The sequence below is a fragment of the Campylobacter concisus genome, from assembly GCF_003048905.1.
In the GTDB taxonomy this organism is placed as follows: domain Bacteria; phylum Campylobacterota; class Campylobacteria; order Campylobacterales; family Campylobacteraceae; genus Campylobacter_A; species Campylobacter_A concisus_V.
Map to the genome: position 1 here is coordinate 1 of NZ_PIRO01000002.1, position 203,662 is coordinate 203,662.

Annotated in this window: 206 protein-coding genes, 1 tRNA gene and 3 pseudogenes; 100 read left to right on the forward strand and 110 right to left on the reverse strand. The window is 37.7% G+C overall.

Annotated features, from left to right (window positions below):
* Nucleotides 1-194 precede the first annotated feature (194 nt).
* The 6 genes and pseudogenes from CVS95_RS09885 to gap form a co-directional block, all read right to left on the reverse strand.
* The gene (locus CVS95_RS09885; protein WP_258033372.1) at nucleotides 195-404 is read right to left on the reverse strand and encodes a DUF2625 family protein; all 210 of its coding nucleotides are present in this window, start codon (nucleotides 402-404) and stop codon (nucleotides 195-197) included.
* Between the two features lie 26 nt (nucleotides 405-430).
* Nucleotides 431-777, reverse strand: a pseudogene (locus tag CVS95_RS09895) (DUF2625 family protein).
* 158 nt (nucleotides 778-935) lie between these two features.
* Nucleotides 936-1,754: an enoyl-ACP reductase FabI gene (fabI, locus tag CVS95_RS06180; protein ID WP_107695958.1), complete on the reverse strand. Its 819-nt coding sequence runs from the start codon at nucleotides 1,752-1,754 to the stop codon at nucleotides 936-938.
* Between the two features lie 421 nt (nucleotides 1,755-2,175).
* Nucleotides 2,176-2,856 (reverse strand): triose-phosphate isomerase, encoded by a 681-nt coding sequence (locus CVS95_RS06185; protein ID WP_107695959.1) that lies wholly within the window; start codon nucleotides 2,854-2,856, stop codon nucleotides 2,176-2,178.
* Complete coding sequence (locus CVS95_RS06190; RefSeq protein ID WP_107695960.1) at nucleotides 2,853-4,055, reverse strand: phosphoglycerate kinase; 1,203 nt, start codon at nucleotides 4,053-4,055, stop codon at nucleotides 2,853-2,855. The genes CVS95_RS06185 and CVS95_RS06190 overlap by 4 nt, the downstream gene beginning before the upstream one ends.
* Nucleotides 4,056-4,070: 15 nt before the next feature.
* Entirely contained in the window at nucleotides 4,071-5,069 is a 999-nt protein-coding gene (gap, locus tag CVS95_RS06195) for a type I glyceraldehyde-3-phosphate dehydrogenase (protein WP_107695961.1), read from the reverse strand.
* Nucleotides 5,070-5,148: 79 nt separating this feature from the next.
* On the opposite strand from gap, the gene nadD reads away from it, so the two are divergent.
* Nucleotides 5,149-6,030 carry a nicotinate (nicotinamide) nucleotide adenylyltransferase gene (gene nadD, locus CVS95_RS06200; protein WP_107695962.1) on the forward strand — a complete coding sequence of 294 codons (882 nt, stop codon included), beginning with the start codon at nucleotides 5,149-5,151 and terminating at the stop codon, nucleotides 6,028-6,030.
* Here nadD and CVS95_RS06205 read toward each other — a convergent pair.
* Nucleotides 6,014-6,997 (reverse strand): YeiH family protein, encoded by a 984-nt coding sequence (locus CVS95_RS06205; protein ID WP_107695963.1) that lies wholly within the window; start codon nucleotides 6,995-6,997, stop codon nucleotides 6,014-6,016. The genes nadD and CVS95_RS06205 overlap by 17 nt on opposite strands.
* A gap of 103 nt (nucleotides 6,998-7,100) precedes the next feature.
* Between CVS95_RS06205 and CVS95_RS06210 the strand changes: the two genes are divergently transcribed.
* Complete coding sequence (locus tag CVS95_RS06210; RefSeq protein ID WP_107695964.1) at nucleotides 7,101-8,036, forward strand: sugar transferase; 936 nt, start codon at nucleotides 7,101-7,103, stop codon at nucleotides 8,034-8,036.
* Between the two features lie 90 nt (nucleotides 8,037-8,126).
* Here the strand turns inward: CVS95_RS06210 and argS are convergent, their stop codons facing one another.
* Genes argS through gpmI form a run of 6 tightly spaced genes read right to left on the reverse strand, consistent with a single transcriptional unit; the run spans nucleotide 8,127 to nucleotide 14,333 of the window.
* Nucleotides 8,127-9,710, reverse strand: coding sequence for an arginine--tRNA ligase (argS, locus tag CVS95_RS06215; protein ID WP_107695965.1), 1,584 nt, complete (start codon nucleotides 9,708-9,710; stop codon nucleotides 8,127-8,129).
* Between the two features lie 9 nt (nucleotides 9,711-9,719).
* A complete protein-coding gene (gene tatA / locus CVS95_RS06220) occupies nucleotides 9,720-9,941 on the reverse strand; it encodes a twin-arginine translocase TatA/TatE family subunit (protein ID WP_021091616.1) in 222 nt (73 codons plus the stop codon).
* 50 nt (nucleotides 9,942-9,991) lie between these two features.
* On the reverse strand, nucleotides 9,992-10,603 hold the full coding sequence (gene gmk / locus CVS95_RS06225; RefSeq protein ID WP_107695966.1) for a guanylate kinase: 612 nt from the start codon (nucleotides 10,601-10,603) through the stop codon (nucleotides 9,992-9,994).
* Nucleotides 10,604-12,046 carry a Highly acidic protein gene (locus CVS95_RS06230; RefSeq protein ID WP_107695967.1) on the reverse strand — a complete coding sequence of 481 codons (1,443 nt, stop codon included), beginning with the start codon at nucleotides 12,044-12,046 and terminating at the stop codon, nucleotides 10,604-10,606.
* A gap of 57 nt (nucleotides 12,047-12,103) precedes the next feature.
* The gene (fliR, locus tag CVS95_RS06235) at nucleotides 12,104-12,865 is read right to left on the reverse strand and encodes a flagellar biosynthetic protein FliR (protein ID WP_107695968.1); all 762 of its coding nucleotides are present in this window, start codon (nucleotides 12,863-12,865) and stop codon (nucleotides 12,104-12,106) included.
* Nucleotides 12,866-12,869: 4 nt separating this feature from the next.
* Nucleotides 12,870-14,333, reverse strand: coding sequence for a 2,3-bisphosphoglycerate-independent phosphoglycerate mutase (gpmI, locus tag CVS95_RS06240; RefSeq protein WP_107695969.1), 1,464 nt, complete (start codon nucleotides 14,331-14,333; stop codon nucleotides 12,870-12,872).
* A gap of 79 nt (nucleotides 14,334-14,412) precedes the next feature.
* Between gpmI and mraY the strand changes: the two genes are divergently transcribed.
* The 13 genes from mraY to CVS95_RS09645 all read left to right on the forward strand — a co-directional run bounded on the left by mraY (nucleotide 14,413) and on the right by CVS95_RS09645 (nucleotide 26,950).
* The gene (mraY, locus tag CVS95_RS06245) at nucleotides 14,413-15,477 is read left to right on the forward strand and encodes a phospho-N-acetylmuramoyl-pentapeptide-transferase (RefSeq protein ID WP_107695970.1); all 1,065 of its coding nucleotides are present in this window, start codon (nucleotides 14,413-14,415) and stop codon (nucleotides 15,475-15,477) included.
* Nucleotides 15,478-15,485: 8 nt separating this feature from the next.
* Nucleotides 15,486-16,703 carry a UDP-N-acetylmuramoyl-L-alanine--D-glutamate ligase gene (gene murD / locus CVS95_RS06250; protein ID WP_107695971.1) on the forward strand — a complete coding sequence of 406 codons (1,218 nt, stop codon included), beginning with the start codon at nucleotides 15,486-15,488 and terminating at the stop codon, nucleotides 16,701-16,703.
* Between the two features lie 145 nt (nucleotides 16,704-16,848).
* Complete coding sequence (locus tag CVS95_RS06255; protein WP_107695972.1) at nucleotides 16,849-20,400, forward strand: glycoside hydrolase family 19 protein; 3,552 nt, start codon at nucleotides 16,849-16,851, stop codon at nucleotides 20,398-20,400.
* Nucleotides 20,401-20,409: 9 nt separating this feature from the next.
* Nucleotides 20,410-21,207, forward strand: a complete 798-nt coding sequence (locus tag CVS95_RS06260) for a hypothetical protein (RefSeq protein ID WP_107695973.1) — start codon at nucleotides 20,410-20,412, stop codon at nucleotides 21,205-21,207.
* A gap of 118 nt (nucleotides 21,208-21,325) precedes the next feature.
* Complete coding sequence (locus CVS95_RS09780; RefSeq protein ID WP_234400036.1) at nucleotides 21,326-23,179, forward strand: M23 family metallopeptidase; 1,854 nt, start codon at nucleotides 21,326-21,328, stop codon at nucleotides 23,177-23,179.
* Nucleotides 23,176-23,649 (forward strand): hypothetical protein, encoded by a 474-nt coding sequence (locus CVS95_RS06270; protein ID WP_072594473.1) that lies wholly within the window; start codon nucleotides 23,176-23,178, stop codon nucleotides 23,647-23,649. Before CVS95_RS09780 ends, CVS95_RS06270 begins: the two co-directional genes overlap by 4 nt.
* A gap of 17 nt (nucleotides 23,650-23,666) precedes the next feature.
* Nucleotides 23,667-24,134, forward strand: a complete 468-nt coding sequence (locus CVS95_RS06275; RefSeq protein WP_107695974.1) for a hypothetical protein — start codon at nucleotides 23,667-23,669, stop codon at nucleotides 24,132-24,134.
* 53 nt (nucleotides 24,135-24,187) lie between these two features.
* On the forward strand, nucleotides 24,188-24,391 hold the full coding sequence (locus tag CVS95_RS09785) for a hypothetical protein (RefSeq protein ID WP_234400037.1): 204 nt from the start codon (nucleotides 24,188-24,190) through the stop codon (nucleotides 24,389-24,391).
* A 263-nt stretch (nucleotides 24,392-24,654) separates the two neighbouring features.
* Nucleotides 24,655-24,789, forward strand: a complete 135-nt coding sequence (locus CVS95_RS09900) for a hypothetical protein (RefSeq protein WP_265094522.1) — start codon at nucleotides 24,655-24,657, stop codon at nucleotides 24,787-24,789.
* Nucleotides 24,749-24,958 (forward strand): hypothetical protein, encoded by a 210-nt coding sequence (locus tag CVS95_RS09790; RefSeq protein ID WP_234400038.1) that lies wholly within the window; start codon nucleotides 24,749-24,751, stop codon nucleotides 24,956-24,958. Before CVS95_RS09900 ends, CVS95_RS09790 begins: the two co-directional genes overlap by 41 nt.
* A gap of 129 nt (nucleotides 24,959-25,087) precedes the next feature.
* A complete protein-coding gene (locus tag CVS95_RS06285) occupies nucleotides 25,088-25,582 on the forward strand; it encodes a DUF5675 family protein (RefSeq protein ID WP_107695975.1) in 495 nt (164 codons plus the stop codon).
* Between the two features lie 155 nt (nucleotides 25,583-25,737).
* A complete protein-coding gene (locus CVS95_RS06290; RefSeq protein WP_107695976.1) occupies nucleotides 25,738-26,403 on the forward strand; it encodes a hypothetical protein in 666 nt (221 codons plus the stop codon).
* Nucleotides 26,396-26,950 (forward strand): hypothetical protein, encoded by a 555-nt coding sequence (locus tag CVS95_RS09645; RefSeq protein WP_199906343.1) that lies wholly within the window; start codon nucleotides 26,396-26,398, stop codon nucleotides 26,948-26,950. The genes CVS95_RS06290 and CVS95_RS09645 overlap by 8 nt, the downstream gene beginning before the upstream one ends.
* 72 nt (nucleotides 26,951-27,022) lie before the next feature.
* Here CVS95_RS09645 and CVS95_RS06300 read toward each other — a convergent pair whose 3' ends face one another.
* Complete coding sequence (locus tag CVS95_RS06300) at nucleotides 27,023-28,054, reverse strand: 3'-5' exonuclease (RefSeq protein WP_107695977.1); 1,032 nt, start codon at nucleotides 28,052-28,054, stop codon at nucleotides 27,023-27,025.
* A gap of 63 nt (nucleotides 28,055-28,117) precedes the next feature.
* Here CVS95_RS06300 and waaC point away from each other — a divergent pair, with 63 nt between their 5' ends.
* From waaC to CVS95_RS06340, 8 genes are read left to right on the forward strand one after another with little or no spacing between them, the layout of a single operon-like run.
* The gene (gene waaC / locus CVS95_RS06305) at nucleotides 28,118-29,092 is read left to right on the forward strand and encodes a lipopolysaccharide heptosyltransferase I (protein WP_107695978.1); all 975 of its coding nucleotides are present in this window, start codon (nucleotides 28,118-28,120) and stop codon (nucleotides 29,090-29,092) included.
* On the forward strand, nucleotides 29,085-29,978 hold the full coding sequence (locus CVS95_RS06310) for a lipid A biosynthesis lauroyl acyltransferase (protein WP_107695979.1): 894 nt from the start codon (nucleotides 29,085-29,087) through the stop codon (nucleotides 29,976-29,978). The genes waaC and CVS95_RS06310 overlap by 8 nt, the downstream gene beginning before the upstream one ends.
* Nucleotides 29,972-30,676, forward strand: coding sequence for a glycosyltransferase family 2 protein (locus tag CVS95_RS06315; protein ID WP_107695980.1), 705 nt, complete (start codon nucleotides 29,972-29,974; stop codon nucleotides 30,674-30,676). The genes CVS95_RS06310 and CVS95_RS06315 overlap by 7 nt, the downstream gene beginning before the upstream one ends.
* The gene (gene rfaQ / locus CVS95_RS06320) at nucleotides 30,673-31,734 is read left to right on the forward strand and encodes a putative lipopolysaccharide heptosyltransferase III (protein ID WP_107695981.1); all 1,062 of its coding nucleotides are present in this window, start codon (nucleotides 30,673-30,675) and stop codon (nucleotides 31,732-31,734) included. The genes CVS95_RS06315 and rfaQ overlap by 4 nt, the downstream gene beginning before the upstream one ends.
* 4 nt (nucleotides 31,735-31,738) lie before the next feature.
* The gene (locus tag CVS95_RS06325; protein ID WP_107695982.1) at nucleotides 31,739-32,812 is read left to right on the forward strand and encodes a glycosyltransferase family 4 protein; all 1,074 of its coding nucleotides are present in this window, start codon (nucleotides 31,739-31,741) and stop codon (nucleotides 32,810-32,812) included.
* Complete coding sequence (locus CVS95_RS06330; protein WP_107695983.1) at nucleotides 32,809-33,606, forward strand: polysaccharide deacetylase family protein; 798 nt, start codon at nucleotides 32,809-32,811, stop codon at nucleotides 33,604-33,606. The genes CVS95_RS06325 and CVS95_RS06330 overlap by 4 nt, the downstream gene beginning before the upstream one ends.
* Nucleotides 33,606-34,112, forward strand: coding sequence for a hypothetical protein (locus CVS95_RS06335; protein ID WP_107695984.1), 507 nt, complete (start codon nucleotides 33,606-33,608; stop codon nucleotides 34,110-34,112). Before CVS95_RS06330 ends, CVS95_RS06335 begins: the two co-directional genes overlap by 1 nt.
* Nucleotides 34,105-34,890 carry a glycosyltransferase family 25 protein gene (locus CVS95_RS06340; RefSeq protein ID WP_107695985.1) on the forward strand — a complete coding sequence of 262 codons (786 nt, stop codon included), beginning with the start codon at nucleotides 34,105-34,107 and terminating at the stop codon, nucleotides 34,888-34,890. The genes CVS95_RS06335 and CVS95_RS06340 overlap by 8 nt, the downstream gene beginning before the upstream one ends.
* 8 nt (nucleotides 34,891-34,898) lie before the next feature.
* On the opposite strand, the gene CVS95_RS06345 is transcribed toward CVS95_RS06340, so the two are convergent.
* From CVS95_RS06345 to CVS95_RS06355, 3 genes are read right to left on the reverse strand one after another with little or no spacing between them, the layout of a single operon-like run.
* The gene (locus CVS95_RS06345; RefSeq protein WP_107695986.1) at nucleotides 34,899-35,657 is read right to left on the reverse strand and encodes a polysaccharide deacetylase family protein; all 759 of its coding nucleotides are present in this window, start codon (nucleotides 35,655-35,657) and stop codon (nucleotides 34,899-34,901) included.
* Complete coding sequence (locus CVS95_RS06350) at nucleotides 35,654-36,703, reverse strand: glycosyltransferase family 4 protein (RefSeq protein WP_107695987.1); 1,050 nt, start codon at nucleotides 36,701-36,703, stop codon at nucleotides 35,654-35,656. Before CVS95_RS06350 ends, CVS95_RS06345 begins: the two co-directional genes overlap by 4 nt.
* Before the next feature lie 3 nt (nucleotides 36,704-36,706).
* Nucleotides 36,707-37,735 carry a glycosyltransferase family 2 protein gene (locus tag CVS95_RS06355; RefSeq protein WP_159071265.1) on the reverse strand — a complete coding sequence of 343 codons (1,029 nt, stop codon included), beginning with the start codon at nucleotides 37,733-37,735 and terminating at the stop codon, nucleotides 36,707-36,709.
* Nucleotides 37,736-37,821: 86 nt separating this feature from the next.
* On the opposite strand from CVS95_RS06355, the gene CVS95_RS06360 reads away from it, so the two are divergent.
* A complete protein-coding gene (locus CVS95_RS06360) occupies nucleotides 37,822-38,994 on the forward strand; it encodes an O-antigen ligase family protein (protein ID WP_107695989.1) in 1,173 nt (390 codons plus the stop codon).
* A 58-nt stretch (nucleotides 38,995-39,052) separates the two neighbouring features.
* Here the strand turns inward: CVS95_RS06360 and uvrA are convergent, their stop codons facing one another.
* Nucleotides 39,053-41,881, reverse strand: coding sequence for an excinuclease ABC subunit UvrA (gene uvrA / locus CVS95_RS06365; RefSeq protein ID WP_107695990.1), 2,829 nt, complete (start codon nucleotides 41,879-41,881; stop codon nucleotides 39,053-39,055).
* 174 nt (nucleotides 41,882-42,055) lie between these two features.
* Between uvrA and CVS95_RS06370 the strand changes: the two genes are divergently transcribed.
* The 14 genes from CVS95_RS06370 (at nucleotide 42,056) to CVS95_RS06435 (ending at nucleotide 54,187) form a co-directional block, all read left to right on the forward strand.
* Entirely contained in the window at nucleotides 42,056-42,340 is a 285-nt protein-coding gene (locus tag CVS95_RS06370; protein WP_087580319.1) for an NADH-quinone oxidoreductase subunit I, read from the forward strand.
* Between the two features lie 108 nt (nucleotides 42,341-42,448).
* Nucleotides 42,449-42,862: a nucleoside-diphosphate kinase gene (gene ndk / locus CVS95_RS06375; protein ID WP_002942517.1), complete on the forward strand. Its 414-nt coding sequence runs from the start codon at nucleotides 42,449-42,451 to the stop codon at nucleotides 42,860-42,862.
* A gap of 16 nt (nucleotides 42,863-42,878) precedes the next feature.
* Nucleotides 42,879-43,238: a hypothetical protein gene (locus tag CVS95_RS06380; RefSeq protein ID WP_103593734.1), complete on the forward strand. Its 360-nt coding sequence runs from the start codon at nucleotides 42,879-42,881 to the stop codon at nucleotides 43,236-43,238.
* 12 nt (nucleotides 43,239-43,250) lie between these two features.
* Nucleotides 43,251-43,397: a 50S ribosomal protein L32 gene (rpmF, locus tag CVS95_RS06385; RefSeq protein WP_002942540.1), complete on the forward strand. Its 147-nt coding sequence runs from the start codon at nucleotides 43,251-43,253 to the stop codon at nucleotides 43,395-43,397.
* A 3-nt stretch (nucleotides 43,398-43,400) separates the two neighbouring features.
* Nucleotides 43,401-44,390: a phosphate acyltransferase PlsX gene (gene plsX, locus CVS95_RS06390; protein ID WP_107695991.1), complete on the forward strand. Its 990-nt coding sequence runs from the start codon at nucleotides 43,401-43,403 to the stop codon at nucleotides 44,388-44,390.
* A gap of 3 nt (nucleotides 44,391-44,393) precedes the next feature.
* Nucleotides 44,394-45,401 (forward strand): beta-ketoacyl-ACP synthase III, encoded by a 1,008-nt coding sequence (locus tag CVS95_RS06395; RefSeq protein WP_107695992.1) that lies wholly within the window; start codon nucleotides 44,394-44,396, stop codon nucleotides 45,399-45,401.
* Nucleotides 45,402-45,637: 236 nt separating this feature from the next.
* The gene (locus CVS95_RS06400; RefSeq protein WP_107695993.1) at nucleotides 45,638-46,237 is read left to right on the forward strand and encodes a peroxiredoxin; all 600 of its coding nucleotides are present in this window, start codon (nucleotides 45,638-45,640) and stop codon (nucleotides 46,235-46,237) included.
* Nucleotides 46,238-46,359: 122 nt separating this feature from the next.
* On the forward strand, nucleotides 46,360-47,442 hold the full coding sequence (locus CVS95_RS06405) for a PilZ domain-containing protein (protein ID WP_107695994.1): 1,083 nt from the start codon (nucleotides 46,360-46,362) through the stop codon (nucleotides 47,440-47,442).
* Nucleotides 47,443-47,450: 8 nt separating this feature from the next.
* Nucleotides 47,451-49,739, forward strand: a complete 2,289-nt coding sequence (locus tag CVS95_RS06410; RefSeq protein ID WP_107695995.1) for a helicase HerA domain-containing protein — start codon at nucleotides 47,451-47,453, stop codon at nucleotides 49,737-49,739.
* Nucleotides 49,740-49,797: 58 nt separating this feature from the next.
* Entirely contained in the window at nucleotides 49,798-50,409 is a 612-nt protein-coding gene (gene plsY / locus CVS95_RS06415) for a glycerol-3-phosphate 1-O-acyltransferase PlsY (RefSeq protein WP_107695996.1), read from the forward strand.
* On the forward strand, nucleotides 50,406-50,732 hold the full coding sequence (locus CVS95_RS06420; RefSeq protein ID WP_107695997.1) for a dihydroneopterin aldolase: 327 nt from the start codon (nucleotides 50,406-50,408) through the stop codon (nucleotides 50,730-50,732). Before plsY ends, CVS95_RS06420 begins: the two co-directional genes overlap by 4 nt.
* A 76-nt stretch (nucleotides 50,733-50,808) precedes the next feature.
* Nucleotides 50,809-51,480: a homeostatic response regulator transcription factor HsrA gene (gene hsrA / locus CVS95_RS06425; RefSeq protein WP_021091657.1), complete on the forward strand. Its 672-nt coding sequence runs from the start codon at nucleotides 50,809-50,811 to the stop codon at nucleotides 51,478-51,480.
* 38 nt (nucleotides 51,481-51,518) lie between these two features.
* A complete protein-coding gene (locus tag CVS95_RS06430) occupies nucleotides 51,519-52,736 on the forward strand; it encodes a sensor histidine kinase (RefSeq protein WP_199906344.1) in 1,218 nt (405 codons plus the stop codon).
* A 2-nt stretch (nucleotides 52,737-52,738) separates the two neighbouring features.
* Nucleotides 52,739-54,187 carry a Ppx/GppA phosphatase family protein gene (locus tag CVS95_RS06435; RefSeq protein WP_107695998.1) on the forward strand — a complete coding sequence of 483 codons (1,449 nt, stop codon included), beginning with the start codon at nucleotides 52,739-52,741 and terminating at the stop codon, nucleotides 54,185-54,187.
* A 61-nt stretch (nucleotides 54,188-54,248) separates the two neighbouring features.
* Here the strand turns inward: CVS95_RS06435 and CVS95_RS06440 are convergent, their stop codons facing one another.
* The 11 genes from CVS95_RS06440 to CVS95_RS06490 all read right to left on the reverse strand — a co-directional run bounded on the left by CVS95_RS06440 (nucleotide 54,249) and on the right by CVS95_RS06490 (nucleotide 65,016).
* The gene (locus CVS95_RS06440; RefSeq protein WP_107695999.1) at nucleotides 54,249-55,127 is read right to left on the reverse strand and encodes an excinuclease ABC subunit A; all 879 of its coding nucleotides are present in this window, start codon (nucleotides 55,125-55,127) and stop codon (nucleotides 54,249-54,251) included.
* On the reverse strand, nucleotides 55,124-55,441 hold the full coding sequence (gene fliN, locus CVS95_RS06445; protein ID WP_021091807.1) for a flagellar motor switch protein FliN: 318 nt from the start codon (nucleotides 55,439-55,441) through the stop codon (nucleotides 55,124-55,126). Before fliN ends, CVS95_RS06440 begins: the two co-directional genes overlap by 4 nt.
* On the reverse strand, nucleotides 55,438-55,857 hold the full coding sequence (locus CVS95_RS06450) for a chemotaxis protein CheX (protein WP_084041241.1): 420 nt from the start codon (nucleotides 55,855-55,857) through the stop codon (nucleotides 55,438-55,440). Before CVS95_RS06450 ends, fliN begins: the two co-directional genes overlap by 4 nt.
* Nucleotides 55,858-55,935: 78 nt before the next feature.
* Complete coding sequence (trpA, locus tag CVS95_RS06455; RefSeq protein WP_107696000.1) at nucleotides 55,936-56,685, reverse strand: tryptophan synthase subunit alpha; 750 nt, start codon at nucleotides 56,683-56,685, stop codon at nucleotides 55,936-55,938.
* The gene (gene trpB, locus CVS95_RS06460) at nucleotides 56,678-57,859 is read right to left on the reverse strand and encodes a tryptophan synthase subunit beta (protein ID WP_107696001.1); all 1,182 of its coding nucleotides are present in this window, start codon (nucleotides 57,857-57,859) and stop codon (nucleotides 56,678-56,680) included. Before trpB ends, trpA begins: the two co-directional genes overlap by 8 nt.
* Before the next feature lie 15 nt (nucleotides 57,860-57,874).
* Entirely contained in the window at nucleotides 57,875-60,214 is a 2,340-nt protein-coding gene (locus tag CVS95_RS06465; protein WP_107696002.1) for an AAA family ATPase, read from the reverse strand.
* Between the two features lie 5 nt (nucleotides 60,215-60,219).
* Nucleotides 60,220-60,834: a phosphoribosylanthranilate isomerase gene (locus CVS95_RS06470; RefSeq protein ID WP_107696003.1), complete on the reverse strand. Its 615-nt coding sequence runs from the start codon at nucleotides 60,832-60,834 to the stop codon at nucleotides 60,220-60,222.
* A complete protein-coding gene (gene trpD, locus CVS95_RS06475; protein ID WP_107696004.1) occupies nucleotides 60,821-62,437 on the reverse strand; it encodes an anthranilate phosphoribosyltransferase in 1,617 nt (538 codons plus the stop codon). Before trpD ends, CVS95_RS06470 begins: the two co-directional genes overlap by 14 nt.
* A gap of 85 nt (nucleotides 62,438-62,522) precedes the next feature.
* Nucleotides 62,523-63,095, reverse strand: a complete 573-nt coding sequence (gene recR / locus CVS95_RS06480; RefSeq protein ID WP_009294391.1) for a recombination mediator RecR — start codon at nucleotides 63,093-63,095, stop codon at nucleotides 62,523-62,525.
* Nucleotides 63,092-64,348 carry an ArsS family sensor histidine kinase gene (locus CVS95_RS06485; RefSeq protein WP_087580335.1) on the reverse strand — a complete coding sequence of 419 codons (1,257 nt, stop codon included), beginning with the start codon at nucleotides 64,346-64,348 and terminating at the stop codon, nucleotides 63,092-63,094. Before CVS95_RS06485 ends, recR begins: the two co-directional genes overlap by 4 nt.
* Nucleotides 64,345-65,016 (reverse strand): response regulator transcription factor, encoded by a 672-nt coding sequence (locus CVS95_RS06490; RefSeq protein WP_021091583.1) that lies wholly within the window; start codon nucleotides 65,014-65,016, stop codon nucleotides 64,345-64,347. Before CVS95_RS06490 ends, CVS95_RS06485 begins: the two co-directional genes overlap by 4 nt.
* Before the next feature lie 122 nt (nucleotides 65,017-65,138).
* Between CVS95_RS06490 and dnaJ the strand changes: the two genes are divergently transcribed.
* Complete coding sequence (gene dnaJ / locus CVS95_RS06495; RefSeq protein WP_107696005.1) at nucleotides 65,139-66,281, forward strand: molecular chaperone DnaJ; 1,143 nt, start codon at nucleotides 65,139-65,141, stop codon at nucleotides 66,279-66,281.
* 557 nt (nucleotides 66,282-66,838) lie between these two features.
* On the opposite strand, the gene pyk is transcribed toward dnaJ, so the two are convergent.
* The gene (pyk, locus tag CVS95_RS06500) at nucleotides 66,839-68,290 is read right to left on the reverse strand and encodes a pyruvate kinase (RefSeq protein ID WP_107696006.1); all 1,452 of its coding nucleotides are present in this window, start codon (nucleotides 68,288-68,290) and stop codon (nucleotides 66,839-66,841) included.
* Between the two features lie 90 nt (nucleotides 68,291-68,380).
* On the opposite strand from pyk, the gene CVS95_RS06505 reads away from it, so the two are divergent.
* Complete coding sequence (locus tag CVS95_RS06505) at nucleotides 68,381-69,436, forward strand: TRAP transporter substrate-binding protein (RefSeq protein ID WP_107696007.1); 1,056 nt, start codon at nucleotides 68,381-68,383, stop codon at nucleotides 69,434-69,436.
* Between the two features lie 151 nt (nucleotides 69,437-69,587).
* Here CVS95_RS06505 and CVS95_RS06510 read toward each other — a convergent pair whose 3' ends face one another.
* Genes CVS95_RS06510 through gatC form a run of 9 tightly spaced genes read right to left on the reverse strand, consistent with a single transcriptional unit; the run spans nucleotide 69,588 to nucleotide 77,045 of the window.
* The gene (locus tag CVS95_RS06510) at nucleotides 69,588-70,376 is read right to left on the reverse strand and encodes a shikimate dehydrogenase (protein ID WP_107696008.1); all 789 of its coding nucleotides are present in this window, start codon (nucleotides 70,374-70,376) and stop codon (nucleotides 69,588-69,590) included.
* Complete coding sequence (locus CVS95_RS06515) at nucleotides 70,373-71,218, reverse strand: SPOR domain-containing protein (RefSeq protein WP_107696009.1); 846 nt, start codon at nucleotides 71,216-71,218, stop codon at nucleotides 70,373-70,375. Before CVS95_RS06515 ends, CVS95_RS06510 begins: the two co-directional genes overlap by 4 nt.
* 13 nt (nucleotides 71,219-71,231) lie before the next feature.
* Nucleotides 71,232-71,774 carry a DUF1882 domain-containing protein gene (locus CVS95_RS06520; protein WP_107696102.1) on the reverse strand — a complete coding sequence of 181 codons (543 nt, stop codon included), beginning with the start codon at nucleotides 71,772-71,774 and terminating at the stop codon, nucleotides 71,232-71,234.
* Nucleotides 71,774-73,018 carry a serine hydroxymethyltransferase gene (locus CVS95_RS06525; protein WP_107696010.1) on the reverse strand — a complete coding sequence of 415 codons (1,245 nt, stop codon included), beginning with the start codon at nucleotides 73,016-73,018 and terminating at the stop codon, nucleotides 71,774-71,776. The genes CVS95_RS06520 and CVS95_RS06525 overlap by 1 nt, the downstream gene beginning before the upstream one ends.
* Nucleotides 73,015-74,523 carry a lysine--tRNA ligase gene (lysS, locus tag CVS95_RS06530; RefSeq protein ID WP_223154669.1) on the reverse strand — a complete coding sequence of 503 codons (1,509 nt, stop codon included), beginning with the start codon at nucleotides 74,521-74,523 and terminating at the stop codon, nucleotides 73,015-73,017. Before lysS ends, CVS95_RS06525 begins: the two co-directional genes overlap by 4 nt.
* A 4-nt stretch (nucleotides 74,524-74,527) precedes the next feature.
* The gene (locus CVS95_RS06535; RefSeq protein ID WP_021091630.1) at nucleotides 74,528-74,995 is read right to left on the reverse strand and encodes a Fur family transcriptional regulator; all 468 of its coding nucleotides are present in this window, start codon (nucleotides 74,993-74,995) and stop codon (nucleotides 74,528-74,530) included.
* A gap of 1 nt (nucleotide 74,996) precedes the next feature.
* On the reverse strand, nucleotides 74,997-75,608 hold the full coding sequence (locus CVS95_RS06540; RefSeq protein WP_103577000.1) for a CvpA family protein: 612 nt from the start codon (nucleotides 75,606-75,608) through the stop codon (nucleotides 74,997-74,999).
* A complete protein-coding gene (locus tag CVS95_RS06545) occupies nucleotides 75,608-76,747 on the reverse strand; it encodes a type IV pilus twitching motility protein PilT (protein ID WP_107696011.1) in 1,140 nt (379 codons plus the stop codon). The genes CVS95_RS06540 and CVS95_RS06545 overlap by 1 nt, the downstream gene beginning before the upstream one ends.
* Before the next feature lie 10 nt (nucleotides 76,748-76,757).
* Nucleotides 76,758-77,045 (reverse strand): Asp-tRNA(Asn)/Glu-tRNA(Gln) amidotransferase subunit GatC, encoded by a 288-nt coding sequence (gene gatC, locus CVS95_RS06550; RefSeq protein WP_107696012.1) that lies wholly within the window; start codon nucleotides 77,043-77,045, stop codon nucleotides 76,758-76,760.
* A gap of 127 nt (nucleotides 77,046-77,172) precedes the next feature.
* On the opposite strand from gatC, the gene CVS95_RS06555 reads away from it, so the two are divergent.
* The 6 genes from CVS95_RS06555 (at nucleotide 77,173) to CVS95_RS09905 (ending at nucleotide 80,798) form a co-directional block, all read left to right on the forward strand.
* On the forward strand, nucleotides 77,173-77,736 hold the full coding sequence (locus CVS95_RS06555; protein ID WP_107696013.1) for a hypothetical protein: 564 nt from the start codon (nucleotides 77,173-77,175) through the stop codon (nucleotides 77,734-77,736).
* A complete protein-coding gene (locus CVS95_RS06560; RefSeq protein ID WP_107696014.1) occupies nucleotides 77,736-78,743 on the forward strand; it encodes an L-seryl-tRNA selenium transferase in 1,008 nt (335 codons plus the stop codon). The genes CVS95_RS06555 and CVS95_RS06560 overlap by 1 nt, the downstream gene beginning before the upstream one ends.
* Nucleotides 78,740-79,072 carry a hypothetical protein gene (locus CVS95_RS06565; RefSeq protein WP_107696015.1) on the forward strand — a complete coding sequence of 111 codons (333 nt, stop codon included), beginning with the start codon at nucleotides 78,740-78,742 and terminating at the stop codon, nucleotides 79,070-79,072. Before CVS95_RS06560 ends, CVS95_RS06565 begins: the two co-directional genes overlap by 4 nt.
* Nucleotides 79,059-79,688: a type III pantothenate kinase gene (locus CVS95_RS06570; RefSeq protein WP_084041953.1), complete on the forward strand. Its 630-nt coding sequence runs from the start codon at nucleotides 79,059-79,061 to the stop codon at nucleotides 79,686-79,688. The genes CVS95_RS06565 and CVS95_RS06570 overlap by 14 nt, the downstream gene beginning before the upstream one ends.
* Nucleotides 79,685-80,293, forward strand: a complete 609-nt coding sequence (gene hisG, locus CVS95_RS06575) for an ATP phosphoribosyltransferase (RefSeq protein WP_084109560.1) — start codon at nucleotides 79,685-79,687, stop codon at nucleotides 80,291-80,293. The genes CVS95_RS06570 and hisG overlap by 4 nt, the downstream gene beginning before the upstream one ends.
* A gap of 370 nt (nucleotides 80,294-80,663) precedes the next feature.
* Nucleotides 80,664-80,798, forward strand: coding sequence for a hypothetical protein (locus CVS95_RS09905; protein ID WP_265094523.1), 135 nt, complete (start codon nucleotides 80,664-80,666; stop codon nucleotides 80,796-80,798).
* A 279-nt stretch (nucleotides 80,799-81,077) separates the two neighbouring features.
* On the opposite strand, the gene CVS95_RS06585 is transcribed toward CVS95_RS09905, so the two are convergent.
* The 16 genes and pseudogenes from CVS95_RS06585 to CVS95_RS06655 form a co-directional block, all read right to left on the reverse strand.
* A complete protein-coding gene (locus CVS95_RS06585; RefSeq protein WP_107696016.1) occupies nucleotides 81,078-81,722 on the reverse strand; it encodes an ABC transporter ATP-binding protein in 645 nt (214 codons plus the stop codon).
* Complete coding sequence (gene tsf / locus CVS95_RS06590; protein ID WP_107696017.1) at nucleotides 81,722-82,786, reverse strand: translation elongation factor Ts; 1,065 nt, start codon at nucleotides 82,784-82,786, stop codon at nucleotides 81,722-81,724. The genes CVS95_RS06585 and tsf overlap by 1 nt, the downstream gene beginning before the upstream one ends.
* The gene (gene rpsB / locus CVS95_RS06595; RefSeq protein ID WP_084109563.1) at nucleotides 82,786-83,574 is read right to left on the reverse strand and encodes a 30S ribosomal protein S2; all 789 of its coding nucleotides are present in this window, start codon (nucleotides 83,572-83,574) and stop codon (nucleotides 82,786-82,788) included. The genes tsf and rpsB overlap by 1 nt, the downstream gene beginning before the upstream one ends.
* 145 nt (nucleotides 83,575-83,719) lie before the next feature.
* Nucleotides 83,720-83,935, reverse strand: coding sequence for an acetyltransferase (locus tag CVS95_RS06600; RefSeq protein ID WP_107696018.1), 216 nt, complete (start codon nucleotides 83,933-83,935; stop codon nucleotides 83,720-83,722).
* Nucleotides 83,936-84,012: 77 nt separating this feature from the next.
* The gene (locus CVS95_RS06605) at nucleotides 84,013-84,792 is read right to left on the reverse strand and encodes a DUF4198 domain-containing protein (RefSeq protein ID WP_107696019.1); all 780 of its coding nucleotides are present in this window, start codon (nucleotides 84,790-84,792) and stop codon (nucleotides 84,013-84,015) included.
* A 156-nt stretch (nucleotides 84,793-84,948) separates the two neighbouring features.
* Nucleotides 84,949-85,680, reverse strand: coding sequence for a peptidoglycan editing factor PgeF (pgeF, locus tag CVS95_RS06610; RefSeq protein WP_107696020.1), 732 nt, complete (start codon nucleotides 85,678-85,680; stop codon nucleotides 84,949-84,951).
* A gap of 9 nt (nucleotides 85,681-85,689) precedes the next feature.
* Nucleotides 85,690-86,304 carry a riboflavin synthase gene (locus CVS95_RS06615; RefSeq protein ID WP_107696021.1) on the reverse strand — a complete coding sequence of 205 codons (615 nt, stop codon included), beginning with the start codon at nucleotides 86,302-86,304 and terminating at the stop codon, nucleotides 85,690-85,692.
* Nucleotides 86,305-86,519: 215 nt separating this feature from the next.
* Nucleotides 86,520-87,176 (reverse strand): annotated as a pseudogene (locus CVS95_RS06620) (YwqG family protein); the annotation flags it as partial.
* 12 nt (nucleotides 87,177-87,188) lie between these two features.
* Entirely contained in the window at nucleotides 87,189-87,371 is a 183-nt protein-coding gene (locus CVS95_RS09650; protein WP_199906346.1) for a hypothetical protein, read from the reverse strand.
* Between the two features lie 10 nt (nucleotides 87,372-87,381).
* Nucleotides 87,382-88,236, reverse strand: coding sequence for a CbrC family protein (locus tag CVS95_RS06625; RefSeq protein ID WP_107696022.1), 855 nt, complete (start codon nucleotides 88,234-88,236; stop codon nucleotides 87,382-87,384).
* A gap of 193 nt (nucleotides 88,237-88,429) precedes the next feature.
* Complete coding sequence (gene accA / locus CVS95_RS06630) at nucleotides 88,430-89,365, reverse strand: acetyl-CoA carboxylase carboxyl transferase subunit alpha (RefSeq protein ID WP_107696023.1); 936 nt, start codon at nucleotides 89,363-89,365, stop codon at nucleotides 88,430-88,432.
* 1 nt (nucleotide 89,366) lies between these two features.
* On the reverse strand, nucleotides 89,367-90,578 hold the full coding sequence (locus tag CVS95_RS06635) for a beta-ketoacyl-ACP synthase II (protein WP_103605042.1): 1,212 nt from the start codon (nucleotides 90,576-90,578) through the stop codon (nucleotides 89,367-89,369).
* A gap of 34 nt (nucleotides 90,579-90,612) precedes the next feature.
* Nucleotides 90,613-90,846: an acyl carrier protein gene (acpP, locus tag CVS95_RS06640; RefSeq protein WP_021091725.1), complete on the reverse strand. Its 234-nt coding sequence runs from the start codon at nucleotides 90,844-90,846 to the stop codon at nucleotides 90,613-90,615.
* 88 nt (nucleotides 90,847-90,934) lie between these two features.
* Complete coding sequence (gene fabG / locus CVS95_RS06645; protein ID WP_107696024.1) at nucleotides 90,935-91,678, reverse strand: 3-oxoacyl-ACP reductase FabG; 744 nt, start codon at nucleotides 91,676-91,678, stop codon at nucleotides 90,935-90,937.
* A 57-nt stretch (nucleotides 91,679-91,735) separates the two neighbouring features.
* Complete coding sequence (locus CVS95_RS06650; RefSeq protein ID WP_107696025.1) at nucleotides 91,736-92,155, reverse strand: pyridoxamine 5'-phosphate oxidase family protein; 420 nt, start codon at nucleotides 92,153-92,155, stop codon at nucleotides 91,736-91,738.
* Complete coding sequence (locus tag CVS95_RS06655; RefSeq protein WP_180378707.1) at nucleotides 92,156-92,524, reverse strand: L-arabinose ABC transporter; 369 nt, start codon at nucleotides 92,522-92,524, stop codon at nucleotides 92,156-92,158.
* 84 nt (nucleotides 92,525-92,608) lie between these two features.
* Here CVS95_RS06655 and CVS95_RS06660 point away from each other — a divergent pair, with 84 nt between their 5' ends.
* Nucleotides 92,609-93,130 (forward strand): ATP/GTP-binding protein, encoded by a 522-nt coding sequence (locus CVS95_RS06660; RefSeq protein ID WP_107696026.1) that lies wholly within the window; start codon nucleotides 92,609-92,611, stop codon nucleotides 93,128-93,130.
* A gap of 18 nt (nucleotides 93,131-93,148) precedes the next feature.
* On the opposite strand, the gene CVS95_RS06665 is transcribed toward CVS95_RS06660, so the two are convergent.
* Together CVS95_RS06665 and CVS95_RS06670 are read right to left on the reverse strand one after the other, a co-directional pair.
* On the reverse strand, nucleotides 93,149-93,889 hold the full coding sequence (locus CVS95_RS06665; RefSeq protein WP_107696027.1) for an EI24 domain-containing protein: 741 nt from the start codon (nucleotides 93,887-93,889) through the stop codon (nucleotides 93,149-93,151).
* Nucleotides 93,886-94,581, reverse strand: a complete 696-nt coding sequence (locus CVS95_RS06670; RefSeq protein WP_103593656.1) for a dUTP diphosphatase — start codon at nucleotides 94,579-94,581, stop codon at nucleotides 93,886-93,888. The genes CVS95_RS06665 and CVS95_RS06670 overlap by 4 nt, the downstream gene beginning before the upstream one ends.
* A gap of 129 nt (nucleotides 94,582-94,710) precedes the next feature.
* On the opposite strand from CVS95_RS06670, the gene CVS95_RS06675 reads away from it, so the two are divergent.
* Nucleotides 94,711-94,899, forward strand: coding sequence for a hypothetical protein (locus tag CVS95_RS06675; protein WP_021091806.1), 189 nt, complete (start codon nucleotides 94,711-94,713; stop codon nucleotides 94,897-94,899).
* Here the strand turns inward: CVS95_RS06675 and CVS95_RS06680 are convergent.
* On the reverse strand, nucleotides 94,896-97,073 hold the full coding sequence (locus tag CVS95_RS06680; RefSeq protein ID WP_234400039.1) for a bifunctional diguanylate cyclase/phosphodiesterase: 2,178 nt from the start codon (nucleotides 97,071-97,073) through the stop codon (nucleotides 94,896-94,898). The genes CVS95_RS06675 and CVS95_RS06680 overlap by 4 nt on opposite strands.
* Nucleotides 97,074-97,342: 269 nt before the next feature.
* On the opposite strand from CVS95_RS06680, the gene CVS95_RS06685 reads away from it, so the two are divergent.
* Complete coding sequence (locus tag CVS95_RS06685; protein WP_107696029.1) at nucleotides 97,343-97,882, forward strand: hypothetical protein; 540 nt, start codon at nucleotides 97,343-97,345, stop codon at nucleotides 97,880-97,882.
* Here the strand turns inward: CVS95_RS06685 and CVS95_RS06690 are convergent.
* Nucleotides 97,875-99,605: a putative bifunctional diguanylate cyclase/phosphodiesterase gene (locus CVS95_RS06690; RefSeq protein WP_234400040.1), complete on the reverse strand. Its 1,731-nt coding sequence runs from the start codon at nucleotides 99,603-99,605 to the stop codon at nucleotides 97,875-97,877. The two genes, CVS95_RS06685 and CVS95_RS06690, sit on opposite strands and share 8 nt — an antisense overlap.
* A 606-nt stretch (nucleotides 99,606-100,211) precedes the next feature.
* Nucleotides 100,212-102,053: an invasion protein CiaB gene (gene ciaB, locus CVS95_RS06695; RefSeq protein ID WP_107696031.1), complete on the reverse strand. Its 1,842-nt coding sequence runs from the start codon at nucleotides 102,051-102,053 to the stop codon at nucleotides 100,212-100,214.
* A 90-nt stretch (nucleotides 102,054-102,143) separates the two neighbouring features.
* Here ciaB and CVS95_RS06700 point away from each other — a divergent pair, with 90 nt between their 5' ends.
* Together CVS95_RS06700 and CVS95_RS06705 are read left to right on the forward strand one after the other, a co-directional pair.
* On the forward strand, nucleotides 102,144-102,557 hold the full coding sequence (locus CVS95_RS06700) for an acyl-CoA thioesterase (protein WP_021091795.1): 414 nt from the start codon (nucleotides 102,144-102,146) through the stop codon (nucleotides 102,555-102,557).
* Between the two features lie 148 nt (nucleotides 102,558-102,705).
* Complete coding sequence (locus CVS95_RS06705) at nucleotides 102,706-103,344, forward strand: Crp/Fnr family transcriptional regulator (RefSeq protein WP_107696032.1); 639 nt, start codon at nucleotides 102,706-102,708, stop codon at nucleotides 103,342-103,344.
* A 94-nt stretch (nucleotides 103,345-103,438) separates the two neighbouring features.
* Here the strand turns inward: CVS95_RS06705 and CVS95_RS06710 are convergent, their stop codons facing one another.
* Entirely contained in the window at nucleotides 103,439-104,305 is an 867-nt protein-coding gene (locus CVS95_RS06710) for a formate/nitrite transporter family protein (protein ID WP_107696033.1), read from the reverse strand.
* A 31-nt stretch (nucleotides 104,306-104,336) separates the two neighbouring features.
* Between CVS95_RS06710 and CVS95_RS09590 the strand changes: the two genes are divergently transcribed.
* Entirely contained in the window at nucleotides 104,337-104,480 is a 144-nt protein-coding gene (locus tag CVS95_RS09590) for a hypothetical protein (RefSeq protein WP_159071266.1), read from the forward strand.
* Here the strand turns inward: CVS95_RS09590 and CVS95_RS06715 are convergent.
* Genes CVS95_RS06715 through CVS95_RS06760 form a run of 10 tightly spaced genes read right to left on the reverse strand, consistent with a single transcriptional unit; the run spans nucleotide 104,469 to nucleotide 113,944 of the window.
* Nucleotides 104,469-104,915 carry a hydrogenase 3 maturation endopeptidase HyCI gene (locus CVS95_RS06715; protein WP_021091859.1) on the reverse strand — a complete coding sequence of 149 codons (447 nt, stop codon included), beginning with the start codon at nucleotides 104,913-104,915 and terminating at the stop codon, nucleotides 104,469-104,471. The genes CVS95_RS09590 and CVS95_RS06715 overlap by 12 nt on opposite strands.
* Nucleotides 104,915-105,259, reverse strand: coding sequence for a formate hydrogenlyase maturation HycH family protein (locus CVS95_RS06720; RefSeq protein WP_021091884.1), 345 nt, complete (start codon nucleotides 105,257-105,259; stop codon nucleotides 104,915-104,917). The genes CVS95_RS06715 and CVS95_RS06720 overlap by 1 nt, the downstream gene beginning before the upstream one ends.
* Nucleotides 105,256-106,080 (reverse strand): NADH-quinone oxidoreductase subunit B family protein, encoded by an 825-nt coding sequence (locus tag CVS95_RS06725; protein WP_021091627.1) that lies wholly within the window; start codon nucleotides 106,078-106,080, stop codon nucleotides 105,256-105,258. Before CVS95_RS06725 ends, CVS95_RS06720 begins: the two co-directional genes overlap by 4 nt.
* Complete coding sequence (locus CVS95_RS06730; RefSeq protein WP_107696034.1) at nucleotides 106,077-106,616, reverse strand: formate hydrogenlyase complex iron-sulfur subunit; 540 nt, start codon at nucleotides 106,614-106,616, stop codon at nucleotides 106,077-106,079. The genes CVS95_RS06725 and CVS95_RS06730 overlap by 4 nt, the downstream gene beginning before the upstream one ends.
* Entirely contained in the window at nucleotides 106,613-108,349 is a 1,737-nt protein-coding gene (locus tag CVS95_RS06735) for an NADH-quinone oxidoreductase subunit C (protein WP_107696035.1), read from the reverse strand. Before CVS95_RS06735 ends, CVS95_RS06730 begins: the two co-directional genes overlap by 4 nt.
* Nucleotides 108,346-109,827, reverse strand: coding sequence for a hydrogenase 4 subunit F (locus CVS95_RS06740; RefSeq protein ID WP_021091695.1), 1,482 nt, complete (start codon nucleotides 109,825-109,827; stop codon nucleotides 108,346-108,348). The genes CVS95_RS06735 and CVS95_RS06740 overlap by 4 nt, the downstream gene beginning before the upstream one ends.
* A 2-nt stretch (nucleotides 109,828-109,829) precedes the next feature.
* Entirely contained in the window at nucleotides 109,830-110,474 is a 645-nt protein-coding gene (gene hyfE / locus CVS95_RS06745; protein WP_021091711.1) for a hydrogenase 4 membrane subunit, read from the reverse strand.
* A gap of 1 nt (nucleotide 110,475) precedes the next feature.
* Nucleotides 110,476-111,396, reverse strand: a complete 921-nt coding sequence (locus CVS95_RS06750) for a respiratory chain complex I subunit 1 family protein (RefSeq protein WP_072594545.1) — start codon at nucleotides 111,394-111,396, stop codon at nucleotides 110,476-110,478.
* A 9-nt stretch (nucleotides 111,397-111,405) separates the two neighbouring features.
* Nucleotides 111,406-113,373 carry a proton-conducting transporter membrane subunit gene (locus tag CVS95_RS06755; protein ID WP_107696036.1) on the reverse strand — a complete coding sequence of 656 codons (1,968 nt, stop codon included), beginning with the start codon at nucleotides 113,371-113,373 and terminating at the stop codon, nucleotides 111,406-111,408.
* A gap of 1 nt (nucleotide 113,374) precedes the next feature.
* Nucleotides 113,375-113,944: a 4Fe-4S dicluster domain-containing protein gene (locus tag CVS95_RS06760; protein ID WP_021091760.1), complete on the reverse strand. Its 570-nt coding sequence runs from the start codon at nucleotides 113,942-113,944 to the stop codon at nucleotides 113,375-113,377.
* A gap of 606 nt (nucleotides 113,945-114,550) precedes the next feature.
* Here CVS95_RS06760 and CVS95_RS06765 point away from each other — a divergent pair.
* Nucleotides 114,551-115,444: pseudogene (locus CVS95_RS06765) on the forward strand (MBL fold metallo-hydrolase).
* Between the two features lie 44 nt (nucleotides 115,445-115,488).
* Nucleotides 115,489-115,776, forward strand: a complete 288-nt coding sequence (locus CVS95_RS06770) for a hypothetical protein (protein ID WP_021091759.1) — start codon at nucleotides 115,489-115,491, stop codon at nucleotides 115,774-115,776.
* Between the two features lie 678 nt (nucleotides 115,777-116,454).
* Here CVS95_RS06770 and CVS95_RS06775 read toward each other — a convergent pair.
* The 4 genes from CVS95_RS06775 to mnmG form a co-directional block, all read right to left on the reverse strand.
* Entirely contained in the window at nucleotides 116,455-117,498 is a 1,044-nt protein-coding gene (locus CVS95_RS06775; protein WP_107696037.1) for a c-type cytochrome, read from the reverse strand.
* A gap of 2 nt (nucleotides 117,499-117,500) precedes the next feature.
* Complete coding sequence (locus tag CVS95_RS06780) at nucleotides 117,501-118,745, reverse strand: cytochrome b (RefSeq protein WP_084041924.1); 1,245 nt, start codon at nucleotides 118,743-118,745, stop codon at nucleotides 117,501-117,503.
* Between the two features lie 10 nt (nucleotides 118,746-118,755).
* The gene (petA, locus tag CVS95_RS06785) at nucleotides 118,756-119,259 is read right to left on the reverse strand and encodes a ubiquinol-cytochrome c reductase iron-sulfur subunit (protein ID WP_021091707.1); all 504 of its coding nucleotides are present in this window, start codon (nucleotides 119,257-119,259) and stop codon (nucleotides 118,756-118,758) included.
* A 174-nt stretch (nucleotides 119,260-119,433) separates the two neighbouring features.
* Nucleotides 119,434-121,299: a tRNA uridine-5-carboxymethylaminomethyl(34) synthesis enzyme MnmG gene (gene mnmG, locus CVS95_RS06790; RefSeq protein ID WP_107696038.1), complete on the reverse strand. Its 1,866-nt coding sequence runs from the start codon at nucleotides 121,297-121,299 to the stop codon at nucleotides 119,434-119,436.
* A gap of 168 nt (nucleotides 121,300-121,467) precedes the next feature.
* Between mnmG and CVS95_RS06795 the strand changes: the two genes are divergently transcribed.
* The 6 genes from CVS95_RS06795 (at nucleotide 121,468) to CVS95_RS06820 (ending at nucleotide 128,219) form a co-directional block, all read left to right on the forward strand.
* Complete coding sequence (locus CVS95_RS06795; RefSeq protein WP_107696039.1) at nucleotides 121,468-124,920, forward strand: acyl-[ACP]--phospholipid O-acyltransferase; 3,453 nt, start codon at nucleotides 121,468-121,470, stop codon at nucleotides 124,918-124,920.
* A 215-nt stretch (nucleotides 124,921-125,135) separates the two neighbouring features.
* Nucleotides 125,136-125,276, forward strand: coding sequence for a hypothetical protein (locus CVS95_RS06800; RefSeq protein WP_234400041.1), 141 nt, complete (start codon nucleotides 125,136-125,138; stop codon nucleotides 125,274-125,276).
* Nucleotides 125,276-126,028, forward strand: coding sequence for an amino acid ABC transporter substrate-binding protein (locus CVS95_RS06805; protein ID WP_087580383.1), 753 nt, complete (start codon nucleotides 125,276-125,278; stop codon nucleotides 126,026-126,028). The genes CVS95_RS06800 and CVS95_RS06805 overlap by 1 nt, the downstream gene beginning before the upstream one ends.
* Before the next feature lie 9 nt (nucleotides 126,029-126,037).
* On the forward strand, nucleotides 126,038-126,790 hold the full coding sequence (locus CVS95_RS06810) for an amino acid ABC transporter substrate-binding protein (RefSeq protein ID WP_107696040.1): 753 nt from the start codon (nucleotides 126,038-126,040) through the stop codon (nucleotides 126,788-126,790).
* 23 nt (nucleotides 126,791-126,813) lie between these two features.
* The gene (locus tag CVS95_RS06815; RefSeq protein ID WP_107696041.1) at nucleotides 126,814-127,482 is read left to right on the forward strand and encodes an amino acid ABC transporter permease; all 669 of its coding nucleotides are present in this window, start codon (nucleotides 126,814-126,816) and stop codon (nucleotides 127,480-127,482) included.
* Nucleotides 127,482-128,219 carry an amino acid ABC transporter ATP-binding protein gene (locus tag CVS95_RS06820; RefSeq protein WP_107696042.1) on the forward strand — a complete coding sequence of 246 codons (738 nt, stop codon included), beginning with the start codon at nucleotides 127,482-127,484 and terminating at the stop codon, nucleotides 128,217-128,219. The genes CVS95_RS06815 and CVS95_RS06820 overlap by 1 nt, the downstream gene beginning before the upstream one ends.
* A 33-nt stretch (nucleotides 128,220-128,252) precedes the next feature.
* Here the strand turns inward: CVS95_RS06820 and fldA are convergent, their stop codons facing one another.
* The 4 genes from fldA to CVS95_RS06840 all read right to left on the reverse strand — a co-directional run bounded on the left by fldA (nucleotide 128,253) and on the right by CVS95_RS06840 (nucleotide 131,080).
* Complete coding sequence (gene fldA, locus CVS95_RS06825; RefSeq protein WP_103640733.1) at nucleotides 128,253-128,744, reverse strand: flavodoxin FldA; 492 nt, start codon at nucleotides 128,742-128,744, stop codon at nucleotides 128,253-128,255.
* 11 nt (nucleotides 128,745-128,755) lie between these two features.
* Nucleotides 128,756-129,469, reverse strand: coding sequence for a UDP-N-acetylmuramate--alanine ligase (locus CVS95_RS06830; protein WP_107696043.1), 714 nt, complete (start codon nucleotides 129,467-129,469; stop codon nucleotides 128,756-128,758).
* Between the two features lie 3 nt (nucleotides 129,470-129,472).
* Nucleotides 129,473-129,784 (reverse strand): DUF2325 domain-containing protein, encoded by a 312-nt coding sequence (locus CVS95_RS06835; RefSeq protein ID WP_002939277.1) that lies wholly within the window; start codon nucleotides 129,782-129,784, stop codon nucleotides 129,473-129,475.
* A gap of 132 nt (nucleotides 129,785-129,916) precedes the next feature.
* Nucleotides 129,917-131,080, reverse strand: coding sequence for a sugar transporter (locus CVS95_RS06840; RefSeq protein WP_107696044.1), 1,164 nt, complete (start codon nucleotides 131,078-131,080; stop codon nucleotides 129,917-129,919).
* Nucleotides 131,081-131,249: 169 nt separating this feature from the next.
* Here CVS95_RS06840 and nifJ point away from each other — a divergent pair, with 169 nt between their 5' ends.
* The 6 genes from nifJ (at nucleotide 131,250) to CVS95_RS06870 (ending at nucleotide 141,677) form a co-directional block, all read left to right on the forward strand.
* On the forward strand, nucleotides 131,250-134,852 hold the full coding sequence (gene nifJ / locus CVS95_RS06845) for a pyruvate:ferredoxin (flavodoxin) oxidoreductase (protein ID WP_107696045.1): 3,603 nt from the start codon (nucleotides 131,250-131,252) through the stop codon (nucleotides 134,850-134,852).
* A 134-nt stretch (nucleotides 134,853-134,986) separates the two neighbouring features.
* On the forward strand, nucleotides 134,987-135,493 hold the full coding sequence (locus CVS95_RS06850) for a DNA-deoxyinosine glycosylase (protein ID WP_107696046.1): 507 nt from the start codon (nucleotides 134,987-134,989) through the stop codon (nucleotides 135,491-135,493).
* 101 nt (nucleotides 135,494-135,594) lie between these two features.
* A complete protein-coding gene (locus CVS95_RS06855; protein WP_107696047.1) occupies nucleotides 135,595-137,010 on the forward strand; it encodes a hypothetical protein in 1,416 nt (471 codons plus the stop codon).
* Between the two features lie 52 nt (nucleotides 137,011-137,062).
* Entirely contained in the window at nucleotides 137,063-138,223 is a 1,161-nt protein-coding gene (locus tag CVS95_RS06860) for a toxin-antitoxin system YwqK family antitoxin (RefSeq protein WP_234400042.1), read from the forward strand.
* Between the two features lie 322 nt (nucleotides 138,224-138,545).
* On the forward strand, nucleotides 138,546-139,940 hold the full coding sequence (gene dcuC / locus CVS95_RS06865; protein WP_107696048.1) for a C4-dicarboxylate transporter DcuC: 1,395 nt from the start codon (nucleotides 138,546-138,548) through the stop codon (nucleotides 139,938-139,940).
* A 9-nt stretch (nucleotides 139,941-139,949) separates the two neighbouring features.
* Nucleotides 139,950-141,677 (forward strand): peptidase M3, encoded by a 1,728-nt coding sequence (locus CVS95_RS06870; protein ID WP_107696049.1) that lies wholly within the window; start codon nucleotides 139,950-139,952, stop codon nucleotides 141,675-141,677.
* A 9-nt stretch (nucleotides 141,678-141,686) separates the two neighbouring features.
* Here the strand turns inward: CVS95_RS06870 and CVS95_RS06875 are convergent, their stop codons facing one another.
* From CVS95_RS06875 to CVS95_RS06915, 9 genes are all read right to left on the reverse strand, one after another.
* A complete protein-coding gene (locus CVS95_RS06875) occupies nucleotides 141,687-142,109 on the reverse strand; it encodes a Sua5 YciO YrdC YwlC family protein (RefSeq protein ID WP_107696050.1) in 423 nt (140 codons plus the stop codon).
* Nucleotides 142,106-142,993, reverse strand: coding sequence for a DMT family transporter (locus CVS95_RS06880; RefSeq protein ID WP_107696051.1), 888 nt, complete (start codon nucleotides 142,991-142,993; stop codon nucleotides 142,106-142,108). The genes CVS95_RS06875 and CVS95_RS06880 overlap by 4 nt, the downstream gene beginning before the upstream one ends.
* A 5-nt stretch (nucleotides 142,994-142,998) precedes the next feature.
* Complete coding sequence (locus tag CVS95_RS06885; protein WP_107696052.1) at nucleotides 142,999-143,676, reverse strand: DUF799 domain-containing protein; 678 nt, start codon at nucleotides 143,674-143,676, stop codon at nucleotides 142,999-143,001.
* Nucleotides 143,666-144,070 (reverse strand): DUF4810 domain-containing protein, encoded by a 405-nt coding sequence (locus CVS95_RS06890; RefSeq protein ID WP_107696053.1) that lies wholly within the window; start codon nucleotides 144,068-144,070, stop codon nucleotides 143,666-143,668. The genes CVS95_RS06885 and CVS95_RS06890 overlap by 11 nt, the downstream gene beginning before the upstream one ends.
* Nucleotides 144,055-144,723, reverse strand: coding sequence for a CsgG/HfaB family protein (locus tag CVS95_RS06895; protein ID WP_107696054.1), 669 nt, complete (start codon nucleotides 144,721-144,723; stop codon nucleotides 144,055-144,057). The genes CVS95_RS06890 and CVS95_RS06895 overlap by 16 nt, the downstream gene beginning before the upstream one ends.
* A 47-nt stretch (nucleotides 144,724-144,770) precedes the next feature.
* On the reverse strand, nucleotides 144,771-146,129 hold the full coding sequence (locus CVS95_RS06900; protein ID WP_107696055.1) for an MATE family efflux transporter: 1,359 nt from the start codon (nucleotides 146,127-146,129) through the stop codon (nucleotides 144,771-144,773).
* A gap of 77 nt (nucleotides 146,130-146,206) precedes the next feature.
* On the reverse strand, nucleotides 146,207-147,538 hold the full coding sequence (locus CVS95_RS06905) for an acetyl-CoA carboxylase biotin carboxylase subunit (RefSeq protein WP_107696056.1): 1,332 nt from the start codon (nucleotides 147,536-147,538) through the stop codon (nucleotides 146,207-146,209).
* Nucleotides 147,538-147,984 carry an acetyl-CoA carboxylase biotin carboxyl carrier protein gene (gene accB, locus CVS95_RS06910; protein ID WP_084041901.1) on the reverse strand — a complete coding sequence of 149 codons (447 nt, stop codon included), beginning with the start codon at nucleotides 147,982-147,984 and terminating at the stop codon, nucleotides 147,538-147,540. Before accB ends, CVS95_RS06905 begins: the two co-directional genes overlap by 1 nt.
* A 109-nt stretch (nucleotides 147,985-148,093) precedes the next feature.
* Entirely contained in the window at nucleotides 148,094-148,936 is an 843-nt protein-coding gene (locus CVS95_RS06915) for a DUF3737 family protein (protein ID WP_107696057.1), read from the reverse strand.
* Between the two features lie 124 nt (nucleotides 148,937-149,060).
* Between CVS95_RS06915 and dcd the strand changes: the two genes are divergently transcribed.
* The 8 genes from dcd (at nucleotide 149,061) to CVS95_RS06955 (ending at nucleotide 156,995) form a co-directional block, all read left to right on the forward strand.
* Complete coding sequence (gene dcd, locus CVS95_RS06920) at nucleotides 149,061-149,621, forward strand: dCTP deaminase (RefSeq protein WP_021091674.1); 561 nt, start codon at nucleotides 149,061-149,063, stop codon at nucleotides 149,619-149,621.
* A 217-nt stretch (nucleotides 149,622-149,838) separates the two neighbouring features.
* Nucleotides 149,839-150,834 carry a UDP-N-acetylglucosamine 4,6-dehydratase (inverting) gene (gene pseB, locus CVS95_RS06925; RefSeq protein WP_107696058.1) on the forward strand — a complete coding sequence of 332 codons (996 nt, stop codon included), beginning with the start codon at nucleotides 149,839-149,841 and terminating at the stop codon, nucleotides 150,832-150,834.
* Complete coding sequence (pseC, locus tag CVS95_RS06930; RefSeq protein ID WP_107696059.1) at nucleotides 150,831-151,949, forward strand: UDP-4-amino-4,6-dideoxy-N-acetyl-beta-L-altrosamine transaminase; 1,119 nt, start codon at nucleotides 150,831-150,833, stop codon at nucleotides 151,947-151,949. Before pseB ends, pseC begins: the two co-directional genes overlap by 4 nt.
* Nucleotides 151,946-152,626, forward strand: a complete 681-nt coding sequence (pseF, locus tag CVS95_RS06935; protein ID WP_107696060.1) for a pseudaminic acid cytidylyltransferase — start codon at nucleotides 151,946-151,948, stop codon at nucleotides 152,624-152,626. Before pseC ends, pseF begins: the two co-directional genes overlap by 4 nt.
* On the forward strand, nucleotides 152,627-153,499 hold the full coding sequence (gene pseG / locus CVS95_RS06940) for a UDP-2,4-diacetamido-2,4,6-trideoxy-beta-L-altropyranose hydrolase (protein WP_107696061.1): 873 nt from the start codon (nucleotides 152,627-152,629) through the stop codon (nucleotides 153,497-153,499). It begins immediately after the preceding gene.
* On the forward strand, nucleotides 153,484-153,942 hold the full coding sequence (gene pseH, locus CVS95_RS06945) for a UDP-4-amino-4,6-dideoxy-N-acetyl-beta-L-altrosamine N-acetyltransferase (protein ID WP_107696062.1): 459 nt from the start codon (nucleotides 153,484-153,486) through the stop codon (nucleotides 153,940-153,942). The genes pseG and pseH overlap by 16 nt, the downstream gene beginning before the upstream one ends.
* A 3-nt stretch (nucleotides 153,943-153,945) precedes the next feature.
* A complete protein-coding gene (gene pseI / locus CVS95_RS06950) occupies nucleotides 153,946-154,977 on the forward strand; it encodes a pseudaminic acid synthase (RefSeq protein ID WP_107696063.1) in 1,032 nt (343 codons plus the stop codon).
* Complete coding sequence (locus CVS95_RS06955; protein WP_107696064.1) at nucleotides 154,974-156,995, forward strand: motility associated factor glycosyltransferase family protein; 2,022 nt, start codon at nucleotides 154,974-154,976, stop codon at nucleotides 156,993-156,995. Before pseI ends, CVS95_RS06955 begins: the two co-directional genes overlap by 4 nt.
* 264 nt (nucleotides 156,996-157,259) lie before the next feature.
* Here CVS95_RS06955 and CVS95_RS06960 read toward each other — a convergent pair whose 3' ends face one another.
* Nucleotides 157,260-158,765: a flagellin B gene (locus CVS95_RS06960; protein ID WP_072595387.1), complete on the reverse strand. Its 1,506-nt coding sequence runs from the start codon at nucleotides 158,763-158,765 to the stop codon at nucleotides 157,260-157,262.
* Nucleotides 158,766-158,951: 186 nt separating this feature from the next.
* Here CVS95_RS06960 and topA point away from each other — a divergent pair, with 186 nt between their 5' ends.
* The 5 genes from topA (at nucleotide 158,952) to crcB (ending at nucleotide 163,176) form a co-directional block, all read left to right on the forward strand.
* Nucleotides 158,952-161,069 (forward strand): type I DNA topoisomerase, encoded by a 2,118-nt coding sequence (gene topA / locus CVS95_RS06965; RefSeq protein ID WP_199906347.1) that lies wholly within the window; start codon nucleotides 158,952-158,954, stop codon nucleotides 161,067-161,069.
* 62 nt (nucleotides 161,070-161,131) lie between these two features.
* A complete protein-coding gene (locus CVS95_RS09795) occupies nucleotides 161,132-161,332 on the forward strand; it encodes a hypothetical protein (protein ID WP_234400043.1) in 201 nt (66 codons plus the stop codon).
* Nucleotides 161,333-161,646: 314 nt separating this feature from the next.
* Complete coding sequence (locus CVS95_RS09800) at nucleotides 161,647-161,787, forward strand: hypothetical protein (protein ID WP_234400044.1); 141 nt, start codon at nucleotides 161,647-161,649, stop codon at nucleotides 161,785-161,787.
* Nucleotides 161,788-161,983: 196 nt separating this feature from the next.
* Nucleotides 161,984-162,823 carry a biotin synthase gene (locus CVS95_RS06975; protein ID WP_107696066.1) on the forward strand — a complete coding sequence of 280 codons (840 nt, stop codon included), beginning with the start codon at nucleotides 161,984-161,986 and terminating at the stop codon, nucleotides 162,821-162,823.
* A complete protein-coding gene (gene crcB / locus CVS95_RS06980; protein ID WP_107696067.1) occupies nucleotides 162,823-163,176 on the forward strand; it encodes a fluoride efflux transporter CrcB in 354 nt (117 codons plus the stop codon). Before CVS95_RS06975 ends, crcB begins: the two co-directional genes overlap by 1 nt.
* A gap of 680 nt (nucleotides 163,177-163,856) precedes the next feature.
* Here crcB and CVS95_RS06985 read toward each other — a convergent pair.
* A complete protein-coding gene (locus CVS95_RS06985) occupies nucleotides 163,857-164,339 on the reverse strand; it encodes a hypothetical protein (protein ID WP_107696104.1) in 483 nt (160 codons plus the stop codon).
* Between the two features lie 117 nt (nucleotides 164,340-164,456).
* Here CVS95_RS06985 and CVS95_RS06990 point away from each other — a divergent pair, with 117 nt between their 5' ends.
* Genes CVS95_RS06990 through CVS95_RS07000 form a run of 3 tightly spaced genes read left to right on the forward strand, consistent with a single transcriptional unit; the run spans nucleotide 164,457 to nucleotide 167,703 of the window.
* Nucleotides 164,457-165,620, forward strand: a complete 1,164-nt coding sequence (locus tag CVS95_RS06990) for a cation:proton antiporter (protein ID WP_107696068.1) — start codon at nucleotides 164,457-164,459, stop codon at nucleotides 165,618-165,620.
* 2 nt (nucleotides 165,621-165,622) lie between these two features.
* Nucleotides 165,623-166,900 (forward strand): citrate synthase, encoded by a 1,278-nt coding sequence (locus tag CVS95_RS06995; RefSeq protein WP_084109619.1) that lies wholly within the window; start codon nucleotides 165,623-165,625, stop codon nucleotides 166,898-166,900.
* A complete protein-coding gene (locus CVS95_RS07000) occupies nucleotides 166,897-167,703 on the forward strand; it encodes a 3'(2'),5'-bisphosphate nucleotidase CysQ (RefSeq protein ID WP_107696069.1) in 807 nt (268 codons plus the stop codon). The genes CVS95_RS06995 and CVS95_RS07000 overlap by 4 nt, the downstream gene beginning before the upstream one ends.
* Before the next feature lie 3 nt (nucleotides 167,704-167,706).
* Here the strand turns inward: CVS95_RS07000 and CVS95_RS07005 are convergent, their stop codons facing one another.
* From CVS95_RS07005 to CVS95_RS07035, 7 genes are read right to left on the reverse strand one after another with little or no spacing between them, the layout of a single operon-like run.
* Nucleotides 167,707-169,263, reverse strand: coding sequence for a class I SAM-dependent methyltransferase (locus CVS95_RS07005; RefSeq protein ID WP_107696070.1), 1,557 nt, complete (start codon nucleotides 169,261-169,263; stop codon nucleotides 167,707-167,709).
* Between the two features lie 8 nt (nucleotides 169,264-169,271).
* Nucleotides 169,272-169,769 (reverse strand): redoxin family protein, encoded by a 498-nt coding sequence (locus CVS95_RS07010; RefSeq protein WP_107696071.1) that lies wholly within the window; start codon nucleotides 169,767-169,769, stop codon nucleotides 169,272-169,274.
* Between the two features lie 47 nt (nucleotides 169,770-169,816).
* Nucleotides 169,817-170,494, reverse strand: coding sequence for a molybdate ABC transporter permease subunit (gene modB, locus CVS95_RS07015; RefSeq protein ID WP_084109623.1), 678 nt, complete (start codon nucleotides 170,492-170,494; stop codon nucleotides 169,817-169,819).
* A complete protein-coding gene (locus CVS95_RS07020; RefSeq protein WP_107696072.1) occupies nucleotides 170,491-171,348 on the reverse strand; it encodes a sulfate/molybdate ABC transporter ATP-binding protein in 858 nt (285 codons plus the stop codon). Before CVS95_RS07020 ends, modB begins: the two co-directional genes overlap by 4 nt.
* Nucleotides 171,345-171,740, reverse strand: a complete 396-nt coding sequence (locus CVS95_RS07025) for a TOBE domain-containing protein (protein WP_107696073.1) — start codon at nucleotides 171,738-171,740, stop codon at nucleotides 171,345-171,347. Before CVS95_RS07025 ends, CVS95_RS07020 begins: the two co-directional genes overlap by 4 nt.
* Nucleotides 171,737-172,492, reverse strand: a complete 756-nt coding sequence (gene modA / locus CVS95_RS07030; protein ID WP_107696074.1) for a molybdate ABC transporter substrate-binding protein — start codon at nucleotides 172,490-172,492, stop codon at nucleotides 171,737-171,739. The genes CVS95_RS07025 and modA (CVS95_RS07030) overlap by 4 nt, the downstream gene beginning before the upstream one ends.
* A complete protein-coding gene (locus tag CVS95_RS07035; protein ID WP_107696075.1) occupies nucleotides 172,493-173,275 on the reverse strand; it encodes a TOBE domain-containing protein in 783 nt (260 codons plus the stop codon).
* A 165-nt stretch (nucleotides 173,276-173,440) separates the two neighbouring features.
* Between CVS95_RS07035 and CVS95_RS07040 the strand changes: the two genes are divergently transcribed.
* From CVS95_RS07040 to CVS95_RS07050, 3 genes are read left to right on the forward strand one after another with little or no spacing between them, the layout of a single operon-like run.
* A complete protein-coding gene (locus tag CVS95_RS07040) occupies nucleotides 173,441-174,151 on the forward strand; it encodes a VacJ family lipoprotein (RefSeq protein ID WP_107696076.1) in 711 nt (236 codons plus the stop codon).
* A gap of 2 nt (nucleotides 174,152-174,153) precedes the next feature.
* Nucleotides 174,154-174,756 (forward strand): ABC transporter substrate-binding protein, encoded by a 603-nt coding sequence (locus tag CVS95_RS07045; protein ID WP_107696077.1) that lies wholly within the window; start codon nucleotides 174,154-174,156, stop codon nucleotides 174,754-174,756.
* A complete protein-coding gene (locus tag CVS95_RS07050; RefSeq protein WP_107696078.1) occupies nucleotides 174,756-177,194 on the forward strand; it encodes an efflux RND transporter permease subunit in 2,439 nt (812 codons plus the stop codon). Before CVS95_RS07045 ends, CVS95_RS07050 begins: the two co-directional genes overlap by 1 nt.
* A 14-nt stretch (nucleotides 177,195-177,208) precedes the next feature.
* Here the strand turns inward: CVS95_RS07050 and CVS95_RS07055 are convergent, their stop codons facing one another.
* Nucleotides 177,209-177,784: a BON domain-containing protein gene (locus CVS95_RS07055; protein WP_087580773.1), complete on the reverse strand. Its 576-nt coding sequence runs from the start codon at nucleotides 177,782-177,784 to the stop codon at nucleotides 177,209-177,211.
* A gap of 75 nt (nucleotides 177,785-177,859) precedes the next feature.
* On the opposite strand from CVS95_RS07055, the gene CVS95_RS09595 reads away from it, so the two are divergent.
* Nucleotides 177,860-177,957, forward strand: a tRNA-Sec gene (locus CVS95_RS09595).
* Nucleotides 177,958-177,963: 6 nt separating this feature from the next.
* Here the strand turns inward: CVS95_RS09595 and CVS95_RS07060 are convergent.
* The gene (locus CVS95_RS07060; protein ID WP_107696079.1) at nucleotides 177,964-178,623 is read right to left on the reverse strand and encodes a molybdate ABC transporter permease subunit; all 660 of its coding nucleotides are present in this window, start codon (nucleotides 178,621-178,623) and stop codon (nucleotides 177,964-177,966) included.
* Nucleotides 178,624-178,631: 8 nt separating this feature from the next.
* Entirely contained in the window at nucleotides 178,632-179,330 is a 699-nt protein-coding gene (gene modA, locus CVS95_RS07065; RefSeq protein WP_107696080.1) for a molybdate ABC transporter substrate-binding protein, read from the reverse strand.
* Nucleotides 179,331-179,454: 124 nt separating this feature from the next.
* On the opposite strand from modA (CVS95_RS07065), the gene CVS95_RS07070 reads away from it, so the two are divergent.
* From CVS95_RS07070 to CVS95_RS07120, 11 genes are all read left to right on the forward strand, one after another.
* Nucleotides 179,455-180,543 (forward strand): nicotinate phosphoribosyltransferase, encoded by a 1,089-nt coding sequence (locus CVS95_RS07070; RefSeq protein ID WP_107696081.1) that lies wholly within the window; start codon nucleotides 179,455-179,457, stop codon nucleotides 180,541-180,543.
* Nucleotides 180,544-180,551: 8 nt separating this feature from the next.
* On the forward strand, nucleotides 180,552-181,049 hold the full coding sequence (locus tag CVS95_RS07075) for a chemotaxis protein (RefSeq protein WP_107696082.1): 498 nt from the start codon (nucleotides 180,552-180,554) through the stop codon (nucleotides 181,047-181,049).
* 112 nt (nucleotides 181,050-181,161) lie between these two features.
* Nucleotides 181,162-181,977 (forward strand): MqnA/MqnD/SBP family protein, encoded by an 816-nt coding sequence (locus tag CVS95_RS07080; RefSeq protein ID WP_234400045.1) that lies wholly within the window; start codon nucleotides 181,162-181,164, stop codon nucleotides 181,975-181,977.
* Nucleotides 181,974-182,243, forward strand: coding sequence for a flagellar biosynthesis protein FliQ (gene fliQ, locus CVS95_RS07085; RefSeq protein WP_223154231.1), 270 nt, complete (start codon nucleotides 181,974-181,976; stop codon nucleotides 182,241-182,243). The genes CVS95_RS07080 and fliQ overlap by 4 nt, the downstream gene beginning before the upstream one ends.
* Nucleotides 182,240-183,037, forward strand: coding sequence for a UDP-N-acetylmuramate dehydrogenase (locus tag CVS95_RS07090; protein WP_107696084.1), 798 nt, complete (start codon nucleotides 182,240-182,242; stop codon nucleotides 183,035-183,037). Before fliQ ends, CVS95_RS07090 begins: the two co-directional genes overlap by 4 nt.
* A gap of 8 nt (nucleotides 183,038-183,045) precedes the next feature.
* Nucleotides 183,046-183,534, forward strand: a complete 489-nt coding sequence (locus CVS95_RS07095; protein WP_107696085.1) for an addiction module antitoxin — start codon at nucleotides 183,046-183,048, stop codon at nucleotides 183,532-183,534.
* Between the two features lie 62 nt (nucleotides 183,535-183,596).
* Nucleotides 183,597-184,694 (forward strand): recombinase RecA, encoded by a 1,098-nt coding sequence (gene recA, locus CVS95_RS07100; RefSeq protein WP_107696086.1) that lies wholly within the window; start codon nucleotides 183,597-183,599, stop codon nucleotides 184,692-184,694.
* Nucleotides 184,694-185,944, forward strand: coding sequence for a phosphopyruvate hydratase (gene eno, locus CVS95_RS07105; RefSeq protein WP_107696087.1), 1,251 nt, complete (start codon nucleotides 184,694-184,696; stop codon nucleotides 185,942-185,944). The genes recA and eno overlap by 1 nt, the downstream gene beginning before the upstream one ends.
* Nucleotides 185,945-186,048: 104 nt before the next feature.
* Complete coding sequence (locus CVS95_RS09915) at nucleotides 186,049-186,231, forward strand: hypothetical protein (protein ID WP_180378667.1); 183 nt, start codon at nucleotides 186,049-186,051, stop codon at nucleotides 186,229-186,231.
* A 5-nt stretch (nucleotides 186,232-186,236) separates the two neighbouring features.
* Nucleotides 186,237-187,097: an AMIN domain-containing protein gene (locus CVS95_RS07115; protein WP_107696088.1), complete on the forward strand. Its 861-nt coding sequence runs from the start codon at nucleotides 186,237-186,239 to the stop codon at nucleotides 187,095-187,097.
* 76 nt (nucleotides 187,098-187,173) lie between these two features.
* Entirely contained in the window at nucleotides 187,174-188,235 is a 1,062-nt protein-coding gene (locus CVS95_RS07120; RefSeq protein WP_087577899.1) for a tyrosine-type recombinase/integrase, read from the forward strand.
* 222 nt (nucleotides 188,236-188,457) lie between these two features.
* Here CVS95_RS07120 and CVS95_RS07125 read toward each other — a convergent pair whose 3' ends face one another.
* From CVS95_RS07125 to CVS95_RS07155, 7 genes are all read right to left on the reverse strand, one after another.
* Nucleotides 188,458-191,448: a molybdopterin dinucleotide binding domain-containing protein gene (locus CVS95_RS07125; RefSeq protein ID WP_107696089.1), complete on the reverse strand. Its 2,991-nt coding sequence runs from the start codon at nucleotides 191,446-191,448 to the stop codon at nucleotides 188,458-188,460.
* A 13-nt stretch (nucleotides 191,449-191,461) separates the two neighbouring features.
* Complete coding sequence (locus CVS95_RS07130) at nucleotides 191,462-192,199, reverse strand: 4Fe-4S dicluster domain-containing protein (RefSeq protein WP_107696090.1); 738 nt, start codon at nucleotides 192,197-192,199, stop codon at nucleotides 191,462-191,464.
* A gap of 193 nt (nucleotides 192,200-192,392) precedes the next feature.
* Nucleotides 192,393-193,526 carry a glycerate kinase gene (locus CVS95_RS07135; protein ID WP_107696091.1) on the reverse strand — a complete coding sequence of 378 codons (1,134 nt, stop codon included), beginning with the start codon at nucleotides 193,524-193,526 and terminating at the stop codon, nucleotides 192,393-192,395.
* Nucleotides 193,523-194,917: a GntP family permease gene (locus tag CVS95_RS07140; protein WP_107696092.1), complete on the reverse strand. Its 1,395-nt coding sequence runs from the start codon at nucleotides 194,915-194,917 to the stop codon at nucleotides 193,523-193,525. The genes CVS95_RS07135 and CVS95_RS07140 overlap by 4 nt, the downstream gene beginning before the upstream one ends.
* 166 nt (nucleotides 194,918-195,083) lie before the next feature.
* The gene (locus tag CVS95_RS07145) at nucleotides 195,084-196,049 is read right to left on the reverse strand and encodes a phospholipase A (RefSeq protein ID WP_107696105.1); all 966 of its coding nucleotides are present in this window, start codon (nucleotides 196,047-196,049) and stop codon (nucleotides 195,084-195,086) included.
* Nucleotides 196,042-196,617, reverse strand: coding sequence for a molybdenum cofactor guanylyltransferase (locus CVS95_RS07150; protein ID WP_107696093.1), 576 nt, complete (start codon nucleotides 196,615-196,617; stop codon nucleotides 196,042-196,044). Before CVS95_RS07150 ends, CVS95_RS07145 begins: the two co-directional genes overlap by 8 nt.
* A 104-nt stretch (nucleotides 196,618-196,721) precedes the next feature.
* Nucleotides 196,722-197,210 (reverse strand): hypothetical protein, encoded by a 489-nt coding sequence (locus CVS95_RS07155; protein ID WP_107696094.1) that lies wholly within the window; start codon nucleotides 197,208-197,210, stop codon nucleotides 196,722-196,724.
* Between the two features lie 117 nt (nucleotides 197,211-197,327).
* Between CVS95_RS07155 and CVS95_RS07160 the strand changes: the two genes are divergently transcribed.
* Complete coding sequence (locus tag CVS95_RS07160) at nucleotides 197,328-197,564, forward strand: SWEET family sugar transporter (RefSeq protein WP_265094524.1); 237 nt, start codon at nucleotides 197,328-197,330, stop codon at nucleotides 197,562-197,564.
* 65 nt (nucleotides 197,565-197,629) lie between these two features.
* Here the strand turns inward: CVS95_RS07160 and CVS95_RS07165 are convergent, their stop codons facing one another.
* The 3 genes from CVS95_RS07165 to CVS95_RS07175 all read right to left on the reverse strand — a co-directional run bounded on the left by CVS95_RS07165 (nucleotide 197,630) and on the right by CVS95_RS07175 (nucleotide 201,567).
* Entirely contained in the window at nucleotides 197,630-198,097 is a 468-nt protein-coding gene (locus tag CVS95_RS07165; RefSeq protein WP_107696095.1) for a hypothetical protein, read from the reverse strand.
* 8 nt (nucleotides 198,098-198,105) lie between these two features.
* Entirely contained in the window at nucleotides 198,106-199,371 is a 1,266-nt protein-coding gene (gene leuC / locus CVS95_RS07170; protein ID WP_107696096.1) for a 3-isopropylmalate dehydratase large subunit, read from the reverse strand.
* An 84-nt stretch (nucleotides 199,372-199,455) separates the two neighbouring features.
* Nucleotides 199,456-201,567 carry a TonB-dependent siderophore receptor gene (locus tag CVS95_RS07175; RefSeq protein WP_107696097.1) on the reverse strand — a complete coding sequence of 704 codons (2,112 nt, stop codon included), beginning with the start codon at nucleotides 201,565-201,567 and terminating at the stop codon, nucleotides 199,456-199,458.
* Nucleotides 201,568-201,802: 235 nt separating this feature from the next.
* Here CVS95_RS07175 and CVS95_RS07180 point away from each other — a divergent pair, with 235 nt between their 5' ends.
* Both CVS95_RS07180 and CVS95_RS07185 read left to right on the forward strand, forming a co-directional pair.
* Nucleotides 201,803-203,125 carry an NFACT RNA binding domain-containing protein gene (locus CVS95_RS07180; RefSeq protein WP_107696098.1) on the forward strand — a complete coding sequence of 441 codons (1,323 nt, stop codon included), beginning with the start codon at nucleotides 201,803-201,805 and terminating at the stop codon, nucleotides 203,123-203,125.
* 3 nt (nucleotides 203,126-203,128) lie between these two features.
* Nucleotides 203,129-203,473 (forward strand): hypothetical protein, encoded by a 345-nt coding sequence (locus CVS95_RS07185; protein ID WP_107696099.1) that lies wholly within the window; start codon nucleotides 203,129-203,131, stop codon nucleotides 203,471-203,473.
* The last annotated feature ends 189 nt before the right edge of the window (nucleotides 203,474-203,662 follow it).

The window sequence follows — 203,662 nt, forward strand, 5'->3', positions numbered from 1 at the left end:
TATACTCTCTCACGTATTATATCGGGTGTGTGTGCTTGTATACATAGGGTACCACATAACAATACACGAGAGGGGTCGGCGGGAGGGTAAGATGTGAATAAGAGAAAGGTCTTAGATAGACTATGAAGAAATTTTAAAATTTAAATAAGATAGAGCAAAACTCTTGGATCTAATAGAAGTATCATACAAATTTATTAGACGCTCTTGAAGGCAAAATTGAAATATTCATTCATGCAAATACTATCTTTTTTCATATCTTTTAGTCTTAGACTTATGTTGGTGTCTTGCCAAAGTATCGGCGGTAGCACAAATATCATCCTATCAAGGCTAAAATTTCTTACATCCTCAGTCCAGCCATCCCAGCGATAAAGCTCGTAAAATTTAGATATATTGCCACAAGGCACCCAGTAAAAAACTACGAGTAGTCAAGCTACGTATTCTCCCATTTGCCGCTATCTGGCACGCAGTAAAAGACATTGCCGGCTTTGCCACCAAAGGCACCGCCGTTTATCGCGAAAATTTTACATAAAACATCGTTTGCCATGAGCAAATAGCTGGACGTTTGTCTACCTCGCTAAAGCTTTTGTCAAGGTTAAAGCTATAAATTCCACACTTCATCTGCTCACATACTGAGCCAAGTAGGTGCAACCAACCACTATCTATCACTATGCCACCGCACCCATAAACAAGCGCTTTCATCGGTGAATAAGTAGTTACCTGAAGTCCTAAAAGCTCGCTTTGCACTATGCTTTCATCACGCAGTAAAATTGCACCCATTTTTAGCTTATTTAGCTGTTCTTCGACCAAGCTCCCAAGCCCGGCTTATTTGTAACTATAAGCCCGTCTAAAGCTCTCATTTTCTATCCTTACAATAAATTTGGTGAAATTTTAAAGAAGATTTTGGCGAGTCGCCCCGCCAAATTTGTATTAGTAGATTATTTTACGTCCCAAGCTAGGATCGTGTTACCCTCGGTGTCGGTAGCCACGTCGCCCATACCCATGATGTTATAGCCGCAGTCTACGTAATGAACCTCGCCTGTTACGCCGCTAGCTAGGTCGCTAAGCAGATACATAGCGCTGTTGCCGACGTCTTCTGTGGTGACGTTGCGTTTTAGCGGGCTATTTACTTCGTTGTAGCGTAAAATCATCCTAAAATCGCCTATTCCACTTGCGGCAAGCGTTTTAATTGGGCCTGCGCTGATCGCATTTACGCGAATATTTTTAGCGCCAAGGTCGTGTGCTAGGTAGCGAACTGAGCTTTCAAGTGCCGCTTTGGCAACGCCCATTACGTTGTAGTGTGGCACAAATTTTGGTCCGCCAAGGTATGTAAGAGTTAGCACCGAACCGCCCTCTTTTAGCACCGGTAGGACCGCACGAGTAAGGCTTAGTAACGAATACACGCTCGTGCCCATCGCAATGTCAAAGGCTTCTTTAGTCGTGTTTACGAACTCGCCTTCAAGTGCTTCTTTGGGCGCATAGGCCACTGCGTGCACAACAAAATCGATCTCACCAAGGTCTGCTTTGATGCGATCCGCAAGACCGTCAAGATGAGCAGGATTGTTTACGTCAAGCTCATAGACGAATTTACTCCCAAACTCCTCTGCGATCGGCTCTACACGTTTTTTAAGAGCGTCATTTAGATATGTAAACGCCATTTGCGCACCTTGATCGTGACAAGCTTTTGCGATGCCGTAAGCTATTGACTTGGCGTTAGCGACGCCGACGATGAGGCCCTTTTTGCCTTTTAGTATCATTTGTTCTCCTTTTTATTAAAGCTACTTAACTTTTTCTGCTTCACAAGCTTACAGCTGCAAGCAGAGTTATCTTTCGTTAAAATTTTAAAAGCAATACTCAAAAAATATATGCCTACTCTGCTTATTTTTTAAATCCTACCTTAACTAAGCGAAAAATCCTTCGCAATTTGACTTAAAATTCTATAAATTAAAATTCGCGAAATCTCGCGAAAACGCCAAATTTGAAACTAAATTTGACAGCGGCAGTATCGCGAAGCTAGACTAGGCGACTTACAATTTTACAATCCAAATTTAATTTTTGAATATAAATCGACAAGCGGAAATATCGCTAGGCGGATTTAAATGTTTCGCAGTAAATTTCGTCCCAAGACTAGGCATTTAGCCTGTCGCAGGGCGAAATTTACAAAATCATTTAAAGACGTCAGCGAGATGACGCGCTAATAAGTTCCAAGAAACCAGAGGCGTCCCAGCTGGCCGTTCCTACTAATACTCCATCACAGCTTGCAATTCCCGCTATCCCGCCGATATTTGCGACGTTTACGCTGCCGCCGTAAAGTAGCGGCGCGCTCGTCTTCTCGCGGATGAAATTTAAAATCTCCTCTATCTGCTCTGCGCTCGCGCTCTTGCCCGTGCCTATCGCCCAAATTGGCTCGTAGGCGATCAGCAGCCGCTCGTAGCCAAGGTCGATATTTTTTAGCTGTTCGGCCAAAAACTCCTTCGTGCCGCCAGCTTCGTTCACGCTCAAATTTTCGCCGATGCAGTAGATGATCTGCCAGCCCACCTCTGCGGCGAAGTCAAATTTAGCGCGCAAGAACTCCTCGCTCTCGCCCAGCTCGCGTCGTTCGGAGTGTCCGATCAACACGCTTTTTACGCCAAACTCGTCCAGCATCGCCTTGCCGATCTCCCCGGTGTGAGCGCCGCTTTCGCACGGGTAGAAATTTTGCGCGCCGAGTTTAAATTTATGAGCCGCAAGATCAAGCGCGCTAAACGGAGGAAAAACCGTCACGTTGTCGTTTGTGCTTAAATTTGCGTCTAAAATTTGAGCATATTTAGCAAAGCTAGCTCTCGTGTGATTGCACTTTAAATTTGCTAAAAACCTCACTCCGCAGCCTTTCTAAGCGGTTTTATGCCCGGTAGCTCTTTGCCTTCTATTAGCTCCAGACTAGCGCCGCCTCCAGTCGAGATAAAGGTCATCTCGTCGGCATCTCCCGCACGCTCTACTACGTCGGCCGTATCGCCGCCGCCCACGACCGTAGTCGCGTGAGTGTCGATGATGGCGTGGCTCATTTTGATGCTGCCTTTGCTAAATTTATCCATCTCAAAAACGCCCATCGGCCCATTCCACCAGATGGTTTGTGCATCGGCGATGACCTCTTTAAAGAGCCTAATGGACGCCGGTCCGATATCTAGCCCCATCCAGCCGCTTGGGATCTCTTGCGCGGGGACGAATTTCACGGCGCTTTCTGCTGAAAAAGTCTGAGCTGCGACGACGTCTACTGGCAGGTAAATTTTAACGCCAAGCTCCCTGCCCTTGCGTAAAATTTCTCGCGCATCCTCGATGAGGTCTTCTTCGAGTAGCGAATTTCCGATATTTTCGCCGAGCGATTTTAAAAACGTAAACGCCATACCGCCGCCGATTATCAGCTTATCCACGCGCGGAAGCAGGTTGTGTAGGGCTTGTAGCTTGCCGCTTACCTTACTGCCGCCAACGACCGCCACAAACGGGCGCGCAGGGTGTTTGATGAGATTTTGAGCAAAATTTATCTCTTTTTGTAGCAAAAATCCCGCCGCTTTGTGCTTCTTGTCGTAAAATTTAGTGATCGCCTCGACCGAGCTATGCGCCCTGTGGCAGACGCCAAACGCGTCGTTTATGTAAAATTCGCCGTATTTAGCTAGCTCAGCGGCTAACGCCTCGTCGTTTTTGGTCTCGCCCTTTTCGAAGCGTAAATTTTCAAGAAGCAAAATTTCGCCAGGTTTTAGCGCGGCGGCTTTAGCTTTGGCGTCCGCGCCGATGACGTCCTCGGCAAAAATCACGTCTCTATCAAGTAGCCTCGAAAGCCTCTTTGCCACGCCTCGCAGCGAAAATTTCTCCTCAAAGCCGTTTTTAGGGCGTCCTAGGTGGCTAGCCAAAACCACGCTGCAACCGTTATCTAGGCAGTAGCGGATAGTAGGGATCGCCGAGCGGATACGGCGGTCGTCGGTGATGTTTAAAAACTCATCCATCGGCACGTTAAAATCGCACCTAACAAATACTTTTGCGCCGCCAAGTTCAAGATCGTTGATCGATAAAATTTCACTCATTTTTCACCCTTTAATTTACTTAGTAGCCACGATCTTAGCTAGGTCCACAAGCCTTGTCGAGTAGCCCCACTCGTTGTCGTACCACGCAAAGACCTTCACCATATCGCCCGCTATGACCTGCGTAGTATCGCTCGCTACGATGCTGCTGTATGTGCTCGTGCAAAAGTCGCTGCTAACCCTATAATCGTCATCGACGAATAAAATTCCACTTAAATTCGACTCAGCAGCCGCTCTAAACGCCTCGTTTATCTCCTCTTTGCTAGCAGGTCTTTTTAAAACCGCCGTTAGATCGACCATAGAAACGTTAGCGACCGGCACGCGCACGCTTTGTCCGTGCATCTTGCCGTTTAGCTCTGGAAGTACTTTTGCGATCGCTTTTGCGGCTCCGGTAGTCGTCGGCCCGATATTTAGGGCCGCAGCGCGCGAGCGGCGGAAGTCTTTGGCCTTTACGTCTACTAGGCTCTGTCCGTTTGTATAGGCGTGGATCGTGGTCATCAGCCCTTTTACGATGCCAAATTTATCGTTTAGCACCTTTGCGACGGGAGCTAGGCCGTTTGTGGTGCAGCTTGCGTTTGAAACGATCGCTTCGCCTGCATATTTATCGTCATTTACGCCGACTACGAACGTCGCCGTATCGTCTTTTGCCGGAGCGCTCATGACGACTTTTTTGATGCCGCGAGCTAGATAGGGCTCGCATTTTTCGGTAGTCAAAAACTTGCCCGTACACTCCAAAACCACGTCTGCGCCGTAGTCTGCGTAGCCCAGCTCGTTTAGATCTCTTGTTGAAAAAACTCTTATCTTTTTACCATTTACTTCTATAAATTCGTCGTTTATCACCTTAACGTCTTGTTTAAATTCGCCGTGTACGCTGTCGTATTTGAGCAAATACCTCGTCATATCCCTTGTTGCGGTGTCGTTGATAGCGACAAGCTCAACGTCATCTCGCTCTAAAATAATACGAGCAGCGCACCTGCCGATACGCCCGAAGCCGTTTATTGCTACTTTAACTGACATCTTAGCTCCTTTTGATATAATTACGCCTAATTCTACAAAAAAGAATTTTAAAACAAATATAAACAAGGCACTTTAATAGATGAAGTTAGCACTTTTTGGCGGGAGCTTTGATCCGGTTCATTTAGGACACGATAGCATTGTGAAAATGGCACTAAGTGGCCTTGATATCGACAAGCTCATCATCATGCCAACTTTTATAAGCCCCTTTAAGAGTGAATTTTCAGCTCCGCCAGAGCTTCGCCTAAAGTGGATAAGAGAAATTTGGGGCGGCCTAGAGAAGGTCGAGATCTCAGACTATGAGATAAATTTAGCTCGCCCAGTGCCTACCATAGAGACGGTTAAGTATTTGTATGAGAAATTCAAGATAGAAAAATTTTATCTCATAATAGGCGCAGACCACCTAGCCACACTTGATAAATGGCATGGCTACGAGGAGCTAAAAAGCTTAGTGCAGTTTGTGATCGCCAAGCGCAATCACATAGAAATTCCACGTAATTTACAAAAAATGGACGTGCACGTGGATGTTAGCTCGTCACAGATCAGGCACCAAAAGGGGCTTGATGAGCTGCCTAGTAAGATAAAAGATGAAATTATAAATTTTTACCAAGGATTAAAGATGCAAGAGAGATCGATGCAAGAGCGCACCGAAAGTATAGTTAAGGTTTTAGATGCAAAAAAGGCTGAAGAGATACAAGTGTTTGATATGAGCGGGGATGATTATTTCGTAAAAGCCGTAATTATCGCTACAACGCTTGGCGAGAGGCACGCTTACTCACTGAGCGAGGATCTAAAAGAGGAGCTTAAACCTCTTGGAGAGAAATTTATAGGCACGGAGAGCTCGCCTGATTGGATCGTGATGGACCTTGGCGACATTTTGATACACCTTTTAAGCCCAGCCTACAGAGCAAAATACAACATCGAAGAGTTTTTGCAAAAACTAAAAACTAACAAAGAGTCTTAACAAAGACAAGCGATGAGCAAATAAGCCATAAAAATATAAAAAATGCTAGCAAAAATGGCTTTTTGCCCGTCGCTTTAAAAATGCTTCTATCTATCCCAAATCCTAAAGCACACATCGCGACGCAAAGGCAGATACTAGCGGCTAGCTTTAAAATTTGCACCAAATTTTCAGGAAAAAATGGCAAAGATCTAACGCAGATCGCCACTAAGAAAAATAGCGCAAACCAAGGTATGCTCTTTAGCTTTGAGCCACCGCTATTTTGGCTTAAATTTAAGAAATTTAGCAAAAACAAAAAAGGTACTAGCATGATTACGCGAAGCATTTTTATGATGACGGCGGTGCTGCTTGCTGTGCCGTCAAATGCTGCTGAGGCTGCCACTACATGAGCTACTTCGTGAAGTGAGCCGCCGATAAAAAAGCCAGTTTGTTGCGGCGTGAGAGCTAGAAAATTGGCGATAAATGGATAGATAAGCATACCAATCGTCCCAAAAAGTACCACCGTACAAATGGCGATAGCAAGCTTGTTTGCGTCTGCTTTTATCTCATTTTGAGTAGCCATAACAGCAGCTGCACCGCATATACTTGCCCCTGAGCCAATGAGCACAGCGCTATCCTTGCTAAGCCCCAAGGCTTTGGCGGTAAAAAGCGCAAAGCAAAAGGTCGCAAAAACCATAAAAGCTGCGTATATAACGCCAAGAGTGCCGACACTTGTGATCTCGCCAAGACTTATGTTAAAGCCAAAAAGTATGATACCAAGCCTTAAAATTTGCTTCCCAGCGATCGCTACGACGCCACTACTTTTTAAAATTTGAGTCTGTTTGGTAAAAAGATTTGCAAAAATGGCGCCTAAAATGATAGAGATGATGAGCGGGCTGGTGTGAAATTTAGCTAAAAGTGTGTTTGAGAGTGCAAAAGAAATGATGCATATGAGCGCTAGAATAAGCACAGCAAGAAATTTATGAGACATATTTTAACCTTAATCTATTTTTTAAAAATGCAATTAGCACGTTTGGGTATAATTAGACGAATTTTATAATGCAAATTTAAAATAAAGATAAAGGGATAGGACTATGATCATCCTTGGCGAAAAATATGCTTTTACCGGCCTAGAACTAGAAAAGCTTAGAAAGAAATTTGGTCAAGTAAATTTTTTATCCCATGAAAATAGTGACGCAAAAGCCTTGCGAAGCGCACTAGAAAATCTCATAAAATCAGGCGATCAAAGGCTAATCGTGCTAAATACCGCAAAGCCAGTTGATGGCAAACTGGTGAGATTTCTCACGCTTTTGCAGTTTAAAACGAAGTATAAAAAGATAAAATTTCTAAACGTAGAGAATTTTTTAGAAATTTATCTGCACAAATGTTATATCCCAGAAAATGGCGAAAACCTTAATTTTTTAGATGAGATAAGGCCTTATGGTGCCTTTGATTACGCACTCAAGCGAATGATCGATTATGCTGGCTGCTTGATACTTTTTATCTTGCTTTTTGGTCTAAAATTTTATGTAAAGAGAAAGATAGATGAGCAATCACCTGGAAGCCTTTACTTTTTACAAAGTAGAGTTGGGCTAGATAACAAGGAATTTGAGTGTATTAAATTTCGCTCGATGATGGAAGATGCCGAGAAAGATGGGGCAAAATTTGCTAGCGAAAATGACGAGAGAGTATTTGAGTTTGGAGAATTTATGAGAAAAACTCGTGTAGACGAGGTGCCGCAATGTATAAATGTCTTTCGAGGACAAATGCATCTAATAGGGCCAAGGCCTGAGCGAAGACACTGGATAAATTTCTTTGAAAAAGAGATACCATACTACAACGAACGTCATATCGTTCGCCCTGGGATTACCGGCTGGGCACAGGTAAACTACCCTTATGGCTCAAATACACACGACGCCAAACAAAAACTAATGTATGATCTTTACTACATCAAACACTGGTCACTTTGGCTGGAGATAAAGATCATAGTAAAAACTATTGCGATTGTATTTGAGAAAAAAGGCGTTTAAATTCTCAAGAGCATCATGAGTTTGAGATATTTTAAATAAACCTTTTTTCAAATTTAATTTTGTTGCTTTTAGCCAAAATAAATGTAAATTCTACATCCTATCTTTAGCTGTAATTCCCATTATATTAAATGCTGTTTTTATCGAGATAGCAACAACTGCAAAGACTTTTAGTAAGCTATCTTCGTTTTCATTTCCAACCACACGGTTTTCGTTATAAAATTTATGAAAACTAGCAGCTAGTGACTTCAAATAGTCTGGGATCTTTTGAAGCTGTCTTGAGATAAAAGCATCCTCTAAAATTTCGGGTAAGATTAGCGCCTCAAAAAGTAAATTTTTAGCATTTTCATCTAGGCATTCAAAATTTGCATTTATCACGTCACAAACGTTTTTCCCAGCCTTTGCGAAGACTTGATTTATCCTAGCATGAGCGTAGTTTATATAAAAGATAGGGTTTGAGCTATCCTCTTTTTTAAGCTCATCCACGTCAAATTCCAAACTACTCGTATTTGCTTTGCTTATAAAGATAAATCTAAGCGCCTCAGCACCGATCTCGCTTGCGATATCACTCATTAGCACGGCATTACCAGCGCGCTTGCTCATCTTGTATGGCTTGCCCTCTTTTAGCAGGCTAACCATCTGCATAAGTATCACTTCAAGCTTGTTTTCATCGTATCCAAGAAAATTTATCGCAGCCTTAAGCCTTGCGATATATCCGTGGTGATCCGCGCCCCAAATGTTTATGTAGTGGTCAAAATTTCTCTCAAATTTAGCATTATGATAGATAATGTCACCAGCTAGATATGTTGGTCTGCCGTCATTTCTAACCACAACCCTATCGTTATCATCGCCAAGCGTAGTCGAAGCGATATAAGTAGCGCCCTCTTTTTCATACATTTGATTTGAACGTTTTAGCTTGTTTATAGTTGGCTCTAGGCCGTCATAAAGAGCCTTTTCACTAGCCCAGCTCTCTATAAATATCCCAACGTCAGCTAAATCTTTTTTAATGATCTCAAGCACGATATCCTTGCCAAACTCGGCAAGTTCGAGGTTTCTACTCTCATCATAAAAAATTTCCTTGCCAAATTTCTCATTTGCAAGCTTGGCAATATCTAAAATATAATCCCCGCGGTAGTATTTCTCTGGATAGACGACGCTTTCGTTAAAAAGCTGCTCTTTTGCCGCAAGCGATATCGAAGTGCCAAGTAGGTCGATTTGATTACCAGCATCGTTTATATAGTATTCTGTTGAGATAGCGTAGCCAAGTCTTTTACCAAGTCTTGCCAAAGTATCACCGTAAACTGTGCCTCTAACATGCCCGATGTGAAGCGGTCCAGTTGGGTTTGCGCTGATGTATTCTATTAAATAGCTATCTTTTTTCACATCTTCTTTTGCAAAATTTTCGCTGTCTAGCAAAATTTGCTTTGAAATTTCATCTAAAAACTTGCTTTTTAGCTTGAAATTTAAGTAGCCATTTACTGCACTAGCTTCAACTATTTTGCTATCACTAAATTTATCGGCAAACTCGCTAGCTATCATGGCTGGCGACTTTCTTAGCTCCTTTGCGAGGCTAAAAAGTGGCGTTGCATAGTGGGCTAAATTTTTATCCTTTGGCTTTTCAAGCACAAATTCACGTTCTAAAACCTTTGAAATTTCAGCTTTTATTTTATTTTTCAACTCTAAAACCTATGCGTTTTTAGTTGTTTCTTCTATTTTTTGACTATCGGCATTCTCTTCTTTATGCTCGACTTTCTCACTTTTTTCAGGTGTTGTATCCTCCATCTCAGCTTTAAAAGTCTTTATGCCTTTGCCTAGTCCTTTTGCAAGTTCTGGGATCTTCTTTGCTCCAAAAAGTAAAACAATAATCGCTAAAACAACTAGCCAGTGACCAATACTAAAAGAACCCATTTTTTCTCCTCAATAAATTTTTCAAAATGTTATCATAAATTCCTGAATTTCTAGCAATCTATCCACTCATCAATAACGCGTCTTAAGTCTATTTTCGCGCTTTTTAACCTCATCGCTCTAAGAATTGATTTTAATCCTTTATAACTCTTTTCAATGTCATCATTTACCAAAAAATAATCATATTCTAAGATGTGCTCCATCTCACCAACTGCGTTCATCAGGCGATTTTCTATCGTTTCGTCGCTATCAGTTCCGCGGTTTTTCAAGCGTTTTTTAAGCTCTTTTTTATTTGCGGTCGTGATGAAAACTGAGGTTATGTAACTTTTAAATTTTTCAAGTGCGATGTGAAAGCCTTGCACATCAATGTCAAATATAACTATCTTTCCAGCCTCAAGCGCTGCTAAAACAGGCTTTAGACTCGTTCCATAATAGTTTTTATGTACCTGCGCCCATTCTAAAAATTCGCCCTTTTCTATACCTCTTTTAAACTCATCTTCTTTTATAAAATAGTAATCCACCCCATCGACTTCGCCTTCTCTTTTTGCCCTAGTTGTGCTTGAAATAGAAAAATAAAGATCCTTCTCTTCCTTTAAAAGACGGCCCAAAAGCGTACTTTTTCCACTTCCACTAGGCCCAGAAACTACTAAAATTTGTCCTTGCAACTACTTTTCCTCAAAACTTATATTTATCTTTATGTTCATATCTTTTAGCACATCTCTTAGCGAGCTTTCGTTTAACGACTCATGGACGTGTTTTGTGATCTTTTTGGTTAGCTCTTCTTTATAGTCAGCATCAATTTTTGTTTCATCGCATGAGCTAGTTTGTGGCGCATTATTTAATCCAAATGCTGCTTGCATCGTATTTTCATCTATTTCCTCAATAGACGCTACATCAAAATTTAGGCTACCCAACGTCTCTTCTTTAAAATTTTCTTCCTCAAACACCTCATCTACCATGCCTAGGTCTTCTTGAGCAAGGACTTCTTCAGAAATTTCTTCATGATCTTCTTTAGCTAGCTCTTTTTCAAGATCTATATCTTCGTCTAAAGAAATCTCCTCTGCTTCTTTAGTAGATTCTCTATCTATATCTTCCTCTAAATTTTGACTAGCTTCATCTATTAAATTTGCCTCGCTGCTTTCAGACTCAAAATTTTCATCACTATCAAAATCAGCCTCTAGCTCATCAAAATTTTCACCATCTTCGCTGGCTTCTTCGTTTAGCTCTTTATCCAAAGACTCGATCTCGCTGAGCTCTTTTTTACTTTGGCTTATATCATCTACAAAGTCTTCATTAAGCTCGGTAGTTTCTAAATTTTGAGAATTTTGCTCGACCATTTTATCAAGCTCGTTTTTCGCCTCTTCATCTGCCAAGTCGCTCTCGCCCATATCATCTATCTCATCCACAAGCGAACTAAGCTCATCAAAGTCATCGCTATGCTCTTCTTTTGTCATAGATGGCTCATTATTTTGCTCTAAGGATTTATCTACATCTTCTGAATCAGCCATATACTTGCTAGCTATGTCATTTATAATATCATCATCTATGAGTTCAGTGTCTGTTTCATCAAAACTGATATCTTTATCCTTTAAATCCTCAGCCTCTAGTTCACTTAGCTCCTCTTTTAAAAACTCGTCATCTAAAGCCTCATTATCAAATTTATCTGCCTTATCATCTTCTTTTACTAAATTTTCAAGCCCCATGTCAATTTCTGGAAGTTCAAAATTTTCTAAATCATCAAAGTTTTTATTGCTTTCGTCAAAGTCATTAAAATTTGCAGGCTCATCTAATCCAAGCTCAAGTTCTTTATCGTTGTCAGTATCTCTGTTTTGTTCAAATAAACTAATAAATTCTGTTGGTAAAAAGGGCTTTTCAAGCATAACATCAGCAAAATCAGGCTTTTCACCGCCCCTAGGAGCTAGATACATTATCTTTTGATTTAAATTAACATCGCTACTATCCATATCACTATCGATGATAATATAATCAAATTGATCTCCAACACTATTAATATCGTCAAATTCGCTATATTCTATGCCTAGCTTATTTAAACTTAACGTTATAAGGCGAGAAACTGCTGGGTTTTTGTTTACAAGTGCAACTTTCATGATCCCTCCTTGAAGAGCTTGAGGCTGTATTCTATGATAAAATTCATTGCTATTTACTTAAAAAAATAGTGTTGGCATATCGTTTAAAATCTGCACCATCATATCAGTTATGATTTTTATAATGCCGGTTAAAATAGCTATCAAAACCGAAAAGCCAATGCTCACTTTAATAGGATAGCCAACAACTAATAGGTTAAATTGTGGCATAGTTTTCATAAGCATGCCAAAAATAGCATCTGAGAGTATAGAAAGTGCGATGATAGGAAAAGCCAGAACAAATCCAAACATAAAAAGATTGCCGAAGAGCTTTAGGGCGTAGCTCATCACACCACTTCTTGGATAAAAATCTCCAAGCGGTATAGCAGAAAGTGAAGTGGAATAAAACTGTAATATCAAATGGTGCCCGTCAAGCATCAAAAATGCAAGAAGCGCGATGAAATTTAGAATATTTGCAATTACTGGCGAATTTGTACCAGTTTGTGGATCAAGCACTGAAGCCATCGAAAACCCCATGATCATAGAGATCTGCTCACCAGCCATTTGAAGTATGGCAAAAACAATATTTAGCAAAAGCCCAGCACAAAGTCCAAGCATGGCCTCACTTAAAATTTCCATAATCAAAAAATTTATAGCATGCTCATGAGCGTGTGAGAGCGGAAAAAGTACAACACAAAGGGCAAAAACTAGTAAAGTTTTTACGCTAAGCGGGATTTGATTGTGAGAAAAGAATGGAAAAAATACGATAAGCCCACTAAGACGTGCAAAAAGGAGCATAAAGGTTATGACTTTATCCGCTCCAAAAAACTCGACTAGCTCCATTATTTTATATTAACGCCTCGTCCATCTCAGCTGGAATTTCAAGTCCCATAATCTTTAAAACACTAGGAGCGATATTATTTAGACCGCCGTTTTTTACTTTTTTTACGCCATCAGCCATCACAAAACAAAAGACATCATAAGTCGTGTGGTTTGTCAGTAGCTCGCCACTACTATCGCGCATCTCTTCGCAGTTTCCATGATCGCTCGTGATGATCATCGCGTAGTTTTTCTCTTTTGCTTTAGTGTAAATTTCTCCAAGAGCCCTATCTACTGCCTCTACTGCTTTGATTGCGGCCTCATAATTTCCAGTGTGCCCTACCATATCGCCATTTGCGAAATTTACCACGATGAAGTCTTGCTCATCATCCATACCCTTTATCACGGCTTTACAAACTTCTGCTGCACTCATCTCTGGCTTTTCGTCGTAGGTCTTTACCTTTGGGCTAGGGATGAGCACTCTCGTTTCGTTGCTGGCTAGCTCCTCAACGCCACCATTAAAGAAAAATGTTACGTGGGCGTATTTTTCAGTTTCAGCCGTGTGAAGCTGCCTTAGCCCAGCCGCTGCTATGACCTCGCTTAGGGTATTTTTTATCTTTTCATTTTTAAATAGCACTTCAAATTTAAAATTTGCGTCGTATTCGGTCATGGTGATAAGATTTTTGATAGCAAAAGGTCGCTCAAACTCGCTAAATTTCTCCTCGCCTAGAGCCTGGCAAATTTCTCTAGCTCTATCATTTCTAAAATTTATTACGATCACGCCGTCATCTTCGCCTATGCCTTTAAAGCCATTAAAGCTTGCTGGCTTTACAAACTCATCAGTCACGCCCTCATCGTAGCTTTTTTGTAGATACTCGCTTGGCGACAAACTGCTTAAATTTGCTCCCTCCACTAAGCTATCATAGGCCTCTTTTACGCGCTCCCAGCGTTTATCTCTATCCATCGCGTAAAATCTTCCACAAACCGTCGCTACCTTAAATTTAGTCTCCAAGTTTTTTATGAAATTTAGACCGCTGTTTGGGCTAACGTCGCGTCCATCGGTGATAGCATGGGCAAAAACTTCGCAGCCATTTTTGCTAGCAAGCTCGCACATGCCATCAAAATGTTCCATGTGAGAGTGCACTCCGCCGTCGCTATAAAGCCCTATGACGTGAATTTTTTTGCACTTTTTAAAAAGAGCTTTTAGGGCTTCATTTTCTGCTATCGAGCCATCAGCGAAGCTGCGTGAAATTTTGACCAAATTTTGATACAAAACTCGCCCACTTCCTATACACATATGCCCTACTTCGCTGTTTCCCATCTGCCCTTCAGGTAGTCCCACAGCGTTTCCAGAGGTTTTTATGAGCGAGTTTGGAATTTCTTTAAAAAATTTCTCGTAATTTGGCTTTTTAGCCGCCTCAAATGCGTTAAATTTACCGCTTTTATTAAATCCAATACCATCAGTTATTATTAAAATAGTTTTTTGACTCATTTTGAAAATTTATCCTTAATTTTAGATAATTTTTAAGGCCATTATACTAAAATTGCTTTTTTTAAAAATAAAGGCTCTCATGTTTTACTATATCTATGAAATTTTAAATTTTAATATCTTTCAATACATCACCGTCCGTGCTGGTATCGCTTTTTTCATCGCTTTTGCACTCACAGCTTATTTGATGCCTAAATTTATCACTTGGGCAAAGGCAAAAAACGCTGCCCAGCCTATCTACGAGCTTGCCCCGCAAACTCACCAAAAAAAGGCCAAAACACCGACCATGGGCGGACTTGTCTTTGTCTTCACAGCCGTACTTTCCACGGTAATTTGTGCAAGGCTTGATAACGCATTTGTCTTAACATCTCTCTTTTGCCTAGTTTGCTTTACACTGCTTGGCCACAAGGACGATTACAGTAAAATTTTAGGAGCAAAAAATCACGCCGGCCTAAGCCCAAAAGCAAAGCTTTTTTTTCAGTTTTTAATAGCCTTTGTAATTTCTGTTTTTTTATATGCAAGTCACGAGCTTAGCACCGAGTTTTATCTACCTTTTTTTAAGCAACCTATTTTAGATTTAAAAATTTTTGCCATTTTCTTTTGGACACTGGTCATAGTCGCTGCTTCAAATTCGGTAAATTTAACAGACGGGCTTGACGGGCTAGCTACCGTGCCATCTATATTTTCGCTTCTGACACTTGGCGTTTTTGCTTATATCTGCGGACACGCGGTCTTTAGCTCATATTTACTCTTGCCAAAGATCATAGGTGTTGGTGAAAGCGTTGTTGTCTCTTCAGCCCTAATTGGTTCATTGATGGGCTTTTTATGGTTTAACTGCCATCCAGCTGAAGTCTTTATGGGCGATAGCGGTAGCTTAAGTGTTGGAGCATATATCGGTTTTATGGGTGTTGCTACCAAAAACGAAATCTTACTCATCATCATCGGACTCATATTTGTCGTTGAGACCCTAAGCGTCATCTTGCAAGTGGGAAGCTTTAAAATTTTCAAACGTAGAATTTTTCTCATGGCGCCTATACATCACCATTTTGAGATAAAAGGCTGGGCGGAAAATAAGATCATCGTTCGCTTTTGGATCATCGCACTTTTAGCAAACCTAATCGCACTAACTGCGCTAAAGATCAGATAAGGAAAGTCATGAAAAAATCGCTATTTGGCTACGGTGGCACGATAAAGGCGATCGCAAAGAATTTCACAAAAGACGACCTTTGGGATATCTATGATGATAAATTTAGTGAAATTTCAAAAGATGAGTTTGGCAATGCTCTTTTGCCAGTTAGCGAATTTGACCCAGCAAAAAGCAGCCTAGAGATACCAAGTCCAGGCATCCCGCCTCATCACGAGCTTATTAAAAAAGCTAAGAATTTAGTTAGCGAGTATGACTATTTTTATGAAATTTATAAAGAAAATCTGCCATTTAATATCTGGATAAGTGGCACAAACGGCAAGACTACGACCACAAAGATGACGCAGCATCTACTAGAGAGCAAGGGCTCAGTCATGGGCGGTAACGTCGGCATTGCGCTAGCAAATTTAGACTCAAACGCTAAAATTTGGATACTTGAGACTAGCTCATTTACCCTGCACTACACAAACCGCGCTACACCTGGCATCTACGTGCTTTTGCCGATCACTCCAGATCATTTAAGCTGGCATGGAGACATGAGCGAATACGAAAAGGCTAAGCTAAAGCCACTTGCTAGCATGAGCGAAAGTAGCGTAGCGATCGTGCCTGAAATTTACGCCAACACGCCAACAAGGGCAAAAGTGATCGCATATAAAGACGAAAATGACTTAGCTAAATTTTGTGGCGTAAGCGTAGATGATATAAAATTCAAAACGCCATTTTTGCTTGATGCACTGCTAGCACTAGCGGTGGAGAAAATTTTATTTGACCGCTGCGATGTCGCGCTTTTAAATACCTTCGTCATCGAGGCAAACAAGCTTGAAGAATTTAGCGACAAAAATGGCAGAACCTGGGTCAATGACACAAAAGCGACTAACATAGATGCGAGCATACAAGCCGTAAAACGCTACAAAGATCATTTCATACATCTAATACTTGGTGGCGATGATAAGGGTGTTGATATGACGCCACTTTTTGAAGACTTAAAGAGCTTAAGAGTAAAAATTTACGCCATTGGCTCAAATAGTGACAAACTCATGAAATTAGCGACTAAATTTGGCATACCGGCTTTGAAATGCGATTTTTTACAAAATGCTGTCAATGAGATAAATAAAGAGCTAAAGACCAGCGAGATAGCGCTTCTAAGCCCGGCAGCTGCGAGTCTTGATCAGTTTAGGAGTTATGCCGAGCGAGGCGATAAATTTAAAGAGTTTATAAAGGCACTTTAAAATTTACAAGCCATTTTAAGTAGTCTAACCAAAAACAAAAATATGCAAATTTATTTTTTTGACATAAATTTTTACTATAAAGTTTTATTGTTGAATACTTTTTAAGTTTGTGCTAATATTTAGCAAAAATTTCCAAGGAAGTTTAATGCCTCTAACGCCCAGAAATGATGTAAATTTTAAAAGAAATTTAATAGATATCATAAAATTTTCATATGACAATGACATAAGCAGACCATTTATATCTAACAACAAGTTACTTATTGGATATGGCTTTAGCCTAAAAGATGATATAGAACTTATTTGTGCTCAAATTTATAAAAACAACAAAGATAAAGTCATAAAAGATGTCAAGCAAACTATTGCTAACACCACGAGTGCGACCACCATAGAAAAGATAAATACAGATGAACTTTTTAAAAAGATAAATGATGCCGCAAAAGAGGCTTATGCAAAGTCTGGAGGTGCCGATACTTTACCTGAGTTTGAATTTAGTTCAGAAGATCAGCTAAATGCCATCTTGGAGCAAAAGCTTACGCCGCTAGTCCAAGAGATAAATCAAAAATTAAACAACTCTCCACTTAAAAATTTACAAGCCGTTTCGCTCACTTCAGATACACAAAACAGCCAAATTTCAAGAGAGCATATCGCACTTTTAGCACTTCTTTATATCAGTAAAAAAAGTAATATTGATCCATCCCTAGCAAGCTACATCAAAAGCAAAAATCGTTTTAAGGCCTGGTTTTGGCTAGCATATGAAAGCTTTAGTGATGAAGCAAGCAATAAAATATCTCTTTTACGAGAAAAAATTTCAACTCAGTTTGGGCTTTATGAAAGTGACAAACAAAATATTAATTTTGCCGAGTGCATAGATGTTTTTAGCCATTTAAATATATCCAAAGCGAAATATAAATCAAAAAACCAAAACAATAAAGAGATCGTCCAAAACGTCACTCATTTAGAATTTATGAAGCTTCAAGAAAATGAGTCAAATTTAAATGCATCAGATGCATCAAAATGTGATGCTTTATTTCAGCCATTTGTTACAAAGATAAATTCTTTATTAAGCACTCAAAGTACAAAGACCTTTAGCCTTGAAAACATATACTGCGTAAATTTAATCAGCTCAAATGCTTCAAACACTTCAAGAATAAATAAGCTCTTAAGGCAAAGAGAGGAGGAATTTTACAAACAAGAAAATATACTCTTGCTATGTCCAAGAAAGATGACAACTCCTATTAGAGTCTTTCAACCTAAAAAGAGCGAATTTACCGTTGTTCTAGCTAGTCAGACTCCATTTGATTGCAGTGAGCTAAATCCAAAGGAGCTAAATTCTAGTAGGCCAAACTATGGCAAGGTAAATTTATGCGAGCTAATACTTACTGACTTTAAATTTGACTCTTACGAAGATAGTAAAAATGAAGAGATAAAATTTAAAAATGCAAAGAGCAAAGACACAGTAATACTCTATCAAGAAAACAAAAATGAAGAAGATAAGATAAATGGTGCCACCTTTACTAGTATAAAGCAAAATAGTGATGATATAGAGTATAAACTAGAAGATGGCGCTATAAGTATGAAGTACTTTGAAGACCAAACATCCAAAAACAAACACCTAAATTTCTCTTTATTAAATTTCGCCAAAGAGAATAACTTTACCCTAAGAGACGATAAAGACTCAGCTATGTTTGATATAAAGCTTCGTCTAGCTCATGGCAACAATGTAGTGCCTACATCAGCATCAAGTTCAGGTCTTACTCTTACAATAAATAATCTCATAATTGAAAACGAAGATGGTAAGGCAAGTGAAGATATAGATAAGATATATCTTCATCACTGCTTTGATAAAAGTATATATGAGAGTATATCTTTAGTAAAAAATGAAGACTCAGATATTAAAAACTCATATACAGCTACATTTAATATCCCAATAGATAAAGAGAATAAAGGAGATACTAAATTTATACTTTATTCAAGTGATCTAAGTAAAGTTTATAGCACTAAAGATATTCATGCTCACACTGATACAGCTGTAATATCTTTAGGATATCAAGATAAGAGTAGCTCTAACTTTTGCTATAGCAATAAGGTCTCGTTAAGAGATATAACAGATCATATAACAAATGTAATCTCTGATAGTGAGTATCCATTTAAGACAAATGAGCCAATAAGCTTAAAGGCTATATATAAACAAGAAAAAGGTAGTAAGAGATATAAAGAGATACTTTGGGGATATAAGGTAATAAATAGTAAAGAGTATGATGAACTATCCAAATCAAATCCAAAAGATGTAGTAGTCTTAAAAGATCAAAAGGGCAAAGAGATAACATTTAAAATTTTAGATGTTATACAAAAAGATGATCTAGATAAGCTAAAGCAAGGTGGTCATACTATAGTATTTTTTGCATATCTTGAAGGTGATAAGGATAAATTTAAGTTTTATACAAGATATGGCAAAAATCATATAAGGATAGATATAAAGATACCTCTATATATTAAATTTAAAGATGATAAGCTAGTTATATATGAGTTTGAGCATGCTATAAAAGAGAAGGCATTTGATGCTAAATTAAAGCTTAGTGATAATAAAGACAATGCTTTAATAAAAAATGGTAATTACTTATATATAAGCAAAGATATCTCATCAAATGAGATAAATATATATGAAGATGATAAGCTAAGCAAAGAGCTAAAAAGTGATGAGAAGACAAATAAGAGCTATCAAATTTATGCAAAAGAAGAGAGCTCTAGTAATCAGTCTAATGCAGATAAAGATGATAAGCTTGGTATAAATTTATTAAGTAAAGAGAATATGGATAAATTTATTAACTCTTTTAATGAATCAAAGAGTTTAACTAGAGTAGATAGTGGTATGTGGGAAGATGGAGATGAGGGGATAAATGTTTTAATAGAGATTAAAGACTATCCTTTTACGCTAAGTATGCTAAAACAAATATTTACTAATATAAAAATAAATCAAGAATATATCCTGCAAGAAATGGTAGATGAACTAAATAGAAGAGATGATGATGGAATTCAAATGTATGTAAAATATAAGCTTGATACTAGAAATAGATTGGAGCATTTTTTTGGGCAATGCTTTGTAGAGGCAAAGACAACAAAAGGTGATTTTACTTTAGAAGAAGAGTTAGAAAAATTTACAGAGAATAATATAATTAGCTATAGAGGCAAAGCCAGATTAGAAGAAGCCAAAAAACTATATCCACAATATTACGACAAGACAGACCCTTCAAAATGGGCAAAATTTGTTGGTAACGCTATGTACTCTGATCGTGGAAAAAATCATTTAGGCAATGAAGGTGGAGATGATGGATTTAATTTTAGAGGTAGGGGAATTAAGCAATTAACAGGGAAGGACAACTATGCAAGATTTAATAATTATTCACACAAAAAATTTTTAGTCGACAAAGATACAGATCTATTAAAAAACCCTGATCTCATATCACAAGATGGTAAATACGCCTTAATAAGTGCTGCATATTTCTGGATTATAGAAAGGTCTAACCCTAAAAAATATCGTCTTTATGAAATAGCCGATGAAAGCAAAGCGGATTTGGATAATAGTGATATAGTAGAACGTATAACTGCAGTTATAAATCCGCAAAAACTTAGCCTTGAGCATAGGAAAGAAGCCTATAAACGCATTAAAACAGCAAATGTGTTTAAGATTTTTCAGTAAGGAAATATGATGAAATTTAAAATTATATTATTAACTAGCTTGAAAGTAGGCTTAAGTTTATATGCTTACGAGCCTTTAAGCCCAGACGAAGCTATGATAAAATTTGCCTATGACTTTTCGCAGATAAACGACTATCCACTTGATCCCATAATGGACTATGGCAGCCATACTATTTCACCAAGCTTTGCTTGCTATGATGCCAAGGGCAAATATAAATTTAAAAAATACTCTCTAGAAGACTTTATATGCCAGTCAGACTATAACTCTTTTAGAGATAACTACTTTGCAGATCTTTATAATCTAATAGTAAAAGAAGCTCCAAATTTAAAAGATAAAGCTCAAAAGATAGCTAGAGAAAGGATAAAAGATAGTAAAAAAGAGTGCATTAGATACTCAAAAAAAGAGTATGACTATAGCTTTGTAGAGAGCAAGGCTTTATTTGTATCTGAAAGTATAGGTTGTATAAGTGAAAAATATAGAGACTTTGCAGCAAAGCTAACTTTAATGCTTTATAAGGACGATAAAGAGCTATTTAGTAGAATTTACGGCGAAGACTATGAGAAATTTAAAGAGGTTTTTGAAGATACCATCTCTATATCAGACCTAAAATTTGAAGGCATAAGCGCAAAACAAAAAGAAGAAAATTTAAAGCTTTATAAAAATTTTGAAGAAAAATATAAGGACTACGATATTGAGGGCTTTGGGTATAATCATTGCTGGGATGCAAGCTATGTTTTATTAGTCCAATACTCCCTAATAGACAAAAATGGTCATTTAGTTTTACCAGAGAATAGAAAAGAGGAGTAGCGTACCTACTTCTCATCACTTCAAACTCCCCTCGTCTAACAACAAACACCTAAATTTCTCTTTATTAAATTTCGCCAAAGAGAATAACTTTACCCTAAGAGACGATAAAGACTCAGCTATGTTTGATATAAAGCTTCGTCTAGCTCATGGCAACAATGTAGTGCCTACATCAGCATCAAGTTCAGGTCTTACTCTTACAATAAATAATCTCATAATTGAAAACGAAGATGGTAAGGCAAGTGAAGATATAGATAAGATATATCTTCATCACTGCTTTGATAAAAGTATATATGAGAGTATATCTTTAGTAAAAAATGAAGACTCAGATATTAAAAACTCATATACAGCTACATTTAATATCCCAATAGATAAAGAGAATAAAGGAGATACTAAATTTATACTTTATTCAAGTGATCTAAGTAAAGTTTATAGCACTAAAGATATTCATGCTCACACTGATACAGCTGTAATATCTTTAGGATATCAAGATAAGAGTAGCTCTAACTTTTGCTATAGCAATAAGGTCTCGTTAAGAGATATAACAGATCATATAACAAATGTAATCTCTGATAGTGAGTATCCATTTAAGACAAATGAGCCAATAAGCTTAAAGGCTATATATAAACAAGAAAAAGGTAGTAAGAGATATAAAGAGATACTTTGGGGATATAAGGTAATAAATAGTAAAGAGTATGATGAACTATCCAAATCAAATCCAAAAGATGTAGTAGTCTTAAAAGATCAAAAGGGCAAAGAGATAACATTTAAAATTTTAGATGTTATACAAAAAGATGATCTAGATAAGCTAAAGCAAGGTGGTCATACTATAGTATTTTTTGCATATCTTGAAGGTGATAAGGATAAATTTAAGTTTTATACAAGATATGGCAAAAATCATATAAGGATAGATATAAAGATACCTCTATATATTAAATTTAAAGATGATAAGCTAGTTATATATGAGTTTGAGCATGCTATAAAAGAGAAGGCATTTGATGCTAAATTAAAGCTTAGTGATAATAAAGACAATGCTTTAATAAAAAATGGTAATTACTTATATATAAGCAAAGATATCTCATCAAATGAGATAAATATATATGAAGATGATAAGCTAAGCAAAGAGCTAAAAAGTGATGAGAAGACAAATAAGAGCTATCAAATTTATGCAAAAGAAGAGAGCTCTAGTAATCAGTCTAATGCAGATAAAGATGATAAGCTTGGTATAAATTTATTAAGTAAAGAGAATATGGATAAATTTATTAACTCTTTTAATGAATCAAAGAGTTTAACTAGAGTAGATAGTGGTATGTGGGAAGATGGAGATGAGGGGGTCTTAGCGAAAGTAGAGATGAGCAATGAGATAGTTTTTCCACTAAAAATCAAGCCTTTAAATAATAGAGATATGGAATATGACTGGACGCTTATGTTGGGAGACAAGGGTGAGAGCCAAGCAATATTTGGCAGAAATAGAAACAATGGCAAAAGACAACACGCCGCAAGAGATCTATATACAGATATGCCTTTTAAAAAGAATGTAGACATAAAAACATTTAAGTCAGATGTAGAGATAGTATCTATAGCTGATGGCGAAGTAATAAAGACTGGTAATTTTTACTGTAAAACCGATCACATAACGATACAATACGACACAGTAGAATTTGGTAGCTTTATAATAAGATATGGCGAGGTTGATCCTTCAAGAGTAAAAGTAAAAGCGGGTGATATGGTGCGAAAAGGTCAGGTTATAGGATATTCTGGACTAATGATTGATAACGGTGATCACCCAAATATAGTTGATAAAAAAATAGTAACCATGCTTCACTTTGAGTACTTTACAAATGGAGCCAACAAAGATGATCCTTTAACCGTCACCAATGATCCAAACAATAAATTTAAAAGGCGTAAAGACTTAGCAGATCCTATTGAGATATTAAAAGAGGGATATAAAAATACTTTTGGGGAAATATTATGAGGATAATCTTTAAAATAATCTTAGCTTTACTTATAGCTGTAAATTTATCATTTGCAACAGATGATTATATAGATGATTATTATGATAGCTGGAAGCAAAAGACAATATCAAAAAAGTTTTTGAGTCAAGGTTGCAAAACAATATCAAAAGACATTTGGAATGAAAGCAAGGTTTCCTATCGTCAAACAACTATATTAAATATATACAAAGAGCCTATTTTAAATTTATATGGAGACTACGACTTAAAAATTAAAGAAATACAACATCTAAAAAATCAAAAATACAAAGAGTGTAATAAAAATTTTTGTTACGACTTTGATTTTAAGTGGTTAAACAACAAAAGTCTTTTGGTACAACTACATTTTCATGCTGATAAATATTCTAAATCAAGCTGTGAATTATGGCTATATGAAGAAGAAGATGGTAGCGTAGATGTATATAGTTTTACGTCTAAAAATTTACCCGATTAATAATGAACAATATATTTATGAAATCAATCTTTAAAATAATCTTAGCTTTACTTTTAGCTGTAAATTTATCATTTGCAACAGATGATTATTATGATAGTTGGAAACAAAAGACGATACCTAAAAAGTTTTTGAATAAAGAATGCAAAAAACTTGTAAAGAAAATTTGGAACGACGGTATGTATACTTATATTGGTGCTACCATATTAGATGTATGGAAAGACTATGTTTTAACGTTATTTTTTTCACCAAAACCAGAGCTAAAAGATGTAGAGCGTATGAAAGACACGAGATATATAGCTTATGGCACAGACAATCTAACTTATGATTTTGATTTTAAATGGATAAACAAAAACACTCTTTTGGTTCAATTATTTACCCCTAAAAGTGAGCACAATCCTAATAGCAGTTGTGAATTATGGTTATTTGAAGAGAAAAATGACAAAGTAGATGCATATCATTTTATATCTTGGAATTTACCTGGCTAATAAATTTGATAAAAGAATAGAAGATGAAACCTAAATCTATACTATTAATAAGCTTGATGATAGTCTTAAATTTATATGCTTTTGAGCCTATGATACCAGGTAAGGCTAGTGAAAAGGCTATTGAACAATTAGAGCAGGTTGATAATATTTTTTTACCGGAGATGACTATTCTTTTAACAACTATGGCACTAAGATATCCCCTAGCTTTAAATGTTCTAATGCTAAAGGCAAATATAAATTTAAAGAGTATTCTTTAGAAGACTTTGTTTGTCAGTCAAAATTTATTGCCTTTAGAGATAACTATTTTGCTGATCTTTACAATCTAATCATAAAAGAAAATCCTAAACTAAAAGATAAAGCTCAAAAGATAGCTAGAGAGAGGATAGCTAAAACTCAAAAAGAGTGTATAGATGGGTATTTTAAATATTTTCAAGTACTAGATAGATATAATTATAGCGTTGGCAATTCTATTCATTGTACTAGATCTTATTATAGAAACTACACAGTAAAACTGGCGCTGATGTTTTATAAGAGCGATAAAGAGCTCTTTGGTAGAATTTATGGTGAAGACTATGAGAAATTTAAAGAGGTCTTTGAAGATACTTTAAAATTATGTGCCGATACTTTATTCAGAAGTAGAGCTAAATGGTATTAAAAAGACAGACGATAAGCCTTATGCTGAGTTTTTAAGAAAATATGATAACTATACTGGTGATTATGATAGATACAAAATACATGATCTAATTTACATAGTATTGGTTCAATACTCCCTAATAGATAAAAATGGTCATTTGATTTTGCCTGAGAATAGAAAAGAGGAGTAGTGTGTCTACTTCTTGTAAAGAAAAGATATTTAAAACCAATCTAAGACATGATGATGTCTTGATAAATAAAAATATAGATCAAGCGTAGGATGTAAATATATATGAAGATGAGAAGCTAAGCAAAAAAATATGTATAAATTTATTAGCTCTTTTAATGAATCAAAGAGTTTAACTAGAGTAGATAAAGGTATGTGGGAAGATGGAGATGAGGGGGGGGTTGGGGGTTGCGCCATAAATGATAATATAATTTATATTACTATAAAGTGGGAATATAAAGCATCCAGCCACTCATCTAGCTCTACAATAAGTGAATTTAAAATTAGCGATAGTGATTTAACAGGCTATATATTAGAACCATATGGCGAAAGCACAAAACAGTCTGATCAAGACAAAAGAATACCTACAGAAAAATATAATCTAGTATGGCATGTTTCTACAAAATATTCAAAAGACAAGTACTCCAAAAATAAGCGTGGAAATTTTTTAGAAAATGGATTTCCAAAATTATATAATAATGATGTTCCTAAAAGTAGAGCCATATTAATACATGTTGGTAGTAAAGGAGATCACTCTGAAGGATGTTTGCTGCTAGGGAGTGATGTCGTTGTTAACGAAATAATATAGAAAAAGATACGTTACAGGTGTTTCTGGCAGTATAAACAAATTCTATCAGCTTATAGAATATATCGAGAGTAATGGAATAGATAACGTAAAAGTTGTGATTGAGGAAAAATATGAAGATTATAAATAAAATAATTCTTTTATGAATAATGGTATTTATGTCGCCTTCTCTTTTCGCAGAGCAAACCACCGAGAAGTGTTTTAATGGCTTTTTAGATAATAAAGCACATTTTGCCAAACAAGACAAATTTGACGATTTTGATTTTTCTAACATTTTAGCTGACAAGCGTATAAAATTTTTGGGTTATATCGGAGCTGATTATCACAGACTACATATAAATTTTGATAGCATTAAAAAGATATCAAGGTCAAAATATATAGTATCTGGCAACTATAAAATAACCGGAGAAGCTCGCCCATTTAACGGCGAAATTCAAATATCTGAAATAAAAAAATATATAAATTTTAACTACGGTGTTGATGATTTTATGAAAGGCAAAATAAATGCCCAAGGCATAGCCTTAGCGACCTATTCTCTAAAAGGTGAAACAGAGAAATTTCAAGCTAAAGGCTGCATGCTAACAAGATGGTACATTGGCAACGATAAAAAATTGCTATACGACGATATATCAGAAGATGAGGATTTGTACGCAAATAATTTATTTTGTGGAGAGTGCGAGGTGGGCAAGGTACAAACAAAACCATGCGCATGGAGTCATTACAGGATACCAAATAGCGGCGATCTTGACATAGGGGCTGGAGAATTTAGTCCGAACCCAAAATATCTTGGCAACGGCTGGAGCGACTTTAATAAAGATGAATAAAATTGCAATGAAACACTTTTTAATACTATCTCTAATTTTAGGTTTTCTAGATTTAACAGCCAGTGAAAATTTGCCGTGCACAACAAGCATAGACAAAATCAAAGTAGGTAAAATTTTACCTACAAGTAATTTACCATCTAAAAAAATCAAATATTTCTTAGACGGCGAAAAGGCAAGCTTCATAAATTTATCAAGAACACAGATAATGACACTCGATTTTTGTTGTGGTGGTAGCGGTGAGGTCCAAAGGATAAATGTCAAATTTTTTGATAAAAATTTGACTAAAGATTATATAAATTCCAGCAAAATAAAAGATTTCACTACAAATTCTGGTATCAAACTTGGCGACAAACAAGACCAAATTTTAAAGAAGCTAGGTAAGCCAAACGATCTGCAAGAAGAAAATGCCACCTCTATCGTCACCTACATCACTGAGCAAAATGAGAGCAAACTCTTACAAGAATTTGATATGCCATTCTACTACGAGAAATTCATCTTTTCTAATGGAGTTTTAAAAGAGTATGAATTTGGGTTTGAGTACCCGTGATATTCCGCAAGTTCAGGATATCAATTCCATAGAGAAGCAAAAGATATTTTACGGCCTAAAAGCGTGGAATTTCTACTCTTCGTCCAAATTTATTTCAGGTAGTTTCTCTTCAGAAAAACTCTTGTCTTTTTTGGCAGCTGACGCAACCTCACTAGCTTTTTTTAAAAGCCCATCAAGCCCTTGTCTTGCCAAACGCTCATTTAGCTGCTCTGGCGTATCTTTCATACCATCAAGATCGCTAAAATCATCAAATTCTTCATCATCTTCTTTTTGGATCTTTATCTCGTAATCAAGCTTGCCATTAAGTCTAGCTAGCTCGTCGCTTATCGCAGTGCAAAAGACCTCAGTATATCCTCTGTGAGCGCAGTTTTTGGCTAGAAATTCACTCATCATATTTAGGTGATTTATATAGTCATCTTGCAAGATATTTGCTTGTAAAAGCTCAAATTTTAAAAAGAGCCAGTAGGTATTAAGTACGTCGCTTTCGCAGTATTCGTTGATCTTATCAAGCTCGCCTGCGTAGTAAAGCTCAAGCACCTGATCGCCGTGCACGTCGTACTTGCCAGGTAAATTTAAGCTAGCGCAAAGAGTGTCGAGCTTTAGTCCTCTCACGCTTCCAAAATCGCTTATAAAATCAAGCAGGTCAAGGTGAAATTTAGGCGAATACCTTGCCCTATAATTTTCCCACTTGTTTTTGTTTAGCTCTTTGTTTTCGCTCTCGTAATACGCTGCTGCATTTAGGTTGTAGCGCATCGCACGCACCATTAACATCGGCAGGTCAAAGCCACGGCCGTTAAAGCTAACAAGCCTTGGGTTATAATCATTGATAAATTTTAAAAATTTAGCAATGATCTCGCGCTCATCCTTGCCCTCCATTGTGCTAACTTTTAAAAATTTGCCGTATTCATCGGCCATTACTGCAGAGATCGCCACGACCCTATGAAACATCACAGGCAAAAACTCACTCCCACTGGCCTCTTCTTGCAATGCCATCGCCTGCACGCTCACATCTTCGTCGCTTCCGTCAATGCCGTAAATTTTTCTTATCAAATTTGCATCAGGTATCGTCTCGCAGTCAAAGACGCAGATGTAACTTTTCGCCATTTTAGCCCTTTTTTAAGCATTTTTTTTTAAAATCATACCAAAAATTTATATCTAAAGTGATCAATGCAAAACAAAAATCAACTAAAAATAGCCATCGTCAAACTCTCCGCTCTTGGGGATATCGTGCACGCAGCTATTGTGCTTCAGTTTATCAAAAAGCACTATTCAAATGCCCATATCACGTGGCTAGTTGATGCTCGTTTTGCAAGCCTTTTAAAAGATCATCCGCTTATCGACGAGCTAGTCGTTTTGCCGCTTAAACAAAGCTTTAAACAAAGCTACAAGATACTAAAAACGCTTGGTAAATTTGACAAAGTGATCGATCTGCAAGGACTTTTTAAATCAGCCGTCGTCGCAAAAATAATAGGCAAGCAAACTTATGGCTTTAGCAGAGAGAGTGTCAAAGAAAAGATCGCAGCTAGGCTTTATAGACATAAATTTAAGATCGACTACAATGAAAATATCATAGTTAGAAATTTAAGCCTTGTTAGATACGCTCTAAATTTTAGCTTTGACAGAGATGAAATTTTAAAAAAATTGCCCTGCTTTGAAACAAGTGAAATTTATAAAAATGAAAGTGGTAAAAAACGCGTTTTAATCGCCGCATTTGCAAGCGAAGAGAGCAAAATTTATGACAAATTTAAAGATGTGATTAGGCTGCTTGGGGGTTGTGAAATTTACCTTTGTTACGGAAGTGAGAGCGAGAAAGTAAGGGCTGAGGCGATCATCTCAGGCACTTCGGCAAAGCTGCTCGAAAAACTAAGCATAAAAGAGATGATAAGCTTCATTGCAAGCTGTGATTTAGTAATTGGCAACGATAGTGGCCTAACGCACCTTGCTTGGGCTGTAAATAGGCCTTCTATAACGCTTTTTGGCAACCGTCCAAGCCACAGAAATGCTTACATCACGGATAAAAATTTAGTTATAGATATGGGTAAGCAAATAGACGCGAGAAGTATCGATAAAAACGACTTTTGCATTAGAGAAATTTTCCCAGAAACGGTTGCAAATTTTGCAAAAAGGCTACTAAATGGATAAGCTCTATCTGGCTGGCTTTTATACTTTAAAAATTTTTATATTTTTACTGCCTAGCTCACTTAGAGATTTGCTTGCTAAATTTTTAGCTTTTTCGTATATGAAGCTTAATAAAAAGCGACTTCACGTCGTTATGACAAATTTAAACCTTGCTTTTGGTGAGTCAAAAACCAAGGAAAAGAAGCTTGAGATCGCTAAAAAATGCTACTACAACTTCGCAAAATACCTTGGCATAAATTTTATCCTAAATCAAAACACGACGAAGCAAAAAGTGCTTGAAAAAGTTAGCTTTAAAAACGAGCATAATCTGCTTGAAGCGCTTAAGCTTGATCGTCCGATTATCGTGACGACCGCGCATTTTGGGCAGTGGGAGCTTTTTAGCTTAGCAATGGCTGCTCGTTTTGGTGCAGTCTCAGTACTTGGCAGAAAGCTTGATAGTAAAAGTATGGATAAAATTTTAAAGGCAAATAGAGCGCAGTTTGACGTGGAGCTCATCAACAAAGATGGCGGCGCAAAAGATATCTTAAAAGCGCTAAAAGCTAGGCGAATAGTGGGAATTTTAGTCGATCAAAATACCGCTCCAAAAGATGGCATAAAGGTGAAATTTTTTGACAAAGATGTGCTTCACACGCCAGCTGCGAGCGTGCTAGCTCAAAAAACAAACGCACTAATAATTAATGCATTTATCTATCAAAAAGATGAAAACATAAGCGAAATTTGTTTTTCACCAGCCATTGATATAAATAAATTTGACAAAGAAGAAGCGGTGCAAAAAGTAACGCAAATGCAGTGCAGCGCGTGCGAAGAGATGGTTAGAGCAAGGCCTGAAGAATACTTTTGGTTTCACCAAAGGTTTAAGAGATTTTACGAAAATGAGTATAAATGCTAAGCGTTGTCATTTTGACTTTTAATAGCGAAAAGTACCTAAAAGAGGTGCTAGAGAGCGCTAAATTTGCTGATGAGATCATCGTGGTTGATAGCGGCTCACGAGACAGCACAAGGCAAATTTGTGATGGCTTTATCAATGTGAAATTTCACGAGCAAGCTTGGCTTGGATTTGGCGCGCAAAAGCAAAAGGGCGTGGATCTAGCCAAAAATGAGTGGGTCTTTGTGCTTGATAGCGACGAGGTGATTACAGACGAGCTTAAAAATGAGATCATTAGCACGCTAAAAGAGCCTAAATTTATGGCTTACAACGTTGCTAGGCTAAATTTTTTCTTTGGCAAAGCGATAAAAAACATGGGGCTATATCCAGACTACACGGTGAGGCTTTTTAATAAAAATTTTGCCAAATTTGATGGTAGAGCCGTGCATGAAAAGGTCGTTTTAAATGACGGCTCACAAAGGCTTGGCGCGCTTAAAAATCACTTCTTGCACTACGCGTATGAGAGCATAGAGCAGTTTATCGCCAAGCAAAATCGCTACTCAAGCATGGGCGCAAAAAGAAATTTGCTAAAGGCGCTTACAAGCCCGGCTTGGACATTTTTTAAGCTTTACGTGCTAAAAGGCGGCTTTAAAGAGGGCTTTGCTGGCTACATTATCGCTAGACTTTACGCCCAGTACACATTTTGGAAATATATAAAATGAAAATACTTGTGATTAAATTTAGAAACATCGGCGACGTGCTTTTGACTACACCGCTCATTGAAAATTTGCACCACTACTACCCAGATGCAACCATCGACTTTGCTCTAAACAAAGGTACAGAAGCGATGATCGAAGGAAATCCTTACATAAAAAAAATCCACATTTACGATAGACAAAGTGCAAATTCTGGCTTTTTTAAAAAACTAATTACCGAGATAAAATTTATAAAAGCCATTAAAAAAGAAAAATACGATATGGCCGTACAAACAACCACGGGGGATCGCGGCATCATCATCTCAAAATACGCAAAGATCAAAAAAATAGTAGGCTTTCTTGGCAAAAATCAATCAATAAATAAACTTCTAAACGTCAAAGCGAAATACTATGAAAATTTTTCACATACGATCGATCATAATCTAAACGCTTTAAGAGCTTTGGGGTTTGAACCGGTTAGCAAAAAAGTGAGCGTATTTTCAGACGAGAGCGTGGAGCATCTAAATTTACCAAAATGCTTTATTCATATGCATCTAACAAGCCGCTGGATGTTTAAATGTGCAAATGACGAGAGCATGGCAGAGCTCATTGACTACTGCGAAAATGAGCTTGATGTAAAGGTCGTGCTAACAAGCGATAACAAAGAAAATGAGCTAGAAAAGCTAGCAAGCGTGCTAAAAATTTGTAAGAGTGAGCCTATAAATTTAGGCGGTAAGCTAAATTTGAAACAAACGATCGCCCTATCAAAGCGCTCAAGCCTTTTTATTGGTGTTGATACCGCCATCATGCACATAGCCGCAGCAAACGACGTGCCAGTGATCGCTTTTTTTGGTCCAAGCAATGCTTTTGAGTGGGGGCCTTGGGATAACTCACTCATGGAAAATGGTTACACAGCGCAAAATGGCATCCAAAGCATGGGCAAGCACATCGTCTATCAAAAAGACTGGGACTTCGTACCTTGCGACAAGGAAGGTATAGCAAAGCATGGCATAGAAAAGACCTTGATGGATTTTAGCGACGAAATGCCAAAGATAAAAGCCAAAATAAAAGAAATTTTAGGATAGGCAGATGAATATTCTTCACACGCAGACACTTTTTAACTGGGGTGGCGAGCAAAATAAGACGCTAAACGAGATGCGTTTTATGCGCGAGATGGGTCATAATGTCATACTTTTTTGCAACCCAAATTCTCAGATAGAAAGCATTGCAAAAAAAGAAGGCTTTAGTGTTATAGCACAAGAGATGAATAAGAAAAATTTTCATAAAAGCGTACCAGCACTTTGCGAAACGATAAGCTCAAACAAGATAGATATCGTAATCACACATGGCTCGACTGATAGCTGGATTGGGGCAATTGCTGGACTATTTTACAGAAGCAAAGGCGTTAAATTTTACAAGGAAAGGCATAATCTTTTTCCTATAAAAGGCTTTCTTTCAAAACTCATGCACAAAAAGCTATTTGATAAAATTTTATACATCTCAGATAGTGTCAAAGAGTACCTGTTAAGCATCGGAGTTAGCAAAGATAAGCTCTTTTTTATGCCAAGCACGGTTGATGTTGAAAAGATCGATAGCACAAAAAGCACTTTTAGAGATGAGTTTCATATCGCCAAAGACGAGCTAGTTATCGGCTCTTTTACCTCGCTTTACCGCAAGAAAGGCGTCTTTGACTTTGCAAGTGCTGCAAAAGAGATTTTAAAGTCAAAGGATGCGACTATTGTTTTTTCTGGCAACATTAGCGACGGCACAAAAGAGCAGATCGCCTCTATGTTTGATGAAAAAGACAGGATCATCTTCACTGGCTTTAGAAATGACGCGGCAAATATCATAAAAGGCTTTGATATTTACGTCTTTGCTTCGCACTCTGAGGGGCTTGGTACAGTCCTACTTGAGGCAATGAGCTCAAAAGTGCCAGTCGTAGTCTACGATAACGCACCGATGAATGTACTAGTTAAAAACAAAGAGCGTGGGCTTTGTGCTAGAAATTTAGATGAAATTTCGCTAAAAGAGTGCATTTTGGAGCTGATAAATGAGCCTGAAAAAGCCAAAATTTACTCACAAAATGCCTTTAAATTTGTGGATGAGAACTTTAGCCATAAGGCGCTAAAAGAAGCTATTAAAAATTTACTGGAGCAAAAATGAACTACCCAGTTTGCGTGCTAACGATGCATCACTGCAATAACAATGAAAACGACTTTGCCATTAAGCCAGAGCTATTTAAAAAAGCGCTTCTTATGGCGTTAGATGAGGGCTATAAATTTATAAACTATGCTCAGTTTAAAGATATAGCTAGTGGCCGAGTAAAAGCCTCAAGAAAGAGCATTTTACTAACTTTTGATGATGGGTATTTTGATAATTATAAATTTGCATTTCCTACCCTAAAAGAGCTAAAAATTCCAGCTGTGTGCTTTTTGATAACAGATAAGATCAAGGATTTTAAAAGGCAAGATTACGACTTTGCATTTAAAAAACATAAAGAGATCGATTATGATAAAGACGCGGAGTATTTTTTAAATTTAGACGAGATCAGGCAGATGCAAGAGAGTGGCCTTTTTGAGTTTGATAGCCATACAGCGAGCCACTTTTCTTGTAAAAGCAATGATGAAGAAAAATTAAGAGAGGAATTTTCTAGCTCGCTGGCTAAGATAAAAGAGCTATTTCCCGAAAAACAAGAATTTGGCTTTTGCTTTCCAAAAGGGCACTTTAACGAGCTTTCACTAAAAGTTGTAAGAGAGTATTATGACTTTGCTTTTAGTGTGATAGATGGCGGATTTTGCGTAGGAGATGATAAATTTAAGATAAGACGTATTGATATCTCAAACAATGCAAAAAGTGAAAATGACTACATTTTTAGGGTTAAAAAGAAGCTTTTTATCTATTCTACGCCGGTGCTAGGAAATTTATATTCAAATTTTAGAAATAGAGGCTATAAATAATGCTTGGAGCATTAAACGAGGCTTGTAAAGAAATTTTAAAAGATAAAAAACGAGTCTTAATCGCTCTTACTGGGCTTCACGGTAGTGGCAAAAGTACACTTGCAAAACAAATTAGAAAAAATGGATTTAAAAACTTTAAGCCTTATCAAATCGCTGTAATCGATGATGATGTAATGAGTCTAAATTTATTTATAGCTCGTCCAAAGATAAAAATCAAAAGCGATCATCAAGATGAGTTAAGACCATTTTTTAAATTTATCATGCCATTCGTAAAAGTCGTAATATACGTAAGCGCAAACCCACTTTTACGTATAAGTAAATGTGACATTCTTTGTATTTTAAACGCTGATGAAGAAGCTCGAATCGCTGGAATTTATAAAAGAAATTCTAGTGACGATTTAATCAACACCCAAAAGCATATAAACAAAAAAGAGCTTGATCTAGCAGGCCTTGCATATAAAGTCAAGTTAGAATTTGACTCAAAAGTTGGAGCAAAAAATGAATAATCCCATCTATGTAATATCATTAAAAAGAGATGAAGAGCGAAGGCAAAATTTACAAAGACAATTTAACAGATATGATGAATTTAAAATAATAGATGCGGTTGATGCTAAAAATTTTAGTGTCAATGAGTTTTACAGCGCCATGATAGATTGCTTATTAAAATCTTGCAATGAAGATTATAAATTTAAGATACCGACATTAATTGCGACACCAGGTGAGCTAGCATGCACAATGTCACACATAAAAGCTTATGAGGATTTTTTACAAGGCGACGCGGAATTTACTTTAATATTAGAGGATGATGTTATTGGAAATGACGAATTAATAAATGAAGCCTTTTTGCTATGCAAAGATATAAGTAGTGATAGCATTTTGATATGCGGTGTGCAAGATGGATTAAATAGTAGATTTCGTGCTTTTGGCAAAAAAATAAAAGAAAATTTATATCTTATCTCACCATACTCATACGCTAGTATATATAGAACGGCTGCTTACATTCTAACAAGAAAGAGTGCAAAAGCTCTGCTTGATTTTTACAAAGATGGTCTTTACGGAGCCGATAAATGGGAAGCGATCCTAAAAAACACTGATCTAAAAATGTATTTTAGCAACATCTTTTCTCATCCAGAGGAGCTAAATGGCTCTAGCCTAGAAATCCAAAGAAAGCAAAAAGAGAAGATAAATTCTCTTTTTAAAAAATCTAATAAAAATTTCTCATACAAAATTTCAAGATTTTATGAAAAACATATAGCTAAAAATGAGAGAATTTTTACAAAGTAAAATTTCTCTTAAGATTTTAGTGTTGAATATAGTGAGCCTAAAAAGTCATTTTGATAGATAAATAGTGTCTTTTTTAGCCAGCTTGCATCTTTTTTTACCGCTATGCGCCTTATGTCATCAAGCACACCATCAGGTTTATTTATCCCACGCTTTGTTGTAAAAAAAACCTCATAGCCAACGCTTTTTGCCACATTTTTTAGCTCATCATTAAATTTACCTCTTGGCCAGCAAAGTAGCTTGTCATCAAAGCCAAAATTTTTATACATAAATTCTTTGCACTTTGTAAAATTTTCTTTCATTTCACAAATACCAAAATAATCATCAAAATGCGTATAAGTATGCGAGTGAAAGTCAAAGTACTCTTTCATCTTTGCTATTTCCTCGTAGTTTAAAAAGACATCTTCAGGTCTAGTTGGTGCAGCATTTTTGTATTCGTTATGATTCAGCTCTATAAACTTGCCGCTTTTTCTACTCGCCTGCTCTATCCAGCCAGCAACTAGAAAAATAGTCGCTTTAAGATTAAATTCCTTGATAATAGGATATGCGTAAACAAAATTGTCCTTCCAGCCATCATCAAATGTGATAAAGACACTCTTTTTTGGCACACTAAGCTCACCTTTTTTATATGCCACAAACTCAGCCGAACTTAGCGATTTGTAGCCATTTTGAGCTAAAAATTTCATCTGATCTCTAAACTCATCTACGCTACTTGCAATAAACCCACTCTTTTCAAGCACATGATGATACATTAAAACTGTTACGCTCATTTTACAAGCTCCATATATAAATTTTGTGTGTTCTCTATCATTTTTTCGATACTAAATACCTCTTTTACGTACTCTCTGCCAAACTCACCCATCTGTTTTCTTAAATTTTCATCCAAAATGAGCCTTTCAAGCACCTTTTTTAGCCCCTCTTTATCGCCATTTTGAAATAAAAATCCACTCTTTCCGTCGCTTACTGCCTCGCCAAGACCTCCCACGTCGCTTCCGATGGTAGCTAGCTTGCACGAAGATGCTTCAAGCAACGCTCCACCGATAGCCTCCATGTCTGAAGGTAGCACGCAGATATCAAGAGAGCCTAAAAAATTGCTCACATCGGTTCTGTTGCCAAGCATAAAGATATTTTTTTTATCTTTTATATATTCGTGTAAATTTTTATTTTGCGGGCCATCACCTACGATAAAAAGGGCTGACTTTTCTAAATTTAACTCGCTAAATGCATCGATTAATAGCTTATGATTTTTAGCAGCTCTTAACACTGCAACGATGCAAATTCCAACTACGTCGTCATTTAAGCCAAATTCTTTTTTCATATTTATCTTAAATTCTGGCGTATATTTTTGCGTATCGATGCCAGTGTAGATTTTTAACACCTTCTCTTTTTTGACGCCTCTTTTGATAAGATCAGCGCAAACTGAGTCACAAACGCCGACCACTTTTGTGCTTAGGTTATAAGGTAAGGACGATGTTATAGGCAGCTGTAAATGCCTAGTACGAACCACGCTAACGCCACAAATTTTGCCCACAATCGCTCCAATGGTGCCATCTTTACCTGAGTGAGTTGAGATGATTTTTATATTATTTTGCTTTACAAATTTGCAAATTTTTAAAATTTCAAAGATATTAAAAGACTTTTTGAGATTAAACTCAACGAATTCGCACTCGATATGTTTCTCAAAGCTTTTTGAGCCAGGATTTAGCCCATAAAAAACCTTAAATTTGCTATTATCTAGTCCATTTATTACACGCTGAGTGCGGTGTTCCTGTCCACCAAATCCAAGAGAGCTTTCAAGCTCAAGTATATTTATCATTTTCTACTCTTTAAATTCTTTCATTTTTTTATTTGACAAAAAGCCATTTATTGTATTAAAGATTTTTAAAATTTTTGATACATTTTCGTACGATTTTACATTTTTTAGCACTTTAAGCAAAATTCTTTGTTTTAGTCTAAGCTTTAAAAAACCAGATGAGTTTATGATGCTATCAATATCTGCATAAAAAAGATCAAGCGCCTTTACATAGCTACTATTTTTTAGATTTGGTCTCGCCGAAATAGCTGGCATATAGACGCTTTTTATCTTTCTAAATTCTAGATCAGGCACCATTTCAAGAGCTAAATTTTTGTTTTTTAAAATTGAGATTATATCGTCATAAACAAATTTATGATCCATCACAGCTTTTAGCTTTTCAAAACCAGCAGTGTTGTTGTCTCCGATCTTATAATAATAAAATGCCTTATTTAACTTTACAAGAGTTTTTGAAGCGATAACATTTCTCACTATAGCGTGAAAATCTTCAGCTTGCGTGATCCCAACTGGAAATAAATTTTCTTTTAAAATTTTAGTCCTAATCGCCTTGTTTGCCGCATTATGCAAGACTTTGTTGTGCCTTGAGGCTAAAAGCCTTTTTAGATACTCGTTTTTATCGATTGCGCCATCCTCTTTTGTCTCAAAATCCTTAAAAAGGAGCTTTTTATGACCATAGACCTTACACATATCTGTTATCACTATGTCGGCATCAAATTTTTCTGCGATATCATAAACGCATGAAGCATAATCTTTTTCCACATAGTCATCAGCATCTACGCAGATAGTATATTTCCCACTAGCTAGTAATATACCGTCATTTCTAGCAGCACTAACACCGGCATTGCTCTTTGTTTTTAATATTATTTTATCTTTATATTCTTCTAATATTTCTAGCGTATTGTCAGTACTTCCATCATTAATAACTATAATCTCAATATCATCCATGTCTTGAGATATAAGCGAATTTAAACAATCCCTAATGTGCTCTTTTTTGTTAAAAACAGGCACTACAAAGCTTATTTTCACACCAGGCACGATACTTCCTTTTAATTTTTGTTTAATTGTATATTATTTTTAGTTCAGCAATGATAAAATGCCCACTTAAAATTTAAAGGATCTGCATGAAAAACGACATCGTCTCTAAGCTCTACAATCTTTTTTTAGTTATTGTCTTATTTACGCTACCAGTAACTGAGGGCTTAAAGCAAATTTCACTTACACTTTTTGTCTTGGCTGGAATTTATATTTGCGTCAAAGAAAAAATGAAATTTAAATTTGATCTCATAAATATCTCGCTTTTTATCTTTGTTTTGGCTACTTTTATAAGTTGCCTTGTAAATGGAATTTCTGCATCAAGAGCGCTTGATCCGCTAAGGTGTATGCTATTTTTCTTTGTAGCCAGAAGTGTTGGCATAGAAAAAATAAATTTTAAATTTTTATTTTTTGCCTTATTTGCTGGTTTTATTGCCGCATTTATCCCTGCTTGTGTAGAAAAATTCACTTCAAATGATCCTTTAGCGCTTTTTGAGCTTAAATCAATAGGACACGTAAATCATAGCGCTATTTTTATGCTACTAGTTTTTTGTGTAGCATTAGTTTCGATAAATAGCAAAGAAATTTTTGAAAAGTATATAGGCATAAGTGTTGCCGGAATTTGCGTCCTTGGTATAATGATAGCTGGCTCTAGAGCTGCAATGTATCTTTTGCCAATCATTATTTTTACTTACTTGCTTTTTGAAATTTTAAATAAACAGATAAAAATAAAATTTTTACTAGGCTTGATAATTTTATTTGGTGTAATAGCTATTTCTTATATGTATATATCAACAAATATCACTCAAGATGATAGATTGTATAGTCAACTAACAAAGGGGGTTACTGGATCAGAGACTAGATATCCGATCTTTGCTAGCGCATTTTATACGTGGTTAGAACACCCTTTATTTGGGATAGGTTCTGGAGAGTTTAAGATAATTGATATAACAAAATATTTTCCAGGCAATGTTGAAGTTCATGTTAGTCACGCACACAATACCTTTTTAACATTTTTAACAGAAAAGGGCATCGTTGCCTTGCTTGCATATTTGGTATTTCAACTATTACTCTTTATAAAATTCATTAAAAATTTTAGACAAAATAGCATAGTTTTTCTTGCACTTTTAATGCTCATGGCTAATAATATAATTTCACTCGCAAATACAACATTTCACCATGAAAATGCACTTTTAATGCTACTATTTTGGGCTCTAGCTTTAAGTGCGATAGATGAAAAATCGACCTTAAAAATTAGCTAACGCTCCGATACACCTCAACCGTTTTAAATTTTATAAAGAAACGGTTGAGTCAAATTTTTTATTTTTTCTTCGTTTCCTCAAGCTCTTGTGCTAGAAATTCTCCAGTGTAGCTACCAGTTTTTTTATAGTTTTTAGCTACTTCTTTTACGTTGCCGCACGCTATCACTTTACCGCCCTTTGCACCACCTTCTGGCCCCATGTCTACGATATAGTCGCAGTTTTTAATAACATCTATATTATGCTCGATAACAAAGACTGAATTTCCAAGATCAACTAGGTGATTTAGCACCTTTACCAACCTATCAACATCAGCAAAATGAAGCCCAGTCGTTGGCTCATCAAGAATATAAAGTGTATTTCCAGTGTCGCTTCTGCTAAGCTCTTTTGCCAGTTTCACACGTTGCGCCTCGCCACCACTAAGCGTAACTGCATTTTGTCCAAGCGTGATGTAGCCAAGCCCCACGTCTTGCAGTGTCGTAAGCTTTGAAGCGATCTTTGGCACAGCCTTGAAAAACTCAACCGCCTCATCGATGCTCATATTTAGCACCTCGGAGATATTTTTGCCTTTGTATAAAATTTCCAAGGTTTGAGCGTTGTATCTAGCGCCATTGCAAACATCACAAACCACGTTTATATCAGGCAAAAAGTGCATCTCGATCGTGATCTCACCCTCGCCTTGGCATTTCTCGCAGCGTCCGCCCTTGACATTAAAGCTAAAGCGCCCTATTTTATAGCCTCTAAGCTTTGCCTCTTTGGTCTGTGCGAACAAATTTCTTATCTCATCCATCACGCCAGTATAAGTCGCTGGATTTGAGCGCGGAGTACGACCTATCGGGCTTTGATCAAGATAAATGACCTTGTCTAAATTCTCAAGTCCGCTTAAATTTACCCCAGCTATCTTTTTTACTTTTTTGGCTCTGTTTAGCTGCTCCTGCGCCTCTGGAAGCAAGGTCTGAAGCACTAGTGAGCTCTTGCCAGATCCTGAGACGCCAGTGATGCCAACTAAATTTCTAAGCGGAAATTTTGCGGTTAAATTTGAGATATTGTTGATATTTACCTTTGAAATTTCAAGCCACTTCTCAGCTTTTCTATTTTTTTGATAGTCTATCTTTTTCTTACCATTTATGTATTGTGCGGTCTGAGTGTTTGAGTCTAAAAGCTCTTTTGCTGTGCCTGCAAAGACCACATTACCACCAAATTTACCAGCTCCAGGGCCGATATCTACGATAAAATCAGCCTCTTCTATCGTCTTTTTATCATGCTCGACGACGATTACGGAGTTGCCTTTGGCTTGCAAATTTCTAAGTGTTTTTATAAGTTTTAGCGTATCACGCTCGTGTAGGCCGATGCTTGGCTCATCAAGCACGTACATGACGCCACTTAGCCCGCTTCCTATCTGGCTCGCGATCCTGATGCGCTGTGCCTCGCCACCGCTGATCGTCCTAGCATCACGCCCAAGCGACAAATAGCCAAGTCCCACGTCATACAAAAAGAAAAGTCTCTCGTTGATCTCTTTTAAGATAGGCTTTGCGATCGCCTTGTCATAGTCGCTAAGATAGGCAAAATTTTTCTCATTTGAGAAAAAGGCAGTGCAGTTTTCTATACTCATATCTAAAATTTCACCAAGTCCAAGACCAGCGACCTTAACCGCTAGACTTTGAGGCTTTAGTCTGTGGCCATTACAAGCGTCGCAAATTTTCTCGCTCATATACTCGTCAAAGTCCTTGTAGTCTTTCAAAAGCCCGTGTGAAATTTTAACCACTCCGTCAAATTTTCTAAGCAGTTTATTTCGTTTCCAAAAGAACTCAACTTCTTTGACATTTCCATATAAAACGAGCCTCTTTTCATCTTCGCTAAGCTCATAATAGGGCTTTTTGATATCGATGCCATTTTGCTCGCAAAAAGCAAGTAAAAATTTATAGTAATAGCTCATGTTGTAGCCATAAAGTAGCTTGATCGCGCCGTTTTCTATCGACTTTTCCTCGTCGATGATCTTGCTCATATCTAGGCTGTATCTTATGCCAAGTCCGTCGCAGTGCTCGCAGGCACCCTTTGGCGAGTTAAAGCTAAAGCTTAGCGGCTCAAGCGGCGTAAATGAAATTTTGCAGTCAAAGCAAGCCATGTGCTCGCTGTAATGTATAAAACTCTCTTTTAAGCCCAGCTCATCAGCATTTGTGATCTCTACCTCGACCTCTCCAAAGCTCTCATTTAGTGCCTTTTCCACATCACTTGCAAGGCGCTCGTGATTTTGCTCATCGATGGCGATCCTATCAACGATGACCTTTATCGTGTGTTTTTTCGTTTTAGCTAGCTCGATCTCCTCATCAAGCCTCACTACCACGCCATCTATCTGTGCCCTTACAAAGCCTTTTTGGCGTAAATTTTCGATCAAATCCGCCCATGTGCCCTTTTTCTCACGAACTAGCGGCGCATAGATGATCACTTTTGCGCCAAGTGGGAGTTTTGAAATTTCATTTATGATATCGCTCGCATTCATTTTTGAGATAGGTTTGCCACATTTGTGGCAGTGCTGAACGCCGACTCTTGCGTACAAAAGCCTTAGATAATCATAAATTTCAGTAATCGTACCAACCGTTGAGCGAGGGTTTTTAGAAGTCGTCTTTTGATCGATCGCGATAGCAGGCGTTAAACCCTCGATCTTATCGACATCCGGCTTACCCACACGGTCTAGAAACTGCCTAGCGTAGCTACTAAGGCTCTCCATGTATCTTCTTTGTCCCTCAGCATAAAGCGTATCAAAGGCTAGCGTGCTCTTGCCGCTTCCGCTAAGACCGGTAAAAACTACTAATTTATTTTTTGGAATTTTGAGATTTATATTTTTTAAATTATGTTCTCTTGCGCCAGTTATTTCAATAATATCGTTCATTAAATTTATACAACCTTTTTAAAATTTTAATCTGTAAATTTAGTCTAAAAGTGATAAAAGATTTATAAAGTAGTTTTTCTAAAATTTAAGATCGTAGTTAAATTTAAGGGCTTATTTATATCATTTTCAGCTTTTTTTGATATTCTACGCCAAATTTTAACCAAAGGAGAAAAAATGTCTGTAAAAATAACTGATATATGCATAAGCTGTGGTTCATGTATTGATGAATGCCCAGTTTCAGCTATCGTTGATGATAGCGACAACCCAACTGGAGCAGATACATACTATGTTTATTCAAATAAATGCGTTGAGTGCGTAGGCTACAACGATGAGCCAGCCTGTGCATCCGCCTGTCCAACTGACGGTTGTATCGTATGGGATACTGTTGTAGCAGGACAACCTTCTCGCGATCAAATCGGTGCTGATGCACGCAATGGCTCTATTCCAGTTATTCAATAAATTTATATTTATAAATTTTAGGCTCAATTTGGGCCTATTTTATTTTTAAGCTTTATTTGATATAATTGCCAACTTCAATTTAAATAACCTAGTTTTAAGGAAAAATTTATGCAAAGAACACTTTCTATCATTAAGCCTGATGCTGTTAAGAAAAATGTTGTTGGAAAAATTATAGATAGATTTGAAAGTAACGGCCTAAGGATCGCAGCTGCAAAGAAAATCAAGCTTAGCAAATGCGATGCAAAAGCGTTTTACGCAGTTCACAAAGATAGACCTTTTTTCAATGATTTAGTTGATTTTATGGTAAGCGGACCAGTTGTAGTTATGGTTTTAGAGGGTGAAAATGCAGTTGCTAAAAACCGCGAGCTAATGGGTGCAACTAACCCAAAAGAAGCAGCTCCTGGCACTATAAGAGCTGATTTTGCCGATAGTATTGATGCAAATGCAGTTCACGGAAGTGACAGCCTAGAAAATGCTGTGAATGAGATAAATTTCTTCTTTGCTTCAAGAGAAATTTGCTAACTTTAGGTCAAGAAAATTGATTATATCTTTTTCTAAAATAGCAAACAAAGATATAAGCTTTGAGCTAGTAGGAAATGATAATTTAGTTTTTATTGGAATTTTAAAAAGAAAAGACCCTTTTTTGGTAAAATGCCAAGGCAAAATAAAAGGGAATATAAATTATGTTTGCGATCGATGTGGTGAAGCATTTATGTTGCCTATCGATCAAGAAGTAGAGCTAAATTTAAGTGACGGTATTTATAAAGATAGCGAAAATGAGCTTAGCGATACGATGGAATTTTTTGATGGCAATATTGATTTAAAAGAAGTCCTTGAGAGTGAGTTAGAAGCTTTTAAAAGCGATTATTTCTATTGTGAAAAATGTAAAAATTTATAAAGGAGAGTAAAAATGGCAGTACCAAAGCGAAGAGTGAGTCATTCTCGTGCAGCAAAACGTAGAACACATTATAAAGTTACACTTCCAGTGCCTGTAAAAGACAAAGATGGTTCTTGGAAAATGCCTCACCGCATAAACAAAACTACAGGTGAATATTAAAATATGATTCGCATTGCTATCGATGCTATGGGTGGTGATTTTGGTGCAGATCCTATAATATCTGGTGTTATTGATGCACTAAAAGAGACAGAATTTAAAGCTGTATTAGTCGGCGATAGCAATGTCATCAAACCACTCATCCCACAATCTTATTTAAAAAATATCGAATTTTTAGAAGCTAGCGAAGTTATCTCGATGGCAGATGGTGCAACTGATGCACTTAAGAGAAAAGATAGTACGATCTACAAAGCAATTGAACTCTTAAAAAATAAGGAAGTTGATGCTGTAGTTTCTGCCGGCCATAGTGGTGCAACTATGAGTTTAGCTACCCTAAGAATTGGTAGACTAAAAAATATTTCTCGTCCAGCAATTGCAACACTTATGCCAAATTCAAAAGAATCTGCTACTTTAGTTTTAGATGTTGGTGCAAATGTTGATTGTAAAAGTGAACATTTGTTTCAATTTGCCATAATGGGTGAAGCCTATGCAAAAGAAATTTTAGGTAGAAAAGAGCCAAAAGTTGGTCTTTTATCAAATGGTGAAGAAGAAAGCAAGGGCAATGAAGTTAGCAAAGAAGCATTTAAATTAGTTTCTAGGCTTGATAGCTTTGTTGGCAATGCAGAAGGTAATCAAATTTTTGATGGCAGTATTGATGTAATGGTTTGTGATGGTTTTATGGGAAATATTCTTTTAAAAACTAGCGAAGGCGTTGCAGATGCAATAGGCAAAATCATCAAAAAACAAATTAAAAAATCACCTCTTGCTATAGCTGGCTCTGTACTCATGAGAAAAGTTTTTAAGACACTTAAAAAACAGGTTAGCTATGACGAATATGGTGGTGCACCACTTCTTGGTGTAAATGGTTGTGTTATCATAAGTCACGGCAAAAGTAATTCAAAAGCTATAAAAAATGCAATTTTTCAAGCAATAAAATTTGCTAATTCAAATATAAATAAAGTTATCGAAGAAGAACTTTCGCACTTTGCAAGGTAAAATATGCCAAAAGCTTCACTGATTTCTATCGCTTCTTACATTCCAGAAAAAATTCTGACAAATTTTGACTTTGAAAAAATGGTTGAAACGAGTGATGAATGGATAGTAAAGCGAACAGGTATCGAACAAAGGCATATTGCAACTAACGAAACAACAAGTGACCTTGGCACAAAGGCTGGTGAATTAGCTATAAAACGCTCAGGACTTGATAAATCTCAAATCGATGCAATCATCTGTGCTACGATATCTCCAGATCATCTTTGTATGCCTTCTACTGCTTGCAAAATAGCTGCAAATTTGGGTTTAAACTATGGAGTTACAGCATTTGATATAAGTGCGGCTTGTACCGGTTTTATTTATCTTTTAGAGCTTGCAAATTCTCTCATTATTAGCGGTGCTAAAAAGAATGTCTTAATTATCGGAGCCGAAAAATTAAGCTCTATTGTTGACTATACAGATAGAGGCACTTGTATACTATTTGGTGATGGAGCAGGTGCAGCTGTAATTAGTAGTGGCAATGAAAATGAGATCATTGATATTCATACGGCAAGCGATGGTAAGCAAGCTGAACTTTTAATAACTCCAGGATGTGGGAGTGTATTTCCAGCCAGCGAGGAAACACTAAAAAATAGGCTAAATTTTATCCATATGAGTGGAAATGAAGTTTTTAAAATAGCAGTTCAAACACTTAGCAAAAGTGTAATAGAAATTTTGCACGCAAATAAAATGCAAAGCGAAGATATCGATTTTTTTATACCTCATCAAGCAAATATAAGAATAATAGATGCGGTAAAAAATAGATTAAATTTTAAAGATGAGCAGTGTGTCTTGACCGTTGCTAAATATGGCAATACAAGCTCAGCTTCAATTCCGATGGCTATGAATGATGCCTATGAAGACGGCCGTATCAAAAATGGTTCAGTTTTGCTTCTTGATGCATTTGGTGGCGGCTTTACATGGGGATCAGCGATACTAAAATTTGGCGGAAAGAATTTTAGCGGTTTGCAATAATTATAGCAAGTAATCTTCTAAATTTTTAGCAACGCTTTTACTAATTTCTTTCAAATACTCTCATCAATAGATTTTTAAAAATTCAAATTTTTACAACTTTTAACAAAATCCATTTTCTGCTTTTACTAATAATACTAAATTTACTACACAAAAATTTCTAAAATATATTTAAACTAAATTTAATTTTGAATAGATATAATTTCGCAATCAATAAAATTTATTATTAAGGAGAACAAATGTTAGTAACAAAAAAAGCACCTAATTTTACAGCTGCAGCAGTTTTAGGAAACAATCAAATTGTAAATGATTTTAATCTTTATAAAAATATTGGCGAGAAAGGCGCGGTCGTATTTTTCTATCCAATGGATTTTACTTTTGTTTGCCCAAGCGAAATTATCGCATTTGACAAAAGATATGACGAGTTCAAGTCACGTGGTATCGAAGTTATCGCAGTTTCATGCGACAACCAATTTTCACATTTTGCATGGAAAGAGACTCCAGTAAACAAAGGTGGTATTGGCAAAGTTCGCTTCCCTATCGTAGCTGACATGACAAAATCAATCGCTCGCGGATTTGACGTACTTCTAGAAGATGCTGGCGTAGCACTTCGTGGTTCATTCTTACTAGACAAAGATGGTACTGTTCGCCACGCAGTTATAAACGATCTTCCACTTGGTAGAAATATCGATGAGATGATAAGAATGGTTGATACTATGCTATTTACAAATGAGCACGGCGAAGTTTGCCCAGCTGGTTGGAATAAAGGTGATGCTGGTATGAAACCAAGCACTGAAGGTGTTGCCGACTACCTTTCACACAACGAAGGCAAACTATAATTAATAGAAATTTCTAGGTATCTTTACCTAGAAATTTCTCCCTCAAATAAATTTAAATACTTTTTTAATATAACTTTTTATATCATAGCCTTGGCTTTAATCAACAACATTCCGGAGACTATATGGATTTTAAAGGCAGGCAAGAGCTTGTAATAAATTGCGAAGTTAGCATACTTAAATTAAGAGATAAATTTATCGACGATGGTATCAAATTTTGTAGACAGCTAACATTTATCGTACCGCACGATCAGGTAAAAATTTGTCTTGAAAACATCTTTGATACACTGCTTATTCAAAAGCCAAATGCTACGCAGCTACAAGATGATTTAAATAATCTAATACCAAAATCAAACGCAAGAGACGAATTAATAAATTTCCTACTTTTAAATTTGACTTTAAATTTTAGTCACTCTTGCGACAATAGCACCTTCGTAGGTTATTTCGTAAATGCCGTTTCAAGAATCAAAGAAATTTTATGTGGTGCCAAAGACCAGCAAGAAACAAATGTAAAAGACATGATTGAAACCGGAACATTTTTTTATGAAGATCCGATCAATACTTTCACTCGCATGAAAAAAGCCAAGGTAAGGCCAGAGCTTTTAAATTTATATGATGGACTAAATATAAAATATGAGGCTGAAATTTTAGAAGTTAAGGAAGATAGTGTCGTTTTTCGCGTGGATATGATGCAAATTTTAGCCATGAAGCAAGACGGCAAAGGTTTTATTTTGCCAAATAGCTTTTTCTCAAAGCCATTATGTGCTGATATTGTTAATTACAATATAGTCAATAAAGGTGTCACTCTTTCAAATTTCTTACGAAATACAACGATGTACGCATATAAAAGAAAATTCCAACGTATCTTGCCAAATCGTTTCACCAAAACTATTATCAAAGGCAAGCAAGATAAGATCGAAGGTAGCCTTTATGATGTTTCTGAAGGCGGCATAAGCGTATTAAGCCCACAAACTACAAATTTTCAGGATGGAGAAGAACTAGAAGCGACCTTTGAAATCTTAATCGCACCAGATAAAGTAAAAAATGTGACTTTAAAGCTAAGACTTGTTACAGAGCTGGCATATAAAGGCTACATAAGATACTGCATGAAGCTTATCGATGATGATGAAACGATAAAAGATTTTACACAAAAGCGCATAAAAGAGACACTTGATGAGCTTCGCTCACGTATAAATTTATACGAATAAGGCAGCTAGTGAAAACAATACAAGAAAATTTAAAACTTTTTTATATCGGACTAAAAGACAAAGAGCCATTTTTTTATAAAAACAAGGATCTAACCACCCACGCAGCCATCATCGGTATGACAGGTAGTGGCAAAACAGGCCTTGGTATCACACTTTTAGAAGAGGCCTGCATAGATAATATCCCTTCTATCATCATCGATCCAAAAGGCGATATCACAAATTTAGCTCTCACTTTTCCGCAGATGAGGCCGGAGGATTTTTTACCATACATAGATGAAGCAGAAGCAGCTAATAAAGGTCAAAGCGTAGAGGAATTTGCCGCTGCTCAAGCCGAGTTTTGGAAAAACGGCATAGAGTCGAGCTTTCAAGATCTTGAGCGAGTAAAAATTTTAAAAGAGAGCGCTAGCTTTAACATCTACACACCAAAAAGCTCAGCTGGCATAGGCGTAGCGCTACTTAGTGACTTTGCCTGCCCAAATATCACTGATGAAGAAATTTTTAGCAACTATATAAATTCGCTTGCAGCCTCGGTATTATCTCTTGTAGGTATAAATTCCGAGGACATGAACTCAAAAGAACAGCTTCTCATCTCAACCATATTTGATACTAAATTTAAGGAGCAAAAAGATGTCAGCATCGAAGAGCTCATAAATTTCATCGCAAATCCGCCTTTTAAAAAGATAGGCGTTTTTGATGTCGATACCTTCTATCCAAGCAGTGAGCGCCTAAAGCTTGCCATGAAGATAAACGCTCTCATCGCAAGCCCAAGCTTTAAAGGCTGGACTCAAGGCGTTAGACTTGAAATTTCAAAGATGCTATTTGACGAAAACGGCAAAGCAAAGTGCAATATCTTTACAATCTCGCATCTAAATGACGCCGAGAGGATGTTTTTTGTCACCCTTTTACTAAACGAGATCATCGCGTGGATGCGCGGCACTGAGGGCACAAGCTCACTTAGAGCGATCCTTTATATGGATGAAATTTTTGGCTTTTTTCCGCCAAATGCAAATCCGCCATCAAAAATGCCTATGCTCACACTTTTAAAGCAAGCTCGTGCATTTGGTCTTGGCTGCGTATTAAGCACGCAAAACCCAGTAGATCTTGACTATAAAGGTCTAAGCAACATCGGCACTTGGTTCATAGGCCGCCTCCAAACAGCGCAGGATAAAGCCCGCGTGATCGACGGCCTAAGCGGTATCTCTGGCTCAAGCTTAGACAAAGCCTCGCTTGAAAATCTCATATCAAATTTAGCTAAGAGAAATTTCTTAGTTAAAAATATAAACGAAGATGGCTTAAACGTCATCTCCACGCGCTGGGCACTTAGCTATCTAAAAGGCCCACTTAGCCGCGAACAAATTTCAAATTTGATGAAAAAGCAAAAAGAAAATTTAAGCACTCAAAGCATAGATAAAAGTGAGATGAAATTTAGCATAAAGCCCATAATCTCAAATGAAATTACGCAACTTTGTACTAATTCAAAAACCCTTACACCAAACCTACTTGCAAGTGCGAAGGTGAGAATTTATGACACCAAAAAAGGCATCGATAGCGTTTATGAAGTAAGCTATCTTTATGAACTAAATGAAAATGATAATGAGCCAAACTGGGATGAGGCTAGCGAAGGCATGCACGTTGATGCAAGCGAAAATGAGCCAAGCGGTGCAAGCTTTGCAGCCGTGCCAAATTTTATTTTAAAAGCTAAAAATTTTGACAATATCCAAAAAGATTTTAAAGAGTATCTGTATAGAAATTTTAAATTTAACACCTTTGAGGCATTGGGAATTTATTCAAAAAACAATGAAACAAAGGAGCAGTTTTATATCAGGCTTCAAGATAGGTGTAATGAAATTTTAGAAGAACAAACCGCAAAACTCACAGCAAAATTTGAAAAAGAGCGAAAAAGCTTACAAGACAAGCTAAACAAGGCTCTAGCAAAGCTTGATAAAGAGCAAAAAGAGATGACCACAAGTGGGCTTGATGCTGCCATAAATATAGGCGCTAGCATACTGGGAGCGATATTTGGTAACAAACTTTTATCTCGTCAAAATGCGGATAAAATCGCATCGAGTGCAAGAAGCGCAAATAGAGTCTTAAAAGAAAGAAGTGATGTAAAACTTAGCGAGCAAAGCGTAAATGATATAAATTTAGCCATAAGCGAACTTGAAGAGAAATTTGCACAAGAGTGCGATGCGTTAAAAGAAGCAAATGATGTTAAAAACATCACGATAAACGAAACGCAAATTTCACCAAAGAAAAGCGATATCTATGACGAGAAAGTCGTACTTTTGTGGAGATGATTTATAAAATAATTAGTATTTTTTTACTATCATTTCTGTTAAATTTAAAAGGTAAAATATGCAAAATTTAATACTTTATGCCGTTAGTTATTTACTTGGAAGCATTCCATCTGGTCTCATTCTTGCAAAAATTTTTGGGCATGTTGATATAAAAAATGAAGGTAGCAAGAGTATCGGTGCAACAAATGTTTTAAGAGTTTTAAAACAAAAAGATCCAAAATTAGCCAAGAAACTAGCCATTTTAACGATAGTTTGTGATGTTTTAAAGGGCGTTTTACCACTCATGGTCGCCTCTTCTCTTGGTGCAAGCCAAAGCGTGCTTTGGACTATGGCGGTTTTAAGCGTGGCTGGACATTGTTTTTCAATATTCTTAGGCTTTCAAGGTGGCAAAGGAGTCGCAACTGGAGCTGGAGTGATCGCATTTTTCTTACCAGTTGAGATCATAATCGCTCTTGTCGTTTGGTTTTTGATCGGTAAATTTTTAAAAATTAGCTCTCTTGCTTCACTTTGTGCGTTGATAGCTCTCATAGCATCAAGCTTTATAATCCATCCGGAGTTAGATGAAATCTATACACACGCTCCGATACTAATCATCGCATTTTTGGTGGTTTATAAACATATACCAAATATCGTTCGTTTAATATCCGGTAAAGAGAAAAAAGTCGTATGAAAAGCGAGATGACGACGATCATTAAAGATTACAAATTTGAAACGATCATCGGAATGCTTGATTTTGAGCGAGTCGCTAAGCAAGAGGTGAAAATAAATCTAGAAATTTGCTCAACTAGTTTTATTGATTATGTTTTAATTATTGACTTTGTTAAAAATTTTTATAATGAAAGACAGTTTCAAAGCGTTGAAGAGTCGCTTGAAGAAACTAGCAAAGCATTAAAAGAGAAATTTAGCTCACTAACTAGCCTTAAAATGGAAATTTTAAAAACTGAAATTTTACCAAATGCGGTTGTTGGAGCAAAAATAAACACTATTTTTTAAAAATTTATTAAACTATCTTGAAATATTGCTTAATTTATGATACAATCGCCCATAAATTTTAGTTTAAGGAAGCAAAATGCGTATTTTAATAGTTGAAGATGAAGTGACGCTAAATAAGACGATTGCTGAGGGCTTGCAAGAGTTTGGCTATCAAACTGATAGCTCTGAAAATTTTAAAGATGCCGAGTACTATATAGGCATCAGAAACTACGATCTAGTTTTGACTGATTGGATGCTCCAAGATGGCGATGGCATAGATCTTATAAACATCATCAAACATAAATCTCCACGCACTTCAGTTGTAGTTCTTTCTGCAAAAGATGACAAAGAAAGCGAAATAAAAGCACTTAGAGCTGGTGCTGATGACTATATCAAAAAACCATTTGATTTTGACATCTTAGTAGCTAGACTTGAAGCTAGACTACGCTTTGGCGGCACAAATATTATAAAAATTGATGAGCTCATCATCAATCCAGATGAGGAAAAAATCACATATTTGGGTCGTGATATTGAGCTTAAGGGCAAGCCTTTTGAAGTCTTAACTCACCTTGCAAGACACTCAGATCAGATCGTATCTAAAGAGCAACTACTTGATGCTATCTGGGAAGAGCCAGAGCTTGTAACTCCAAACGTCATTGAAGTCGCTATCAACCAAATCCGCCAAAAAATGGACAAACCACTAAATATTTCAACAATTGAAACTGTTAGAAGACGCGGATATAGATTTTGTTTTCCAAAAAAAGCCTAAGGAATAGATTTATACTACAATTAGCATCTGGTGCTATGATGCTAATTGTAGTTATTTCGGTAATGCTTTATCACTATATAAGGGTTACCGTTTTTCAAAGTGTAGTTAATGAGCTAAACTATCAAGCCGAAGCTTATAAAAAAAATCCTCAGAATTTCAATCCTTTAAATTCAAAAACATTTACGATAGAAAATCCAAATAAAACTCTAGCAACGATAAAAACAGACGAGCCACAAGATAAAGAAACATATATCGTAACGCAAAAATCAAAGGATCAAAGTAAAACCTTTTTAATAACGAAACTTGATGAAAGCAGTTATTTAAGCCTAGAAAAAGATACTACACTTCAAGCTCATATAGTAGAAGAAATTTTTATAGATATTATAATCGTAAATGTGTCAGCGATACTTTTGGTGCTTTTTTATGCACTATTTTTATCAAGGATGCTTTTAATACCTATAAAAATTTTGAGTCACAAGCTTACAAATTTAGACGAAAAATTTCTTCATGAGATCGATATAAAAAGTCTACCAGATGAGTTTTTACCACTTGGGCAGAGCATAAATAGGCTAATCTCTCGAATCCAAACATTTGTCTTATATCAAAAAGAACTTTTTGTAGGCGTAGCACATGAGCTAAAAACACCGCTGGCTGTAATGAAAACAAAAAATGAAGTTACGCTTTTAAAGCCACGCGAGAGTGAAAAATATATCGAGGCTCTAAAATCAAATAATGAAGCTATAAACGGCATGAACGCGATGATAAGTTCTGTGCTTGAGATCGGTCGCCAAGAGGGAGCTCAGTTTGAAGAGCCAGTAAATACCGATGTCATAGGATTTTTAAAAAAACTTGCAAAAAACTATGAGATACTTGCGAAAAATGATGAAAAGAATATAAAACTAGACCTAAAACCAGAAATTTTAAATCTAAAAATACAAACTAGCTTACTAACACACATTGTGCAAAATTTTGTTCAAAATGCCATTAAATTTTCACCAAAAAATAGCACCATTAAGATTAGCTCTAAGCTTATAAAAAATAAATTTATCATCGAAGTAATAGATGAAGGAATAGGCATAGATGAGAGCAAAGATTTGTTTGCTCCATTTAAAAGATACGGCAACAAAGGTGGTGCTGGGCTTGGGTTGTTTCTAGCTAAAGGTGCGGCGCAGGCTCTTGGTGGCGAAGTAGATATTAAAAATAGAAACGATAGAAGCGGTGCAGTCGCAAGCCTAGTTTTAAATATAAAAGGATAAAAATGGCAAAGAGAACCGCAGTAATCGACCTTGGCTCAAATTCTATGCGAATGGCGATATTTGAAAGAACGTCGCGCTTAGCGTTTTTTATACTAGCTGAATATAAAACAAAAGTGCGTCTAGGCGAAGGTGGATATGGCTCAAACAATGAAATATCCGAAAGCTCAATGGAAAAAGCGCTAAAGGCTTTTAGCGAATTTTCCAATATCATAAAAAGCTACAAATGCAATAAAGTCTTATGCGTTGGTACTTCAGCGCTTAGGGACGCTCCAAACGCAAATGTTTTGATCTCTCTTTTAAGAAAAAAGCTTGGTATAAATTTAAAAGTCATAGATGGCAAAGAAGAGGCTACTTTTGGTGCAATCGCAGCCAAAAATTTACTCCATAACATCGATGAATGCGTCACTATCGATATCGGTGGCGGATCAACTGAACTTGCCAGAATAAGCAAAGGCAAAATAATAGATACGCTCTCGCTTGATATTGGTACGGTTAGGTTAAAAGAGCTTTTTTTTGATAAAAAAAACTTAAATAAATTGCCAAAATTTTTAGAACAAGTTACAAAACAGATAGATGAGCGATTTAAATGCCAAAATATAATCGCTATTGGAGGCTCTCTTAGAGCGATATCATCTGCCATAATGAGCAAGAATTTATATCCGCTCTCATCACTGCATGGCTTTTGCTATAAGCTTAGCGACGAGCAAGCCTATATCGAGAGTATCGCAAATATTAGCGTGCTTGAACTAAATAAATTTCCTATTAAAAAAGACAGATACGACACCATTAGAGAGGGTGCACATATCTTTTTGGCCCTCGCCAAAGCTCTAAATGCCAAAAATATTATAACAAGTGGGGTTGGCGTAAGAGAGGGAGTATTCTTAAAAGATTTTTTACGCCCTAGCCTTAAATTTCCGCAAAATTTTAATCCAAGTATCAAAAGTTTGCAAGATCGTTTTATATTATCATGCAATAAATCGGTCACAAGATATGCAAAAGATATATTTATGGTATTAAAAAAGCTTCACGGTCTAAGTGATAACTATCTTGAAGCGCTTTTAGTTGCTGCAAAACTTCACAATGTCGGTCAAGAGATTGGCTTTTATGGCGATCATAAAAACTCAGCCTATATAGTCTTAAATGCCTTAAATTATGGCTTTTCGCATGAACAAAAAGCATTGATTGCAGTAGTAATTGGCACAAACGGAAAGAAAAATATATATGAATTTGAGCGATATAAAAATTTACTTCCAAAAGCCGAGTGTATAAGGTGGCTAAGTTTTATACTCTCACTAGCAAAGGCACTTGATCTAACCTGTGAAAGGCCAAATCTAAACTTCGAATTTAGTGGGCATACGCTGAAAATAGAAGGTGCAAAAGAATTTGCTATGGCAAAAGAAGAGATAAAAAAGATCACAAAACCTGAAATTTTTGCTATTTCGTTTGTATAAATTTTGAAACTAGCTTTAACGCATAAAAATTTAAATTGGATGAGAATTTTAGCTAAAACTACTAAAATTCTCCGCTCATTTTATCTTTATAGTTACTTAAACTATTTTTTCGCTCTTCTAAAAATGAGCTTAGTTTTTTCTTGTTCTCTTCGAAAAATATAGCAAAATCTTGCTCATTTTGTATCTTGTCTTCACCAAAGCTATCAAGCATTACATTTGAGCTACCAACTATCACTAAATAACGTCTATTTTCATAGCTTAATAGCATTAGTTTATTAGTGCGATCAAGATACTTTTCATATATTATATTGACGTTACTATTTTGATTTTTAAGTAGCCAGTTCATTGATTTTGTATCATTTTGAGACTGATTTCTAGGTGTTTTAAATCCACTAAAGTCGCTACTCTTTGAAGTAATATATCTTTTAAATACATATAAAAATACAAGAAGCGCAATAAGCACACTTAAGACTATAAAATACCTTGAGTCTATATTCAACATAGGCTCTTCATCTATCTTTGGAGTGCTAGGGCTCTCTATTTTTGCACTAGCTTGAGGCATATTTTGTATTTGAGGTTTTGTATTTTTTAAAGTTACACGAATGCGGAGCCCAAAACTATCAGTCGTCTTTGAAGCATTTACGATAATAGCATCATTTGAGCGCAAATTTAAGACAAGCGAGTTTTGCTTTGGCTCTATCTCAAGCTCTTGAATAATCTTTGAGTTTATATCTTTGCTGGCACTTTGATCGTAATTTAGCGAATTTAATATCAAAGATGTTGTGTCTTTTTCGCGCTTTTGAAAGATATTTCCTTCATAAGGTGCATCAAAGCTAAGCATAATATCGACTCTATCAGTACGTTCATAGATATTGTAAGTTAATAGGTTTGAAGCTAAAATTTGAGTTGCAAAAAGTAAGAAAAATAGTATAAATTTCATAAAAGTTCTTTTTTGAAGTACTGAATAACTGACTTTGAATCCAAAATTTCATTTATCCTGATGGCTAAATTTTTCTCATAAACCATTACTTCGCCTTTTCCAAAAATTCTATTATTTATATATAGCTCCACACTCTCACCAGCTGGCTTTTCAAGGTCTATGACTGAGCCAGCTTCAAATTTCAAAAGCTCATTTATACTAACCGTGGTAGTTCCTAGCTCAGCTATAAAATCAACACTTATATCCATAAGCTCATCATAGCTCTTAAAAAGCCCTAACTGCTCTAGTGTCTCTATCGCACTCTCGTCGTTCATTGTATGTCGTAGCCTATTTGAAATGTTCTATTTTTTATTTTATATACAAATTTCTCTTTTAGCTTTATGCCAAAATTTTCAACTTCGCCTAAAAATTCAGGCGTTCCTAGTTTGTACGCATTTGGCTCTTTTTCGTTTAGTAAATTTTTAGCTTTGCCAATGATCTGATTTGCTATCTCTTTACAAAGATCGTCTAGATCACCACCATCAACATCTTCGTGACCAAAAAAGGCATTCATGAAAATTTTTAAAGTATCTTTTTTAAAAAATAGGTAAAAATGATACTCGCTTTTGCCCTTATAGACTGGTATGCTAGCTCCGTAAAATCCTTTGCCTAGACTCTTACCAAACTCTAAATCTAGCCCTAAAGTATCCTTGCAAAGATAGCTTGTAGCTTCATCTATAACTTTTCTCATATCTCTTCCTTAAGACTTGAAATGCATTTTCAATTATACTTTGGCTTTACTAAATTAGCTATAAATTTATTAAGCATTTTAAAAGAGTTTATCTATCTCTTTTACTAGCTTTTCACCGCTAAATTCGGCACAAAGCTTAACTATTTGCGTACCTATTATTGCTCCGTCAGCATATTTTTTTACTTCATTAACATCATCTTTGTTTTTTATACCAAAGCCCACAGCTACTGGTAGATCGCTCTTTTTCTTAAGCTCTAGGACCAAATTTTTTATCCTATCTTCATCAGCCCTTCTTGAACCACTAACGCCAATCGCACCAAGAGCATAAATAAATCCTGAGCCAAATTTTAAAATTCCATCCGCCCTGCCCCCAGAGGTGACACTAATAAGTGGTATCAGGCTTAAATTTAGCTCTTTGCATTTTAGAGCAAATTCCTCGCACTCCTCGCAAGGCAGATCAGGTACGATAAAGCCGCTTACTCCAGCTTCAACTGATCTTTTTAGAAATTTATCAACACCGTAAGCAAAGATGATATTAAAATAAACCAGAAAAACAAGTGGCTTTGTCACTTTTGCCTTGCAGCTTTCCAGTGTATCAAAGACGACGTCCGTATTTACGCCGTTTTGCACCGTCTCAAAGCTCGCTTGTGCGATGAGTTTGCCGTCAGCCAGCGGATCAGAGTAAGGGATGCCGATCTCGACTAGATCGAGCGTGCTCTCATCTAAATTTTCTAAAAATTCCTTCGTTTTTTCTAGGCTTGGATATCCAGCCACGATGTAGCCGATGTTTGCCTTTTTGCCGCTAAATGCGCTTTTGATCTTATCCATAAATTTTTCCTTTTTCATAGCCGATAACTGTGTTTATGTCCTTATCGCCCCTGCCTGAGACGTTTACGACGATGACGCTTTTTTTATCTAGTTTTGGGCAAAGCTTTTCTAGATATGCCAGTGCGTGCGCGCTCTCAATGGCTGGGATGATGCCTTCCATCTTGCTTAAAAAATACAAGGCATTTATGCACTCATCGTCGGTCACGGCTTCGTATTTTACCCTTTTGATGTCGTTTAAGTGGGCGTGCTCTGGGCCTATGCCTGGGTAGTCTAGGCCTGCTGAGATGCTGTGAACTGGCGAGATCATGCCATACTCATCTTGCAGCACGGTCGTTTTCATGCCGTGGATGATGCCGGTTTTGCCTTTGCTAAGCGTAGCTGCGTGATAAGGTGTCTCTATGCCAATACCGCCAGCCTCAATACCTACCAAATTTACGCTCTCATCGTCCAAAAATGCGCTAAAAATTCCAATGGCATTACTGCCGCCGCCGACGCAGGCGATGACGTAGTCAGCCTTTTTGCCATACTCTGCAAGCTGAGCTTTGGCCTCTGTGCCGATGATGCTTTGGAAGTCACGCACGATCTTTGGGTATGGGTGCGGACCAACGGCTGAGCCAATGACGTAAAATGCGCTCTCTATCTCATTTACCCACGCTTGAATAGCCGCCGTAGTCGCCTCTTTTAACGTTTTTAAGCCGTCTTCTACGCTCACCACTTTTGCGCCAAGAAGCTGCATGCGAAAGGCATTTAGCTGCTGTCTAGCCACGTCTGTTGCGCCCATATATACATCACACTCTAAGCCCAAAAGTGCCGCTGCAGTCGCTGTCGCCACGCCGTGCTGACCAGCTCCAGTCTCAGCTAAAATTTTCCTTTTACCCATTTTTTTAGCAAGCAGTGCTTGAGCTAGGGCGTTATTTATCTTATGCGCGCCCGTGTGGTTTAGATCCTCTCTTTTTAGGTAAATTTCATGTCCGTAGTACTCGCTCAGGCGCTTTGCAAAAAAGAGCGGACTAGGCCTGCCAACGTAGTTTTTCAAAAGATCATCAAGCTCGTCTTTAAACTCTTTTGTCTTTGCGATACTCTCATAAGCATTTTCTAGCTCATCAAGGGCAAACATCACCGTCTCAGGCACGAACTGCCCGCCAAATTTTCCAAAATACGCCTTACTATTCATTTTTATCCTTTACTTTTAATTTATTCTGTTGTTTGATATCCTACAATTTCCAACCCACTGCTCTATTTTTTCTACCTGTTCTTTTTGTAAATACTTTTGTAGGTGTGCTTTGTTTAGTAAGTACAGAAGAGAAAGGATGTCTTTTGCAGTCTTTTGTTTTTCAATTTCGCTAATGCAAGAGAAAAAATCAAGAGTTTTTGTTTTATCCTCTGCATGACTTTCACCGTGCAAAACCAAACGATACATTAAATTTTCAAAATAAGCTTGTTGTTCTAGGCTTAAATTGACTACTATTGCCTTATCTCTCGCAATGTCTTCTATGCCACACTGATAATTAAATGTACCAAAGGTTTCTAGTACTTTTCTCATATTATTGCCAATATTTACATTTTCTGATATAGAGTTATTTGCATAATCATAAATTTCATTCAAAAGAGTTTTATATTCTGAATATTTTTTACCAAAATAAACTAATTTCCGATTTTTTAGTTCTCTTTGTATAAAAATTACTTCATTTTTATCGTTGATTTTTATTTGTGGTAGTGAGCCAATAATCTTTTGTATATCAAACGCACTCATCAAATCATGAGTTAAAATTATCATCTTGCTTTTATTGCAACCAGTCATAATTTTATGAATTTGGTAATTTAAAAACGACATTATCCCAACTTTATTTTCGAAATCAAAGCTAGAAATCGGATCATCTATAACTATGAATTTTGGTTTTTTATAAAAATCTTCTTCATTCTCATCTGAGAAAATCTCGATAAAGAAATAGCTTAATGCAATGGCATTTCGTTCTCCAGTCGAAATGTCTTTGGCTTTTACTCTATTACCGTTTGATTTTAAGACATATTGTCCTTGCTCGTTTGGTTCACCAAGTTCAAGTCTGCCTTCTTTAAAAAATATATATTTTAGATATTCATTAATCTTATCTTGAGCTATATTTATCTGCTTATTTTGAGCATTTAGTTTTGAAATTTTACTAGTTATACACTCTAGTCGTTTATCATTATGCTCTCTGTTATTATCTAAAGTCTGCTTTGCTTTTAGCTTTTCTTCATAATGATTAAAATCATCTTTTATCTCGCAATAAGCTATTTGGTTGTTTAGTTTTTCAAGCTCTTGTTTTAGCTCATTTGCTTTAGTTTTTTGTGCCATAAAAGTTTGTCTTTTTTTCTCAAGCTGCTCTAAATTTTGATTTAATTCATCAACTAAGTTATCAAAATTTACATCTAAATTTAAGGCGATGAATGGATTTTGTTTTTTTTGGTCTAGTTTTTCAGCGACTTCAGTTTGGCAAGTACTAATTTGTATTTTTATGGCATCAAATAAATCTTTATCTAGTTTATCCATATCTGGCAAATTTTTTAAACTATTTAGTGAATTCTGAATTTCTTGCTTCTTGTTTTCCAAATTCCTCTGATGATTTCGTATGTTCGGATTAAAGATTATTTCTAAGCTTGATAAAATTTCATTTTTATATTCGTCTGTTAGCTTTTGAAAGCAATATGGGCAAATATCTTTATCACTTTCCATTATATTTTTAGTTATTACATGGTCTGCTTCTGCTATGGCTTGCTTTATTTCTTCTTCTTTTGGAGTTAATTGTTTTTGTTCTAATTGGTATAATAAAATCTGTTTAATATCTTCAAAATTTAGCTGTTTTATCTCTTCTGTAAAATTTAAATTGCTTCGGATATCTTTGTAAGATTTGAATTTATCATAAAAGTTATTTTTCAGCTCATCTGTACTTACATCTGTTTCAAAATGATCTATGATATTTTTTGCGAATTCTATTGTTTTATTTTTTAAATTTCTATTTGTATCTCCTAGAATATTTTTCTCTCGTTCGGCAAAGTTATCTTTTAAGCTTTTTATTATGTCATACTTATATTTTTCAGGATTATCTGTATTTTGTATATCACTATATTTTTGAAAATCTTCTTGATATTTACTTTGTCTTCCTTTTAATTTTTTGTTAATCCTTTTTGCTTTTTCAAGCTTCTCATCTATATTTTTCGCTTTTCCAAGTAAAACTATCGCGTCCAAACCATTATTTTTAATTTTAACTTTACTATTTACATACTCTTCATTAAATACAAAAATATTCTTTTTCTGATCTTCGTCTATTGGATTTACTGCTGCATCACTATTGTTTATAATTTGACTAACAATAAAAGATTGACTGTTTTGTTTGATCGCATCAAAAGCTTGCGAAATAGTGCTTTTACCGCTTCCATTTTTGCCATAGATTAAACAAAATCTATGGTACTCTTTCTCAAAAAAATTTAATTTTACTTCACTTTGAAAGCACTTTCCCTGAATTTTTACGCCACAAAAATTACTAAACATTGTATTTACTCTAATGTGTTGTTAAATTTTACTAACTTTAAAATTCTCTCTATCTTTTGCGCATTTTTCATGCCGTTTTCGTCCTCGACTTTTGAGTTGATATCAACAAGATATGGCCTAAATTTCAGCGCCTCTTTTATGTTGTGCTCGCCTATGCCCCCAGCCATGCCAAATTTAAATTTGACCTCTTTTAAAATTTCCCACTCAAAGCTAGTGCCGTTTCCGCCAGCATTTTCGCCCTTGCAGTCAAAAAGCGCCATGTCAAAATGCTTAAAATCAACCTCTGGCAAGCTATCTTTCACGCTAAAAACCTGCCAGATCTCAAGCCCCATATCTTTTAAATTTACCTCTAAATTTTCACTCACCACTCCATGCACTTGAGCCACGTCAAGACCAGCAAACTGGCAAATTTCCATTATCTCGCAATCACTTTGCAAAGCAAAAACGCCAACTACTTTTTTGCCCTTGCTGTGAGCAAATTTGGCTATCTGCCTAGCTAAATTTAGCTCGACCTTTCTTTTACTTTTGGCAAATATCAGCCCGATAAAATCAACATCCAAAGCACAAACCGCACTTGCCTCATCTAGTGTTTTGATGCCACAAATTTTAACTAGCGCCATTAGCCCCAGCCTTTATAAACTCTTCATAAAATTTATACGCCCTGCCAGAATTTATAGCCTCTAAAACCATTTTTTTGGCCTCGTCTGGGCTCTTTGCTCCATCAGCCGCGTAGAGTGCAAACATCGCGTTAAAGACCACGATGTCAAATTTTGCCCCCTGTTCCTCGCCTTTTAGCGTGCGGATCAATGTTTTGGCGTTTTCTTCAGGTGTGCCACCCTCGATGTCGCTGTGAAGCGCTCTTTTAAAGCCAAACTGCTCTGGCGTGATGCTATATTCAAAAATTTCGCCATTTTTTAGCTCCACAACGCTTGTTTCATTGCAAAGCGTGATCTCATCTAGTCCGTCATCGCCGCGAACGACTAGAGCGTGCTTTCTGCCAAGGATCTTAAGCGTCTGGGCGTAGAGTTTTAGCACTGGTTTGTGATAGACGCCAACTAGCTGATTTGTAAGGTTTAAATTTGGATTTAAAAGCGGCCCAAGTACGTTAAATACGGTTCTTATGCCAAGTCTTTGACGCACTTCTCTCACCTCGCCAACTAACGGGTGGAAAAATGGCGCGTGGAAAAAGGCTAAATTTTTACTAGCTAAATTTTCGCGCTGTTTTGCCAGTGATTTTTCACTTTTTACACCTAAAATTTCAAGCACATCAGAGCTGCCTGACTTGCTTGAAACTGCCTTATTGCCGTGTTTTGCGACCTTTACGCCAAGACTTGCGAGGATAAATGCCACAGTAGTTGAGATATTTATCGTCTTAAAGCCATCGCCGCCAGTGCCACAAAGATCGATCATAGGCGTATCATCGCGGTAAGTTTGCGAGTATTTTAGGATATTTTTTGCAAGTGCAGCGAGGCTTTTTGGATAGAGGCTCTTTTCGCTAATAAGCACCAAAAGGGCTGAGAGCTGCACGATCTCGTACTCTTTGCTGGCTATTATCTCACAAATTTGCTCAAAGTCGCTATCATCAAGCGGTATGCTCTCTTGAAGCTTGATAAGATATGGCTTAAGAGAGCGAATTTTTGGCTCTTTTACCTCATCTTTTGCTTTATAATTTACAAAATTTTCAACTATCTTTTTGCCGTATTGCGTAAAGTAGCTCTCAGGGTGAAACTGGATACCAAAGATCGGCTTATCTTTTACGCTAAGTGCCATTACTACGCCATCATCGCTCACCGCATCAGCGCTTAGGCTAGCTGGGAGCTCATCAACATAGAGCGAGTGGTAGCGCATAACCTCAAAGCGCTCAGGTAGCCCAGCAAAAAGAGGCTCTTTATTTTTCACGTCAATAAATGAGGTTTTGCCGTGAAGTGGGTCATCTAGCCTTTTTATCTTTGCGCCAAAACTAAGCCCTATAGCTTGGTGTCCAAGGCAAATTCCAAGTACTGGCACGCCAAGGTCGGCTTTTAGAATTTCTAAACAAACTCCGCTATCTTTTGGATGCTTTGGCCCTGGGCTTAAAATGATCTTGCTTGGGTTTAGTTTTTTGATCTCGTCAAGCGTGATCTTGTCATTTCTAACGCATCTAACCTCTTCATCTGTAAGCTCTTTTACATATTGCTCAACATTAAAAACAAAACTATCATAATTATCTATTAGTAAAATCAACCTATATCCTTTAAATTTAGCAGCGGTTGAGCCTTGGCTAAATTTCTATAAATTTAGGCAAAATTATAACTAAAAGAAAGTTTAATTAGGCTTTTGTACGACTTTCGTAGGCTTTTAAAAGTGAAAGCATGTCAACGTTTTCTAAATTTACACCAGTTGGCACGCCCTGGGCGATCTTGCTAAATGAAATTTCACTCATGCCAAGCTTATCCTCAACGTAAAGCATAAGTGCGTCAGAATTTAACCCCGGCGTAAAGGCGAAAACGACCTCTTTTGAGCCATTTTGTTTGATCGCACTTCGCAACCTCTCTATGGCATCCTCGTCGATCTCGTCAAGTACAAAATAAAGGCCATTGTAGATACCATTTTGCTCAAAAACTAAGATATCTTTTGGGCTCTCAACCAGCAATATAACCTCGCTATCCCTGCTCTCATCACTACAAATGTCACAAATTTCATTTTCGCTTAGCCCACCGCAACGCTCACAACGTTTGATAAACCTCACTGCATCTTCGATATTTTGAGCAAGCCTTAGCCCTGCAAAACTATCTTGCATGCAGACAAAGTAGGCAAATCTGGCGGCTGATTTTTTACCGACACCAGGGAGCTTTGCAAAAGACTCAGTTAGCTCGTTAAATTTCTCTAAGCCCCTTTTCATGCGCGTTTTGCCTTTGCTCGAAGTAAAATTTTAAAGACGTGATAGCCGTCTTCATAGTCATAAACAAGCTCAAATTTTTGCATCTGGCAAATTTGCTCGATGATGTAAAGTCCAAGCCCCATACCACTTCCCGCACTCACCTTGTCGCCACGCACAAAGGCTTGTTTGTAGTAGTCAATTGGGTGATTTAGCTTTTTACCTAAATTTTTAACTGCTATAAATTCGCTATCGCAGATCAAAATAGCCTTTTTATCCTCTGCGTATTTTAGGGCGTTATCTATCAAATTTTTAATCGCTAAACTAAAAAGCTGAAAATCCACTCTTAAAATGACATCATCTCTGATATCGCAGCTCACTCGCTCTTCAAATTTATCAAGCATGAGCATATCTTGCACTTGCTCTAAAATGAGCGAGAAATGGCACTCTTGATAGTTTAGTGCGTAGCTTTTAGAAAGGAGCTGCTCAACCTTGCTAAATTCATTTATCAGCATCTCAAGGCGCTCAAACACATTAATGAGCCTCATCTTTTGGGTCTCATTTGCGACCATTTCAGAGACGATCCTGCCCTTGCCAATAGGAGTCTTTAGCTCATGCATGATCGCGCGCAAAAATAGCTGCCTTGAGCGGATGAGCTCTCTGATCTTGCAAACGGCGTTATCAAACTCAACAGCGACTTGTCCGATCTCGTCTTGCTCGTTTTCATTTAGCCTAGCTGTCATCGCCATTTCCATATTTCCACTGGCAAATTTTCTAATGTCCTTACTAAGCCTTCTAAGCGGCGAAAGACTTCTAAGAACAGAAACATAAAGTGAGATGAGAAGGGCTGAAACTATCAAAAATGCGACCCAAAGCGGATCATTTACATGTCTTGCATCATTACTTTCAAGAAGTAGCTGAAAAGATGGGTTTTTAATAAGCAAATACAAATCGCCTTTGTAATTAACCGATTGCACCACTCCAAGAGGTGTGTGCTGCGTAAAAACAACAGTCCCATTTGTAGCTATTGAAGTGGCTAAATTTTTATTTCCAACATACTCTAAGTAAAAATTTTTAAAATAATGCTCTAAATCTCTTGGGGGATTTCCACGTTCATAGAGTGCGACAAGATAGTTCATCGCACTTATTTGTCTATCCTTTAGCTTTTCTAAAGCGCTTTCTTGCTGAATGTTTGCAAAAGTTACAAAGAGCAAGCACATCAGCGAGAAAGCTATGGCAAAGATAATAGTTATCTTCGTAGTTATGGAATATTTCATCCGATAAGCTTATATCCTATGCCTCTTACTGAAAATATATGTTTTGGGGCTTTTGAGCTATCACCGATTTTTGATCTAAGGCGTCCGATAATAACATCTAAGCTCTTTGAATCTTTATCTTTTAGGCTTTTGCAGTTATAAACTAGCTGTTCGCGTGATACTGAAAAGCTGTGTTGCTTAATGAGATAAGTTAAAATTTCATACTCAGCTGGAGTAAGCGCTAACGGCTCATTGTTAAAGTAAATTTCGTGACGCTTATCATCGATCCTAAATGCGCTATCAACGACCTCTTCTTGTACTTCATTTGTCTTTTTATATCTTCTTATAAGACTTGTGATACGAGCATACATCTCTTTTGGATCGTATGGTTTTGGCAAATAATCATCAGCACCAAGCTGAAGTCCAACGACCTTATCGCTAATATCGCTTCTAGCTGAGCTTATGATGATAGGAATATCGTATTTTTGGCGAATTTCTTTACAAACCTCAAGCCCATCAATGCCCGGCAAAGTAAGATCAAGTATTAACAAATCATAGTTTTTTATCCCAGCACTAAGTCCTAAATATGGGTCTTCAAAATTCGTAACTTTTATATTAAAACTATCAAGATATTCAGATAAAATTTGTGCAAATTCTGGATCGTCTTCTATCATTAAAACATTAACCATGAATTATCCTTTTTATTAAAAATGGTAGAGATTATACGGCAAAAATGTAAATTCTTTTTTAAATTTAAACTTTTTTGGGTAAAATCCCATATTTAAAATAAGCTTAATTAACAAGGAAAAATGTGGAATTTGACTATTACGAAATCCTTGAAATTTCAAGAAATGCAAGCGGAGATGAGATCAAAAAAGCCTTTAGAAGACTTGCTTTGAAATATCACCCAGATAGAAATTCTGGCGACAAAGAGGCTGAACTAAAATTTAAACAGATAAATGAAGCTTATCAAGTTTTAAGCGACGAGCAAAAACGCTCTATCTACGACAGATATGGCAAAGAAGGCCTTGAGGGTCGATTTGGTAGCGGTGGCGGGTTTAGTGCCGATTTTGATCTTTCAGATATTTTTGACTCATTTTTTGGTGGCGGTTTTGCAAGTAGTTCTAGGCAGAGAAAAAGATACTCAGAAAAATACTCAGCCGATCTTGAAATTCCTATAAATTTGGAGTTTAACGAAGCTATTTTTGGTTGTGAAAAAGAGATAAAATTTGATCAAAAAGTGCCTTGCCCAACATGCAATGCAACCGGCAGCAAAGATGGCAAGAGCAAGACTTGCCAGCACTGTGGCGGAAGTGGCAGGATAACACGCGGAAATGGCTTTATGAATATCGTCCAAGAGTGTCCATATTGTCACGGAAGCGGTGAAGTAATAAGCGAACCATGCCTCGATTGTAACGCGAAAGCTTATAAAATCCAGCAACAAACTGTAAAGATTACCATCCCTGAAGGCGTTGATAGCGGCATGAGAATGAGAGTAGCTGGTAAAGGCAATATCGGCACAAACGGCGTTCAAGGCGATCTTTATGTAAGTATAAACGTAAAAGAAGATAAGCATTTCATTCGCCACAATGACGATGTTTATCTAGAAATTCCTGTCTTTTTCACACAAGCTATACTTGGCGAAAGTATAAAAATTCCAACGCTTCGAGGAGAAACTGAGCTAAAACTACCTGTTGGGGCAAAGGATAAGCAGCAATTTATCTTTGAAAATGAAGGTATCAAAAGTGTAAATTCGCGTAAAAAAGGTAGGCTTGTAGCGCAAATTTCTATTCAAACACCTGAAAAACTAAGCGATGAGCAAAAAGAGCTTTTAAATAAGCTTCAGGCTAGCTTTGGCATAGAATCAGGCAAATCAAATACCGATGAAAGTGTCTTTGATAAGATAAAAAGCTGGTTTAAAGGCGATGAGCCAAAAGGCAAAAAGAAAAAATAAATTTAAATTTGTGACGTTAAATTTGACGTCACAAATTCTTTCAAAATAAATTTTATATATCCTAATTTTTACAAGTAAATTTCACACAAATTTTAAAATTTTATGAGTGGAGAATTTTGGCTCCAAATTTAGTAGTCTGCTAAGGCGAGTGAGTAAGATTTTAAAATTTACAGAAATAAAACAACATATATTTTTTATTCTTTCATTAAGGGAGAAGGGGCTTTAATTACGGTCTGCTTGCAGTTGCGAGCTAGCAAAGCAAAAACTCTCTTCTCCCTTAATAATCCCTCTTCCCTGACACGTTTAAGGTACATGCTCTAACGCTAAATTACCGCATGTAGTCTAAAACTCTATCAAATTTTAATGATATAAATTTGTCAAAAGGGAGACAAGGAGACTCAATTTACGAAGCCGTCCCCTTATCCTCCTTTTTAATCCCCCAAACCCCTCGCACATTAGAGGTGCATGCGTTTTACTATCGAGCAAGTGTCAGGCAAATCTTAGCAGTCAATTCTTACGAGCAAGCAAAATTTTAAAATTTGCAAGAGAGTATAAATTTACTCAGTTGCAAGCTCCAAATAATAATCAAGCTGATCGCGTCTGATGATACGTATAAGGTTCGTGCTACCCTCAACGCCCGTAGGGTGACCGGCTGTGACAAGATAGGTCTTGTCGTATCCAACATATCCCTCTTCATACGCCTTTTTCATGACATTTGCTAAAAGTGAGCTAAGCTTTGTTTTTTCTAGTACAAGTGCTGGCGTAACACCCCAAGCAAGAGTAAGCATGTGCGCTGTTTGTTCATCGTGAGCGACTGCGATGATGTCAATGTTTGTGCGGTTTCTAGCTAATTTTATGGCCGATTTTCCTGAGCCAGTGATTGAGATTAAAGCATCTGCCTTTATGCGAACAGCAAGAGATGCGGCACTACTTGCCACCATATCAGTCTCGTCAAAAAAGTCAAACTCATCAAATTTATTATATGGATAGATGCTTTGAGTTTGGATGATCGTTTTACTCATCGCCTCTACGACCGCGACTGGGTTTTTACCGATCGCACTCTCCTCACTTAGCATAACAGCATCAGTGCCGTCTAGCACGGCATTTGCCACATCGCTGATCTCCGCCCTTGTGGCAGTCTCATGCTCTGCCATGCTTAGCATCATCTGGGTTGCTGTGATGACTGGCTTGCTTGCTGCATTTGCTTTTTTGATGATGAGCTTTTGGATAGTTGGAACCTTATAAAATGGCACTTCTATGCCAAGATCGCCACGAGCTACCATGATGCCATCACTCTTTGAGATGATGTCGTCTATATTTTCAACCGCATCAAATTTCTCGATCTTAGATAAGACAGCAGCTCTTGAGCCAAATTCTTTTAAGATATTTTTTGCCTTTATTACGTCATTTGCATCTTGCACGAAGCTAATGGCGACAAAATTTACACCATGCCTTGCGCCAAATTTCATATCTTCTTTATCTTTTGGTGTGATGATCTCGATACCAAGGGCTGTATTTGGGAAATTTACGCCTTTGTTTGAGTTTAAAATTCCATCATTCTCAATGATAGTTTTTACTATTTCTTTACCTTCGCTGACAACCTTTGCTCTTATAGAGCCATCATAGAGATAGACATACTCGCCAACCTTTAGCATAGGCAAAATTTGAGGCTGATTTAGGCTTACTTTATAAACCCCCTTCTCAACTTTTTCACCAACGATATCCTCTGCGTAAATGCTTAGTTCGTCGCCAGCCTTTAGATAAAATGGCTCACTAAGCTTGCCAACTCTGATCTTTGGACCACAGATATCTTGTAAAATTCCTATTCTTTTATTTAGCTTTTTTTCGATATTTCTTATCTTGTCAATGTTTGATTTATGGTATTCGTGTGTCCCATGGCTAAAATTTAAACGAAAGACATTAACACCTGCTTTTACCATCGCTTCCATTGTCTCTTCATTATCACTTGCTGGCCCCAAAGTAGCTACGATTTTTGTCTTTTTTATCATTTTATGCCCCATAAATTTGATTTTTGCGATTATAACACATTTTAATAATGTAATTTTTTGTATAATAGGCAAAATTTCAAAGGAGAAGATATGAATAAATTTTTATTAGCGTCTCTTGGTCTAGCAGCTGTTGCTTGCGTTGCTATGGGAGATGATAAAGTTTATAAGCTAAAGCTTGCTAGCTCATGGGAGAGTACTATGCCAGTGCTTGGTGATGTGCCAAAAGAGCTAAAGGATAAAGTTGAAAAGATGAGTAATGGTAGACTTGAGCTAAGGATTGATTATCCATCAAAGCATAAATCGCCTTTTGCGATGCTTGATTTTGCTAAAAGCGGTCAGTACGACATTACCTACACAAGTAGCTATTATTATAAAGGCAAAGATGCTAAAACTATATTTTTTACAGCAACTCCATTTATGATGAATACTGATGAGCAAACAGCTTGGTATGAATTTGGCGGTGGTAAGGAGCTTGAGGCAAAAGTTTACGATCCATACAATATCAAAATTTTTAGAGCTGGAAATACCGGCATGCAAATGGGTGGCTGGTTTAAAAAAGAGATCAAGTCAGTTGATGATATCAAAGGCTTAAAGATAAGAATTCCGGGCTTTGGTGGTGAAATTTACGCTAAACTTGGCGCTAACATTAACACTATCCCAACTGGTGAGCTTTACATGGCTCTTGAGATGGGAACGATTGACTCAGTCGAATGGGTTAGCCCAGCTTATGATATGGCACTTGGCTTTCACAAAGTGGCAAAATACTACTACACAGGCTGGCAAGAGCCAAACGGTGAAACTCAATTTTTCTTTAATAAAAAATCATACGAAAAACTTCCAGATGACCTAAAAGCGATCTTTGAAGCAGCTGCAGCAGAAGTAGCAAGAGATGCAAATACAAAAGTATTTTATTCAAACGTCGAGTACTGGGATAAAATGAAGAGTGAGTATCCAGACATCCAAGTAAAATCTTTCCCACCAGAAGTAATTGCAGCTCTTAAAAAAGCTACAAATGAATTACTTGATGAAGAGAGTGCTAAAGATCCATTATTTAAAGAGATCGTTGAGTCGCAAAGAGCTTTCCTTAAAAAAGCAAGAGAATGGACTAAAATTTCAGACTACGCTTATATCAAAACAAACGAATAGTAAAATTTAGCAGGGATCTTCCCTGCTTTTTATATTTACTCCAATTACTTTCAATAAAAATTTTAATCAAAATATTTTCTACAAGCCATAAAATTTAACTTAGTTTAAAACCAAACTTACGCAAATTTTATAAAAAATAAATACTAATTGGTTATAGATAGAAAATTTCTCTCATTGAGCGCTCGATTTTTGATTCATCAAGTGTATTATTAAAAAATAAATTTAGTGCTAGAACTGCTTGATATAAAAGCATATCAGCACCATCTTTTACGTCAAGGCTACTTTGCTTGGCCATTTCTAAAAATGGTGTTTGCTTACCATAAATCACATCAAATGCGAATTTAGCATCTTTAAAAATGCTTTTTAAAATTTCTTTAGGTGCTGGTAAAAAATCATCCTTTAAGCCAGCAGAGGTCGAGTTAATGACTAGATCAAATATTTGCTCTTCGTAGTTATCCCAGCTAAAGCATTCGTATTCATTTTTAAATTTCTCAAGCCTATCTTTGCTTCTATTTAGTATGCAAACATCAACGCCTTGTTCTTTTAATGCATAAGTTATGGCATTTGCAGTACCGCCAGCTCCAAGAACAATAGCTTTTTTTACATCTTTAAAATTTTTTATTGCCTTTAAAAACCCAGGCGCATCTGTATTGTGAGCATAAATTTTGTCATTTTTAAGCACAAGAGTATTTGCAGAGCCTATTTTACGAGCTATATCTGAAGCTTCATCGGCTAAATTTAAAGCCCACTCTTTATGTGGAAGTGTTACGTTTGCACCGTTTAATTTTAAGGATTTAAATTTATTGATTAATTCGCTACCATCTTTTAGCAAGACTCTTATATAAAGTGCTTTTAAGCCCAGGTCTGCAATGGCTTTATTGTGCAGCCTCGGAGATACCGAGTGAGCTATTGGATCTCCAAAGACTGCGAATGTTTTCATTTTGCTCTAAAGATAAAAGCATCTTTATTGATATCTTTTCTAATATCGCCTACTGCTTTTTGAAGCGTTTTTTCATCAAATGGACCAACTAAAATTTTAGTCAGTTCACCAACTTTTATAGTCTTGTAGCTATATCCCTTAGCAGCGATCTTCTTCATATATTCAGCATTTGGATTAAATTTACTAGTCACAAATACTTGAACATAAGAGCCTTTTGTAGCAGGTTCAGTTTTAGCTACTTCAGCTTTTTTATCCGTTTTTTCTATTTTGGTTTCAACCTTTTTTTCAATCTTTTTATCTACTTTATTTTCAGCCTTAGCTGGTTTTGCCTCACTCTTTTTATCAGTAGCTGCTACTTTTTCGACTTTTTTAACTGAAGTATCTACTTTTGTCTCAGCTTTTTTTGCTGGTATTTCAGCAGGCTTTTCGATAGGCTTAACTATCTCTTTTGGCTCTTCAGTTTTAGAAATAGGCTTATTATTTTCTTTATCTTTTAGCTTTTTGATCATATCTTCAAATTCGTCTTGTTGCTTATTTTCAGGCACGATCGGTACTTGTTCAAAAAGCTGTGTATCGCCTTTTTTATTGTCTGAATTTGTATCAGCTATCGGAGCTTGTCTATCTACTGGCTGCTCAGCTGGTACTGGAGGAAGCACTAGTCTTGAATCAGCTTCATTTTGAGCTTGTGAAGGATCGCTTGAATTTACTAGCTTCATAGCCACTACAATGATCAAAAAAAGTATAATAAGAGCTGCTATAAATATAAGAAGTTTTTTTAGCTTCAATCCTCTTGCGTCATCGTCTCTTTCTAAAAGAATATCTTTTAACTCATCGTTTTCCACTTTTTATCCTTAATTACATATATTTTGACCAACTTGCCCCGCGCTCTTTTTGATAGAGCTTATAAGGTAAAGTTAGTATGTTAAATTCTTTTGGCATATCGATATTTGGAAACATCCTCCACTCTTTAGGTAGCTTCTGTGAAAGCTTTGCGTTGAGCACGTTTGCCAGCTGACAAGCCTCATTTAGCGTAGTGTGGCCTTTATGCACATAAAGATGCAGATGACCTGGTGTCTTACTCTCATAGGCTGTAAAATTTATAAATCCCTCTTCTCTTAAAAGAAGCTGTGCTTTATGCCAAAATCTATCAGGGGTTCTGCCGTTATAGTCAAAGACTATATTTTCAACTTTATCATTTGCATTTATTAAAGAGTGTGCGATAACAGCTTTGCCTTCTTCATGCTCTTTCATAATACTATAGGTCAGTGGCTCATTTATCTTTTCAAATTTATCAAAGAAAATTTTGCCTCTGTATTCTATTTTATTAACGATCATATCACGTTTGATATAGTAGTGAGTTGTAATAATCTTTATAAGTGCCGTATCAATACTTTGCATCAAAATGTCGCTTTATCATAGATTATAAATTTATGAGCAAGTTCAACTAGCTCAGCTTTTGTCTTCTCTTGCAAAGATGTGTTGTTTATGTCGCTTAATACGTCAGCTATTTTGTTTGCTATTAGTTCAAACTCAGCTTCTTTCATGCCACGAGCTGTAAGCGCAGGACTACCAACACGTATACCACTTGTGATAAATGGGCTTCTTATCTCGCCTGGAACCGTATTTTTATTTACCGTTATTCCAGCATTTCCAAGAGCGATATCTGCGTCTTTACCGCTAAAATCTCTATTTAAAAAGCTCATTAATATTAGGTGGTTATCGGTACCGCCGCTCACTAGATCAAAGCCTCTTTTTATTAGTACTTCGCCTAATTTTTTAGCATTTGCTTTTACTTGTTTAGCATAAATTTTCCACTCAGGGCTAAGGTTGTGCTTAAAGCCAACTGCCTTTGCTGCGATGACATGAACTAGTGGTCCGCCCTGGATGCCTGGAAAAATAGAGGCATTTATCTTCTTAGCATACTCTTCGTTGTTTGTCATAATGATACCGCCTCTTGGGCCTCTTAGGGTTTTATGCGTAGTTGAGCTTACGACATCGCAGTATGGAAAAGGACTTTGATGCTCACCAGCAACAACAAGACCAGCAATGTGAGCAACATCTGCAAAGAGTATCGCCCCAACAGCGTCGGCTATCTCACGAAATTTTTTAAACTCGATCTCTCTTGTGTATGCGCTTGCGCCACAAACGATCATCTTTGGTTTTACTATCTTTGCGATATCCATGACCCTATCGTAGTTTATACGGCCATCAAGCTCTACACCATAGAAAAAGCTCTCATACATCTTGCCAGAGCTACTTACCTTTGCGCCGTGTGTTAAGTGTCCACCATGGCTTAGATCCATTCCTAAAATTTTATCGCCTGGATTAAGTAAAGCGCCGTAAACACCTTGATTTGCCTGAGAGCCAGAGTTTGGTTGAACGTTTGCAAATTCACATCCAAAAAGCTCTTTACATCTATCGATCGCTATTTGCTCGATCTCATCGACAAATTCGCAGCCACCATAATATCTCTTGCCAGGATAACCTTCAGCGTATTTGTTTGTTAGGATTGAGCCCATTACTTCCATAACTTCTGGATATGTAAAATTTTCACTAGCGATCATCTCAAGGTGATCACATTGGCGTTTTAACTCTAAATTTACTAGATCGTAAATGTCCTTATCATAGCTTTGCAAACTCATTTTTCATTCTCCTTTATCTCATTTTTAAGTGGCCTCATCGCTGGGAAGAGCACAACATCACGTATTGATTTTTTATCCGTTAAAAGCATCACGAGCCTATCGATGCCTATACCCTCACCTGCAACTGGTGGCATGCCGTATCCTAGGGCTTTTACATAGTCCTCGTCCATCTCATGTGCCTCGTCATCGCCTGCGTTTTTAGCATCGATTTGCGCTTTAAAGCGGTTGTATTGATCAATTGGATCATTTAGCTCGTTAAAGCCATTTGCTAGCTCGCGACCAGCGATAAATAACTCAAATCTCTCAGCCACATCAGGATTTGCATCACTTCTTCTTGAAAGTGGGCTGATCGAAATCGGATAATCAATAACAAATGTTGGGTGTATAAGCTTGCTCTCTACATAGTTATCAAATAGCTCAGCCTGCAAGTGACCAAGATCAAGCTTCTCATTTGCTTCAAGGCCATCAGCTCTTAGTTTTGCTAAAATTTTATCTTTATCGTTTATGATATTCTCATCTAGTCCGCCGATCTCAACGAGAGCTTTTTTGTAGCTTATTCGCTTAAATGGCTTACTAAAATCAATTTCCATGCCATCAAAATTTACAACTTTTTCCATATCTAGCTTGTCTAAAATGACATTAAAAAGATCCTCTGTGATACCCATTAAATCGTGGTAGTTGTGGTATGCCCAGTAAAACTCTATACTTGTAAACTCAGGATTGTGAGTAAGATCCATACCTTCGTTTCTAAAATTTCTATTCATCTCATAAACAGCCTCAAAGCCACCTACTATAAGGCGTTTGAGGTATAGCTCAGGTGCGATCCTTAGATATCTCTCTACTCCAAGGGCATTGTGAAAAGTGATAAATGGCTTGGCGTTTGCACCGCCTGCTATTGGGTGTAGCATCGGAGTTTCAACTTCTAAAAAGCCTTTTTCTTCAAAAAATCTTCTAATCGTACTTATAATCACTGAGCGTCTTTTAAAATCAGCTCTAACTTCAGGATTCATTATCATATCAAGATATCTTTGGCGATATCTTGTCTCAACATCAACTAGACCATGATACTTCTCAGGAAGTGGACTTATCGACTTTGAAGCAAGGCTAAGCTCGCTTACATGCATGGAAAATTCGCCAGTTCTTGTTATAAATGCATAACCTCTGACATAGACGATATCGCCTATCTCTACGTATTTTTTAACGATTTTAAACCACTCTGGATCAAGCGTTTTATTGCTAAAGTAAATTTGTAAATTTCCATCTTCATCTTCGATATTTGCAAAAACCGCTTTTCCAGCATCACGAATTAGTTTTATTCTACCTGCAAGACCTACTAGCTGACCCTCGGCCTTTTTTTCTTCTGTATCATTAATGTAGTTAAATTTTAGTCTAAATTTAGAGATATTCATATCTCTTCTAAGAAAATGCGGATATGGATTAATACCTAAATTTCTTAGCTCGTCTATGCTTTGTAGTCGTTGAATCTCATGTTGGTTGTCAAATATCACCTTACTTTCCCTTTATATTATTTTTTGAGCATTTTTCACAAATTCCATAAAGCTGCATCATATGGCCAGTTAGTTTAAAGCCATGATCTTTTGCGATACTGATTTGTCTTTTTTCTATCATTGGATCTTCAAATTCTATGATAAGGCCGCACTTTCTGCATATCATATGGTCGTGATGTGGCTTTGTGGCAAGCTCAAATTTTTTGCCTTGTGAACCAAAGCTGATTGATGTCACCATTTCTGATTCTTCAAGTAGATTTAGTGTTCTATAAACAGTTGCGATACCAATATTTAGCTCAGGGTGTGTCTCTTTTATAAAAAGATAAAGTCTTTCTGGAGTAAAGTGTTCGCCATTGTTATATAGCGTTTTTAGTAAAATTTCACGCTGTTTCGTGTATTTTAAACCATTGTCGCGAAGCACTCTTTTGAATTTCTCAAGCAACGCATCATATTCTAAATTTTCTATCATTTTATTCCCCTTTTGTGATATTAGAGTCGGTATTTACACTAGCATTTGCATCCATTGAGATAAATGCATCAGTTTTATTTGTATCCATTGGTCTTGCCACTATCTCATCTAACTCACTTTTGATATTTTTTACATCAAGATTTGTTATCCATTTGCCAGTTTCTATCAAAACCGGATAAACTTTACTGTTCGCAAAATAAGGAGCAATTATATTATTTAGCGAAGTGCCAGATACTACAGCAACTACTGCAGAAAATGTTAAGAAAATTTTTCCACTTCCCATAACAAATCCACCAAGTCTATCCAAAAAACCAAGTCCGCTTACTGAAACTATTTTTGATAAAAATTTACCAACTAGTAAGCAAACTAGCCAAAAAACTAGCCAAAGAGAGATAAATGCAACAAACTGTAAAAATGAAGGATTTTCAAATTTATATATATTTTTAGTTATAAACTCACCAGATAGATCTGAAAACCTGCTAGCTATAATTAAGCCGCCGATAAGTCCAATAAGTCCGAAAGCTTCTTTTATAAGTCCATTTAATATGCCTTTTATGCCAAGCATCAAGACAAGAGCAATAATAATAATATCAAACCACGTTACTAAATCCATTATATAGTTCCTATTAAATTTTGAAGTTCTTGCTGGCCAGTTGAATAAGCTAGCGCATTTTCTTTTGTAATCTTACCCTCTTTTAGTACTTTCATCAAAGCCTGGGTTTGCGTACTCATACCAGTTTGTTGTTGATTTAGCTGCATCTGAGAGTAAATTTGATGTATTTTGTTTTCACGTATCAAGTTTGAGATAGCCATATTGTTTATTAAAATTTCATGCACCGCGCATCTTCCACCGCCTATCTTTGGGATCAGGCTTTGTGAAACGACAGCAGTTAGCGAAACACTAAGCATATTTCTTACTTGTAATTGCTCGCTCCCATCGAAACTATCAACGATCCTATTTATAGTTTGAATGGCTGAATTTGTGTGAAGCGTACCAAAGACTAAGTGTCCGGTCTCAGCCGCCGTAATAGCCGTTGAAATCGTTTCCCTATCTCTCATCTCGCCTACAAGTATGATATCTGGATCTTCACGAACCGCAGATTTTAGAGCCCTTGAGTAAGAAGTTGCGTCAGTGCCGATATTTCTATGAGAAAATAGAGCTTTTTTATTGTTATGCACAAACTCGACTGGATCCTCAATTGTAATAATATGCTTTCTATAATTTAAATTTATCTCATTAAGCATGGCTGCGAGAGTTGTTGATTTACCACTTCCTGTCGGTCCAGTAACCAAAATAAGACCTTTTTCACGCTTAATAATGTGTTTAAAAATTTGTGGGGCATTTAACTCATCAAGAGATGGGATATTGATTGGGATTATACGAAAAGCAGCAGCTAAATCACCATTCATGGTATAGTAATAGTTGCCACGAAAGCGACCAATATCTGGAAGCTCGATCGCAAAGTCAAGCTCTTTATTATTCTCAAGTTCACTTTTTTGTTCATCAGTAATCAAAGCAAAACATAAATTCTCTATATCCTTGCCTCTTAATACGCCAAAATCAATAGGCTTTAAAGCACCATCTACTCTTATTTGCGGCTCAGATCTTGAAACAAGGTGAAGATCGCTTGCCTTATCACTCACAACAGTTTTTAAAAGTGTTTTTATATCGCCAGCAAGATTATTAAGGCTATTATCTTCTGGTATTTTTACACTTAAATTCTTTGCCTGAAGCTGTTCGATTAGATCCATATTTTTACCATTATTCTATTATTTTTGGTACAGCAAAAAAATGCCCTTCACGTGAAGGAGCGTATTTCAAGATCGCATCAATCACATCACTTGGTCTTGGCTCATCTTCTCTTAAAGGTGTGCCACCTTTTATAGAGCTAACTACAGCTTCATCGCTACTTAGATCAAGTTCATTTAAAATATCAACAAAAGATACAATCTCGCTTAGTTGTTTTTTTACTTCTTCTCTTTTTTCATCACTGATTTGTAAGGCAGAAAGTTTTTCTAATTTATTTAAAAGAGTGTCATCTATTTGCATTATATAAGTAACCTTATTAATTAATTTTGAGCCATTATATCACATTCAAGCTTTAATTTTGGGATAGTTTTAATTTAATTATGTTAAAATCTGCGAATTAAAATTTTTTAAAAATAAAGGAAAAGCGTTGGCTATAAAAGAAGATCTAACACAGATAAAACAAGAGATTGGTGCTCAAGAACAGTTTTTAGAAAGCATGATCAAAGGTGAGCGTTTCTTTAGAAAGTATAAAAAATTTATGATAATTGCCATTATTGTTGCCGTCATTGCAATTATTGGATTTTATTCGAACAAAATAATAAATGATAATAGAATTGAAGATGCAAATTTGGCTTACTCAAAGCTCATTTTAAATCCAAGCGATGCAAATGCCTTAAGCATTTTAAAAGAAAAAGAACCAAATTTATATGCGCTTTTTTCGCTTCAGCAAAAGCTTGATAAAAATGAGACAGATGGCATTAGTGAGCTTGCAAATTTAAAAGTAAATCCTATAGTAAAAGATATTATTCTTTCACAAAATGATAATGCAAACACTCAAATTTTAAGCGAATATAGCACGCTCTTAAAAGGTTTTGAGCTTTTAAAACAAAATAAAATCAAAGAAGCAAATGATGAGTTTAATAAAATTTCACTCGACTCTCAACTTCAAACTTTAGTTAAAAATTTAAAACACTATCAGGGAATAAAATAATGAAAAAAATTACTCTTTTCTTGGCTTTTGCCTTGGCCTTAGTTTTAAGTGGATGTGGCACAAAAAGACAATATTTCGAGCCAGCTCAAACCTCTGGCAAAATTTCTTTGTCAAAAGATATGCCATCTTATATCAAATCAACAAATGCAAATGGTGCCACTCTTGACAACGGCAATATCATCACCAAAAATGGCCTAAATACAAACATTAAGTTGCCTGAAAATTTTAATTTCTTAAATGAAAACAACGGCTTTATCATCTCAGCTAGTATAGATGGCGATCTAAATGTGACAGATCCTAGCGGATACAGCGTTTATAGCAATAAATTTCCAACAGCAATCGTTGCTGCTTCTCTTGACCAAAACCTATTAGCAGCTATCAGTGCGGCAAACCACATCTATCTAATAGACATAAATACTGCAACAACAATAATGGAATATAGCTCGTCTAATATAGCAGCAGTTGATTCAAGGATCGTAGCACCATTTTTTATGAGCTCGCTTATCGTTTATCCAGCATTAGATGGCAAAATTTACATAGTACAAAAAGAGACTGGTAGAATTTTACGTGACGTGGTCGTAAGCTCTGAAAATTTCTTTAATAACATCATATTCTTAGGCGTTGAGGGCGATAACCTAATAGCAGCTACAGCAAAAAAACTTATCGTCATCAACCCAAGCCAAACAGTCTATTATGACGGAGAGATCAAAGATGTATTAGTTAATAACGATGAAATTTATATCTTTAAAAAAGATGGTACGATCGTAAGAACAAATCTTATGTTAAAAGAGCAAAATAAAGTTAATTTCAAATTTGCCATCTTCTCAGCAGCTACTATTATCAATAATAAGCTCTACATAATCGAAAAAACAGGCTACGTTATAAAGACAAATTTAGACCTCAGTGGAGCTGAAATTTATGAATTTAGCGATGAGATAAAAGATAAAAGCTTTATGGGCAATGGTGCCTTTTATTATGATAATGAGCTTGTTAATTTAGGGCAATGAACCAAAAAATTTGGGAGCTTTTTGAAGCCAAAAAAATCCTTTTAAAAGATATCAAAGAACTTAACACAAGTGAATTTAGCACAAAAAAGACGCTTGATATCTTTTGGGGAGTGGACAATAAGAGCTTTTACAATCTTGTCTTTTTAAGAACAGCAAAAAGTAGATTGCTACGCAAAGAGGCTTTGGAGCTTGAAGAAATTTCTAAAAAAATAGAGATGAAATTCCAAACAAATCTAAGAAAAAAAACTATATTTTATAGCTCTGGCATTTGTTCTAAAGCCTTAAAAGAGCTACAAGATAATAATTGGCGATGTTATGATTTTGTGTAATATAGGCAATACAAACGCTACATTTTTAGAAGATGGCAAAATCTCACGTATGAAAATTTCTGAGTTTAAAAGCTATAAACCAGAAAAAAAAGTATATTTTATATCCGTAAATGATGAAATTTTAAATATTTTAAAAGACAATAAGATGTTTGTGGATCTAGAACCATTTTTTACTATTGATACAATATATCAAGGTCTAGGCGTAGATAGAATCGCTGCATGCTACTCTATAAATAATGGCGTAATCGTTGATGCTGGAAGTGCCATAACAGTTGATATTATGGCAAATTCTATTCACCTTGGAGGATATATCTTGCCAGGCATTTCAAGTATGCTAAATGCCTACAAAAGTATCTCGCCACGACTTGATATCACTATAAATTCACAAATTGACATAGATGCACTACCACAAAAAACAGCTGATGCCGTGAGTTATGGCATTATTAAACCAATAATAACTCTGCTAGATAAGCTAGCCGGTGACAAAAAAGTCTATTTTACTGGTGGGGATGGCGATTTTTTGTCAAAATTTTTTAAAAATGCTATTTGCGACAAGATGCTAGTTTTTCGTGCCATGCAAAAGCTAATAACTGAAAAGAAAGATATGATAATATGATAACAGTAGCACTACCAAAGGGAAGAATAGCCGAGGCAACACTAGAAATTTTTAGAAAAATTTTTGGTTCAAGTTTTTTATTTGAAGATAGAAAACTAATCCTTGAAGAAGGAAATTTTAGATTTTTAATGGTTCGCAACCAAGATATCCCAACTTATGTCACTGAAGGTGCAGCTGATATTGGTGTGGTGGGACTTGACGTACTTGAAGAGCACAAGCCAAATGTTGTAAGGCTACTGGATTTAAAAATCGGACAATGCAAAGTTTGCATTGGCATAAAAAACGACTCCGAACTAGACCTAAACCAGCCAGAGCTAAAAATAGCCACAAAAATGCCAAATATAACAAGAAATTATTTTACAAAACAAGCTGTAGCTGTAAAGATCATCAAGCTTTATGGCTCGATCGAACTTGCACCATTAGTTGGCTTAAGTGACGCGATAGTTGATGTAGTCGAGACTGGCTCAACCATGAAGCAAAATGGACTAAAGATCGCTGGTGATATCATGCAAAGCTCAGCTTATCTAATAGCAAATAAAAATAGCTTTATCATTAAAAAAGATGAGATTTTGGAGCTTTATAAAAAGATCAAAGAGGAAATTTAAAGTCCTGTTGCCTCATTATAAAGTACAAAAATTTCTTTAGTAATATAAAGTCCAACTATTCACTTATAAATTCTTTTAGAATAACGCATTGGTAGTCATTTGCACACTTCTTATATTAATTTATCTTAATAGATTAGTATTGACATACAAGTAACGATCTAAACGTAACAAAAATAGTAGTCTCCGACAAGCCAAGAGCCAAACATAAGCTAAAGCCTTGTCACGAGCATCTAAGCTTTGATTGCATTAATTGCCATCAAAATCAAGGTGATAATCTTAGCAAATTTAAAGAGATCGGTGATAATGGCTGCACTATCTGCCATACAAATATGATAGGTAGCAATAAAATATCAGCACGAGCTCAAAAAATATGCACGCCCACTATAAAAAACTTCTTGGCAGTAATAAAGAGCTGAAATGTGTAAGCTACCACTATGATGCAGGATATAGCGCTGGCTTTAGAAATTACCTTGAATACTGGAAGCCAATATATAAAAATTTATGAAAATAAGATGCTTGAGCAAGAGATTGATACTAAGAAAAAATTTTGAAAGATGATTATAACCCTATAAAAGAAGAAGAGGAATTTTTAAAACAAAAGGCTGATAAGAATAATACAAAACATGTTGGTGGGTAGTCTAAACTTTCTATTAATCAGGCAAGCAATTTAGTCTTACCTAATTTTACCTATTATATAAAGCTTTTTAATAAAAATTTATATTATAAATTGACTAAATTTACAAACATACTAAAAGACAAAATAGTAAATTTTGATCTTTAAAATTTAAAAAATCTGTATAAGTTCTTTGTTTTCAAGCTTATATGAGTTGTCGCATTTAGCTGCTAGATCGTTGTCGTGAGTTACTAGAACAAGGGCAGCGTTATTTTCATTTATATAGTCAAATAAAACTTGCATCACTTCATTTGCTGTTTGCTTATCAAGGTTGCCCGTTGGCTCGTCTGCAAAGATGATCTTTGGCTTTTTGGTAAGCACTCTAGCGATACTAACACGTTGCTGCTGACCACCGCTTAGCTCACCAACTTTTTGATTTATCACATTTAAAATTTTAAGCGATGCAAGATCATTTTTTTCTATCTTTTCACCAGATAAAATGCTAGCAAGCTCGATATTTTCATAAGCACTAAATCCTTTAAAAAGATAATGCGACTGGAAAATAATGCCAAAATGAAGCCTTCTAATAGCCAAAAGCTCATTTTGAGAAAGCTCGTAGATCGATCTATCTTGATAAATAACCTCGCCAAAATTTGGCTTCAAAAGTGTTGAAAGTATGTGTAAAAGTGTTGATTTGCCATAACCGCTAATGCCGGTTATCGCGATGCTTTGTTTTTGATTGAGAGTTAAATTTATATTATTAAAGAGCGTATAATCATACGCAAAGCCTAGATTAGACGCTCTTAAAATTTCCATTAGCCTATTTGAGCAGCAACTTCTGCAGCAAAGTCATCTACTTTTTTCTCTAAGCCTTCGCCAAGCTCGAAACGAACGTATTTTACAATCTCGATCTTGCCACCAAGCTCTTTGCTCTTCTCTTCGATAACTTGTTCGATAGTCTTTTTATCGTCCATTACATAAAACTGACCTAAAAGTGTAAGGCGTTGGTCAAGCACTGTGTTGTCAGCATAAAATCTCTCGATCTTACCAGGGATGATCTTGTCCCAAATTTTCTCAGGTTTGCCCTCAGCTTTTAGCTCTTCTTCGATCGCTTTCGTAGCTTTTGCAAGCTCAGCCTCACCTATCTGGCAGCGGCTAGCATACTCAGGGATGTGATGAAGTGGCTTACCTAGGCGTTTTAGCTCTTCATTGTCTTTTTCAAGCTCAGCGCGAAGTGCGATAAATTCTTTCTCAACAAAATCTTTATCAAGGTCTTTGTAGCTTATAACGCTTGGCTTCATAGCAGCTGCATGCATGCATAAATTTCTTATAAAATCAGCTGCTTTATTTGCAACTTCTACGCTTTCGCAAGCTGCACCGATAAGTACACCAACACGGCCATTTGAATGAACATAACCATTTACCACGCCTTTATCATCAGCAATAATAGTCTCAAAGCGACGAACTACAAGGTTTTCACCGATGGTTGCGATCTGAGTTTTGAAGTAATCTTCAAATTTAACACCATTTAAAGTACTCGCATTTAGCTCTTCAACTGTTTTTATGCCGCTTGATTGGATGTGAGCTGTTGCATCTTTTGCAAGTGCTTGAAACTGTGGATTTCTAGCAACGAAGTCAGTTTCAGAGTTGATCTCGCTAATAGTTGCTTTTTTGCATTTTGAGCAAACTTCAACACTTACTAAGCCCTCGCTTGCAAGGCGGTCAGCCTTTTTAGCAGCTTGGCCTAGGCCCTTTTCACGAAGGATATCAACAGCTTTTTCCATATCACCATTTGCTTCGCCAAGTGCTTTTTTGCAGTCCATCATGCCAGCTCCGGTTGATTCGCGGAGCTCTTTTACCATTTGTGCAGTTATTTCCATTATTCTTCGTCCTCGCCAAAGTCTTCTTCGCTCATAGCCTCAGCTACAACCGCGTCTTTTTCATCTTGGCTTACTTCTTCGCCAGCAACTTGCTCGCCACCATCTTGCTCAAGAAGTGATTTACCTTCATTGATTGCTTCAGCCATCTCTTGGCAGAAAAGCTGAACAGAGCGGATCGCGTCATCGTTTCCTGGGATCGGATAATCAACAACGTCAGGATCGCAGTTTGTATCGATCGGTGCTACAACTGGGATCTTTAGGCGATTTGCCTCTTGAACAGCGATCTTTTCTTTAACTGTATCAACAACAAATATCATATCAGGTAGGCTTTTCATATTGCGGATACCGCCAAGAGTTGCGATAAGCTTCTCTTTTTTGCGGCGAAGCATTAAAGCCTCTTTTTTAGTTAACAAATTTATCGAACCATCTTCTTCCATAGTTTCGATAACTTCTAGTTTGCGGATAGACTGGCGGATAGTACCAAAATTTGTCATCATACCACCTAACCAGCGGTGATTTACATAAGGCATTCCACATTTTTCAGCGTACTCTTTGATAGCATCGATAGCTTGTTTTTTAGTACCAACAAATAGCACTGACTTACCTTCAGCAGCTGCGTCACGAACAATGTTGTAAGTGTAGCGGAAGTAGCGGATAGTCTTTTGTAGATCTATAATATAGATACCTTTTCTCTCGCCAAAGATAAATTTTTTCATCTTTGGATTCCAGCGGCGTGTTTGGTGACCAAAATGTACGCCACACTCTAATAAATCTCTCATAGTTACCATGAGTTTCTCCTTGTTTTAGGCATTTTGCCTTGAATTTAGTTTTATCCTCCACGACCATTAATGCTTTCGCACAACCAAATTTAGGATTGTCGTGTGTGAAATAAAGGGGGATTATACTTAAACTAATATGAATTTAAACTAAAGTTTATTTACTTAATTGTGAGTCTTCTTCGATTTTTATTAACTTAGCAAAAATTTCTGCCATTGCTTGCCTTTTTTCGGATGAAATTTCAAGCTTCTTGACATTTAAAAGAATGCTTACAAACTCCTCGTTTTGTAGCGTCTCTACGCCAAATTTTCTTGCATTTGTAGTGATTTTTAGCACAAGATGATTTTTTGATTTAAAGTTTTCGTAAGGCATTCTTTCTCTACTTTCAAAATTACAAGGTGGTTATAAAAAATTTATAATAAATTCGGACTCAAATTTATATCAAACTTTTATTCTTTTATCTCAAAACTAAGCGTCGTTTTTAACGTCTCTTTATCACACTTCGCAGCATCTGGATAAGGTCTTTCATAAATAACTTCAAATACCCAAAATCCTGGTCTTAGAGCTAACACTTCAGTGATGCCTTGCTCATCTGTCATACCGTAAAATGCGTGCTTATGATCTAAAAATCCAGCAAAAGTACCAGTTAGCTTAGCTCGCTTTAGCGGCTTTCCATCAGCAAAAACCTGCAATTTAAAAGGCTTATCTACTCTAAATTCCGCTGTGTTTTGTAGCGGTGCGATCTCGATTTTAACTCCAATAGGTTTAGTTACGAAGTCGTCTGTTTCACCTAAATTTAAGACTCTCTTAGATGTTATCGTCATCAGCCGGCAAATCTGTATATCGCTTAGATCCTTTAGATCAAGCTTAGTTTTGTCTATTAGCCACTTACCATCACTACGTTTTTTAAGCGAATACATAGGATTTTGCTGTGCTAGTAAGATATATGTGCCTTTGTCTAATCTTTCGCCCTCATAGCGGTAGTTCTCGCCACTTTGTGTAAGCTTCTTTTTGCTACCATCTTTACTTATTACAGTAATTGGCGCAAAAAGATGGACGCGTTCGGCCATAATAGGCTCTAGCTTTGGAAAATCGTCGCTATAACCCATATTTGCGATAAATTTTCCTAGCTTTTCATCATTAGCTCCATTTACCCAAAACATGTGTGCTTGCGCCATATAAAAGGCTCCTGTTAACATAATGGCGGTCAAAATTTTACCTATTTTCATGATTTTCCTTATTGTTATTTTTGAGACTTGATATCAAATTGTAGCTAAAAATTATTATATTTAGCCATTTTTTAGATCAAATTAAATATCAAAAACGTTCAATACAATTTATCTGGCAAATTTTAACAGGCAAGTAATGAAGCTAAAAATTTGCTTTTATTTTTTAGTATTTATTGATGCAACTCTATTCATCACAAATCCGCAAAAACGCCCGGTCCTACTCTGTTTGCGGTATGAGAATAATTCATCTCTCTCAAAAGTGCAACGAGGATCTAGCGATATTTGCTCTACCCCGAGCTTAGCAAATTCGTCTAATAAAGCTGCGTTTATATCAAATTTTCCATCATTTTTATATCGGTTAAATTCACCAAGATCTAGCTTGCCTACTTCGTAGTTTTGCACTTTGATATTTGCGCCTATAAATACGCGTAAATTACTAGCGCGGCAACCAAACTCACTCGTCATCAACCGCACTGCATTTGTGCAAATTTTACTAGTAATGCCTGCACGCCCCGCATGCACAGCTGCGACTACGCCAAGATGTTCATCTATTATCAAAACAGGCGCACAGTCAGCAACTAAGACGCAAAGCGCCACGTCTTTTAATGGTGTTATCACACCATCGCATGGAGGTAGATCATCGTTAAAATCTTGCAAAATTTCCACTCTATTTGAGTGGATTTGGTTCATAAATTTTAAACTAACGGGCATAATGCCAAGCGCCGTTGCTAAAATTTCACGATTTTGTGCGACCTTTAGTGGATCATCGCCAACATGATCTGCTAAATTTAAGCTCTCGAAAGCGCCCTCACTCACACCACCAAATCTATTTGTAAAGCCAGCTAATACGCCATTTTTATCAAAGACGATCTCTAAATTTTCACGCATTTTATCCACCTAATAAAGGCTAGAAATTCGCTCAACATCATCCCAGCTAAGGCCACTATCTTGCTTGCAAAAAAGCTGCCTAGCTACGTATCGAGCCAAAAGATCGCTTTCGATATTTACGCGCCTGCCGACCTTGAAAGTGCAAAAAAGACTATCTCTAAAAGTGATTGGTATGATTGTAAGCCTTATACCCTTTGGCAAAATTTCATTTATGGTTAGACTCACGCCCTCAACACCCACCGAACCTTTATTTGACATCAAGCTCATAGCCTCACACGGCAGGTCGATATAGAAATCAACCCCATTCTCATTCTTTTTGATATTTGAAATTTTACCGATAAAATCGATATGTCCTTGCATCAAATGCCCATCTACTCGGTCTCCTAGCTTCATAGCTGGCTCGATATGCACTCTTTCTTTTAAATTTTCAACCGCAATATTTGCCCTACTCTCTGCGCTTAGCTCCACACTAAAGCCATCTTCATGTAGTTTTATTACGCTCAGGCAAGCACCATTTACAGCAATGCTATCGCCTAAATTTGGACGAAAATTTGCCTTTAGTCTTAAAATATTTTGTGAATAACTAACAACCTGTGCGATCTCACGGATCAAGCCATTAAACATATTTTGCCTTTAAATTTTTTAAGGATTTTACTAAATTTTGCCTAAATTTGGGCATTACCATCTTTGATTATTTTATATATTTAAGTAGATAGTGGTAGAAATGGCGGTGGAATTTTGGCAATCGCACCAATAATGCTAATAAAAATTTATTGTGTAACCCTAGTATAAAATTTCTCTATAAATTTTAATTTTTATCTTTTATAAATTCGGTAGCCTTAACTTGTTTGCAAAACTAGCCACGTCTTGCTAAAATCGCGTGCTACCAGATCATCCCTCTTTATCCACAGATAAATTCTGCCCTCTCCGTCCCAGTCCATATCGCCCTCATCATCACTATCTATCTGTAAAAGTAGTTGCCACTGGGCAACATTTTTCTCAAATTCTGCTATTCTTGGGTGGTGATAAGCACTACTATCACCGCAACTAAGCCCATTTGTAACTAGCTCACACTCTAGCTCCATACCATCTTGGACATTATCGGAGTGCCCAAGGAGCTTATTTTCTTTAGCCTGCCAGCTTGGCTCAATAACCTCGTGATAGGCCTCCCACTCAGCCTCACTAATTTTGCTAAATGGCACAATCGAGCTTTGTAAATTTGGCAAATTTATCTCATTTTCAAAGCTAAGCAAGCGTGCGTTAAATACAGAATTTTCTCCCTCTAAACTCTCCGCTCTCCTGCGAGAAAGTGGCCCATCATTTACATCAGAAAAGATCACTGCAAAGCCATTTTTATCGGCAGGATCATAGCCCCAAACACGCAAATTTCTATCATAAAAAAGATAGAGCATTCCGCTTTTTGGCAGTAGTGAGTCAATGTCAAATTTGCTAGCTTCAGCAAAATTTATCTGTGCCACAAAACTTAAAGCGCCATTTTCATTTGAAGGCTACGATAAACCATCTGGCAGATCTGGCGAACCGCCAAATTTAGACGCTCCAACGGCGATATCATCGTCATTTTTAGCTTGCGTATCTATCCTTATGGCATTTCTTGCTAGTGGCGACAAAAGTTTAAAAAGTTCATCCAGCCCACGTTCTTTACAACCTTTAGAAATTTTTGCAATATCCATATTTTCCTCTTTAACAAGCATCAACGTATATATGATACTTCTTACAATGCAAACAACAAAACAAATATCCGGCAATATCGCCAGCTTTAACAAGATGTTCGCGTAGCATTTTATCGTCGTATTCGGCTCTTTTTGTGTAGTCCTCAAAGACCTCGTCTGCTATACCCATTTCTTCAAGCTCTTTTATTCCAACGTCGCCTAAAAATTCGCAATAATCATCACAACAAGCTATCCAATGCTCGCCCTGCCAGCTCTCGTAGCCCGGGGTTCTTCTAAAGAGTTCGTCATCCTTTTTAGCATCACTTGTATTTAGTTTGTCAGCATCTTGCACAAATGTAGCGTCAAATTTCTTAGCAGCCTTACCACTAGAAATACAAGTAGGACAAAGATACGAAATATCTTGCTCGCAATAAATGCTACCACTATAATAAACTTCAGTATCTTTGCCACAACACTCACACACGATGCTCATATCATCTTTAAATGCGCCAGTTTTTAAAGGATTGGGATGGTAGATAAATTTTGGTAACGTGGTGGCTTTATCTTCTTGAGCCAAAATTTGGCCTCTACTTTTTGGGCGAGGTAGTGCCCATCTATCATTTTCGTCAATGAATTGCACTAGATAGCCAAGTGTTTTTAGCTGTTTTTTATCACTTTTGTCATGTATTTTTAAAAGTAAGTCGTAAGCACTCTTTCTCATAGATAAAAGCTGATAAACATCGACTAAAACATACTTTGCGCAAATGTCATCACAATTTTCCAACTCTTCTTTAAACTGATAGAGTGCCTCAATACTAGAAGCATTGCCATTATTTTTATAATATTCTTTTGAAAGAGTGATATATTTTTCTTGAAATTTATTCATTGATATTCTTTATATGGATTTGACATTAACAATTTTAGTGTTTAAATCTTAAAGATAAAAAAAGCTAGTGTAAAAATTATAGCCGTTAAAGCGATTAAATTTATATTGATTTTTAAATTATTTTAGTATTTTAGTAGATGATGCCACAAACAAATTTGATAAGTATTCTTATAAAATTGTTGTGACCATAAATTTATTCTTCAAATGCTCCGATAGAGAGAATTTTTTCTATTCTTTTTGCTACAAGATCATTCATATCAAGCTTTTCAAGCTCAGCTAACTCTGAGATAAAATAATTTGCAAGTACTTTTGCAGCACCATCTTTATCTCTATGAGCTCCATTTATCGGCTCATCTATAACAGCATCAATCAGTGATAGACTTTTTAAATCATCAGCTGTTATTTTCATAGATTTTGTAGCTTGTTCCTGTTTAGCTGGGTCATTCCAAAGTATTGCTGCGCAGCCTTCTGGCGAAATAACTGAAAAAACGGAGTTTTTCATCATAGCGAGTCTATCAGCTACGCCAATAGCTAATGCGCCACCACTTCCACCTTCGCCAATAACAACAGCAATTATTGGAGTTTTTAAATTTGCAAACTCAAATAAATTTCTAGCTATAGCTTCGCTTTGTCCTCGCTCTTCAGCTCCAACACCTGGATATGCGCCTGGAGTGTCTATGAGAAATAAAATGGGTAGATTAAATTTCTCAGCCATTTTTGCAACTCTAAGAGCCTTGCGATAACCCTCAGGATGAGGCATACCAAAATTTCTTCTTAATTTATTTTTAGTGCCACGGCCTTTTTGCTCGCCTATAACAACAGTCTTTTTGCCTCCGATATAGCCGATGTAACAAACTATCGCTGGATCATCTCGAAATGCTCTATCTCCATGAATCTCATATCCATCAATCAAAAGTGCATTAATATAATCAATAGAATATGGTCTATCTGGGTGACGAGCAAGTTGCAAACGTTGATATTCGTTTAAATTTTTATATACTTTTGATATCTCTTTTGATAAATTCTTATTTAAAATTTCAACAGCATGTTCATCGCCTCTGATCTTAGCATTTGCTATATCTTCATCAATTTGTTTTATGCTTTTTTCAAAATCTAAATAATTTGACATCTTAATCCAACTTTTTAAATATCACGACGCCATTTGTGCCACCAAAACCAAATGAGTTGCTCATAACAGCTTTTATATCAGCTTTTCTAGCTTTATTTGGAACGTAGTCTAGATCGCACTCTGGATCAGGAGTTTCGTAGTTTATCGTTGGAGGGATAATACCATCTCTCATTGCCATTATAGATATAACAGCCTCGATCGCACCAGCACCACCTAGACAGTGTCCGGTTTGACCTTTTGTTGAGCTAACTGGTGGACATTTATCACCAAAAACTGCTTTTAGTGCCGCAGTCTCATTCTTATCATTTACAGGCGTTGAAGTACCGTGCGCATTTACATAATCTATCTTTACACCTTTTGCCATATCAAGTGCTTGTTTCATCGCACTTAATGGACCTTCAAGTGTTGGTGATGTGATATGGTGTGCATCTCCGCTCTCACCAAATCCAACTACTTCAGCATAAATTTTAGCACCTCTTGCAACAGCTGACTCATACTCTTCAAGCACAAGTGCACCAGCTCCTTCACCCATTACAAAACCATCACGATTTGCATCAAATGGCCTTGATGCCTTACTTGGTTCATCATTTCTAGTTGAGAGAGCTTTCATTGCTGCAAAACCACCTATACCTACACCACAAATAGTAGACTCAGCGCCGATAACTAGCATATTTGTAGCTTGACCAATCATAATGCATTTTGCAGCTTGCGATATCGCATGAGTGCTTGCTGCACATGCTGTTACGCTAGACAAATTTGGACCCTTAAGTCCGTGATTTATAGAAACTATGCCACCTAGCATATTTACAAGTGCAGATGGAATGAAAAATGGTGAAATTCTCTTTACGCCTTTTTCAAAGTATGTGATTGAATTTTTCTCAATATTTGGCAAACCACCTATGCCAGCTGCCGAGCTAACGCCAAATTTATGAGCATCAAACTCTTTAAAATTCGCATCAGCCATAGCTTCATTAGATGCTTTTATGCCAAGCTGTATGAAACGATCTACTTTTTTCACCTCTTTGCCGTCTAAAATGCTATTTGGATCAAAATCAGTTATCTCGGCAGCAATTTTAACAGGAAAGTCACTTACATCAAAGCTTGTGATCTCTTTCACGCCTGTTTTACCCTCGCAAATAGCCTTAAAAGAGCTCTCTTTGTCAAGACCAAGTGCGTTTATCATGCCTATACCAGTTACAACGACTCGTTTCAATACATCTCCTTAAATCAAACTGTGCAAATTTAAATTATTTGCCTAGTTTTTCTATATAATTTACAACGTCTTGAATGCTTATTAATTTCTCTGCTTCGCTATCAGGAATTTCTACTTCAAATTTCTCTTCTAAAGCCATAACTAGTTCTACAACATCAAGTGAATCAGCGCCTAAATCCTCAATGATTTTAGACTCTAATTTTACTGCTTGTGGATCTACACTTAGTTGCTCTACAACTACGTCTCTTACGTCTTCAAATACTGCCATTTTAAGGTCTCCTTATAAAAAATGTCTGTTATCTTATAATATTTACGCTTTTATTTATTTTAAATTTCAAAACTTGTCTGAAATTTACCTACATATAAAGTCCGCCATTTATTTTAAGCGTCTCTCCAGTTACGTAGCTTGCGTGATCACTTAACAAAAACGCCACTGCCTCAGCTACTTCACTAGCACTGCCAAAGCGTTTTAGCGGGATATTATCGCTATAAGTTTTTTTCACCTCATCACTTAGCCCATGCGTCATATCAGTCTCGATAAAACCAGGAGTTACGCTATTAAAGCGGATATTTCTGCTTGCGCCCTCTTTTGCAAAGCTCTTGCTCATGGCGATTAGTCCGCCCTTGCTGGCTGAATAATTCACCTGTCCAGCATTTCCCATCTCACCAACGATAGATGCGACGTTTACGACCGCTCCAAAGCGCTTTTTGCTCATCACTTTTAAAGCCTCTCTACATCCTATGAAAGCTGAAGTTAAATTTGCATTTATCACATCTGTAAATTCGCTAGTTTTCATGCGAAGCGCTAGCTTGTCGTTTGTGATGCCAGCGTTATTTACAAGGTAGCTTAGTTCGCCGTCGCTATCGACTATCAAATTTATACCTTTTATAAACTCATCTTCGTCAGTTGCGTCAAATTTTATCACTGCAGCCTTGCCGCCATTTTGCTCGATCTCAGCCTGCAAAGCGTCTGCTATCTCAGGCTTTGAGCGGTAATTTATCCACACTTTTAAGCCCATATTTGCAATCGTTTTTGCGATTTGTGCGCCAATACCTCTACTTGCACCTGTTATTAGCACGTTTTTTCCGCTAAATTTCATAAATTCTCCTTATTTTTTCTAATTTTTCAATGATTGTAGCTTATATAAGCTTAACGTCTAAATTTTATCGTTTCTTTCCCACTTTATCTTTTTGCCAAAACCAAGAACATTGCTCGTAAATTTAAGCTTTTCAAGGCTTATGCACCAAATTTTTGGATCCATTGCTTTTGCATAAAAAAATCTTTTGAAATAAATTTCTATTTCGTTTTCTTTAGCCTCTCTCATCACTCCTTGAAACTGCACACCCTCTATCTTGCCAACGATCTTTGTATCAAGAGCAACCGTACCAGCAACAAGCTTTGAGTTTTTTAAAAATTTGATATGCGAGCTATCATCTGAGCTAGCTAGAAAAAGGCTAAAATTTACCTCATCAAAGGCGTAAAATGCGCTAAAAGCATAAGGCTGCCCCTCATCATCAACGACACAAACGCTAGCAAGGTGCATCTTTTTTAAAAATTTAACTATTCTCTCATCCATCTAAATTCCTCTAAAAATATCAAGAATGGCTTGAAATTTAAAGACAACAAAGAGCAATATAACAATCCAGATCAAAAAGATGATGAGCTCAACTAGGTTAAACTTATCCTTTGCTACTTTTTTAAAAATAAGCATTGTTAAAAATGCTCCTAAAAAGCCGCCAATTAGCGAGAAATAGTGGATCGCATTTACTTTTACAAAGCTTGGCAAAAGCCCTTTAAAAAATAGTGAAAACATCAAAATTGAGAGCAAATTTGCGAGTATAAAGTAGTAGCAAACGACTGGCAAAACAGGCCAAAGCTTAGCAAAAACGAAGCTTAAAACAGTGATAAGCATCAGCAAAAAGATCCTAGTCCCAAAACAACACATCGCCCGTCCTTTTTTGACGCATTTTACAAAATTTTGCTTTATGAAATTAAAAATTTGCCGATTTAGCCTCAAAAGGATTTAAAAATGCAAACAAATTTTTACTCTCAAGGAAGCTACAACAACATGAGCTTTTCGATGAAAACTAGCTCAGGCGATGAGATAAGCTTTTCGATGTATGACAACAAAAGTTTGGAGTTTTCCAGCCAGAAAAATGGCACTTCTAGCCAAAGAAGTCTTGCTCTCACGCACGAATACGGCTATGAGTTTTTATATAAAGGAAACGGCATAGACGAGCAAGATATGAAAGAGATCGAAGAGGCGATGAAGCAAATTCGCCCACAAGTTGATGAATTTATGAAAAACGTCAAAGAGGGCGACAAGATCGCTGGTAGTAGCCAAAGCATAAGTGATCTTTCAAACAAGATCAAGCAAATGTTGCCTACCGCAAAAGATCTAAATCACAAAAATTTCATAAATGACAATATGCTAAAGATGTTTGACGAGCTTCTAGCTAAAAATGATGCAAATAAAAATCTACTAAGTGCTACAAAAAGGCTATTTGATACATTGCTTGATGAGAGCAACAAAGTATCTTACTATGCGTAAATTTAGGGCCTTCTGGCTCTAAATTTTTATAAGCGCCTCTCTCTCAAAAAAGAGGTGCGACAAGACTATCACGAAATAAAGCTGAAAAAATAGCCCCACAAGCGGCACAAGCGAGATGAGATAAAACAAAAGTGTAAAAGCTATAAATTTTATCCCGCCGCCTTCAAGCAGTGCTAGCTCAAATTTATCACTATCAAGAGTGTTTGAGCCAACGTCTATCAGTAAAAGTTTGTAATAGATATAAAAAAACGGCACGTTTATGATGAAAAAATTTAAGACTGGTACAAATAAAAGCGGTAGGCAAACGAGCAATATCCCAAGAAATTTCATGATCTCAATCATCATCACCTTTAGCACTCTAGCCGTGCTAACCTCGCTTTTAAGCACGTAGTTGTAGTGTCTTTTGTTTATCTCTTTAGCCACAACCGGCGTTAAAAAGCCAGCTACGATTAGAGCAATCACGATGCTAACAATGATCGTTAAAAAGGTGCTCAGAATATAAAAAAGTATACTAACTATCCATTTTGTGGCGCTAAAGCTTAAAATTTTAATAGCGATAAAAGAGAGCGCCGAGTTTGGCTCTAAAAAGGCAAAATTCTCATTTTTGGCGCTATCACTTAAAAGATCAAATATCTCACCGCCGCTCCAGATCGTAAGCCACGCAAGACTAAAAATGCTAAGGAAAAGTGGCAAGATGGATAGCACTATAAATTTGGCTGTAAAAAAATCTTTAAAACCAAGGCGAAGAAGGTTTATCATTTCACCTTTTTATACTCGTGCTCAAGTGCGGCATAAATTTCATCAATCTTGCTAACGCCATTTGACAAAATTTCACTCATCACTTCATTATCTTCGCGTCCGTTCCAATTTTTCTTATAGCTGCCTTCTTTGTAGCCATTATTTTGACGGAAGCGATTTAGCACGTTTTTAGCGATGTAGCACTCATAAAGTGAGTATAAATTTACGCCACATTTTAAAGACATAGAGAAGTAAATTTTTAAAATATCAAATATATCGTAGTCAAACCCGCTACACTCATGTATAAGCATTTCAACATCATTCATTATCTCATAAATGCTCTCGTCTTCGATCTTTAGTGGCTCTTTGCAAAACTCACTAAATCCGCTTGATTGGCAAATATCATCGGCCAAAGTTTCTATATCTCCAAGCTGTTTTGATTTATAAATTTGTAAAGCTAGACTCATAATAAAGTGCCAAATATCAACAACTTCTATGCGCAAATTTTGCTCATCAGTCTTAGCATCAATGCTCTTCCAGTGCTTCCATGCAAAGCTATCGATTAGCTCAGCGCACTCCATATATATGCAGCGCCTCCAGCTGATTAATTTATTTTTATTAGTATAACCATTTTCCCAGCCAAGCCCATTTGTCTCATCATTTAGGCTTTGCTGCATCTTTAACATCTCTAAAATAATCGTTCTTTCATTCATTTTAGGCCTTTTAAAATTTTAAAGGATTATAACAAAAAATTATTAAATGCCACGAGGCAAGCTTGACTTAAATCATTTTATGTATAAAATTTAGGAGCTAAAATAGGCAAAAATTTCAAAGGAGAAAAAATGAGAGAAAAAGATCTAGTGGTTTGCAATGTTTGCGGACTAAAAAGCAGCGATGATACAAATGCGGTTTTTATCCACGCTCATAAAAATGGCGAAGAAGTTGATATCTGCACCAGTTGTGTTCCAAGCGTAATCCATGGTTCAGGTATGGTCGTAAAATCAAACGAAGAGATAAAGGCTGAAATTTAAACTTTAGCTATCATTTGAGGATCTTGTCTTACAAGGTCTTCAAATTCTTCTGCACTCATAGGACGAGATAGGAAAAGTCCTTGCACTTCATTACAATCAAGCTCTTTTAAGAAACGAATGTCCTCTTCTTTTTCTACGCCTTTTGCGCCAACTTTTATCTTCATTGCCTTTGCTAAATCAATAATTGCAGATACTATTTGTGCATCTATTTTGCTATTTGATGCTTGAGCAACAAATTCACTTGCTATTTTTATACGCTTAACATCGTATTTTCTAATATAAATAAATGAAGTATATCCAGAGCCAAAATTATCTATACAAACGTCTATATTATTTTCTTTAAGAATAGAAAAAATTTTATCGAGCGTCTTAGTATTATTTGTCCATATTTCTTCGCCAAATTCTATTTCAAAAAGCCCTGGCTTTATATGATGCGAGCGTAAGCTAGAAACAAAATCTAAAACAAATTTTTCTGATTTACTTTGAATCTGTGCAACATTTATACTTATTTTTGGTATCAAGAGTTTTTCTTTTTGCCATCTATCTACACACTCTATGGTCTTTGAAACTAAAAGCGAGCAAATATCGTTTAAGATATCACTATTTACATTGACCTCTTTCATAAATTTGCTTGCTTCCATCAAGCCAAATTTTTCTGATTTCCAATATAAAAAAACCTCTGCGTAGATCATTTTTTCGATTTTTAGATCAAATATTGGTTGAAAATATACATGAAGGTCTTCTTGTAAATTAGCTTTTTTAAGCGCGATCTCGATACTTGAGCTTAGGTGCATTTCATTGCTAATTTTATCGCTATAAACCATAGGATTTAAAGCTGGATTTTTCTTGGCGTAATACATTGCCATATCTGCATTTTTTATAATATTTCTTGGATTTGCCGTGCTATTTTTTGTTGCTACGTCTATGCCTATTATGCACTTAAGCCCAAAGTGATATCTATCTATTTGAATTGGTTTTTCAATAGCATCTTTTAAGGCAATACCAAGATTTAAGCGTTTTGTATGACTATTTATCTCCATTTTTGCTAGTACGATAAATTCGTCCGCACTAATCCTTGCTATGGTCTCTTGTCTATTACAAACTTCAAGTATCCTTTTTGCAACTAGCTTTAAAATTCTATCGCCTATTTCATGTCCGTAAGATGTATTTATGCTTTTAAAACGGCTTAAATTTATATAATAAACTGCGATTTCCTCATCTTCAGAGATGCTTTTACACATTCTCTCAAGCTCATTTACTATAAAATTTCTATTGCCAAGGTCTGTTAGATAGTCTTTCTCAGACATATCTTGAAGCCTTAAATTTGCGAGCATAAGTTCATTGGTTCGCTCATGCATCGACTTTTCCATCTCTCTATGAAGATTTCTCTCATAATCTAATATTTTTCTACTTGCAATAGAGCTTTTAACATAGTAATTAACAATAGCATTTACAACTAAAACAAAAAGTGAGATAAGTGCACTAAAAGATGTTAGATCTTCTTGTAATAGCAAAGGCAAAACTATTATTATTGGTAGCCATTTTGATCCTATTGAGATATCTTTATCGGTATTTGTAACATATTCATTTCTAGCTTTTAAATGAAAAGCTCCTATCATCAAGAAGAAGAAAGGAACGATATATAAAAAATCTATTTTATGGCCAAAATTTACATTTGAGATCTGACTATAGAAAATAAATAAATTTAGCATCGTAAATAAAATGCTAGCTGATATAAGGTAAAAGCCGCTAATTTTTATATGAAGCAAACTGCTTGTAAAAATCTCACTTAAAGTGATAAAAAGTATAAGAAAATTTATGGCCACAATAGATAGAAAAACGATATTTGATCTATTATTTATCATCGATAAGATATCTACTTCATCAAAAATACCATATATTAAAATTACTATTAAAAAAAAGACACTTATGCTATCCATAATGATGGCTAGTTTCTCTTGACTAGCTGCAAATTTTGAATACAAAAATATACTAACACCAGCTAAAATAGATATCATCGGCAACATAAAAAACACATCAAGATACGCATAAGAACTATGAGCCCGCAATAATACATCTTGATTTAACACCATTAATGCATCGCAAATAGACCATAAAAAAACACCAAAACATATTGCAAGCCAATGCGTTATTTTGGTTTTTACTTTATCCATTGAAGTATAAATGCCAAAAGTTACTATAAATAAACTAAGTAAAATAGAAATTTTTCCAATTAGATTATAGTCTAGTAAAGATGCTAATAGTGCAAATACGAATAGCGCTACAACTGCAACTAAGATCCATTTTCTCATGCCAGTTATAGATGATTTTGATATTAAAAAAATAGTGTCCCTCTCCTAAGAAATAGTCCAAATTATACAAAAATTGACTTTGCTTTTGGTTATAATTTCCCAAAAAATTTTAAAATTCACAAAGGTATCTTATGAAGTGTAATATCGTCATAAATGGACAAAATTTAATAGATTATAAATCTTTTATCTTATTTTTCTCAAAGGCGGCAAGAAAGCAGTATTTTATAAACACTTTTATGATATTTACTGAAGCCATCATAGCTGGTTTTGTTGCTGATATGCTATTAAAAAGTAAAATTTTTACTGTCATCGGAGCTGTTTTTGCTATATTTTGGATCATTTTTTATCCTATTTTTTTAAAAAGAAGTCGCATAGCTGCATTAAAGAGAATTGAAATTTCAGACGTTCAAAAGCAAATGAATTTTGAAGTAAATGAGAAATTTCTGGCTTATTATGAAAACGAACCCAAAGAAAATGAAAAATTTGGCCTAAATAAAGTTAGTGAAATTTATGAGCTCAAAAATATTTTTATCATTTTTTTAGAAGAAAAGATTCATCTAATAATCCCAAAAGATGAAGCTAGCTCAAAAATGATAAATGAGCTAGCCAAACTTTGCCATAAAGATATTTTGAAATTTGAAAATTTTAGCGCAAAGAGCGTGCTTAAATAGCACTTATTATAAGCTTTTCAAAATCCTCTGCACTCATTGGCTTGCCCCAAAGATACCCTTGCACCTCATCGCATCCAAGCTCTCTTAAAATTTCAAGCTGGGTTTCATCTTCGACGCCTTCAGCAATAGTCTTTAGCTCCACATTTTTAGCTAGAGCTATAACGCTTTTTACCACGTCTTTATCTATATCATTTATAGCAATATTATCTATCAGCTCTTTAGCGATCTTTAGGCGACTCATAGGATATTTTTTGATGTAATTCATCGATGAAAAACCGGTACCAAAATCATCTATGGATATGCAAATTCCTCTATTTGAAAGCTCAGATAACGCACTTTGCATCATCTCTTCGGCATTAACGAGGCTAGCCTCAGTGATCTCAACATCTACACAAGATGGATCGATGCCGTATCTATCTATATAACTTAAAAATTTAGATGCAAAATTTATATTATCAATCTGTTTTGGTGAGATATTTATGCCTATTTTTAGGTTTGTATTATATTTTTCATTCCAAAAGGCCATTTGTTTTATAGCATTTTTTGCCACCCATTTTCCTATCGCATTGATAATAGAGCTTTGTTCGGCTATTGGGATAAATTTTGATTGATCCACTGGACCTTTTATAGGAGAGTTCCACCTAACAAGAGCCTCTGCTCCTACTATTTTTTTACCTTCTATTAGATATTGGGGCTGAAATTTTAGCTCAAATTCTTCATCAAAGCTTATGCTATTTAGCAATATTTCTATATAGTTTCTATCCTGAATAATGCTTTTTATATCACTATAAAAAACATACTTTTCAGATGCATCTTTCTTTGCTGCTTCTAGTGCTGCTTCTGATTGCATGATAAAATCATCAGCCAAAATTTCACTAGTTTGTGTCGAGCTAATCCCTATTTTCGCATCAAGTACAATTTTATAATCATCTATAACGATTGGCTCTGAAATAGCTTTTAGTAGATAGTGCAAAAATTCCCTGCAATGCACATTTTCATTTTGCTTGACAACAACGATAAAGTCATCTCCGCCAGATCTTGCAAATAAGGAATCGTTTGGTGGCAATATTGACTCAATATTTGAAGCAAACTTTGCTATTACATCATCACCTATATAATGCCCATACGAGTCATTTATCGCTTTAAAATGGTTTATGTCAATACTATAAATATCTATCTTTTCGCCAAGTGCCTTTGACTTTATCATCTCTTCAAGCCTTGCAATAAAATACTGGCGATTTAGAGCATTTGTCAAATAATCATATTTACTGATCCTTTGTAGGTGCCTATTTGTCTCTTCAAGCTCTTTTACTTTACTTTCTATCTGATTATTTAACACTTTTTTGATATGTATTTCACGTTTAATTAAAATATCCATTTTTCTAACATTAGAAAACGTATAAGATAATGCCCCGTATGCAAGCAAAGTAACTAAAATAGAAAATAACCATGTCAAATTTATCTTCCAAGAGTACAAGATCATGATCGTTAAAAATACAGCAAAAACAAATAGCTTTTGTATTAAAATTTTATCAAAATCGTTTCTGAGCGCCCTAAATTTTAGATTTGCCTCACCCTCTCTTAAATGAAGTGTGGCAACAAACAACATAAAAAATGAACTCTTAAATACAATGTCGTATCCAAAAAAGGATATTTCATCTATCCAAAAATCCATTGTAGTGGTAAAAACGTCATAAGTGCTTATTACAATAAGCGCTATCAAGCATAAAAGTATAGATAGTCTTTTTTTTGAAAATTTAAGTGAAAAAAACGCAATAAATGAAGTACAAAACATAAATAAATCTATGGCAATGTAACTTAGATTAAAAAAATCTTTTTGACTTAAAACTTGAGTTAAATTTCTATTAAAAATCATAAACCACATAAAACTAAAATATATTGCGGAAATAGAAACTGAGTCCACAAATACTTGCATTAAAAATAAATTTTTCAAATTTTTAATCAAAATATAAAAAGCAGAAAATGCAAACATAAAATATGAGACTACGTATGAGATTTGTATAAAATTGACTTTAGAAAGAAATTGTTTAAGAAAATCAACCTTATCATATAGCATCCACATAGTGTCTGATGCTACCCAACAAGTAAGGCCTAGTAATATATATATCCAATATGTTTTTAAATTTCTTGTCTCTTTTAGCTTTAAAAAGATAAATAATGTGATCATAAAATCAAATAGAGTAGTAATTATGTCTTCATAAAAACCACTAGCAATAAAATAACTAACAACATATACACAAAAAAGTATCAACATAAATAAAAAAGATACTTGATTTTCGTTACTTATTTTACTTATCATGTTCCGTCTTTATATATCTTTCTCTGCCTTTTTGGCTAAGCTTTGCCACCTTTGCCACTCACCGCTATCATCGACGTCGTTGCCGATAGCTTCGTATCTAGCGTAAAAATGCTCAACAAATTTCTTGCACTCTTCATCTTTTGGCAGATAGCTTAGTTCATCTTTTTGGCAAAATTTCTCCAAAAATGTGCTCGCATCAACTTTTTCAGCGTATATTTGTGCTAGGTCAAAGTAGTTCTCTAAGCAAATTTCTTTAAATTTAGCGTAAGCTTGCTCGCTCATATCCACGCTTAGTTTGCCATCAAATTTAAGCACTCCAGCTCTAAAAAGCAGGCTAAGATGTATGAGCCCCTCGCAGTAGTACGCCCTCACCTCATCAACCTTTCGCCACGCGATAAGCCCAACAGCACGGGCGATTAGCTCGTGAAAGACAGCCATTTTATACTCCGCCTCTTCGTGCAAGAAAAAATTTACTAGCCCACCAGTTGTCGCCTTGTACTCTTCTATAAATTTAAAGACGCCACTTTTATTCATGCTCATCTCCGTATCAAGCCCGATAAAGAGTATGTGTCCAAACTCATGGCCGATCGTTGAGATTTCATAGACTTTTTTCCAAATTTTTGGCTTTAAAAATAAAATCTCTCTGCCAAAATCCAAAAATTCTTTGCTAAAAATTTCAACCCCAAGCTTCATAAAAGGCTTTGCCTTTGCGCCCTCGTAGACGTGATTTACAAAGGCAAAAATTTTCTTGCCGCATTTTGCGCTCACACTCTCATCATTTGGTACGACTTGAGCGCTAAAAAGCCCGTTTAGCTCCGCTGCGTAATAGATCATCGGCACGCTTATATAAAGCTGCGTTCTAGCGATATTTTCGCTAACTACCTTGTTTGTCTCGGCGTTATCAAATTTGATCTTTTCGCAAACGCTTTCGTAAGTTTTTGCCACTTTTTCTTTAAATTTAAGCTCATCAATGCCCTCGCTATCAACCAGCCTGATATCCCACTCTAGCGCAACTGCGTGCGTGTAGGCATCCTCGTAGTACTCTAGTGGATGACCCGGCTGAAGCGCACCTTTTACATCCATCCACGCTATCTCAGCCTCTTGCCAAGCGTTTATCACCTTTGCATTATCTTCTTCACAAAAGGCATTTTGTAGCTTTTCAAGGTATTTTACGTAAGATTTTTGCTCGTCGTTTTTGGCTAAATTTCTTAAAATTTCAAGATTTTTAACAAAAACACTTTTAAGCTCTCTAACCTCATCTTTAAAAGCAAGTGCGTAAGGCAAAAAGCTAAATTTATCACCTTCCTTTACTACCGCGCCATACGTTCTATCAGCCCTTACGCCGTTACTATCACACTGAAATAAAGTATTTTTAGTGATAAACTCATTTGCCTGGCTTAAATCTTTAAATTTAGCCTCAAACTCTTTGTTTGCAGTGTCTATTATCTTTTCTTGCCATGAAATTTGCCACGCATTTAGACTAAGCCCAAGTTCATGCATCGCCTGCACAAAAGCTTGGTTAAACGGATCTAAAATTTTCTCTTCTTTGGCCTTTTCTAAAAGCTTGGCGTGCAGGTTTTCATATAAATTTCTAACGTAGCCATACATTAAATTTAGCACTCGTTTTTGCTCGTCTTCGCCTAAATTTAGCTTTTTTAGATCATTTTGAAGCGGATCAACTTTAAGATCTACTATCCTTCTTGCAAGGGCTAGTTTTTGGCTTGGTGTGCCAGCAAGACCACAAATTTTAACAGCTTCGTTTATAATGTCATCATCTAAATTTTTATAAATAGCATTTAGCTTGTTTTTTTGCTCTTTTGTAAGTTCATTTAATCTTTTAAAATCGTTCATTTTTTCATCCCCTGAAGTTGCAAGATTTTAGCATAAAGCCTTAAAATTTGCTACAATCAACCAAAAATTTTAACATCTAAAAGGCAAAAAATGGATATTTTAAAAGATTTTGGTGAGCCGCGCATAAAACAAGTTATGTTGCCAAAAGATACAAACTCAGCTGGAAATATTTTTGGTGGCTGGATAATGAGTCAGATCGACCTTGCAGGTGCACAAGCTGCAAGAGAAATTTCTCCTGAACGCGTTGTGACGATTTCTATGAAAGAGATCATTTTCAAGCAACCTGTCTTTGTTGGCGATGTGCTAAGCTGCTACGCTAAAATCATCTCTGTTGGTAAAACCTCAATAACAACGCAAATAGAAGTAACCGCCCTTAGGCTAAATCCGGGCGGATATAGAGAAACTATACACGTTACTAGCGCTACCGCAACTTACGTAAGCGTGACGAAAGATGGACTTAAAAAGCCAATCGATGAGAAGTTAAAACAACTTCATGGATTTTAAAAATTTGGTTGCGATTTATGCAACCAAATTAAAAAATTAATACTACTTTTAAAAATTATTGAAATTCATAAACTAAAAGCAATATTTTTCAACTTCTTTAAATGCTTTGTGAAGTAAAATCAGGCTCTAAACATTTTTTGGGAGAAAAATGAAAAAATCACGTTTAGGCCTTTTGCAAACACAAATTTTAGATATCCTAACTCAATCCGAGCTTGATAAATTTGAGTACAAAAACCTTCCAAAAACAAGCATCATCTACGCAGAAGAGATCAAAATCATCATTTTAAAAAGTGGCTGTGCAAAGCTTTCGTTTTTTGAAGATGGGGAAGAATTTATCCTTTACCGTTTGGAAGCAAACAACATTGCTGTTCTTGATGATAATTGTGCTTTTGAAATTTTAGAAGACGCAAAAATTTACTCCATAAACTTAAGCGAAATAAGTGAAATTTTATCAAATGTAAATGTTGTAGATGAAATTTTAAAAGCGGCATTAAACGCCATCATCGTACAACGCCAGATAATAAAATCTATACTTTTTGAAGATGCAAAGGGTAGGATTGCAAATTTTTTAATCGAACTTGCAAAGGAGCAGGATCTAAAGCAAAATGGATATCACTACATATTTTTACCATTTTCTCTAAAAGTACTCTCAAGCTTCGTAGGACTTAAAAGGCAAAGTGCTTCAACTGCATTTAATGAGCTTATAAAAAACGACATCATAAGAAAAATAACGCCACATGAATTTTTGATCATAGATTACGAAAAGCTTGAAAGTTACACAAACTAAAAATCAAAAATTTTTAATAGATACAGAGATGGCTACCTAGTAAAGGGTGGCTTTGAAGGATTAGTCTTTGCCAAGAAGCAAAGACTAAAAATTTTTAAGCTTTTTTCTTCATATCGAATTTATTAGCCATAAAGCCAACTAAACCAACAAAGAAAAGTCCGCCGCAGATATTACCAAGTGTAACTGGAACTAAGTTTTTACCGATGAAATTTCCCCAGTTTAAAACTTCTAGTTTTTCAGCCGTGATGCCATGTCCTAAAGCTGCAGCTGCAGCAGCGATATCTCCGCCGTTTGCCGCGATATAGTGAGCTTTTGAGATGATGGCTTCAGTGATTATGAACATATTTGCCACGCAGTGCTCCATTGAGCAAGCCACAAATGCGCCGATCATCCACATAATGGCAAAGAATTTACCAGATAGATTGCTCTCACTTGTCGCAGTCCAAATAGACATACAAACAAAGACGTTACAAAAAATTCCGCGGATAAATAGCTCATGAAATGGTGCTGTGATCTTGCCAATACCAGCTGGTATAAAGTGCTGTAAGATGTAGCCATCATACTTTAGTGGCAAGCCTGAGTAGTAGTACATATAAGCGATCAATGCGCCACCAACGAAGTTAAATATCCAAACAATAGCCCAGTATCCGATAGTCTTACCTAGTTTTAGCTTGCCTTCATATGCGCTAACACCGCTTAAAACAGAGCTTGTAAAGAGGTGGCCGCCATAAAAGACAACCATCATAAGACCACAGCTAAATGTGATACCGCCGATAAAATTTGAAAGGCCAATAGACTGATTTTCAGCCATACCAACTGTTGAGTGAGCCCAGAAAATATCACCCATAGCAATAGCAGCTCCAGCCATGATGGCAAGAAAAATAATACTTGCAAGTGGCATATGAGCCTTATGCTCCATAGAGCTTGAGACCGCTTGAGCGGTTTCTGCCGGATTTAACATCACATTCTCCTTTTTATTTTCAATCTCGCAAATGAGCCAGGCTCATCTTGGCGATCAAAGTTTAACACTTTGCAAAATCACTAAAGTCAAATCACTGCTTGCGATTAAAAGCAAAATTTTGCCTTTAGCAACCAAAAAGACTAAATTTAGCTATTTGCTAAATTTAACCGACTAAATTTTTATCAATCTCTACAATTCTTAAAAAAGCTTTTCTTGCACTTTTTTTAGCCTGCTCGCTTAGTCCCTCTTCGAAATTTAAGACATTTTCGAGCAAGACGCTAATGCCAAGAAAAAGCGTCTTTGGACAAATTTTACGCAAATAGCTTAAAAGCACTGGCGTTGGGAGATTGTGAGTCGAGTAGATGTAGTCTCTATCGTCACTTAGGTCGAAAAACTCTATCTTATCCTCATCAAAGCCGCTCATCGCATCAACTACTATCAAGATATCAGGCGCAAATTCTCTAATGGCCGAGAATTCATTCTCAGGCACATCTTGCCCAAAAAAGACCTTCCACTCTTTTAGCTCGGCCTCTACGATGCGGCCTACTTCATTACCCACATCATCATCGCCACGCATAGGATTACCGATGCAAAGGATGGCCTTTTTCATCAAAAGTCCTTCCTAAGCACGATATATCCCTCTTTTAAATTTGCCAAAATTTCTTTAAGCTTACACTCACAAAGCTGCGGCAAGAGTTTAGCGATATGCTCGGCAAAAATTTCAACTTCAAAATATTTGCTTAAATTTCCGATCTTAAATTTCACGTATTCGCCTGAGTTTTTGATCATCTCGTCAAATTCCTCATCGCTTAGCTCTAAAATTTTCTCGCTAAAATCAATTGTGCCAACGCCATGTCCCACGCAAGTGGAGAAAATTTTTATCTCCTTTAGCTCGCGTGGAAGCTTGTCGTTGTCGTCCATATGCCTTTTTGTAAGCTTATAAACTTGTATCATCTCTTACTCCAAACCTCACTATCAACGTCTATCGCAAAGCTTTTATCAGCTTTTGCATATTTTAGATAGACATCATTATGCAAAAGCCCCATGCACTCAGCATATCTAGGATCTTCCTCTTTTTTGATAGCTGTAAGCACAGCCTCTCTTGAGATGCTTGGGTCATGGACATCTTTTGAACATTTGATAGCATTCATATATTTTTCAAAAAGGATTCTACCAAAGATATAGCTCATTAGCCTTCTGCTTTCAGCTTGCAAGTCACGCTCAAACAAGATATCGCCTATAACCGACTTCTCAACTGAAGGTGGCAATGTATTATCTTCTTCATAGCTTTTTTTATGAAGTTTTTGATCGATGATACCAAGAGCCATTCCAAGGCCGTAAATAATGCTTGCTGGGTGTGGAGGACAGCCTGGGATATAGACATCGACTGGGATTATCTTATCAATGCCGCCCCAAACGCTATAAGCGTCGTGGAAAATTCCGCCACTGCTTCCGCATGCACCAAGAGCAACTACGATCTTAGGATCTGGAGTCGCCTCATAAGCACGAAGAAGCGGATAATACATCTGTCTTGTTACAGGACCGGTGCAAAGCAAAATATCAGCGTGTCTTGGGTTTGCTACAAGCTTAAAACCAAAACGCTCAGGGTCCCACATCGGTGTAATAGCTGCAAAAATTTCTATCTCACAGCCGTTACAGCTTCCGCAGTCGATCCTATAAACGCTAAAGCTTCTTTTGATATTTTTTAAATGCTCTAGCTTTGCAGTTAGGTCATTTGCTGTTTTTATGTCCTCTGGGACTTGATATAGACTCATTTTATAGCCTCCTCAACGCCTTTTGTTAGCCTCTCAGCAGATTGATTTTTCTTGCACTCTGGGCAGATAAAAAGGTACTCTTTTGCCTCTTCAAGTCTGCCTGGGAGTAAATTTGCTGTGCCAAGCTTTTCAAGAGTGAAATTTATAAGCCTTTTTGGCGTAAATGGTTTGCCGCAGCATTTGCAAGTTTGCATCTCAAGCTCGCCTCTTTGGATAAGAGCACTCTTGTCAAATTTAACTGCAAGCTCGAAGCTATCACTTAGGCGAACGGCTCCGGTTGGGCAAACCTCATCGCAGCGACCGCAAAATATGCAGCGTCCGCAGTCAAATTCCCAAACAAGCTTTGTTTGCTCCTCATTCATTTTAAGCTCTATCGCGTTACTAGGACAAGCGATACCGCAAGCTGCACAACCTATGCAAAGATCGTATGTATAGTTTGGCTGACCACGGAAATTTTCAGGAACAATATATGGCTCAAATGGATAGGCGTATGTCGCTTTTCCATATTTTTCTGTGATGTCAAATAACTTCATCATCTTAAATCCTTCTTACTAACCTCGCCATCTTGACAGAATTTTTTAAGGTCTTTTTCTGTTAAAATTTTACTTTTTTTAGTCCTTACATCAACCAAAGTAACACGCTCGGTGCATGAGTAGCAAGGGTCAAGTGAGCAAACGATAAGCGCAGCGTCACTTATGTTGTTTCCTCTAAATTGATACCTTAGACTTGGCCAGTTGTTATATGTTGCTGCCCTGCATCTCCAGCGATATACTTTTTGAGCGCTGCCCTGCATGATCCAGTGAACATTCTCGCCACGTGGTGCTTCATCATGACCAAGTGCAAAATTTTCAGGTTTGATCATAGTCACAGGATCGATCATGATCGGAGTTTGAGGCATTAGCTCAAAGCATTGGCGGATGATGTGGATAGAGCTTTTTAGCTCTTTATATCTAACCATCTCACGAGCAAAAACGTCGCAACCATGCTCAACCGCTACTTCAAATTCTATCTGTTTAAAGAAGTCGTATGGGTGATCGTAGCGGTTATCACGTTTAAAGCCAGAGCCTCTCATATTTGGACCAACTGGGCTAAAGTCACGTGCTATTTGGCGATCTAGGATTCCCACACCTTTCCAGCGTCCGATTTGGCGTTTATCCTCCATAACTGCGTCCCAAATTTCTGAAATTTGAACGTCAAGTTTATTTATGATCTCGATACCTTTTTTAATCTCTTGGTTTGTCATATCACGTCTTAAGCCGCCCATAACAACGTTGCCGTATGTTTTACGTCCGCCAGTTACTAATTGAGCTAGCTCCATAGAGTACTCACGAACCCTAAAGATATGCATGAAAGCGTTGTAGTTACCAGTGACCTCACAAGCTAGACCGATATTTAAAAGGTGACTGTGAAGACGCTCGATCTCAAGACAGATGACACGTATAGCTTGAGCTCTTAGTGGAATTTCAAGCTTGATAGCTTTTTCTGCTGCTTCGATACAAGCAATAGCGTGAGCATAACCACAAATTCCACAAACTCTCTCTGCAAGATAGCCCATTTGGTCATAGTTCATTCTATTTTCAGCTAGCTTTTCCATACCGCGGTGTTGATAAAAGAGGCGGTAGTCAGCGTCGATGATCTCATCACCATCACAGAAAAGTCTAAAGTGACCTGGCTCATCTGAAGTAATATGTAGTGGTCCAAGTGGCACATCAACTACTGCATCACCTGTTGGAAACAAAAACTCAGAATCAGGCTCATCTCTGTGATCAACTGGATCAGGGCGGTAGCGATAATCCATCGCATCTTTTCTAAGTGGGTGAAGTCCGTCTGGCCAGTCATCACTTAAAACTAGACGCCTTTTATCAGGCAAACCTTCGGCCACAAGGCCAAACATATCATAAGCTTCTCTTTCGTACCAAACACAAGCTGGCACTAGCGGAGTAACAGATGGAAATGTCGGATCACTTCCTGGAATAAGCGTTTTAACAGTGATAAAGCACTTATCCTCGGCTGCAAAATCATCCGCCTCAGTCATCTTGCTACCTTCCATTGAGATAGCGTAGTAAAGCGCATAGCTGCCATTTATCTGGCGCTCGTCATTTGGTATCATAGTGCTTATAAAGCCGCCGATATCATAGTAAAGCGTTTTAACAGCTAGTGGAAGGTCGTTTCTATCGACTAAAACAGTGATCTGATCGTCTGCTTGACGAGTTACCTCTAAAATTTTTACTTTAGTTTTTAGGATTTCTACAAATTTATCGCCTCTCATTTTAAAGCTCCCATCATTATATTAACACCGTTATCTACTAGCGTATAAAAGCTATCTACGTGCCATACGCCAAAGATTATGATAAGGGCACAAAGTGCTATAAGAGGTAAATTCTCTAACAAACTCATCTCTTTATTATGAACAACCACACCTTTTGGCTCGCCAAAGCTTGCCATGTTAAAGTGCGCAAAGTCAGCTATGAAAATAACTGCAAGTGCAATAGCAAATAGTGCAACTGCGATGTATTGACCACTTGTGATAGCTCCGACAAAGACGTTATATTCGCTAACAAATATAGCAAATGCTGGAACACCAACTAGTGAGCATACAGCTGCACCAAACATTATAGTTGTAATTGGTGCGATCTTAACCATGCCGCCCATCTTACTCATATCTTTGTGGCCATAAATTCTTGCGATATTGCCTGTTGAGCAAAATGCCAAAGCTTTTGTAAAGCTGTGAGCTAAGCAGTGAAATATCGCTGCAAATAGACCAAATTTACCGCCAACACCAAGTGCAAATGCGATAACACCCATGTGAACGATTGAGTGATATGCAAACATTCTTTTTACGTTGTGTTGTCTGATTAGGAAAAATCCTGCTACAAAAAGTGTGATAGTTCCTGAAACGATCATTATGCCCTCAACAAAGCTAAATCCAACTGCTTGAGCTGTGATAGCGTAGTATCTTAAGAGCGCTAGCATCGCACATTTTAAAAGTACGCCTGAAAGCAATGCTGAGATAGGTGCTGGACCTTCAGCGTGAACGTCTGGTAGCCAAGTGTGAGTTGGAGCAAGACCAGCTTTTGTACCAAAACCAATTAGAGCAAATACAAAGATAAGTTTTGCTGCATCTGGGTTTAAATTTTTAGCATTTGCCATTATGCTTGAAAATAGCATAGAAGCTTCGCCATCTCCTAGAGTACTAAATGTGGCTGAATATAAAAGAACAGTCGCATAAAGTGCAAATGCTAGGCCAATTGAGCAAAGAACGATGTATTTGTAACCACTCTCTGTTGATTTTTGATCTTTATGGATAGCGACCAAAAATACTGAAGCAAGAGTTGTTGCCTCGATAGCTGCCCACATAAACGCAACGTTGTTGCAAATAACGCTTAAAGTCATTGTAAAGATAAATACATGGCTTAATGCATAATATTTTTTAAGATCACTTAAGTGGATGTGTCCATCTTCAAGTTCCCATCTCATATAGTGGATAGAGTAGAAATTTACTATAAATCCAGTTACAGCGATAAGCACCAAGAAAACACAGCCTAAGCTATCTAAAAACAAAAATTTATCAAAACTATAAAAAGTTCCGCTACTTAAGACTTTAAGAACATTGTTAAGTAAAGCCACCGATGTCGCAGCAGAAAACAAGACATGAAGTCCGCTTAATACCGCATAATTTTTAGGACTCAAAAACAAGACCAAAGCACCAAGGAGCGGTAAGATAAGTATTAAAGCTAAACTATCCATCTCTAACCCCTTAAATTTGAAGCTTTAGAAGTATCTAAACTATCATAAGCTTTATAAAATCTAATCGCTAGAATGCTCATGATGATAACGGCAAATATCGCATCTGTTAAAATTCCAAGCTCGACTAACTCATGTGAGTTATAAGCCATTAGAGCAAGGCTTAGGTGGATACCGTTTTCAAACAAGCAGTAAGCTAGAATTTGTTTTATAAATGAATTTCTTAGCATAAAGCCAAAAATTCCCATCATAAAGACTGTTCCAGCTGCGATTAGCATGATCTCTTCTTTTATAAGAGAGAATTTTAAAAATATAGGGTGGATACTCATTGAAAGAGCTAGAGAAAATCCCATAGCAATAACAGGGCTTACAAAAAATCCACCAACTGGCTCATCTTCGCTAACTACGCCAAGTTTTTTGATAAGCCAGAATAAAATTCCTGGCACAAGTAAAACTTTTGTAAAAAAGGCAACGATCGCCCAAGTTTTTAGCTGCTCAGCGTTAAATTTCTCAGATAGCAAGAAAAATATACTAACTAGAAGTAGTGTCTCTATCGCATAAGCGATGATTGAGAGTTTTAAGCTTCTAAGACCAAAAACCGCAAGCGAAGTTACGATCATGCAAATGGCTAAAATATCAAGTGTTTGCATCTCACACTCCTACTACATAAAGTGTTAGTGCAACAAACGAGATAGCAAGTGCACCAAGCGCATTTTTGCGTAAAGATGAAGTCATTTTAAAGCGTGGACCAAAGTTGTCTATAAAGACAGCTGCTACGTAAAATACTCCAGTTTTTATCACAAAAATGATGATAGCTAAGAAAGGATTGCTAAAATTCCATGGCTCAAATATAGTTAGGAAAAGTCCGATCATAGCAAACTGTTTTAATATAAGTGATGCTTGAACTAAACCAAGGTCGCTACCTGCATACTCGCCAAGCAAGCCTTCTTGAAGCTCTTGTTCAGCTTCAGCTACGTCAAATGGTTTTCTGCCAGTCTCAACATACATGCACCATAAAAATGCGATAGAAGCTACGGCAAAACTTGGGATTTGATATCCGATAACACCGGTTTTTACCATCTCTTGGATCTCAATTAAATTTGATGTTTTAGCTGCAAGCATTACTACGATTAGGCACATGATCATAACTGGCTCAACATATACACCAAGCATTTGCTCCCTGCCGCCGCCTGTTGCTGCAAATGGGTTGCCGCTATCCATTGAAGCTGCACCAAATACAAATCTAAGCAATGCGCCAAGATAAAGGATCACAAATATATCTGAATACGCTCCAAAAACAGTGTCTTTGCTATATGTTATAGGTATAGCAGCTAGAACTGCAGCTGAAGTTGCAAAAAGGAAAAATGGAGCCCATCTAAATACCCAGTGAGAGCACTCAGGCACGGTTCTTCCTCTTCTAAAGAGTTTTATAATATCGCGATATGTTTGAAAGAAATCGCTACCTTGTTTTGATTGAAGTCTAGCTCTTAGTTTTCTTGCCATACCATCAAACAAAGGAGCTACCAAAACGATAACGACTACTTGAAATATCATTAAAAGTATAGTTTGCATTTTCGTCTCCTAAACTAAAAAGTAGCCCACAGCAAGTATGGCACATAGATAAACTAGGATATAGAGCGTATAGACGTTTGTATATCCGCTTTGAACAATGCCAAGTTTATCAGCAAATTTCATACACCATTTGATGACTGGCTCATAAAACATTCCCCACCAGATATCTTTTGGATGGTTGTGATATTCAACCGCGTCAAAATAATTTCTAGTAACGATCTTTTTATCAGCTCTAAATAGCCATTGCATGATCTTTCTAAGATCGCCTGTAAATGGACCACCTGTCATTTGCATACGTGAGCTATATTTAAAGCCACATGCCCAAGGATCAGTCTCGCGTGGTTTATCTCTGTTTGCTTTCATAACAGCAAGGATGATAAATGGCAAAATCATAGTCGCACATAAAACTAAAGCGATAAGCGGAGTTGAGATCATACTGCCTATTGGTGAAGTTACATTTATAGCACCAAGGCTGGCTTTATAGTCGCTTATAGCGATAGAATTTACAGCTTGCATGATGTAATCAACTATGTAGTTTGCGCCAAGGCCAAAGCCAACGCAGCCTATCATTAGGATGATCATACCAAGAACCATGCCTATTGGACTCTCTTTAGCATTTTCCCAAATTTTTTGATCTCTTGGAGTACCTGCAAAGATAACAGCGTAAAGTTTGAGGTGCATGCCAACCAAAACGCCAGTTAGCGCAAGAGCTACGACACCAAGTGTAAATGCGTATCTAACTAATGTTCCCTCGCCCATAGCACCTTGAAGCATACCTTGATATGTAAACCACTCTGAAACAAAGCCATTTACTGGAGGCAAGGCTGCGATACCCATGATGCCTATAAACATACCAAGGCTTGTCCATGGCATTTTTTTAGCAAGACCACCAAGGATGTCCATATTTTGTGTATGAGTAGCGTGGATAACTGAACCAGCGCAAAGGAAAAGCAGACCTTTAAATATAGCGTGGTTAACTACGTGGTAGCAACCTGCTAGAAAACCTACTGCTGCAAGTGTTAAATTTCCAGCTGCAACGCCGTAAATTCCTGTGCCAAGACCTAGCAAGATGATACCTATATTCTCAACTGAGTGGTAAGCAAGCAAGGCCTTAAAGTCGTGTTGGCAAAGAGCATATAAAACACCAAATAGTGAGCTAGCTGCACCAAGAGCGAGTATTGTAAGGCCAAAATATGTGCTAAGTGGCAAGTAAAGTGTAAATTTAACTAATGTAAATAGAGCAACTTTAATCATAACGCCTGACATAAGGGCTGAAACGTTTGATGGTGCTGCTGGGTGAGCTTGTGGAAGCCAAACGTGGAATGGCCACATACCAGCTTTACTACCAAAGCCAACCAAAAATAGTATAAATACAGCAGCAGAAGCGCCAAATGGCATCTTAACACCCATAAATGCGCTAAATTCAAAGCTTCCTGCATAGTAAGCTGTGATAAGCAAGCCACAGGTTATACAAAATGCACCGATTTGTGCGATACCAAGATATACCATGACCGCTTTTAAAGTGTTTTTGCCATCATTTACTATGATAAGGAACGATGAGATAAGAGTCATAAGCTCCCATAAAACTACAAAGCAAAATACATTATCAGCACTAATTACTAAAAGCATTGAAAGGATAAATGTATTAAACAAACATGCAAACACGCCAACATTTGCTTTTTTGATGTACTCGTCTGCATAGCTCATACCATAAACACTGCTTGCAAATCCTATGAAAACAACGACAAAACTGAAGAAATTTCCAAGTGGATTTAGAGCAAATTTTGGCGAATATAAAAAGCCATCCGCAAGAGCAAAGCTATCGCTTACTCCCATATTTGCAACAAAGTGGCACATCGCGTAAAAACAGCTTAAAGCGCTTAGTCCAAAACCAACCTTTACAGCTGCCTTTGGAGCACAATAAAGCAAGATGCTAACGACGGCACTTACAAGAAATAGCATATAAACCGTAGTCATCTTATGCTCCTTGTCCGTTTAAAATTTTAGTAGCAAATTTATTCGCTGCTTCATAGTCTATCCTCTTGCCAAGTTTATGTTTGCCCTCTTCTGGATCAATCATAACAAGAGCACTCGTTGGACAGACATCAACACAAGCTGGTCCGTTCTCACGACCAAAGCACATATCGCATTTAACAGCGATATTTTTTGCACCTGATTGTGACTCTATCTCAAGGTTATACTTTGGCTCGACAGCGTAATTTACTGAAGGCATAAGCTCTGCACTTGAGCTTATCGCACCGTAAGGACAAGCGATCGTGCACATCTTACAGCCTATACAAATTTCCTCGTGAAGCTCGATGCAATTATCATTAAATCGCAATGCTCCAGTTGGACACACATTCGCACAAGGACCATCGTCGCATTGTCTGCACTGAGTTGGCATAACGCCAGTAGCTTCTCTTAGCACACTTAGCCTTGCACGTGACAGCTTACCGCGTTCATAAGCGCTCTTAAAACATGCAGCCATGCAGGTTGCACATCCTATACAGCGTTTATAATCGGCAATCACAAATTTATGTTTTTTCATAAATTCCTCCCATTAAACAAGGCTAAACTGCCCTGCTCACTTTTAAAGTGATGGTTAGTCACCAAAATAGAGATAGTTAAATTTTTATTTAACATCTCAAACGCTCCTTCCTAATTTTTGTAATAATTCTATAACTTACAATGAATAAATTCCGTCATCTATCTGACAAATTTTGTATTTTTAGAATTAAATTTTTATTTTATATATCTTTAAGATTATCTACTTAATATCGATTTTTAGGTATATTTATTTGCTAAAGGATAATATTTATTAATAAAATTTTCCTATAAAGAGTAAAAATATCTTAATTAAGTTTAAATTTACAAGTTAATTATTTAAGCTCGGGTTAATTAAATAAAGCTGAAATTTAAAAATCTAAAATATAATCCGACCTTTAAATTTAAAAGGCTTTTTATGGGAATTTTTATAGTTATAGTTTTGTTTATTGTTGCAGTTTTTGTATTTATGAGATTTGCCCCAGTTTTTGGTGGCGTGCCAGATATTAAAAGCCAAAAGCTGATAAAGGCTTCGCCAAATTTTAACGGCAAAGTTTTTATAAATTTAGAGCCAACGATAGATCTCGTAAAAAATAATTCGCAAGCATCTATGCCAAAATTCGTCCTGCAAGCGCTCTTTCCACCAAAGGGCAAGCTACCAACTAAACCTTTGCCAAATTTAAAATTTGACGCAAAATCCCTCAAAAATGGCGAGTTTATCTGGCTTGGGCACGTTAGCCTCATCTGCAAGCTTGATGACAAAACTATCATCACAGATCCAGTTTTGCATCGAGCATTTCCACTGCCAATTGGCGGTAAGCCCTTTACCTATGAGTACGCCATCACCGCTAGCGACTACCCAGATGCGATCGATATCGCCCTCATCTCGCACGATCACTACGATCATCTTGATTATAAAACAATACTTGAACTAAAAGATAGAATTTGCAAATTTCTAGTGCCACTTGGTGTAAAAGCTCACCTCGTAAAATGGGGTGTTGATTAAGACAAAATTTATGAGTTTGACTGGTTTGGTGATCAAAAAATAGGAAATTTAAACTTCACGTTTTGTCCTTCAAGGCACTTTAGCGGGCGCACATTTAAAAGAAACACGACGCTTTGGGGTGGCTGGGCGGTTGAAGAGGCTGGCTTTAGCTTTTATTTTAGCGGAGATGGCGGATATAGCAAGCATTTTAAGATGATAAATGAGAAATTTGGCGCCTTTGATCTAGTTTTTATCGAAAATGGTGCTTACGGCGATGGCTGGCCTTACGTGCATATGAGGCCAGAGGAGTCGGCGCAAGCACTAAAAGATCTTGGTGCAAGCCTTGGCGTGCCGGTGCACTGGGGCAAATTTGATCTATCTTATCACGCTTGGGATGAGCCGATCAAGCGTTTTGAAAAGGCAGCGACAAACCTTGAGCTAAACTACGCAACGCCGACGATCGGAGAAGTTTTCACTACCCAAAATCCGCCTAGAAAAAAGTGGTGGGAGGAAATTTAGGAATAAAATTTGCTCTAAATTTTAAAATCCAAAAGGAAATGCAGATGAAAATTTCTGAAAATTTAGCAAATCTAAAAAATGTCATCGATAAAGCTGCAAAAAACGACCTTGATATGAGCGCAACTGGAAGCTTTTTACAAAATTTAGAAAAAGCAAATAAAGAGACTGAAAAAATTTATAAACAGCTAGAAAAAGAGTTAAAAAGCGATGCGCAAATGTTTAAACAATTTGACTTCATGCAGATGATAACAAAGCTTCAATACGGCAACCTAAAGCCAAATGAACGTGAAAAACTGCTCAATAAAATGAGCAAGATCGCCAAGGAAATTTAATTAAAAAGGCTTGATGCGGAGCTAAATTTTACTATTTCTGTGGAATTTGGTGGGTTTTGGTGAGTGATTTGCTTAAAAATAAATTTATTTAAATAGCGACCGTTAAAACTCAGATATATTTCTATTTTCTACCGAAACGCTTATATATTCATAGCTCACATGGTAGCATAGACATACTACTGCTTTAGGTTTTTAGGCAAATTTTTAAATTTCATAAACGAGTAATTTTGGCTTTGATTTTAGTGGCAAGCCTTGCGGGACCTAAAATCAATAGTGAATTCTTACGAGAGAATGAAAGTTTAAAATTTGTAAAGCATATAGACCATATAACTAATATTCTTTTATTAAGGGAGAAGGGAGCTTAAATTACGAAGTCACTCCCTTCTCCCTTAACAATCCCTCTTCCCTGACACGTTCAAGGGGCATGCTCTAGTGCTAAAGCACTGCATGCAGTTTTGTTAATTTCAATCAAACTTTAATGAGTAATTTCGGTTCTAAAATTTGAGCTAAGCGGTAAGTGAAGCCAGATTTTAGTAGTCGGCTCTTACGAGTGAATGAAAGTTTTAAAATTTGCAAGACTGCTTGATTAAATTTTATAAAAGAATAAATTTAAAGAATACCTATTTATATATGTAAATTTACCAGAGAGAATTTAAGAGCCAAATAGGCTCTTAAATTTTAGTGTAGTTCGCTCCAAACTTTGCGTTTCCAAAGCCAAGCAAAAATTCCTAATATAAAGAAGTAGATCATGACATAAAGCCCTGTGCTCTCGCGCTCAGCCTTCTTCTTGTCGCCTACTTTTTGGATATAAGCTACCACGTCGTCTTCAGCAGCTTTATTTAAGCCAACTCTTGGCATTGCAGTACCTGGTAGCATCTTTTGAGTATCGTTTATAAATTTATGTAAATACTCATCGCCTTTTGAACGGATCATCATCGATAGATCAGGTGGATTTGAGCCCATATAAGCAGCAAGGCTTACTTTATTGCTAAATGCATATTTTTTGTCATATTTCATATCATGACATCTTTGACATGCATCAGCGAAAACCTTTTCTTCAGTAATCTTATTATTTGCCTTTTCATAATCAGCAGATACTTTTTTCAAATAAGCTACTATATCGGCAGTCTCAGCATTTATATCACCACCAGCACCCATAAATGCGGTCATCGGAAATGGATGTTCATCGTTAAATTTATGAGTTAGCTTTAAAGCCATATTTGGATTTTTAATGAGTGCAGCTAAGAATTTATCGTCATAAATTTTACCAGCGGTACTAAGATCTGGTGGTACTACACCAAAGCTTTGACTAGCTGTCTCAGCATCCATACCAGCTGGCATACCTGCTGCCTCTATACCATGGCATCCTGTACATCCAGCTGCTACAAAAGTATCAGCACCCTTTGTAGCGTCACCTTTTGTAAGATCAATAGAGTTAATGTCATTCCAAAATGCTGTATAGTCATCAAGAATTTTTTGTGCTACTTCTACATCTTTTGTAGCCGCATCTATACTTGCCTTATTTCCGCTAGCCTTAGCAGTCTCAAGTGCTGTCTTTTTTTGCTCTAAAAAGTGCTTTGCATAGTCAGTATCTTCTTTTGAGAAGTTATACTCAGCATTTGCAGTGTGTGGATGAAGTTTTGTGTGAGCATAAGGCTCGATACCCCAATATAAAACACCTGAAAGAATAACAACAATGGCAAAAATTTTAAGCTCTTTCATGATTAGCCCCTTTTTCTTTCAAGTATTGTTATAACTGGCAACGCAATTATAAATAAGAACAAGAATAGCAATGATGAATAAAATCCTATCCAGTCATTATAACCACCTGTTGGGAGCTTACCATATATAGATAAAACGATAAGATCGACAACTAAGACCCAAAACCATATAAAAAATAGTGGTCTTTTGTGAGCTGGAGCTACAAGGTCGCTTCTATCAAGAAGAGGGATAAGCATAAATGCAACACCCGCGAATGCAAATGCGATAAGACCGATGTTATAAGCTGAAATTCCAGCGATATCAAAGAAGAAGCCACGTAAAATTTCATATTGCCACAAGAAATACCACTCTGGATAGATATGTGGTGGGGTTTTTAGTGGATTTGCTGGCTCAAAGTTGATAGGATCCATTGCAAAGTTGAAGTGATAGCAAACAAGATAGATGACAAATATCATAAAGAATGATACATACATAAAGTCTTTTGCCAAAAATCCTGGCCAAAATGGTATAACTTTAGATTTTGCTCTATCGCCGTGTAGATATTCTTGTGCCTCTACTTCAAAGTCTATATCTTCGCTTGTTAGGTTATTTACGTGCGGAACTCTTAAAGAGTAGAAGTGAATAACCAAAACAGCTATCGTCACAAGTGGCAATAAACAAACATGAAGCATAAAAAATCTAGTAAGTGTTGAGTCGCCAACTGCGTAATCACCTCTAATCCACTCAACTAAAGCGTCACCAATAACTGGCACACCGCCAAAAAGCTGAGTGATAACAGTCGCCGCCCAGTAGCTCATCTGTCCCCATGGAAGCATATAACCACTAAATGCCTCTGCTGAAAAACAGATAAATAACACCATACCACTTATCCAAATGACCTCTCTGCCTCTTTTGTATGAACCATAGTAAAGTCCAGTAAGCAAGTGAATATACATAATAAGAAATATCGTAGAGGCTGAAACTGCGTGAATGTGACGCCAAAGCCAGCCATACTCGACCTCTTGCATGATAGTATAATTTACACTATCAAATGCCAAATTTACATCTGGTTTGTAATACATTAAAAGTAAAAAACCGGTAACGATTAAGAGCATAAAAAGCGTTGTTAAAATAACGCCCATTGCCCAAAGGAAATTTATATTTTTTGGAATCCAGTATTCACTAACTAGAACCTTCATAAGCTTTGTAAAAGCTAGGCGTTGATCAAGCCAGTCAATAACGCCAGTTGATTTATGAGCTAAAGACATTGCTATCCTCCTAAGCTTTTGCTACTAATTTTTCGTATTCTGGGCTTGTTTCGCCTAGAACTAGCTTGGTTCCATCGATCTTAAATGGTGGTATATCAAGTGGTCTTGGAGGAGGTCCATATGTTTGCATTCCGTCGGCATTAAATTCGCCGCCATGACAGGCACATACAAACATTTGTTTGCTTGCTTTATACTCAGGTATACAGCCAAGATGCGTGCAAAGTCCGATAAGAACTACGTATCTAGCATCCCCTACGACAACATCTCTTTTGTCATTTTTAGCCATATCAGGACTTTTTTTAAGGATGAAAATAGGCTTTTTACGCCATTCAACCTGCCTCATTTCTCCATCTTTGATCGGACTTAGATCAACTGTTGTGAAACCAGCAGCTTTTACACTTGGAAGCGGATCCCAAGTCTTTTTAACAGCCACTAGTGACATAGCGCCGCCGACAGCTGCCACAGCACCAAACGCAAGGCCGATAAAGCTACGTCTTTCTTGCTTTACTGACATTAAATTCCTTTCTATAAATAAATTCTTAACGATTATACTCTCAAAAAATTAAAAAAGTATAATTTCTAAATATAATCTGCAAAAATAATGTTAATTTTAACTTAAACGTAAATCTTGATTCTAAGATAAAAATTTTAAGTTTTATGGCTTTTTGAACTAAACCAAAAATCAAAATCAGCCAATCCTTTTCTCATTCATCTTTATATAAATATGTAAGATATCAATCGCAGCTGGCGTAATACCTGAAATTTCACTCGCAGCAAAGAGCGTCGGCGGAGCAAATTTCTCAAGCTTTTCGACCACTTCATTACTAAGGCCACTAACACTTCTAAAGTCAAAATTTTCAGGAATTTTTACATCCATCATATCTTTCATTTTTTCTATTTGATTTTTTTGCTCATTTATGTAGTGCTGATATTTACACTCGGTTAAAATTTGATCCACACTCGCATCATCTAAATTTGCAAATTTCTGATCAAGCTTTCTTAGTTTCTCAGCCGTAAAGCTCTTGCGTGCGACTATCTTTTGAAGGCTCACATTTTGGCTTATTGGCTCTTCATCAAGACTAGCTAAAAGCTCTAAATTTTGCTTGCTTGGCGTAATTTGAGTATTGTTAAGGTAAGCAAGCCCATCTTTTAAATTTTGCCTGATAGCTTCAATTTCATTAAAAGTCTCATCATCAAGAAGCCCAAGCTCATGGCCATATCCGCCAAGCCTTAAAATGGCATTTTCCTCACGCAAAAGCAATCGGTACTCCGCCCTACTCGTAAACATCCTATATGGCTCTTTTGTTCCTTTTGTGACAAGATCATCGATCAAAACGCCGATATATGCCTCATCGCGGCGCAAGACAAGTGGCTCTTTATTATCAAGTGAAAGTGCAGCGTTTATACCGGCCATTAGCCCTTGAGCACCAGCTTCCTCGTATCCGGTCGTGCCGTTTATCTGCCCAGCCAAGTATAGCCCTTTTACCTTTTTGGTCTCAAGACTATGTTTTAGCTGTGTTGGCTCAACGTAGTCGTATTCGATGGCGTATCCATGCCTTACAATTTTTGCATTTTCAAAACCCCTTACAGAGCGAAGCATCTGCACTTGCACCTCATAAGGCAGGCTCGTTGAAAAACCATTTATGTAGTACTCTGTCGCTTCAAGCGTTTGCGGCTCGACAAAAAGGTGGTGTCTGTCTCGGTCACCAAAGCGGTTTATCTTATCCTCTATACTAGGGCAATACCTTGGGCCTATACCCTCGATCTGACCTGTAAAAAGCGGTGCTTTATCAAAATTTGAGCGGATTATCTCATGCGTGGTTTCATTTGTATAGGCGATATAACATGGTAGCTGTATTGGAGAGAAATTTTTAGTTCTAAAGCTAAAAGGCGTTGGACTTTCATCGCCATCTTGCTTCTCTAAAATTTCAAAATTTATCGTTTTCGCGTCGATCCTTGGGCATGTCCCAGTCTTTAGCCTACCTAAATTTAGCCCAAGCTCTCTTAGACTGCCGCTAAGATCTTTTGCACTTAGCTCGCCCACGCGGCCAGCTTCTAGTTTGTTAAATCCAACGTGTATTAGCCCGTTTAAAAATGTACCAGTGGTAATTATCACCTTTTTTGCATTATAGATGTTATTTAGATGGGTTTTAACACCGGTTACCTCACCATTTTCGCTTAAAATTTCAGTGGCGATCTCTTGAGAAATTTCTAAATTAGGCGTGTTTAAAAGCAAATTTCTCATATAAACTCTATATCTATCCATATCGATCTGAGCGCGGCTACCACGCACAGCTGGACCTTTGCTCTCATTTAGCACGCGAAACTGGATGCCAACAGCATCGGTTGTAAGTCCCATTTGACCGCCAAGCGCGTCAATCTCTTTTACAAGATGTCCCTTTGCAAGGCCCCCAATTGCTGGATTACAGCTTGCGGCGCCTATTTGTTCAGCTAAGATCGTGATCAGTAAAGTTTGCTTGCCCATTCTAGCAGCCGCAAGACTTGCCTCAATGCCTGCATGTCCGCCGCCAACGACGATTATTTCATAGTTCATGATAAATTTTTCCTATTTTTTGATTGCGTGATTTTATCCAAAAGCATATAAAATTTAAATTTCTTAAAAATTTTTATTGTCAAATTTAATATAGAGTTTTTTATTAATAATATTTTAAATATTTTGCTGTTAGATTTACAAAATTTTTAAAATCACAAAGGTATTTCTATGATGAGTTTATTAAAAGTTGCTGGCTTTTTGCCCTACCTTGCGATCGCATTTTTAAATGCGAGTGTCGATCTAGCACACAAAATCACCATACAAAATGTTCTTTTAAAAACATACGATGGCGACATACTTTTTATCCTAACAGCCGTCATAAATGCAATGATCTTGCTACCATTTATCTTTTTATTTTCGCCTTCAAGCTTTATAAATGATAAATTCGCAAAAATAAAGGTCATAAGAATTTGTGCTGTTTTTGGCCTTATCATTAGTGTCGCGGTGCTTTTTAGCTATCTTGCAGGTGCTTTTGGCGTAGCATTTGCTTTAACGCTCATACTAGCCGCTCAAAGTGCGATCTACTCACCAGCAAAATACGGCATCATCAAAGCCCTAGTCGGCCCTGAGCGCCTTGGCACAGCAAATGGCATCATCCAAGCGCTCACCATCGTTGCGATACTTTTTAGCTCATTTTTATTTTCATTTATATTTGAAAATTTATACATCCAAGGCGAAAACTCAGAAGAAATTTTAAAAAGCGTCTATCCTATTGGTATCTTTTTAGTCGTATTTAGCGCGCTTGAAGCGTATTTTGCTTACAAGCTACCTTGCATCGATGAAAAAGACGAAACAAGCGAAAATTTTGATATTAAAAAATATATTCACCTTAGCTATTTAAGAGAAAATTTAAAAGAAGTAAGGTCAGATAAAAATATCTGGCTAAGCATCGCTGGACTTAGTATATTTTGGGGAATTTCTCAGATCATCATCGCAGCTTTCCCAGCTCATTACAAAGCCGTTTTTAACGACGACAGCTCGCTAGCGGTGCAGGCGATCCTTGCAGCAAGCGCCATAGGCATCGCATTTGGCTCATACGTGGCTGGCTCTATGTCAAAGCTTCACATCGAGCTTGGTATCGTGCCGATGGGCGCTATTGGTATATTTTTCTCACTTTTATTTTTCGCATTTGGTTCAAGCATTGGCGTAGTGAGCCTTAGCTCATTTGCATTTGGCTTTTTTGGTGGAATTTTTATAGTGCCGCTAAATGCGATGATCCAATACTTTGCCCCGCAAAAGACTACCGGCAAGATAATGGCGGCAAACAACTTCTTACAAAACGTCTCAATGTTGCTATTTCTAGCTATTGGCATAGGTTTAGTATATTTTAAAATTTCAACCACTGGGCTCTTTGTCTTTACAGCGCTTGTTTGCTTAATTGGTAGTTTTTACGCCATTTTGCAGCTTCCACATCTTTTTACAAGGCTACTTTTGTTGCCATTTTTAAAGACAAAGTACCGCTTTTTTGTAGAAGGACTTCAAAATTTACCGCAAAGTGGCGGCGCATTACTTCTTGGCAATCACATCAGTTGGATCGACTGGCTCGTGCTTCAAGCTGCAAGCCCAAGGGGTATAAGATTTGTCATGTATAGAACGATCTATAACAAATGGTATCTAAAGCAAATTTTTAAATTTTTTAAAGTGATCCCAATAGGCGCAGGGGCTAGCAAAGAGTCGATCGAGTTAGTTAGAGAGTGCCTAAAAAATGGCGAAGTGGTCGCACTTTTTCCGGAAGGCCACATCAGCTACAACGGTCAGATAAATGAATTTCAAAAGGGCTTTGAGCTTATCATCAGAGATCTAGAAGAAATTTGCATCGTGCCATTTTATCTTCGCGGCCTTTGGGGATCTAGCTTTTCAAGGGCTAGTAAATTTTACAAAGATCTCACTTCTAAAAACGGCAGACGCGACATCATCGTCGCCTTTGGCAAGCCAATAACCACATTTATAAACGCTACAAAGATGAAGCAAAAGGTGCTTGAGCTTAGCTTTTCATCATGGGAGAGCTTTATCTCAAGGCAAAAACCGCTAACAAGCGAGTGGCTAAATAACGCAAAAGAGGATAAATTTAAAGAGTGCGTGAGCGACAGCACTGGGCTAAATTTAAGCAACTTGAAATTTATAACAGCTGTTTTAGTCTTTATCAAAATTTTCAAACGCGAGCTAAAAGATGAGAAAAATATAGGTATCTTACTACCTAGCTCAAGCATCGCAACTATCATCAATATGGCGCTTCTTGCCATGGGCAAAGTAAGCGTCAATTTAAACTATACGCTTAATGTTACCTCGCTAAATCACGCCCTAAGAAAGGCAAATATAAATACAGTCATCACCTCTAGCAAATTTCTTGAAAAGCTCGCACTTAAGGGCTTTGATCTAAAAGATGCGATGAGCGGCAAGGCTAAATTTGCAGAAGATCTCTCAGCTAGCGTCTCAAAAAAAGAGAAATTTTTAGCACTTTTAACGGCGTTTTTTGCTCCAACTTGGCTTATTAAGCTTTGCTATTTTAAGCCAGTGAGCTTAGAGGATACAGCTACTATTTTATTTAGTAGCGGTAGCGAGGGCGAGCCAAAAGGCATCGAGCTAAGCCATAAAAATTTACTTGCAAACATTAAGCAAATAAGCGAACTTTTAAATTTTAAAAAAGATGACGTGATATTAAACTCACTCCCAGTATTTCACTCATTTGGCCTAACAGTCACCACGCTCATGCCACTTTGCGAGGGCATAAAAATGGTAAGCGTGCCTGATCCAACAGATGGAGCGACTATCGGCAAAATGGCGGCAAGACACAGCGCTAGCATCATCTTTGGTACCTCGACCTTCTTTAGGCTCTACACCAGAAACAAAAAGCTTCATCCGCTGATGTTTCAAAGTGCCAGAATGGTCGTAGCTGGGGCTGAAAAGCTAAAACCTGAGATAAAAGATGAGTTTAGGCTCAAATTTGGCATAGAAATTTATGAAGGATACGGCGCAACCGAAACGGCACCTGTAGCTGCTGTAAATATGCCAAATATCTTAGAAAAAGAGAGTCTAAAAGAGCTTACATTTAATAGACCTGGCAGCGTTGGCATGCCTCTGCCTGGTACCATCATCAAGATAATCGACCCAGAAACCCTTGAAGAGCTAGAAACTGGCGAAGACGGACTAATCGTCATCGGCGGATCGCAGGTGATGAAGGGCTATCTAAACGACGAGGCCAAAACAAGCGAGGTAATCACGCATATAGACGGCGTAAGATACTATAAAACTGGCGACAAAGGCCACATCGATGAAAACGGCTTTATATTTATCGTCGATAGATACTCAAGATTTGCCAAGATAGGCGGCGAGATGATAAGCCTTGGAAGCGTCGAAGAAGAGCTTACAAAGGTACTTGGAAACGACGTTGTCTTTAGTAGTGCAAATGTACCAGATAGCAAAAAGGGTGAAGCGATAGCACTTTTAGTAAAAAGTGGCACAGAGCCTGAAAATTTAGAGCAAATTTTAAAAGAGAGTAGCCTAGCTCCGATAATGATGCCAAGCTATATCTTCATCGTTGATGATATACCAACGCTTGCAAGCGGCAAAGTTGATTTTAAGGGCGTAAAAGCTCTAGCGGTCTCACTTTTAGCGGAGTGAGGCACCGCCCTCTTTCTTTGTGACAAAATACTACCCAGGTCGCAGTTGCGACTAATATTTGCATAAATCTTAAAAATTTTTTGCAAAGAGTTTTGTATAAAAATTTCTATTGCTTTTTAAATTTGGTGCAATTCGTGCGATTGTTTGCTAAATTCTGCCTTTACAAAATTTTACTGGCAGATCATAAAAGATGATGCCATACAAATAGTGAACAAATGGGCTATAACGTAGAAAAAGGTAACAAAGAGCTGCTAATTAAGATAAATTTTACCCTAAATGAGCTTAGCAAAGAAGGAGCTTTAAGTGAAATTTCGCTTAAATACTTCGGTAAAGATATTTTAAATAAGGAGAATTAATGAATTTTAAGCCCATTTTTGGCTTGATCGCAGGTGCTTTTTTAGCTTTAAATTTAAATGCTTCAACTATCAAAAAAGGCGAACTTACCGTCGCAACTGAAGGTACTTACTCGCCTTACTCATTTTACGATGAAAAGGGCGAGCTAGTAGGATATGATGTAGATATTGCAAGAGCAGTAGCGCAAAAGCTAAATTTAAAAGTTGAGTTTCTAACAGCTCCTTGGGATGCGATGCTAGCAGCATTTGATGCTGGTAAGGCCGATGTTGTATTTAATCAAGTAAGTATAAACGAAGATAGAAAGAAAAAGTATGGTATGAGCGTACCTTACACTATGCCATATCCGGTAATTGTAGTACATAAAGACAATAACGACATCAAAAGTTTTGCTGATCTAAAAGGCAAAAAGAGTGTGCACTCTGCGACTAGCAACTGGGCGGCAATAGCTGAGAAAAACGGCGCAACAGTGGTTGTAGCTGATGGCTTTAGCAAAGGCGTGGAGCTTATCATCTCAAAAAGAGCTGATGATACGATAAACGATAACGTCACTTTTTATGACTATATCAAACAACGCCCAAATGCGCCACTAAAAATCGCATACACAAGCAACGAGCCGATGCCAACAGCTGCAATCGTTAAAAAAGGCAACACTGAGCTATTAGAGGCGATAAACAAAGCACTTGATGAGCTAAAAGCCGAGGGCAAGATAAGCGAAATTTCGATGAAATATTTTGGAAAAGATATTTCAAAATAAAGGATCAAAATGAAATTTACAAATTTATTAAAAGTAGTAGCCGTGCTTGCAATAGCTTTAAATTTGCAAGCAAAAACTATAAAAGATGGCGTGCTAACAGTAGCAACTGAAGGCACTTACGCGCCTTTTACATTTTATAATGACAAAAATGAGCTAGTAGGATATGACGTAGATATTGCAAGAGCGGTAGCGCAAAAGCTAAATTTAAAAGTTGAGTTTCTAACAGCTCCTTGGGATGCGATGCTAGCTGCATTTGATGCTGGTAAGGCCGATGTTGTATTTAATCAAGTAAGCATAACTGATGAGAGAAAGAAAAAATATGCTTTTTCAGTGCCTTATACTGTGACATTTGGTGCCATCATCACTAGAAAAGATAATAACGACATAAAAAGCTTTGCCGACCTAAAAGGCAAAAGAAATGCCGACTCAGCTACGAGCAACTGGGCAAAAGTAGCCGTAAAATACGGCGCTGAACACGTCATAACAGATAGTTTTGCTAAAAGTATGGAGCTTCTTATATCAAGACGCGTAGATGCTGTTGTAAGAGACAACATCGTATTTTACGACTTCATAAAAGAGCGTCCAAACGCACCTGTAAAGATAGCTGCCTCACTTGATGAGAAAGACTACACAGCAGCAGCTGTTAAAAAAGACAACGCCGAACTTGCAGAGCAAATTTCAAATGCTCTAAATGAACTTTCAAAAGAAGGCAAACTAGAAGCTATCTCAAAAAGCTACTTTGGCAAAGACGTCTCAAAATAAAATTATAAACCAACAAGGCAAAAATGGAAAATTTAGATAGAGTGATCGAGCTTGTTTCGAGCTCGACGCTACCGATGATCATTGCACTTTTAAAGGTGACGATCCCGCTTACATTGCTCTCGTTTTCGCTAGGGCTTGTCATCGCCATTATCACAGCAGTAGCGAGGCTTTCAAATATAAAAATTTTAAAATTTATATTTGCCATCTACGTTTGGATATTTCGCGGCACGCCACTTCTTGTGCAGCTTTTTATTGTATTTTACGGACTTCCTAGCATCGGCGTCACGCTTGATACTTGGAGCGCGGCGACTATTGCATTTAGTCTAAACGTGGGTGCTTATGCGTCTGAGTCCGTAAGGGCCGCCATACTTTCTGTGCCAAAAGGCCAGTGGGAGGCGGCCATATCGCTTGGCATGACGCACTATCAAATTTTAAAACGTATCATCGCACCTCAAGCAGTAAGGATCTCTCTGCCGCCGCTTTCTAACACATTTATAGGCCTTGTTAAAGACACTTCACTAGCAGCTTCTATAACGATGGTTGATATGTTTATGGTCGCTCAAAGGATCGCAGCAAGGACCTTTGAGCCACTCATCCTCTACATCCTAGCAGCGCTCATCTATCTAGTGGTTTGCACACTCTTAACCTATCTTCAATCAAGGCTTGAAAAAGCTGTCTCAAGGTATGTCTAATGGCTATAAATTTTAAAAATATAAGTAAATCTTACGGCGATCATTTGGTGCTAGATAACATAAACACAAGCTTCAAAGAGGGACAAACGACCGTGATCGTTGGCTCATCTGGTTGTGGCAAATCAACGCTTCTTAGATGCATAAATTTACTTGAGATCCCACAAAGTGGTGTTTTAGAGATAGATGACAAGAGCGTAAATTTTAAAGAGAAGCTTAGCTCAAAAGAGCTTTTAGAAATTCGTAAAAAAACAGGTATGGTCTTTCAAAGCTTCAACCTCTTCCCACACCTAACAGCGCTTCAAAATGTCACCGAAGCTCCGATCTACGTTCAAAAAAAGGATAAAAACGAAGCAATAAAAGAGGCAAAAGAGCTTTTAGCCAAAGTGGGGCTTAGTCACAAAGAAGATACCTATCCAAACAGGCTCTCAGGCGGACAAGCACAGCGTGTGGCCATCGCTAGAGCCCTAGCTGTAAATCCATACTTTTTACTACTTGACGAGCCTACAAGCGCGCTTGATCCAGAGCTTGAGGCTGAAGTTTTAAAAGTCATCTTGTCTCTTGCAAAAGAGAAAAAGTCTATGATCATTGTCACTCATAATATGAATTTTGCTAGAAAGATAGCTGATAGAATTTTGTTTTTAGATAAAGGCGTGATCGCATTTGATGGCTTGGTAGATGAGTTTTTTAATAGCCAAAACGAAAGAATAAAAAGCTTCATCTCGGCTATGGATATATGAAAATTTTAGCTAGAAAATCTAGCTAAAATTACATTAAGCAAAGTGAGGTTTTATCTGCTCTATCCAAGCTGAAATTCTACCCTCAGTTTTGTCACTTTGGTTATCAGCATCAAGTGCTAGACCTACAAATTTTCCATTTCTAACAGCATCAGAGCCATCAAATGTATAGCCATCAGTGCTAACCTCACCAACTACCTTTGCGCCAGCTTTTACGACCTCATCATAAAGCTTTGCCATGCCGTTACAGTACTCATCAGAGTAGCTCTCGCTATCACCCATGCCAAAAACAGCGACTGTTTTTCCGCTTAGATTTAATGCTTTAAAGTTAAACGCGTCCCAGTCATCTTGAAGATCGCCACTACCCCAGGTTGATGTACCAAGGATTAGCTTATCAAAGCTATTTAGTTTCGCTGCATCTACATCAGCAACGTTTAAAAGCTCATTTTCAAGGCCTAGACCCTCACTTATAAGTTTTGCTGCATCTTCGGTATTTCCCATGCTGCTTCCATAAACTATACCTATCATTTTTATCCTTTTTAAAAAATTTTACTAATAATCGTATAAGGCACAAGCTTGATCAAACCTCTCGCATAACAGTGCCTAACCTCAACGTGTCGCCTAAATTCCTCATTTCTAGGAAAAACGATATAAACCATCTCGCACTCGTGACCAAGCACACCGACAGCTCTATCTATATCGTCGTTTAAATTTCTCATATCATCAAAGCTCACTTTTTTAAAGCTTGGCATGACGCTGAGCAAATTTTTACCATCTTTTTTGACCGAGATGACACCGCTATTTAGCATGACCTCTTTATCTTGATGGCGGAGGCGTATTTTATCATAAACAAATTGACAAAACATCTGTGCCGCATCGATACAAAACTCAAATTTCCCACTTACATAAAGCATTTTTATCATCTTTGCAGCCGCCATTTTTGGCTCTTTTGCTATAAATTTGATCTTTGAAAAGTCGCCTTTTAAATAAGCATTTATGATGATATTTGATGAAAAACAAAAGCGATCTGCTGGCTTAAAATTTAGACATTTTTCGCGAAGTAGGAAATTTATCCTGGCTTCAAAAATTTCTTTGAAATTTAGAAATTTAGCGTAAGAAAGTGGTATTTTTAGCTCACTTTCTACGCCAGAATTATAAAGTGCAATAAAAATTTTTGCACGTGAAAGCCTATCAAGCTTTGCAAAAATATTTGGAGTTATTTCGCCAATATCTGATAAAAGCCCGAATCTCATTGATTATTCTTTGCATCCAAATTCCTTATCTAGCCCAAAGACCTTGCAATACTCGCAAAATACGCAACTAACGCTTCTTTTTGCACAAACAATTGGAATATTTCTCTTTTTTGCTTGAGTTTTAATAGTCTTCATAGTGTTGTGGTTTAAAAAACTAGTTAGCATCACCACACACTCGGTATCTTGAGGGATTGGCTTGCGATTTACGCGGTTTTCATTTCTAGCATCCCAGTGTTCTATCTTCTCAGCTCCCAAATCATGTAAAACTGCCTTGATAGGCGTTATCTCATCTGCACCGATAACTAAAACTGACATAATAAGCTCCTAAAATTTATTCATTTTCTGATAATGATTATAAGGAAGCTTAACTAAAATTTTTCTTAGTTATGATATTTATTATCACTTATATGTAGAAATTTGTAACGTTTTGCTTAGATATTTAAACATCTAAATTCTCTTAACCTTAGATACCGTAAACAAAAATATGATAAGTCCGCTTGTGGCAAAAAAACTACCAACATTGCCGATATTTTGCTCACCTAAATGAACTATCGTCTGATGCCCTATTAGCGCCCCTGCTCCGATGCCTATGTTATAAATAGCCGAAAATATCGCCATTGCAGCATCAGTTGCATTTGAGGCAAGATTTAGCACTTTTATTTGAAAGCTCATATTTACACCAGCTATGCCAAGCCCCCAAACAAAGGCCAAAACTAGCATTAAAACTTCATTTTTAGCAATAAAATTTAACAAAAGCAAGCAACATAAAATAAGCATGATAGAAATTGCAGAAAATGCATTTGGAATGAGCTTATAAAATTTAGAGAAAAGCCAGCTTGCCACGATACCAGCAACACCAAATATAAGCAAGAATATTGTGATAAATTTTCCATCAAAGCCACTGATATCTTTTGCAAATGGCTCAATGTAGCTATAGGTGCTAAAATGCGCGCTTATGATAATTGCCGTTAGTAAAAATATGACCATTAAAAGGCCATTTCTTGCAAGCTCTGGCAAGCTTTTAAGCGAGCCTGAGTTTTTACTTGGCAGAAGTGGCAAAATTTTATATAGCCAAACTCCAACACCAACAGCAAAAATTCCGATCAGCCCAAAGGTCACACGCCAACCAAGTGCATCACCTAAAATTCTTCCAAGTGGCAGACCGAGTATCATCGCTAGCGATGTACCAAGAGCTAGCAATCCAAGAGCTTGCGAGCTTTTATTTATCGGAGCTAGCCTAACAGCAAGTGAAGCAGTGATAGCCCAAAAAATGGCATGAGCAATAGCTATCATCAACCGAGCAATAATTAAAATTTTAAAATTCCAAGCAAAAGCACAAAGAGTATGAGCTACAACAAATACGATAAAAACCTTTAAAAGAAGAGATTTTCGCTCTAAATTTGCAGTTAAAAGCATAAGTGGCAAAGAAAGTATCGTGACGCTCCACGCATAAATCGTGATGATAAGACCGGTATCAGCCGTGCTCATGTCAAAATCTTTTGCAATATCACTTAAAAGTGGCACTGGAACAAACTCAGTAGTGTTAAATATAAAAGCACAAAAAGCAAGAGCTATAACCCTTAAATAGGCTACCCTATGGACACTTATCAAATTTTATCCTTAATTTTTTTCATTAAGGTAATGGAATTTTGCTTAAAGTTAGTAATTCAAAATGCAAAATTCTCAGAATTTATTAATGACATAGATTAATAGTAGATTTTGGAAACTATCTCTATAATAAAAGATTTTTAAAAATCGTAAGAAAATTTAAGGCGGAAAAATGGCTAAAATAATGAAAACTATGGACGGAAACGAGGCTGCGGCGCACGCGGCTTACGCATTTACGGAGGTTGCGGGCATCTACCCGATCACTCCTAGCTCGCCGATGGCAGACTACACCGATATGTGGGCGACTCAGGGCAAGAAAAATCTATTTGGCATGCCCGTTAAAGTCGTCGAAATGCAAAGCGAGGGCGGAGCCGCGGGTACCGTACACGGCTCGCTGCAAGTAGGCGCACTAACTACGACATACACGGCTTCGCAAGGGCTTTTGCTAAAAATCCCGAATATGTACAAAATCGCAGGCCAGCTACTACCCGGCGTCATTCACGTGAGCGCGCGCTCTATCGCGGCTCAGGCGCTTTCTATCTTTGGCGACCATCAGGACATTTATGCCTGTCGCCAGACGGGCTTTGCCATGCTGGCAAGCGGCTCCGTGCAAGAGGTCATGGATATCGCCGGCGTCGCGCATTTAGCGGCAATCAAAGGTCGCGTGCCGTTTTTGCACTTTTTCGACGGATTTCGCACGAGCCACGAGATACAAAAGATCGAGGTGCTTGACTACTCGCACTTTGATAGGCTTCTTGACCGCGAGGCGCTGCAAAAATTTAGAGACGAGGCGCTAAGCCCTGAAAGCCCGAAAACTCGAGGTACGGCGCAAAACGATGACATCTACTTCCAAACTCGCGAGCTAGCTAACCGCTACTACGACGCGATTCCTGATATCGTGGCGGAGTATCTAAAAGAAATTTCACAAATCACGGGACGCGACTATCGTCCGTTTAATTATTACGGCGATCCGCACGCTACGCGCATCGTGGTCGCGATGGGCTCTGTTACGCAAACTCTAGAAGAAGTCGTCGATCACCTGCGCGCAAAGGGCGAAAAAGTAGGCGTGCTAAAAGTGCATCTATACCGTCCGTTTAGCCTAAAATATCTCTTTGACGTGATGCCTGAGACGGTAGAAAAGATCGCCGTGCTAGACCGTACGAAAGAGCCGGGAAGCCTAGGCGAGCCACTATATCTGGACGTCAAGGCGGCGTTTTACGGACGCAAAAATCAGCCTGTGATCGTGGGCGGTCGCTACGGTCTAAGCTCAAAAGACGTCGATCCCGCACAAATGCTAGCGGTCTTTGAAAACCTAAATTTAAGCGATCCAAAAAACGGCTTTACCGTCGGTATCGAGGATGACGTGACCTTTACATCGTTAAAAGTCGGCGAGAAAATTTCGCTAAGCGACGCAAGCGTGAAGGAGTGCCTATTTTACGGTCTTGGCGCGGACGGTACCGTTGGGGCGAATAAAAACTCTATCAAAATCATCGGCGATAAAACCGAGCTTTACGCGCAGGCGTATTTTGCCTACGATAGTAAAAAATCAGGCGGCTACACGCGCTCGCATCTGCGTTTCGGTAAAAATCCGATCCGCTCGACCTATCTCGTCTCAAATCCGCACTTCGTAGCCTGCTCCGTCGCGGCGTATCTTGAAATTTATGGCGTTCTTGACGGTATCCGCGAGGGCGGGACGTTCTTGCTAAACTCGATCTGGGACGCCGAGCAGACGGTCGCTAAACTACCGAATAAAGTAAAGAAAATTTTAGCCGCCAAAAAGGTAAATTTCTACATCATCAACGCCACCAAGCTAGCTCGCGAGATCGGACTGAAAAACCGCACGAACACCATCATGCAGTCGGCGTTTTTTAAACTTGCAGACATCATACCGTTTGCCGACGCGCAAAAATACATGAAAGAGTACGCGCACAAAGCCTATGCCAAAAAGGGCGAAGCGATCGTGGAGATGAACTACAAGGCTATCGATATGGGCGCGGACGGGCTGGTTAAGGTCGCAGTCGACCCTAGCTGGGCAAAATTGACGGATGACGCGAGCGCGGAGGAAAAATACGTCGGCGACGAATTTATAGAAAAAATCGTTAAGCCTATCAACGCCGCTAGGGGCGATAGCCTGCCTGTTTCGGCCTTTGTGGGCTTTGAAGACGGACACTTTAAATCAGGCACCACGGCCTACGAAAAACGCGGTATCGGCGTAATGGTACCGAAGTGGATCGAGGAAAACTGTATCCAGTGCAACCAGTGTGCCTTCGTCTGCCCGCACGCGGTCATCAGACCGTTTCTAATCGATGAAAACGAGCTTGCCGCCGCGCCGCAAACCGTACAAGATCACGTCCTAGACGCCAAAGGCAAAGAGGTAAAAGGGCTAAAATATAAAATCCAGGTGAGCCCACTAGACTGCACCGGCTGCGAACTGTGCGCCCAAAACTGCCCGAGCAAGGAAAAATCGCTCGTCATGGTGCCGCTAGCCGAGGAGATGGAGCGACACGAGCAGGAAAATGCCGATTATTTATTTAAAAAAGTAACCTACAAAGACGACCTAATGAGCAAAGATAGCGTCAAGGGCGTGGGTTTTGCGCAGCCGCTATTTGAGTTTCACGGCGCGTGCCCGGGTTGCGGTGAGACGCCTTATATAGGGCTTGTTACGAGACTATTTGGCGAGCGTATGATAGTGGCAAACGCCACGGGATGTAGCTCGATCTACGGCGGTAGCGCGCCTTCGACGCCTTATACGACGAACAAAGAGGGCAAGGGCGTAGCGTGGGCGAACTCGCTGTTTGAGGATAACGCGGAGTTTGGCATGGGTATGAACGTCGCGGTAGAGACGCTTCGCCACCGTATCGAGGACGTCATGCTACGCACCAAAGACGCCGCGCCAAACGCTCTAGCCGCGCTATACTCCGACTGGATCGCGCATAAAAACGACGGCGAGAAAACGACGCAAATAGCTAAAATTTTGACTCCTCTTTTGGAGCAAAATTTAGACGTAGAGGGCGTGAAAGAAATTTTAGAGCTAAAAAGATACTTAGTTAAAAAATCCCAGTGGATCATCGGCGGCGACGGCTGGGCCTACGACATCGGCTTTGGCGGGCTTGACCACGTATTAGCTAGCGGCGAAAACGTAAACGTGCTCGTGCTTGACACCGAGGTCTACTCAAACACCGGCGGCCAGAGCTCAAAATCAAGCCGTGCTGGCTCGATAGCGCAGTTTACCGCTAGCGGCAAGCCGATGCAGAAAAAAGATCTTGGCTACATCGCGATGACCTACGGAAATATCTTCGTCGCGCAGATCAACTCAAACGCGAGCCAGGCAAACACGATAAAAGCCATCGCCGCAGCCGAGGCCTACGACGGTCCGAGCCTCGTGATCGCGTATTCGCCGTGTATCGCGCACGGTATCAAGGGCGGTATGGCCTACTCCGGCGATCAGGGCGAGCTAGCGACCAAGTGCGGCTACTGGCCGACCTACGTCTACGATCCGCGCCTAATCAAAGAGGGCAAAAATCCGCTAAAAATGACCTCAAAAGAGCCTGATTGGTCGCTTTACGAGGAGTTTTTGCTAAACGAGGTTCGCTACAACTCGCTTAAAAAGACAAATCCGCAGCACGCAGACGAGCTGCTAGCTAAAAACAAGGCCGACGCGCAAAGACGCTACCGCCAGCTAAAACGCCTAAGCTTGGCTGATTTTAGCGACGAGATCGAGTCCGGCGCGCCTGGGAGCGCCGAGGATGTCTCTGCCGATACCGCAGCCGAATAAAGCGCAAATTTCTCTCGCCTAAATTTGGCAGGTGAGGGAAAATATTTGTAAATTTAGCCGCTCGTTTGGGTGGTTAAATTTGCTTTGAAATTTAAAAATGTAAAATTTACCCAGCAAATTTTAAAAGGCGCAAAATGAGCCAAACTCATCCTTTTAAACCTATTTTTGATAAAAATTCTAAAATTTTAATCCTCGGCTCCTTTCCTTCCGTCGTTTCTCGCAAGCTGGGCTTTTACTACGCAAATCCACAAAACCGCTTTTGGCGAGTGCTGGCCGGGATTTTAAACGCTCCGCTGCCTACAAGCATGGATGAAAAGATAAATTTCCTAATCGCCAGCCGCATCGCCATCTACGACGCTGCGATCTCGTGCGAGATAAAGGGCTCGAGCGATGCTAAAATGACCGCTATCGAACCTGCAAATTTGGAGCCGATTTTTAGCGGAGCGCGCATAGCGCAAGTTTACGCAAACGGCGGTAAGGCGCACGAAATCTGCGAAAAATACCTAAAAACTCAAATTTTAAATGCAACGGGCAAACCGCCCCTCAAACTACCCTCTACTAGCTCGGCAAACGCAAATTTTAGCTTTGAAAGGCTCGCGCAAGAGTGGAAGGTCGTCGCGGGCACGTTAAAGGACGACTAAAAAATTAGTAAATTTATCAAGTTTGTAAAGCATCCAAAAGAAGTGTGTAATTAAAATAGTGTTAAAATTCTTAAGAAAGAGTACTATTGCAAGGAAGATAAATGTCAAAAATAAGTAATTCTTTAAATAATTTCAGGCAGTTAAAAGAAGATATTAATACATTGAATGTTAAATCTATGTCGGAAAACGAAGCGCAGGAATTTGCTAGAAATAAGGAAGCACTAATTTATATAGAGAATTACATAAATTTATTGGACGAAAATCTACTTCCGAATGCTTTTTTTGGAGAATTTCAAAACTGCTTTGTCAATTGGAATAGAAGTATGGGGCATTTGACTGCCATTATCGACAACGCCTTAACAATATTAGCCAGATATTCAACCATATATATTCCAAAAAATCAGGCAAAACCAATCGTTATGGAGATGATTGCGGGATACAATGACGCAATAAAGGCATCATTGGATGATTTAAAATTAGAAGCGATCAAAAATAAAATAACAGATGTCGAGAATTATATACAAAAATTCAATATTGCTAACGGCGATTTTTTAAAACAAAAAGATGAAATCTATGGATACTTTAATGAGATAGAAAAAATTAGAACTAATTTGGTAGTTAGACAAGAAGATAAAGATATATCTATACAGCAAGAAATAGAAAATGCAAGAAATAAGATAGCTCAAGACCTAGAATTAACCAAAGAGAAAATTACCGAAAATTATCAAAAACTAGAAGAAATAGGAAAATTTCATATAAAGATTTTCGGTGAACTAAATGATAATGTTCGCAGTGGAGGTTTGGAACAAAAACTTGACAATATGTTTAAAGATTTAGATGAATATAAAGGTATAATGAAAACTCGTTTTGATGAGTATGACAAAATAATCAAGGAACTAAATGAAAAAGCTACTAATGCGAGTCTTTCTGCCTCTTATGGCAGGGAGAGAAATTCGATAAGTGAAACGATTGTATTTTGGAATTTTTCCTTTATCGTATGTATTTTATTTATATTTTTAGTAGCACTTTGGTCCTTTTATGATTTAAAAGAAATTTTAAACTTTGATGTAAAAACTACAATTGCACAACTCGGGCAATCAAACGATGCAATAGCTACGCCCTATATATCTGCCTTATTGAACAATAGAATTTATATTATCTTTTTCGGATTTTTTTCAAAAATAACTATGGCACTACCTCTTATTTGGCTTGCTATTTTTTGTTCAAATAGGCGCAAAGAAGCTATGAGGCTTTCGCAGGAATATGCACATAAAGTCGCAATTGCAAGCTCATATGAAAGTTACAAAGAACAAATCAAAAATTTAAACGAAGAAAATCAAGAGTTGCTTACAAAATTAATGTCGTCTACGATTGATATAATTTCTAAAAATCCAAGTGATTTTTTAGATAAATCAAAAAGCTCTGATAGGTTGATTGACTATGATGAAATTGTAACTAAAATAAAGCAGTTACCAGAATGGCTCATTGATGTTATAAAACAGAAAAGTAAAAATTGATTTAAAGTATATTCAATTGGTGGTAATGCAATAAATTATAAGGATTAAATTTGTGAATTTTTTAGATATTAAAATTTTAAAATTCCTCCTCCTGCTCCCGCTTTTAGCGCTAGTCGTGCAAGCACTAGAGCCAAAAATCGTAATGAAGCCTGAAGCGAGCCTCAAAAACGGGCTTTACTACGTAAAAGGCAAGCTCTACGACGGCACGTTAAAGATGCTTCGCTACAGCGTCGAGGACCTATATGACGTAAATGCGATGGGCATGGTCTATCCGAGGCTAAAACCCCTGCCGCCCACGCTCATACGCGAGATAGACGTGCAGGGCGGCACGGCGATGCGATACAGGGACTATTTTGACGGTAGGGACAAACCCTCAAACGAATACCCCTTAAAAAACGGCATCCGCGAGGGCACGGCGAAGCACTACCACGCAGATAGCGGCGCTCTGATGGGCGAGAGCGAATACAAAAATGACGTCCGCGACGGGCGCTACCGCCGCTACTACTTTGACGAGGGCGGCGCGTTAAAGCAGGAGGGCACCTACAAGGCAGACAAGCGAGAGGGCGTATTTACCGACTATTACGTTAGCGGCGAGGTTAGCGCACGCAGCCCATACGCGGGCGGGCTTCGAAACGGCGAGGACTTCGACTACTACAAAAGCGGTAAAATTCGAGGCGTGCGAACCTACAAAGAGGGCAAGCGAGAGGGCGCGGAAACGTGGTACTACGAAAGCGGCACCGTGGAGGAGACGGGCGAATACAAAAATGACCGCAAAAACGGCGTTTGGAAGCGATTTTACGAAAACGGCAAAACGCGCGTGGTAGAAAATTACAAAGACGGCAAAAAGGATGGCGTCGCGCGCGAATATTACCCAAGCGGCAAGCTACGAGGCGAATACGAGTACAAAGACGGCCGCCAAACGGGCGCGGGTCTGGACTACTACGAGAGCGGGGCGCCGGCGGCAAAAGTAATGTTTAAAAACGGGCGCTATCACGGGCTATACGAGGAGTATCACGAAAACGGCAAGCTAAAAGCTAGAGTGATGTTTGAGGACGGGCTGGAGATCGGCGAGGCGCGCCACTACTACGCAAACGGAAAGCTCGAAGCCCTGGGTGAGTTTGAGCGCGGTAGGCTCATCCGCGCCAAAAAATACAACGAATCGGGTAAGCTAATCAGCGACAAGTCTGATAAAAACGGACTTCCGAGGGAGTAAATACTAAAATAAGTTGCTACTGGCATCATTTGAATTTTTACCAAACCAAATATTTGCATCTTTTATATTTTGAATATTTTAATTAGCTTTAAATCACACTACAATAGTCGCACTTAATATTAAAATTTTTATATTTATCTTTTGCATCTTAGTCATAAAAGCAGCAACCTCATTTATAAAATCAATAATATTTTTATAAATAAAAGCGAAATTTCAATATAACAAGTAGTATAATTGCAAGTATATAAATATTATTTTTTATACTTTAGTGTATTTTTGATTTTTGTATTCTGGTTTTTAAATATCTTAATAAGGAGCAAAAATGCATACTCTTGGTCTAATCATAGCCTTACTTACGCTTTTTGTTGTGGGCTGGGCGATTTTAAAAGGCAAATACGCCACTTTCGTGCTCTTACTCTCTGGCGTTATCATGCTTATCTCTTCGGTCATTCTTGATACGGGAAAATTTTTACCAGAAAAGGTAAAGAGCACTGGAAATTCATTGCTAGATGTAGTTGAGTTTATCCGCTATATGCTCTCAAATAATTTTTCACAACTTGGACTTTTAATCATGTTAATGGTCGGTTTTGCAAGTTATATGACTCATATCGGAGCAAATCAAGCCTTTGTGGGCATCGCCACAAAAAGGTTTAAAGCCATAAAAAGCCCATATTTTATGATATTCATAGCTTTTTGCGTAGCAAAACTTATAAGCATGGTCATAACCAGCGCAGTTGGGCTTGGCGTGCTTTGTCTTGCACTTCTTGGACCAGTTCTTATATCACTAGGGCTAAATAAACTAAGCGTTGGTAGTATTTGTGCGATGAGTGGAGCTAGCTCAATGGTACTTCTTGGCTCATCGACAGCTGCTGCTGCAAAAGCAACTGAACTTGAGGTGCTTGATTATGTTTTTATCTATAAAATTCCAGCGGCTCTTCCAACTGTGCTCGTGATCGGCATTGCATTAGTTCTTTGGAATAGATACTTAGACAAAAAAGAAGGTTGGGTTTGCAGCGAGCATATAGGAGAGAGCATTAGTTTTGACGATAAGGTGGATGTTCCAAAAGAGCAAGCACCTATGATCTATGCTCTTTTACCATTTTTACCGATGATTTTAGTAGTAGTTTTTTCGCCATATTGTTTAAAAACTATAAAATTAAACATATCAAGCGTCATAATCCTTTCTATGATAATTGCTATGGTATTTGAAGCATTTAGGCATAAATTTAGCTTTGAAAAGCTTGGCGAAGGGCTAAAAGTATTTTTTAATGCCATGGCAAAAAGCTTAAGTGGTGTTGTTATGCTAGTTGTAGCAGCTGGTATATTTGCTGAAGGGTTTAAAGCTCTTGGTATGCTTGATGCTATTGTAAATTTGGCAAAAAGCATAGGCTTTGGGGGACTTGGCATGTCTATACTTTTTGTATTTATAACAACCATCGTTACAATCATAGCTGGCTCAAATGGTGCAAGCTTTTATCCGCTTTTAAATATGGTGCCAAATATAGCCAAGAGTTTAAACATCAACTCTGTTATGCTCGTGCTTCCTATGCATCAAGCCTCCACAATAGCTAGACCACTTTCACCTGTCTCTGGCGTAGTGGTAGCCATTTCAGGCATGCTTCACATTAGCCCACTTTCGCTCATTAAAAGATGCAGCGTGCCAGCTATTTTAGGTCTTATAAGCCACCATATATTTGTATTTTTACTATCATTTTAAAGAGAAAATATGAGATGGAGCTTTGATGATTCTTATGTAGATTTTGATAGCGAAATTTTTACCTCATCGTTTGAAAATCTAAAAGCACAAAATGAAAATTTGGTTAAATTTTTAAACAATAGCGAGCTTACCAAAGCTATCATCTCATACGAAGAAGCATATAAAGAAGCAGCTAGCCTACTCGCATTTTGTCGTTGTAAAAGTAGCGATAATACAAAAGATGAGCTAGCTAGTAAATTTGAGCTAAAAATAAAAGAGCAAAAAGCTAGACTTGATACAGTAAAGGAGATACTTTTTGATAAATTTGATAGCCTAAAAAATGATGATAAAATTTTTCAAAGCGCTCATTTTAAACATATAAAATTTCTATATTTAGAGCATAAAAATAGCAAGAGCAAAATACGAAAAAAGAGTGAAAGAGATTTTTTTGCAAATTTAGCACTCACAAATTTTTTCCCACTTTTTGCAAATTTTAGACATCTAAATAATTTAATAAATATCTCTGCTGCCAATAAAAATGCAAATACACAAAGCTATAATCTTGCAAAATGTATGGGTATATTAAAAGGATCAGGCGATGAAGTTTTACGCAAAAATGTGTTTGATGCTCTGAGTTCTCACTATGATAAATTTGCCGATCTTTATCTTGATATCTTAAATATGCTTCATGGATTTAGACTGGCTAAATTTAAGGCAGCAAAAGTTGATTTTTTAACTCCAAGCCTTGAAGAAAATAAAATGAGCCTTGACACTTTAAACGCTATGCAAGAAGCCATTAGCAAAAGAGTGGAAAAAATAAGAGAATGCGTAAGAGTAAGAGCTAGCTTTTTAGGTGGCAAAAGCATGAGAAGTTGCGATCTTTTGGCACCTTATCCACTTAGCAAGCATCATGAAATTTCTCATGACGAGGCTATTAAAATCATCAAAAAAGCATTAAAACCACTGGATGAAGATAGTTTTATCAAGCTTATGATAGACAAACACTGGATAGAAAGCGATGTACGAGAAAATAAAGCTGGCGGAGCATTTTTTGTGAGTTTGCCAAAATTTAAGCAACCAAGAATTTTTACCACCTACATGAATACTCTTTCACACTTAATCCAGCAAGCTCATGAGCTTGGGCATGCTTGGCACTACTACTTGATGCGTGATCTTCCAGTTTTAAGCGCAAACTTTCCAATGAGCTTGGCCGAGAGCGCGAGTACATTTAATGAAACTCTTTTACGAAATGAGCTAAAAAAAGATGACTCACTTAGGGTAGAAATTTTATGGCAGGAGCTAAAAAGCGCTGCAAATTTTTTACTTCATATAAGCGTTAGATACGAGTTTGAAACTGGTTTTTTAAAACTGCGACAAAAGGGTCAAGTCAGCAAAAAAGATGCGAGCGATCTTTTAAAACAAGCTTGGGATAAATTTTATAAAGACAGCACGAGCGATGTTGAAGAATTTTTGCCATATTTTAAGCCACATTTTTATAAAACAGATAACTACATTTACAACTATCCTTATAGTGTCGGTTATTTGCTATCACAATTTTTTCTAAGTGAGTTTAAAAAAGACGAAGCAAAATTTTGCAAAATTTATAAACAGTTTTTAATAGAGTGTGGCACAAAAAGCGTGGAAGAACTAATAAAAAAACACTTTAAAAAAGATACGACAAAGTGCGAATTTTGGCTGATTGGCATAGATGAAGCGCTAAAAAATTTAGATGAGTTTAAAAAGGTAGTGACCGTATAAATTCACTAGTTATCTTAAACGTTTTATCTTTTTTCGAGAAATTTTATAAATTTTTGATGGTGTATCTTCGAAAAAATGATCATCTACTATTTCATCAGCCACGCTCATAGCCCAAGCTTCATTAAAATTTTGTCCATTTTTGTTTGCACTGCTTGAATAAAGCCAGTCAAATTTAGCTAAAAATTTTTCGTGCTCACACTCTTTTACGACTCTAATAGCCTTTAAATTTGGATACAAAAATGTGGCTTTTCTTGAACGGCGTATAAAATTTTTATACTTTTTTGGCACTCTAACAAGCTCGTTTAAAACGCTAAATTTCGCCGTAGTGATAAGGCAAGGTTTATTTTCATCACGCATTTTGGCTCTATTTATCTCTTTATAATCTTTACTCAAAAAGCCAGCTGTCGTATCGGTTTGTGCTAGAAATATCATAATTTTTCTCTTTTTGATAGTAAAAATATACAAGAGATTATTAGAACAAATCCTAAAAAATCCCAAAATACAAATTTTGTTCCAAGCCAAAAGTAGCCAAAAAATGCTGCGCTTAGTGGTTCTATGCAGGCTAATAAACTAGCTTTTGCTGCTCCTATAAGCTTAACACCTATCATATAAAAGCTAAATGCAAAAATGGTGCCAAGCGTAATAACAGCAATAAATGCCAGCCATTGATTTATACCATTAAGCCCAGTAAAATCCCAAACTCTCATATAGCAAGCAAGCACTGCTCCACCCATAACCATGCCCCAGCCAAGCGTGAGAGTGACTGAATATTTCGTATTTAGCCTTGCTGGAGCAAGATTATAAACACAAACGCAAATAGCGCTAACTAAGCACCAAAACAAGGCCTTTGGCGAAATGACAAGAGATGAAATTTGAGCATGTGTGCTTAGGAAAAATACGCCAAGCATGGCTAAAAATAGAGCTAAAATTTCAAGTTTTCTTGGGACGCGTTTTTCTTTTATGCAAATGACCATTAAAATTAAAGCAGGAGCGGTGTATTGAATAACAGTCGCAACTGCGGCATTTGAAAGCTCGATGGAGTAAAAGTAGGCATACTGCGTCATCATAAGCCCAAGCAAGGCATAAACTAAAAACTCACCAAGTAGCTTTATATCTTTAATCGGAGTAAAAACGGCACTTGGTTCTTTAAAAGCATAAAAAATCACAATAACAATGCCAGCTAGCATCAGTCTATATGGCACCAAAAAATCAGAATTTATACCAAGTGAAAATAGATACTGCCCACAAACCCCACTAAATCCCCAAAGGATACCGCCAATTAAAGTAAGGAGTATCCCAAGACGATGAGTATTCATTAAATTTATCTATCTTTATGAAGCTGTGCATCTTTGCCGTAATACGGCGAATAAGGCCCATAAAGTATGCAGTTATGGCAATTTCTTGAAAATAAATAAGCATCTGCCATCACTGCTAGATCGTATGATCTATCTGAGATGGTATTTGCCACCTGTGAGATGACGGCTGAGACTAACATACCAAGTAGGCTACTTTGGCCACTGCTGCTATCTTCTGCTGCCATAGCACTGCCTTGCCAAAGAGTAGCGCCACTTTTTATATCAATAAGCTTTGCTTCAAGGACAACCTTTGTTGAGCTTGAGATAACCGCATAGCTCGTGCCATAATCTTTTATGTTTATGTAAAGCACACTATCAGCATGAAAAATTTTATCAAGCTTATTTAGTGGCACGGCTGCGATCTCACTTGGCTCGGTTATACCATTTAGCTTAAAGGTATCATTTACAAGAGCCACTGGAAATACGTAGTATCCTGCCTCACTTAGTGGTGCGACTGCATTTGCTAAAACAGCAGCTGGACCTGAAATTTCTGTACTATCGTTTGTTGGCATAAGCACTAAGATAGAGTGAGGTCTTTTTTGTAAAAATTCTGAGTAGTCGTATGGCTCAGGCTCTTTTATAGAGCAGCCCGTAAAAAATACTACCAAAAATATAGTGGCTATAAATTTTAGGCTATTTTTCATTATTTGCCCCCTCTTTTTGCTCTACTTTTTTTGGAGTCAAATTTTTAGAGCCTTTGATGAAATTTATATACTCCCTTGACTCTGGGAAATTCTCTACTTCTTTGTCAAAATTTGCATTTGCAGCGCCTAAATTTCCGTTATTTAAGTATAAAAGTCCAAGGTGTGCGTATACGCCAGGAGCGATCTTATAGCCCTTTTGTATTGATATCTGCACCAAATTTTCTAAGCGTGAAATCTGCTCGTTTGTATCGCCCTCTTCATTTAGATAACTATATAGCGAGCTGCTATATGATCCGTCCCAATAATAAATTGATCTTGGGCCGTTTGAATGACCGCAACCCGCTAAAAATAGCACAAAAAGCACGAGGCCGGCAAGCTTTATTTTACTTGCCATGCTCCACTTTCTATGCCATTTACTAGATTATTTACCGCTTCAATAATAGCTAGACTTAAAACCTTGCCATTTAGCGTAGAGTCGTATCCTGCTGTGCCGCCAAAGCCTATGATCTCTCTGTTTGAAAGGGTGTATTCGCCAGCACCGCTAACCGAATAGACAACCTCAGCTGTTTTGGTATCAACGATATTTAAATTTACCTTTGAATAGGCAGTTTGTTGCTTGCCTTTGCCAAGTATGCCAAATAGCTGATGATCACCCGTAGTTTTTCGTCCAAACTCGGTTACATCACCGGTTATCACGTATCTTGCGCCTTTTAGATTTTGAACGGTTTTACTTAGCTCGCTCTCTTGTTTGATCACTTTCATATTTGATCTATCAAGCACCAAAAATCTACCACTTTGCTGTAAATTTGTGATCAAAATGCTTTGAGCTTGGTTACCAAGCCTATCCTCGCCATCAGCAAATATACCATTTTGGTAAGCTGATTGATTATTAAATCGACCTATCGAAACTGAAATTTTTTGACCATTGTAAACTGTGCCATAGCTTGCTACTTTTGGAGTCTCAACAACCCTTGAGCTCTCACTCGCACATCCAGCAAAAAGAGCTGCCGTAAGCAAAACTGCACCAATTTTAAATACATTTTTCATTTTTTATCCTTTGCGACAAAATCGCTTGTATATTACTAAATTTCTTTTTAAATAGCTTTAAATTTCATCCATGTGCCTTTTAAGTATCTAATAGTAAAAAGCACCGCCTTTACAGCCCAGTCAGCAAACATTGCAAACCAAGTACCTATCATACCAAGATCAAATGTAAGTGCAAAGACATAGGCCAAGATGACTCTACAAGCAAACATACAAACTAAATTTACAATCATCGGATATTTAGCATCCCCTGCAGCACGAAAAACGGTCGGATATGTGTAGGCAAGTGGCCAAATAAGACACATAGCGATACCGTGATACCAGACGATCTGCCTTGTTAATTTTATGGCTTCTTCTGAGAGATTATAAACAAGAAGCAATGGCTCAAGTAAAAGCAAAATTACTGTTGTGCTAAAAAGCTGGACAATATAGATGCTTATCATCGATTTTTTTACGTAAAATTTAGCCTGAGCAAAGTCGTTTGCGCCAACGCACCTTGAGATAACTACACTAAGTCCTGTGCCTATCGCCATGCCAGGGAGCACTTGAAACATCACGATCGTCCCTCCCACGGCATTTGCAGCGATACTTGCCGTGCCAAAAAGTGAAACAAGGCTCAAAACGATGATGCGACCCACATAAAACATCGAATTTTCAAAGCCATAAGGTACACCGATATTTAAAATTTTCTTGATGATCTCATAGTCAAATTTATAGATAAAGCTCTTTCTTATGTGAAGTTTTAGCCTTATATCAAGAAGCAAATAGACTATAACAAAGCAAGCAAGCATCTTGGCTATAAGCGTACTGATGGCAATACCTAAAATACCAGTATGAAATGTATAAATACTAATGGCAGTGAGCAATACGTTTAATAAATTTGCAGCTGCCATAATATACATAGGCAGCTTTGCGTTTGACATCGTGCGAAAGATCGCCGCAGCTGCTGCATAGACAGCCAAAAATGGTGCAGAAATAGCTGAGAAAACAAGATAGTGGCTAGCATCATGCCTTACTTGCTCACCAATATCGCCAAAGACGTAATCTAGGATAATATCTTTTAAAACTATGATGACCACTGCGATAAAAAGGGCAAAGATAAAACTAAACCAAACGAGCTGATTTGCTGTGATTTTGGCATTGCCACTTTGTTTATTGCCTAGATACTGGCTAGCAACCACTGAGCCGCCAGTAGCGATAGCTGTAAAAATGCTAATAAATAGCGCCATGACAAATTCCACAAGACTAATCGCACTTACAGCGCTTTCACTAACACTTGCTGCCATTAGCGAGTTTGCAAGCCCTAGACTATACTCTAAAAACTGCTCAACCGCAATAGGGAAAAATAGCTTTGCAAGATCGGCATTTGAGAAAAATTTTGTATTTTGATCTTTGATTTTGTTTACCATGCTTCCCCTAAGATAAACTTAAAAAAATTTAATTTTTAAGTCAAGATCTGCTTTTTGCAAATCCTGACTTAAAATTTTTAGTGTCTTGAAAGATAATTTGTATCGTAGTTATTGCTTAAAAAGTCTTTGTTTTCCATCATAGCGATGTGAAAATCTTTTGTTGTTTTGATGCCATTTATTATGAGCTGATCAAGAGCTACTTTCATCTTATGGATCGCCCTATTTCTATCAGTGTCCCAAACCACAAGTTTGCCGATCATACTATCGTAATACGGCGGTATCGAGTAGTCTTGATAGATATGGCTATCCATTCTTACATTGCGGCCACCTGGGCAGACATATTTTGTGATCTTTCCAGGACACGGCGTAAATGTATTTGGATCTTCAGCTGTTATCCTGCACTCGATCGCATGACCTTTTAGCTCAATGCTCTCTTGTGATGGTAGTGTCTCGCCTTCAGCCACTTTTATCATAAGCTCGATAATATCAAGTCCGCTTACCATTTCGCTCACTGTGTGTTCAACTTGAAGTCTTGTATTCATCTCAATGAAATAAAAGTCTAAATTTTTATCAACCAAAAACTCAAACGTACCAGCTCCCTCGTAGCCGATCGCTTTTGCCGCCTTTATGGCAGTTTCGTGAAGTCTCTCTCTTGTCTTTTCGTCAAGCAGAATAGCTGGACTCTCTTCGATCAGCTTTTGGTGGCGACGCTGCATAGAGCAATCACGCTCACCGATATGAAGCACATTGCCATGGCTATCGCCAATTACTTGAACTTCGATGTGGCGTGGGTTTAGGATATATTTTTCCATATACATTGTGCCATCGCCAAATGCACTCATCGCCTCGCTCTCAGCAGACCAAAATGCTTTTTCTAAATCAGCCTCTTTTTCAACCACGCGCATACCACGTCCGCCACCACCTGCTGCAGCTTTTAATATGACTGGATAGCCTATCTTTTTAGCTAACTCTTTTGCTGCTTTTGTGTCAGCCACAGCACCGTCTGAGCCAGGTATGACTGGTACGCCAGCTCTTTGCATGACTTGCTTTGCCTTACTTTTATCACTCATTAAAGCCATTGCAGCGACACTTGGTCCTATAAATTTGATCTTGTGGTGTGAGCAAATTTCAACAAAATTTTGATTTTCACTTAGAAAGCCATAACCAGGAAAAATAGCGTCTGCTTCGCTGATCTCAGCTGCACTTATGATAGCTGGGATATTTAGATAGCTGTCGCTTGAGCGCTCTTTGCCGATGCAAATGGCTACGTCGGCATATTTTACGTAAAGTGCGTCTTTATCAGCGGTTGAATAGACTACAACGGCTTCTTTACCCATCTCCTTTATCGTTCGCAAAGCACGAAGGGCGATCTCGCCTCGGTTTGCGATTAAAATTCTTTTTAATTCCATTAATTTTTCTCCACGCCAAATAACGGCAATCCAAACTCAACTGGCTGTCCGTCAGAGACTAGCATCTCAGTGATCTGGCAGTCAAACTCAGCCTCGATCTCGTTCATTATCTTCATAGCCTCGATGATGCCTACTACATCGCCTTTTCTTACTCTTTGACCTACTTTTACAAATGGAGCGGCACCTGGGCTTGGAGCGGCATAGAAAGTACCTACCATAGGAGATTTTATGCTATCTTTTGGCGAGTTTGCAGCTGGTTTTACCTCTGAATTAACGACTACATTTACAGGTGCTGGAGCTGGTGCTTGTGCTGCTGGTTTAGCAGGCGCGCAATAATCTGAAAATTTTTCAAGCTCTACCTCAAAATCACCACTTTTTATTTTGATATGATTCATCTCCATATCATTAAAAAATTCGATAAGCTCTTTTATATCTTCTTTTTTCATAGAAATTTCTCCTAAATTTTTATATAAGCGTCTAATTGTAGCGAAAATTAGATAAAAAATTTTTTTATGAAGCAAAAACGGGAACTCAAAGTTACTCTTTTTTGCTAAGTTATTTTTCAGTAATAATTATCTTAATACCTTTAGTATCCACTAAACTTTCATCGATGATGATCTCATCTATCTTTGCTGCTCTTATCACGCCACTTTTTGGATTTTTTATGCTTTTTATCGCTCCGCTTGTGCTTACATCGACACTTGAGTACTCAAACGCAAGACTCGTATCCATAAAAATGCAATCTTTTACGACCAAATTTTCCACGTAACAAAGTGCTTGCAAGCTCTTTATCGTGCAGTTTACAAGTGTCACATTTTTTGAGTTCCAAGCTAGATATTCGCCTGAGATTAGGCAGTTTTGCGCGATCACATTTTCGCAGTTCCAAAATGCATCTTTTGAAATGAGCTTTGAGTTTGTGATGCAAAGATTTTTGCAACTATCAAAGCAGTAGTTGCCGTCTAAGCTTAGCCCGTCAACCTCTAAATTTTCGCTATTTGCCCCGAAGTAATCCCCTTTTGCAAAGACATTTTTTATCTTCACATCCGTGCATCCCCAAAGTGTTTCACTAGCATCTGAAAAATTTATATTTTCTAGCGAAATTTGCGAGCTTTTTCTAAAGCTTTTTGGAGCATTGATGACCACGCCTTTGAAGCTTAAATTTGCGCTGTACCACATGCCAGCCCTTGCTAGAGACTCCAAGTATCCGCCATTTAGCGTGATATCATTTGCGTACCAAAGTGGATATTTGTAGGCAAAAACGCACTCATTTAGCTTTAAATTTGAGCTGTGTTTTAGCGGCGACTCGCCATCTTCAAAGATACAGTTTGTAAAATTTATACTTTTTGCCCCAAACATTGCACGCTCGCCAGTAAAAATTTCTGCATTTCTCTCTTGCATTTTTGCCCCTTTATTAATTTTTACTGTTAAATTTATACTAATTTCCTTAAATTTTATTGCAAAATGCCATTAAATTTACTTTAAAGACGCAAAGCGTTATAATCTCCGTCAAAAAGGAGCAAAAATGGGCTTAAAATCAGACTCTTGGATAAGAAAAATGTCGGTTGAGAAAAATATGATAGTGCCATTTGCCGAGGAGCAGGTGGGTCGCGGCGTGGTGAGCTACGGAGTATCTAGCTACGGCTACGATATCCGCGTGGGCGACGAGTTTAAAATTTTTACAAACATCGGCGGAACCGTAGTCGATCCGAAAAATTTCGATGAAAAAAACGTGGTAGACTTTAAAGGCGATGTCTGCATCGTACCACCAAATTCATTCGCTCTAGCGCGCACTATCGAGTACTTTAACATGCCAGATAACGTACTAGCCATCTGCCTTGGTAAAAGCACATATGCAAGGTGCGGCATCATCGTAAACGTCACGCCTTTTGAGCCGGGATTTAAGGGGCATATCACGATAGAAATTTCAAACACGACGCCACTTCCTGCAAAAATTTATGCGAACGAAGGCATCGCGCAGGTGCTATTTATCGAGGGCGATGAGCCTTGCGAGGTAACCTATGCTGATAAAAATGGTAAATACCAAGCCCAAGAAGGCATCACACTGCCAAGAATTTTGAAGTAATTTTTATGCCTTTGCGATTTTGCAAAGGCTAAATTTAAATACTGCTTTTATAATTTCCTCTAAACATTAATTAAAATTTGACGAAATAGAATCTAGAAAGGTAAAAACTTTTGTAATAAATTTTAAAATTTTGGCATAGCTTTTGCTTAAATTTTTATAAAATACAATTTAGATTTAGCTATTTATACCCCAAAAATAGTTAGTAAAGGGCGCAATAATGTTTAATGATAAATCAATACTAATTACCGGCGGAACAGGAAGTTTTGGTAAAAAATACACCGAAATTTTGTTAAAAAAATACAAGCCAAGAAGGCTAGTAATCTACTCACGCGATGAGCTAAAACAATACGAAATGGCCCAAATGTTTAAAGACAAGGCTATGCGCTTTTTCATCGGCGACGTGAGGGACTATAAGCGCTTAAGAACCGCGATGAATGGCATAGACTATGTCATCCACGCAGCTGCGATGAAACACGTACCAATCGCAGAATATAACCCAATGGAGTGCATCAAAACAAACATTGACGGCGCTCAAAACGTCATCGACGCCTCTTTGGAGTGTGGCGTTAGCAAGGTAATCGCTCTCTCAACTGACAAGGCGTGCAACCCTGTAAATTTATACGGAGCTACAAAACTGGCCAGCGATAAGCTCTTTGTCGCTGCAAATAACATTGTTGGAGATAAAAAGACAAGATTTAGCGTCGTAAGATATGGAAACGTCGTTGGCTCTCGTGGCTCAGTCGTACCACTCTTTAAAAAACTGATCGCGCAAGGCGAAAAAGAGCTTCCTATCACACATGAGAAGATGACAAGATTTTGGATCACGCTTGAACAAGGTGTAAATTTCGTCCTTAAAAATTTTGAGAGGATGAAAGGTGGCGAAATTTTCATACCAAAGATCCCATCTATGACGATGGTCGATCTTGCAAAAGCCCTTGCACCAGACCTTGGCGTCAAGATCATAGGCATTCGCCCAGGAGAAAAGATGCATGAGATGATGATCTCAAGAGATGATGCGCATCTTACATACGAATTTGATGATTACTACGTTATTAGTCCATCTATCCAGTTTTTAACAGCGCAGGACTTCTCGACAAATGCTCTTCATCAAAAGGGCAAACCAGTGAGCGAGGACTTTGAATATAGCTCAAATACAAATAAAATTTGGCTAGATAGAGCAGGTCTTCTTGAGATGATAGGAGATGCTAAATGATCCCTTACAGCCGTCAGCAGATCACAGAAGAGGATATAAAGGCGGTCACAGATGCCTTAAAAGATGACATCTTAACAGGTGGCCAAAAGGTCAGTAAATTTGAAGAGGAGCTGGCAAGCTATGTTGGCGTAAAGCATGTTGTCATCATGAACTCAGCCACTTCGGCACTTCATGTAGCCTATCTAAGCCTTGGCGTAAAAGACGGCGATGAAGTGATCACGACACCTATCACCTTTGCAGCCACTGCAAATGCGGCTTTGATGGCAGGAGCACAGGTTAAATTTTGCGACGTAAAAGCAAATGGCAACATCGATGAAGAAAAAATTCCAGCTCTTATCACACCAAAAACAAAGGTGATAACTGCGGTTGATTACGGTGGTAATCCAGTGGAGCTAGATAAGATCATAAATTTAGCCAAAAAACACGGCATAAAAGTGATAGACGACGCCTCTCACGCCCTTGGTAGCGTGCAAAATGGCGTAAAAGTGGGCGTTAAGGCTGATATTAGCATATTTAGCTTTCACCCTGTAAAGCCTATCACCACGCTTGAGGGCGGCGCACTTGCCACAAACGACGATGAGCTAGCAAGACTTGCAAGGCTATATAGAAGCCACGGCATCGCTAAAACAAAGCTTTGGGATAGCGACATGAGCCTGCTTGGATACAACTACAGGATAACAGACGTGGCCTGCGCTTTGGGGCTTAGCCAGCTAAAAAGGCTGGACGGCTTTATCGCCAAAAGAAATGAGATAGCTAAATTTTATGATGAGAAATTTAGCGGGTGTGAATATTTTAAAACTATAAAAATCCCAGCAAATACAACTAGTTCAAGGCACCTATATCCAGTGCTTTTGGATGAGAAATTTTGGGATAAAAAAGAGCAAATTTTTGAAGCACTCTTGCAAAAAGGCGTTGGCGTGCAGGTACACTATAAGCCAACATATAAATTTAGCTTTTATAAAGCGCTTCTAGGCGAAATTTCACTGCCAAATGCGGAGAAATTTTATAGCGCTGAGCTTAGCATCCCATGCCATCACGGCATGAACGTGGATGATGCTAAATTTGTAGCTAGCACGCTTTTTGATGTGCTAAAAAGCTTTAGTGAGCAAAAATGATCTGCATCATCCCAGCAAGAGGCGGCAGCAAGAGAATACCTGGCAAAAATATCAAAGACTTTTTAGGCAAGCCTTTAATCGCATATAGCATCGAGGCCGCGCTAAATTCTAAAGTTTTTAACGAAGTGATCGTAAGCACCGATGACGAAATGATCACAAATGTGGCTATAGAATTTGGAGCTAGCGTGCCATTTTTTAGAGATGCGAGCCTAAGCGATGACTACGCGACAAGCACTGACGTGATAAAAGACGCGATAGGGCGCGTAAATTCTAGCTTTAGTGACGTCTGCTGTCTTTACGCGACAGCGCCGCTTATAACGGCTGAAATTTTAAAAGAGGCCGCAGGAGAGTTTAAAAAGCATGAGTGTAAATTTTTATTTTCAGCAACTGCGTTTGATTTTCCTATACAAAGGGCGATAAAACTTGATGAAAACACTAGAGTTAGCATGTTTTACCCGCAGTTTGAAAAGACGCGCTCGCAAGATCTTGAGCCTGCGTTTCATGACGCTGGGGCATTTTATTTTGGCAAAAAAGAGGCTTGGCTGGAGTGTAGTGCTTTGTTTGCGCCACACTCAAAGGCGTATTTGCTGCCAAGAAATTTAGTCTGTGACATCGACACGATAGAGGATTTTGAGTTTGCTAAAAAGCTTTATTTGATAAATAATGGAAAGATTTGATTGAAAGAATTTAAAGGACTCCCACTGCTAAAAACGCTCGTGCGCGCTGATAGTAGCAGCAAGATAGGGCATGGGCACATCAGGCGAGACCTTTTGCTTGCTAAAAAATTTAGCGACATCTCATTTGCATCTTTAAGGCTTGAAGGTGACATTTTTGATGAGATAAACTACCCCAAATTTACCCTAAGAAGTGGCGAGATAGATGAGCTTTGTGAGCTTATAAAAGATAATAAATTTGAACTTCTCATCATCGACCACTACGGCTTTAGCTTTGAAGATGAAAGAGCTATAAAAGAAAAAACTGGCGTTAAAATTTTATCATTTGACGACACTTACGAGAAACATTTTGCAGACTACATTTTAAACGTAAATTTATATGCGCAAAAGGTAAGATATGAGAGGCTTGTAGAAAAAGGTTGTAAGGTATTTTGCGGAAGTGAGTTTTTGCTAGTTAGAGATGAGTTTTATGAAGAAGCACAGGTAAAAAGGGAGAAAATTTACGACTACGCTATCATTCTTGGAGGCACTGATATCTCAGGACTAAGTGCTAAAATTTCAGAAAAACTGCTTCTTAAAAAGCTAAAAACAGCCGTCATAACAACTAGCGGAAATAAAAATTTAAGCGCCCTAAAAGAGCTATCAAGCAAGAGCGAAAATTTTAACCTTTTTGTAGATAGCAAAAGCGTAGCAAGGCTGATGAATGAAGCCAAAATGCTCATCATAACAGCAAGCTCACTTGTAAATGAAGCTTACGTTTTGGGAGCCAAATTTAAAGCCATTTGCGTAGCGGATAATCAAAAAGAGATCTTTGCTTGGCTAAAAGAAAATGGATATGAAGCTTACTGGGGAGATGAAATTTGCTTGAGCTTATAAATTTTACCTCGCTTAATGGCGAGCAAAAGCTGATGGTGTTAAAGTGGCGAAACGACGAGCGGATAGCTAAATTTATGAAAAATAAAAGCGTTGGCAAAGAGGAGCATTTTGCTTTTTTAGAGAGATTAAAGAGCATTCAAGATAAGATTTATTTTCTAGTAAAAGATGAGAGCGAATTTATCGGAGTGATAAGCTTTGTTGATATTACGAAAGAAAGTTGTGAATTTGGCGTTTATAAAAATCCGGAGCTAAGAGGCGTGGGTAAAAAACTGCTTGATCTCATAAAAAACTACGCTTTTTTTACATTAGAGGTTGGCTCGCTAAAGGCAAAAGCTTATAATAACAACGAAAAAGCGCTCGCACTTTATAAAAATTTTGGCTTTAGGATCTATGCAAAAGATGGTGAATTTAGCTATCTTGAGCTTAAAAATAAAACGGACTAACGGATGAAAATAGGAAATTTTGATACAGACAAAAAGGTCTTTATAATAGCAGAGCTCTCCGCTAATCACAGCGGCAGCCTAAAAACGGCGATAGATACGATAAAGGCAGCTAAGCGCGCTGGAGCTGATGCGATAAAGCTTCAGACATATACGCCTAATAGTTTAACTCTAAATTCGCACCTAGATGATTTTGTCATAAAAGGCGGGCTTTGGGACAAGAGAAATTTATACGAGCTTTATCAAGAGGCGCTAACGCCAAAAGAGTGGCACGCCGAGCTTTTTAAAGTAGCAAAAGAAGAAGGGCTTGTCTGCTTTTCAAGCCCATTTTGCAAGGATGATGCCAACTTTTTAGAGCAGTTTAACCCACCAGCTTACAAGATCGCAAGCTTTGAGGTAACGGATTATGATTTTGTAGAATTTGTAGCCAAAAAAGGCAAGCCCATCATCATCTCAACTGGCATAGCCCATGAAGAAGAGATAAGAGATGTGGTACAAATTTGCAAAAATGCATGTAATAGTGACATCGCTCTTTTAAAATGCACTTCAAGTTACCCAGCGCCGCTAAATGGCATGAATTTAAAAACGATAGCTGATATGAGAGAGAAATTTGGCGTAGAGGTTGGCTTTTCAGATCACACACTAGGTGTGACAGCCCCAGTTGTTGCGGTTAGCCTGGGTGCTAGGATAATTGAAAAACATTTTATACTTGATAAAAGCGTAAAAAGCGTTGATAGCGCATTTAGCCTTGATGAGAGCGAATTTGCTCTTATGACAAAATGCGTTAGAGAGGCCGAAGAGCTTTTGGGCGTGGTAAGCTACGAGCTAGATGAAAAAGCGGTTTTAAACAGGAGATTTTCACGCTCGCTTTATGCAAGCGCAGATATAAAAAAAGGTGAAATTTTTAGCGAGCAAAATATAAGGAGTGTGCGCCCAGGGTACGGCCTGCACCCTAAATTTTTAAAAGAGCTGATCGGTAAAAAAGCAAAAAGAGATATAAAATTTAGCGAGAGATTAACAAAGGAGGATTTGATATGAACAATAAAAACGATAAGGCATCTAATAAAAAGGCAAAACCATCTAAAGATAATGTATCAAATATCCAAAATCCTATCTTTCAAAAAAACCTTCAAGCACTATTTCAACAAGATGAAATTCTAGCAGCAAGGCTTTGGTCTATTGCTGGTAATGAAGACTATGAAATTTTTATAGGAAAAGATCCGATTGATATAAATTTAATAAACAAGCATACTTTTAAATATATCTATGAAAATCCTGGAGCAGACATTTTAAAGCTGCTTGAAGATATAGAAAGTGACTATAAACGTTATCCGATACTATTTTTTTATGGACTAGGCAATGGCGTACTCTATAAAGCATTAGCAAAAAATGAAACACACCAAAAAATCGTAGTCATAGAGCCAGAGATTGAGATCATATATCTTGTTTTAAATGTTATTGATCTATCAAGCGAACTAGAAAGTGGACAGATAATACTTTTTTATTCAAAATTTGCAACCTATACACATTTTTATTATCTGGTTACAGAAGCAAAACTAAACTCATATGCAAAAACCTATGATAATCTTATGATTCATATGCCTTTTTATGATCAATTTGAAGAAGACTACATAAGAATAAACAAAGAGATTACAAGGGCATTTTCTCAAATAGTAGTTGCTCACGGCAATAGCATAGACGATCTTTTATTAGGCACAAGACAAAATTGTGAAAATTTAGTGCCCATGATTAGCAATTATTGCTACACAAGTCTTGTTAAAAAAAGATATGGTCTTATGGATACAGCTATAATTGTATCAACTGGCCCAAGCCTAGATAAACAGCTTAATACGCTTAAAAAATTTGCTCCATATGTTAGCATTATAAGCGTTGATGCCTCTTATCCAATCCTTGCAAGGCATGATATCAAGCCTGATTATGTAATGTCGATTGAAAGAATAGAACCAACTTCTAGTTTTTTTGAAAAAAAACATCCAAATATTGATGACAATATACACTTTATTGTTGCCTCAGTTACACACAAGCAAACTATTAAAAATATCTTGCCAAGAAAACTAGTACTAACTATGAGACCTCAACAAGAGGAGTATATGTTTGGTCTAAAAAGATATGGATATTTGGGTGTGGGGCATAGTTGTGCAAACATGGCCTACCAGCTAGCCTATGTCTTAGGACATAAAAATATCGTTTTCATAGGACAGGATCTAGCATTTGGTAAAGATGGAGCAAGCCATGCAAAAGGTCACGCCTTTGCGCAAGCGGATGAAAATATATTTGTTAAAGCTTATGGCGGAGAGGGAGAGGTTAAAACAACATATGTTTGGACTCTATTTAAAAACCAGTTTGAAAATGACATCGCCCAATCAAGCTTAGAGAATATAAAATCATATAACTGTACCGAAGGTGGTGCTAGAATAGAAGGCACTATAGAAAAGCCATTTTTAGAAGTAATGTATGAACTTTGTAAAGACAAAGAGATTAAAAAACTACCTAATATAAAAAAAGATAGTGAAACGACAGTAAATAAAAACCTTTTAAAAGCTTATAAAGTCATACTTGCAAAAATAAAAGCTCAAAGTGAAGTCAAACAACAAATAGAAAAAGTCTTTTTAGAAGTAGTGCCTAGTATAGATAAATTGCTTGAGCTCAATAAAGAAAATAAAATAGAAAAAAAACATTTTGATGAGCTTCTTAAAATAACAAAAAAGATAGATAAACTAAAAGATGTAATCGCAAAACGTAATTATCAAAAATATGTAGATAATATATTGCAAATTTCAGTCTATTATCAAGAACTTGAGCTTGCAAAAATTTCTGTAGCGCCAAGTGACACAACTATCCAAAAAACTAATAAGCTTCTTATGTGGGTAAATATGCACAAATACTGGATGTTCTCTGCAGCTGGTGGTCTAAATGCTGACATCGAAGTTACTAAAAAAGCTTCAAAAACACTTGTTGCTGAGCTTAAAAAGAGAAAACTAATAACTAAAAATGAGATAGGAAAAGCGAAAGAAAATTTTATACTGAGTATATAAGCTAATTTGTAAGTAGAATTATTTTACTTACAGTTTTTTTATTTGGCTTACTAGTTTTAGTAAGCCTCTGTCACAATTATAAATTTATAACACAACCCATTATAAACCACTAGAGCAAAGACAAAATAGATACATTGCTATTTATTTTTAGTAGATAAAGCCCCAAAGTTAAACTCTGGGGCGTGGGTTTGCGTATTGTAAAAGCATTAACACTCTTAAGGCTTTGTTACTGCGACAAAGCCTCTATCTAAAACCTTAATGAAACTATTGTAGAAGCTTCATTACGTTTTGTTGTACGCTGTTTGCTTGACTCATAGCATAAGCACCTGATTGAGCTAGGATGTTATGTTTTGAGAAGTTAGCAGACTCGCTAGCAAAATCAACATCTCTGATTTGAGATTCTGCTGATTTTACGTTAACTTGAGTTACAGTGATGTTATTAACTGTAGCTTGAAGTTGGTTTTGAACTGAACCAAGGTCTGAACGAACTTGATCAAGTGTTTTTTGAGCAGACTCAGCGATACTCATAACAGCCATTGCACCGCGAAGTGTCATAACACCAGCAGATTGAGCTACTGATAAAGCTCCACTCATTCTTTGGAAGCCCATAGCTGTTGCTAGGGTTTTATCTATTTGTCCTCTTATATCTCTTAGAGATACTGATTGTTGAGCACCGCCATTAGCAGAGAATGCTAGCGATAGTTTAGCAACGCCACCAGCATTTAGCTTGATATCTCTACCATCAAGACGAACAAGGTTTAGTCTACCTACAAATCCAGTTAAAGATGTACCTTTAGCAGCTGCACCTTTACCGCCAAGACCCTTTGAGATGTCTTTACCAGAAGCTACGATAGCACGGCCATCACGGCTTGTTAGTACCATTTTACCTGTTTCAGCATCAACAGAAGCTTCAACACCAGTTTGATCTTTTACAGAGTTGATAGCATTTACAAGTGCACCGTTTGCATCATTTGCTTTAACTTCTAGATCGCCGATTTTAACGCCGTTGATTGTTAAAGACTGAATTAAACCACCGCCAATAGCAGCACTTGCTTTCCAAGTAACATCAGCTGTAGCTCTAACACCAGTTCTATCAGCAACTTTGTTGATGTTCTCGGCTAGAGCGCCAAGGCCTTTACCGATACCTGTTGAGATAGTAGCGCCTGTAACACCTACATCGTTTACACCATCAACGTTTAAGAATTTAAGGTTTACTTCACCCATAGCTGTAAGTAGTCTTGAACTCTCAAAACGTGTAAGACCGATCTTATCAGACGTAGTCGCACCAATACTTGCTTTAACAGTTTGGTTTGAGTAAGCACCTATTTGGAATTCTTTATTAGAGAATGTTCCGTTTAGTAGTTGCTGACCGTTAAATGAAGTAGTGTTACCGATATTGTCAAGCTCTTCCATTAGACGAACGATGTCAGCTTGCAATGCTTGGCGTGATTGAGTTGTTTGGCCGTCTTGAGCTGATTGAGTAGCTTTTGTCTTGATAGTATCAAGAATTTTTAGCTGCTCGTCCATAGCTTTATCGGCAACTTGAATGATACCAATAGCATCATTACCATTTGCAATAGCTTGACCTAAAGCTGAAGCTTGACTTCTTAAGCTATCTGCAATAGATAGACCTGAAGCATCATCTGCAGCTGTTTGAATCCTAAGACCTGAGCTAAGTTTGTTAAGTGACTTAGATAGGTCAGTGTTGTTGCTAACTGCGTTAGCGTGTGTGTTAAGTGCGTTTACGTTTGTGTTAATACGAAAACTCATTGTAAATCCTTTTAATTTTTTAGTTACGACTTCTTGTCGCACAAAAACTATATCGTGAAATTTTCTAAAAACTTTATAGGCATGAATGAAAAAATTTTTAAAAATTAACATGGATTTGATTTTCATGCCTTGATACTTTAAAAATTATTTTTGCTACAATTACGCCAAAAAAATTAAAGGCTATATATAATGAAAAGCTTAATCATCGTGGAATCTCCCGCAAAAGCAAAGACTATCAAAAATTTCCTAGACAAAAGCTACAACGTCATCGCCTCAAAAGGCCACATCAGAGATCTGCCAAAAACAAGCTTTGGTATCAAGATAGAAGATGATAAATTTACCCCAGAGTATCGCATCAGCAGCGATCACTCCGCCATCGTAAAAGAGATAAAAGAGCTCGCCAAAGGTGCTGATGAAATTTATCTCGCAACCGATGAGGATAGAGAGGGTGAGGCGATCGCGTTTCACATCGCAAATGCCATCGGCAAGGAGCCAACCAGCCTGCCTCGCATCGTCTTTCATGAGATCACCAAAAGCGCCATACAAAACGCTTTAAAAAGCCCAAGGCACGTCGATATGAATAGCGTCAATGCCCAGCAAACAAGGCGCTTGCTTGACCGCATCGTTGGCTACAAGCTAAGCCCACTTTTAAATTTAAAGATACAAAAAGGCTTAAGCGCTGGCAGGGTGCAAAGTGCGGCGCTAAAGATAATAGTTGACCGTGAGCGTGAAATTCAGGCGTTTAAACCGATTGAATACTACACCATTGACACCGTTTTTAAAAAAGACCTAGACGCTGAGCTAGTAAAATTTGAAAACCAAAAGATCGAAAAACTAACTATCCAAAATCCAGACCGCGCAAAATATATCATTGAAAATTTACAAAATGAGAAATTTAGCGTCCGAGAGATCGAGAGCAAGGATAGAAAGATCCAGCCAAGCCCGCCATTTATGACATCAACACTTCAGCAAAGCGCGAGCAACCGCCTTGGCTTTAGCCCTAAAAAGACGATGATGATCGCACAAAGCCTCTATGAAGGCGTACAAACAAACGAGGGCTTCATGGGTGCGATCACCTACATGAGAACAGACAGCCTAAATTTAGCTAAAGAGGCCGTCGCAGCCGCTAGAGAGCACATCCTTCAAAACTACGGCAAAGAGTATTTGCCAGCCAAAGCGATAAGCTACACGACAAGCTCAAAAGGCGCGCAAGAAGCCCACGAAGCGATCCGCCCTACAAATTTAAACTTCACACCGCAAATCGCGGCTAAATTTTTAGAAAAAGATGCACTAAAACTCTACACGCTCATCTACAATAGATTTTTAGCCTGCCAAATGAGCGCATGTGTGAGCCAAACGCAAAATGTCTATGTCGCAAGCGAAAAAAGCGAGTTTAAGATAAGTGGCAGAAAAGTGCTATTTGACGGCTTTTACAAGGTTTATGGCGAGCTTGATAAGGATAAAATTTTGCCAAATTTAAAAAAGGGCGATGAGATGAGTTTGCAAAGCATAAAAAGCACGCAAAACTTCACCGAGCCGCCAGCTAGGTACTCTGAAGCTGGCCTTGTTAAAAAGCTTGAAAGCCTTGGTATCGGTCGCCCAAGCACCTACGCACCGACCATATCGCTACTAACCTCAAGAGACTACGTGAGGGTCGAGAAAAAGCAGCTCATACCAAACGAGATCGCATTTAGCATGATAGGTGTTTTAGAGAAGCACTTTAGCAATATCGTTGATAGCGAATTTACCTCTCATCTCGAAGAAAAGCTCGACGAGATCGCACTTGATAAGGCTGACTGGCAAAAGGTGCTAAGCGACTTTTACTATCCATTTATGGAAAAAATTAGTGCTGGAAAAACTGGCATAAAAAGCCTAAAAACAGCCACTCCAATCGGCGAGAAGTGCCCAGATTGCGGAAGTGAGCTACTGCTTAGAAAAGGCAGATACGGAGAATTTATCGCTTGTTCAAATTTTCCAAAATGCAAATATTCAAGAAATATCGCAAAAGATAAAGAGAAAAGTGCCGAGTCTAGCACTTCTGCTACTTCAAAGCCAAAACGTGAGCTTAAAAAGCTTGATGTACCATGTCCGAAATGTGGCGGTGAGATCGTGGAGAGATTTAGCAGGCGTGGTAAATTTTATGGTTGTGCCAACTATCCAAAGTGCGACTTCATCTCAAACTACGAGCCAGTTGAGCAAAAATGCGACGAATGTGGTGGCGACATGATCAAAAAAGAGCTTAAAAAAGGTACATTTATAGAGTGCACAAAATGTAAGAAAAAGACCCTTATCTCTGAAAACTAAAAATTTCTAGCCAAATCTGAGCTCTTGAGCCTAAATTTGGCTTTTATAAATTTGGAATTTAAATGCCTGACACCACCGCTAAGCTTAGCCAGCATAAAGGGCAAAAACCTCGTCACCAACTACACTCAGTTAGAGGGCAGCTTCACACAGTAGTACAAAACCTTCAAATAAAAAAAGAGCCGTACTTGATGAGCGGTGTGAATTTTTTAAGAAACGAACAAAACGTTTTTGAAGAGCTTAGCTTTTGCACAAAAATACCTTAAAAGCTCTTTGATACGGTGTGTTGCCAAAGAATTTTAAAAAGCCTTCATATCAAATGAGGCTCGTATGAGAACCTTGACGCGCCAGCAAGCCTTTCTAGCCAAAAAGCCTTTTTTGTAGGCTCTGGAGCTAGCGTAAAAAGCATAGCGCTAATCGCAAAACTTTCCGGACTCAAAAGCCTTGCTGTGGAAAATTTTCAAAAGATAAATTACTATTCTGCGCTTTCAAATTTATAAAATTTAAAGAGTCTTGAGATCAGCAAAAACGGACTTTCGCCTAGATTTATCCGCATCGAAGCCTATAGTTTTTACGCCAGATGCCTAGGCCAACTAGCCTTGTGATATTAACGACTAGGATAAAAAGCAAGGACTACTCGTCTATCTTATCTATAAAGTCCTTCACTCATTTTAGCTTGCCGCCACAGCATGCACTTCTAACGTGCGAAGGGCTTAGATGATTTAAAGGGGGATAAGGGGACGGCTTTGCTTCGCTAGCTCGCAGCTGCAAGCAGACCGTAACTCAAGCCCCTTTATCCCCCTTTGAATAAAAATAAATTTATACATTTCATCAAACTATTTTTGCAAATTCATAAATCACCCTACTTAAATTTTAAACCTATCAAAGCTATAATACACCCCAAAAAAGGATGAAAAATGAAAACAATTATGCTCTGTGCGATATGCTCAGTCACTCAAGGAAACTGTGCCGAGGACTGCGCTTACTGCACACAAAGTGCCAAAGCTGGTGCCGATATCTCAAAATTTAAAGAAAAAAGCGTGCAGCAGGTGGTGGACGAGGCCAAAATGGCATATAAAAACCACGCTCTTGGATTTTGTTTAGTCACAAGTGGTGCTAGGCTAAATAATAAAAAGACCGACTATATCGCATCTTTAGCAAGAGCCGTGAGCAAAGAAGTACCAAATTTGATGCTCATCGCATGTAACGGCATGGCGACTTACGAGCAGCTTAGCGAGCTTAAAAAAGCTGGCGTTTTTAGCTACAACCACAACCTTGAAACAAGCCGAGAATTTTTCCCAAAAATTTGCAAAACACACACTTGGGATGAGAGATATCAGACGAATTTAGATGCAAAAAGAGCTGGGCTCATGCTTTGCACTGGTGGAATTTATGGCGTTGGCGAAAGTGAGGCCGATAGAGTAAGCTTTAGAGCTAGTCTAAAAGAGCTTGAGCCATTTTCATCGCCGATAAATTTTTTCATAAAAAATGAAGCTCTAAGCCTTGATCTACCTCCTCTTAGTGTGGATGAAGCCCTAAAGATCGTACGTGACACTAAAAGTACTCTTCCAGAAACTAGAGTGATGATAGCTGGTGGTAGGGAGAAAATTTTAGGCGATAGACAATACGAGATCTTTGAAAATGGCGCCGATGCCATCGTGATAGGCGACTATCTCACTGCAAAAGGCGAGAAAGCTAGCAAGGATATCGGGGAGCTTACAAAGCGCGGTTTTAACTTCGCTAGTATCTGCCATTAATGCTTACAAATTTACTTTTCGCAGGGCTTGGAGGCTTTATCGGAGCTGGATGTAGGTTTTTAGCCGGTGAGCTGCTAAAATTTAGTCACTTTCCGATAGCCACGCTTGGCGTAAATACGCTTGGTAGTTTCATTATCGGCGTTTTGTTTTGTCTAAATTTAAGCCAAATCATGAGGGTGTTCTTGGTCGTTGGCATACTTGGCGGATTTACAACATTTTCAAGCTTTAGCCTTGATAGTGTGAAATTTTTACTAGAAGGCGAGCTGATAAAAGGCTTTTTAAATATCTTTTTAAACCTTGTCCTTTGCCTACTTGCAAGCTATCTTGGCATTTTATTTGGTAAGAATTTGTGAGGTTTTTAAGGTACGCAACAAAATAACTTTATCTATACCATTTTTAAATTTTAAAGCTTCACTCACTCGCCACTAAATTTAAAGCCGCGATATGCTCGCTTTAATTTACTCAAATTTATCTGATAACAAATCGCATGCAGTGTGTTAGCACTGGAGCATGTCACCTCTAACGTTGTCGGGGTTAGGGGATCGTTAAGGGGGAAGGGAGCGACTTCGTAATTCAAGCCTCTTCCCCCTTAACAAAGAAACAAAACTTTAAATTTCTAAAAACCTTAATTTATAAATTTTAAAATTCCATTCACTCGCAAGAATTGACTACTGATTTTGGGTCTTACAAAGCTTGCCACTAGAGCCGAAATTACTTGCTTATAAAATTTTAAAATTTGATAGAGTTTTAACCGCATTCAGTGCGCCAGCACTATTGCGTGCACTTTGAGCGTGTTAAGGGATTGGGGGGATATAAAGTGGGATAAAGGAGGCGACTTCGTGTCTGCCATGCAGTTGCGAGCTTGCGAAGCAAAATTCAAGCCCCTTTGTCCCCCTTTAGATAAAACAAATTTGTAAATTTCGTCATCTATGTGCAAATTTTAAATTTCATTCACTCACAAGAATTGGCTATTAAAATTTGATGAAATTTAACAAAACCGTATGTAGCGCAAAATACTACCATATGCACCTTTTTACCTAGCTTCTACCTTTGGCATCTGAAGCATAAAATTTCTAGCTTCACTTAAAAGTACAGGCTTAAGCCCATCTACCAGAGTTTTTGGATCATAAATTCTCTCATATGAAAGCATTAAGACTCCATCTTTTCTAAGTAAAAAGTGGATTATTTCTATATTTTTACTACTAGTTTCATCTTTTATAAGAGCTAAAATTTGATCATTCTCTTCACTATAAAGCACCTCTTTAGCCTCTTTTATATTCTTTTTTAGCTCAGCAAGCATACTTTCACTTTTTATATTTTTGTCAAATTTCACTCTAAAGCCTACAAAATGCTCATCAAAATTTTCATTTTTTAAAAAGTAAAAGCTCTCATCTTTGGCTGTATTTTTCTTATAAAAAACGCTTCCATCAAATTTAAAACTTTGAACCAAACTTAGCTCATCTGCAAAGCCAAAAATTCCAAAAAACATCAAGACAAAAAATAGAAATTTACGCATAAATTTGCACTCCAAATTTTTAAAAATTTGTCGCCATTTTGCCCAAAAATCGCTTAGCTTAATCAAAAAATAACAAAGCTTTTTATACAATCAAACATTTTTAATTTAAGGATCTTTTTGCAGTTACATCAAGCTAGCGAGCTTAGTATTCTTGTCGTTTTGGCATTTATCGTCTTTGCTTCGCCTTATATTTCTAAAATTTTACGCATTCCTGTCGCTCCTGCTGAGATAATACTTGGAGCACTAGCTAGCTACATCGGGCTTGTCGGCGAAAATGAGATGTTTAAGCTAATTAGCGAAGTTGGCTTTTTCTTTTTGATGTTTCTAGCTGGCATGGAGATCGATCTTAGAATGCTTATAAACATTGACCGCAAAATTTTGCGCCTAGGACTTATCTATCTTGCCCTCATCTACTCGCTAGCAACTGCACTTACGTTTAGTTTTAATCTTAGTTTGCTTTATATTATCATTATCCCGATAATGGCCGTTGGTATGATATTTACGCTATTTAAAGAGTATGGCAGAGATGTAAAATGGCTAAATTTAAGCATGCTTATTGCAACTATTGGTGAGCTTATAAGCATTACACTTTTGACATTTATAGCAGCCTATTTGCAGTTTGGAGCTAGTATAAATTTATGGCTAACGATTGGCTATTTGATCTTATTTTTAGCTATCAGCATACTTAGCTTTAAAATTTTAGATGTGCTTTTTTGGTGGTATCCTGGGCTTAAAGTGATCCTTATGCCACACTACGATAAGGACGAAAAAGATATTAGGTTAAGCATTGCGGTGTTTTTTTCGATGATTGCGCTTATGCTTTATTTAAATTTAGAAGTTGCCTTTGGCGCGTTTATCGCAGGTATGTTTATAGCGACATTTTTTGATCATAAAAAAGACTTACCGCACAAGCTTTCAAGCTTTGGATTTGGATTTTTGGTACCGATATTTTTTATACACATAGGCTCAACCTTTAAACTCTCAAGCCTAAGCTCAAATGAAGTGATAAAAGATGCTATTTTTATATTTTGTGCGATGCTTGCCACAAGGCTTTTCTCAAGTGTGTTATTTGTAGGAAAATTAGGATTTAAGGGGATATTTTTGTTTTCCCTCTCACAATCCATGCCACTAACACTTCTAGTAGCAGTTGCTACTATCGCACACAGATCAGGTGAGATAAGTGACTATTCTTACTCATCTTTTATCCTAGCAAGCCTAGCTCAAGCTATAATAGGGACAATAATTATAAAATTTCTAATGCAATCAAGAAGTAAGGAGTAAAAATGTCATCAAATACAGCTACGCTAACTGATAACAGAACCGGCAAGAGTTACGAGTTTCCTATACTAAAAGGCACTATGGGGCCTGATGTGATAGACATCTCGACATTTTTTAGTGATACTGGAATGTTTACTTTTGACAGAGGTTATACTTCAACTGCGATGTGTCGCTCGGCGATAACTTATATAGACGGCTTAAAAGGCGAGCTAATGTATAGAGGTTATGATATCGCGTATTTGGCCGAAAATAAGACATTTTTAGACGTGGCATATTTACTCTTAAACAAAGAGCTTCCAACAAATGATCAGTATATAAATTTTAAAACCGAGCTTAAAAAAAGAAGCTTTATACATGAAGGCATGATGAAGCTATTTGACGCATTCCCAGACAAAGCTCACCCTATGGCGATCTTGCAGGCAGCAGTCTCAGCCCTAAGTGCCTTTTACTCAGATCACTTAAATATGGATAAACCTGAAGAGTATCACGAGATGGCTATGCGTATAATCGCTAAAATTCCAACGATCGCGGCCTTTAGCTACCGCTACTCACGCGGACTTCCTATCATATATCCAAATTTAGATCGTGGCTTTACTGAAAATTTCCTCTACATGATGAGGGGCTATCCGTACGAGCACGTCGATCTTAAGCCAATCGAGATCAAGGCACTTGATACGGTCTTTATGCTACACGCAGATCACGAGCAAAATGCTTCAACTACGACTGTTAGGACTGTTGGCTCAACGCACGCTCACCCATACGCATGTATAAGTGCGGGCATCGGCGCACTTTGGGGCTGGGCTCATGGCGGCGCGAACGAGGGTGTCATCCGCCAGCTTGAAGAGATAGGCTCTGTAGCAAATGTCGATAGATACATCGCTAGAGCAAAGGATAAAAATGATCCATTTAGACTAATGGGCTTTGGTCACAGGGTCTATAAAAATTTTGATCCTCGCGCAAAAGTGCTCAAAAAAATGAGAGATCAGCTTATGGATGAGATAGGCATCAACTCAGAGCTTATCAAGATCGCAAACCGCATCGAGGAGATCGCGCTAAATGATGACTACTTTGTGAGCAGAAATTTATATCCAAATGTTGATTTTCACTCAGGGCTCATCCTAAAAGCGCTTGGCATACCAAACAATATGTTTGCCGTCATCTTCGTCATCGGTAGGACGCCAGGCTGGATCAGCCAGTGGATCGAGCTAAAAGAGCAAGACACTATAAAGATCGTCCGTCCAAGACAGCTTTATGTTGGAGAGACAAACAGAACACCAAAATGAGCGAGCTTTTAAATTTAGCTAAAAAAGCAGCCGTTAATGCTGGAGCGCAAATAATGAAATTTCACTCTGCAGATAATACGGCTCTTAAAGTCTGCCTAAAAGATGACAGCTCACCACTAACTAGCGCTGATCTAGCTGCAAATGAAGTGATACTAAAAGAGCTAAGCAAGAGCGGGATAAAAATTTGCTCTGAAGAGAGCATCTTACAAGAAAGCGACAAAGATGAGTTTTGGCTCGTAGATCCACTTGATGGCACTAAAGAATTTCTAGCTAGAAACGGCGAATTTTGCGTTTGCATAGCGCTTATAAAAAAAGCTAGACCGGTGCTTGGCGTGATATTTATCCCGGTTAGCAAAGAGCTTTTTTATGCTGATGAAAATGGCGCTTTTAAAGAAATTTTAGATGACAATGATGAAATCATAAGCAGAGTTGATTTAAACAAAAAAGATAAAAATTTAGACAATCTAATCTTTTCAAGCAGAAGAGGCGACGCCAAAGAGATAGAATTCATAGGACAGAGCCTAAATTTTGAGCAAAGGTGCATCGGCTCAGCTATAAAATTTTGCCGTTTGGTTGAATTTGGTGGAGCTTATTTGAGATTTGCCCCAAGCTATCTTTGGGACAATGCTGCAGGAGATGCGCTCGTAAATTTTTGTGGCGGAAAAGTATTTGACGCTAATAGCAGCAAAGAGATGAGCTATGAGCTTGCTGATTTAAAAAGCCCATTTTTCATAGCTCTCTCAAAAAATACACTAAATCTAAAAGATAAAATCACACAGCTATATAAGCAAAGTAAAACTTAAACCTTAAATTTCTTCTAGTAGATAAAGCATACTAGCTATTTTTGCTGTGCCTAGCACGTAACTCATTATGTTTGCTGCGACTTTATCTTTTTTAAGCACTTTGCCATTTATGTCAAATATATCTTCGTTGTTCTCTTTGATAAATTTTAAGGTTTTTGCTGCGACATCTTCTAGGCTATTTTTACCATCAAGCAATAAAAGTATGTAATAATCGATATTATTAAGCTTCCTTGAGATGCTAAATTTATTAGCAAAAACAATATCGGCATTATTTTTATGATTTAAGAAATATCTTACATAATTTATTAAATTTTGACTAAGCCTTGAGTAGCCGGACCTATACTCGATATTTTTTTGCTCATCTTTTAAAATCATTGCATCAGATGAGTTTGTTAAAATTCTTACAAAGGCGCTATAAACCATGAGCTTATCTTCTGGCAAAATTTCTAAAATCTGAGAAAGGTTTATGCTGGCTGGATACATCTTATAAAAGACCTCGCAAAGCCATGATATATCTTGTGGCATAGCGCCATAACTATCTTGCCACTGGTTATCTTTCTTTATAAAATCTGCCACAACGTGAATTTTATTAATATCGCTTGGGCCTATTTGTTTATTTGCTATGCTCTCATAAGTTTTGCTATGGACTATTAGGCTTTGTCTAAAGACTTTGTTGCTAATCATATCCATGAATTGCTCTAGATCGATCCTATCTTTAAATTTATTGTTTTTGTATTCATCTACTACGGCTGTGCCAACATCTGGGGTAAAAATATCATCAAGCGTATACTCACAAAGATAAGTAAGCTCATTTTTGGCAAGCATGGCATTAAAATCTTTAAAATAAAATGGATCATTTGTGTATTCTAAAAACTCATGAGCTATGTAAAAGTCATCTTTTGAGAGCACATGTTCAGTTACAAAAAGAAGCATCTTAAGGGGTATTTTCCCCTCATAAATTTCTTCATCTCTTGTTAGTAAATATTCTTTATAGACTAAAAGTGCTTCTTTGGCTGCTTTTAGCCTCTCTTGCATGCTCTCTTTATCTTTTGCAGCAAGTAGCATTATATCCCTTACGATATCTTTTACTTTCCAGCCAGGATAAACATTATAAGAGATAAACGCCACGCCATTTGCACTTAAATTCTCTCTTACGACTTTTAATATAGCTTCTTTTACAAAGTCAGGCACCCAGCTAAAAACACCATGAGCAATGATATAGTCAAATTTCTCATCGCTTTTAAATTCGCAAATATCACCGTGTATAAGCTCTAAATTTGTAAGCCCCATCTCTTTAACGATCTCTTGCCCTCGCCTTATCTGCTCGCCACTAAGATCTATGCCAACTACTTTTGCATTTTTGTTATTTACTGCAAATGGGATCAAATTTCCACCAAAGCTACATCCTATCTCTAAAACTCTTGCATTTTCGCATGGCGGTGGAGTTATGCCAAGAAGTGTTGCACAAGCTTCAAGCCTATATGGCGACGATTGGGCAAAGGCTATTGATTTATAAGTTAGCTCGTCATAAGACTTCTCGATTTTACTATTTTGGCTCATTTTAGCTCCTAGTAGTCTTTTTCTTTGATTTTTTCTAGCATATTTTTAGCATCATTCTCAGGATCATCTACTATATATGCGCGCCTTATCTTGCCATCTTTAATGATAAGTGTTTGCCTAAAGTAAAATTTATGTCCATTTGATGCAGAAAAAACTGGAAGTTCAAGCGCCCTCTCAAGCATAAACTCACTATCATTTAAAAACATGACTCCAGTTGAAGTCTCTTCTTGAAATTTCTTTTGAGCTGCGATATCTTGTGAGCTAATGGCCACTACCATGAAACCAAGGTCGTTAAAATCTTTTAAAAATTTCTTGTAGTTTATCGCTTGTTTAGTGCAGCCCTTCATGCCTGCAGTATTTTGCAATTGCTCACTTAAAAGACTAAAGTCCTCGCCTATCTTTGGATAGATGAAAATAACACAGTCATGCGTCCTTGCAAAGGCGGAAAAATCAAATTCCTTACCGTCTAGGGTATTTAAATATATACTTGTAGGCACTTTTATCATACCTCATCCTTTAAAATTTTTACTATTATATCTTTATAAGCTTTGTCTTAAGCTTTTTTAGAATTTAAAAGATAAACTACAAAAAGGACAAAAAAGCTAATTATTAGCATCAAAAGTGCATAGATATGAGCCTTGGTGTAATCAAGCATTTCAACCGCTTCAAATATCGCAATGCTCGCAACCTTACTCTCTCCAGCTACGCTACCACCTATCATTAAAACAACACCAAACTCGCCCATGGTGTGCGCAAAACTAACGACAGTAGCTGTTAATAAATTTGATCTGATGCTTGGCAAAATCACCCTAAAAATAGTCGTGAGCTTATTTTTACCAAGGCTATAACTTGCTTCAAAAAGGCTCTTTTTTAGGCTATTTAGCCCAGCATAAATCGGCCCAAACATAAATGGCAATGAATAGATGCAACTTGCCACAACAAGACCTGTGAAGTTAAAAACAAGCCTAACTCCAAAAATTTCCTCGATAAATTTACCAAAGGCAGAATAAGGCGAAAGAAAAATGAGTAGATAAAAGCCAAGAACACTTGGTGGCAAGACCAAGGGCAGTGAGATTACCGACTCTAAAAACGACTTGCCAAAAAATTTCTTTTGAGACATAAAATAGGCAAGTGCAATGCAGACAAAAAATAAAATAAAAGTTGTTATGAAAGATAATTTTAGTGATAGCCAAAATGGCTCGTAATCGATACTTTTTAACTCGTCTATCATGCTTTTTCCAAATTTACGCTAAATGCTTTTGTGCTAACTACCACCATATCGCCTGCTTTTAGATTCATCGCCTCGCTACTACTTAGCACCACTTCACAAATTTGGCGATTTATTAATACATTTGCTACGAAGATCGCATCACGTTTTTTTATCTCTAAAATTTTAGCGTTAAAGGCAAATTTCTGCGATCCTGCACTCTTTAAAAATATCTCACTTGCGCTACCTGATCTTGAAATTTTTCCATTTTCAAGGACAAAGACTTTATTGCAAAGCTTATAAATTTCAGCGATATCATGGCTTACTAAAATAATGCTCATCTTAAACTCATCATGAAGTGCTAGTAAATAGTCTTGAAGTTTCTCACGCATGGCATTATCAAGCGCACTTAACGGCTCATCAAGTAGTAAAATTTCAGGCTTTCTCATAACCGCGCGAGCTAAAGCAACACGTTGCTTTTGACCGCCAGAAAGAGTGCTAATTTTTGCATTTTTTAGACTTGTTAGGCCACAAATATCAAGAAGCTTGTTCGCCAGATTTAGATCATTTTTTGCAAAGAGTAAATTTTTAAAGACATTCATATTTTCAAAAAGTGCGTAGTCTTGAAATAAAAAGCCGATATTTCGCTTTTGTGGAGCCAAATTTGTCTTTTCATCAAAGAAAACTTTATCCCCAACTCTTATGAAGCCACTTTGTGGTGCTTCAAAACCAGCGATCAAGCGTAAAATAGTAGTCTTTCCGCCACCGCTTGCTCCGTAAAGTGCGACAAAATCGCCATTTTTAAAGCTAAGGTCTGCCTCAAGCATAAATTTGCCGTCGCCACCATTTAGCTCTTTTTTGCAAAAAATTTCTATCATTTTTGAGTACTTATATGAATACTAGTAGATTTTATATAGGCAAAGACTTCATCGTTTTCACCTACGTTCATGGTTTTTAATGCGTGATTTGAGATAATAGCTTCGAAGTAAATTTCGCCACACTTTAAGCTAATAACACTTAAAATTTCACCAAAATTTATAGCTTCAATCACGCACTTTAGCTCGTTTTCAAGCGAGCTAGTGTCAAGTTTATTTTTTGCCAAGACGACATCCGAGCTTTTAAAACCTAAGCCAATCTCATCATTTAAGGCAAATTTACTAGCCTCGTTTAAGACTAGCATAAATAAATTTGCCTCTAAATTTAGACCCTTTAGCTCAAATAAGCTGACATCATCTTTGGCTAAAATCCTAACGATCTTTGCTTTTATCATTTAGCAGGAACGTTATAGCCAAATTTCTTAAAAATTTCTCTTGATTTATCACCCAAGATAAACTCATAAAATGCCTTCGCATCAGCATTATTTTCAGCACGTTTTAAGAGTACGATGCCTTGATCGATCGGAGTGTATAGCTCTTGTGGAACAAGGATGTAATTAACGCCCTCTTTGTATTTTGACATTTTCTCATCAAAAAGTGCGCTAGCAGCGATAAAACCTACATCAGAAGCACTTAATGCTTGAGATAGAGTTTCAGAAATTTTTTGAGCATAAACGATATTTTTTTCTACTTCGTCATAAAGTTTTGCGTTTTTAAGAGCTTCTATACTAGCTTTGCCGTATGGTGCAGTTTGTGGATTTGCGATAGAGATCGCTTTTAAGCCACGAACAACTTCGATACCTTTTTTGAAATCAACATCTCTAATAGAAAAAATAGCAACAGCACCTTGTGCATAAATTTTTGGAGCAGCTACTGCAAACCCTGTGTCATAGGCTTTTTGCGCAAAGCCCATATCAGCAGCCATGAATATATCAGCTGGAGCCGAGTTTTGTATCTGCGTAACAAGACCACCGCTTGCACCAAGAGTTAGGTTAATCTTAGCATCTGGATGAAGCTTATTAAACTCTTTTATAAGCTCTGGAAATGCGTATGTTGTATTTGCGGCAGCATAGACATTTACTTCAGCACCAAATGCGTTTATGGCAAGCAAAGCTGCCATACATAAAAGTTTAAAAACTTTTCTCATTTAAACTCCTATAATGATTTGAGATGATTTTACTATTGCTAAAAGTGTATCGCCAACACCTATTTTCATCTGGATAGCACTATCTTTTGTGATGATGGCAGTTAAAGTCTGCTCATCGCTTAGTTTTAAAGTAATTTCAGCATTTACAGCACCTATCTTTGCTTCGATCACTTCGCCTTTTAATTGATTTTTTGTGCTTATTTTTATATCTAGATCCCTAGCCAAAATAACAGCTGGAGCTTTAAAAATATAAATAACTTTTTGTCCAACTTTTAGTCCTAAATTTTTCTCACTCTCGACTGTAATGTTTGACTCAAGCGTACAGCCATTGCTTAGTTTTGCAACTATTTGAGAATTTACTGCACCGCGGTTTATGCCAGTGATTTCACATGAGAGTTGATTTCTGGCACTTAAGTTCATGTTCATTCTTTGAAGGTTGATGATATCAACATCCTCAACATCTACTTTTTGACAAATTTTTTGTAAAAAATCCTTTTGGGTCTCAAGGATTGTGTCATAAATTTTTATCAGTTTATTGGCATACTCGCTTAGCTCGGAGCCACTATTTTTTTTATTTCCATCAGCTCTAATAATAAGCGGCTTGCTACTTTTGTTATTTATCGTATCAAGGCAGTCCCAAGCATTTTTATATGATATGCCAACCAATTCTGCTGCTTTTGTGATACTTTTTGTCTCTTTTATGGCCTTTAATAATGTAATATGTTTAGCTAAAACCTGTGTATCTTCGCCTAAAAATAGTTCTAAATTTATATCTGCTTTCAAAATTTTTACCTTTACTATATTGGAAAATAATTTGTGAAGTATATCTAATTATATTAATCCTTAAGCTTAAAGATTTAAGCCAATTTATAAATTTCTCTTAATTTCTTGTAAAGTTTTTAAAAGATAAAATCGAGCTACATTTTATAAATAAAAATAAGGCTTAGTATGAAATTTTTGCTTTCTATCTTTTTTAGTTTGCTTTTAGCCTGTGCTAATACAGACATAAATGCAAATAGCGAAAGCGATGAATTTGATGTTGAATTTGAAGCAAGAAAAGATGTTTTTGACCCGCTTAGTGGTTACAATAGAATGATGACACATGCAAATGACTTTATCTATGTAAATATGCTAACTCCGGTGGCAAAAGGCTATGCCTATGTTGTGCCAAAAACAGCTAGAACAATGGTTTCAAATTTCTTTGATAATCTGCTTTTCCCAGTTCGCTTTGTAAACAACTTACTTCAGTTTAAATTTCAAAATGCTGGTGAAGAGACATTAAGATTTTTAGCAAATACGATAATAGGTTTTGGCGGACTAACAGACGGAGCAAAATACTACAATCTCAAAGCTCACGATGAAGATTTCGGACAAACGCTTGGATATTGGGGGCTTGGCGGTGGTTTTCATATCGTTTGGCCACTTATTGGACCATCAAATTTAAGAGATACTGGTGGCATGGTCGGAGATTATTTTGCTGATCCTATTAGCTACGTTGATCCTATACTTTTATCCACTGGTATCAAGTCATATAGAGCGTTTAATAGCTTTTCGCAAGATCCAACTGCTTATGAAAAACTAAGAAAAGATGCTATTGATCTTTATCCATTTTTACGCGATGCTTACGAGCAAAGACGCGACAAGCTTATCAAGGAGTAAATATGAAAATTTTAAAAATTCTAACTATGATTTTACTTTTTACAACTAGCCTTTTTGCTATTTCGAAAGAGCAGATCAAGCCTGAAGTAGAGATGAAAACAACAAAGGTTATTGAAATTTTAAAAGATACAAATTTAGACAATAATACAAAGACAAAAGAAATTTTTGCTCTTCTTGATCCATTTTTTGACTATAAACAAATGGCAAAGATAAGCCTTGGCAAACGTTACAACAGCCTAAGCAGCGATGAGCAAGCCAAATTTGACGCAGCATTTGAGCAAAAACTAAAAAGCTCATACATAGATAAACTTTTAGGGTATAAAGATCAAGAGATACATATAACTGGCGAGAGTGAACCACAAAAAAATAGGTACTGGCTAACATCTGAGCTTGTAAATGACGGAAAGAGCTACGAATTTGTCTATAAATTTTATGACGCAAAAGAGCATGGCTGGCTCATTTATGACCTTGATATCGTTGGTGTAAGCATCATTCAAACTTATAGAAGTCAGTTTGGAGATGTGCTAAATAACGCTGATTTTAATACCCTTTTACAAAAGCTAAACGAAGCTGTTTTGCCTGATCAAAATAAAACAAACCCTTAATGCGACAAATTTTTAAATTTATCATTGCTAAAAACAAGCTTATTATTGCTCTGATTTTAGCTTTAAGCGTAGTTTTTGGCTATCTTAGCACCAAGCTTAGCGTCGATGCATCAGCTGAAACGCTACTGCTTGAGCATGATCCTGACTTAAAAGCTTATAGAGAGATAGCCAAACGCTACGACTCACCCGGATTTTTAGTGGTCGCTTTTACCCCAAAAGACGATCTTTTTTCACCTAAAAATTTAGAACTTATCAAAAATTTAGGCGATGAACTAGCTAAAAACGATATGGTAAATAGCGTCATCTCTATAATAAATATTCCGCTTTTAAATAGTGTAAAAGGCGGGATTACTGGCATCTTAGATCATACTCCAACGCTGCAAGATAAAGATATAAATATTTCAAAAGCAAAGCTCGAGTTTGCCAAAAGTCCGATTTACAGCGGAAATTTGATAAGCAAAGATCTAAAAACCACAGCAATTGCTCTAAATTTAAAACAAGATGAGAAATTTAATGAGCTTGTAAATGAAAGAAATTTACTTAGCCAAAAAGAGTCAAACGGCACTATCACACAAGCCGAGCGACTTAAGCTAGAGGCTCTTGCCTATGAGTTTAAAGCCTACCGAGATGAGCTTAGAAAGAGCGATCACGAAAACCTTGAGGCTATAAAAGCAACCATAGCTAAATTTAACGCAAATGACGAGCTATTCTTAGGCGGTGCAAATATGATCGCCGATGATATGATAGGCTTTATAAAAAGCGATCTTTTGGTCTATGGATTAAGCGTACTTGCTCTTCTTAGCTTTAGTTTATGGCTATTTTTCAGGCAGGTTAGATGGATTGTTTTGCCGATGTTTATATGTGCCGTAAGTGCCATTTTTACGACCGGAATTTTTGGTATATTTGACTGGGAAGTGACGGTCATTAGCTCAAACTACATCGCACTTCAGCTCATCATTACTATTTCAACTGTGATTCATCTTGTCGTTAGCTACCGAGAATTTTACGCAAAGCATCCAAAATATAGCCAAAATCAGCTAATTTATCTAACGCTTCGTGATAAATTCTCTCCATCTTTTTGGGCGATATTTACCACGGTTATTGGCTTTAGCTCGCTTATGAGCGCTGACATAAAGCCAGTTATCATGCTTGGCATTATGATGAGCACTGGCATTAGCGTTTCGCTTGTACTTGCGTTTTTGCTATTTGGCGCGATAAATGTAAATTTAGAAAAATTAGCTCCCATTAGAACCTTTGAAAATAGCTTTAAATTTACAAAATACTGCGCAAATTTAGCTCTAAACTCAAGAAAGATTATCTACGTAGTTTGCGCTCTAGTTGTCTGTTTTGGCATTTATGGTATCAGCAAGATAAAGGTTGAAAATAGCTTCATTGGCTACTTTAAAGAAAGTACAGAAATTCGCCAAGGAATGCAAGTTATTGATACCAAGCTTGGCGGCACGATACCAGTTGATGTGATAGTGAAATTTAAAGAGCAAAAACAAGATAAAAATACCGAGCAAGATGAGTTTGAAAATGAGTTTGAAAACAATGCCAAGGATGCAAAATACTGGTTTAATAGCTATCACACAAGGGTTGCTGAGAAAATTCACGACTATTTAAAAGAACAAAAATTTGTCGGACATGTAAGCTCGCTAGCAACCCTTATAAAAGCCATAAAAGAGCTAAATAACGGTGCGAGTGATGATTTTTTATTAGCTGCGATGTATGAGAAATTGCCACAAAACTATAAAAATATCTTATTAAGTCCTTATGTAAGCGTTGAAGATGACGAGCTTAGATTTAGTATAAGGATCGTTGATAGCGACTCCGAGCTTAGACGAAATTTATTTCTAAAGGAGCTTAGAGAAGGGCTGGCACAGCTTACTAAAAATGACAATGTAAGCATAGAAGTGGCCGGCATGATGGTGCTTTATAATAATATGCTTCAAAATTTACTTAGCTCACAAGTTGATACTTTTGGACTAACTGTCGCTATACTTTTTGTCATATTTTGCTTTATTTTTAGAAGCGTAAAGCTAGCAACTATTGCGATAGTTTCAAATTTAATCCCGCTTTGCACACTCTTTGGTGTGATGGGATTTTTTGGCATTCCGCTTGATGTGATGAGTATCACGATCGCAGCCATTAGCATTGGTATTGGCGTTGATGATATCATTCACTACATACACCGCTTTAAAGAAGAAATGCTTACAAAAAGTGTTTTTGAGAGCATTAAAGTCGCGCACGCAAGCATCGGATATGCGATGTATTACACATCCTTCACTATTTTTCTTGGTTTTAGCGTGATGATAACTAGCAATTTTATCCCAACTATCTATTTTGGCTTACTAACCGATCTTGTTATGGTATTTATGCTTCTTGGCGCGCTAATCATCTTACCAAGCCTAATAGCAAGTTTTGTAAAAAAAGAGTGATATTTAAGCTAAATTTATTTGATAACTTTAATAAATGAGTAGACATCGGCCACGCCGTCAATGTGCTTAGCGTACCAAATAGCATGTTTTTCTTGTTCAATACTATCAACTACACCGCTAAATACGACATCGCAGCCAACGATACTAACTCGCACATTTGTGCCCTCAACTATACTATCTTTAAAAAGATTTTGCTTTAAGTTTGCAAGAATTTTTAGACTATCGCATGGATATTCTGGCTTTTTGATACGAAGATAGGTATAAATTTTTCGCACGCCATCTGTACTTTTGGCTAGTTCTACTAGCTTATCTTCAAGCTCTTTACTATCAACAAGTCCGATCAGATAAGCATCTCCATAAAAAACCTCTATCTCGATATCAATATTACTAAGACCTTTTGAAAATAAAATTTTGCTTTGTAGTTTGCTTTGGATAAATTTGTCACGAGTGATCGAGTAAATACCCCTTTTATCACGTGAAATAGAGTACGCATCATATACATTTAGCGGCGCAGTTGCTGGAGAAAGAACCGAGGAACAAGAGCAAAAAAATAGAGCCAAAAATGCAAAAACGCTAAATTTTAAAATCAGAAATCCTTTTGTAATTTCAAAAAGTTTATAGAAAATGGGCTAAAATTTATCTAAATCTGCTAGAATAACGCACACGGAGGATAAAGTAATCTGGTGATGCTCACGGGCTTCAAACCCGATGACTGGGCGGTTGACCGTCTGGTGGGGAGTTCGATTCTCTCATCCTCTCGCCACTCACTTTAAATTTTACTTTTATCAAGCAAATTTATAATCCCAAACAAAATAAAGCTTAATACAACCAAAACAAGGCTTAAAACCAGTGCCTCATCGCTTTTACCATCGTATACGGCATTATAAATGGCAAGCGAGATAGTATCGGTCTTTCCTATTATATTTCCACCAAGTATAAGTATTATGCCAACCTCGCCAAGCCCACGCGAGATCGCTAGAATAAAAGCCGCTGCTACGCTTTTTGCAACACATGGGAAGAGCACAAAAATAGCTGTTTGAAATTTATCTTTTCCAAGGCTATATGCTGCTTCACTTAGGCTTTTTGAAAGTGAGCCAAGAGCAGAAGCGACAGGCTTTACAAATAGCGGCAGCGAAGCTATAAAAGCAGCTAACACAAGAGCCTTAAAACTAAAAATAATTTCTAAATTTAAAGCCTTGCCGACGATACCATTTTTGCCAAGCAGATAAAGCAGTAAAAATCCAGTAGCAATGGGCGGAAAGATGAGTGGAAAAGTTACGATCATCTCTAAAATAGCTTTAAATTTAGCCTTTCCAAAAGCTAAATAATAGGCTAAAGCCAGCCCAAAAATGATAAGTAAAGCCCCTTGGCACAAAACGACCTTTATGCTTAAAAATAGCGGATCAAAAAGCCAAGAGAGCTCTTGCAAATTTCGCCTTATCTTATGCCAAATTTAGTGTAAATTTCTTTTGATCTCTCGCTTTTTAGCTCATTTAAAAATTTCTCACAATCAGCCTTTTTGTCGCATTCTTCAAGCTTTGCAGCTACGATGTTTGCTGGAGCGTAAAGCGATTTGTCTATCAAGATAAAACTACCAAATTCGTCTTTGTGTGCATTTAGTTCAGTTTGGTTGATGAATCCAGCATCAACTTCGCCGTTTAATATATAAGTAACGACTTGTGGTACGCCTGCAACTGCTAAAATTTTATCCTTTAGCTCGCTGCTTAAATTTGCTTTTTGCATAAATTCATTCGCTCTTTTGCCATAAACTGTCTTTACAGCATCTGGCATAGCGATCTTAGAAAGAGCTTTTAGCTCATCAACTTTTTCTATTTTCACACCTTTTTTAGTAGCTAGTACCAAAGCACCTGAGCCTAAATTTACGTATTCAGCGATCTTTAGATCAGACTTTTTCAAAAAGTCTTCATCGCCCACGATCACGTCAGTTTTGCCCTCTTTTGCCTGAGCCATGATAGCTGTGATATTTGCAAAAGAAGTGTCGATATTTACGCCATCTTTTTTGAGATTTTGCGCGACTGCTTCGACTATCTTTTTATATCCGCCACCCGCACTTACTAGCAAATTTTCATTGCCAAATGCAAAAATTGCAACCATTAAAAGTAAGAACTTTTTCATATTTTTCCTTTAAAAGTAAAATTTCAAGATTTTATAAAATATACTCTTATACATTCTTAAAATATATTTTTATAATTTTCACTTTTCTACCAAAATGCTATAATCACGATAAAAAAGGACAGACATGAACGAACTTGAGCTAAAGATACAAGGCAAGATAGATAGGCTAACAGACAAGACCTTTAAGCTAGATCCAAGGATCGGCGAGGGCTACTTCACCGCAAAATATTTTCTAAAAGTAAATGAGATAATTAAGCAAAATTTGCCAGATCAGCACGTGACGATGCAGTTTTTCCAAAGACGTGATGATATCGTGCTTTGTGGCATTGACGAAGTTTTAGCCATCATCAATAAATTTGCCAAAGACCCAAGCGAGCTTGAAATTTATGCGCTTAATGATGGCGATATCATAAACGTAAACGAGCCAGTTTTAAAGATAAGCGGCAAGTATGAAAATTTTGGTTTTTTAGAAAATGTGATCGACGCGACGCTTACTAGAAGAAGCTGCGTGGCGACAAACTCAAGAGATGTGATAAGAGCGGCAAATGGCAAGGACGTTTTCAGCATGGCAGACAGGCAAGATGACATCTGCACGCAACCAGGTGACGGCTATGCTTCATTTATCGGCGGCATCAAAAAGGTCGCCACAGACGCTCAGGGCGAGCTTACTGGGCTAAAAGGTGGTGGCACCATGCCTCATGCGCTTATTCAAATGTGCGGCGGGGATATAGTAAAAGCCTCAGAAATTTATGCTAAGACCTTTGAAAATGAGAAGATCACGGCCTTAGTGGACTATAATAACGACGTGATCACAGATGCATTAAAGGCTGCAAATGCCCTAAAAGAGAGGCTTGGCGCGGTTAGGGTTGATACTAGTAAAAATTTGATAGATAAATATTTTGAGGACAAAGATACGAGCAAATTTGACCCACATGGCGTTTGCAAGGAGCTTATATTTGCTCTAAGAGAGGCGCTTGATAAAGCTGGCTTTAAATACGTTAAAATCGTAGTTAGCTCAGGTTTTAGCCCTAAAATTATAAAAGAATTTGAAGCTTATAACACGCCGGTTGATACTTATGGCGTTGGAAGTTATCTTGTTAAAAATGATATTTGTGGCTTTACTGGCGATCTAGTCGAGCTAAACGGCAAAGATGAGGCTAAATTTGGCAGGAAAAATTTCGCTTCAGATAAGCTAAAGAGAGTGAAATTTTAAGAGAAAAGATGAAATTTATAAAAATTTTAATATTTCTGTCACTTTTGCTGACTACTTGCACTGCCGCAAACTACGCTAATGCCTTTGAAAAGATTGGCATCCTTGAAGACGGAGTTTATCGCTTTAGCAAAAATGGACTTGGCGTCAAAAAAGACCTGCTTGTAAAGGTGATCTCGGTTCAAAACGCGGACAGCACACGCAAAAAGATCATCTCCATGCTAAATATCCCTAAAAATTCTAAAATTACGGACTTTAAAACAAGCGATGCAGGCGTAATAGTGTGGCCATTTTACGAGATTGAGGGCAAATTTATAACGACAATAATCGTTGAAAATATAAAAAAAGAAGATAGCGATCAAAAATTGATTAAGATGCTTGAACTTAAGCATCCATTTTACTCAACGCTCCAAGCTCGAAGAAAAGGGGCTAAAGACGCCATAGACGTGAAATACGTGCTAAATTTCAAAGAGGCAAAGCTGGTAAAATCGTTTCAAAACCGCCCTTAAAACTTTATTTTAAATAAATTTCATTAAAATGGCGTAACCAAAAAAAGGATCATCTTTGCATAATCTAAAAACTATAAACGTCGCTCACTCGCCGGACGCTGACGATATTTTCATGTATGCTGCGGTCAAATTTGGCTGGGTTAGCAGTAAAAATTTAGCCTTTACATCAAAGGCGCTTGATATCGAAACGCTAAACGAAGAGGCATTAAAAGGCACTTACGAGGCAACGGCGATCAGCTTTGCGCTCTATCCTAAAATTTGCGATGAATTTGCACTTTTACGCTGTGCGGTGAGCTTTGGCAACGGATATGGCCCAAAGCTTATCAAGCTAAAAGATAAACAGCTAAAGCGAAATTTCAAAGTCGCACTATCTGGTAAAAACACGACAAACGCCCTGCTCTTTCGCATAGCCTACCCAGAGGCAAGGATTGTTTATAAAAATTTCTTAGAGATCGAAAATGCCGTGCTTAGCGGCGAAGTCGATGCTGGCGTGCTTATACATGAAAGCATCTTAAATTTCTCCGATGAGCTCTGCGTAGAGCGCGAAATTTGGGACATCTGGAGCGAGCTAAACGGCGAAAATTTACCGCTTCCACTTGGCGGTATGGCGCTTAGACGAAGTCTGCCGATAACCGACGCGATCGAGTGCGAGAGAGTGCTTAGCGAGGCCGTTAGGATCGCCACTTCGCACAAGCCATTTTTATCTCACATGCTAATGGAGCGAAACCTCATCAGAGTTGGCAAAGAGGATCTTAAAGCGTATCTAAATTTATACGCAAATGACGAGTCAATAAGCATGAACGAAACGCAGCTAAAAGCGCTAAATAAGCTCTATCAAATAGGCTATGACAAAGGCTTTTTCGAAAAGCCAATCGACGTAAACGACTATTTAATTCCAACTGAATACAACGAAGTAAGGTTTAGCTGATGCAAAGTACGCTTGTCTCGCTTGGAGTTGAAACCTTTAAGATCGCCCTTTATATCAGCCTTCCGATGCTGCTAAGCGGACTAATAGCAGGTCTTATCATCTCCATCTTTCAAGCGACCACACAGATAAACGAAACTACGCTAAGCTTCGTGCCAAAAATTTTGCTAGTTGTCGTTGTCATCATATTTTTGATGCCTTGGATGATCTCGATGATGGTTGAATTTACCACTCGCATGCTTGATTTTATACCGGAATTTATCCAGTGACGAGGCTTGTTGATTTTTCTAAATTTACCTCAGTTAAGATAGGCGGCGTGCATGAAATTTTCGAGGTTGATAGTCTTGATGATCTAAATTCGCCTCACTTTTTAGGCGCTGTGATGATAGGCGGAGGTAACAACCTACTCATCTCGCCAAATCCCCCAAAAATGGCGATGCTTGGCAAGAGTTTTGACTATATAAATTTAGAACGCTTAGGCGATAAAATTTATCTTGAGATAGGTGCTGCGACAAAATCTGCCAAAATTTATAACTTCTCAAAACAAAACAACATCGCTCACCTTGAGTTTTTAAAAAATATCCCAGGCACGCTTGGCGGACTTATAAAAATGAACGCTGGACTGCTTAAATTTAGCATAAGCGACAATCTCACGCATGTACGTCTGGCTCGTGGCTGGGTGAGCAAAGAGGAGATAAGCTTTAGCTACCGCCACAGCGGCATAGATGAGGCTATTTTGGGAGCTAAATTTAAACTTCAAAGTGGCTTTGACGCAAGCATATCTGAAGCTATAAGTGCCAAGAGGGCAAATCAACCAAAAGGGGCTAGCTTTGGCAGCTGCTTTGTAAATCCAGAGGGGCACTTTGCAGGGGCGCTACTTGAGGCGGTTGGGCTAAAAGGATACGCTATCGGCGGAGCGAAATTTAGCGAGGAGCACGCAAATTTTTTGATAAATTTTAACCACGCAAGCTTTAAGGATGCCACTAGCCTTATAAATTTGGCAAAGGCTAGAGTTTTAGAGAAATTTGGCGTAGAGCTTAAGACCGAAGTTTGCATTTTATAAGGATGATGATGAGTGAGTTTTTGAGCGAAGTTTTTACCCTTTCACTTTTGTTTATAATTATTGGCTTTTATGCCATTTATAGGGCCAAAAAGGCACAAAGCGAGCATGAGAAAAATGTGGCCAGTTATGATAAAAACTTGCTAAATTTTGCCAAAATTTTAGGCGTAAAAGATCACATAGACCTAGTTAAATTTGATGAAATTTTGGCTGAGGCCTTAAAAGAAAAATTAATTTTTAAATTTAATAAATCTACCTCGCACGAGGAATTTCTCTCTTTTATAAAAGATGAAAATTTCAAAAATAAGCCCCAAATTTCACAAAATTATATTGATGAAGCTTTTTTAAACCTTTGCGCAAGCTCGCTTGTAGAGCCACTTAAGCTAGCGATACTAAAAAACGAAAATCAAATTTATGGATTTTTGTTTGAAAAAGAGCAGCTTTTTGCTCTTATTGATAGCGCTGCACTGCTTGGCGAAAATATTATAATTTGCGAGTAAATCAAGTAAAATTCATCTCTTTTTAGATAAAATCAAGCCAAATTTCAACTATAAGGTAAAAAATGGCAAAAGAAAAAGATAGTGACAAAAAGATAGCTATCCCGGAGAGCGAAGCGGACAAGAAAAAGGCGCTCGAGCTTGCGCTAAAGCAGATCGACAAAGCTTTTGGCAAAGGCACGCTTTTAAGGCTTGGCGACAAAGAGGTTGAGGCTATCGAGTCGATACCGACTGGCTCGCTAGGGCTTGATCTGGCTCTTGGCATAGGCGGCGTTCCAAAAGGCAGGATCATCGAGATCTACGGACCAGAGAGCTCTGGTAAGACCACGCTCACACTTCACATCATCGCTGAAGCGCAAAAAGCTGGCGGAATTTGTGCGTTTGTCGATGCAGAGCACGCATTAGATGTAAAATACGCTTCAAATTTAGGCGTAAATACCGACAACCTTTACGTCTCTCAGCCAGACTTTGGCGAGCAGGCACTTGAGATCGTTGAAACACTTGCTAGAAGCGGCGCGATCGATCTTATCGTAGTTGATAGTGTTGCTGCACTTACTCCAAAGAGCGAGATAGATGGCGACATGGGCGATCAGCACGTTGGCCTTCAAGCAAGACTTATGAGTCAGGCGCTTAGAAAGCTAACTGGAATTTTAAGCAAGATGAAGACAACTGTTATCTTCATTAACCAAATTCGTATGAAGATCGGCATGATGGGATATGGCACGCCAGAGACCACAACTGGCGGTAATGCGCTTAAATTTTACTCATCTGTAAGGATCGATGTCAGAAAGATAGCCACACTTAAACAAAACGACGAGCCTATCGGCAACCGCACAAAAGCAAAAGTGGTTAAAAATAAGGTTGCGCCTCCATTTAAAGTGGCTGAATTTGACATCATGTTTGGCGAGGGTGTGAGTAAAGAGGGCGAGATCATCGACTATGGTGTAAAACTCGACATCATCGACAAATCAGGCGCGTGGTTTAGCTACAAGGCCGAAAAACTAGGTCAAGGCAGAGAAAACGCCAAAGCCTACTTAAAAGAGCATCCAGAAATTTCTGACGAGATAGTAGCGGCGATCAAAGGCTCAATGGGCATAGACCACCTAATAAGCAGCGGCGCAAAAGACGAAGAAGACGACACAAACGAAGCAGGAGATGAATAATGGTATTTATTGAAGATGTAGAAGCTCACGAGGTTTTAGACAGCAGAGGCAACCCAACAGTTCGTGCGACAGTTAGACTAAGCGACGACACCGAGGCAAGTGCGATCGTACCAAGCGGCGCAAGCACTGGCAAGCGTGAGGCGCTCGAGCTTCGTGACAAAGACGAGAGATATGCTGGCAAAGGCGTTTTAAAGGCTGTTTCAAACGTAAATGAAAAGATCGCTGAGGCGATAATAGGCCTTGATGCTTACAACCAAAAAGCAGTCGATGCGGAGATGCTTGAGCTTGATGGCACGCACAACTACTCAAATTTGGGTGCAAACGCAGTCCTTGGCGTATCTATGGCGGTAGCTCGCGCAGCTGCAAAGAGCCTAAATATCCCGCTTTATCGCTACCTTGGCGGTGCAAACGCTAGCATCTTGCCAGTGCCGATGTTTAACATCATAAACGGTGGCGCGCACGCAAACAATAGCGTTGATTTTCAAGAATTTATGATCATGCCATTTGGCTTTAGCACATTTAGTGAGGCACTAAGAGCTGCAACTGAAATTTATCACAAACTAAAATCTATCCTAAACGCAGCTGGACACAGCACGGCTGTCGGCGACGAGGGTGGCTTTGCTCCAAATTTAAAAGATAACGAAGAGCCATTAAAGCTCATCTGCTTAGCTGTCAAAGAGGCTGGATATGAGCTAGGCAGCCAAATCAAACTTGCCCTTGACGTCGCTTCAAGTGAGCTTTACAAAGACGGCAAATACGAGCTTGAGGGTAAGAAATTTAGCAGCGACGAGCTCATTAGCTACTACGAAAAACTTTGTGAAAAATATCCGATATTTTCTATCGAAGATGGCCTTAGCGAGGATGACTGGAGCGGTTGGGCTGAGCTTACAAAAAGGCTTGGCAGCAAAGTGCAGCTAGTTGGCGACGATCTTTTTGTCACAAATGAGAAAATTTTGCGCGAAGGTATCGAGAAAAACATCGCAAATGCGATCCTAATTAAGCCAAATCAAATAGGCTCAGTCACACAAACTATGCAAACTGTTCGCCTTGCTCAAAGAAATGGATATCGCTGCATAATGAGTCATAGAAGCGGCGAGAGCGAAGATGCGTTCATCGCTGACTTTGCAGTCGCACTAAATACTGGCGAGATAAAGACAGGTGCTACTTCAAGAAGCGAGCGCAACGCAAAATACAACCGTTTGCTCGAGATCGAACTTGAGGCTGGAGAGTTTTTGGGGGATAATATTTGAGCGAAATTTTAGACGAATATGGCAACACTGATGGCATATTTCATAAAATTTTAAAATACATTAGACCGACATTACGCTACGTCATAGCCACCATTTGTGTGGCTATGTTTGCTTTTTATGTAGGCAATATGATGTTTGGCAAACGCTCGCTTGATGTTATGCTAAGCCTTCAAAGTAAAAAAGAGAGGCTTAGCGAAGACGTGGAAATTTTAAAAAAAATGAACGCGCGTCTGCAAAAAGATTATTTTGAATTACAAGGCCTTGAGCCAGACTTTAATAAAAAGTAGGAATGATGAAAAAATTTTGGTTAGTTTTATCTATATTTGCAATAAGCGTCTTTGCTAGAGAGAACCCATTTATGCCTATTAGCGAGCTAAATACAAGCGTTATGACAACAAATATCATAGAAAAATTTGATAGATTTGATTCTCTTTCGTTTAAATTTCCAAGTGATGCGGCACTTTTACTAGATGTCACCATAAAATATAGAGCAAATGACGGCACCATAAAGGAAAAAAGACTAGCTGATATAAATAAAACTATCGATTACAGCGATGAATTTGCTTTAAATAAAGTGAAAAATCCAGAACCAGTTGTGGCAAAAAAGCTAGATGTTTCGGTCACAATGGCAAATATGCCTAGCCAAAAAGTAAGCACTCCTGTGATAATAGAAAAAAATGAAACTAAAATTTCAAATAAAGATAGAAATAAAACTTCAGATATGCCAACTCCAAATGTTGTAGTGATCGATCTTAGCACAGATAAAGCAAAAGAAACTACCATAAAGCCTGAACAAAAGGTGGTCGAAATAAAGATTGAGCCTAGTACAAAACCAGTTGATAGTGTCAAAAATAAAAAGGATGTTAAATTTTTAGGTTTTATAAGCTTTCTAGCCAACGACAAAGAGCTAAAAATCGCTACAAAAGCTAAAAATTTAAAGCATTTTGCTTATGAGAAAAATAAGATCGTTCTTGACTTTGCAAAGCCGCCAAGAAGCTTTAAAACTAAGAGCTTAAAACTTGAAAATGAATATTTTAAAAATGTGATCATAGGCTGGCATGATAGATATTTCAGAGTGGTTTTAGAACTTGATAAGATGCATAAATATAAGCTTGAAGCCGCTGAAAATGGATATTTGCTTAAGCTTTTATAGTTGAATTTTAAAAAGAGTAGATTTTATAAAATTTCAAATATAATACTTTTCAAAATAAAAATTTAAGGTTATTGGTTTGAAATACCCGCTTGATTGTAAAGATAATTTTGAAAACTCATTTATATTTTGGCTCACTCGCTACGTCAAATTTAAACTTAGCTCACTTTCGAATAAAGAGCTTCGAGATCCAAAAGCACTTGCAAGTGTGAATTACGCTCTAAGCCGTGAGGTAAAGAACATTGATCAGCTTGATGGTTTGGTAAAAAGTGCGAGAAATGCAGGGCTTACTGGTATAAATACCTACTTTAATCCACTTAAAAAAATATATGAAACGATGAAATTTTACGAGCTTAGTAGCCTAAAGCAGATTGATGAAGAGCTGTTAAGCGAAATATTGGCTAGCACGACTGGCGGGCTAAGCGATGCTAGCAAGAAAAATTACCGCATCTCAGTGATAAATTTCTTTGCATTTTTAGACAAACAAAACGAAGAGGATGGCAAGGCCCATGTTTTTGATATAAATTTAAAAAACTGGGGCGGAGTGAGTGGCAACAAAGGGCAAAAGCTGCCTGAGTTTATGGGTGAAGATGAGGTCAAAAAATTTCTTGATGCGATCGAAGAAAGTGACTTTAAGCAAAACTCAAATCGCAATAAGCTCATAATAAAAACGATAATTTTTACTGGCATTCGTGTAAGTGAGGCGCTAAACTTAAAACGAAAAGATATCACTGAAGATGGCGATCTTTTTATCATTAGGATCCGAGGCAAAGGTAACAAATACCGCATCGTTATGATAAAACGTCACCTAATAGAAGCTCATCTAAACGCCATAGCTATAAACTACATCAATAAAGAAGGTTATCTTTTTATAAACAAAAAAGGCACCAGGCTGACGCAAGCCTACGTAAGTCGCATAGTGGAGCAGATCCTTTTTAAGGCTGGTATTAGAAAAGAGAAAAATGGTGCTCACATGCTGCGCCACACCTTTGCAACGATGCTTTACAAAAAGCAAAAGGACCTTGTTTTGGTGCAAGAAGCTCTAGGGCATGCAAGCTTAAATACCTCAAGAATTTACACCCACTTTGATAGCGACAAGCTAAAACTTGCTGCAAAAGTAGCTGAGGATCTAGCAAACTAGAGCGCTTAAAGCCAAAGCAAACTAGCAATACTAAATTTAACTCATGCAAAATTTAAAACATTATTTAACTATGAAACCCTATAAATATATGAGGAAATTTTAGCTTGCAAGCAGCCTAAAAGCTTGCTCTGTATCTAAATTTACAATCCATCAGTCAAAAGCTCTTACAAAAAGCGAAATTTGGCAAGCAAATTTTATTCTACTCGCCAAATTTATATCGGCCTAGCCGATCTTTCTTATCTTTGCAGGAAGTGCTTGTCTAGCACAAGTGCCAACCAACCAGTCATTTAAACTAAATTCGCCATTTCTTTTTGGATCAAGAAGTCCAAGCTTATTATGATTGACCCCTTTTTCTAAATTTGCGATCCCAAAAGCTGGCTTTCCATCGACGATGTGCGTTCTTATACCAAACTCATCATGACCAAATCCATGCTCGATACTAATAACTCCGCTAGCAACGCCATCCGTCACAAACGCCTCGCCAACTTGTGCTCCATAAGGAGTAGTCACTTTGACCTTATCGCCTGAGCGAATGCCCTGCTCACTTGCGATATCTGGTGCTATCCTTATGAAGTTGCTAGGATGAACAGCTCTTAGCCTTGGGCTAACAAAGGTGTAGAAGTGTTGGATATTTGACTTTCTTGAGCTCACTGTGTATTTCCACTCAGAGCGTGGGAAAAATTCCTCAAGCGGCGTGCCGTCACTTGCTACTGGTAGCATCAGGCTTGGCACTCCTGGCATAAATTCGCCTGTTATTGAGTGCCTGTGTCCGCCAAGTGGTTCATAGTAGATAGAAGCTGGCGTAGGCGCTGGCACTTTTATGGTTGCTTTATCACCCTTATATGCGCTCTCGTAGCTATCGTATCTGCCGCCTTTTGCTAGTATGTGCGCTACTTTTGGCTTCTCTTCGTCTTTTAGATAAGGATCGAGTTTTGTCATCACTCTTGATATCTTACTAAGCTTTTTGTCCTCGTCGCTTATATCTTTCACACCCTCACCATCAAAGGCTAAATTTACTAGTGCAGCCGCGTAATACTGCTCTTTTACGTCAAGGTCCATGAAATTTCCATCTTTGTCTTTGAAGGCATTTTTGCCAAAGCCTTTTAGTCCAAGCCTCTTTGCTACGGCTATATAAAATGCCTCAACGTCGATCGCGCCGCCGTTTTTATCCTTTGCCTGCTTTGAGCTAACGGCTGGATAGCGCACGACTGAAGTTTTAGCGATCGTTCCCCAAAGAGAGTTTGGAAGTGCCCAGTTTTCTAAATTTACCCCATCTGGCACGATGTAGTCAGCATAGGCGTTTGTCTCGTTCATAAAGGCGTCTATGCCCACAAAAAGTGGTAAATTTTTACTATCTTTTAGTACGTCTAAAACCGCTCTTTCAAGTCCTGCTTGTCCGTAAAGTACGTTTGTCATGTAGTTTATGAAAACTTTTACTTTGTATGGATAGCCAGCCTTGTGGCTCGTAAGAGTTTCGTTTACAAGTGGCATTGAGATAGGATACCATGGCTGAGTTGATGGATAGCCGCTGCCGCCAGCTGCTACTTTACGCTTATACTCAGAGCTTGTTTCGTAGTATTTGCCTGATCTTGATAAATTTAGACCATTTGGTTTATAAGCGCCCTCAAAGCTCTCAAGGTCATATCTGCCCTTTAAAAACTCGTGTGTGCCGGCACTTGCATTGACGTTGCCGCCTTTGTAGCCATAAGTGCCCATGAGTGTGTTTAGACAAAGTATCGCAAAAGTAGTCATACCGGCTTGCGTATGCATCATACCGCCATGCACGTTTGTGCTCACCTGTCTGCCGTTTTTGGTGAAATTTTCGCAAAGCCAGATGATATCTTCAATGCTTACACCACAAATTTTTGAGTACTCCTCTAAGCTATGTTTATAAGCTGATTCTTTTAAAAGCTGCATTGAGCTTTTTACCTCGACCTTTTTGCCGTCTATTAAAATTTTACCTTTGTAGTAGAGCTTGGCTGGTTCATTTACCTTGTAGCTTTGTATCTTGCCATCTTGTGAGCAAACCTGCCATTCATTGTTGATAAGTGCAAATTTACCATAGTCTTTGTGGTCTTTTTCGGTGATGACTAGATGCGTGGCATTACACCAGTGTATCTCGCCTGCTAGCTTTGCCTGGTCTAAATTTGGCTGGATAAGGTAGTTTGTAGCGTATTTTTCATTTTCTATGATCCAGCGTATCATCGCCATAGCTAGAGCTGAGTCGGTGCCCGGCTTTATCGCTATCCAGCGGCCTTTGTCTGAAGAGGCGTATTTTACAGCATTTGTAACGCTTGGATCGACCACTGCGTAGCTAAAGTCATCTCTAGTGCCTCTTGCATAAGAGAGCATTTTTGCCTGTTTTTGGAAAGGGTTGCCACCATTTGACGGCGAAGTGCCCCAGTAGATAACAAATTTAGAGTTTTCATAGTCTGGTTTTGTATGTGCAAAACCCTTTGCGTTGTGTGCGATCTTGCCGCCGACCCTAAAGCCACCACCGCAAATTCCGCCGTGAGAGTAGTGATTTATAGTGCCAAATGACTTTTTAACAAAGCGATCAACAATGTCAGAGCGCCCGTCATATAGATAAAAACTTAAAAATTGATTACGCTTAGTGCCGTACTCTGGGTTTTCGCTATCAATTAGCTCGTCGCTATATATCGCTCTTAGCCCATCAACATGCCCCTCACCAAAGAGATCTCCGCCCTCTACGACCTCTTCTACTAGCTGCTCAAAGCTTATGCTCTTCCACTTGCCTTCGCCTCTTTTGCCAACTCTTTTTAGCGGAGTTAGTATCCTTGCAGGTGAGTCTATCATCTCAGGCAATATCACCCCTCTAGCGCAAACCGTGGCTCGCTTTTCATCTTCGCCGCTTAGTGTTGTGGCAAGAAGTGCGTCATTTATCGATGTGTCAAAATTTGCCCAGTGTACGTTTGAGAGTGGGTGGTATGGGTTGCCACTACATCTTAAAACTCGGTCGTTTTTGTCATCCACATGAAGTCTTATGCCACACTTCGTCGTACAGCCATGGCACATCGAAAAGATAACACTATGTCCATCACTAAGTGAAATTTTACCGTCCTTTACTCGAAATTCGGGCTCTAGCGAGTTTGACTGCGGTTTATAGTCATCCTTATCTTCATCTGCCAGCATAGCACTCGTGGTTAGTGTTGAGAGCACGGCTGATCTTTTTAAAAATTCTCTTCTTTGCATTATTTATTTCCTTTTACTGTGCTATCTCTTCGCTCCAGCTGATAACCTTTTTATATCCATTATCAAGCTCGAGTTTCTTATCGTTTTTAGCCAAAATCTCACTAACGCCGTGGTAGAAAACCTGTGGATTTGTATTTTTAGGGCTATCTATAACCATAGTCTCGTGTGTGGCTAGAAATTTTCTGATATTTGAGTTAGGATCGTTAAGATCGCCTATTATACGGCTACCGCCCACACAGCTCTCTACGCATGCTGGCTGAAGCCCTGCTCTTAGTCTGTGGTCACAAAAGGTGCATTTATCGGCCTTATAGGTATGCATACTAAGATATCTTGCGTGATATGGACAGGCCTCTACGCAAAGCGCACAGCCTATGCACTCTTTTGTATCAATCTTTACTATGCCATTACTTCTTTGATGGCTAGCACCAGTTGGACAAACACTAATACAGGCTGGATTGTTGCAATGGTTGCAAAGCCTTGGAAGTGACGCAATGACTGCCATTTTACCGCTCTTATCTCTTGCCTCATACTCGGAAACAATGGTTCTAAAAGCGCCTGGCTGAACGTCGTTTTCTAACATACAGCTCATAGTACATGACTGACATCCAACACATCTTGTTAGATCTATCGCCATGCCGTAACGAACACTACTACCACTAAAGTCTTTTGGTGCAGCCTTTAGTGCGGTCGTAGCAAAAAATAATCCTGCAGCTGCAATAAAGCTGCGACGAGAATTTAAGGTCTGTTGCATAAAAATTCTCCTTTCTTTTTAGAATTTTTTCTTATTTTAACATAGTAAATATTTTTTCTAAAGTTTATTTTATATTTTTGCAAAATGTATTAAATTTTGAGAATTTTTGTAGCACTTAAAAGATAGAATTTGGATAGTAAATTTTAGAAAGAAGTGGGAAAAAGATAGAAAATAAACTTCTATCTTCTTAAATTTATGCTTTGTAGTTCAGCATATAAAGGCGAATGACTTGCTCTGCTGTCATCTTTAAATTTCTAATCGCGACATCTTTTCTCATCGCTTCTTCAAGACTTACTGGTTCATTTAATATACAAAAATAGGCATCAATCCCATTTTTGTGGCAATCTTTGGCACATTTTTGTACGCTTCCAGCAAATGCGATCACTGGCTTATGGTACTTTTTGGCTAGTTTTGCAACCCCAGTTGGTGTCTTGCCCATTGAGCTTTGAAAGTCCATGCGGCCTTCGCCAGTGATGACTAGATCAGCCTTTTTGATCTCATCCTCAAGCGCAATAGTCTGTGTAATGATCTCAATACCTGGGCGAAGTTTCGCTCCTAAAAATGCCACAAATGCAAAACCAAGTCCGCCAGCTGCGCCAGCACCTTTTTGTGTGTGAAATTTACTATTAGTCTTTTCCTTTACAAGAGCTGCAAAGTGTTTTAGCCCATCATCAAGCTCTTTTACCATGCGGCCATTTGCACCCTTTTGAGGGGCATAAACGTGGGCTGCTCCATTCATGCCATAAAGCGGATTATCTACATCGCAGGCGATTAAAAATTCGCAATCCTTTAGCTCTTTTAGTGCCTCTTCATCTGTAAACTCATAAATTTTGGCTAAATTTTCGCCTTTTCCTTCAAGTAAAACACCATCTTTATCATAAAATTTAAAGCCAAGTGCACTAAGCATGCCTGTACCAGCGTCATTTGTTGCACTTCCACCGATACCTATGATAAATTTTCTGGCACCTTTAGCAATGGCATCTTTTATCATCTGACCAAAGCCAAATGTGCTAGTCTTTAGTGGATTTCTCTCATCTGGATTTATGAGTGTAAGGCCAGAAGCACTTGACATTTCAAGTATTGCAAGGTCATCTTTTAGTGCATATCTAGCTAAAATTTCAATTCCAAGTGGATTTTTAACTATCGTATCTATAAATTTCGCACCAAGTGCATCAGCCATCGCCTCTACACTACCCTCGCCACCATCTGCGATAGGCTTGACAACGACCTCACAGCCAATCTCTTCTAGTCCTTCTTTTACAGCAAGGCCCGCCTCAAGCGAGCTAAGCGAGCCTTTTAATGAATCAATCGCAACTAAAATTCTCATAAAAGCACCAAAGATAATATGTAAACGCTAATTATACCAACGATGCCCATTATAAACGTCATAGCTGTTTGTGTGCGATATCCTTGTTCTGCGCTCATCTTGCTAAAATTTGTCACAACCCAGAAGTAGCTGTCATTTGCATGAGATACACACATCGCACCAGATGCTATCGCCATGACGCAAAGTGCAGCCGAAAGCTCGGTCGTAAAGCCAAGTGTATGCATGAGCGAGTTGTCGGCACTAAATGCGCCCATGATAGATGCTGTCGTGATGATAGCCACGGTCGAGCTTCCTTGAGCGGTTTTTAGCACGGCTGAGATGATGAATGGGAAGAAAATTCCTATCGCTTTTATGGCGGTTGCGTTTTCTTTTATGAAATTTACAAAGCCGGCCTCAGTGATGACATTACCCAAAACACCGCCAGCTGCTGTGATAAAGAGTATCGGTCCAGCGATCTTTAAAGACTCGTTCGTGATATGGTCAAATTCTCTTATCTTTCTGGCTTCTACTAATAAAAATACGCAAAAGATCACGCCAATTGCAAGAGCAATGATAGGATTTCCTAAAAATAAAAGTATCTTTGGCAAGAGAGCCGTTTTATCAAACATGCCTTGTTTTGCTAAAACATCGACAATAGAGCCGATCGCCATAAAAATGATAGGCATGATAATAGGTGCAAGGCTCAAAAATCCACTAGGTAGCGTGCCAAATTTCTTCAAAAGCTCTTCGTAGGTAGCTGTGATAGTAGCGTCAGCATCTTTGTCGCTGATAGTCACACTTTTGCCAACACTCTTTGAAAAGAAATAAACAGCTATCAAAACAGGCACTGAAACGACTGTTCCCATAATGATGACAAGGAGTAAATTTCCGCCAAGACCAAGTGTTCCTGCAGCTGCTATTGGGCCAGGGGTTGGCGGGATGAAGACGTGAGAAGCGTATAGGCCGCCACTAAGTGCGACTGACATCGCGACTGGGCTTGCTGAAATTTTCTTATAAAGCGCCTCGCGAATAGAGTTTAAAACGACAAATCCACTATCGCAAAATACCGGTATGCCAACAACCCAGCCCATGATGAGCATAGCAAGCTCTGGACGCTTTTGTCCGACTAGTTTTACGACCATATCAGCTAGCTTTAAAGCAGCTCCCGTTTTTTCAAGCACAGTGCCGATGATCGTTCCAAAGATAATAACGATACCGATACTCTTAAATGTGCCACTAAAGCCAACACCTATCATCGCTGGGATCTTGGATAGATCGATGCCTGCGATGATCGCAAGAACCAAAGAAATACTCATAAGTGCCAAAAATGGATGCACTTTTAGCTTAGAGATCATAACGATCATAAGTATGATGGCTACAACAAAACAGACAATTAGTGAGATTCCGCTCATAAAAACTCCTTTGCTCTGAGATTTTGCTTAAGATTTTAGCAAAATTTGCTTGTATTTTTTCTAATATTTTTAAGTTTTTTGATTAATTAAATTTTTTTGACATATTTGAGTAAATTTATGACTGTTTGCCTAAATTTAGCCATTTTATAAGTTTAAAAATTTTAGCTTATTTTAAAACAATAAAACCGAGACCAAATTTATCAGTATGCCTATTATAATCAATCAAACTCTCGCCATATCCCGTAAAATACTGTAAATAGCCATAAACTCCGGTTGAGAAGATAGGAAACATATATGAAATTTCAGCAGCACCTTTATTTGTTTTATCAAAATGTAAGTTATTTCTTAGCATTAGGCTAAAAATGTGATCATTAAGGTTGTAGCTAAGCCTTACATCGCCGTGTCCTATGTATTTTAATATATCTTTATTATCGCCCTTATTGCCCACTACCATCCAAGCTCTTGGCGAAATGCTAAGCTTGCCAAAAACAAAATCACTTTGCACATAAGCTCTATTCCAGCTTCTTGAATTGCTACCATCTCGTCCATTTGACTCATGCAAAAGTCCAAATTTTAGGTTTTTAATACCTATTTGCTCCAAATATTTTGGCGAAGCAAAATTTAGAAAAATTTCTGGCTGATAGTTTGTCTCACGAAATGGCGCTGAAGTTCTTGTTATCTGCCACCAAGATGTCTGCGTGTAGGCTGCCACAAGGCTCTCTCTAAACCCAAATAGGTCATAAAATAACGGCTTTGCAAGGCTTATTTGAAACTTAGTTTCAACGCTTTTTCGCTCATCGTTTGGCACATTTTTGGCATAAGTTACTGGCAAAAGGTAGTTAAATTTATAAAGCTCGATACCAAGTGCATTTTGTAAATTTTTACCATTTTTATCTTCTCTTAAAAGATCGGCTTGCTTTAGCTTCGCCTCTCTTGGTGCTGGCTCGCTCTCTTGCACATTTTGCACCACTTTTTGCTCGTTTAAAGAGCTTTTGGCTAGCTCTTTATAAATTTGCATCGCAGCCTTTATGTCGCCACTTTGCTCCAGCTCTTGTGCTCTTTTAAAATCATCTAGCCCACTTGCCATCAAAAAACTAAGGCCAAGGCTTAAAAATAATAAAATTTTACTCATCATCTATCTTCTTTTCTTGGATTTTCTTTGCCATTTCGTATTCGTCAGGGAAATTTACGTTAAAAAACTGCTCACTATCTTTAAAATTTACGACTTTGCATTTACAGCTTTTTCTCAAAAGTCCAATTTTATGCTCATTTTTTAAATAAAACTCATGAGCCAAAGTGGCAAGCCCTGGGCTAAAAAAACCACAAAGCGAGTGAATGTGCTCATTATCACTAGCCACGACCATGTCAAATTCATCTTTAAATTTAGCAAGCTCTTCTAAACTTTTAAGATCAAAAAATGGCATATCAGCTGGTATCACAAAAATACTATGATCAAAATTTTTAAGAATGGAGTAAAGCGCGAGCATTGGCGAATAGTTATTGCTATTTTCATCTTTTATAAGCTTTAGTGCTGGGCTAAATTTCTCAAATTTTGAGCTTACATAAACTTCGCCAAAAACTTTGCTAAATTTCGCAACCTCATAATGAGTAAGCGTCTTAAAACCACCAAATGGCAAAAGTGTCTTATCTTGCCCCATACGCGAGCTTTTGCCACCTGCTAAAATCACGCAAGTTTGCATCTTTTCCCTTAAGAAAGTTATGAGGCTAAATTTAGCTAAAAGCGGCTTTGATCTACCAAAAATATGTGATAAAAACTTATTTTTGTTTATGCTACTTGTAAAATTTAAGCCTGCTTTGCCCTTTTCATTGTTAAAAATTCCTCGTAGCGACGATCAATGATAGCTTTGATCAAGGCATAGTTTTCTTGTGAGTTTTCTATATAAAAATAGGCGTTATCAAAGTATTTTTCACCAAATTTTTGCGAAACAAAATCCGTATAATCCTGCAAATACCAACCATACATTTTGGCAAATTTTGTCCGATCAGTCGTATAGTAAGCTTTTGCAAAGGCTTTACCAACAGTATTTAGCTCCGTACTTCCAAGTACGCCGTCCATAGCATCAAAAAGATACTGACGATAGTTAAAATTTTCATCCATCTGTGCTATATCGTCCGCAAAATCTGCCGCAAATTCCTTTGAGTAAAATTTGTGTTCCATGCACCAGCGAAAGAAAAATGCAATGTGTGTTGCACCGTTTTCATGCGGTATATCAGTCGGCGCATCTTTCGCACCCCAATGCCATTTTGCTTTGTCATATACTATATCTGGCATTTTTATCCTTTTAAAATGCTCAATTTTACTAAAACCATCTTAATCGCAGTAAAAATCATGGCTATTTTATCCATTTGCTTGCTACTATTTAAAAAGATATAATGGCAAAATCTACAAATTTTAGGCTGGATCGGCACATACCTATCAGTTGTTATGTACTTTTCATACATCCCACAAATAATGGGTAACCTTGACGGCAACAAGACGCCTTTTATACAGCCACTGGCAGCCGCACTAAACTGCACAATCTGGACAAGTTACGGCCTATTAAAAGCTAAAAAAGACTATCCACTTTCTGCTGCAAACTTCCCAGGCATAATCTTTGGTCTTTTGGCAACTATAACAGCATTTTAATACGCCATTTAGATGTTGCGGTGATTTTACAATAAAACATTATTTGCTTCGCCGCAACAACTAATTTATAGTGTTTGCGCTATTTTAGCTAACTTTTCTTTAATTATATTGCCTTTTGAGCTTAGCGAAAAGATCATTTGTACTAGCTCCTCAGTTGTTGCCTCTATTCTTTTGTCATCACTATCTAAAGTTCTGAATTTGTTTAGGATAAGCGGACCGGATTCTTGATATGTAGACATAAAATCCTTATAGTCCTCTTGCAGTTCTGGTGCGTAAAAACTGATAAGCGAGTGTAATTTACCAATTTCAAATTTTGGATTTTCTATATTTAAATTTGGATTTATTAATAAAGCTACTTTGTAATGTACTCCCCCTAAAATATCCCCAACTATAATAAACGCTTCCTCTAGCTTTTGTCGCCTGAGTTTATTTTTCTCTTTTTTCGTGTTTAGATTAGCGTACACCCATTGCGCACACATTGTTAGGACTGCACCAAGTACAATTTTCAATGAGTCAGATATCAAACTATCCATATTATTTTTTATAAGTCCCTTGGATCGGCGATTTTACCTGCTATGGCTGAGGCTGCTACAACTGCTGAGTTGGCTAGATAAATTTCACTCGTTCTATCGCCCATACGTCCTACGAAATTTCTATTCGTCGTCGAGATACAGCGCTCATTTGCACCTAAAATTCCCATATATCCGCCAAGGCAAGCACCACAAGTTGGGTTGCTCACAACCGCTCCTGCTTCGATGAAAATGTCGATTAAGCCTTCTTTTTCGGCAACTCTTGCGATCTTTTGCGTCGCTGGAGTGATGATGAGCCTTGTTTTGCGGGCTACTTTTTTGCCTTTTAGGATCTGCGCTGCTATGCGAAGGTCGCTTAGACGGCCATTTGTGCATGAGCCGATAAATGCCTGATCGATAGCTAGATCGTCGCGAACCGCTTGTCTTACGCTCTTGCCGTTGCTTGGCAAAAATGGATATGCGATAACTGGATCAAGGTTTGTGACATCTATCTCTAAAATTTTGTCGTATTTTGCGCCCTCGTCTGAGTAGAAGAATTTTGGTTTATCACGCAAAATTTTATCTTTTAAAAACTCTTTTGTGATCTCATCAACCGCGATGATACCGCTCTTTGCACCAGCCTCGATCGCCATATTGCACATTGAAAATCTATCATCCATGCTAAGGCCCTCTATCACCTCGCCACTAAACTCAAGCGCCTTGTAAAGTGCACCATCAACACCTATTTGTCGGATGATCTCAAGGATGAGATCCTTGCCGTAGACGTGCTTATCAAGCTTACCTTTAAAGACGACCTTGATACTCTCAGGCACTTTAAACCAGTTTTTGCCAGTGATCATGGCATAAGCTAGGTCGGTGCTGCCCATGCCAGTACTAAACGCTCCAAGGGCACCGTGTGTACAGGTGTGGCTGTCTGCGCCGATGATGACGTCGCCTGGGATGACTAGTCCCTTTTCAGGCAAAAGTGCGTGCTCGATGCCCATATCTTTTTCATCAAAATAGTTTTTAAGGTCGTGTTTGTAGGCAAATTCGCGTGAAATTTTAGCTTGATTTGCGCTTAAGATATCTTTTGTTGGGATGTAGTGATCCATCACGATAGCAAAGCCGTCTGGGTTAGCTAGCTTTTTAGCGCCACTTCGCTCAAACTGCTTGATCGAAATAGGCGTCGTGATGTCGTTACCTATGATCATATCGATCTTGCTCTCGATGATCTCTCCTGCGCTTACCTCTTTGCCAACGTGATCTGAAAATATTTTCTCGGTGATAGTTTGTTTCATAAATTTCCTTTAAATTTTTGAGGCGATTTTAACGAAAATTGCTAAATTTAAAGAAAATTTACTAAGCCAAAAGGCTTAGTAAAATTAAAATTTAACCGACGCAGTCAGCATAAACTGCCTGCCATATCCTGGCACAATGGCTAGGATATTGTTGCCCTCTGAGTTATAAGAAGTGTAGTAAATTTTATCAGTCAAATTTTTCACATTAAACTGGAAATTTGTCTCATAGCCTGAAATTTTGGTTGTGTAGCTTGCAAATGCGTCATAAGTCACAGCATGGGGCATCTTGTACGCGTTACCAGAATTTGAGTAGGCAAACCATGAGCCAAAGTATCTAGCCCCACCGCCTAGCCTAAAGCCCTTTAAGCCAAGGTGTGTAAAGTCGTAGTTTGCGAGCAAGCTTGCCTGGTGCTTTGGTGTGGCGTCAAATGGCTTGCCAACCTTCCAAGTGTTCTCCTCGTCTTTTAGAGTCTTTGTCTTTGTATAGGCGTAGCTGGTCCCTAAAGTAAGCCCCTTTGTTATTTTGCCGTTCGCGTCTAGCTCAAAGCCACGTGAGCGCACCTCGCCACTTGCGTAAGTGATGTTGTTTAGGCTATAGGCTACGTTTTTCTTTTTGATATCAAAAATAGCTGCGGTAGCTGTAATGCTATCGTTTTGAAATTTGCTTCCAAACTCGATAGAATTGCCCTCTTCAGGATCTAGCGAGCCAAGATCGTCATTCATAGATATTTGCGGCTTAAAGCTTTGAGCGTAGTTTGCATATACCGACCACTCTTTGTTTAGTAGATAGACTAGGCCAGTTTGATATATCAGCTTGCCATCGTGGCTGTCGGTGGCTGTTTTAAATGGCTCGCCCTTGCCACCAAGCTGATCGTAGTACTCGTATCTTAAGCCGAGTGCGTAGATTAGATTTTCGGTTAAATTTATATTATCTTGCACGTATGTGCCAATGCTTCGTATCCTTTGATATTGTTTGTCGTTTTGATTTGGTGTTTTTACTAAAGAGGCGGTGCCAAAGACTAGGTTATATAAATTTACGTTATTTACTCCGCCTTGACTTCTATAAGAATTTGCCCTGCGGCGAAGCTCCTCTTTTAGATCCACGCCTGTTATTAGGTTGTGCGAGATGGGGCCGGTCTCAACTATGCCGTTTAAATTTACCCCACCAGCGTGAGTTCTGTGTTCAAAATCGCGATAGTAGGAATTCTCTCTAGTGACTAAGCCGGTTGCTGGAGCAAAATTTCTAACCCTCATTTGTCCGTACTCGTGCATCGATCTTGTAAAGGCGTAGTTTGCTTTTAAAAGCCAATTTTCGCTCAAATTTTTCTCAAAACCGACATCAAACGTGTGAATTTCGCCCTTTATCTCGTTAAATTTCTCATCGAGCCTCTTTTTTGGATCACTTAGTAGAAATTTCCCGTCCCAGTTTTTATATGCGGCAGTTTTGTTTGTCACCATGTAGCTACCGCGGTCAAGCGGATCGGTGTAGCGTCCGTATGAGTAGGCAGCATCGATACGGTAGTCATCGCCTTTGTAGCTGAGGCTTGGGGCTACAAGCACGGATTTAAATTTGCCATACTCTCGCCAGTAGTGTTTTCCGCTTTGATCGAAAATAAATCTATACGCAAAGCCGCTTTCTCCGATAGGTCCGGTGCTATCAAAGCCATAGTTATAGTAGTGGTTGTTGCCAGCGCCAGCGTAAATTTCATGACTAAAGTCGTAAAGCGGTTTTTTGGTGACTAGATTCATGATGCCACCAGGGTCTTGCACGCCGTAAAGCAAGCTAGCTGGCCCTTTTAGCACCTCTACTGTTTGCACGGTTGCGTTAAAGCTGTGTCTAACGCCAGCTGGAGTGCCATTTCGCATGATCGATCCATCTCTGTTTTTGCCAAATCCACGCTTCAAAACCGCGTCAAATACCCCTCCAGTGGAGTTTGCGTAGCTAACGCCGCTCACGTTTTGAAGGCTCTCAGCTAGGGTCTCTGGCTTTTTATCCTTTAGCTGCTGCTGGGTTACAACGTTTACCGTCTGCGGGATCTCAAGAATTGGCGTATTTGTCTTGCCTACCTCACTCGTTGTGGCTCTGTAACCATCATCTGCGCTATCTTCAATGTTAATTCCATCTAAGCTTACATCAGTAGCATTTAAAGCAGAAATAGCAAAACAAAGCACCGCACTAATGCGAAATTTATTCATTTATCATCCCTTAAAGAAAATTTAATATTATAAAAATAGTTATCATTATATAAAAATATATTTTAAATTTTTATGAAAAAAATTTACGAAAAATTTATATTTTAATAACATTACAAATAAAACATTTGGAAAAAACTAAACATGGATCAGAAAACAGATTTTTACTATTCTTTTCATAGCTAGCGATAAAGCTTTTATTAAAACATTTTTGCAACATTTCTGATATAATCCCCACATGAAGTACTCACATTTAGTTCAAATGGCAAGTTATTTATCAAATTTTACAAAGATAAACCAAGCAAAACGCATTAATGATATGGCTATTTTGATCGAATTTAATGGCGAGAAGATCATCTTTGATCTAAACAAATCAAACTCCGCTATCTACAAAGATGACGAGCTAAAAGAAGCAAAAATTTATCAAGCGCCATTTGATAACGTCCTAAAAAAGCGCTTTAACGCCTCGCATATAAAAAGCGTTGAGTGCTTGAAAGATAATAGAATTTTAAAATTTATCTGCACGCAAAGTGGCTCATATAAAAGTGAAAATTTTATCCTCTATCTTGAATTTACTGGCCGCTTTACAAATGCTGTAATAACTGACGAAAACAACGTGATAATCGAGGCACTAAGACACATCGATAATAGCTACCGTAAAATAGAAACTGGCGAAGTTTTAAGAGAGCTTCCAGCTATCACCATCAAAGAAAAACCGTGCGAGCCCATAACTGACTTTGAGGCGTTTTTTAGAAGTGAAGCGGTCAGAGTAAATGAGTCTAGGATATCTAGCTTAAAAGAGGCAAAGCTTACAAGCGTGCAAAAAAAGATAGATAGCATGAGCGAAATTTTAAACTCGCTTGAAGACAAAGGTGAGCTGATGAGAAAGAGTGAAGAAGCTGCGAATTTAGGATCGCTTTTGCTTGCAAATTTGGGAAATTTTAAGGGTTATGAGAGAGAAATTTGCCTGAAAGATTTTGATGGTAATGAGATAAAACTAACTCTTAGCGATATACCAAAAAATAGTGCAAATGAGTTTTACGCAAGATCAAAAAAGCTTCGCGCAAAAGCCCTTGGCGTGGAGATAGAAAAGAGAAATTTAAGCGAAAAGATCGAGTTTTTTGAAGGATTAAAATCTCTTTTAAAAGAAGCGAATAGTCTTTATGAGCTTGAAATTTTAAGCCCAAAAAATAAGGCAAAACAAAGAGAGAGACATATAAAAGATGTAAGCGAAAATACTGAAATTTTTTACGTTAGAGAATTTAAGATTTTAGTTGGTAGAAATGAAAAAGGCAATATAAATTTGCTTGATCTTGCTAAAAAAGATGATATTTGGCTTCATCTAAAAGACGCCCCAAGCGCCCATGTCATCATCAAGACAAACAAGAGCAAAGTGCCAGAAGACGTGCTAGAAATGGCTGCTAAATTTTGCGTGGAATTTAGCGTAAAAGGGGCTGGCAGATACGAGGTGGACTATACCAAACGCGAAAATTTAAAACGTGAAAACGGTGCAAATGTCACTTATACGAACTATAAAACTATCATCATAAATAAAGGCTAAAAAATGGCTGTAACACCTTTAGGAAATAGTAACTTTATAAATCAAAACGCACCAGTAGTATCGCAAGTGCATGCAAATCAACAAGCTAGATTTGATATGCAGTCTTTGATGGCAGCTGAGCTTGCCTCGCAACAAAGTGAAGAGATCAAAGAGGTTCGTCCGATGGAAGAGTCTTATAAAATAGACCCTGAAAAGGAACATGAACGCCAAAAAAATGAAGAAGAGGCAAGTGAGTTTGAGAGCGAAAAACAAAATTCAAGAGATAGTGACGGAGAAAATTTGGACGATATAGCAGATAATGAGGAAATAGTGCCTAGCGAACATCATATGCTTGACATAACTATTTGATGCCTAAACACCCCAGCCCCACAAACACCATATCTCAAGTCAGTGATACTCTCCCCAATACCTAACCCTCCTTCAAATCTTTAACGCAGTAAATGATAAAGAAAAACTTTTTAAGATCCACTCTGACTCACCCAAAGCCTGCCCACTTGGTAGCAAGATCGAGGGACTCTTAACTGGTCACTTCCTAAA

What these genes read in the sequence shown, in the direction of transcription:
- CVS95_RS07080 (WP_234400045.1), top strand. Translation starts at nt 181,162, where the DNA reads ATGTATGCTGCGGTCAAATTTGGCTGGGTTAGCAGTAAAAATTTAGCC.
- CVS95_RS06670 (WP_103593656.1), bottom strand. Translation starts at nt 94,581, where the DNA reads ATGAATGAAAGAACGATTATTTTAGAGATGTTAAAGATGCAGCAAAGC.
- CVS95_RS06490 (WP_021091583.1), bottom strand. Translation starts at nt 65,016, where the DNA reads ATGGTTAATGTTTTAATGATAGAAGACGATCCAGAATTTGCACAAATT.
- pseF (WP_107696060.1), top strand. Translation starts at nt 151,946, where the DNA reads ATGATCTGCATCATCCCAGCAAGAGGCGGCAGCAAGAGAATACCTGGC.
- CVS95_RS06665 (WP_107696027.1), bottom strand. Translation starts at nt 93,889, where the DNA reads ATGATAAACCTTCTTCGCCTTGGTTTTAAAGATTTTTTTACAGCCAAA.
- CVS95_RS06430 (WP_199906344.1), top strand. Translation starts at nt 51,519, where the DNA reads ATGCTAATTGTAGTTATTTCGGTAATGCTTTATCACTATATAAGGGTT.
- CVS95_RS07010 (WP_107696071.1), bottom strand. Translation starts at nt 169,769, where the DNA reads ATGATAAAAGTGCCTACAAGTATATATTTAAATACCCTAGACGGTAAG.
- CVS95_RS06420 (WP_107695997.1), top strand. Translation starts at nt 50,406, where the DNA reads ATGAAAAGCGAGATGACGACGATCATTAAAGATTACAAATTTGAAACG.
- CVS95_RS06750 (WP_072594545.1), bottom strand. Translation starts at nt 111,396, where the DNA reads ATGCAAACTATACTTTTAATGATATTTCAAGTAGTCGTTATCGTTTTG.
- hsrA (WP_021091657.1), top strand. Translation starts at nt 50,809, where the DNA reads ATGCGTATTTTAATAGTTGAAGATGAAGTGACGCTAAATAAGACGATT.
- CVS95_RS06470 (WP_107696003.1), bottom strand. Translation starts at nt 60,834, where the DNA reads ATGGCGCTAGTTAAAATTTGTGGCATCAAAACACTAGATGAGGCAAGT.
- CVS95_RS07125 (WP_107696089.1), bottom strand. Translation starts at nt 191,448, where the DNA reads ATGCAAAGAAGAGAATTTTTAAAAAGATCAGCCGTGCTCTCAACACTA.
- pseI (WP_107696063.1), top strand. Translation starts at nt 153,946, where the DNA reads ATGAAAATAGGAAATTTTGATACAGACAAAAAGGTCTTTATAATAGCA.
- CVS95_RS06720 (WP_021091884.1), bottom strand. Translation starts at nt 105,259, where the DNA reads ATGATACAAGTTTATAAGCTTACAAAAAGGCATATGGACGACAACGAC.
- CVS95_RS07020 (WP_107696072.1), bottom strand. Translation starts at nt 171,348, where the DNA reads ATGATAGAAATTTTTTGCAAAAAAGAGCTAAATGGTGGCGACGGCAAA.
- CVS95_RS06900 (WP_107696055.1), bottom strand. Translation starts at nt 146,129, where the DNA reads ATGGTAAACAAAATCAAAGATCAAAATACAAAATTTTTCTCAAATGCC.
- CVS95_RS07180 (WP_107696098.1), top strand. Translation starts at nt 201,803, where the DNA reads ATGAAGTACTCACATTTAGTTCAAATGGCAAGTTATTTATCAAATTTT.
- CVS95_RS06975 (WP_107696066.1), top strand. Translation starts at nt 161,984, where the DNA reads ATGAAAACAATTATGCTCTGTGCGATATGCTCAGTCACTCAAGGAAAC.
- dcuC (WP_107696048.1), top strand. Translation starts at nt 138,546, where the DNA reads ATGCATACTCTTGGTCTAATCATAGCCTTACTTACGCTTTTTGTTGTG.
- leuC (WP_107696096.1), bottom strand. Translation starts at nt 199,371, where the DNA reads ATGAAACAAACTATCACCGAGAAAATATTTTCAGATCACGTTGGCAAA.
- CVS95_RS06505 (WP_107696007.1), top strand. Translation starts at nt 68,381, where the DNA reads ATGAATAAATTTTTATTAGCGTCTCTTGGTCTAGCAGCTGTTGCTTGC.
- trpB (WP_107696001.1), bottom strand. Translation starts at nt 57,859, where the DNA reads ATGAATAGTAAGGCGTATTTTGGAAAATTTGGCGGGCAGTTCGTGCCT.
- CVS95_RS06260 (WP_107695973.1), top strand. Translation starts at nt 20,410, where the DNA reads ATGAAATTTAAAATTATATTATTAACTAGCTTGAAAGTAGGCTTAAGT.
- CVS95_RS06435 (WP_107695998.1), top strand. Translation starts at nt 52,739, where the DNA reads ATGGCAAAGAGAACCGCAGTAATCGACCTTGGCTCAAATTCTATGCGA.
- CVS95_RS09590 (WP_159071266.1), top strand. Translation starts at nt 104,337, where the DNA reads ATGAGCCAGGCTCATCTTGGCGATCAAAGTTTAACACTTTGCAAAATC.
- CVS95_RS06800 (WP_234400041.1), top strand. Translation starts at nt 125,136, where the DNA reads ATGGGCTATAACGTAGAAAAAGGTAACAAAGAGCTGCTAATTAAGATA.
- plsX (WP_107695991.1), top strand. Translation starts at nt 43,401, where the DNA reads ATGATTCGCATTGCTATCGATGCTATGGGTGGTGATTTTGGTGCAGAT.
- CVS95_RS06780 (WP_084041924.1), bottom strand. Translation starts at nt 118,745, where the DNA reads ATGTCTTTAGCTCATAAATCAACTGGCGTTATTGACTGGCTTGATCAA.
- CVS95_RS07050 (WP_107696078.1), top strand. Translation starts at nt 174,756, where the DNA reads ATGCGACAAATTTTTAAATTTATCATTGCTAAAAACAAGCTTATTATT.
- CVS95_RS06405 (WP_107695994.1), top strand. Translation starts at nt 46,360, where the DNA reads ATGGATTTTAAAGGCAGGCAAGAGCTTGTAATAAATTGCGAAGTTAGC.
- gap (WP_107695961.1), bottom strand. Translation starts at nt 5,069, where the DNA reads ATGTCAGTTAAAGTAGCAATAAACGGCTTCGGGCGTATCGGCAGGTGC.
- CVS95_RS06360 (WP_107695989.1), top strand. Translation starts at nt 37,822, where the DNA reads ATGAAAAACGACATCGTCTCTAAGCTCTACAATCTTTTTTTAGTTATT.
- CVS95_RS06885 (WP_107696052.1), bottom strand. Translation starts at nt 143,676, where the DNA reads ATGAAAAATAGCCTAAAATTTATAGCCACTATATTTTTGGTAGTATTT.
- CVS95_RS07145 (WP_107696105.1), bottom strand. Translation starts at nt 196,049, where the DNA reads ATGAGTAAAATTTTATTATTTTTAAGCCTTGGCCTTAGTTTTTTGATG.
- pseC (WP_107696059.1), top strand. Translation starts at nt 150,831, where the DNA reads ATGATCCCTTACAGCCGTCAGCAGATCACAGAAGAGGATATAAAGGCG.
- CVS95_RS06775 (WP_107696037.1), bottom strand. Translation starts at nt 117,498, where the DNA reads ATGAAAGAGCTTAAAATTTTTGCCATTGTTGTTATTCTTTCAGGTGTT.
- CVS95_RS06335 (WP_107695984.1), top strand. Translation starts at nt 33,606, where the DNA reads ATGCTTGGAGCATTAAACGAGGCTTGTAAAGAAATTTTAAAAGATAAA.
- CVS95_RS06510 (WP_107696008.1), bottom strand. Translation starts at nt 70,376, where the DNA reads ATGAAAACATTCGCAGTCTTTGGAGATCCAATAGCTCACTCGGTATCT.
- CVS95_RS06565 (WP_107696015.1), top strand. Translation starts at nt 78,740, where the DNA reads ATGAACCAAAAAATTTGGGAGCTTTTTGAAGCCAAAAAAATCCTTTTA.
- CVS95_RS06310 (WP_107695979.1), top strand. Translation starts at nt 29,085, where the DNA reads ATGGATAAGCTCTATCTGGCTGGCTTTTATACTTTAAAAATTTTTATA.
- CVS95_RS06300 (WP_107695977.1), bottom strand. Translation starts at nt 28,054, where the DNA reads ATGGCGAAAAGTTACATCTGCGTCTTTGACTGCGAGACGATACCTGAT.
- CVS95_RS06710 (WP_107696033.1), bottom strand. Translation starts at nt 104,305, where the DNA reads ATGTTAAATCCGGCAGAAACCGCTCAAGCGGTCTCAAGCTCTATGGAG.
- CVS95_RS06960 (WP_072595387.1), bottom strand. Translation starts at nt 158,765, where the DNA reads ATGAGTTTTCGTATTAACACAAACGTAAACGCACTTAACACACACGCT.
- CVS95_RS09645 (WP_199906343.1), top strand. Translation starts at nt 26,396, where the DNA reads ATGAATAAAATTGCAATGAAACACTTTTTAATACTATCTCTAATTTTA.
- CVS95_RS06700 (WP_021091795.1), top strand. Translation starts at nt 102,144, where the DNA reads ATGGATATTTTAAAAGATTTTGGTGAGCCGCGCATAAAACAAGTTATG.
- gatC (WP_107696012.1), bottom strand. Translation starts at nt 77,045, where the DNA reads ATGCAAATAGATGACACTCTTTTAAATAAATTAGAAAAACTTTCTGCC.
- CVS95_RS06995 (WP_084109619.1), top strand. Translation starts at nt 165,623, where the DNA reads ATGTCATCAAATACAGCTACGCTAACTGATAACAGAACCGGCAAGAGT.
- CVS95_RS07045 (WP_107696077.1), top strand. Translation starts at nt 174,154, where the DNA reads ATGAAAATTTTAAAAATTCTAACTATGATTTTACTTTTTACAACTAGC.
- fliN (WP_021091807.1), bottom strand. Translation starts at nt 55,441, where the DNA reads ATGAACGACGAGAGTGCGATAGAGACACTAGAGCAGTTAGGGCTTTTT.
- hisG (WP_084109560.1), top strand. Translation starts at nt 79,685, where the DNA reads ATGATAACAGTAGCACTACCAAAGGGAAGAATAGCCGAGGCAACACTA.
- CVS95_RS06600 (WP_107696018.1), bottom strand. Translation starts at nt 83,935, where the DNA reads ATGCCTTACGAAAACTTTAAATCAAAAAATCATCTTGTGCTAAAAATC.
- CVS95_RS06955 (WP_107696064.1), top strand. Translation starts at nt 154,974, where the DNA reads ATGAACAATAAAAACGATAAGGCATCTAATAAAAAGGCAAAACCATCT.
- CVS95_RS06795 (WP_107696039.1), top strand. Translation starts at nt 121,468, where the DNA reads ATGATGAGTTTATTAAAAGTTGCTGGCTTTTTGCCCTACCTTGCGATC.
- rpmF (WP_002942540.1), top strand. Translation starts at nt 43,251, where the DNA reads ATGGCAGTACCAAAGCGAAGAGTGAGTCATTCTCGTGCAGCAAAACGT.
- CVS95_RS06755 (WP_107696036.1), bottom strand. Translation starts at nt 113,373, where the DNA reads ATGACTACGGTTTATATGCTATTTCTTGTAAGTGCCGTCGTTAGCATC.
- hyfE (WP_021091711.1), bottom strand. Translation starts at nt 110,474, where the DNA reads ATGCAAACACTTGATATTTTAGCCATTTGCATGATCGTAACTTCGCTT.
- CVS95_RS06680 (WP_234400039.1), bottom strand. Translation starts at nt 97,073, where the DNA reads ATGGATAAAGTAAAAACCAAAATAACGCATTGGCTTGCAATATGTTTT.
- CVS95_RS06875 (WP_107696050.1), bottom strand. Translation starts at nt 142,109, where the DNA reads ATGATATTTCTAGCACAAACCGATACGACAGCTGGCTTTTTGAGTAAA.
- CVS95_RS06395 (WP_107695992.1), top strand. Translation starts at nt 44,394, where the DNA reads ATGCCAAAAGCTTCACTGATTTCTATCGCTTCTTACATTCCAGAAAAA.
- accB (WP_084041901.1), bottom strand. Translation starts at nt 147,984, where the DNA reads ATGAAAAAAGAAGATATAAAAGAGCTTATCGAATTTTTTAATGATATG.
- CVS95_RS07185 (WP_107696099.1), top strand. Translation starts at nt 203,129, where the DNA reads ATGGCTGTAACACCTTTAGGAAATAGTAACTTTATAAATCAAAACGCA.
- modA (WP_107696074.1), bottom strand. Translation starts at nt 172,492, where the DNA reads ATGAGAAAAGTTTTTAAACTTTTATGTATGGCAGCTTTGCTTGCCATA.
- CVS95_RS07115 (WP_107696088.1), top strand. Translation starts at nt 186,237, where the DNA reads ATGAAAAAATTTTGGTTAGTTTTATCTATATTTGCAATAAGCGTCTTT.
- CVS95_RS06895 (WP_107696054.1), bottom strand. Translation starts at nt 144,723, where the DNA reads ATGAAAAATGTATTTAAAATTGGTGCAGTTTTGCTTACGGCAGCTCTT.
- tatA (WP_021091616.1), bottom strand. Translation starts at nt 9,941, where the DNA reads ATGGGTTCTTTTAGTATTGGTCACTGGCTAGTTGTTTTAGCGATTATT.
- CVS95_RS06850 (WP_107696046.1), top strand. Translation starts at nt 134,987, where the DNA reads ATGAGCCAAACTCATCCTTTTAAACCTATTTTTGATAAAAATTCTAAA.
- CVS95_RS06770 (WP_021091759.1), top strand. Translation starts at nt 115,489, where the DNA reads ATGAAAATTTCTGAAAATTTAGCAAATCTAAAAAATGTCATCGATAAA.
- recR (WP_009294391.1), bottom strand. Translation starts at nt 63,095, where the DNA reads ATGAAAAGGGGCTTAGAGAAATTTAACGAGCTAACTGAGTCTTTTGCA.
- CVS95_RS06830 (WP_107696043.1), bottom strand. Translation starts at nt 129,469, where the DNA reads ATGAGATTCGGGCTTTTATCAGATATTGGCGAAATAACTCCAAATATT.
- CVS95_RS06370 (WP_087580319.1), top strand. Translation starts at nt 42,056, where the DNA reads ATGTCTGTAAAAATAACTGATATATGCATAAGCTGTGGTTCATGTATT.
- CVS95_RS07025 (WP_107696073.1), bottom strand. Translation starts at nt 171,740, where the DNA reads ATGATAAAAGCAAAGATCGTTAGGATTTTAGCCAAAGATGATGTCAGC.
- tsf (WP_107696017.1), bottom strand. Translation starts at nt 82,786, where the DNA reads ATGGAAATAACTGCACAAATGGTAAAAGAGCTCCGCGAATCAACCGGA.
- plsY (WP_107695996.1), top strand. Translation starts at nt 49,798, where the DNA reads ATGCAAAATTTAATACTTTATGCCGTTAGTTATTTACTTGGAAGCATT.
- CVS95_RS06655 (WP_180378707.1), bottom strand. Translation starts at nt 92,524, where the DNA reads ATGTGTTGTTTTGGGACTAGGATCTTTTTGCTGATGCTTATCACTGTT.
- CVS95_RS06735 (WP_107696035.1), bottom strand. Translation starts at nt 108,349, where the DNA reads ATGAGAGGCGATAAATTTGTAGAAATCCTAAAAACTAAAGTAAAAATT.
- acpP (WP_021091725.1), bottom strand. Translation starts at nt 90,846, where the DNA reads ATGGCAGTATTTGAAGACGTAAGAGACGTAGTTGTAGAGCAACTAAGT.
- CVS95_RS06815 (WP_107696041.1), top strand. Translation starts at nt 126,814, where the DNA reads ATGGAAAATTTAGATAGAGTGATCGAGCTTGTTTCGAGCTCGACGCTA.
- CVS95_RS06730 (WP_107696034.1), bottom strand. Translation starts at nt 106,616, where the DNA reads ATGATGAAGTTATTTGACATCACAGAAAAATATGGAAAAGCGACATAC.
- CVS95_RS09795 (WP_234400043.1), top strand. Translation starts at nt 161,132, where the DNA reads ATGCCTGACACCACCGCTAAGCTTAGCCAGCATAAAGGGCAAAAACCT.
- uvrA (WP_107695990.1), bottom strand. Translation starts at nt 41,881, where the DNA reads ATGAACGATATTATTGAAATAACTGGCGCAAGAGAACATAATTTAAAA.
- CVS95_RS06535 (WP_021091630.1), bottom strand. Translation starts at nt 74,995, where the DNA reads ATGATAGAAAATTTAGAATATGATGCGTTGCTTGAGAAATTCAAAAGA.
- CVS95_RS09905 (WP_265094523.1), top strand. Translation starts at nt 80,664, where the DNA reads ATGCACGCCCACTATAAAAAACTTCTTGGCAGTAATAAAGAGCTGAAA.
- CVS95_RS06350 (WP_107695987.1), bottom strand. Translation starts at nt 36,703, where the DNA reads ATGATAAATATACTTGAGCTTGAAAGCTCTCTTGGATTTGGTGGACAG.
- CVS95_RS07000 (WP_107696069.1), top strand. Translation starts at nt 166,897, where the DNA reads ATGAGCGAGCTTTTAAATTTAGCTAAAAAAGCAGCCGTTAATGCTGGA.
- CVS95_RS09915 (WP_180378667.1), top strand. Translation starts at nt 186,049, where the DNA reads ATGTTTGCTTTTTATGTAGGCAATATGATGTTTGGCAAACGCTCGCTT.
- CVS95_RS06525 (WP_107696010.1), bottom strand. Translation starts at nt 73,018, where the DNA reads ATGAGTTTGCAAAGCTATGATAAGGACATTTACGATCTAGTAAATTTA.
- gpmI (WP_107695969.1), bottom strand. Translation starts at nt 14,333, where the DNA reads ATGAGTCAAAAAACTATTTTAATAATAACTGATGGTATTGGATTTAAT.
- CVS95_RS06890 (WP_107696053.1), bottom strand. Translation starts at nt 144,070, where the DNA reads ATGGCAAGTAAAATAAAGCTTGCCGGCCTCGTGCTTTTTGTGCTATTT.
- CVS95_RS06345 (WP_107695986.1), bottom strand. Translation starts at nt 35,657, where the DNA reads ATGAGCGTAACAGTTTTAATGTATCATCATGTGCTTGAAAAGAGTGGG.
- modA (WP_107696080.1), bottom strand. Translation starts at nt 179,330, where the DNA reads ATGAAAAAGTTCTTACTTTTAATGGTTGCAATTTTTGCATTTGGCAAT.
- CVS95_RS06440 (WP_107695999.1), bottom strand. Translation starts at nt 55,127, where the DNA reads ATGAAATTTATACTATTTTTCTTACTTTTTGCAACTCAAATTTTAGCT.
- CVS95_RS06615 (WP_107696021.1), bottom strand. Translation starts at nt 86,304, where the DNA reads ATGTTTAATGGCTTGATCCGTGAGATCGCACAGGTTGTTAGTTATTCA.
- trpA (WP_107696000.1), bottom strand. Translation starts at nt 56,685, where the DNA reads ATGGATAAGATCAAAAGCGCATTTAGCGGCAAAAAGGCAAACATCGGC.
- CVS95_RS06290 (WP_107695976.1), top strand. Translation starts at nt 25,738, where the DNA reads ATGTCGCCTTCTCTTTTCGCAGAGCAAACCACCGAGAAGTGTTTTAAT.
- CVS95_RS06660 (WP_107696026.1), top strand. Translation starts at nt 92,609, where the DNA reads ATGCAAACAAATTTTTACTCTCAAGGAAGCTACAACAACATGAGCTTT.
- CVS95_RS07175 (WP_107696097.1), bottom strand. Translation starts at nt 201,567, where the DNA reads ATGAATAAATTTCGCATTAGTGCGGTGCTTTGTTTTGCTATTTCTGCT.
- crcB (WP_107696067.1), top strand. Translation starts at nt 162,823, where the DNA reads ATGCTTACAAATTTACTTTTCGCAGGGCTTGGAGGCTTTATCGGAGCT.
- CVS95_RS06705 (WP_107696032.1), top strand. Translation starts at nt 102,706, where the DNA reads ATGAAAAAATCACGTTTAGGCCTTTTGCAAACACAAATTTTAGATATC.
- CVS95_RS06650 (WP_107696025.1), bottom strand. Translation starts at nt 92,155, where the DNA reads ATGGATGAGAGAATAGTTAAATTTTTAAAAAAGATGCACCTTGCTAGC.
- CVS95_RS06325 (WP_107695982.1), top strand. Translation starts at nt 31,739, where the DNA reads ATGAATATTCTTCACACGCAGACACTTTTTAACTGGGGTGGCGAGCAA.
- CVS95_RS06835 (WP_002939277.1), bottom strand. Translation starts at nt 129,784, where the DNA reads ATGTCAGTTTTAGTTATCGGTGCAGATGAGATAACGCCTATCAAGGCA.
- nifJ (WP_107696045.1), top strand. Translation starts at nt 131,250, where the DNA reads ATGGCTAAAATAATGAAAACTATGGACGGAAACGAGGCTGCGGCGCAC.
- CVS95_RS07095 (WP_107696085.1), top strand. Translation starts at nt 183,046, where the DNA reads ATGAGTGAGTTTTTGAGCGAAGTTTTTACCCTTTCACTTTTGTTTATA.
- CVS95_RS07135 (WP_107696091.1), bottom strand. Translation starts at nt 193,526, where the DNA reads ATGAGAATTTTAGTTGCGATTGATTCATTAAAAGGCTCGCTTAGCTCG.
- CVS95_RS06810 (WP_107696040.1), top strand. Translation starts at nt 126,038, where the DNA reads ATGAAATTTACAAATTTATTAAAAGTAGTAGCCGTGCTTGCAATAGCT.
- recA (WP_107696086.1), top strand. Translation starts at nt 183,597, where the DNA reads ATGGCAAAAGAAAAAGATAGTGACAAAAAGATAGCTATCCCGGAGAGC.
- ndk (WP_002942517.1), top strand. Translation starts at nt 42,449, where the DNA reads ATGCAAAGAACACTTTCTATCATTAAGCCTGATGCTGTTAAGAAAAAT.
- CVS95_RS06805 (WP_087580383.1), top strand. Translation starts at nt 125,276, where the DNA reads ATGAATTTTAAGCCCATTTTTGGCTTGATCGCAGGTGCTTTTTTAGCT.
- CVS95_RS07005 (WP_107696070.1), bottom strand. Translation starts at nt 169,263, where the DNA reads ATGAGCCAAAATAGTAAAATCGAGAAGTCTTATGACGAGCTAACTTAT.
- dcd (WP_021091674.1), top strand. Translation starts at nt 149,061, where the DNA reads ATGGGCTTAAAATCAGACTCTTGGATAAGAAAAATGTCGGTTGAGAAA.
- modB (WP_084109623.1), bottom strand. Translation starts at nt 170,494, where the DNA reads ATGATAGACGAGTTAAAAAGTATCGATTACGAGCCATTTTGGCTATCA.
- CVS95_RS06190 (WP_107695960.1), bottom strand. Translation starts at nt 4,055, where the DNA reads ATGAGTGAAATTTTATCGATCAACGATCTTGAACTTGGCGGCGCAAAA.
- pyk (WP_107696006.1), bottom strand. Translation starts at nt 68,290, where the DNA reads ATGATAAAAAAGACAAAAATCGTAGCTACTTTGGGGCCAGCAAGTGAT.
- CVS95_RS06255 (WP_107695972.1), top strand. Translation starts at nt 16,849, where the DNA reads ATGCCTCTAACGCCCAGAAATGATGTAAATTTTAAAAGAAATTTAATA.
- CVS95_RS09800 (WP_234400044.1), top strand. Translation starts at nt 161,647, where the DNA reads ATGCCTAGGCCAACTAGCCTTGTGATATTAACGACTAGGATAAAAAGC.
- fabG (WP_107696024.1), bottom strand. Translation starts at nt 91,678, where the DNA reads ATGAAATTTAGCGGAAAAAACGTGCTAATAACAGGTGCAAGTAGAGGT.
- nadD (WP_107695962.1), top strand. Translation starts at nt 5,149, where the DNA reads ATGAAGTTAGCACTTTTTGGCGGGAGCTTTGATCCGGTTCATTTAGGA.
- CVS95_RS06315 (WP_107695980.1), top strand. Translation starts at nt 29,972, where the DNA reads ATGCTAAGCGTTGTCATTTTGACTTTTAATAGCGAAAAGTACCTAAAA.
- CVS95_RS06870 (WP_107696049.1), top strand. Translation starts at nt 139,950, where the DNA reads ATGAGATGGAGCTTTGATGATTCTTATGTAGATTTTGATAGCGAAATT.
- CVS95_RS09780 (WP_234400036.1), top strand. Translation starts at nt 21,326, where the DNA reads ATGTTTGATATAAAGCTTCGTCTAGCTCATGGCAACAATGTAGTGCCT.
- CVS95_RS06275 (WP_107695974.1), top strand. Translation starts at nt 23,667, where the DNA reads ATGAAATCAATCTTTAAAATAATCTTAGCTTTACTTTTAGCTGTAAAT.
- CVS95_RS06285 (WP_107695975.1), top strand. Translation starts at nt 25,088, where the DNA reads ATGTATAAATTTATTAGCTCTTTTAATGAATCAAAGAGTTTAACTAGA.
- CVS95_RS06585 (WP_107696016.1), bottom strand. Translation starts at nt 81,722, where the DNA reads ATGGAAATTTTAAGAGCGTCTAATCTAGGCTTTGCGTATGATTATACG.
- fliR (WP_107695968.1), bottom strand. Translation starts at nt 12,865, where the DNA reads ATGGAGCTAGTCGAGTTTTTTGGAGCGGATAAAGTCATAACCTTTATG.
- CVS95_RS06340 (WP_107695985.1), top strand. Translation starts at nt 34,105, where the DNA reads ATGAATAATCCCATCTATGTAATATCATTAAAAAGAGATGAAGAGCGA.
- CVS95_RS07150 (WP_107696093.1), bottom strand. Translation starts at nt 196,617, where the DNA reads ATGCAAACTTGCGTGATTTTAGCAGGTGGCAAAAGCTCGCGTATGGGG.
- CVS95_RS06820 (WP_107696042.1), top strand. Translation starts at nt 127,482, where the DNA reads ATGGCTATAAATTTTAAAAATATAAGTAAATCTTACGGCGATCATTTG.
- CVS95_RS06625 (WP_107696022.1), bottom strand. Translation starts at nt 88,236, where the DNA reads ATGAATAAATTTCAAGAAAAATATATCACTCTTTCAAAAGAATATTAT.
- CVS95_RS09900 (WP_265094522.1), top strand. Translation starts at nt 24,655, where the DNA reads ATGTTTTATAAGAGCGATAAAGAGCTCTTTGGTAGAATTTATGGTGAA.
- CVS95_RS06485 (WP_087580335.1), bottom strand. Translation starts at nt 64,348, where the DNA reads ATGAAATATTCCATAACTACGAAGATAACTATTATCTTTGCCATAGCT.
- CVS95_RS06740 (WP_021091695.1), bottom strand. Translation starts at nt 109,827, where the DNA reads ATGGATAGTTTAGCTTTAATACTTATCTTACCGCTCCTTGGTGCTTTG.
- waaC (WP_107695978.1), top strand. Translation starts at nt 28,118, where the DNA reads ATGCAAAACAAAAATCAACTAAAAATAGCCATCGTCAAACTCTCCGCT.
- pseB (WP_107696058.1), top strand. Translation starts at nt 149,839, where the DNA reads ATGTTTAATGATAAATCAATACTAATTACCGGCGGAACAGGAAGTTTT.
- CVS95_RS06915 (WP_107696057.1), bottom strand. Translation starts at nt 148,936, where the DNA reads ATGCAAGAGAGAAATGCAGAAATTTTTACTGGCGAGCGTGCAATGTTT.
- ciaB (WP_107696031.1), bottom strand. Translation starts at nt 102,053, where the DNA reads ATGAACGATTTTAAAAGATTAAATGAACTTACAAAAGAGCAAAAAAAC.
- fldA (WP_103640733.1), bottom strand. Translation starts at nt 128,744, where the DNA reads ATGATAGGTATAGTTTATGGAAGCAGCATGGGAAATACCGAAGATGCA.
- CVS95_RS06230 (WP_107695967.1), bottom strand. Translation starts at nt 12,046, where the DNA reads ATGAAAGTTGCACTTGTAAACAAAAACCCAGCAGTTTCTCGCCTTATA.
- CVS95_RS06545 (WP_107696011.1), bottom strand. Translation starts at nt 76,747, where the DNA reads ATGGATCTAATCGAACAGCTTCAGGCAAAGAATTTAAGTGTAAAAATA.
- CVS95_RS06520 (WP_107696102.1), bottom strand. Translation starts at nt 71,774, where the DNA reads ATGCAAAGTATTGATACGGCACTTATAAAGATTATTACAACTCACTAC.
- CVS95_RS06985 (WP_107696104.1), bottom strand. Translation starts at nt 164,339, where the DNA reads ATGCGTAAATTTCTATTTTTTGTCTTGATGTTTTTTGGAATTTTTGGC.
- CVS95_RS07040 (WP_107696076.1), top strand. Translation starts at nt 173,441, where the DNA reads ATGAAATTTTTGCTTTCTATCTTTTTTAGTTTGCTTTTAGCCTGTGCT.
- CVS95_RS06540 (WP_103577000.1), bottom strand. Translation starts at nt 75,608, where the DNA reads ATGGATTTAGTAACGTGGTTTGATATTATTATTATTGCTCTTGTCTTG.
- fabI (WP_107695958.1), bottom strand. Translation starts at nt 1,754, where the DNA reads ATGATACTAAAAGGCAAAAAGGGCCTCATCGTCGGCGTCGCTAACGCC.
- CVS95_RS09650 (WP_199906346.1), bottom strand. Translation starts at nt 87,371, where the DNA reads ATGGATATTGCAAAAATTTCTAAAGGTTGTAAAGAACGTGGGCTGGAT.
- mraY (WP_107695970.1), top strand. Translation starts at nt 14,413, where the DNA reads ATGTTTTACTATATCTATGAAATTTTAAATTTTAATATCTTTCAATAC.
- CVS95_RS06330 (WP_107695983.1), top strand. Translation starts at nt 32,809, where the DNA reads ATGAACTACCCAGTTTGCGTGCTAACGATGCATCACTGCAATAACAAT.
- CVS95_RS06880 (WP_107696051.1), bottom strand. Translation starts at nt 142,993, where the DNA reads ATGAATACTCATCGTCTTGGGATACTCCTTACTTTAATTGGCGGTATC.
- CVS95_RS06685 (WP_107696029.1), top strand. Translation starts at nt 97,343, where the DNA reads ATGAAGTGTAATATCGTCATAAATGGACAAAATTTAATAGATTATAAA.
- CVS95_RS07165 (WP_107696095.1), bottom strand. Translation starts at nt 198,097, where the DNA reads ATGGATAGTTTGATATCTGACTCATTGAAAATTGTACTTGGTGCAGTC.
- CVS95_RS06725 (WP_021091627.1), bottom strand. Translation starts at nt 106,080, where the DNA reads ATGAGTCTATATCAAGTCCCAGAGGACATAAAAACAGCAAATGACCTA.
- pgeF (WP_107696020.1), bottom strand. Translation starts at nt 85,680, where the DNA reads ATGCGTGAAAATTTAGAGATCGTCTTTGATAAAAATGGCGTATTAGCT.
- mnmG (WP_107696038.1), bottom strand. Translation starts at nt 121,299, where the DNA reads ATGAACTATGAAATAATCGTCGTTGGCGGCGGACATGCAGGCATTGAG.
- CVS95_RS06450 (WP_084041241.1), bottom strand. Translation starts at nt 55,857, where the DNA reads ATGAGAAAAGTTATAGATGAAGCTACAAGCTATCTTTGCAAGGATACT.
- CVS95_RS06605 (WP_107696019.1), bottom strand. Translation starts at nt 84,792, where the DNA reads ATGAAAATAGGTAAAATTTTGACCGCCATTATGTTAACAGGAGCCTTT.
- rpsB (WP_084109563.1), bottom strand. Translation starts at nt 83,574, where the DNA reads ATGGTAACTATGAGAGATTTATTAGAGTGTGGCGTACATTTTGGTCAC.
- CVS95_RS06205 (WP_107695963.1), bottom strand. Translation starts at nt 6,997, where the DNA reads ATGTCTCATAAATTTCTTGCTGTGCTTATTCTAGCGCTCATATGCATC.
- CVS95_RS07140 (WP_107696092.1), bottom strand. Translation starts at nt 194,917, where the DNA reads ATGAGCGGAATCTCACTAATTGTCTGTTTTGTTGTAGCCATCATACTT.
- CVS95_RS06570 (WP_084041953.1), top strand. Translation starts at nt 79,059, where the DNA reads ATGATTTTGTGTAATATAGGCAATACAAACGCTACATTTTTAGAAGAT.
- CVS95_RS06400 (WP_107695993.1), top strand. Translation starts at nt 45,638, where the DNA reads ATGTTAGTAACAAAAAAAGCACCTAATTTTACAGCTGCAGCAGTTTTA.
- CVS95_RS07155 (WP_107696094.1), bottom strand. Translation starts at nt 197,210, where the DNA reads ATGCCAGATATAGTATATGACAAAGCAAAATGGCATTGGGGTGCGAAA.
- rfaQ (WP_107695981.1), top strand. Translation starts at nt 30,673, where the DNA reads ATGAAAATACTTGTGATTAAATTTAGAAACATCGGCGACGTGCTTTTG.
- CVS95_RS07070 (WP_107696081.1), top strand. Translation starts at nt 179,455, where the DNA reads ATGAACGAACTTGAGCTAAAGATACAAGGCAAGATAGATAGGCTAACA.
- CVS95_RS06855 (WP_107696047.1), top strand. Translation starts at nt 135,595, where the DNA reads ATGTCAAAAATAAGTAATTCTTTAAATAATTTCAGGCAGTTAAAAGAA.
- CVS95_RS06465 (WP_107696002.1), bottom strand. Translation starts at nt 60,214, where the DNA reads ATGTTTAGTAATTTTTGTGGCGTAAAAATTCAGGGAAAGTGCTTTCAA.
- eno (WP_107696087.1), top strand. Translation starts at nt 184,694, where the DNA reads ATGGTATTTATTGAAGATGTAGAAGCTCACGAGGTTTTAGACAGCAGA.
- accA (WP_107696023.1), bottom strand. Translation starts at nt 89,365, where the DNA reads ATGTCAAATTATTTAGATTTTGAAAAAAGCATAAAACAAATTGATGAA.
- CVS95_RS06270 (WP_072594473.1), top strand. Translation starts at nt 23,176, where the DNA reads ATGAGGATAATCTTTAAAATAATCTTAGCTTTACTTATAGCTGTAAAT.
- CVS95_RS06675 (WP_021091806.1), top strand. Translation starts at nt 94,711, where the DNA reads ATGAGAGAAAAAGATCTAGTGGTTTGCAATGTTTGCGGACTAAAAAGC.
- murD (WP_107695971.1), top strand. Translation starts at nt 15,486, where the DNA reads ATGAAAAAATCGCTATTTGGCTACGGTGGCACGATAAAGGCGATCGCA.
- CVS95_RS06560 (WP_107696014.1), top strand. Translation starts at nt 77,736, where the DNA reads ATGAAAAAAATTACTCTTTTCTTGGCTTTTGCCTTGGCCTTAGTTTTA.
- CVS95_RS06210 (WP_107695964.1), top strand. Translation starts at nt 7,101, where the DNA reads ATGATCATCCTTGGCGAAAAATATGCTTTTACCGGCCTAGAACTAGAA.
- CVS95_RS06715 (WP_021091859.1), bottom strand. Translation starts at nt 104,915, where the DNA reads ATGAAAAAGGCCATCCTTTGCATCGGTAATCCTATGCGTGGCGATGAT.
- CVS95_RS07075 (WP_107696082.1), top strand. Translation starts at nt 180,552, where the DNA reads ATGAAATTTATAAAAATTTTAATATTTCTGTCACTTTTGCTGACTACT.
- CVS95_RS06905 (WP_107696056.1), bottom strand. Translation starts at nt 147,538, where the DNA reads ATGGAATTAAAAAGAATTTTAATCGCAAACCGAGGCGAGATCGCCCTT.
- petA (WP_021091707.1), bottom strand. Translation starts at nt 119,259, where the DNA reads ATGTCAGTAAAGCAAGAAAGACGTAGCTTTATCGGCCTTGCGTTTGGT.
- CVS95_RS07130 (WP_107696090.1), bottom strand. Translation starts at nt 192,199, where the DNA reads ATGCAACAGACCTTAAATTCTCGTCGCAGCTTTATTGCAGCTGCAGGA.
- CVS95_RS06760 (WP_021091760.1), bottom strand. Translation starts at nt 113,944, where the DNA reads ATGAAAAAACATAAATTTGTGATTGCCGATTATAAACGCTGTATAGGA.